The sequence below is a fragment of the Roseovarius gaetbuli genome (assembly GCF_900172365.1).
GTDB classification, from domain to species: Bacteria; Pseudomonadota; Alphaproteobacteria; order Rhodobacterales; family Rhodobacteraceae; genus Roseovarius; species Roseovarius gaetbuli.
On sequence record NZ_FWFJ01000003.1, the window covers coordinates 1 to 196,746 of the forward strand.

General features: G+C 61.3%; 186 protein-coding genes, 6 tRNA genes, 1 other RNA gene and 3 pseudogenes. 81 read left to right on the forward strand and 115 right to left on the reverse strand.

The genetic code is table 11. From position 1 onward, the window contains the following. Positions 1-228 precede the first annotated feature (228 nt). The 3 genes from ROG8370_RS02210 to ROG8370_RS02220 form a co-directional block, all read right to left on the reverse strand. Entirely contained in the window at positions 229-1,215 is a 987-nt protein-coding gene (locus ROG8370_RS02210; protein ID WP_085825465.1) for a hypothetical protein, read from the reverse strand. After that, a complete protein-coding gene (locus ROG8370_RS02215) occupies positions 1,212-2,408 on the reverse strand; it encodes a tyrosine-type recombinase/integrase (protein ID WP_085825466.1) in 1,197 nt (398 codons plus the stop codon). Before ROG8370_RS02215 ends, ROG8370_RS02210 begins: the two co-directional genes overlap by 4 nt. 149 nt (positions 2,409-2,557) lie before the next feature. Further along, positions 2,558-2,647, reverse strand: a tRNA-Ser gene (locus ROG8370_RS02220). 219 nt (positions 2,648-2,866) lie between these two features. Here ROG8370_RS02220 and ROG8370_RS02225 point away from each other — a divergent pair. Then, positions 2,867-3,937: an AI-2E family transporter gene (locus ROG8370_RS02225; RefSeq protein WP_085825613.1), complete on the forward strand. Its 1,071-nt coding sequence runs from the start codon at positions 2,867-2,869 to the stop codon at positions 3,935-3,937. On the opposite strand, the gene ROG8370_RS02230 is transcribed toward ROG8370_RS02225, so the two are convergent. The 9 genes from ROG8370_RS02230 to ROG8370_RS02270 all read right to left on the reverse strand — a co-directional run bounded on the left by ROG8370_RS02230 (position 3,934) and on the right by ROG8370_RS02270 (position 15,534). Beyond that, complete coding sequence (locus ROG8370_RS02230) at positions 3,934-4,653, reverse strand: alanyl-tRNA editing protein (protein WP_085825467.1); 720 nt, start codon at positions 4,651-4,653, stop codon at positions 3,934-3,936. The two genes, ROG8370_RS02225 and ROG8370_RS02230, sit on opposite strands and share 4 nt — an antisense overlap. Next, complete coding sequence (locus ROG8370_RS02235; RefSeq protein ID WP_245827151.1) at positions 4,650-7,094, reverse strand: DUF3772 domain-containing protein; 2,445 nt, start codon at positions 7,092-7,094, stop codon at positions 4,650-4,652. The genes ROG8370_RS02230 and ROG8370_RS02235 overlap by 4 nt, the downstream gene beginning before the upstream one ends. After that, a complete protein-coding gene (locus ROG8370_RS02240; RefSeq protein ID WP_085825469.1) occupies positions 7,091-8,122 on the reverse strand; it encodes a cysteine synthase A in 1,032 nt (343 codons plus the stop codon). Before ROG8370_RS02240 ends, ROG8370_RS02235 begins: the two co-directional genes overlap by 4 nt. 57 nt (positions 8,123-8,179) lie before the next feature. Beyond that, a complete protein-coding gene (locus ROG8370_RS02245; protein WP_085825470.1) occupies positions 8,180-9,313 on the reverse strand; it encodes an NUDIX domain-containing protein in 1,134 nt (377 codons plus the stop codon). Next, entirely contained in the window at positions 9,292-9,747 is a 456-nt protein-coding gene (locus ROG8370_RS02250) for a TrgA family protein (RefSeq protein ID WP_085825471.1), read from the reverse strand. The genes ROG8370_RS02245 and ROG8370_RS02250 overlap by 22 nt, the downstream gene beginning before the upstream one ends. Continuing rightward, positions 9,748-10,956: an SAM-dependent methyltransferase gene (locus ROG8370_RS02255; protein ID WP_085825472.1), complete on the reverse strand. Its 1,209-nt coding sequence runs from the start codon at positions 10,954-10,956 to the stop codon at positions 9,748-9,750. It abuts the gene before it with no gap. Between the two features lie 74 nt (positions 10,957-11,030). Then, a complete protein-coding gene (locus ROG8370_RS02260; protein ID WP_085825473.1) occupies positions 11,031-12,452 on the reverse strand; it encodes a cryptochrome/photolyase family protein in 1,422 nt (473 codons plus the stop codon). Positions 12,453-12,500: 48 nt separating this feature from the next. Then, positions 12,501-13,721 carry an aminotransferase class V-fold PLP-dependent enzyme gene (locus ROG8370_RS02265; RefSeq protein ID WP_085825614.1) on the reverse strand — a complete coding sequence of 407 codons (1,221 nt, stop codon included), beginning with the start codon at positions 13,719-13,721 and terminating at the stop codon, positions 12,501-12,503. 100 nt (positions 13,722-13,821) lie between these two features. After that, a complete protein-coding gene (locus ROG8370_RS02270; protein WP_085825474.1) occupies positions 13,822-15,534 on the reverse strand; it encodes a BCCT family transporter in 1,713 nt (570 codons plus the stop codon). Between the two features lie 582 nt (positions 15,535-16,116). On the opposite strand from ROG8370_RS02270, the gene ROG8370_RS02275 reads away from it, so the two are divergent. After that, positions 16,117-17,952, forward strand: a complete 1,836-nt coding sequence (locus ROG8370_RS02275) for a BCCT family transporter (protein WP_085825475.1) — start codon at positions 16,117-16,119, stop codon at positions 17,950-17,952. Positions 17,953-18,071: 119 nt separating this feature from the next. On the opposite strand, the gene ROG8370_RS02280 is transcribed toward ROG8370_RS02275, so the two are convergent. The 9 genes from ROG8370_RS02280 to ROG8370_RS02320 all read right to left on the reverse strand — a co-directional run bounded on the left by ROG8370_RS02280 (position 18,072) and on the right by ROG8370_RS02320 (position 25,646). Further along, positions 18,072-18,290, reverse strand: a complete 219-nt coding sequence (locus ROG8370_RS02280) for a ribbon-helix-helix domain-containing protein (protein WP_085825476.1) — start codon at positions 18,288-18,290, stop codon at positions 18,072-18,074. Beyond that, the gene (locus tag ROG8370_RS02285) at positions 18,287-18,466 is read right to left on the reverse strand and encodes a DUF4169 family protein (protein ID WP_085825477.1); all 180 of its coding nucleotides are present in this window, start codon (positions 18,464-18,466) and stop codon (positions 18,287-18,289) included. Before ROG8370_RS02285 ends, ROG8370_RS02280 begins: the two co-directional genes overlap by 4 nt. Further along, positions 18,463-19,854, reverse strand: a complete 1,392-nt coding sequence (fumC, locus tag ROG8370_RS02290; RefSeq protein ID WP_085825478.1) for a class II fumarate hydratase — start codon at positions 19,852-19,854, stop codon at positions 18,463-18,465. Before fumC ends, ROG8370_RS02285 begins: the two co-directional genes overlap by 4 nt. Positions 19,855-19,969: 115 nt before the next feature. Next, positions 19,970-20,428, reverse strand: a complete 459-nt coding sequence (locus tag ROG8370_RS02295; protein WP_085825479.1) for an SspB family protein — start codon at positions 20,426-20,428, stop codon at positions 19,970-19,972. 74 nt (positions 20,429-20,502) lie between these two features. Further along, positions 20,503-21,750 carry a chromate efflux transporter gene (gene chrA / locus ROG8370_RS02300; RefSeq protein ID WP_085825480.1) on the reverse strand — a complete coding sequence of 416 codons (1,248 nt, stop codon included), beginning with the start codon at positions 21,748-21,750 and terminating at the stop codon, positions 20,503-20,505. A gap of 143 nt (positions 21,751-21,893) precedes the next feature. After that, positions 21,894-22,247: a transfer-messenger RNA gene (ssrA, locus tag ROG8370_RS02305) on the reverse strand. Next, positions 22,225-23,625, reverse strand: a complete 1,401-nt coding sequence (locus ROG8370_RS02310) for a cytochrome P450 (RefSeq protein ID WP_170925161.1) — start codon at positions 23,623-23,625, stop codon at positions 22,225-22,227. The genes ssrA and ROG8370_RS02310 overlap by 23 nt, the downstream gene beginning before the upstream one ends. Then, a complete protein-coding gene (locus ROG8370_RS02315) occupies positions 23,622-24,839 on the reverse strand; it encodes a hypothetical protein (RefSeq protein ID WP_085825481.1) in 1,218 nt (405 codons plus the stop codon). Before ROG8370_RS02315 ends, ROG8370_RS02310 begins: the two co-directional genes overlap by 4 nt. Before the next feature lie 54 nt (positions 24,840-24,893). After that, on the reverse strand, positions 24,894-25,646 hold the full coding sequence (locus ROG8370_RS02320) for a cytochrome c biogenesis CcdA family protein (RefSeq protein WP_085825615.1): 753 nt from the start codon (positions 25,644-25,646) through the stop codon (positions 24,894-24,896). Between the two features lie 93 nt (positions 25,647-25,739). Here ROG8370_RS02320 and ROG8370_RS02325 point away from each other — a divergent pair, with 93 nt between their 5' ends. Beyond that, complete coding sequence (locus ROG8370_RS02325; RefSeq protein WP_085825482.1) at positions 25,740-25,967, forward strand: sulfurtransferase TusA family protein; 228 nt, start codon at positions 25,740-25,742, stop codon at positions 25,965-25,967. 69 nt (positions 25,968-26,036) lie between these two features. On the opposite strand, the gene ROG8370_RS02330 is transcribed toward ROG8370_RS02325, so the two are convergent. From ROG8370_RS02330 to purC, 7 genes are all read right to left on the reverse strand, one after another. Then, entirely contained in the window at positions 26,037-28,751 is a 2,715-nt protein-coding gene (locus tag ROG8370_RS02330) for an Rne/Rng family ribonuclease (protein ID WP_085825616.1), read from the reverse strand. A 406-nt stretch (positions 28,752-29,157) separates the two neighbouring features. Next, positions 29,158-30,492, reverse strand: a complete 1,335-nt coding sequence (locus ROG8370_RS02335; protein ID WP_085825483.1) for a sigma-54-dependent transcriptional regulator — start codon at positions 30,490-30,492, stop codon at positions 29,158-29,160. A gap of 6 nt (positions 30,493-30,498) precedes the next feature. Next, positions 30,499-32,268, reverse strand: coding sequence for a sensor histidine kinase (locus ROG8370_RS02340; protein ID WP_085825484.1), 1,770 nt, complete (start codon positions 32,266-32,268; stop codon positions 30,499-30,501). Between the two features lie 55 nt (positions 32,269-32,323). Further along, positions 32,324-32,992 (reverse strand): phosphoribosylformylglycinamidine synthase subunit PurQ, encoded by a 669-nt coding sequence (gene purQ / locus ROG8370_RS02345; RefSeq protein ID WP_085825485.1) that lies wholly within the window; start codon positions 32,990-32,992, stop codon positions 32,324-32,326. 10 nt (positions 32,993-33,002) lie between these two features. Continuing rightward, positions 33,003-34,046, reverse strand: coding sequence for a zinc-dependent alcohol dehydrogenase family protein (locus tag ROG8370_RS02350; RefSeq protein WP_085825486.1), 1,044 nt, complete (start codon positions 34,044-34,046; stop codon positions 33,003-33,005). After that, positions 34,046-34,285: a phosphoribosylformylglycinamidine synthase subunit PurS gene (gene purS / locus ROG8370_RS02355; protein ID WP_085825487.1), complete on the reverse strand. Its 240-nt coding sequence runs from the start codon at positions 34,283-34,285 to the stop codon at positions 34,046-34,048. The genes ROG8370_RS02350 and purS overlap by 1 nt, the downstream gene beginning before the upstream one ends. A gap of 66 nt (positions 34,286-34,351) precedes the next feature. Further along, positions 34,352-35,113 carry a phosphoribosylaminoimidazolesuccinocarboxamide synthase gene (gene purC, locus ROG8370_RS02360; RefSeq protein ID WP_073199550.1) on the reverse strand — a complete coding sequence of 254 codons (762 nt, stop codon included), beginning with the start codon at positions 35,111-35,113 and terminating at the stop codon, positions 34,352-34,354. Between the two features lie 162 nt (positions 35,114-35,275). On the opposite strand from purC, the gene ROG8370_RS02365 reads away from it, so the two are divergent. The 4 genes from ROG8370_RS02365 to bmt all read left to right on the forward strand — a co-directional run bounded on the left by ROG8370_RS02365 (position 35,276) and on the right by bmt (position 38,658). After that, complete coding sequence (locus ROG8370_RS02365) at positions 35,276-35,590, forward strand: DUF1476 domain-containing protein (RefSeq protein ID WP_085825488.1); 315 nt, start codon at positions 35,276-35,278, stop codon at positions 35,588-35,590. Positions 35,591-35,729: 139 nt separating this feature from the next. Continuing rightward, on the forward strand, positions 35,730-36,101 hold the full coding sequence (locus tag ROG8370_RS20020) for a hypothetical protein (RefSeq protein WP_139838020.1): 372 nt from the start codon (positions 35,730-35,732) through the stop codon (positions 36,099-36,101). Beyond that, positions 36,044-37,612 (forward strand): phosphatidylglycerol lysyltransferase domain-containing protein, encoded by a 1,569-nt coding sequence (locus ROG8370_RS02370; RefSeq protein ID WP_170925162.1) that lies wholly within the window; start codon positions 36,044-36,046, stop codon positions 37,610-37,612. The genes ROG8370_RS20020 and ROG8370_RS02370 overlap by 58 nt, the downstream gene beginning before the upstream one ends. A 35-nt stretch (positions 37,613-37,647) precedes the next feature. Further along, positions 37,648-38,658, forward strand: coding sequence for a betaine--homocysteine S-methyltransferase (gene bmt, locus ROG8370_RS02375; RefSeq protein WP_085825617.1), 1,011 nt, complete (start codon positions 37,648-37,650; stop codon positions 38,656-38,658). Positions 38,659-38,722: 64 nt separating this feature from the next. On the opposite strand, the gene ROG8370_RS02380 is transcribed toward bmt, so the two are convergent. Continuing rightward, the gene (locus tag ROG8370_RS02380) at positions 38,723-39,811 is read right to left on the reverse strand and encodes a PA0069 family radical SAM protein (protein ID WP_085825490.1); all 1,089 of its coding nucleotides are present in this window, start codon (positions 39,809-39,811) and stop codon (positions 38,723-38,725) included. Between the two features lie 213 nt (positions 39,812-40,024). Here ROG8370_RS02380 and ROG8370_RS02385 point away from each other — a divergent pair, with 213 nt between their 5' ends. Continuing rightward, entirely contained in the window at positions 40,025-40,729 is a 705-nt protein-coding gene (locus ROG8370_RS02385) for a cobalamin B12-binding domain-containing protein (RefSeq protein WP_085825491.1), read from the forward strand. Positions 40,730-40,797: 68 nt separating this feature from the next. Continuing rightward, positions 40,798-41,448, forward strand: coding sequence for a DUF1638 domain-containing protein (locus ROG8370_RS02390; RefSeq protein WP_085825492.1), 651 nt, complete (start codon positions 40,798-40,800; stop codon positions 41,446-41,448). A gap of 101 nt (positions 41,449-41,549) precedes the next feature. On the opposite strand, the gene ROG8370_RS02395 is transcribed toward ROG8370_RS02390, so the two are convergent. Continuing rightward, positions 41,550-41,960, reverse strand: a complete 411-nt coding sequence (locus ROG8370_RS02395; RefSeq protein ID WP_085825493.1) for a SufE family protein — start codon at positions 41,958-41,960, stop codon at positions 41,550-41,552. Between the two features lie 126 nt (positions 41,961-42,086). On the opposite strand from ROG8370_RS02395, the gene ROG8370_RS02400 reads away from it, so the two are divergent. Then, positions 42,087-42,602 (forward strand): hypothetical protein, encoded by a 516-nt coding sequence (locus ROG8370_RS02400; protein WP_085825618.1) that lies wholly within the window; start codon positions 42,087-42,089, stop codon positions 42,600-42,602. Positions 42,603-42,633: 31 nt separating this feature from the next. On the opposite strand, the gene rnd is transcribed toward ROG8370_RS02400, so the two are convergent. The 3 genes from rnd to purM form a co-directional block, all read right to left on the reverse strand. Continuing rightward, complete coding sequence (gene rnd, locus ROG8370_RS02405) at positions 42,634-43,791, reverse strand: ribonuclease D (RefSeq protein ID WP_085825494.1); 1,158 nt, start codon at positions 43,789-43,791, stop codon at positions 42,634-42,636. A gap of 99 nt (positions 43,792-43,890) precedes the next feature. Continuing rightward, the gene (gene purN, locus ROG8370_RS02410) at positions 43,891-44,484 is read right to left on the reverse strand and encodes a phosphoribosylglycinamide formyltransferase (protein WP_085825495.1); all 594 of its coding nucleotides are present in this window, start codon (positions 44,482-44,484) and stop codon (positions 43,891-43,893) included. Further along, a complete protein-coding gene (gene purM, locus ROG8370_RS02415; RefSeq protein WP_085825496.1) occupies positions 44,481-45,530 on the reverse strand; it encodes a phosphoribosylformylglycinamidine cyclo-ligase in 1,050 nt (349 codons plus the stop codon). Before purM ends, purN begins: the two co-directional genes overlap by 4 nt. 107 nt (positions 45,531-45,637) lie before the next feature. On the opposite strand from purM, the gene ROG8370_RS02420 reads away from it, so the two are divergent. Then, a tRNA-Ile gene (locus tag ROG8370_RS02420) sits at positions 45,638-45,714 on the forward strand. 209 nt (positions 45,715-45,923) lie between these two features. On the opposite strand, the gene ROG8370_RS02425 is transcribed toward ROG8370_RS02420, so the two are convergent. From ROG8370_RS02425 to pdxH, 5 genes are all read right to left on the reverse strand, one after another. Continuing rightward, on the reverse strand, positions 45,924-49,607 hold the full coding sequence (locus ROG8370_RS02425; RefSeq protein WP_085825619.1) for a vitamin B12-dependent ribonucleotide reductase: 3,684 nt from the start codon (positions 49,605-49,607) through the stop codon (positions 45,924-45,926). Positions 49,608-50,218: 611 nt separating this feature from the next. Next, positions 50,219-50,295, reverse strand: a tRNA-Pro gene (locus ROG8370_RS02430). A 63-nt stretch (positions 50,296-50,358) separates the two neighbouring features. Next, the gene (locus ROG8370_RS02435; protein WP_085825497.1) at positions 50,359-50,847 is read right to left on the reverse strand and encodes a DUF192 domain-containing protein; all 489 of its coding nucleotides are present in this window, start codon (positions 50,845-50,847) and stop codon (positions 50,359-50,361) included. Then, positions 50,814-51,350 (reverse strand): cold-shock protein, encoded by a 537-nt coding sequence (locus tag ROG8370_RS02440; protein WP_085825498.1) that lies wholly within the window; start codon positions 51,348-51,350, stop codon positions 50,814-50,816. Before ROG8370_RS02440 ends, ROG8370_RS02435 begins: the two co-directional genes overlap by 34 nt. 122 nt (positions 51,351-51,472) lie before the next feature. Further along, a complete protein-coding gene (pdxH, locus tag ROG8370_RS02445; RefSeq protein WP_085825620.1) occupies positions 51,473-52,075 on the reverse strand; it encodes a pyridoxamine 5'-phosphate oxidase in 603 nt (200 codons plus the stop codon). Positions 52,076-52,243: 168 nt separating this feature from the next. Between pdxH and fabI the strand changes: the two genes are divergently transcribed. The 8 genes from fabI to ROG8370_RS02485 all read left to right on the forward strand — a co-directional run bounded on the left by fabI (position 52,244) and on the right by ROG8370_RS02485 (position 60,140). Next, a complete protein-coding gene (gene fabI / locus ROG8370_RS02450) occupies positions 52,244-53,050 on the forward strand; it encodes an enoyl-ACP reductase FabI (RefSeq protein WP_085825499.1) in 807 nt (268 codons plus the stop codon). Positions 53,051-53,068: 18 nt separating this feature from the next. Next, on the forward strand, positions 53,069-53,671 hold the full coding sequence (locus tag ROG8370_RS02455) for a LysE family translocator (RefSeq protein WP_085825500.1): 603 nt from the start codon (positions 53,069-53,071) through the stop codon (positions 53,669-53,671). 5 nt (positions 53,672-53,676) lie between these two features. Continuing rightward, the gene (gene gpt / locus ROG8370_RS02460) at positions 53,677-54,174 is read left to right on the forward strand and encodes a xanthine phosphoribosyltransferase (protein ID WP_073198445.1); all 498 of its coding nucleotides are present in this window, start codon (positions 53,677-53,679) and stop codon (positions 54,172-54,174) included. 43 nt (positions 54,175-54,217) lie between these two features. Continuing rightward, entirely contained in the window at positions 54,218-55,420 is a 1,203-nt protein-coding gene (locus ROG8370_RS02465; RefSeq protein WP_085825501.1) for an aminotransferase, read from the forward strand. A 45-nt stretch (positions 55,421-55,465) separates the two neighbouring features. Further along, positions 55,466-57,304 carry a peptidyl-prolyl cis-trans isomerase gene (locus ROG8370_RS02470; RefSeq protein WP_085825502.1) on the forward strand — a complete coding sequence of 613 codons (1,839 nt, stop codon included), beginning with the start codon at positions 55,466-55,468 and terminating at the stop codon, positions 57,302-57,304. Between the two features lie 12 nt (positions 57,305-57,316). Continuing rightward, complete coding sequence (gene trpE / locus ROG8370_RS02475) at positions 57,317-58,828, forward strand: anthranilate synthase component I (RefSeq protein ID WP_085825503.1); 1,512 nt, start codon at positions 57,317-57,319, stop codon at positions 58,826-58,828. Between the two features lie 97 nt (positions 58,829-58,925). Further along, entirely contained in the window at positions 58,926-59,552 is a 627-nt protein-coding gene (locus tag ROG8370_RS02480) for a rhodanese-like domain-containing protein (RefSeq protein WP_245827153.1), read from the forward strand. Between the two features lie 42 nt (positions 59,553-59,594). After that, positions 59,595-60,140, forward strand: coding sequence for a pseudouridine synthase (locus ROG8370_RS02485; protein ID WP_085825504.1), 546 nt, complete (start codon positions 59,595-59,597; stop codon positions 60,138-60,140). 6 nt (positions 60,141-60,146) lie between these two features. Here the strand turns inward: ROG8370_RS02485 and ROG8370_RS02490 are convergent, their stop codons facing one another. Both ROG8370_RS02490 and ROG8370_RS02495 read right to left on the reverse strand, forming a co-directional pair. Then, positions 60,147-60,542 carry a hypothetical protein gene (locus ROG8370_RS02490; protein WP_245827155.1) on the reverse strand — a complete coding sequence of 132 codons (396 nt, stop codon included), beginning with the start codon at positions 60,540-60,542 and terminating at the stop codon, positions 60,147-60,149. Between the two features lie 199 nt (positions 60,543-60,741). After that, the gene (locus ROG8370_RS02495) at positions 60,742-62,265 is read right to left on the reverse strand and encodes a divergent polysaccharide deacetylase family protein (RefSeq protein ID WP_245827166.1); all 1,524 of its coding nucleotides are present in this window, start codon (positions 62,263-62,265) and stop codon (positions 60,742-60,744) included. A 164-nt stretch (positions 62,266-62,429) separates the two neighbouring features. Here ROG8370_RS02495 and ROG8370_RS02500 point away from each other — a divergent pair, with 164 nt between their 5' ends. From ROG8370_RS02500 to lexA, 6 genes are all read left to right on the forward strand, one after another. Then, entirely contained in the window at positions 62,430-63,011 is a 582-nt protein-coding gene (locus ROG8370_RS02500; protein WP_085825506.1) for an anthranilate synthase component II, read from the forward strand. After that, on the forward strand, positions 63,008-64,030 hold the full coding sequence (gene trpD / locus ROG8370_RS02505; RefSeq protein ID WP_085825507.1) for an anthranilate phosphoribosyltransferase: 1,023 nt from the start codon (positions 63,008-63,010) through the stop codon (positions 64,028-64,030). The genes ROG8370_RS02500 and trpD overlap by 4 nt, the downstream gene beginning before the upstream one ends. Further along, positions 64,027-64,842, forward strand: coding sequence for an indole-3-glycerol phosphate synthase TrpC (gene trpC / locus ROG8370_RS02510; protein WP_085825508.1), 816 nt, complete (start codon positions 64,027-64,029; stop codon positions 64,840-64,842). The genes trpD and trpC overlap by 4 nt, the downstream gene beginning before the upstream one ends. Next, the gene (gene moaC, locus ROG8370_RS02515; protein WP_245827156.1) at positions 64,842-65,333 is read left to right on the forward strand and encodes a cyclic pyranopterin monophosphate synthase MoaC; all 492 of its coding nucleotides are present in this window, start codon (positions 64,842-64,844) and stop codon (positions 65,331-65,333) included. The genes trpC and moaC overlap by 1 nt, the downstream gene beginning before the upstream one ends. Beyond that, positions 65,330-66,502 carry a molybdopterin molybdotransferase MoeA gene (locus ROG8370_RS02520; RefSeq protein WP_085825509.1) on the forward strand — a complete coding sequence of 391 codons (1,173 nt, stop codon included), beginning with the start codon at positions 65,330-65,332 and terminating at the stop codon, positions 66,500-66,502. Before moaC ends, ROG8370_RS02520 begins: the two co-directional genes overlap by 4 nt. 78 nt (positions 66,503-66,580) lie before the next feature. Then, positions 66,581-67,282, forward strand: a complete 702-nt coding sequence (gene lexA / locus ROG8370_RS02525; RefSeq protein WP_073194338.1) for a transcriptional repressor LexA — start codon at positions 66,581-66,583, stop codon at positions 67,280-67,282. Here lexA and ROG8370_RS02530 read toward each other — a convergent pair. Then, positions 67,276-69,309 carry a ComEC/Rec2 family competence protein gene (locus ROG8370_RS02530; RefSeq protein WP_085825510.1) on the reverse strand — a complete coding sequence of 678 codons (2,034 nt, stop codon included), beginning with the start codon at positions 69,307-69,309 and terminating at the stop codon, positions 67,276-67,278. The two genes, lexA and ROG8370_RS02530, sit on opposite strands and share 7 nt — an antisense overlap. A gap of 77 nt (positions 69,310-69,386) precedes the next feature. Between ROG8370_RS02530 and gltX the strand changes: the two genes are divergently transcribed. The 3 genes from gltX to ROG8370_RS02545 all read left to right on the forward strand — a co-directional run bounded on the left by gltX (position 69,387) and on the right by ROG8370_RS02545 (position 73,398). After that, positions 69,387-70,799 (forward strand): glutamate--tRNA ligase, encoded by a 1,413-nt coding sequence (gltX, locus tag ROG8370_RS02535; protein ID WP_085825511.1) that lies wholly within the window; start codon positions 69,387-69,389, stop codon positions 70,797-70,799. Positions 70,800-70,873: 74 nt separating this feature from the next. Then, a complete protein-coding gene (gene gltA / locus ROG8370_RS02540; protein WP_085825512.1) occupies positions 70,874-72,169 on the forward strand; it encodes a citrate synthase in 1,296 nt (431 codons plus the stop codon). Positions 72,170-72,432: 263 nt separating this feature from the next. After that, a complete protein-coding gene (locus ROG8370_RS02545) occupies positions 72,433-73,398 on the forward strand; it encodes a calcium-binding protein (RefSeq protein ID WP_085825513.1) in 966 nt (321 codons plus the stop codon). Between the two features lie 58 nt (positions 73,399-73,456). On the opposite strand, the gene ROG8370_RS02550 is transcribed toward ROG8370_RS02545, so the two are convergent. The 11 genes from ROG8370_RS02550 to ROG8370_RS02600 form a co-directional block, all read right to left on the reverse strand. Next, positions 73,457-74,518: a hypothetical protein gene (locus ROG8370_RS02550; protein WP_085825514.1), complete on the reverse strand. Its 1,062-nt coding sequence runs from the start codon at positions 74,516-74,518 to the stop codon at positions 73,457-73,459. Continuing rightward, positions 74,515-74,820: a hypothetical protein gene (locus tag ROG8370_RS02555; protein ID WP_085825515.1), complete on the reverse strand. Its 306-nt coding sequence runs from the start codon at positions 74,818-74,820 to the stop codon at positions 74,515-74,517. Before ROG8370_RS02555 ends, ROG8370_RS02550 begins: the two co-directional genes overlap by 4 nt. 20 nt (positions 74,821-74,840) lie before the next feature. Further along, positions 74,841-75,620 (reverse strand): enoyl-CoA hydratase-related protein, encoded by a 780-nt coding sequence (locus tag ROG8370_RS02560; protein ID WP_370738321.1) that lies wholly within the window; start codon positions 75,618-75,620, stop codon positions 74,841-74,843. A gap of 74 nt (positions 75,621-75,694) precedes the next feature. After that, entirely contained in the window at positions 75,695-76,147 is a 453-nt protein-coding gene (locus ROG8370_RS02565; RefSeq protein WP_085825517.1) for a cytochrome c-type biogenesis protein, read from the reverse strand. After that, positions 76,144-78,117: a heme lyase CcmF/NrfE family subunit gene (locus tag ROG8370_RS02570; RefSeq protein ID WP_085825623.1), complete on the reverse strand. Its 1,974-nt coding sequence runs from the start codon at positions 78,115-78,117 to the stop codon at positions 76,144-76,146. Before ROG8370_RS02570 ends, ROG8370_RS02565 begins: the two co-directional genes overlap by 4 nt. A 76-nt stretch (positions 78,118-78,193) precedes the next feature. Continuing rightward, entirely contained in the window at positions 78,194-78,763 is a 570-nt protein-coding gene (locus ROG8370_RS02575; protein ID WP_085825518.1) for a holin family protein, read from the reverse strand. Beyond that, positions 78,757-79,365, reverse strand: coding sequence for a holin-associated N-acetylmuramidase (locus tag ROG8370_RS02580; RefSeq protein WP_085825624.1), 609 nt, complete (start codon positions 79,363-79,365; stop codon positions 78,757-78,759). The genes ROG8370_RS02575 and ROG8370_RS02580 overlap by 7 nt, the downstream gene beginning before the upstream one ends. 60 nt (positions 79,366-79,425) lie before the next feature. Next, positions 79,426-79,872, reverse strand: a complete 447-nt coding sequence (ccmE, locus tag ROG8370_RS02585) for a cytochrome c maturation protein CcmE (protein WP_085825519.1) — start codon at positions 79,870-79,872, stop codon at positions 79,426-79,428. 15 nt (positions 79,873-79,887) lie between these two features. Then, the gene (argC, locus tag ROG8370_RS02590; protein WP_085825520.1) at positions 79,888-80,916 is read right to left on the reverse strand and encodes an N-acetyl-gamma-glutamyl-phosphate reductase; all 1,029 of its coding nucleotides are present in this window, start codon (positions 80,914-80,916) and stop codon (positions 79,888-79,890) included. A 98-nt stretch (positions 80,917-81,014) separates the two neighbouring features. After that, complete coding sequence (locus ROG8370_RS02595; RefSeq protein WP_085825625.1) at positions 81,015-81,827, reverse strand: glutamate racemase; 813 nt, start codon at positions 81,825-81,827, stop codon at positions 81,015-81,017. 151 nt (positions 81,828-81,978) lie between these two features. Then, positions 81,979-85,401, reverse strand: a complete 3,423-nt coding sequence (locus ROG8370_RS02600; RefSeq protein WP_085825521.1) for an indolepyruvate ferredoxin oxidoreductase family protein — start codon at positions 85,399-85,401, stop codon at positions 81,979-81,981. A gap of 170 nt (positions 85,402-85,571) precedes the next feature. Here ROG8370_RS02600 and ROG8370_RS02605 point away from each other — a divergent pair, with 170 nt between their 5' ends. Further along, entirely contained in the window at positions 85,572-86,480 is a 909-nt protein-coding gene (locus tag ROG8370_RS02605) for a LysR family transcriptional regulator (RefSeq protein WP_085825522.1), read from the forward strand. Between the two features lie 260 nt (positions 86,481-86,740). On the opposite strand, the gene ROG8370_RS02610 is transcribed toward ROG8370_RS02605, so the two are convergent. Then, positions 86,741-87,871 carry a M24 family metallopeptidase gene (locus ROG8370_RS02610; protein ID WP_085825523.1) on the reverse strand — a complete coding sequence of 377 codons (1,131 nt, stop codon included), beginning with the start codon at positions 87,869-87,871 and terminating at the stop codon, positions 86,741-86,743. Further along, the gene (locus ROG8370_RS02615) at positions 87,868-88,899 is read right to left on the reverse strand and encodes a pyridoxal-phosphate dependent enzyme (RefSeq protein WP_085825524.1); all 1,032 of its coding nucleotides are present in this window, start codon (positions 88,897-88,899) and stop codon (positions 87,868-87,870) included. The genes ROG8370_RS02610 and ROG8370_RS02615 overlap by 4 nt, the downstream gene beginning before the upstream one ends. Before the next feature lie 228 nt (positions 88,900-89,127). Here ROG8370_RS02615 and purL point away from each other — a divergent pair, with 228 nt between their 5' ends. From purL to grxD, 4 genes are all read left to right on the forward strand, one after another. Further along, a complete protein-coding gene (purL, locus tag ROG8370_RS02620) occupies positions 89,128-91,293 on the forward strand; it encodes a phosphoribosylformylglycinamidine synthase subunit PurL (RefSeq protein WP_085825525.1) in 2,166 nt (721 codons plus the stop codon). A gap of 77 nt (positions 91,294-91,370) precedes the next feature. After that, positions 91,371-91,922: a type III secretion system chaperone family protein gene (locus ROG8370_RS02625; protein ID WP_245827158.1), complete on the forward strand. Its 552-nt coding sequence runs from the start codon at positions 91,371-91,373 to the stop codon at positions 91,920-91,922. A gap of 188 nt (positions 91,923-92,110) precedes the next feature. After that, positions 92,111-92,347, forward strand: a complete 237-nt coding sequence (locus ROG8370_RS02630; RefSeq protein WP_085825527.1) for a BolA family protein — start codon at positions 92,111-92,113, stop codon at positions 92,345-92,347. 57 nt (positions 92,348-92,404) lie between these two features. Continuing rightward, the gene (gene grxD / locus ROG8370_RS02635; RefSeq protein ID WP_085825528.1) at positions 92,405-92,767 is read left to right on the forward strand and encodes a Grx4 family monothiol glutaredoxin; all 363 of its coding nucleotides are present in this window, start codon (positions 92,405-92,407) and stop codon (positions 92,765-92,767) included. Between the two features lie 77 nt (positions 92,768-92,844). Here the strand turns inward: grxD and ROG8370_RS02640 are convergent, their stop codons facing one another. From ROG8370_RS02640 to ROG8370_RS02650, 3 genes are all read right to left on the reverse strand, one after another. Continuing rightward, positions 92,845-93,798 (reverse strand): sugar-transfer associated ATP-grasp domain-containing protein, encoded by a 954-nt coding sequence (locus ROG8370_RS02640; protein WP_085825529.1) that lies wholly within the window; start codon positions 93,796-93,798, stop codon positions 92,845-92,847. A 257-nt stretch (positions 93,799-94,055) separates the two neighbouring features. Further along, positions 94,056-95,024 carry an agmatinase gene (speB, locus tag ROG8370_RS02645; protein ID WP_085825626.1) on the reverse strand — a complete coding sequence of 323 codons (969 nt, stop codon included), beginning with the start codon at positions 95,022-95,024 and terminating at the stop codon, positions 94,056-94,058. A gap of 12 nt (positions 95,025-95,036) precedes the next feature. After that, positions 95,037-96,209: a M20 aminoacylase family protein gene (locus ROG8370_RS02650; RefSeq protein WP_085825530.1), complete on the reverse strand. Its 1,173-nt coding sequence runs from the start codon at positions 96,207-96,209 to the stop codon at positions 95,037-95,039. Between the two features lie 62 nt (positions 96,210-96,271). On the opposite strand from ROG8370_RS02650, the gene mazG reads away from it, so the two are divergent. After that, positions 96,272-97,087, forward strand: a complete 816-nt coding sequence (gene mazG, locus ROG8370_RS02655; protein WP_085825531.1) for a nucleoside triphosphate pyrophosphohydrolase — start codon at positions 96,272-96,274, stop codon at positions 97,085-97,087. A 142-nt stretch (positions 97,088-97,229) separates the two neighbouring features. On the opposite strand, the gene ileS is transcribed toward mazG, so the two are convergent. Together ileS and ROG8370_RS02665 are read right to left on the reverse strand one after the other, a co-directional pair. Beyond that, positions 97,230-100,175, reverse strand: coding sequence for an isoleucine--tRNA ligase (ileS, locus tag ROG8370_RS02660; RefSeq protein WP_085825532.1), 2,946 nt, complete (start codon positions 100,173-100,175; stop codon positions 97,230-97,232). 181 nt (positions 100,176-100,356) lie between these two features. Further along, on the reverse strand, positions 100,357-102,168 hold the full coding sequence (locus tag ROG8370_RS02665; RefSeq protein WP_085825533.1) for a P-loop NTPase fold protein: 1,812 nt from the start codon (positions 102,166-102,168) through the stop codon (positions 100,357-100,359). A gap of 144 nt (positions 102,169-102,312) precedes the next feature. On the opposite strand from ROG8370_RS02665, the gene ROG8370_RS02670 reads away from it, so the two are divergent. Continuing rightward, the gene (locus ROG8370_RS02670; protein WP_085825534.1) at positions 102,313-102,723 is read left to right on the forward strand and encodes a group III truncated hemoglobin; all 411 of its coding nucleotides are present in this window, start codon (positions 102,313-102,315) and stop codon (positions 102,721-102,723) included. Here ROG8370_RS02670 and ROG8370_RS02675 read toward each other — a convergent pair. The 4 genes from ROG8370_RS02675 to ROG8370_RS02690 are packed head-to-tail and all read right to left on the reverse strand — an operon-like array spanning position 102,720 to position 108,330. Beyond that, positions 102,720-105,413, reverse strand: a complete 2,694-nt coding sequence (locus ROG8370_RS02675) for a DUF2339 domain-containing protein (RefSeq protein WP_085825535.1) — start codon at positions 105,411-105,413, stop codon at positions 102,720-102,722. The genes ROG8370_RS02670 and ROG8370_RS02675 overlap by 4 nt on opposite strands. Before the next feature lie 30 nt (positions 105,414-105,443). Further along, positions 105,444-106,451 (reverse strand): YcjF family protein, encoded by a 1,008-nt coding sequence (locus tag ROG8370_RS02680; protein WP_085825536.1) that lies wholly within the window; start codon positions 106,449-106,451, stop codon positions 105,444-105,446. After that, the gene (locus tag ROG8370_RS02685) at positions 106,448-106,918 is read right to left on the reverse strand and encodes a GNAT family N-acetyltransferase (RefSeq protein WP_085825537.1); all 471 of its coding nucleotides are present in this window, start codon (positions 106,916-106,918) and stop codon (positions 106,448-106,450) included. Before ROG8370_RS02685 ends, ROG8370_RS02680 begins: the two co-directional genes overlap by 4 nt. Further along, entirely contained in the window at positions 106,915-108,330 is a 1,416-nt protein-coding gene (locus tag ROG8370_RS02690; RefSeq protein ID WP_085825538.1) for a YcjX family GTP-binding protein, read from the reverse strand. The genes ROG8370_RS02685 and ROG8370_RS02690 overlap by 4 nt, the downstream gene beginning before the upstream one ends. Before the next feature lie 206 nt (positions 108,331-108,536). On the opposite strand from ROG8370_RS02690, the gene ROG8370_RS02695 reads away from it, so the two are divergent. Next, complete coding sequence (locus ROG8370_RS02695; protein ID WP_085825539.1) at positions 108,537-109,157, forward strand: thiamine phosphate synthase; 621 nt, start codon at positions 108,537-108,539, stop codon at positions 109,155-109,157. On the opposite strand, the gene olsA is transcribed toward ROG8370_RS02695, so the two are convergent. The 3 genes from olsA to ROG8370_RS02710 form a co-directional block, all read right to left on the reverse strand. Beyond that, entirely contained in the window at positions 109,158-109,991 is an 834-nt protein-coding gene (gene olsA / locus ROG8370_RS02700; RefSeq protein ID WP_085825540.1) for a lyso-ornithine lipid O-acyltransferase, read from the reverse strand. Next, the gene (olsB, locus tag ROG8370_RS02705; RefSeq protein ID WP_085825541.1) at positions 109,988-110,755 is read right to left on the reverse strand and encodes an L-ornithine N(alpha)-acyltransferase; all 768 of its coding nucleotides are present in this window, start codon (positions 110,753-110,755) and stop codon (positions 109,988-109,990) included. Before olsB ends, olsA begins: the two co-directional genes overlap by 4 nt. A 121-nt stretch (positions 110,756-110,876) precedes the next feature. Beyond that, positions 110,877-111,059, reverse strand: coding sequence for a DUF3553 domain-containing protein (locus tag ROG8370_RS02710; protein WP_085825542.1), 183 nt, complete (start codon positions 111,057-111,059; stop codon positions 110,877-110,879). Positions 111,060-111,085: 26 nt separating this feature from the next. On the opposite strand from ROG8370_RS02710, the gene ROG8370_RS02715 reads away from it, so the two are divergent. Further along, on the forward strand, positions 111,086-111,685 hold the full coding sequence (locus ROG8370_RS02715; protein WP_139838023.1) for a histidine phosphotransferase family protein: 600 nt from the start codon (positions 111,086-111,088) through the stop codon (positions 111,683-111,685). Between the two features lie 68 nt (positions 111,686-111,753). On the opposite strand, the gene ROG8370_RS02720 is transcribed toward ROG8370_RS02715, so the two are convergent. From ROG8370_RS02720 to ROG8370_RS02760, 9 genes are all read right to left on the reverse strand, one after another. After that, a complete protein-coding gene (locus ROG8370_RS02720; protein ID WP_085825544.1) occupies positions 111,754-113,019 on the reverse strand; it encodes a glutamate-5-semialdehyde dehydrogenase in 1,266 nt (421 codons plus the stop codon). Positions 113,020-113,067: 48 nt separating this feature from the next. Continuing rightward, positions 113,068-114,174, reverse strand: a complete 1,107-nt coding sequence (gene proB / locus ROG8370_RS02725; protein WP_085825545.1) for a glutamate 5-kinase — start codon at positions 114,172-114,174, stop codon at positions 113,068-113,070. Further along, entirely contained in the window at positions 114,162-115,202 is a 1,041-nt protein-coding gene (obgE, locus tag ROG8370_RS02730) for a GTPase ObgE (RefSeq protein WP_085825546.1), read from the reverse strand. Before obgE ends, proB begins: the two co-directional genes overlap by 13 nt. Before the next feature lie 31 nt (positions 115,203-115,233). Continuing rightward, positions 115,234-115,773: a GNAT family N-acetyltransferase gene (locus ROG8370_RS02735; RefSeq protein ID WP_085825547.1), complete on the reverse strand. Its 540-nt coding sequence runs from the start codon at positions 115,771-115,773 to the stop codon at positions 115,234-115,236. Continuing rightward, positions 115,770-116,375, reverse strand: coding sequence for a LysE family translocator (locus tag ROG8370_RS02740; RefSeq protein WP_085825548.1), 606 nt, complete (start codon positions 116,373-116,375; stop codon positions 115,770-115,772). The genes ROG8370_RS02735 and ROG8370_RS02740 overlap by 4 nt, the downstream gene beginning before the upstream one ends. An 84-nt stretch (positions 116,376-116,459) precedes the next feature. After that, positions 116,460-116,729, reverse strand: coding sequence for a 50S ribosomal protein L27 (rpmA, locus tag ROG8370_RS02745; protein ID WP_085825549.1), 270 nt, complete (start codon positions 116,727-116,729; stop codon positions 116,460-116,462). 11 nt (positions 116,730-116,740) lie between these two features. After that, a complete protein-coding gene (locus ROG8370_RS02750; protein WP_085825550.1) occupies positions 116,741-117,397 on the reverse strand; it encodes a 50S ribosomal protein L21 in 657 nt (218 codons plus the stop codon). Between the two features lie 199 nt (positions 117,398-117,596). Beyond that, entirely contained in the window at positions 117,597-118,436 is an 840-nt protein-coding gene (locus ROG8370_RS20465; RefSeq protein WP_085825551.1) for a hypothetical protein, read from the reverse strand. Next, positions 118,433-119,278 carry a DUF2059 domain-containing protein gene (locus ROG8370_RS02760; RefSeq protein WP_085825552.1) on the reverse strand — a complete coding sequence of 282 codons (846 nt, stop codon included), beginning with the start codon at positions 119,276-119,278 and terminating at the stop codon, positions 118,433-118,435. Before ROG8370_RS02760 ends, ROG8370_RS20465 begins: the two co-directional genes overlap by 4 nt. Before the next feature lie 131 nt (positions 119,279-119,409). Here ROG8370_RS02760 and ROG8370_RS02765 point away from each other — a divergent pair. The 5 genes from ROG8370_RS02765 (at position 119,410) to ROG8370_RS02780 (ending at position 123,922) form a co-directional block, all read left to right on the forward strand. Beyond that, a tRNA-Ser gene (locus tag ROG8370_RS02765) sits at positions 119,410-119,499 on the forward strand. A 149-nt stretch (positions 119,500-119,648) separates the two neighbouring features. Next, a complete protein-coding gene (locus ROG8370_RS02770) occupies positions 119,649-120,845 on the forward strand; it encodes a tyrosine-type recombinase/integrase (protein WP_085825553.1) in 1,197 nt (398 codons plus the stop codon). Next, on the forward strand, positions 120,842-120,997 hold the full coding sequence (locus ROG8370_RS20470) for a hypothetical protein (RefSeq protein WP_170925160.1): 156 nt from the start codon (positions 120,842-120,844) through the stop codon (positions 120,995-120,997). The genes ROG8370_RS02770 and ROG8370_RS20470 overlap by 4 nt, the downstream gene beginning before the upstream one ends. Continuing rightward, positions 120,981-121,271, forward strand: coding sequence for a hypothetical protein (locus tag ROG8370_RS02775; protein WP_212580046.1), 291 nt, complete (start codon positions 120,981-120,983; stop codon positions 121,269-121,271). The genes ROG8370_RS20470 and ROG8370_RS02775 overlap by 17 nt, the downstream gene beginning before the upstream one ends. A gap of 320 nt (positions 121,272-121,591) precedes the next feature. Beyond that, entirely contained in the window at positions 121,592-123,922 is a 2,331-nt protein-coding gene (locus ROG8370_RS02780) for a Tex family protein (RefSeq protein WP_085825627.1), read from the forward strand. A gap of 69 nt (positions 123,923-123,991) precedes the next feature. Here the strand turns inward: ROG8370_RS02780 and ROG8370_RS02785 are convergent, their stop codons facing one another. Then, complete coding sequence (locus ROG8370_RS02785; RefSeq protein WP_085825554.1) at positions 123,992-124,399, reverse strand: toxin-activating lysine-acyltransferase; 408 nt, start codon at positions 124,397-124,399, stop codon at positions 123,992-123,994. Between the two features lie 95 nt (positions 124,400-124,494). Next, positions 124,495-125,115 (reverse strand): hypothetical protein, encoded by a 621-nt coding sequence (locus ROG8370_RS02790; RefSeq protein ID WP_139838024.1) that lies wholly within the window; start codon positions 125,113-125,115, stop codon positions 124,495-124,497. A gap of 74 nt (positions 125,116-125,189) precedes the next feature. Here ROG8370_RS02790 and ROG8370_RS02795 point away from each other — a divergent pair, with 74 nt between their 5' ends. From ROG8370_RS02795 to ROG8370_RS02800, 3 genes and pseudogenes are all read left to right on the forward strand, one after another. Next, entirely contained in the window at positions 125,190-129,671 is a 4,482-nt protein-coding gene (locus ROG8370_RS02795; RefSeq protein ID WP_085825556.1) for a calcium-binding protein, read from the forward strand. Beyond that, positions 129,649-129,723 (forward strand): annotated as a pseudogene (locus ROG8370_RS21370) (hypothetical protein); the annotation flags it as partial. The gene ROG8370_RS02795 and the pseudogene ROG8370_RS21370, both read left to right, overlap by 23 nt. 150 nt (positions 129,724-129,873) lie before the next feature. Further along, positions 129,874-130,605 (forward strand): calcium-binding protein, encoded by a 732-nt coding sequence (locus ROG8370_RS02800; RefSeq protein ID WP_085825557.1) that lies wholly within the window; start codon positions 129,874-129,876, stop codon positions 130,603-130,605. A gap of 128 nt (positions 130,606-130,733) precedes the next feature. Here the strand turns inward: ROG8370_RS02800 and ROG8370_RS02805 are convergent, their stop codons facing one another. Both ROG8370_RS02805 and ROG8370_RS21230 read right to left on the reverse strand, forming a co-directional pair. Further along, complete coding sequence (locus ROG8370_RS02805) at positions 130,734-131,954, reverse strand: FAD-dependent monooxygenase (RefSeq protein WP_085825558.1); 1,221 nt, start codon at positions 131,952-131,954, stop codon at positions 130,734-130,736. Then, a complete protein-coding gene (locus ROG8370_RS21230; protein ID WP_281252685.1) occupies positions 131,951-132,082 on the reverse strand; it encodes a hypothetical protein in 132 nt (43 codons plus the stop codon). The genes ROG8370_RS02805 and ROG8370_RS21230 overlap by 4 nt, the downstream gene beginning before the upstream one ends. Positions 132,083-132,389: 307 nt before the next feature. Here ROG8370_RS21230 and ROG8370_RS02810 point away from each other — a divergent pair, with 307 nt between their 5' ends. Continuing rightward, positions 132,390-133,388: a LysR family transcriptional regulator gene (locus ROG8370_RS02810; protein WP_170925163.1), complete on the forward strand. Its 999-nt coding sequence runs from the start codon at positions 132,390-132,392 to the stop codon at positions 133,386-133,388. Here ROG8370_RS02810 and ROG8370_RS02815 read toward each other — a convergent pair. Then, positions 133,385-134,905 (reverse strand): trimethylamine methyltransferase family protein, encoded by a 1,521-nt coding sequence (locus ROG8370_RS02815; RefSeq protein ID WP_085825560.1) that lies wholly within the window; start codon positions 134,903-134,905, stop codon positions 133,385-133,387. The two genes, ROG8370_RS02810 and ROG8370_RS02815, sit on opposite strands and share 4 nt — an antisense overlap. A 184-nt stretch (positions 134,906-135,089) precedes the next feature. On the opposite strand from ROG8370_RS02815, the gene ROG8370_RS02820 reads away from it, so the two are divergent. The 5 genes from ROG8370_RS02820 (at position 135,090) to ROG8370_RS02840 (ending at position 142,233) form a co-directional block, all read left to right on the forward strand. Next, a complete protein-coding gene (locus ROG8370_RS02820) occupies positions 135,090-137,525 on the forward strand; it encodes a GcvT family protein (RefSeq protein ID WP_085825561.1) in 2,436 nt (811 codons plus the stop codon). A gap of 84 nt (positions 137,526-137,609) precedes the next feature. Continuing rightward, the gene (locus ROG8370_RS02825) at positions 137,610-138,071 is read left to right on the forward strand and encodes a (2Fe-2S)-binding protein (protein ID WP_085825628.1); all 462 of its coding nucleotides are present in this window, start codon (positions 137,610-137,612) and stop codon (positions 138,069-138,071) included. A gap of 3 nt (positions 138,072-138,074) precedes the next feature. Continuing rightward, positions 138,075-140,315 (forward strand): xanthine dehydrogenase family protein molybdopterin-binding subunit, encoded by a 2,241-nt coding sequence (locus ROG8370_RS02830; RefSeq protein WP_085825562.1) that lies wholly within the window; start codon positions 138,075-138,077, stop codon positions 140,313-140,315. A 52-nt stretch (positions 140,316-140,367) separates the two neighbouring features. Continuing rightward, a complete protein-coding gene (locus ROG8370_RS02835; protein ID WP_085825563.1) occupies positions 140,368-141,420 on the forward strand; it encodes an AbrB family transcriptional regulator in 1,053 nt (350 codons plus the stop codon). Positions 141,421-141,477: 57 nt separating this feature from the next. Continuing rightward, positions 141,478-142,233, forward strand: a complete 756-nt coding sequence (locus ROG8370_RS02840) for an SDR family NAD(P)-dependent oxidoreductase (protein ID WP_085825564.1) — start codon at positions 141,478-141,480, stop codon at positions 142,231-142,233. 3 nt (positions 142,234-142,236) lie between these two features. Here ROG8370_RS02840 and ROG8370_RS02845 read toward each other — a convergent pair whose 3' ends face one another. The 4 genes from ROG8370_RS02845 to ROG8370_RS02860 all read right to left on the reverse strand — a co-directional run bounded on the left by ROG8370_RS02845 (position 142,237) and on the right by ROG8370_RS02860 (position 146,233). Next, complete coding sequence (locus tag ROG8370_RS02845; protein WP_085825565.1) at positions 142,237-143,001, reverse strand: ion channel; 765 nt, start codon at positions 142,999-143,001, stop codon at positions 142,237-142,239. 55 nt (positions 143,002-143,056) lie between these two features. Beyond that, entirely contained in the window at positions 143,057-144,880 is a 1,824-nt protein-coding gene (locus ROG8370_RS02850; protein WP_085825566.1) for an ABC-F family ATP-binding cassette domain-containing protein, read from the reverse strand. 77 nt (positions 144,881-144,957) lie between these two features. Continuing rightward, on the reverse strand, positions 144,958-145,701 hold the full coding sequence (locus ROG8370_RS02855; protein WP_085825567.1) for a GNAT family N-acetyltransferase: 744 nt from the start codon (positions 145,699-145,701) through the stop codon (positions 144,958-144,960). A gap of 76 nt (positions 145,702-145,777) precedes the next feature. Continuing rightward, a complete protein-coding gene (locus ROG8370_RS02860) occupies positions 145,778-146,233 on the reverse strand; it encodes an outer membrane protein assembly factor BamE (RefSeq protein WP_085825629.1) in 456 nt (151 codons plus the stop codon). A gap of 88 nt (positions 146,234-146,321) precedes the next feature. Between ROG8370_RS02860 and ROG8370_RS02865 the strand changes: the two genes are divergently transcribed. From ROG8370_RS02865 to ROG8370_RS02900, 8 genes are all read left to right on the forward strand, one after another. Further along, positions 146,322-146,879: a YceD family protein gene (locus ROG8370_RS02865; RefSeq protein WP_085825568.1), complete on the forward strand. Its 558-nt coding sequence runs from the start codon at positions 146,322-146,324 to the stop codon at positions 146,877-146,879. Between the two features lie 149 nt (positions 146,880-147,028). Further along, entirely contained in the window at positions 147,029-147,235 is a 207-nt protein-coding gene (rpmF, locus tag ROG8370_RS02870) for a 50S ribosomal protein L32 (protein WP_073194000.1), read from the forward strand. Positions 147,236-147,257: 22 nt separating this feature from the next. Beyond that, entirely contained in the window at positions 147,258-148,364 is a 1,107-nt protein-coding gene (gene plsX, locus ROG8370_RS02875; RefSeq protein ID WP_085825569.1) for a phosphate acyltransferase PlsX, read from the forward strand. Then, positions 148,361-149,335: a beta-ketoacyl-ACP synthase III gene (locus ROG8370_RS02880; RefSeq protein WP_085825570.1), complete on the forward strand. Its 975-nt coding sequence runs from the start codon at positions 148,361-148,363 to the stop codon at positions 149,333-149,335. The genes plsX and ROG8370_RS02880 overlap by 4 nt, the downstream gene beginning before the upstream one ends. A gap of 111 nt (positions 149,336-149,446) precedes the next feature. Continuing rightward, a complete protein-coding gene (ihfA, locus tag ROG8370_RS02885) occupies positions 149,447-149,749 on the forward strand; it encodes an integration host factor subunit alpha (protein WP_085825571.1) in 303 nt (100 codons plus the stop codon). Positions 149,750-149,763: 14 nt separating this feature from the next. Further along, positions 149,764-150,792: a MerR family transcriptional regulator gene (locus ROG8370_RS02890; protein ID WP_085825572.1), complete on the forward strand. Its 1,029-nt coding sequence runs from the start codon at positions 149,764-149,766 to the stop codon at positions 150,790-150,792. Positions 150,793-150,848: 56 nt separating this feature from the next. After that, a tRNA-Pro gene (locus tag ROG8370_RS02895) sits at positions 150,849-150,925 on the forward strand. A gap of 76 nt (positions 150,926-151,001) precedes the next feature. Then, on the forward strand, positions 151,002-152,075 hold the full coding sequence (locus ROG8370_RS02900; RefSeq protein ID WP_085825573.1) for a 2'-deoxycytidine 5'-triphosphate deaminase: 1,074 nt from the start codon (positions 151,002-151,004) through the stop codon (positions 152,073-152,075). A 7-nt stretch (positions 152,076-152,082) separates the two neighbouring features. Here the strand turns inward: ROG8370_RS02900 and ROG8370_RS02905 are convergent, their stop codons facing one another. Next, positions 152,083-152,283 (reverse strand): hypothetical protein, encoded by a 201-nt coding sequence (locus tag ROG8370_RS02905; protein WP_085825574.1) that lies wholly within the window; start codon positions 152,281-152,283, stop codon positions 152,083-152,085. Positions 152,284-152,504: 221 nt separating this feature from the next. On the opposite strand from ROG8370_RS02905, the gene rsgA reads away from it, so the two are divergent. Further along, positions 152,505-153,539 (forward strand): ribosome small subunit-dependent GTPase A, encoded by a 1,035-nt coding sequence (gene rsgA / locus ROG8370_RS02910; RefSeq protein ID WP_085825575.1) that lies wholly within the window; start codon positions 152,505-152,507, stop codon positions 153,537-153,539. Between the two features lie 37 nt (positions 153,540-153,576). Here rsgA and scpB read toward each other — a convergent pair whose 3' ends face one another. From scpB to argS, 5 genes are all read right to left on the reverse strand, one after another. Further along, a complete protein-coding gene (gene scpB, locus ROG8370_RS02915; RefSeq protein ID WP_085825576.1) occupies positions 153,577-154,239 on the reverse strand; it encodes an SMC-Scp complex subunit ScpB in 663 nt (220 codons plus the stop codon). 4 nt (positions 154,240-154,243) lie between these two features. Further along, positions 154,244-155,032 (reverse strand): segregation and condensation protein A, encoded by a 789-nt coding sequence (locus tag ROG8370_RS02920; protein ID WP_085825577.1) that lies wholly within the window; start codon positions 155,030-155,032, stop codon positions 154,244-154,246. Continuing rightward, a complete protein-coding gene (gene nagZ / locus ROG8370_RS02925; RefSeq protein WP_085825578.1) occupies positions 155,025-156,053 on the reverse strand; it encodes a beta-N-acetylhexosaminidase in 1,029 nt (342 codons plus the stop codon). The genes ROG8370_RS02920 and nagZ overlap by 8 nt, the downstream gene beginning before the upstream one ends. After that, positions 156,029-156,967 carry an SPOR domain-containing protein gene (locus ROG8370_RS02930; protein ID WP_085825579.1) on the reverse strand — a complete coding sequence of 313 codons (939 nt, stop codon included), beginning with the start codon at positions 156,965-156,967 and terminating at the stop codon, positions 156,029-156,031. Before ROG8370_RS02930 ends, nagZ begins: the two co-directional genes overlap by 25 nt. Before the next feature lie 84 nt (positions 156,968-157,051). Continuing rightward, positions 157,052-158,797, reverse strand: a complete 1,746-nt coding sequence (argS, locus tag ROG8370_RS02935; RefSeq protein WP_085825580.1) for an arginine--tRNA ligase — start codon at positions 158,795-158,797, stop codon at positions 157,052-157,054. A 219-nt stretch (positions 158,798-159,016) separates the two neighbouring features. Between argS and ROG8370_RS20035 the strand changes: the two genes are divergently transcribed. Further along, positions 159,017-159,502, forward strand: coding sequence for a hypothetical protein (locus tag ROG8370_RS20035; protein WP_139838025.1), 486 nt, complete (start codon positions 159,017-159,019; stop codon positions 159,500-159,502). 10 nt (positions 159,503-159,512) lie between these two features. Here ROG8370_RS20035 and ROG8370_RS02945 read toward each other — a convergent pair. After that, a pseudogene (locus ROG8370_RS02945) lies at positions 159,513-159,632 on the reverse strand (helix-turn-helix domain-containing protein); the annotation flags it as partial. A gap of 402 nt (positions 159,633-160,034) precedes the next feature. Next, positions 160,035-160,110: transfer RNA gene (locus ROG8370_RS02950), tRNA-Thr, on the reverse strand. A gap of 162 nt (positions 160,111-160,272) precedes the next feature. On the opposite strand from ROG8370_RS02950, the gene ROG8370_RS02955 reads away from it, so the two are divergent. Then, positions 160,273-161,148 carry a hypothetical protein gene (locus ROG8370_RS02955; protein WP_085825582.1) on the forward strand — a complete coding sequence of 292 codons (876 nt, stop codon included), beginning with the start codon at positions 160,273-160,275 and terminating at the stop codon, positions 161,146-161,148. 23 nt (positions 161,149-161,171) lie between these two features. On the opposite strand, the gene ROG8370_RS02960 is transcribed toward ROG8370_RS02955, so the two are convergent. Next, the gene (locus ROG8370_RS02960) at positions 161,172-161,432 is read right to left on the reverse strand and encodes a DUF2312 domain-containing protein (RefSeq protein WP_085825583.1); all 261 of its coding nucleotides are present in this window, start codon (positions 161,430-161,432) and stop codon (positions 161,172-161,174) included. 144 nt (positions 161,433-161,576) lie between these two features. Between ROG8370_RS02960 and ROG8370_RS02965 the strand changes: the two genes are divergently transcribed. Then, complete coding sequence (locus ROG8370_RS02965) at positions 161,577-161,792, forward strand: hypothetical protein (protein WP_073194397.1); 216 nt, start codon at positions 161,577-161,579, stop codon at positions 161,790-161,792. On the opposite strand, the gene ROG8370_RS02970 is transcribed toward ROG8370_RS02965, so the two are convergent. From ROG8370_RS02970 to ROG8370_RS03005, 8 genes are all read right to left on the reverse strand, one after another. Further along, a complete protein-coding gene (locus ROG8370_RS02970) occupies positions 161,789-163,792 on the reverse strand; it encodes an enoyl-CoA hydratase/isomerase family protein (RefSeq protein ID WP_306372359.1) in 2,004 nt (667 codons plus the stop codon). The two genes, ROG8370_RS02965 and ROG8370_RS02970, sit on opposite strands and share 4 nt — an antisense overlap. 89 nt (positions 163,793-163,881) lie before the next feature. Beyond that, on the reverse strand, positions 163,882-164,091 hold the full coding sequence (locus ROG8370_RS02975; protein ID WP_085825630.1) for a hypothetical protein: 210 nt from the start codon (positions 164,089-164,091) through the stop codon (positions 163,882-163,884). Between the two features lie 92 nt (positions 164,092-164,183). After that, positions 164,184-164,510, reverse strand: coding sequence for a TraR/DksA family transcriptional regulator (locus tag ROG8370_RS02980; protein WP_085825585.1), 327 nt, complete (start codon positions 164,508-164,510; stop codon positions 164,184-164,186). Between the two features lie 119 nt (positions 164,511-164,629). Continuing rightward, positions 164,630-165,700 carry a FliM/FliN family flagellar motor switch protein gene (locus ROG8370_RS02985; protein ID WP_085825586.1) on the reverse strand — a complete coding sequence of 357 codons (1,071 nt, stop codon included), beginning with the start codon at positions 165,698-165,700 and terminating at the stop codon, positions 164,630-164,632. Positions 165,701-165,782: 82 nt separating this feature from the next. After that, a complete protein-coding gene (locus ROG8370_RS02990) occupies positions 165,783-168,467 on the reverse strand; it encodes an ATP-binding protein (protein ID WP_085825587.1) in 2,685 nt (894 codons plus the stop codon). 3 nt (positions 168,468-168,470) lie between these two features. Then, complete coding sequence (locus ROG8370_RS02995) at positions 168,471-168,746, reverse strand: hypothetical protein (RefSeq protein WP_085825588.1); 276 nt, start codon at positions 168,744-168,746, stop codon at positions 168,471-168,473. Further along, positions 168,743-169,111: a response regulator transcription factor gene (locus ROG8370_RS03000; protein WP_085825589.1), complete on the reverse strand. Its 369-nt coding sequence runs from the start codon at positions 169,109-169,111 to the stop codon at positions 168,743-168,745. Before ROG8370_RS03000 ends, ROG8370_RS02995 begins: the two co-directional genes overlap by 4 nt. Before the next feature lie 71 nt (positions 169,112-169,182). Then, on the reverse strand, positions 169,183-170,493 hold the full coding sequence (locus tag ROG8370_RS03005) for a helix-turn-helix domain-containing protein (protein ID WP_085825590.1): 1,311 nt from the start codon (positions 170,491-170,493) through the stop codon (positions 169,183-169,185). Between the two features lie 218 nt (positions 170,494-170,711). Between ROG8370_RS03005 and ROG8370_RS03010 the strand changes: the two genes are divergently transcribed. The 9 genes from ROG8370_RS03010 (at position 170,712) to ROG8370_RS03050 (ending at position 180,044) form a co-directional block, all read left to right on the forward strand. Further along, positions 170,712-172,058: a substrate-binding protein gene (locus ROG8370_RS03010; RefSeq protein WP_085825631.1), complete on the forward strand. Its 1,347-nt coding sequence runs from the start codon at positions 170,712-170,714 to the stop codon at positions 172,056-172,058. Between the two features lie 100 nt (positions 172,059-172,158). After that, a complete protein-coding gene (locus ROG8370_RS03015) occupies positions 172,159-173,190 on the forward strand; it encodes a branched-chain amino acid ABC transporter permease (RefSeq protein ID WP_085825591.1) in 1,032 nt (343 codons plus the stop codon). 3 nt (positions 173,191-173,193) lie between these two features. Further along, complete coding sequence (locus tag ROG8370_RS03020; RefSeq protein ID WP_085825592.1) at positions 173,194-174,399, forward strand: branched-chain amino acid ABC transporter permease; 1,206 nt, start codon at positions 173,194-173,196, stop codon at positions 174,397-174,399. Positions 174,400-174,411: 12 nt separating this feature from the next. Further along, complete coding sequence (locus ROG8370_RS03025) at positions 174,412-175,167, forward strand: ABC transporter ATP-binding protein (protein ID WP_085825593.1); 756 nt, start codon at positions 174,412-174,414, stop codon at positions 175,165-175,167. Positions 175,168-175,181: 14 nt separating this feature from the next. Further along, the gene (locus ROG8370_RS03030) at positions 175,182-175,937 is read left to right on the forward strand and encodes an ABC transporter ATP-binding protein (protein ID WP_085825594.1); all 756 of its coding nucleotides are present in this window, start codon (positions 175,182-175,184) and stop codon (positions 175,935-175,937) included. An 80-nt stretch (positions 175,938-176,017) separates the two neighbouring features. Further along, complete coding sequence (acs, locus tag ROG8370_RS03035) at positions 176,018-177,964, forward strand: acetate--CoA ligase (protein WP_085825595.1); 1,947 nt, start codon at positions 176,018-176,020, stop codon at positions 177,962-177,964. A gap of 158 nt (positions 177,965-178,122) precedes the next feature. Continuing rightward, positions 178,123-178,548 (forward strand): hypothetical protein, encoded by a 426-nt coding sequence (locus ROG8370_RS03040; protein ID WP_139838027.1) that lies wholly within the window; start codon positions 178,123-178,125, stop codon positions 178,546-178,548. Positions 178,549-178,737: 189 nt separating this feature from the next. Then, positions 178,738-179,655, forward strand: coding sequence for a DMT family transporter (locus ROG8370_RS03045; protein ID WP_085825597.1), 918 nt, complete (start codon positions 178,738-178,740; stop codon positions 179,653-179,655). A 119-nt stretch (positions 179,656-179,774) separates the two neighbouring features. Beyond that, positions 179,775-180,044 carry a YMGG-like glycine zipper-containing protein gene (locus ROG8370_RS03050; protein WP_085825598.1) on the forward strand — a complete coding sequence of 90 codons (270 nt, stop codon included), beginning with the start codon at positions 179,775-179,777 and terminating at the stop codon, positions 180,042-180,044. A 145-nt stretch (positions 180,045-180,189) separates the two neighbouring features. Here ROG8370_RS03050 and queF read toward each other — a convergent pair whose 3' ends face one another. The 5 genes and pseudogenes from queF to ROG8370_RS03075 all read right to left on the reverse strand — a co-directional run bounded on the left by queF (position 180,190) and on the right by ROG8370_RS03075 (position 184,077). Continuing rightward, the gene (gene queF / locus ROG8370_RS03055; protein WP_085825599.1) at positions 180,190-180,657 is read right to left on the reverse strand and encodes a preQ(1) synthase; all 468 of its coding nucleotides are present in this window, start codon (positions 180,655-180,657) and stop codon (positions 180,190-180,192) included. Positions 180,658-180,671: 14 nt separating this feature from the next. Next, positions 180,672-181,400, reverse strand: coding sequence for a 7-carboxy-7-deazaguanine synthase QueE (gene queE / locus ROG8370_RS03060; protein ID WP_139838028.1), 729 nt, complete (start codon positions 181,398-181,400; stop codon positions 180,672-180,674). Then, positions 181,397-181,753, reverse strand: a complete 357-nt coding sequence (locus ROG8370_RS03065; protein WP_085825601.1) for a 6-pyruvoyl trahydropterin synthase family protein — start codon at positions 181,751-181,753, stop codon at positions 181,397-181,399. Before ROG8370_RS03065 ends, queE begins: the two co-directional genes overlap by 4 nt. Continuing rightward, the gene (queC, locus tag ROG8370_RS03070; RefSeq protein ID WP_085825602.1) at positions 181,753-182,451 is read right to left on the reverse strand and encodes a 7-cyano-7-deazaguanine synthase QueC; all 699 of its coding nucleotides are present in this window, start codon (positions 182,449-182,451) and stop codon (positions 181,753-181,755) included. Before queC ends, ROG8370_RS03065 begins: the two co-directional genes overlap by 1 nt. 125 nt (positions 182,452-182,576) lie before the next feature. Beyond that, a pseudogene (locus tag ROG8370_RS03075) lies at positions 182,577-184,077 on the reverse strand (class I adenylate-forming enzyme family protein). A 114-nt stretch (positions 184,078-184,191) separates the two neighbouring features. Between ROG8370_RS03075 and ROG8370_RS03080 the strand changes: the two are divergent. From ROG8370_RS03080 to accC, 3 genes are all read left to right on the forward strand, one after another. Further along, positions 184,192-184,734: a LuxR C-terminal-related transcriptional regulator gene (locus ROG8370_RS03080; protein WP_170925166.1), complete on the forward strand. Its 543-nt coding sequence runs from the start codon at positions 184,192-184,194 to the stop codon at positions 184,732-184,734. Positions 184,735-184,904: 170 nt separating this feature from the next. After that, positions 184,905-185,396, forward strand: coding sequence for an acetyl-CoA carboxylase biotin carboxyl carrier protein (gene accB / locus ROG8370_RS03085; RefSeq protein WP_085825603.1), 492 nt, complete (start codon positions 184,905-184,907; stop codon positions 185,394-185,396). Between the two features lie 10 nt (positions 185,397-185,406). After that, positions 185,407-186,756, forward strand: coding sequence for an acetyl-CoA carboxylase biotin carboxylase subunit (gene accC / locus ROG8370_RS03090; protein ID WP_085825604.1), 1,350 nt, complete (start codon positions 185,407-185,409; stop codon positions 186,754-186,756). 62 nt (positions 186,757-186,818) lie between these two features. Here accC and ROG8370_RS20855 read toward each other — a convergent pair whose 3' ends face one another. Further along, on the reverse strand, positions 186,819-186,965 hold the full coding sequence (locus tag ROG8370_RS20855) for a hypothetical protein (RefSeq protein WP_245827161.1): 147 nt from the start codon (positions 186,963-186,965) through the stop codon (positions 186,819-186,821). 87 nt (positions 186,966-187,052) lie between these two features. Further along, positions 187,053-187,505 carry a class I SAM-dependent methyltransferase gene (locus ROG8370_RS03095; protein WP_245827162.1) on the reverse strand — a complete coding sequence of 151 codons (453 nt, stop codon included), beginning with the start codon at positions 187,503-187,505 and terminating at the stop codon, positions 187,053-187,055. A gap of 94 nt (positions 187,506-187,599) precedes the next feature. Between ROG8370_RS03095 and aat the strand changes: the two genes are divergently transcribed. Further along, a complete protein-coding gene (gene aat, locus ROG8370_RS03100; protein ID WP_085825605.1) occupies positions 187,600-188,244 on the forward strand; it encodes a leucyl/phenylalanyl-tRNA--protein transferase in 645 nt (214 codons plus the stop codon). Here aat and ROG8370_RS03105 read toward each other — a convergent pair. The 5 genes from ROG8370_RS03105 to ROG8370_RS03125 form a co-directional block, all read right to left on the reverse strand. Next, entirely contained in the window at positions 188,211-188,570 is a 360-nt protein-coding gene (locus ROG8370_RS03105) for a DUF2155 domain-containing protein (protein WP_085825606.1), read from the reverse strand. The two genes, aat and ROG8370_RS03105, sit on opposite strands and share 34 nt — an antisense overlap. Then, positions 188,567-189,025 (reverse strand): outer membrane lipid asymmetry maintenance protein MlaD, encoded by a 459-nt coding sequence (gene mlaD, locus ROG8370_RS03110; RefSeq protein WP_073199518.1) that lies wholly within the window; start codon positions 189,023-189,025, stop codon positions 188,567-188,569. Before mlaD ends, ROG8370_RS03105 begins: the two co-directional genes overlap by 4 nt. Before the next feature lie 10 nt (positions 189,026-189,035). Further along, a complete protein-coding gene (locus ROG8370_RS03115) occupies positions 189,036-189,419 on the reverse strand; it encodes an NADH:ubiquinone oxidoreductase subunit NDUFA12 (RefSeq protein WP_085825607.1) in 384 nt (127 codons plus the stop codon). A 198-nt stretch (positions 189,420-189,617) separates the two neighbouring features. Further along, a complete protein-coding gene (gene clpX / locus ROG8370_RS03120; protein ID WP_085825608.1) occupies positions 189,618-190,886 on the reverse strand; it encodes an ATP-dependent Clp protease ATP-binding subunit ClpX in 1,269 nt (422 codons plus the stop codon). 146 nt (positions 190,887-191,032) lie between these two features. Next, the gene (locus ROG8370_RS03125; protein ID WP_085825609.1) at positions 191,033-191,665 is read right to left on the reverse strand and encodes an ATP-dependent Clp protease proteolytic subunit; all 633 of its coding nucleotides are present in this window, start codon (positions 191,663-191,665) and stop codon (positions 191,033-191,035) included. 266 nt (positions 191,666-191,931) lie between these two features. On the opposite strand from ROG8370_RS03125, the gene ROG8370_RS03130 reads away from it, so the two are divergent. Further along, entirely contained in the window at positions 191,932-192,285 is a 354-nt protein-coding gene (locus tag ROG8370_RS03130) for an ArsR/SmtB family transcription factor (RefSeq protein ID WP_085825610.1), read from the forward strand. Between the two features lie 24 nt (positions 192,286-192,309). Here ROG8370_RS03130 and ROG8370_RS03135 read toward each other — a convergent pair whose 3' ends face one another. Together ROG8370_RS03135 and ROG8370_RS03140 are read right to left on the reverse strand one after the other, a co-directional pair. Next, positions 192,310-192,894, reverse strand: coding sequence for a carboxymuconolactone decarboxylase family protein (locus tag ROG8370_RS03135; RefSeq protein ID WP_170925167.1), 585 nt, complete (start codon positions 192,892-192,894; stop codon positions 192,310-192,312). Between the two features lie 206 nt (positions 192,895-193,100). Continuing rightward, complete coding sequence (locus ROG8370_RS03140) at positions 193,101-194,336, reverse strand: acyl-CoA dehydrogenase family protein (protein ID WP_085825611.1); 1,236 nt, start codon at positions 194,334-194,336, stop codon at positions 193,101-193,103. A gap of 256 nt (positions 194,337-194,592) precedes the next feature. Here ROG8370_RS03140 and ROG8370_RS03145 point away from each other — a divergent pair, with 256 nt between their 5' ends. The 4 genes from ROG8370_RS03145 to tnpB form a co-directional block, all read left to right on the forward strand. Next, positions 194,593-195,183: a Hint domain-containing protein gene (locus ROG8370_RS03145; protein WP_085825612.1), complete on the forward strand. Its 591-nt coding sequence runs from the start codon at positions 194,593-194,595 to the stop codon at positions 195,181-195,183. Between the two features lie 451 nt (positions 195,184-195,634). Further along, on the forward strand, positions 195,635-195,979 hold the full coding sequence (locus tag ROG8370_RS21235) for a type I restriction-modification system subunit M N-terminal domain-containing protein (RefSeq protein WP_281252686.1): 345 nt from the start codon (positions 195,635-195,637) through the stop codon (positions 195,977-195,979). Between the two features lie 81 nt (positions 195,980-196,060). Further along, positions 196,061-196,429 carry an IS66-like element accessory protein TnpA gene (gene tnpA, locus ROG8370_RS03155; RefSeq protein WP_139838029.1) on the forward strand — a complete coding sequence of 123 codons (369 nt, stop codon included), beginning with the start codon at positions 196,061-196,063 and terminating at the stop codon, positions 196,427-196,429. Then, positions 196,426-196,746 (forward strand): IS66 family insertion sequence element accessory protein TnpB (gene tnpB / locus ROG8370_RS03160; RefSeq protein ID WP_139838030.1); only part of this gene is annotated, 321 nt, incomplete at its 3' end. The genes tnpA and tnpB, both read left to right, overlap by 4 nt.

A 196,746-nucleotide genomic window follows, 5' to 3' on the forward strand; every position in this document is an offset into this window, starting at 1 on the left:
GCGCTGTGTCAGAGAATGGGTTGCTGCCCGAAATCAGTTCGCTATCATATACCCAGAACGGTTCAACAGATGATCCGTTTCAACCGCATGGGCTGAGCATCATACACAGAGTTTCGGATACTCTCGTTTAAACGGGGCCTTAAGCGTATTCAGAATTTGAGGGCAACGGCCAAAGCACTTTGCAAAAAGACGCAAACCGCTTGAGCGGTTTGCGCGCAGCGCACCAACTCACATCACCCTTTTTCGCAGAGCATTGAACCTTTCCTGATACTTAATATCGCTTCTCATCTCGTCGAGATACTCGTCCCGCTGGCCCTGTCCTTGGGACCAAAGCTGACTGTCCTCGCTGATGGCATCTTCTATTGCAAGATCAGCCAACACCTGAATTCCAGTTCGGCGTAGGGCTGAATTGGCAGCAACAAGCCTTTCCATATGCGTAAGCATGGCCTCGATGCGCTGGCTTCTTTTGCTCGTGGAACTCTTTCCACTTGCCGCATTTCGGCGATTTTGCGCGTCCTCAAAAGCCTGCCCCAGCTTCGCGTATGGCTCGATTTCATATCGTACAAAATGCTCGCTGATCAGCCGCCCTGTTAGGAAACCAATCGTATAGTGATTATCCAACAGATCGACGAAGTCGTTCGGAGTTTGGAAGATGTCATGCATCGCGGCACGGTTATCCAAGGTCAACGCGCTCTGAATCATCCTGCGATGCTCACCCAAAAGAAAAAAGATGGATTTGAGATTATGGGCCCGCCAAGAGTCCTTTTGACACTCATCGCTGAGCGTTGCCCTGAGCCCGCCCAGTGGCGGCCCATTTTCGTAGAATACGCTTGGGTCGATCCCAAGATGCTTGCGCACCTCACCTTCGAGATACTGTTGCTCTGCACTTGGGTTGAACAACATTTCGGGGTTGTGAAGATAGGTTCGAGCAAGCTCCGTCAAGCTTCTGAACTCTTCAAGTTGCTCTCGTCCGATCAAGGTCGATAGCGATGTAAAACCGCTGGATTGCGTGATTGAAATCGCATCCTCGTTGCACTCGCATCCCTCCTTTTGGCACGGAGTGATGTTGACCACGACGTTCAAGGACCATTCAGGATACTGAAGCATGAACGGGCCACTGGCAGAAATCACTGCTTTGAGATGTTCATAATTTATCGGCCCATTATGATCATAGGTGCTTGGGGCAACCCTGTCCGCTTTCGGGTCATATCTCATGCAATCACCTTGATTTGTGGCGCGCGCGGGTTGGTCACAAAAGCCGACCAGTCATTCATCAGCGATCTTCGTTTTTCCAGCAAGTCAGAGCGCGCATAAGCCCGCTCGACGTTCGTTCCAACTGTATGCGCTAAACTCATTTCTGCAACCTCACGAGGCGCATTGGCCACCTCAGACGCCCAATCACGGAATGTGGACCGGAAGCCATGCACCGTGACGCCCTCGACCTGCATGCGGCGCAACAGCATCAGCATCGACATGTTCGACAGCGGCTTGTGCCGTTTCTGGCCTTCAAACACATAGTCCGATTGCATGGCGCGCAGCGGCTCGATGATTGACAGCATTTCATCCGTCAGCGGCACCCGGTGATCCACTCCTGTCTTCATTCGGACGGCGGGACAAGTCCACAACCGCGCCTCGGCGTCGATCTCGTCCCATCGCACGCCCAGTACCTCGCCCGTGCGTGATCCCGTTAGACAGGTAAACATCAGAGCCTTTGCGGCCATTGCATTGCGGGATTTCAGACCGGCATAGAAGGCTGGCACATCCTGCCACCGCATCGCCTTGTGGTGCTTTGGTTTGGCCTTCACCTTTGGCAAGACCTGAGCTTCCTTGATTGCAGTCACCGGATTTTCGCCAGATCGAAACCCTTTCGACTTGGCCACGTCCAGCACGATCTTGATACGTTGCGCCAGCCGCCGGGCGGTTTCGTGCTTTTCGGTCCAGATCGGGGACAGGCACATCAGCACCTCAGGCTGACCAATGCTATCAACGGGCATCCGCCCCATTTTGAGAAACGCATAGTCGCGCAAGGTGTTGATCCATTGCGCCCCGTGCTTGGCATTTTTCCAAGTTGGCATCCGGTCAATGTGAACCTGTTGGGCGATTTCTTCAAATGTCGGGATTTCGCGAGCGGCATTAAATCGCGGGTTCAATCCTTGCTTGGCCATGCGCCGATATTCCAGCGCCCGTTCGCGTGCCTGATTCAGCGTGACAATATCAGCCCCACCCAAACCGAAATCAGTTCTCAGGGGAGCGCCTTTCTTGTTCTTCTGACCTTTGACCACGACGCGCACGATCCAGCGCCGGGCGCCCGACGGGTCCACAACCAGATAAAGCCCATTGCCGTCGCCATGCCGACCGGGGCCGAGATTCTCAACCAACCGCTTTGTCAGTTTTCCAGTCAGGGCCATCCTAAGTACCACACTCCATACCACTCAAGGTAAGAATACAGACGCAATCGAAAGAAAGCCAATACAAAGAGTAAATGCCACTATCGTCATTAAAATAGGGCAAAAGTGTCGCTGAGGGCGATCCGGTGACATCAGTATAAAAGGTATATTGGCGGAGCGACAGGGATTCGAACCCTGGAGACGGTCTCCCGCCTACACACTTTCCAGGCGTGCGCCTTCGACCACTCGGCCACCGCTCCGTTGCGCGGTTTCTAGACGCTAGGGCATAGGATTTGCAAGGGGGTCTGTGTGTTCTGTGCGCTAGTGATTGTAACTTTCGTGAAAATTCTGAATAATCAGCCTGATATCGCGAAAATTTCCGTAAATACCACATCAATACAGGTGGTCCCGTGCCCCAAAGTGAAAACCCGGCTCCCATTCCACGCCTTCCGACGTCAGACCTGCAACGCATCAGGACCATTTCGCAGCTCATCATTGCCTTTGCGGTGGTCCTGTTCCTGTTGGTGCAGGCGCGGTTTCTGCTGATTTCGCTGGCCACGGCGATCATGCTGTTCAGCCTGACATCGGACGCCATCAGCTCGATCGCGCGGGTGCGGGTCGGACCGTTCCGCATTCCCAACTGGCTGGCGAGTGTGGTGGCCCTGTTCATGATCTCGATGGCGCTTTTGTCGCTCTCGGCGATCATCCTGTCCCAGGTCAACACGGTGCTCTCGACGACGCTGGCCTATACCGACCGCGCGCCCCAGGCGATTGCGGCGATGGTGGCCTGGCTTGGCCCCGACGCCGAACAATCGGTGCTCAATTCGCTGTCGACGCTGGATGTGGCGGGCTATCTGCGTGCCCTAGCCGGTCAGGCAAGCAACCTGATGCAGGGCACGGTTCTCGTGATCCTTTTCGTGGGCTTTCTCTTTGCCGAGAGGATTCGCTTCAACACCAAGCTTGAAAACTTCTTTGGCGATGCCGAACAGGCCCAAAAGGTCCGCAAGATCGTCGGCTCGATCATTCACCGGGTCAATTACTATCTTCTGGTCAAGACCGCCGTCAGCGCGGTGACCGGCGGGATGGTTTACGGCGTGGCGCTGTTCTTCGGGCTCGATCTTGCCGGGCCGCTTGGGATTCTGGCCTTCGTGCTCAACTATATTCCCAATGTCGGCTCGATCGTGGCGACGGTGCTTGTGGCGCTGGTGGCCTATGTACAGCTTGCCGATGGCACGCTGGCGCTGGTGATTTTCGCACTTGTGGGCGGCATTCAGTTCATGAACGGCAATGTCATCGACCCGATGCTGATGGGGCGCGCCTTGCGGCTTTCGTCCTTCGGGATCATCATCAGCCTGGCGTTCTGGGCCGCGGTCTGGGGCATTCCGGGGATGTTCCTGTCGGTGCCGATCATGGTGGCGCTGATGATCGTGTGCAGCCATGTGCCCGGCCTGCGCCGGGTTGCCATCCTGTTGTCGCGCGAAGGTCTGCCGGAAACCGCGCAGGATCTTGAACCGCGCGGGCCGGACACGCGCGATCAGAGTGCCGCTTAACTGTCGAGGTGAAGATAGACCCGGCGGTTCTGACGGCCCTTGTTTTCGACCTTGCCAAGCCGCAGGCGGCCGATTTCGCCGGTGCGCGCCACATGGGTGCCACCGCAGGGTTGCAGATCGACCTGATCGCGCCCCTGCCCGATCCGCACAAGGCGCACATGACCCGAGCCAAGCGGCGGCATCGCCGACATGGTTTTCACAAGACCGGGATTGGCGCGCAGGGCATCATCGGTGATCCATTCATCCGTGACCGGCAAATCACGATCCACCAAAAGGTTGAGATGCTCTTGCAGGGTGTCGCGATCCTCGGGGGCCTCGGGCATGTCGAAATCGAGACGGCTTCGCTCCTCGGCAATCGCACCGCCCGTGACAGGCAGCGGAATGATCACCGACAACAGATGCAGCGCGGTGTGCATCCGCATCAGCCTATGGCGCCGGGACCAGTCGAGATTTTGCACCACGATGGCCCCGACCGGCGGCAGCGCGACCGGCTCAGAAGGCACCAGAGCGATCTTGTCACCCTCTGCTTTGACGGCCGTGGCAATCGGCAGGCTGCGCCGGTCCCACGTGAGGCGCCCGCTATCGCCGGGCTGGCCACCGGCGGTGGCGTAAAACAGCGTCCGATCCAGAACAACGCCGCCCTCCTGCGTGTGAGCGAGCACCTTGGCGGTTGCCTCGGTCAGGTAGGGATCGTCGCGAAACAACAGCTCGGTCATCGCCCGTCTCCATCGCCGCCCTCGGCGTCATAATCGGCCTCGGTCTTTTGTACAGGCGCGCTTGACGGCGGCGGTGTCGCGTCGCTTGGCGGGGCCTCTTGCGCAGGGGCCGGTTTGCCCGACAGGGACTCGCCATTTCGGAACCAGACATCCTGTTGCGGGAAGGGAATTTCGATTCCCTCTTCGACAAAGCGGCGCGCGATTTCGTGGTTCATATCGGAGTGAACCGACATCACCCAGTTCACATCGCGCAGGATGGCGCGGATTTCGAAATCAAGCGAACTGGCGCCAAAGCCGCGGAACACGACATTGGGCGGCGGCACCGCAAGAACCATCGGGTGCGCCTCGGCAATCTCGCGCAGGATGGTCTCGATCTGGCGGGTATCGCTGCCATAGGCGACGCCGACCGGCACGATCACCCGGCCCACCGTATTGCCACGGGTATAGTTGGTAACCGTGCCGCTGACGAAATCCGCGTTCGGCACGATCACATCGGTGCGGTCAAAGGTCTCGATCCGGGTCGAACGCACGCTGATGCTTCGCACATAGCCGTGCTTGCCGCCAACCTCGATCCAGTCGCCTTCGGAAATCGGCCGCTCGATCAGAAGGATGATGCCGGACACAAAATTCGACACGATATTCTGAAGGCCAAAACCAATCCCGACCGACAGCGCACCGGCGACGATGGCAAGCGAGCTAAGGTCGATGCCCGCGCTGGTGATCGACACAAGCGCCGCGAGGAAAATCCCGACATAGCCGACCCCCGAAACGATGGCATTGCGCCCGCCGGCATCAAGCTTGGTCTTTGGCAGAACGGTGTTCTTGAGCGTCCCCTGCACCAGCCGCGTCAGCACGTAGCCGAGCATGAACACAACCGCCAGCGTCAGGAAGATCGACGGTGAAATCGTTGTACCGCCGACGGTCACACCCTCGGTAAAGCGCACCCATATCTCGGTGAGTTGCGCCGGTCGCGCGCCCCAGATCAGAGCAAAGAGCGGCAGCGACAGGATCACAAGGACAAAGCCCGCCAGAACCGGCATCAGCGCATCATCGGCCCCCTCGCGGTTGCCGCTCAGCATGACGTAAACCTCGGTCACCACCCGTTGAAGCACCAAAAGCGCCGCCGAAAGCATAAGCGACAGCAAGGCCGGCAACATCATCGCCTGCGCCGCCATGAGATAGCCCACGGCGGCCAGCACCGGCGCCAGAATGGCCAACAGCATGAGCGCGCGCGCCAAAAGCTGCGCAAGCCGGTCGCGGAAGGTTTCCTCGGCATCACTATCGCCACCGGCCGCGCGGCTGTGCATCAGCAACAGCTTGGCCAGCCGGAACAGCAACAGCCCCGCCAGCACCAGAACCGGGAACAGCACCACGTTGGTGGCTTCCTCGCTCCAGCTGCTTTGCTCGGCGATAGTGCGCAGGAAATAGAAGGCCGCGATCACAAGCCCCATCGACGCGCCGTAAAGACGCCCCGAATAGCGGCATTTGTCATCGAGATTGAGCAGCGGCACGCGCTTTTCGTTGCGCGGGAAGATTTGCAGGGCAAGCCACCGCGCAAGTAGGAAAATGAACGCCGCCGGCAGGATCGTATCAAGGATAAGCGTGCCGCGCGTGCCAAACAGGGCCGTGGCCGAAAACGCCTTCACAAGTGCGTAAACCCCCGCATAGGGCAAAAGCCATTCGCCAAGCGAAATCAGAAAGGTCGCCATCCAGCGCCCGGCGCTCATCTCTTCCTTGGTCAGGTGGCGCATCAGCCGCCGGGACCAGCGCCGCCCCCGTGCAATCAGGACCAGCCCCGCAAGAAGCCAGGCCAGGACGACCGGCAGATTGTCGTTGAACACCGTGCGCCCGACCGGGGATTCCCAATCGCCCGTCACCTCGCGCTGAACGGTTTCGGCAAGCTCGTAGAGCACCTTCACCCCTTCGGACCAATGCAGCGGGTTCATCGGGGACGGGCCAAGCCGCAAAAGCTCTGCGGTCTGGCGGTTGCGAATGATCTCGTCGATGCCCTGGATTAGGCCGTCGGCGCGACTGCGGGCCAATTCGGCGGTGCGTATCGGCGCCTGAAGCCGCGCAAGACGGCGGTTGAGCTCGTCGCGCTGCGCGGAAATATCCTCGACCTCAGCACCGGTTTCGGGCGGTGGACCAATCGCGTCAAGCTGATCCTGGACGGTTTTGATCGTGGTCGAATTCGCGCCCAGTGCATTGACGAACTGCTCGCGCCATTGGGTCAACTCGCGGCGCAAATCCTCAAGGACTGCGGTGCTGACCCCACCGCTTTCAATCGCGTTTTCAACCCGCGTCGCGGTGTCTTCCCAGGCCGCGTAATCCGGCCCTTCGATGGTTTGCTGGGCATGGGCCATTTGCCCGACCCCAGTGAGGGGCAGGTTGGCAAGGCACAGCGCAAGGATCAGGCAAAACGATCGTAAAAGTTGTCTCACTCGGCGAATACTCCGGGGATCGAGCGCGGTGCATGATCAAGCCAGGCCGGGGCCGGCAGGTTGTTGGCATGCAGGAATTCGGGATTGAAAAGCTTGGACTGATAGCGCGTGCCGTAATCGCACAGGATGGTCACGATGGTATGGCCCGGCCCCATCTCGCGCGCCATGCGCATTGCGCCCGCCACGTTCACGCCGCTCGAGGCACCCAGGCAAAGGCCTTCATGTTCCAGCAGGTCAAACACGACCGGAAGCGCCTCTTGATCAGGCACCTGACAGGCGAAATCGGGGGTAAAGCCTTCGAGGTTCTTGGTGATGCGCACCTGACCGATGCCCTCGGCAATCGAGCCGCCCTCCGAGGCCAGCTCGCCGGTGGTGTAATAGGAATAAAGCTTGGCCCCCATCGGATCGGCGATGCCGATTTTCACGCCCTTGGGCTGAAGCGCCATGCCGACGCCCGCCAATGTGCCGCCCGAGCCGACCGCGCAGATAAAGCCATCGACCTTGCCGCCGGTCTGTTCCCAGATTTCGGGGCCGGTGGTTTCGATATGCGACTGGCGGTTGGCGGTGTTGTCGAACTGATTGGCCCAGATCGCGCCATTAGGTTCGGTTTTGGCAAGTTCGCTTGCCAATCTCTCTGAATATCGAACGAAATTGTTCGGATTTGAATAGGGCGCCGCAGGGACCTGAACCAGGTCAGCCCCGGCAAGGCGGAGCATGTCCTTCTTTTCCTGACTTTGGGTCTCGGGGATCACGATCACCGTCTTGAACCCAAGCGAGGCCCCGACAAGGGCCAGACCAATGCCTGTATTGCCGGCCGTGCCTTCGACAATCGTGCCGCCTGGCTTGAGGTAACCGCGCGCGATCGCGTCGCGGATAATGAACAGCGCCGCGCGATCCTTGACCGACTGGCCCGGATTGAGAAATTCGCATTTGCCGAGGATTTCACAGCCGGTCTCTTCGCTGGCACGCCGAAGCCGAATAAGCGGCGTATTCCCTACGGCCGAGGCCAGATCCTTTGCAATGCGCATCACCCGTGCTCCTGTTATCAAATTGCTGTTCACACTTAGGCCGTCAGGCCCCGAAACTCAAGCGGATGCACGCAGGCGCGCGCGTTCCCGCTGCAGCCACATCAGGCACAGGATCAGGGGGCCATTGTTGGCCTCGCCGCTGTTCAAAAGGGCGATTGCACGGTCATATCCGATGATATGGGTGCGAATATCCTCTTGCTCGCTGGCCAGACCGCCCTGCCCCACGGTTTCCTCGGGCAGATCGCACAGGCCGAGAAACAGGTGGAAATATTCTGTCGAATAGCCGGGGGTGCAATAGTGGCTTGAAATCGCCTCAAGCCTGCGCAGCTCAAGCCCGGCTTCTTCAAGGCATTCACGCCGTGCGGTCTGTTCGGCGGTTTCGCCCGCATCCATCCGCCCCGCGACAGGCTCAAGTATCCAGGGGCGCGCGTCACCGCGCCCATAAGGCCCCATCCGGAACTGTTCGACAAGCAACACCCTGTCGGTCACCGGATCATACGGCAGCACAAGCGCGGCATCGGTGGCAACAAACACCTCGCGGCACATCGGCGCGCTCATGGTGGCGTCAAACCGAGGGTGGCGCAGGGTATAATTGCGGCTCAGGAAATACCCGGCGTGCGAAATATCACAGGTGATTTCATCGACCTGCCCCGCCTCTGTCGGGCTGCGCAGATCGCTGGGAACGACAGATCGGGCGGCCAGGCGCGCCGCGGCGCGCGACAGGATCATTTGCAGGCGCTCGGCAAGATCAACGGCGGGCACCCGCGCCGCAAGCGCAGATATTTCCGCCACCGCCATCAAGCTAAGATCGCCCCAGCGGTTGGCCCACGCCCCCTGATGCCAGGGCTCTGATCCGGGGTGACCGGGAAAGGTCAGCGCCTCGACAGTCATGCCTGCAAGATCAAGAGACACCGGCGTCGGCGCGCCCATGCCAAACACCTCGGCCAGATAGGCAAGCCGCGCCACCGCCTCGCTATCGCTGACAAGCCAGCCCTCGACCCGCCCCGCGCCAGGGCAAAGCCCCGCCATCAACGGCGTGCCGACCTCGCTCGTCACCTCGTGCTCTGAAAGATAGGCGGTGCGGGTCAGGTCAAGCCCGTCCTGCCCAAGCACAGCGCGCAAAAGGCAATCCCAACCCAGTGGCCCATAAAGGAACAGCGGCCCGCTTATTACCAACGGTGCGATACCCATTCGCCAATCAGGCCGACAAGCACAGCTCCGGTCAGCAACAGCCCGATCAGCGGCCCGTTGAGCATGTAGGTGCCATATTCCACGCCAAGCTCCATGATCGCCGTCACCCCTTCAACGGGCCCGTCATAGCGATTATCAAGTGCGCGGCGCAGCATCTCGTTGAAGCTTTGCAGAAACAAGGCCCAGAACACCATGGCCCCAACTCCGGTCAACCCCGCGCTAAAACCTTCGGCGTAGCCTCTGCCAAGGCGCGTGCCGGTCACGAACCAGCCGCACAGCAGGCCAAGCACGACATTGACCTCGTTGAAGATCCCGAAATTCGTCTCGGGCGGCATCAGCGGGCGGAACACCTCAGAGGCGATCCACCCCAGGGCTCCAAGCCCGATGGCTGCAACCATCTTGGCCGCAGTCGGCATTTTATCTGTTACGGGCATTCACCTTGGCCTTGTGATCGTGATTTGTGTCACGTCACAGTTACCCACGTGAAAGGTCGAGGCACAAGAGGTGAGATAAAAATTCCACATCCGCCGGAACCGGTCATCAAAGCCCATGGCCGCGATCTGATCCCATTTCGCGTTGAAGGTTTCATGCCAGCGGCGCAGCGTCTGATCATAGCTTTGGCCAAATTCGATCGAGCGCGCCACAACAAGCCCCGCCTTTTCCGCCTCGGCGCGCAGCACGCTCGGGCTTGGCAGCATGCCACCGGGAAAGATGTATTTCTGGATGAAATCGACACCCTTGCGATAGGCCTCCCAACGGCGATCCTCTACGGTGATCACCTGAAGCGTGGCCATGGCGCCGGGGCGCAGGCGCTCGCGCACAGTCTCGAAATAGGACGGCCAGTATTTTTCGCCCACCGCCTCGAACATCTCGATGCTGGCGATGCCGTCATACGTGCCGCGCTCGTCGCGGTAATCCTGAAGCTTGAGGTCAACCATATCCGACAGGTTGGCCTTGGCAATCCGATCCCGGGCATAGGCAAGCTGTTCGCGGCTGATGGTCAGGCCGGTCACGCGCAAGCCACGCTCGCGCGCCGCATATTCGGCAAACCCGCCCCAGCCACAGCCGATTTCAAGCACGTGATCACCGGGCTTTACCCCCATCTGATCGACCATGCTGGCGTATTTCGCGATCTGGGCGCGCTCAAGGCTTTCCTGCCCGGTTTCAAACAGCGCACTGGAATAGGTCATGGTTTCATCAAGCCAGAGCCGATAGAAATCATTGCCAAGGTCATAGTGGTGGCTGATGTTCTTTTTTGCCTGACGCTTGGAATTGCCCTTGAGGAAATGGCGCAGCCGCTCATAGGCGCGCACAAGCGACATGCCGGGAAATCCGTCATAGATCACGTCGTTATCGGTATGCACGAAATCCATCAGCGCCTGAAGATCGGGCGTGTCCCACCAGCCATCAAGATAGGCATCCGAAAACCCAAGGTCGCCCTCGCGAATGAGGCGCTCAAAGCAGTCGGGGTTTTTCACCACCACCTCGGCCACCGGGCCGGGCTTGTGCCCCTCGGCGCGAAACACCCGGCCATCGGGCAACACATAATCAAGCCGCCCGGCGTTGATCTTTTTGGTCAGCTCGAAGACCTGTGCAAAATAGCGCGGCAGGTCTTTCTGGCCGTTGGTGTCGGTCAGGATCATGCGCTGTGTCCCCAGTGTGTCTTGTGCATAAGCTAGGGCGTCAGGCCCCGTTTGATCAATATTTTTCATTATTTTCAGAAGTCCCGGCCGCTATAGGCCTCTAGGGCGCGCTTGCGCCCCTCGGCCAGATCGACCAGCGGCGTGGGGTATTTATCCTGCGGATCAAGGCCCCAGCGTTTCGGCACCGCCGCGAAATAAGACAGCGCCGTGTCTGAGGGCTCAGCCTGTCCTTCGGCGATCCAGCGGTCGGTATAGACCCGTTTGGCGTCGAACTTATCAAGCTGGGTCTCGGGGTTGAACACCCGGAAATAGGGCGCCGCATCCGGGCCACAGCCCGCCGCCCACTGCCAGCCCATGGCGTTGGCGGCGATATCCCAATCGGTCAGGCACTCGGCGAACCAGTCAAGCCCGACGCGCCAATGGGTCATCAGGTGCTTGGTCAGGTAACTCGCCACGATCATCCGCGCACGGTTGTGCATGCGCCCGGTGACATACATCTCACGCATGGCGGCATCGACAAAGGGCACGCCGGTGCGCCCCTGTTTCCAGGCCAGAACATCCGGCGCCTCGCCATCCTCGTTCCACGGGAAGGCCGACCATTCGCGGCGCCAGTTGTCGTTCAGAATATGCGGCGTGTGATACATCAGGTGATAGGCAAACTCGCGCCAGACCAACTCCTTGAGCCAGGTTTCGGCGCCCTTGGCACCCTCGTGCAGCGCGCGTTGACCCGCGTGCCAGCATTGGCGCGGTGAAATCTCGCCAAGGGCGAGGTTTTCCGACAAGCACGATGTGCCATCCACACCCGGAAGGTTGCGATCATCCCTGTAGTCAGTGATCGCACCGCCGGTGAACTCGTGCAACCGCTCCATCGCCGCCGCTTCACCAACCCGTTGATAAGGCGCACAAACCGCCGCCCCGCGCCGCATTGCCGCCGACATCTTCCAATCCTCAAGCGCATCGCTTTCGGGCCAATTATTAGGGGTGGGGATCGTCGCGGGCGCCGCGAGCGGGGCTGCAACCTCGCGGTCCTTCACGGCGCGCCACATCGGGCTGTAGACCTTGTAATAGCCGCCGGTCTTGGTCTCGACTGTCCAGGGCTCGAACATCAGGTGGCCGGCATGGCTCTGGGCATCGACACCCTCGTCGCGCAGGGCGGATTTGACCCGCTTGTCGCGCTCGATCGACTGCGGATCATAGAGCCGCGACCAATGCACGGCCCCTGCCCCGGTTTCCGCCACAAGCGCGCGCAGCACGTCAAGCGGATCGCCCATGCGCATGATAAGTCGGCTGCCCTTGCCCTCAAGCGCGCGGCCCATTTCCGCCAGTGACAGGCCAAGCCGCCATTTCGGCGCGGCGCCAAGGGTGGCAACGCTCTCGTCATGGATGAAAACCGGAATAACCGGCCCACCATTCTTGCAGGCCGCAACAAGTGCGGGATGATCCGCGAGACGCAAATCGCGCCGCAGCCATAGGATTGTCGGTTTATCGTCACTCATGTCCTGCCCCGGTGTTTTAAAGTCATACGTCGCGACTCGGGGCGCGGATCAAAGAATATCGTCGAGGGCCGTCAATAGTTTATCAATCTCGTCGCGGCTTGTGTAATGCACGAAACTCAGGCGCAAAACACCCTGCGCGGGATCGATCCCCATCGCCGTCAGCGGGCGCACCGCGTAAAAGTCGCCGCCCCCTGCCATGATGCCGTGTTTGGCAAGCTCCGTGGCCGCCTCTTCGCCGGGTCTGTTGAGGGCAACCGCCACCGTGGGTGCGCGATCTTCGGCGCGGTCAGGGCCCAAAAGCCGGACCGAATTGCGATCCTTGAGGTAATCCAGAAGCGGCTGTAGCAGCGTTACCTCATGCGCGCGCATCAGGTCATGCACGCCAACCGCCCGCGCCGAGGCCTCGCCGGTGATGCCGTGATGCGCCGCCAGATCGTCGACATAATCCGCCATGCCCGCACTTGCCGCCACCTGCGCATGATCGGGGCCAGCCGGGGTAAAACGTTTGTAGAGCGTATCGGCGTTGAAATAATGCGCCTGATTGGGCAGCAGATTGCCCAGCTCGCGGCGGATCACCATGATGCCCTGATGCGGCCCATAGGTCTTATAGGCCGAAAACAGATAGATATCCGGGCCCATCCCGCCCACATCCGGCAGGCCATGCGGCGCATAGCTAACCCCGTCGACACAGACAAACGCCCCCGCCGCATGGGCAAGCGCAGTGATGGCCACCACCGGGTTGATGGCGCCGATGACATTGGAGCAATGGGGAAAACACACAAGGCGCACCCGCTCATCCAGCAGGGTCTCGAGATCTTCGGGGTCAAGCATGCCGGTGTCGGGGTCGACCTTCCATTCGCGCACCTCAAAGCCTTCGTCGGCCAGACGCCGCCAGGGGCCTGAATTGGCCTCGTGGTCCTGATTGGTGACGATGATGGCATCGCCCGGCTCCATCCATTTGCGCACCGCTTGCGCCAGCACATAGGTATTGGCCGTGGTCGAGGGGCCAAAGCTTACCTCGTCGCTGGCCACGCCAAGCATGGCGGCAAGGCGCGCGCGCGCCTCGTCCATTTCATCGCCTGCAAGGCGGCTTGCCTCGTAGGGGGCATAGGGCTGAACCTTGCGCTGACGGTAATAGCGCTCAAGCCGGGCAATCACCGGCGCGCAGGTATAGGACCCGCCGGCATTCTCGAAAAACGCCTGTCCCTGAAGGGATGGCTCGGCAAAGGCCGGAAACTGGGACCGTACAAATTCAACATCCAATGTCACCGCGATATCCCCCTGAAATCTGTGAGTGCAGGCACAAAACAGCAAAGCCCCCCGGCACGCAAGCACCGGGGGGCCATGATCTCCAATTTACCTTGCGCTGTCAGAGGCTTCGCTTTTCGCTTTGCAGCCCCCGGAAGATCGCCCAGCACATCACCAAAAGCACAAGCGTGAATGGCAGGCCGGTTGAAATCACCGCCGACTGGAGCGAGGCCAGCCCGCCGCCAACCAATAGAACGATGGCAACCGCTCCTTCAAAGATGCACCAAAACACCCGCTGCGCAACCGGCGCATCGACCTTGCCACCTGCCGTGATCGTGTCGATCACAAGGCTGCCGGAATCCGATGAGGTGACAAAGAACACCACCACAAGAACAATCCCGATGGTCGAGGTGATCGTCGCCAGCGGCAACTGATCAAGCATGTAAAACAGTTTGAGCTCCAGCGATGCGTCCTTGGCCAGGGTATAGCCGTCATTGACGACCTGGCTGATGGCGGTGCCGCCGAAAACGCTCATCCACAACACGCAGACGAGGCTTGGTATCAGCAGCACGCAAATCAGGAATTCGCGCACCGAACGGCCCCGGCTGACGCGGGCGATGAACATGCCGACGAAGGGTGACCAGCTGATCCACCACGCCCAGTAGAACGCCGTCCAGCCCTGCATGAAGTTGGTGTCCTCGCGTCCAAACGGATTGCTGAGCGGAATGACGTTTTGCAGATAGGCCCAGAGACTGTCCGCGAAGAACGTCAGAAGAAAGATCGGCCCGCCGACGATCAGCGTGAACACCAGCAAAAGCGCCGCCAGCCCCATGTTGATCTCGGACAAGACCTTGACCCCGCCATCAAGACCGCGCACGACTGAGATAAGCGCAATTGCCGTGATCCCGGAAATCAGCAGCACCAGAAGCAGGCTCGAATTGTCCACGCCGCTTTCCGGGGTGTTGCCGTAGGGGATGCCGATGAAGCTTCGCGTGCCCTCTGCCGCGTCACCCGACCCGTAAAGAAAGGTCAGCCCCGAGGCCGCCTGTTCGGCGCCAAAGCCAAGCGAGGTGGCCAGACCGAACAGCGTGGCAAAAACCGCCAGAATGTCGATCAGGTGGCCGGTCCAGCCCCAGACCCGCTCGCCAAAGATCGGGTAAAAGGCAGAGCGCAGGGTAAGCGGCAAGCCTTTGTTATAGCTGAACAAGGCCAAGGCAAGCGCCACGACCGCGTAAATCGCCCAAGGGTGAAGCCCCCAGTGAAAGATCGTCGCCGCCATGCCAAGGCGCGTGGCCTCGCCCGCGTCGCCACCCGCCGCGCCAAGCGGCGCCCAGTCAGAGCGCAGGCCGTTCTCGCCCATGGACGTGCCGCCCATCGAGCTTGCGAAATGGCTCATCGGCTCAGAGACGCCAAAGAACATCAGGCCGATGCCCATGCCCGCCGCGAACAGCATAGAGAACCAGCCGACATAGCTATAATCTGGCGTCGCTTCGGCCCCGCCAAGGCGAACGCTGCCATAGGGGCTGACGATCAGGAACAGGCAAAACACCACAAAGATATTCGCCGCCCCCAGAAAGAACCAGTCAAAGCTCTTGGTGACCGCCGAGAACAGCCAGCTGAACACAGCAGCCGCCTGTTCGGGCAAAGCGAGTGCGTAGAAGACGAACAAAATGATCGCCAACCCCGAGATAAAAAACACTGGGTTGTGGATATCAAGCCCAATCGGCCCCATTTGAGGTTGAACGTTGTCCTGACCGAGCTCGTAGTCGGTATCGATCAGGTCGGAATGACCCTCAGGCGCGGGAATACCCGGATTTACAGTTTCATCGGCCATTAAGGCCCCCTTTTTATCTTAGCCGTTCTGTTGAACCTGCGCGCAAAAAGACCCGCCTTGGGGCGGGCTTTGGCGAAACGCGGCCACGTAAGATGCGTCGGCTAGTGTTGCGTTCTGGGCTCTTAAAGCGGCAGGCGATCGGTGCCTGCGCAGTGGTGTATCGTGCCCGCTTTGACCCGCTTGATAAGCCAGCTTAACAAGGCGCAGGGGGCTGACGCAACCGCAGCGCGGGCATTTCACGACGAAACCGACACAATTTATGTCGCAAATTCGCAGTCACCGCCCTGCAGAATCGCACATGACGGGCCAAACCGCCCCCGGCCGGACCGCGCTTCAGAAACTTCACGTTTCTTGTTTCGCACTAAAGCATCGCTGAAATACCGGGCGCGCCGCGCGCTCTCGGAGGCGCAAAGCGTCGCAAACCGGCGGTCGAGCGCCGTATTTCTCTCCGGCGCGAAACTCTGCCCTGTGAGACACTCTTGCGATGGGGCGAAAGGCCGCATCTTGCGCGACCTTGACCAAGACACGACCCAGAATGATCCGCCCCCAACCAAATAGAAACGGAACCGGGAACAGTCACACATGAGTATCAAACCCCCCTTTACCGATCTGGAGATCAAGACCGCTCCATCGGGATTTTACGAAGGCTATAGCCTTCCGATCGCGCTTATCTCCAAAACGGCCATGGTGCTTTTGGTGATCTGGGCACTTGTCTTTCCGCTGAATGCTAATGCGACGCTTTCAAGCCTGAACTGGAAACTTCTGGAAGGCTTCAACAGCTTTTACATCATCGCCACCGGCATCTTTGCCTTTTTCCTGTTTATCGTGGCGCTTCTTCCGGCCACTGGCCGCCGTTTGATGGGCCGCGAGGGCGAAAAGCCCGAGTTTTCCAATTTTTCATGGTTCTCGATGATGTTCGGCGCAGGTCTGGGCGTTGGCCTTATGGTGTTTGCCACCGCCGAGCCGCTTGGTCTCTGGGGATCGAACCCGGTGGTTGTTGCAGGCGGCGTCGAGGGCAATACACCCGAGGCGGTAACTTCGGCCTATCGCTATACCTTCGCGCATTACGGCTTTCACGCCTGGGCGATCTATGTGGTGACCGGGCTTAGCCTTGCCTATTACGCCTATACCCGTGACATGCCGCTGACGATCCGCTCGGCGCTGACGCCTCTTCTTGGGCGCGCGGCCAATGGCATCATCGGCGATATCGTCGATGTCCTTGGCGTTGTGGCGACCATTCTTGGTGTGTCGGTGACCATCGGCTTTGGTGTCTCGCAATTCGTTGACGGCGTTTATGCGGTCACCGGTATGGAATGGCTGATGAATACAGAGCTTGAGACGCCGAAACCCTCGACCGTGGGTCTTATCGCGGCGCTTCTGGCGATCATGGGCATGTCGATCATGTCGGCAGTCTCGGGCGTCGGCCGCGGGATCAAGTATCTCTCGAACCTCAATCTCGTGCTGTCGTTCATCCTGCTTCTGGTGTTCGTGGTGTTTGGCTCTTTCGCCTTCGCGATGACCAAATATGCCACCGCTTTCGTCGATTACATCCTGCATTTCGTGTCGCTGTCGTTCAACGCCTATGGGCCGTTGTCGTCGGATGCCTTTGCCGCCGCCCTGCCCGCCGAGGCCGCACCGCTTGCCGGTGACCTCTTTGGTGGGGCCACAAATGCCTGGGGAAGCTATTCCGGCTTTGCCGCTGGGTTGACCGGCGCCGCCGCCGAATTGCCCGAGGCCACCAAGATCGCCGCCTATGAGGCCGGCACCCAAGGCCGTCTGTTCGGCTGGCAGGCCGGCTGGACCACCTTCTACTGGGCCTGGTGGATTGCGTTCTCGCCCTTCGTCGGTCTGTTCCTGGCACGCATTTCCAAGGGGCGCACCGTGCGCGAATTCATCCTTGGCTGTGTCATCGCTCCGGCGCTTGTGTGTTTCGCATGGATGACCATCCTTGGCGCCACCGCGATTGACCTTGAACTGAGCGGTGTGGCCCAAGGCGCAATCATCGGCGCCTCCAACACCAACAAGCTGTTTGCGACACTCGGCTTCATGATCGACGGCAGTCTTCTGACCGGCATCACCATCATGTGCGTGGTACTGATCATGACCTTCCTGGTCACCTCGGCAGATTCGGGCATCCTTGTGATGAACACGATCATGTCGGGCGGTCAGGCCGAAACCGGGGTCAAGCACCGCATCATCTGGGGTCTTATCCTGACGCTGGTGATTGGCGCGCTGATCATCGCGGGCAACTCTGGCGCGGCGGCCGATCCGTTCGAGGCGCTGAAAAATGCCATGATCATCGGCGCCCTGCCCTTTGCCATAGTGATGATGCTGATGGTGATTGCGCTGACCAAGGCGCTTTACCGCGACAGCCTGCGCGACAAGCGCGGCGTGGCAGAGCCACAGCCGGCCGAGTAATCAGCCGCTTGCAAACAGAGAAATGGCGCCGCATCCCTGCGGCGCCATTTTTCGTTGTGCCAAAGCATGTCGCATGTACGAGACCCTCAAAACCGGTTCCCACTTTTGAGCACCATGCTTTAACGATCTCGGTAATGGCGCAGAACGTAAAGCCGGATCGCCGAGGCAAGCCCGAGATCAACCCCGCGCTCTGCATCAATTTCGGCGGCCAGGGCGTTGATCGGTATCTGTTCTTGCGCGGCAATCTCGCGAAACGCCTGCCAGAACTCCGCCTCAAGCGACACGCTGGTGCGATGGCCCTTGAGGGTGAGCGAATGCTTGACCGGGCGCGCGCTCATTCTTCGCCCTTGAGCTGATCGAGATCGCGTGCGGCCTTGTCGGCGCGGGCCTTTTCAAGCTCTTTTTGGGCCTTGCTGCGCCCGAACTTGACGACGTTTTGATCGGCGCGGGCCTTGTCCTTGGCCCGCGCCTTTTCTTTTCTGAACCGGTTCAGGTTGACCGGCCCCGATGTCATTTCGGGCCGATCATGTCTTCCGGGCGCACGACGCGATCAAAGGTCTCGGCATCGACAAGGCCAAGGGCGATCGCCTCTTCCTTGAGGGTGGTGCCGTTCTTATGCGCGGTCTTGGCGACCTTGGTGGCATTGTCATAGCCGATGGTCGGCGCCAGTGCTGTCACCAGCATGAGGCTTTCCTTCATCAGCTTGTCGATACGCGGCTCGTTGGCCTTGATGCCGTTCAGCATCCGCTCGGTAAAGCTATCGGCGGCGTCGCCCAAAAGCTGGATCGACTGCAACAGGTTATAGGCCATCATCGGGTTATAGACGTTGAGCTCGAAATGCCCCTGGCTTCCGGCAAACTTGATCGCCGCGTCATTGCCCATCACATGCGCCGCCACCTGCGTCAGCGCCTCGGCCTGGGTCGGGTTGACCTTGCCGGGCATGATCGAGGAGCCGGGTTCATTCTCGGGCAGGATCAGCTCGCCCAGACCCGAGCGCGGGCCGGAGCCCAGAAAGCGGATGTCGTTGGCGATCTTGTAGCACGAGCCCGCCACCGTCGCCAAAGCGCCGGACATGAACACCATCGCGTCATGGGCGGCAAGCGCCTCGAACTTGTTGGGCGCGGTCACAAAGGGCAGACCGGTGATCTCGGCCATATTGGCCGCCACGGTCTCGCCCCAGCCATGCGCGGTGTTGAGCCCGGTGCCGACGGCGGTGCCGCCCTGCGCCAGCTCGTAGATACCGGGCAGCGTGGCGTTGACGCGCGCAATTCCCTGACGGATCTGATGGGCATAGCCCGAGAATTCCTGCCCGAGGGTCAGTGGCGTCGCATCCTGGGTGTGGGTGCGGCCGATCTTGATGATGTCCTTGAACTCTTCGGCCTTGGCATCAAGCCCGGCCAAGAGCTTTTCCAGCCCCGGCAAAAGCACGTCACGCGCGCTCATCGCGGTGGCGATATGCATGGCGGTCGGGAAGGTGTCGTTGCTCGACTGGCCCATGTTGCAATGGTCATTGGGGTGCACCGGATCCTTGGAGCCGATGACGCCGCCAAGGATTTCAATCGCGCGATTGGCGATGACCTCGTTGGCGTTCATGTTTGATTGCGTGCCCGATCCGGTCTGCCAGACGACAAGCGGGAAGTTGTCGTCAAACTTGCCCTCGATCACCTCGCCTGCGGCCTCTACAATCGCGTTGCCAAGGGTCTGGTCAAGCTTGCCAGAGGCCATATTCGCCTGCGCGCAGGCCTTTTTGATCACGCCAAGCCCGCGCACGATGGCGATGGGCTGTTTTTCCCAACCAATCGGGAAGTTCTGGATCGAGCGCTGCGTTTGCGCGCCCCAATATTTATCGGCGGGAACGTCTAGGGGGCCAAAACTATCGGTTTCGGTGCGGGTCGCGGTCATGGCAAAGCCTCTCTCTGGCGGTTTGCTCTGTTCATAACGCACACGCCGGAAAGATCAATACTGTATACTGTGGGATACAGTGTCACGCAATGCACAGATCACGAGGTAAAACGGCTTACTTTCGAAAGCTGTCGAGGCTGACAACATCGGCCTCGTTTTTCGACGGCTCGGCCTCAAGGCTTTCGGGATCCGTGTCATCATCCCCGTCATCGTCATCGCCGTCCTGCGTTTCAAACCGCAGACCGAATTCGACCGATGGGTCAACGAAGGTCTGAATCGAGTCGTAAGGCACATAAAGCGTCTCGGGTGCATCGCCGAAATTCAGCGTGACCGTAAACCCTTCATCCGTCACCTCAAGATTGTCATACCAATGCTGCATCACAACGGTCATTTCCGCCGGATACCGCTCTTTCAACCAATCGGCCAGCTTGGCGTCAGGGTGAGTCGTATCAAAGGTGATGAAAAAGTGATGCGATCCGGGCAAGCCGTGGTCGCGCACGCCGGTCAACACCTCTTGAATCAGGCCACGCATGGCCCGGTGCATCAGATTTCCATAGTCGATTGTGCGAGACATGCTTTACCCCGGGGAATTGCTGCGCTCCAGCATAGGGGATTCGAAGCAAAAAAAAAGACCCGCAATGCGCGGCTTTAGCTCAAACCATGCAGAGCACCGGCAAACACCACCATTAGCCCCAAAACGCGCAGCATCGACAGGCGCAGCCAGAGCAATAAAGCGCCGGCCAGCAGCACCATGGCAAAGCTGACGGGGGCAAAGCTTGCGATCTCGGGCCGCGGGCCAAAGCGGGTCGCGCCCACGGTGCCGAACAAGACATGAAGCGCAAACCAGGCCGAGAGATTGGCAATCACCCCGACCACCGCCGCCGATATCCCCGCCAAAGCGCCCTTGAGGCGAGGCCGCTCCAGCAGGGTCTCGATATAGGGCGCGCCCGTGAATATCCATAAAAAACAAGGCGTAAACGTTACCCAAAGGGTCATGATACCGGCCAGAATGGCCAGCCCCGGCCCACCTTTGGCAAAGCCCGCGAGAAGCCCGACAAACTCGGTCACAAGGATCAGCGGCCCCGGCGTGGTTTCCGCCAGCCCAAGCGCGTCGATCATCTGCGCGGTACTCAGCCAGCCTTTGGTCGCCACCACCGTTTCGGTCATATAGGCCAGCACCGCATAGGCGCCGCCAAAGGTCACCAGCGCCAGCTTGCTGAAGAACAGCGCCAGATCGGTCAGTAACTCCGCCCCAAGCGCCCAGGCGATCAGGATCGGCGCGCCCCATAATGCGCCCCAGAGCGTGGCGGTGCGCAGGGTCTCCCCAAGCCTTACCGGCGCGGCCACGGATGGTGCGGTGACCTGCCCCCGGCTTGCGGCATAGCCGCAAAGTGCTGCCGCGCCGATGATCAGGGGAAACGGCACCGACAGGAAAAACATCGCCGCAAAGCCAAGCGCCGCGAGTGACCAGCTTTGCGCGCCCACAAGCGCGCGGCGCGAGAGGTTCAAAAGCGCCTGAAATACGATGACCACAACCGCCGCCCTGACCCCAAGAAACAACGCCTGCACCAGCGGCAGTTGGCCGTAATAGGCATATCCCATCGCGAGGCCCAGAATGACACAGGCGCCCGGCATCACGAACAACAAGCCCGCCAAGAGGCCGCCCGCCACCCCGCGCAGGCGCCAGCCCGCATAGGTCGCCAATTGCATCGCCTCAGGCCCCGGCAACAACATGCAAAACGACAGCGCGCCAAGAAACTGCTGCTCTGTCAGCCACTTATGACGCACAACCAGGTCTTCATGCATCATCGAAATCTGCGCCGCAGGGCCACCAAAGGACAGCAGGCCAATGCGCCCAAATACCCGAAAAATATGTGCAAAATCCGGGTTATGCATCGCGTTCTTCACCTTAGCCAGCGGCGGCCTCTGGCCGTGGTGTTACTCCCGCTCGACATAGCACATCCAGAGATGAAACACACAGCGGATCGCGACGCCGCATCACAAATGCCGGGGGCCATCATTGGGTTATGGGTGGGTAAAGTGCAGGCTTCTGTTGCCAGGTGCCTGCGAACCCCGCCTTACGCTGCTAGGCGCAAGGGCTTAAGTTTCGGTTTTTCTAACAGCTTACGCTGCGAGAGCTACCGGAGCACGATTGTCATTTGCAATTGTACTTTTCGGACCGATAACGGTGGTACCTCACCGAGACAAAGCAATACCCCTTTAGACGTTCGTCGATCCTGTTTCGACCCCAGGATCCCCCAAATGAAGGGATTGTTGGTGGAGTCGCCGGGTACCGCCCCCGGGTCCGATCCGCGTATTACGAGCGCGTTTATGTCCATAGTCCCCGAAAGGACAAGACACATATAGGGGCTATGGCGGGGCTTGCCTAGGGGGGGGGCGCACTTTCTCGCGCGCGGTGATGGCAAGCCAGATCCCGTCGCGCCCGCGCACCGTGAGATGCGCCACCGGCATGGCCGGACGCTCGGGCAAAAGCTCAAACCGATAGGCCCGCAGCAGCATCGCCAGCAAGAGCGGTCCCTCGATCATCGCGAACCCGGCCCCGGGACAGACCCGTTGACCGGCCGAAAACGGCATATAGGCGTTGCGCAAACAGGTCTTGCCGTTCTCGGTCTGAAAGCGGCCCGGATCAAAGCCGTCCGGATTGTTCCAGAGCCGCTCGTGACGGTGCAGATGCCAGGGGCTCAGCACGATCTGCGCGCCCATTGGGATATCACGGTCACGAAAGCGCTCTGGACAGGCGGTTTCGCGCACCATCATCGGCACCGGCGGATAAAGCCGCAGCGCCTCGCGGAAGACATCACGCGTCACGCGCAGCCGCGCCATATCGCCAAAGTCCGGGCCTGCCTCACCGATCACGCCCTCGGCCTCACCCGCAACCTTGTCCTGCCAATCGGGATGCATCGCCAAAAGGTAAAGCGACCAGGCAAGCGCCGAGGCGCTTGTTTCATGCCCCGCCAGGAAAAAGATCGCCACCTGATCGACCATCTCTTCGGTCGCAAATCGTTTACTGGTCTGCGGATCGGCGGTGGTCATGATCTTGGTGGCAAGATCGTCGGGCGCGGTGCCGGCGCTGATCTCTTGCATCCGGGTCGTCGTCAGCTCGGTTATCAACGCGCGAATGGCGCGGGCCGTCTCGCGGGTGCGCTTGCGGTGGAAGCGCGGAAACCAGCGCGGCAACGGCACAAAAGCGGCAAGGTTCAACACCGGCTGGGTGCGCTGATGGGCGCGAAATTCGTCAAACACGCGGGTGGCGGTGGCATCCTCGATCGGGATGGAAAACAGCGTGCGAAAGATCACGTCCGCTGCGGCGTGGCTGGCCTCTGCCTCGATCTCGACTGGTTGGCCGGTGGCCAGCGGGGCAAGCCGCGCAACCGCGCCCTCGCCTGCCTTGCGCATGGCGGCGAAGGTGTCGCGCAGGCGCCCGCCCTCAAATGCCGGGTCGATGATGCGGCGCTGATGCTTCCATAGATCGCCATTGGTGACAAAAACCGACTGCCCCAACAGCGGGCGCAGCCCCTCGCCGACGCGGTCAGATTTGGGGAAATCATCCGGGCGGGTCTTGAGGATAAGGTCAATCAATTCGGGCTGATTGCAAAGGTAAGAGCGAAAGAACGGGGTGCGAAACTCGGCCATCCAGGCGCGATAAAGCCGCGCCGGTTGCGCCGAGAGGATATCCTCGCGAAACAGCCACAGATAGCGCCAGAGCGAGACCCGACCGGGGCGCGGCGTTGGTTTCGGCGGCTGGCTCAAGGCGCGATGCTCCGATAGCCCGAGGTCGGACGCTCGATCCGGCTTTTGGAGGGGGCGCGACCGGCGTAACGTGCACCAAGGGTCTTTGGCCCCGCGGTGATCTGGAAATAATCGTAATCGCCGGGGCGATCAAAGGCGCAGAGATATTGAAAATGCAGCCGGAAAAACCGCCACCGCAGCGCCTTCCAACGCGCGGGGCTCAGGGTTTGGCTGAAGGCCGCCGACACGACCAGCGGCCAGCGTTTGTTGTCGGGCGCGACGCCGGTGACCGCCACCGGATCGCAGAGCGCGAAGGCGCAGCCATCACCGGGTGCGGTGACATCAACCCAAGAGAGTTCATCGCGCGCCGAAAGATAGGCCAGATCGGCGCGCAGGCGATGCGCGCGCGGCAGGAACGACACCATCGGCACCACCTGCCCAAGCGACAGGAACGACAGCGCCGGGCCGTCCTTGGGGACCAGCCCCGCGCGGATCAGATCGGCCAGGATCGACACCCCGAGATGCGCGCCGGACGAGTGCCCGACCACCAGCACCTCGTCGCTGTCTTGCGTCAGCGCCTCGGCAATCTCGGAGGCAAACGCGGCCAGGCGCACCTCAAGCTCGGGCGGGTTGGCGCCAAGATAGCGCGCCGAATAGGCGTAATCATGCATCAGGTAATAGGCGAAAAACCGACCGTCCATGCGCCGAAACCATGCCAGCACAAGCGGCACCACCAAAAGCCCGCCCCAGGCCGCCCATGGCTGCCACAGGGCAAAGACGCGCCCAATAGCCCAGGCCAGCAAGAGCGCCAGCCCCAGTTGCGCGATCAGAAAGCCGACCGGGTAAAGCGCCGCGATTACCGGCCCCTTGCGAAGCCGCATCAGCCGGAACAAAGCACCGGTGCCGATATAACTCGCCGCCGTGCGGATCAGTTGCAGATAGGTGGCGATAATCCCGGTATCCATGCTGGATTTGACGATATCGGACCAGACCAGCACCGAAACCTCGCTTTGCACCTCTGTGCCGTCGATCTTTGCCGCCACGCCCCAGCCAAAGCGCGTGCCCGACGCCCCCGCTGCCCCAGTGCCAAGCGAGATGTCATAGCCAGACACCCCCGCCTGCGCGGCGCTTTCCTTGCGGTAAAGCTCGCGGTAGCGACGCGGCGGAATGGGATCATATCCCGGAATGTAAAACACCCGCCTGCGGCGGACTTCGGGGGGGTGGGGGCTGCTCATACCTTACCTCTTGCGCGGGCAAGCCTAGCGCAGGATTTTGGCAAGAGTAAGGGCTTATCCAAGCACCGCGAGCGCCGGAAAGGTTTCAAGCAGCCAGAAGGAAAACGCCGAAAAGCCGCCGGTCAGCATCAGCAAGCCAATCGTCCAGAGCAAGAGGCCCATCACCCGCTCGATCTGTTCCATGTGGCGCTTCATCCAGCCCATAAGCCCGGTCAGGCGCGGCAGGAAGGTCGCCACAAGCAGGAACGGCACGCCAAGGCCAAAGGCATAGACCGCCAAAAGCGTGGTGCCGCGCGCCACGTTGCCCTCAGACGCCGCCAGCGACAGGATCGCGCCAAGCTGTGGGCCGATGCAGGGCGTCCAGCCAAAGGCAAAGGCCAGCCCCAGCACATAGGCGCCAAAGGACGATCCGCCCTGATCCCCCGCATCAATCCGCGCCTCGCGATCCAGAAAGGAAATCCGGTAGATACCGATGAAATGCGCCCCGAAGGCCATCACAAGAACGCCCGCTACGGTGTTGAAATAGCTCTGATATTGCAAGAATACCGTGCCAATCGCCGAGGCGGTGAAGCCAAGGAACAAGAACACCGTCGAAAGGCCCAGAACAAAGAACAAGGCCGGCACCACCGCGCGGGCGCGCTTGCCAGAACCATCGGAAAGCTCACTCAGGCTAATGCCGCTCATATAGGCGAGATATGGCGGCACGATCGGCAGCACACAGGGGCTGAGAAATGAGATGACTCCGGCCATCAGGGCCACGATCATCGCGGGCAAAAGACCGGCGTCTATGATTTCGATTCCAAACATACCGTTTGACATAGCCCGTTCGTGGACGCGCGTCACCCGGCATTGCGTCACAACCTTGTGGACAGGCTGTAACAAGGCCGCTATCTGGCGGGTATGACACTGAAAGATACCCTGGATGCCACCGGGCTTTTATGCCCCCTGCCCGTTCTCAAGCTGCGCAAGCGGTTGAAATCGCTTGACGTTGGCGATCTGATCGCGATGCAGGCCGATGATCCGGCGGCGGTGATCGACGTGCCGCATTTTTGCGCCGAGGCCGGGCATGAGCTTGTCGAGGCCAAAGAAGCGGACGGCGTCCAGACCTATATCATCCGCAAATCCTGAGCCCCGCCAACGCGAAACGCCGCGCTTTTCAGGGCGCGGCGTTTGCATGTTTTTTATCAAGGCGATGCCTTAGCCGCCAAGCGACCACCAGCCTCGGCGTTTGGGTTTGGCATCTTCCTCTGCCACTTCTTGTGTCGCCGGTGCAGGCTCCGCTGTGGCGGCAACCGGAGTGGGCTCTGGCTCTGGCTCTGGCTCTGGAGCAGGTTCCGGCGCGGCCACGGGCTCGACCACCTCGGCAATCGGTCCCGGGGTCGGCTCGGGTGCCTCCTCGGTCTGCGCGTCTGCGACAGGCGCTTCGGCTGGAGTCTCCGGGGTCGCCTCTGCCGCTACTTCCGGCTCTTTCTTCTTGCGCGGCGCACGGGTGCGCTTTGGCTTCGGCTTGGGCTCTGCTTCGGCAGCAGGCGCCTCGGCCTCCGCAGCACCGGTGTCGGTCTCTGCCTCAGCTTCAACCGCCTTGGGCTCGGGCTTTTTGCGGGGGCGGCGCGTGCGCTTGGGCTTGGGCTTTTCTTCGGCCTCAGGCTCGGCTGCGGGTTCGGCGGCTTGCTCTCCGGGTTGCGCGTCGGTCTGAGGCGCCGCCTCTTCGCTTACAGCGCCATTCTCGCCGTTATCCCCATTCTCGCCGTTGTCGTCCTGACCATTGCCACCGGATTTCGACCGCCGACGCCGACGCCGACGCCGCTTTTTCGGCTTGTCGCCATCCTCAGCATCGGCTTCGCCATTGGTTTTCGGGGCCTCGACCTCAGTTTCGGCCTCCGCCTCGTCCTCGGCCACATCCTCTTCGACCTCGTCCTCAAGATCGTCCATCAGCGAGCTATGGGCCGACACGAACTGCGGAATGACCATTTCGGGCACGGCGCGGGTCGCGGTCTTGAACTTTTCAAGCGTGAAATCGGGGCTGATAAGCCTCGGGTCGCCCTCGATACGCACAGACAGACCATAGCGGGTTTCGATCCCCGCCACATGTTCGCGCTTTTGGTTCATCAGGTAGTTGGCGATCTCCACCGGACATTTCACCAGAACCTCGCGCGAGCGGCGGCGCACGCCCTCTTCCTCGATCTGGCGCAGGATCGACAGCGCAAGACTGTCATCCGAACGGATCAGACCAGTGCCGTGACAGGCCGGACAAGGCTGTGTCGTGGCCTCGATCATGCCGGGGCGCAGACGCTGGCGCGACATTTCCATCAGGCCAAAGCCGGAAATCCGGCCGACCTGAATGCGCGCTCGGTCGGTCTTGAGCTTGTCCTTCATGCGCTTTTCGACGGCCGAGTTGTTGCGACGCTCGTCCATGTCGATAAAGTCGATGACGATCAAACCGGCCAGATCGCGCAGGCGCAATTGGCGGGCGACCTCATCGGCGGCCTCAAGGTTGGTCTTGGTCGCGGTTTCCTCGATCGAGCCTTCCTTGGTGGCGCGACCAGAGTTGACGTCGATGGCGACAAGCGCCTCGGTCACACCGATCACGATATAACCGCCGGATTTAAGCTGAACCGTGGGGTTGAACATGCCCGAGAGATAGGATTCGACCTGATGGCGCGCGAAAAGTGGCTGTTGATCGACGTAATGCTTCACGTTCTTGGCATGGGACGGCATGATCATTTTCATGAAGTCCTTGGCGATGCGATAGCCGCGCTCGCCCTCGACCAGAACCTCGTCGATGTCACGATTGTACAGGTCGCGGATCGAGCGTTTGATCAGGTCGCCTTCTTCATAAATCTTCGCAGGCGCAATTGATTTCAGCGTCAGCTCGCGGATTTGCTCCCAGAGGCGCTGAAGGTATTCGTAATCGCGCTTGATCTCGGCCTTGGTGCGCTTGGCCCCGGCGGTGCGCACGATAAGACCCGCGCCGGACGGCACGTCGATCTCATTAGCGATTTCCTTGAGCTTCTTGCGATCAACCGCGTTGGTGATCTTGCGGCTGATGCCGCCGCCACGCGCGGTGTTGGGCATGAGAACACAATAGCGGCCTGCAAGGCTAAGATATGTGGTCAGCGCCGCGCCCTTATTGCCGCGCTCTTCCTTGACGACCTGTACAAGAAGGATCTGGCGAACCTTGACCACTTCCTGAATTTTATAGCGACGCGGGCGCGGTTTGCGCACCGGGCGGATATCTTCGCTGTCATCTTCATCGGCGACAGATTCGATGTCATCATCACGCGAGGCATGGTCGCGCTTGCTGCCCTCGTCAGACTCGTCGTCGCTGTGATCGTCAGATGCGTCCTGGCCGTGATCTTCCGGCGCGTGATCTTCGGCCTCAGGTGCGTCGGTTGCGGCGTTATCGGCCTCAGCTTCGGGCTCTTCCACCGGGGTTTCGGCGACGCGCTCCATGGGCGACGAGCCCTCTTCGGCATCGTCGTCAAGGTCTATGGTTTCCATGCCGGAAATCTCGCCGTTCACCACCGCGTCGTCAGACCTGGTGGTTTCCGCCTTGGCCTTTGGGCGCGACCGCGACCGGGTGCGCCGCTTGGGCTTTTCGTCTTCTTCCTTTTGCGCCTCGGCATAGGCGCGCTCTTCTTCCATCAGGGCTTCACGGTCAGCGACCGGAATCTGATAGTAGTCGGGATGAATTTCCGAGAAGGCAAGGAACCCGTGGCGATTGCCGCCATAGTCGATGAACGCCGCCTGAAGCGACGGTTCGACCCGAGTAACCTTTGCTAGATAGATATTGCCTGCAAGTTGGCGTTTGTTTTCGGACTCAAAATCAAATTCCTCGACCTTGTTTCCGTCGACCACCACAACGCGGGTTTCTTCCGCGTGGGTGGCATCAATGAGCATTTTCTTAGCCATGTTTTCCGTTTGCATCGCGGCGCACACACCTGCCCCGGTGGGGCGGCGTGTCGCGGGAGATGTCTGATAAGGGCAATAACGCGCGCGCAGCACTGGGCGCCTGTGGCGGCCCCGGCTATGACGTTTTGATGTGTCGCGCGCTTCATCGCGGTTCTTTTACTCCGGCACCCGTCAAGGCGCCAATTCAGGGCCTGACCACCCTGCTATCAGGGATCAGGCGTGTATTTGGCCCCTGTTACGGGGCCCAATCGGTCTATCGGGAACTGCGGGATGTAAACCCAAGCTTGTACCCAATAGCGAAACTCGTGCGGATTCTGCATCGCAATGCATGTCTCCATCGTGTCACACTAAAGCGTCACATAGAGGAATTACAATGGAGAAAATGCGATTTCGGCCGATTGAACGCTCAGAGATAATCCGAGCGCTGCAAGCCGTATTTCGCCATTTTTTCGTTCAGCGTGCGGCGTGGCAGGCATAATTCATCCATCACCGCCGCGATCGAGCCCTTGTGGCGCCGCATCGTGTTGTCGATCAGCATCCTCTCGAACGCCTCGACATATTCCTTGAGCGGCTTGCCTTCGGTGGTCATCACCGGCTGCATGTCCTGATGATCCGAGATCAAAAGCGAGGCGATGGTGCCGCTGCCACGGCGCGATTGAAGCACCGCGCGCTCGGCCACGTTGAAGAGCTGGCGCACATTGCCGGGCCAAGGGGCCTGCAACAGTTGGGTTGCTTCCTGCGCCGAGACCTGCGGCGCCTCACAGCCGTAATCATCGGCAAACTGATCGCTGAACCGGGTGAACAGCGTCAGGATATCCTCGCCCCGCTGTCGCAGCGGCGGCAGGGTGATGCGCAGCGACGCCAAACGGTAAAACAGATCCGAGCGCAGCGCGTCTTCGCAGGTGCGCCCCTCGTCCTGCATGTTGGAAATCGCGACAATGCGGATCTCGGGCGGCGTGCCGTCCTCGTTGATATGGGTCAAAAGACGCGCCTGCGCGGCCTCGGACAGAGATTCGATATCCTCAAGCACAAGCGTGCCGCCGCGCGCCTCTTCAATCGCGGGCAGTTGGGTGTCTTCGGGGTGCATCGGGCCGAACAGCCGCTTGATAAGCGCCTCATCCTCAAAGGCGGCGCAGGACACGGTGACAAATTTTTTGCCTGCCCGCGCGCCGACCGCGTGAAGGGCATGCGCCACAAGGGTCTTGCCGGTGCCGGTTTCGCCCTCGATCAGAACGTGACCATCGGCCTGCCCAAGATCAAGGATGTCTTCTTTCAGCCGCTCCATCGCCTGGCTTGTGCCGATCAGCTTTTTCATCAACTGGCCGCCATCCGACAGCTCTTTGCGCAGGGCGCGGCTATCAAGGGTCATGCGGCGCGAGTTGGTGGCCTTTTTGGCCAATTCCGTCATGCGATCCGGATTGAACGGCTTTTCCAGGAAATCAAACGCGCCGATGCGCATTGCCTCGACCGCCATCGGCACATCACCATGCCCGGTGATCATGATCACCGGCAGGCTTGAATCCGTGCCCATCAGCTTTTTGAGGAACTGCATGCCGTCCATGCCGGGCATCTTGATGTCGGTCACCACGATACCGGGGTAATCGGCCCCAAGCGATTTCAGCGCCTCTTCGGCGCTTGGAAAGGCCTCGGTGTCATAGCCCGACAGGGCCAGCCACTGGCTGATCGACTGACGCATGTCTTTTTCGTCGTCAACAATCGCAATCTTCATCGCACTTGGCATTTTGCATCACTCCGCTGCACGGGTCTCTTCCGGCTCTTGTTGCAAGATAGGCAGTTGCATTTCAAATACAGCCCCCCCACCCGGCGCATTGCGCGCCGTCAGGCGTCCGCCTAGGTCGTTCACGATACCCGATGAAATGGCAAGCCCCAAGCCAACCCCGTCGCCGGGCAGCTTGGTGGTGTAAAACGGCTCGAAAAGGTTCTCGAAGTTGACGATCCCGGTGCCGTTGTCGCGCACGGTCAGAATCGCGGTTTCGCCTGCGGCCAGCAGGATGTCGATGGTCGCATCCTCGACGTTCTCGGTGGCATCCATGGCGTTGCGCAACAGGTTGATCATGACCTGCTCCACCCGCACCCGATCGCCCATGATCATCACCGGTTCACTGGGCAGGGTGCGGTCGATCTTGACCTTGCGCAAGCGCAGCTGCGGTTCCATCATCGCAAGCGCCGAAGCAAGTGCATCGCCCATGTTTACAGGCTCGAACGTGTCACCACTCTGGCGCGCATAGGACTTGAGCTGCTTGGTGATCGCGCCCATCCGTTCGATCAGATCGTCGATCCGCTGGAACGCCGACAGCGCCTCGTCGGGGCGGTTGCGCGTCAGCAAAAGCCGCGCCCCGGCCAGGTAGGTTTTCATCGCCGCAAGCGGTTGATTCAACTCGTGACTGACCGCCGCCGACATCTCGCCCAGAACCGCCAGTTTCGAGCTTTGCTGAAGCGTCTGTTCGGCCACGGCAAGGTTCTCCTGCACCCGCTGACGCTCGGCGATTTCCCGCTGGAGGCGGGCATTCAATGCGCGAAGCTCTGCCGATTCCCGCTGAAACAGAACCATCCGAACGGCGGTGCGGCGGTTGAGAAAATAAAACGCGAGCGCCAGGAGAATCGCAAAGGCCATGATCTCGAGCGCGAGATAGCCGTTCACCTTGTCGCGCACGGTGGCGTAGGTGGTGAAACTGGCGATCCGCCAGCCCCGAAACGCCACCCTGCCCTCGACCCGCATCACCGCCTCGCCGCGCACATAGGCATCGGGCGGCAGGGCGGTCCAGTCGGCGGTGGCCTGAATGGCGCGCTGAATGGCGCTATTGGCGGGCTCGCGGCGCAGGGCGTCGGCCTCGCTCACACCGCGCCATCGCGGTTCGGTCGCAAGGATGATCTGGCCTTCGCTATCGGTGACCATCACCGCGTCGGAAATGCCCGCCCAGGCCCGCTCGTACTTGCGCAGATCGACCTCGACAAGGATCACGCCCAGCACTTCGTTCTGGGTGTCGATCCGGCGCGAATAGTAAAAGTTGTACTGCCCGGTTTCCTGGCGCAACACCTTGAAGACAGTATCTCTTGAGCGCAGCGCATCGACAAAATAAGGCTCCTGCTTGAGCGACTTGCCAAGCGAGCTTCGCTCGGTCGCGGCCACCGTGCGTCCGTCCTTGTCCAGCAGCGTCAAAGAGGCGGCACCGATCTCCCTCAGGAAGGAAATGAGGCGTTGCGTCGACTGGGCATAATCATCGGTGCTGAGCGCGCGGATAAGCGCGGGATCGCGCGCCAGAAGCTGCGGCACGATCGCGTTCTGGCGCAGCTCGCTCAGCAAGTTGCCGCTATAGAGCACAAGCCGCAATTCGGCGCGGTTGCGGGTGTTTTCGGTAAAGCGGTCGGTCAAAAGCCGGTTGGTCACCACCACCACCGAAACCGCCAGCACCACAAGCGCCAAGAGCACGAGGCGCGCGCGCCAGCTTATGGTGCGCATGCGCGGAACCGGGGATTTGATCAATGAGCCACTCATGGCCTAGACTCTAGGCCGCGAGGGCGCCCATCTCAAGGCGCGCGCGTCAATGGTATCACGCGTCGGCAAGCTGGCCCACAAGCGAGGTGAACATCGCCGCCCCGTCGGTGCCGCCATGAGTCGGCTCTGCCATCCGCTCGGGATGCGGCATCATGCCAAGAACCCGACGGTTTTCCGACAGGATGCCGGCAATGTCGCGGGCCGAGCCGTTGGGATTGTCGTCATAGGTAAAGGCCACGCGATCCTCGCCTTCCAGCCGGTCAAGCGTCGCCTCATCGGCAAAATAATTGCCATCGTGGTGGGCAATCGGAATGGTGATATGGCTGCCCGCAGCATACCCTCGGGTAAAGGCGCTGTCGGCGGTTTTGACCGTAAGCGAGACCGGCTTGCAGATATACTTGAGCCCGGAATTGCGCAGCAGAACGCCCGGCAGAAGGCCGGTTTCGGTCAGCACCTGAAAGCCGTTGCAGACACCAAGCACGTAACCGCCCTTTTCGGCGTGGCTGATCACCGACCGACAAATCGGCGAATTGGCCGCAATTGCCCCGCAACGCAGGTAATCGCCAAACGAAAACCCGCCGGGAACGCCAATCAGGTCCATACCGCCAGGCAGTTCTGTATCCTTGTGCCAGACCATGGTCACATCGGCCCCGGCTCTTTCCAGAGCAACGGCCAGATCGCGGTCGCAGTTGGATCCAGGGAAGACGATGACAGCCGCTTTCATAGCGCGCTCCTTAGCTTGAGAAATCTGTGATGACTGCTACGCCGGGCGGGGCCGCCTTGTCAAACGCTGCAAGCTCTGATGTCACCTCGCCAAGCGCGATACGGCGGGTCACGAGCGGGTTCAGGTCGACATGACCGCCCTCAATCAGGCTGAGCAGACTGGGATAGCGCCAGCTCGGCATGCCGCGCGTTCCATAAATCGCCAGCTGCCCGGAATAGACCACATCCATCGGAATCGGCATGGTCGCGTGCTCGCCCGCAGGCATGCCCACCTGAACCAGCCGCCCGAGTTTGCGCAGGGATTTGAGCGCCCCGATGGTTGTGGCCGCAATGCCCAGGGCCTCGATCGCAAGATCGGCCCCGCCGCCGGTGATCTCTTTCACAACAGTCGCGGCATCGACCTGCGCCGCATTGACCACCGCATCGGCGCCAAGAGCCCTGGCAAAGGCCAGTTTTTCGGGAACGATATCAACCACGACCACGCGCGCGCCAAGGGCACGCCCCAGCAACAGAGCCGAAATCCCGACACCGCCACCCCCAAAAACCGCCAGCCATTCTCCCGGACGCAAGGCCGCGCGCCCGGTCAGTGCGTGCCAGGCGGTTGTCACCCGACACCCCAGTCCCGCGGCCAGCTCGGGGCTGATGCCTGTCGGCAACGCAGTCAGGTTGGCATCGGCAAAGGGCACGGCAATCTGTTCGGCAAAGGCGCCCGGAATGGTGAACCCCGGCACCGCCTGATCAAGACAGATCGTCTGATTCCCGGCGCGGCAATCAGAGCAGGCCCCGCAGGCCAGAATGAAGGGCGCAATAACCCGGTCCCCGATTTGCCAGCGGGAGGTGCCCTGCCCGACGCCAATCACCTCGCCGCAAAACTCATGGCCAGGCGTGTGCGGCAAGGACACATCTGGATCGGCCCCGACCCAGGCATGCCAGTCCGAACGGCAAACGCCGCAGGCCAGAACCTTTAGAACGACACCACCCTTGGGCGCCTCAGGATCAGGTAATTCAACGATTTCAAGCGGTTCCCGCCAGGCCGTCAGCCGGGCAGCCCGCATCAGCCCAGCTCCACCGAGTAGCTTTCGATCACGGTATTGGCCAGAAGCTTTTCACACATATCGGTAACGGTCTTGCGGGCCTCGGCCTCGTCGGTTTCGGCAAGATCAAGCTCGATCACCTTGCCCTGACGAACGCCGTTCACCCCGTCAAAGCCCAAAGAGCCAAGCGCGTGGCGCACGGCCTCGCCCTGCGGATCGAGAACCCCGTTTTTCAACATGACATGCACGCGTGCTTTCATGGCGTCTTTCCTATGTAGTCTGGCGGCGCAATGCGCGCCGGGTGGTCATTGGGCGCAGGCGCGCACTCAGTTGATCAGCGTCGGACGGGCCATCGGCGTGGCGCCTTTGGGCATGATGCCCAGACGGTTAGCCACCTCGGTATAGGCATCCGTCAGGCTGCCGAGGTCACGGCGGAACACGTCCTTGTCAAGCTTGCGACCGGTTTCGATATCCCACAAGCGACAGCTGTCGGGGCTGATCTCGTCGGCGACGATCAGGCGCTGGAAATCGCCGTCATAGACGCGGCCGACCTCGATCTTGAAATCCACCAGCTTGATGCCGATGCCGAACATCACCCCGGCCATGAAATCATTCACCCGGAGCGCAAGGCTCAGGATGTCGTCCATGTCCTGCTGGCTGGCCCAGCCAAAGGCGGCGATATGTTCTTCGGTGACCAAAGGATCGCCAAGCGCGTCATCCTTGAGGCAATATTCAACAATCGGGCGCGGCAATTGCGTGCCCTCTTCAATGCCAAGGCGTTTGGCCATCGACCCTGCGGCATAGTTGCGCACGATGATTTCAAGCGGCACGATTTCGCAGGCGCGCACCAATTGCTCGCGCATGTTGATGCGTTTGATGAAATGCGTCGGCACGCCGATGGTGTTGAGCCCGGTCATGAAATATTCCGAGAGCATGTTGTTGAGCACGCCCTTGCCCTCGATAACCGCCTTTTTCTCAGCGTTGAACGCGGTGGCGTCATCCTTGAAATACTGAATGATCGTTCCGGGTTCAGGCCCTTCATAGAGGGTCTTTGCCTTGCCTTCGTAAATTTTCTTGCGCCGCGCCATGCCAACTCCGCCGGTTGGGTCAGGGGCCGAGTCCCCCGTACCGTTGCGTCCTCATAGTGCATGGGCAGCATTGTCGCAAGATCACGTTGGCCCCTTGCCCTTTGACGCACAGAATTGCATATCTTGGTAGACATTAATCCTTGGCTGATGGGGAATGGACCTATGACCACATTCGATGATCGCGAAAACGCGTTTGAAAACAAATTTGCCCATGACGAGGAAATGAAATTCCGCGCCGAGGCCCGCCGCAACAAGCTTTTGGGCCTTTGGGCGGCTGAGCTTCTGGGCAAAACCGGTGATGACGCCGATGTCTATGCCAAAGAGGTCGTCAAGGCCGACTTCGAAGAGGCCGGCCACGAAGACGTGGTGCGCAAGGTTGCCGGTGATCTGGGCGATATCGCCGATGCCGACACGATCCGCAGCAAGATGCACGAATTGCTCAAGATCGCCAAAGATCAGCTGATGAAAGAAATCTAAGAGGGTTCTCCTCTTCGGGATTTGCAAGGCGCGCCTTAAACGGGTGCGCCTTTTTTCGTTACATATTTAAACGTTAAGCCCCGGCTAAGTCCCTGCCCCTAATCTAACGATTGGTGGTGAGTAAACAGGGGTATTGGATTTGCGCAGGGGCATTGCAGTCGTCAGGCAATGGGTATTTCCCGCATCAAAGCAGATTGTGCCGCTTGTGATCGGGGGGCTGTGCCTCTGGGCTATCGCGCATCGGTTCGACGCCAATAGTCTATCGCAGATCGGCAGTGCGATCCTGGGGCTCGGACCCGCGCAATGGATCATGGCGATGCTGGCCACCGGGCTTAGTTTTTGGGCGCTCGGGCGCTATGACGTGGTGGTGCACCGGCATTTGCGCACCGGCTGCGCCCCGCCCATGCCGCCCGCGTCGGCGCCGCCGCAATTGCACTTGGCCAGGTTATGGGCATGGGCGTGGTCACCGGCGCGCTTGTGCGATGGCGGCTTTTGCCGGGCCTGTCCCTGATCGAGACCAGCAAGCTGTCCCTAACGGTGGCGCTCTCGTTCTTCGCCGGGCTTGCGGCGGTTTCTGGGCTTTCGGGGCTGCTTTTGACGCCCCGGTTCATGCCTGCCGCATTCTGCATCGGCCTGATATTATTAATTCTTTCCTTTGCCTTACTGGCCTTTCTTCATCCTCGGATTCGGATTTTTGGCCGCCAGGTGACGCTTCCGTCACTGCCCGCATTGTGCAAGATAACCGCCCTCACCCTGCTTGATACCACAGCCGCCGCGCTTGCGCTTTATGTGCTGCTGCCCACGGGCCTTGATATCGGGTTTGCCCTGCTGTTTCCGGTCTATCTGGCCGCGCTGACGGCGGCGCTTGTCACCGGAACGCCCGGCGGTGTCGGGCCGTACGAACTCACGGCACTCGGGCTTTTGCCTGAGGGGGCCGCGCCAGAGATCATGGCAGGCATTCTCGCCTTTCGCCTGATCTATTATGCCCTGCCGGCCCTGATCGCCGCATGGTTTCTTTATTGGGGCGAGGCCAATACCACGCCGCCAGTCCGATCAGGGCTAGAGCCCATTCGCGACCTGCCGCAGGACATCAGCCGCGCCGAGCTTGGGGTTTGCCTGCAAAACGGCGCGCGCCTGTTGAGCGCGGGGCAAACTCGGCTCGCCATCGTCTCGACGGCGCAAACCGAAACCGCGATGTTCGACCCCATTCGCGGGGCGGCGGCGGCGGGCCTTCCCGGCCTGCTTGCCCTTGCGAGGCGGCGCAACAAGGTGGCGCTGATCTACAAAACAACGCCGCGCGGGGCGGCGACCCTGCGCCGGGCGGGTATGGCCACACTTCACATCGCCGATGAGGCGGTGATTGATCCGCAAAAATTTCACCTTCAAGGGCGCAAATTTCGCCAGTTGCGGCGCAAACTGCGCCAGGCGGGCGAGGCAGGAATCAAGGTAACCCGGGCCGCCGCCCTGCCCCAGGCAGAAATGGCGCGCCTTGACGCCGAATGGCAGGCGCTCAATGGCGGCGCGCGGGGTCTGTCGATGGGGCAGTTCTGTCCTGATTACCTGCTTCGGCACCATGTTTACCTTGCGTGGCAAAACGATACGCTTGTGGGCTTTGCAAGTTTTCATTCCTCACATCACGAACGCTGTCTTGACCTGATGCGATCCGCGGCAAAGGCCCCCTCGGGGTGCATGCACATGCTGGTTACCAAGGCCCTGACCGAGGCCCGCGCCGATGGGCTTTCGCGGGTGTCGCTGGCGGCACAGCCCTGCCTGACGACGGCGCGCGCCACCCTGCCCCGCCTGATCGCGCGCCGGATTTCCCATCACTCGGGCGCCACCGGCCTCGCCCAATTCAAGGCCAGCTTCGCCCCGCGGTATCAGCCGCTTTATGCCCATGCCAAAAGTTGGCCCGCCCTGGCGCTTGGGCTTGCCGATCTCAGCCGCGTGATCAACCGCCCCAATCGGAGCCAACCTCACAATTGTCATGAAGAAAATGAGTTTGATTCAAGTCGGCATATATGAAAGGAAACGCGCTACACTCAGTTCAGGACAAACCGATGACAAATGCCTTTTCCAAGATGCTGGCTGCACGCGACTGGATTCTCGCCGATGGTGCCACCGGGACCAATCTTTTCAACATGGGGCTGGAATCCGGGGATGCACCCGAGATGTGGAACGATCAGCATCCGGACCGGATCGAGCTTTTGTACAAACAGGCGGTCGACGCCGGGAGTGATCTTTTCCTGACCAACTCTTTTGGCGGCAATGCCGCGCGACTCAAGTTGCACGGCGCGGCCAAACGTGCGCGCGAGTTGTCGCGCATTTCCGCCGAGATTGGCCGCGAGGTCGCCGATCGCTACGACCGCCCGGTGATTGTGGCCGGCTCTGTTGGCCCCACCGGTGAAATCATGGCCCCGATGGGCGCTCTGACCCATGAACTTGCGGTGGAAATCTTTCACGAGCAGGCCGAGGGCCTGAAAGAAGGCGGCGCCGATGTGCTCTGGCTCGAAACGATTTCCGCACCCGAAGAATACAAGGCCGCCGCCGAAGCGTTCAAACTGGCCAATATGCCTTGGTGTGGCACGATGAGCTTTGACACCGCCGGGCGCACGATGATGGGCCTGACCTCGGCCGATATGGCCACGATGGTCGACAAGCTTGGCAATCCGCCGCTGGCCTATGGCGCCAATTGCGGGGTTGGCGCGTCGGACCTGCTGCGCACCGTGCTTGGCTTTGTCGCCCAGGGCAGCGAGCGCCCGATTATTGCCAAGGGCAATGCCGGCATCCCGAAATACCACGACGGGCATATCCATTATGACGGCACGCCCGAACTGATGGCCGAATATGCGATTCTTGCGCGCGATGCGGGCGCGACGATCATTGGCGGCTGCTGTGGTACCATGCCCGAGCATCTGTCGAAAATGCGCGAGGCGCTGGAAACCCGCCCGCGTGGCGAACGCCCGACGCTGGATCAGATCACCGGTGCGCTTGGGGCGTTTTCCTCGGCTGCCGATGGCACCGGCGACGACACGCCCGAGCCGCGCCGCAACCGCCGCCGCCGGGCATAACCGTCAGGCTCTTAGCGCCCTTACATGCGCGCCTCGCGAGGCAGGCTGTCAGGCCTGAAGAGCGTCACCCGAAAAGCGACATTTGATCGCCCCGTTCGAATGGGCGATCAAACAAATCCGTGCGTAGCTCCGGCTGATCCCGATTCAACCCAAGCCGCGCCGCCGCCGCCTCGAACCGGCGCGCGATAAGGCGCGCATAGACCCCGCTACCACGCATGCGTCGGCCCCAATCGGCCTCATAGTCCTTGCCGCCATGCATTTCGCGCACGCGGTTCATCACCCTGTTCACGCGGTCAGGGTAATGTTCCTGTAACCAGTCCTTAAAGAGCGGCGCCACCTCAAGCGGCAAGCGCAGCATGATCCAGCTCGCCGCGTCAGCCCCCGCCTCGCGAGCGGCACCAAGCAAGGCCTCGATCTCGTGATCCGTCAGCCCCGGAATAACCGGCGAAGTCATGATACGCACCGGCACACCCGCGCCACGAAGCGCGCGAATCGTGGCCAATCGGCGTGCGGGCGACGGCGCGCGCGGCTCAAGCTTGCGCGCAAGATCCGCATCAAGCGAGGTCACCGAAATACCAACCCGCACCAGCCCCTGCGCGGCCATATCCGTCAGAATATCAAGATCACGCTCAATCAGCGTGCCCTTGGTCACAATCGCCACCGGATGCCGGAACCGCTGCAACACCGTTAGACAGGCGCGCATGATCTCGCGGTCTCGCTCGATTGGCTGATAGGGATCGGTGTTGGTGCCGATCGCCATCGGTTGCGGCACATAACGCGGGTGGCGCAACTCTGCATCCAGCAGATCCGCCGCATTGGGCCGCGCAACCAGCCGGGTTTCGAAATCCAACCCCGGCGACAGCCCAAGCCAGGCATGGGTCGGACGCGCAAAGCAATAAATACAGCCATGCTCGCACCCGCGATAAGGATTGATGGACCGGTCAAACGGAAGATCAGGCGAGCGGTTATAGGTTATGATCCGCCGCGCCATCTCCTCTGTGACATGGGTGGTCAAGGCTTGCCCGCCCACCGCCTGCGCCCATCCATCCGGCTCATAGCGGGTTTCGGTTGCCTCATACCGCCCGGCTGCATTGCTGCGCGCCCCGCGTGCCCTGATCCGCAAATCAGGAGGTATCGTTTCACTCTCACCCATGGAGCATCCATGGAACATACGGGGAACAAATGCAACGAACTTATATAGTTCATGACAAGTTTGCAGTGGGTTGCACCGCAATTCGTTGCTATAAGTCGGTTGCAGTGCGGTCAGTGTCGCATTCCGGAAAGTGGACCCGCGACAAATTGTCGAAAGCTGCATAAGACACCAACACTCAGTGCCAATCGCGCACAGCAATCAAGGATTCCCGAAATGTCTGATCAAGAAGACGACATCATCCTGTCGGAACTGGACAACGAAGAGCTTGTTCAGCAGATGTTTGACGACCTTTATGATGGTCTCAAAGAAGAGATCGAGGAAGGCGTGAACATCCTTCTTGAACGTGGCTGGCAGCCCTACCAGGTGCTGACCGAAGCGCTTGTCGGCGGCATGACCATCGTTGGCAAAGACTTCCGCGACGGCATCCTGTTCGTCCCCGAAGTACTTTTGGCCGCCAACGCGATGAAGGGCGGCATGGCCATCCTCAAGCCGCTTCTGGCCGAAACCGGCGCGCCGCGCGTCGGCAAGATGGTGATCGGCACGGTCAAGGGCGACATTCACGACATCGGCAAGAACCTGGTGTCGATGATGATGGAAGGCGCCGGATTCGAGGTCGTCGATCTCGGCATCAACAACCCGGTTGAAAAATACCTCGAGGCGCTGGAAACCGAAGCCCCCGATATCCTGGGCATGTCGGCGCTTTTGACCACCACGATGCCCTACATGAAAGTGGTGATCGACACGCTGATCGAGCAGGGCAAGCGCGACGATTACGTGGTTCTGGTCGGCGGCGCGCCGCTGAACGAAGAATTCGGCAAGGCCATTGGCGCCGATGCCTATTGCCGCGACGCCGCCGTGGCCGTCGAAACCGCCAAGGATTTCATGGCGCGCAAGCACAACAAACTGGCCGCAGGCTAAGCTGAACGTCTGATTTCAAGCTTCACGGCCCGCGTCCCTCGCGGGCCGTTTTTCGTAACGGAGAGCCAATGACCGATCTGCCAAACGATGATACCCTGACCCATAGCGGCCTTGAGGCGCGCGATGGCGGGCGTATCCTGCTGATTGCCTGCGGAGCCCTGGCTCATGAAATCCTGACGCTGAAACGGCTCAATGGCTGGAATCATATGGATCTGACCTGCCTGCCCGCCAAATTGCACCTCTACCCCGAGAAAATCACCGAGGCGGTTACAGAGTCGGTCGAAAAAAACCGCTTGGCTTACGATCATATCTTCGTGGTCTACGCCGATTGTGGCACCGGAGGCCAGCTTCAAGCCAAATGCGCCGCCCTCGGCGTCGAGATGGTTGAGGGGCCGCATTGCTATTCTTTCTTCGAGGGCAATGATTCCTTCGCGGCCCGCGGTGATGATGACATGCGGGCGTTTTTCCTGACCGATTTCCTGGTCCGCCAGTTCGACGCCTTCGTCTGGAAACCCATGGGCCTTGATCGCCACCCCGAATTGCGCGACATGATTTTTGGCAATTACACGACGCTGATCTATCAGGCGCAAACCGATGATCCGGCCCTTGTCGAAAAGGCACGCGCCTGCGCCGATCGCCTTGGCCTCACGTTTGAATACCGCTTTACCGGCTATGGCGACCTTGAGAAATCACTTGAGCATCAAGCCGCAAAACACTGATCTAATTCACCGTTCCACAAAAACTCTGGGGAGTTTGAGGGGTGAAACCCCTCATCAAACCAATCCTGTGCGCCAAAGGCGCTCCGCTGGATCACGCCGACTCAACCCGCCTCGCCCGCCACAAGGCGGATGCGTTCGATCATCGCGCGAAGCCCGTTCGAGCGCTGCGCCGACAAATGATCATTCAACCCAAGCCGCCCAAGCTCTGCGGGCGCGTCGACCTTGACCACCTCGGCCACCGGCAGCCCATTGTAAAGCGCGCGCAGTACCGCGATCAAACCGCGCACGATCATCGCATCACTATCGCCCTCAAAACTGAACTGCCCCGCCTCGATGCGCGGATGCAGCCAGACTTGGCTGGCGCAGCCATCGACCTTGGTGGCGGGCACCTTGAGCGCCTCATCAAGCCCCGGCATCGCCTTGCCATAGTCGATGACATAACGATAGCGGTCTTCCCAATCCTCGAGAAACTCGAAATCGGCGACAATCTCTTCAAAGGTTTCGGTGGCCATCGCATGCTCCTTCTTGCTTGCCCCATGACCTAAGTGCCGCATTGATCAACGTCCAGCCCCAGCTTGCACCTTTTCAAGCCAGCCCGGATAGGGTAACCGAGGTAAAAGATGTCAAAGGCGGTACTGATGCGCATCCTTCTAGCACTCACAATGGTTTCTTCGATGGTTCTTGCGGGCTGTGGCGGTCTGCGCGACTCGCGGGTCAATCCGGCGAACTGGTTTGGCAAAAGCGTATCCCGTCCGGTGGCTGCGGGCCCAAGTGAAACCGTGAACCCGCTTATCCCGGTCAAGGAAGAAAGCATCTTCCGCCGCAACAAGACCGAGGTCTATGACGGCACGCCGGTGGATCAGATCACTGACCTTCGGATCGAACGCACACGCGATGGCGCGATCATCCGCGTGACCGGCCTTAGCACCCGTCAGGGCGCTTTCGATGTACGCCTTGTCTCTGACAGCAAAGGCGAGCCGGTGAATGGCGTGCTGAGCTATAAATTGATGGCGTTGCAACCAGATAACACGCCCCAAGGCCCGGCAGTGGCGCGCACCTTGCATGCGGCCGAGTTCATCTCGACCCAGACCTTGGCAGAGGCGCGCACCATCGTCGTGACCGGCGCGCGCAACGAACGCCGCAGCACCCGCTAAGGCAGGCTGATCACGTCATCTTCAGAGTGGGTTAAAGGTCGACAACCTCGATCGACTGGCCCTTGACGGCCAGAGCGATCTCGCCATCGCAGAGGCGCATGGCATCGCGGCCAAACACATCAAGCCGCCAGCCCTGCAAGGCCGCCACATCGCGCTTGCCCGCCGCCATCAGGTCAAGGTCAGCCGCCGAAGCAATCAGCTTTGAAGCCACCCCGTAATCTTCGGTCTTGGCCTTGAGCAACACCCGCAACAGATCGGCCAGCGCCGGATTCACCTGCAACTTGTCATTGCTGGCATCCACTTTCGGGGCCTTTTCGGGCGGGCACTCCAACCCGGCCTTGACCGCGGCCAGAATACCATCGGCAATCTCACCCTTGCGGCCCTCGCGCATCAAAAGACGCGAGCGGCCAAGGTCCTGAAGCGTTGCGGGTTTGGTCGAGGCCAGCTCGACCAGGGCATCATCCTTATAAACCCGGCTGCGCGGCACATCGCGCGATTGGGCATACTCTTCGCGATAGCGCGCCAGTTCGCGCACCACCGACAAAAATTTGCCCGAAGAATTGCGCGTCTTGATCCGCTTCCACGCCTCTTCGGGATCAACCCGATAGGTGCTCGGATTGGTCAGCACCCGCAACTCTTCTGCAACCCATTTGTCACGCCCCGAGGTCTGAAGCTTTTTGGCCAGATATTCGTAAACATCGCGCAGATGGGTCACATCGGCCAAGGCATAAGTTTTTTGCGCGTCGCTCAGCGGACGGCGCGACCAATCGGTAAAGCGCGAGGTCTTATCGACCGGCAGCTTGCAGATTTTGCGCACCAGCGTCTCGTATCCGGCCTGCTCGCCAAAGCCACAGACCATCGCCGCGACCTGACTGTCAAACAGCGGATCGGGAATCACCCCGGCATCGACAAAGAAAATCTCAAGGTCCTGACGCGCGGCGTGAAACACCTTGACCACCGAGGTATCGCGAAACAGGTCATAAAGCGGCTCAAGCGACAGGCCCTCGACCAGCGGATCGACCAGAACGGCGCTATCGGCCTCATTGCTCTGCACCGCGAGCTGCACAAGGCAAAGCTTGGAATAATAGGTGCGCTCGCGCAAAAACTCTGTGTCGACGGTGACATAATCGTGCTTCGCGGCCATGGCGCAATAGCTGGCCAGATCTTCGGTCGTGGTGATGGTTTTCATACCGGGTGCTCTTGCTCTTTTATATATGCCCTGCGGTTGTCCGGGCGCGGTATAGGTCAGATCGCGGCGAAATGGAATGCCCCCGCCGCAACGTTACAATCAGGGCAAGAAAATCGGGGTGCGGTCACCCGCTGCAAAGCGTCTTAAGACGGCCGGATAGAGAATATGTTCCTGCGCCAGAACCCGTGCGGCCAGCGTATCGGGGGTGTCGTCAGCCAGAACCGGCACGCGCGCCTGTCCAAGAATGGGGCCCTCGTCAAGCTCTGCGGTGACCTCATGCACGGTACATCCGGCCTCGGTCTCGCCCGCCTCAAGCGCGCGGGCATGGGTATGCAAACCGCGATATTTCGGCAAAAGCGAGGGGTGGATGTTGAGCATCTTCCCCTGCCAGGGTCCGACAAACCCCGCCGTCAGAACCCGCATGAACCCCGCAAGGCAAATCAGGTCGATCGCATAGGGCTCAAGCCGCGCGGCGATCTCGGCCTCGAATGCGGCGCGATCCCCTTTGAACGGGCGGTGATCGACCACTTCGGTCGCAATCCCCTGCCCTTTGGCCCAGTCAATCCCGCCGGCATCGGCGCGATTCGAGAGCACAAGCGCCGGGCGCGCCGGGTGATCGCCGGTCATGTCGGCGACAAGGCTGCGCATGTTCGAGCCACCACCGGAGAGAAAGATCGCGACGCGTTTGCTCACAGCAGGACGCCTGTGTAGCTCACCGTTCCATCACCCCGCGTGACATGGCCGATCTCGGACACGGTTTCTCCTGCAGCTTCAAGCGCCGCCTTAACCTCGGACGCGCGCGCCGGGTCGGCGACCACAATCATGCCAAGGCCAGAGTTGAAGGTCTTGAGTAATTCGCCCTCGGCCATGCCGCCGGTTTCGGCGAGCCAGCGGAACACGGGCGGCAAATCCCACGATCCAAGATCAACCGTCGCCGCAAGCCCTTCGGGCAGAACGCGCGGCAGGTTCTCGGTCACGCCACCGCCGGTGATATGAGCCATGCCCTTGACCCCGCCCTGCTTCATCGCGCCCAGAACCGAGCGCACATAAAGCCGTGTCGGCGTCAGCAGGGCCGCGCCAAGGCTGCCCGTCGCCCAGGGGCAGTCATCGCCCCAGCCAAGGCCAGACATCTCGACGATGCGGCGCACAAGGCTATAACCGTTGGAATGCACGCCATCGCTGGCCAGCCCCAACAAAACATCACCCTCGGCAATATCGCGCGGCAGGTCCTGGCCACGCTCCATCGCGCCGACGGCAAAACCGGCAAGATCGAAATCGCCCTTGGGGTACATTCCCGGCATTTCCGCGGTCTCGCCGCCGATCAAGGCACAGCCCGAGCCTTCGCAGCCCCGCGCGATCCCTTCGATGATGCGCGCGGCCTGATCAAGCTCAAGCTTGCCGGTGGCAAAGTAGTCGAGAAAGAACAGCGGCTCTGCCCCCTGACAGATCAGGTCATTGACGCACATCGCCACAAGATCGACGCCGACGCCATCCACATGCCCGGTATCAATCGCAATCCGAAGCTTGGTGCCGACCCCATCGGTGGCAGCCACGAGGATCGGGTCATCGTACCCGGCCGCCTTGAGGTCAAACAGCCCGCCGAACCCGCCAAGGCCCGACATCACGCCCGGGCGCACCGTGCGTTTGGCGGCGGGTTTGATCCGCTCGACAAGCGCGTTGCCCGCATCAATATCAACACCGGCATCGGCGTAGGTTATACCCGTCTTCTTATCGGTCATGACTGTGCTCCGTCTTTCGCTTTGCCCCGGTTAGACCATCGGCCACGGCTTCGCAATGTGAAAGCCTTGACGCCCCGCGCGCCAGCTTTTACCACGGCACTCAGGTCGGGCCTGTAGCTCAATTGGTTAGAGCAGAGCGCTCATAACGCTTTGGTTGGGGGTTCGAGTCCCTCCGGGCCTACCATTTACCTTAACTTTGCGCCGCAAATCGCTGTTTTCAAATATTCTTTGAGACAAGCCGCCTTGTGCACCCAAGAAAAAGGGGGGCACGAGGCCCCCCAGTGTCACGGATCGGGTGGATTTATTTACCGCCCGATTGTTTTTCGCCTGTATCCCGATCCGCGTTCAGGGCGAGCGCACCCGCCCCAGAACTTGTTGCTTTTGCCCGAAGGCTTAGCTGCAGCCGCTTGTCGAGCCGCAGGTGTTGCACTTCATGCAGGTGCCGTTGCGCACCAGCGTGTAGTTGCCGCATTCGCCACAGGCCTCGCCCTCATAGCCCTGAAGACGGGCCTTGGTGCGCGCATCCATGCCCACGGTGCCCGAGGCCATCGCCGTGGTGGTGGTCGCCACCGTCGCGGTCATCGTTCCCGTCGACGTGGCGGGCACGAGGGTTTCCAGTGCGCTGACCGGATCCATCCCACCATTCGCGGCGCGGGCCATGTATTGACCACCGTTCAGAACGATAAGTTCCTGCGGCAGGCGCTTGCGCAGATAGCCGGTCGAGCTGATCTGCTTGAGCACTTCAAGCGAGCGGGTGGCGGCGTCGCTGCTCATTTCCGAAACGTTCGAGACGCCCTCTTCTTCGCCACGCCCAAGATCGTCAAAGCTTGCGCCTTCGGGTTTGACATGCGCCAGATCGGTGCGATCGAGATAGCTTACCGCCAGTTCGCGGAAGATATAGTCGAGGATCGAGGTGGCGTTCTTGATGCTGTCGTTGCCCTGCACCATGCCGGCCGGTTCGAACTTGGTAAAGGTGAAGGCATCGACGAATTCCTCAAGCGGCACGCCGTACTGAAGACCAACCGACACGGCGATGGCGAAGTTGTTCATCATCGCGCGAAAGCCCGCACCCTCTTTGTGCATGTCGATGAAGATTTCACCAAGGTTGCCGTCTTCATATTCGCCGGTGCGCAGATAGACCTTGTGACCGCCGACAATCGCCTTTTGCGTATAGCCCTTGCGACGCGCAGGCAGCTTTTCGCGGTGCGATTTCTGGATTTCCTTGACGATGATCTTTTCGACAATCTTTTCGGCGAGAACGCTGGCTTTTTCCTGCGCTGATCCGCTTTCAAGGATTTCAGCGGCCTCCTCGTCATCCTCGACAAGGCTTGCGGCCAGAGGCTGGCTCAGTTTTGAGCCATCGCGATAGAGCGCGTTGGCCTTGACACCAAGCGACCAGCTCAGCTCATAGGCTTTCTGACAATCCTCGATGGTGGCGTCATTGGCCATGTTGATGGTCTTGGAAATCGCGCCAGAGATAAACGACTGGGCGGCGGCCATCATGGTGATATGGCTGTTAACCGACAGATAACGCTTGCCTTTCTTACCGCAGGCATTGGCGCAATCGAACACGTGGTAATGCGCCGGGTCAAGATGCGGTGCGCCCTCAAGCGTCATCGAGCCACAGACGTGATCATTGGCGGCATCGATATCCTTTTTCGAATAGCCAAGGTGCGCCAGAAGATCAAAAGTCGGGCTGTTGAGCTGTTCGACCGGGATGCCCAGAACATTGGTGCAGAACTCAAGCCCAAGCGTCCATTGGTTGAACACAAAGCGGATATCAAAGGCCGAGCCAAGAGCCGCATCAACCTTGGCCAGCTCGTTCACGCCAAAGCCGTGCCCCACAAGCGAGGTGTGATTGATCCCCGGCGCGTTGCCGATGGTGCCGTGACCGACGGCATAGCTAACGATCTCTTCGATATGCGCCGAGCCATAGCCAAGCTTTTCAAGCGCGGCGGGCACCGATTGGTTGATGATCTTGAAATAACCGCCACCGGCGAGCTTTTTGAACTTCACCAGAGCAAAGTCGGGCTCGATCCCGGTGGTGTCGCAATCCATCACAAGGCCGATGGTGCCGGTCGGCGCGATGACCGAGGTCTGCGCATTGCGATAGCCGTGCTTTTCACCAAGCTTGAGCGCCTCATCCCAGCTTGCCATCGCCAGATCGACAAGGCGGTTGTCGGGGCAATTGCCCAGGTCGAGCGGCACGGGTTTCACGGCAAGGCCTTCATAGCCCTCGGTCGCGCCATAGGCGGCGTTGCGGTGGTTGCGGATCACGCGCAGCATGTGCGCCTCATTGCGCTTGTAGCCCGGAAACGCACCCAGTTCGCCGGCCATTTCGGCGCTTGTGGCATAGGCCACGCCGGTCATGACGGCGGTCAGGGCACCGCAGAGCGCGCGGCCCTCGTCGCTGTCGTAACCAAGGCCCATGTTCATCAGCAGGCCACCGATATTGGCATAGCCAAGACCAAGCGTGCGGAAGTCATAAGAGCGCTGCGCGATTTCCTTGGAGGGGAATTGCGCCATGGTCACCGAGATTTCCAGCGTCACGGTCCAGAGACGCGAGGCGTGGACATAGGCGTCGGCGTCAAACTTGGCATCCTTGAAGAACTTCAAGAGGTTCATCGAGGCCAGGTTACAGGCGGTATCGTCCAGGAACATATATTCCGAACAGGGGTTCGAGCCGCGAATCTCGCCGTCTTCCGGGCAGGTGTGCCAGGCGTTGACCGTGTCGTGATACTGAATGCCCGGATCGGCGCAGGCCCATGCGGCGTGGCCCACATCTTCCCAAAGATCGCGCGCCTTGATGGTCTTGGCGACGCTGCCGTCGGTGCGGTTAAGAAGCGCCCAGTCGGCATCGTCCTTGACCGCCTTGAGGAAGGCATCGGTCACCCGGATCGAGTTGTTCGAGTTCTGGCCCGACACGCTTGCATAGGCCTCGCTGTCCCAATCGGTGTCATAGGTCGGGAATTCGATGCTCTCATAGCCCTGCTTGGCATAATCCAGCACGCGCTTGACGTAAGTCTCGGGGATCGCAACCTTTTTGGCGCCACGGATCGCGGTCTTGAGCTGGTCGTTCTTCTTGGGATCGACCGAATCTTCACTGCTGCCATCCCAGGCGCGGATCGCGGCGAAGATTTCGTTGAGCTTTTCTTCGTGCATCTTGGAGCCGGCAACGATGCTGGCGACCTTTTGCTCTTCCTTGACCTTCCAGTTGATGAATTCCTGGATATCGGGGTGGTCGGCATCGCAGATCACCATTTTCGCCGCGCGACGCGTGGTGCCGCCCGATTTGATCGCGCCGGCCGCGCGGTCACCGATTTTCAAAAAGCCCATCAGGCCAGAGGATTTGCCACCACCCGACAGCTTCTCACCCGCAGCACGCAGGCTTGAAAAGTTGGTACCGGTGCCAGAGCCGTATTTGAACAGACGCGCTTCGCGCACCCAGAGATCCATGATGCCGCCATCGCCGACAAGATCGTCGGCCACGGATTGGATGAAACAGGCGTGCGGCTGCGGGTGCTCATAGGCACTTTTGGACTTGGTCAGCTTGCCGGTTTCGAAATCGACATAAAAGTGGCCCTGGCCGGGGCCGTCGATGCCATAGGCCCAATGCAGGCCGGTGTTGAACCACTGCGGGCTGTTCGGGGCGGCCATCTGATTGGCCAGCATGAACCGCATCTCGTCGTAATAGGCGCTCGCGTCGGCCTCGGTGGTGAAATAGCCACCCTTCCAGCCCCAATAGGCCCAGGCCCCGGCAAGACGGTCGAACACCTGCTTGGCGCTGGTCTCGCCGCCGGTTTCAACGCCGTCCTCTGCGGGCACCGAGCGCCACAGGAATTCGGGAACACCCTTTTCCTTAACCTTCTTGAGACGCGCGGGCACGCCCGCCTTGCGGAAATATTTCTGAGCGATGACGTCGCTGGCCACCTGGCTCCAGCCGTCGGGCACTTCGACATTGTCGAGGCGGAACACCGTGGTGCCATCGGGATTGCGGATCTCTGAGCTGGTGGTCACAAAGTTCAACGCCGCATATGCGTCGGTCCCGGAGGTGGTGAATTTTCTTTCGATCTTCATATCGACTGCCCCATGTTCAGCATTTTCAAGTTCGGCCAAAGCCAGTTTTTTCCGCCCGGTCGACGCCAAAGACACAAAGGTTTCCCTGTCGCCTGCGCCCTGCGCGCCGCGATGAAAGTGCCCGGTGTCTGTCGCCGGTTATGTGTTGGATGTTACTCCCCGCCCGGATCAACCACTATATCTTGTGGCCTTGTAACCCGTTGCCACAAACTGACGTATCGACCCATAGTTGGTCAACGGATAATTTTGCCATTTTTACACAAAAAACATTTGACTGTGCGCCAGACCACATCGCCCGATCACGCTCGTGTGATTCATACATGACTTGTCCACAGGCCACACCGACCGGTGACGCGCAAATAAGCCTTTTTCTTCGGCTGACTTAGCGGGCAAAGTTGAAAAACGACTGGACGGCTGCGCGAGAGTCGCCGAGGCCCCGCGACCGGGCCGTCGCTGCACTGCCGCAAAAATGGGCAGGCCCCGAGCGCGCCCGACATCGGCCCGCTGGAAAGTGACCTGCGCGCAACAGATCAGGCGTTTGCCAATCGCGAAAAAGCAAAAACCGCCCACCACGACGGTGGACGGTCCAAGCCGTCATAGGTGGGATTTTGTGGTCGGGGCGGAGAGATTCGAACTCACGACCCCCTGTTCCCAAAACAGGTGCGCTACCAGGCTGCGCTACGCCCCGACTTGAGGGGGTATCTAAAGGCGATTCCAGCGATTGAAAAGCCCTAACTCGCCGCCCCGGAATTTATCCGTCGCAGGGCCAGGCCGCCGTATCCTGATCAAAGCTCGGGTGGCGCATCTGCCAGCCTTCGCTAATGCCGATCTTGCGGGCAAGACCACCGTTGATTTCAAGAACCGCACGAATGCCGTTCCCACCCATGATCGGGGTTTCATCAAGCGGCTTGGCGTTGTCATGCACCTTTTTTACGGTGCCGGTTTCGTCCAGAAAGATCATGTCGAGGGGAATCAAAGTGTTCTTCATCCAGAACCCGACCCGCTGTGGCTGTGGGTAGACAAACAGCATCCCCGCACTTTTCGACAGCGTTTCGCGGTTCATAAGGCCCTGCGCCCGCTCGGCCTTGTCGTCGGCAACCTCGACACGAAACCGCGCCATGCCGGCATCGCTGCGGAAAAGAACCGCATCTTCACGACACTCCTCAGCAGAGGCCATCGCCCCCGCAAAGGCCAAAACACACGCCGTTACGAGTCCGACGACCTTATTGCCATTTCCCATCCACACACCTCAGTTGCCATTCGGCCCCTTTTACCCTCAATCACGCGGATCGCCAATGCCTCACCGGGCTGTAAATCGGCCAAACCGGAACGATGGAGCACTTCTATGTGAACAAACACGTCCTCATCACGCCCGAAGGTGTTGGCAAAGCCAAATCCCTTGCCCTTGTCGAACCATTTGACACGCGCCGCCTCTAGCGGTGCGGCGCGGATGATTTCCGGATCGATGTCATCGAGATCCGCAAGCGCGCCCATTTCCGAGGCTTCTGGCGGCTCGATTGAATGAACCGTAACCGCCTGACGGCCACGATCTGTGCTTTGCACGTCAAGTTCAACGATGGCACGATCGGCCACCGAGCTTTGGCCAAAGTTCCTCAGAACATTGGCATGTAGCAAAATATCAGGGCCACCCTCATCGGAAACCACAAACCCAAACCCTTTTACCGGGTCAAACCACTTAACACGCCCTTTTAGTCTGCGAATATCTTCATTTTCTGTGGTCACGTTGTCCTACCTAACAGTCTTCATCCCCAAGACTGCGTTAACACTTGCGTTATAACAGGCGCCTCTTGCAAGCCTAAAATAACCTTACTTTTCAGCGTATTGCATTTCACGTGACGTGAAATTTACGGATTCAATCGTTCAACTTTCCAGGTTCCACCCGGGGTTGCAGTACGCCAAACAAAACGATCATGAAGGCGAAATGCCCCGTCTGCCCAGAATTCAATCTCAACCGGCGCGATTCTGAAACCTCCCCAAAAGGGTGGGCGCGACGGGTTCGGGCCCTTTTGGGCGGTGATCTTGGCGACCTTGGCCATCAGGGTTGCACGCGAGTCGAGCGGCTTTGATTGATCCGAGGCCCAGGCCCCGAGGCGACTCTTGAGGGATCGCGATGCGTAATAGGCGTCGGCCTTGTCGCCCTCTTCGCGCACCACCGGCCCGCGAATGCGAATCTGGCGGCGCAGCGATTTCCAATGCAGGACCATCGCGGCCTGGCCGTTCTCGGCCAGTTCCCTGCCCTTGGCGCTTGTGTAGTTGGTGTAAAAGATGAACCCGTCATCGGAGATTTCCTTGAGCAAGACCATGCGCACATTCGGCAGACCGCTTGCGTCGACCGTCGCCAGGGCAACGGCATTGGGATCATTCAGTTCAGAGGATTCGGCCTCAGCCAGCCAGGTCCGGGCGATCTCGAAGGGGTTGTCGCCTGCGAAAATTCCGTCTCGTTGCATGGTGTTCATCTTCTCTATCTATAGAATACATTCGCCGTCGGCCCGGCACATCGTGCTGAAAATACCCATAGTTGCGGGTCTCTGCCCAAGTGGGGGGTCGCGGGCCTTGATGCAATCCCGGCTATCGCCTAAAGGACAGAGAACGCAGAATTGGGCCGGGGGCTGGGAATGTCAAATAATCTGATGGCGGGGAAACGCGGGCTTATCATGGGTCTTGCCAATGACAAGTCGATTGCCTGGGGCATCGCCAAAGCCTGCGCCGACGCGGGCGCTGAACTTGCCTTTTCATATCAAGGGGATGCGCTCAAGAAGCGGGTTGCCCCGCTGGCGGCGCAACTTGGCTCGGATGTTGTCCTGCCCTGTGATGTAAGCGACATGGCATCGGTCGACGCGCTGTTTTCCGAGTTGGAAAAACGCTGGGGCACGCTTGATTTCGTGGTGCATGCCATCGGATTTTCCGACAAGAACGAATTGCGCGGGCGCTATGTCGACACCAGCCGCGACAATTTCATGATGACGATGGATATTTCCGTCTATTCCTTTACCGCCGTGATGCAGCGCGCCGAAAAGATGATGAACGCCGGCGGCAGCGCCCTGACGCTGACCTATTATGGCGCCGAGCAGGTGATGCCGCATTACAACGTCATGGGTGTGGCCAAGGCCGCGCTTGAGGCGAGCGTGAAATACCTGGCCGAGGATCTTGGCAAGGACGGCATCCGCGTCAACGCCATCAGTGCCGGTCCGATCAAGACGCTGGCCGCCAGCGGCATCGGCGATTTCCGCTATATCCTGAAATGGAACGAGCTCAACTCGCCGCTGCGCCGCAATGTGACGATTGATGATGTGGGCCGCTCGGCGCTTTATCTGCTGTCCGATCTCGGCAGCGGCGTGACCGGCGAGAACCTGCATGTGGATGCGGGCTATCATATCGTCGGCATGAAGGCGGTCGACGCGCCCGATATCGACGCAACCTGATCGCAGCGGGGCCTTGCGATGTCCGCTCTCGACCTTCTGACCTTCAACGCGGTTTTAGTGGCGGCCCTGCTGAGCCCCGGCCCGGCGCTTTTGTTTGCCCTGCGCACCGCGCTTGCGGATGGGCGCGCCTCGGGGATCGCGGCAGGTCTTGGGCTTGGGGCGATCGCCGCCGTCTGGACATTGGCGGCTCTCTTGGGGCTTGAGGGGCTGTTCGCGGCCTTTCCCTGGGCCTATGGCCTGCTCAAGATCGGTGGCGCACTTTATCTGATCTATATCGCCTATGGCACATGGCGTGACGCGAAAGCCCCGCTTGATGCGGCGGCGCGCCCGCGCGGGCGCGCGTTTCTCGACGGGGCGCTGATCAACCTTGGCAACCCCAAGTCGGTTATTTTCGCGGCCTCGGTGCTGGTCGTGATCTTCCCCAAGGGGCTGAGCGCGACCGAGATCGCCCTGATCGTTGCCAACCACGCTTTGGTCGAATGGCTGTTTTACGGGCTATTCGCCACCTTGCTAAGCGGGCAAGCGGCGCGCCGGGCGTACCTTGGCGCCAAGCCCGGCCTTGACCGGGCGGCGGCGCTTGTGATGGGCGCATTGGGATTGAAACTTTTACTGGACAGGTGACTGAGATGAGCGATTGGCTTCCGCACGAAAAAGGCTTTCACGTCAGCTGGGATCAGCTGCACCGCGATGCGCGCGCGCTTGCGTGGCGCTTGCAGAATGACGCCCCCGAAGGCGGCTGGCGTGCGGTTGTGGCGATCACCCGCGGCGGCATGGCACCGGCGATGATCGTCGCGCGCGAGCTTGATATTCGCATTGTCGATACGATCAGCGTGAAATCCTATGACCACCAGACCCAAAGCGAACCGCGCGTGATCAAATCGCCGGACATGGAAATTGTCGGCGACGGGTCGGGGGTGCTGGTCATTGACGATTTGGTCGATACCGGACGTACCCTCGAAGTGGTGCGCGCACAGATGCCAAAGGCGCATGTGGCCACTGTTTACGCCAAGCCGATGGGCCGCGCGCAGGTGCAGACCTTTGTCACCGAAGTCAGCCAGGACACCTGGATTTTCTTTCCCTGGGATATGGCCTTACAGTACGTCGAACCTTACCGTGGCAAGTAACCGCGCGGATCTTCGCGCCCCCGCAACCACCCGGAGATAGCCGATGCCCCTGCCCCGGACCGCCCGCACCTTCAGCCCTCCGGTCATGGAGGCGCGCCGCTGGCTTGACGGGGTCACCTTCCCTGCGGATCGCCCGCTGATCAACGTCAGCCAGGCCGCCCCGGTCGAGGCCCCGCCAGAGGCCCTGCGCCGGGTGGTGGCAGAGGCCGCGCTCAATCGTCCCGAGGCGCATCTTTATGGCCCCGTTCTTGGCCTGCCCGAGTTGCGCGAAGAGGTCGCGACGCAGTGGAGCGCGGCCTATGGCGGCACGCTTGCGGCCGAGAATGTCGCCATCACTTCGGGCTGCAATCAGGCGTTTTGCGCCGCGATTACAACGCTTTGCGCCGAAGGCGACGAGGTGATCGTACCGACGCCCTGGTATTTCAATCACAAGATGTGGCTCGATATGGCCGGTGTGCGTTCGGTCGCCCTGCCCGCCGGGGCGGAATTGCTGCCTGACCCGGATCAGGCCGCCCGCCTGATCACGCCGCGCACCCGCGCCATCGTGCTGGTGACGCCCAACAACCCCGGCGGGGTCGAGTATCCCGCAGACCTCGTGCGCGCGTTTTTCGACCTTGCGCGCTCCTGCGGCATCGCGTTGATCGTGGACGAAACCTATCGCGATTTTGACGAACGTCCCGGTGCGCCGCATGACCTGTTTCACGATCCCGACTGGCATGACACGCTTATTCAGCTTTATTCCTTTTCCAAGGCCTACCGGCTGACCGGGCACCGGGTTGGCGCCATGGTCGCAAGCCCCGCGCGCCTTGCCGAGGCGGAAAAGTTTCTCGATACCGTCACCATCTGCCCCAATCAGCTTGGCCAGATCGCGGCCCTTTGGGGCATGCAGAACCTTGGCCAATGGCTTGCGGGCGAGCGCACCGAGATATTGGACCGGCGCGCCGCGATCCACGACAACATGCCCAAGCTGCTGGCGCAGGGCTGGCGGCTTTTGGGCTGTGGCGCCTATTTCGCCTATATGGCGCATCCTTTTGAGGAAACCTCGGATCAGCTTGCGCCGAAACTTGTCCGCGAGGCGGGGGTTCTGCTCTTGCCGGGCACGATGTTTCAGCCCGAGGATCACGCGTCGGGGCAACGCGAGATGCGCGTCGCCTTTGCCAATCTTGACCGCGCCGGGATCACCACGCTGTTTGAACGGCTGGAGGCGCTGCGCTGGCCTCTTGCCCCGGCGACGGGCAACGCGTAGACAGTCGCGCAAGCGCGGTTTCAGACAGGACGTACAGGGGGTCAAATGGCGGGCAACGGCATCACGAAAACACTGGTCTGGATCTTGATGGGCCTTTTGGTCATCGGGCTTGGCGGCTTTGGCGCAACCAACCTTTCGGGCAATGTGCGCAGCATCGGCGCTGTGGGTGAGGCCGATATCGACGTCACCACCTATGCCCGCGCCCTGCAAAACGAAATTCGCGCGCTTGAGGCCGAACGTGGCGAGCCCATAAGCTTTGCCCGCGCACAGGCGCTTGGGGTGGATCAGGCGGTCCTGTCACGGCTGGTCTCGGCGGCGGCACTGGAAGATGAAACCAACCGGGTTGGCATTTCCATCGGCGACGTGAACCTGCGCAACCAGATCATTGAAATCCCCGCCTTTCAGGGCATCGACGGCTCGTTTGACCGCGAGGCCTATGCCTTTGCGCTGCAACAGGCCGGCATGAACGAAGGCCGCTTTGAAAGCAATATCCGCTCTGAAACCGCACGCACCCTGCTCCAGGCGGCGGTGGTGTCGGGCGTTCAGGTGCCCACCTCTTACATGGATGCCATGCTGACCTATTTGTCAGAGCGTCGCAGCATTGCCTTTGCAACGCTTGATCGCACCGATCTGGCGACCGGCCTTCCGGTGCCCTCTGAACAGGATCTCAAGACCTATCATCAGGGCCACCTGCCCGATTTCACCACGCCGGAAACCAAGAAGATCACCTATGCCTGGATGACCCCGACGATGATCCTCGACACCGTCGAGGTGGATGAAGTGGCGCTGCGCGAGGCTTACGCCGACCGCGAGGCCGAGTATAACCGGCCAGAGCGTCGCCTTGTCGAGCGTCTGGTTTTCCAGGATGCCGAGGCCGCGCAAAGAGCCATGGAACGGATCAACGACGGTATCCTGCTCGAAATGCTGATCTCGGAACGCGGGCTTGAACTGGCGGACGTCGATATGGGCGATGTCTCGGCGGCCGATCTTGGGCCGGCGGCCGATGTTGTATTTGGCGCCGATGCGGGCACCGTTGTTGGCCCGGCGGAAACCGATCTTGGCCCGGCGATTTTCCGGGTGAATGCGGTGCTTGCCGCCGAAACCACCAGCTTTGAAGAGGCTATGCCCGAGTTGCGCACAGCACTTGCCGCCGACCGCGCGCGCCGGGTGGTTGATGCCCAGATCGACACGGTTGACGACCTTCTGGCCGGCGGCGCCACGCTTGAAGAAATCGCCGCCGAGACCGATCTTGAGCTTGGCCAGATCGACTGGCATCCCGGCATGAACGAAGACATCGCCGCCTATGACGCCTTTCGCACTGCTGCCGCAGAGGTGAGCGAAGGCGATTATCCCGCCGTTGCCAAGCTTGAGGATGACGGCATTTTCGCGCTCCGCCTCGATGGCATCGACGAGCCGCGCATTCAGCCGCTGGAAGACGTGCGCGACGCCGTAGTCCAAGGCTGGCGGGCAGAGGCCACGATCGAGGCCCTGCGCACGCAAATCGAGGGCCAGGTCGAGCAATTGCAGGCCGGAAAATCCTTTGACGACCTCGGGCTTACGGCGACAGTGGTCGATGATCTGACCCGCCGCAGCTATCAGGCCGACGCCCCTGCAGAGTTTATCGAAACCGTGTTTGGCATGGAAAAAGGCGAGGTCCGCGTGATCGAAGGCAACGGGCGTCTGTTCGTTCTCAAACTCGACGACGTCCTGCCGCCCGCCGAGGAGGATGAAGACCTTCAGCGGCTGCGTGATGCGCTGCGCGATCAGGTCGCCGCCGACCTGAGCCAGGACCTGTTTCAGGTGCTGGCCGATGACATCCGCAATCGCGCCGGGGTGACCCTTGATCAGGCCGCCATGAACGCCGTGCATTCCAATTTCAACTAAGGATTGCCTGCCTTGGATCTGACCCCTTCGTTCACAGAGTTTGCCCGCGCCTACGAGGCCGGCGAAAATCAGGTCGTGCATGCCCGCCTTGCGGCTGATCTCGACACGCCGGTGTCGCTGATGCTCAAGCTGACGGGGGCGGCGCGCGATGCCTTCATGCTTGAATCGGTCACCGGCGGTGAGGTGCGCGGGCGCTATTCGATCATCGGGATGAAGCCCGACCTGATCTGGCAATGTCACGGCACCAGCAGCCGGATCAACCGGCAGGCGCGCTTTGATACCGATAGCTTCGAGGATCAGGAGGGCGATCCGCTCGACAATCTGCGCGCGCTGATCGCCGAGAGCCAGATTGATCTGCCCGACGATCTTCCGGCCTCAAGCGCCGGGCTGTTTGGCTATCTTGGCTATGACATGATCCGCCTTGTCGAACACCTGCCGAATGTGAACCCCGATCCGCTTGGCCTTCCTGATGCGGTGATGCTGCGGCCCTCGGTCGTTGCCGTGCTTGACGGCGTCAAGGGCGAGGTGACGGTCGTCGCCCCTGCCTGGGTCAGTTCCGGGCAATCGGCCAAGGCCGCCTATGCGCAGGCCGCCGAACGGGTGATGGACGCGATGCGCGATCTTGACCGCGCTCTGCCCCAGGCCAGCCGCAACCTTGGAGAGGCCCGTGAAGACGCGGCCCCAGTGTCGAATTTCACCCGCGAGGGTTATAAAGCCGCCGTCGAAAAGGCCAAGGATTACATTCGCGCCGGTGATATCTTTCAGGTGGTCCCAAGCCAACGCTGGACCCAGGATTTCCGCCAGCCGCCGTTTTCGCTCTATCGCAGTTTGCGCCGCACAAACCCCTCGCCCTTCATGTTCTATTTCAATTTCGGCGGCTTTCAGGTGGTCGGTGCCAGCCCCGAAATCCTTGTGCGGGTGTTTGGCAACGAGGTCACCGTGCGCCCGATCGCGGGCACCCGTCCGCGCGGCGCCACCCCGGCCGAGGATCGCGCGCTTGAGGCCGATCTTCTGGCCGACAAGAAAGAGCTGGCCGAGCATCTGATGCTACTTGATCTGGGCCGCAACGACGCGGGCCGCGTCAGCAAGATCGGCACCGTGCGCCCGACCGAACAATTCATCATCGAGCGTTATAGCCACGTGATGCACATCGTCTCGAACGTGGTGGGCGAGCTGGCCGAGGATCAGGATGCGCTTTCCGCGCTTTTGGCCGGTCTGCCTGCGGGCACCGTATCGGGCGCGCCCAAGGTCCGCGCCATGGAGATCATCGACGAGCTTGAGCCGGAAAAGCGCGGCGTCTATGGCGGCGGTGTCGGCTACTTTAGTTCGGGCGGCGATATGGATGTCTGTATCGCGCTGCGCACGGCCGTGGTGAAGGATGAAAAGCTCTATATTCAGGCCGGCGGCGGTGTGGTTTACGACAGCGATCCCGAGGCCGAATATATGGAAACCGTGCATAAATCCAACGCGATCCGGCGCGCGGCGGCGGATGCGGCGCGCTTCATCGGCGATGGCAACGCCTGACGGCGATTTGATCAAGGTCAATGCGGGGAGCGCTTGACAGGCGTAGGTCTGGCTGATCACATTCACTTATCAGAATGTAATCGGAGAGGACCTAGACATGTTTCCTATCACCCGACTGTCACGCTTTGCCGCGCCTGCGCTTGTTGCGCTGACGCTGGCGTTTGGCCCGCAAACCGGCGCCGCCGAAACCGGGTTTGAACTTCAGGCGCCTGTTGTTGCGGCCGAGCTGAGCAAAAGCAAACAGACCGCCCCCGGCCTTTATATCACCGCCGCCGATGCGGGGCGTGTGCTCGCCGATCACCCGAATGTGGCGCTGATCGACGTGCGCACCCCGTCCGAGACCATGTTGATCGGCCATCCCACCCTTGCGGCGGCCAATATCCCGTCGAAATTCGTTGATCCCGCCTTGGGGTTTGACGCGAAAAAGGGCGTCTACAAGATGATCGACAACCCTGATTTCGTGGCCGAGGCGCAGGCCTGGCTTGCCAGTGACGCCGCCAAGGGCATCGACACGCTTCTGGTCATGTGCCGCTCTGGTTCGCGCAGCGCGGCGGCGATCGACAAGCTGGTCAAGGCCGGGGTCGATGTGACGCTTTATAACGTCGTCGATGGCTTTGAGGGCGACAAGAACGACGCAGGCGTGCGCGCGGTCAATGGCTGGCGCAATGCGGGCCTGCCTTGGGCCTACAAGGTGCGCGACGGCTTCTGGCCCGGTCACAAGTAACCAAGGCTTGCAGGCGCGCGCGCGCTCGGGCATCAGGGGTCTATGGCCCGGCTGATCCTGTTCAACAAACCCTTCGGCGTCCTGTCGCAGTTCACCGACCGCGGCAGTGCCGAGAGCGCGCGCGCGACGCTGTCGGATTTCATTGACGTGCCCAAGGTCTATCCCGCCGGTCGGCTGGATCGTGACAGCGAGGGATTGCTCTTTCTGACTGATGATGGCGCACTTCAAGCGCGCATCGCAAGCCCCCGTTTCAAAATGGAAAAAACCTATCTGGTTCAGGTCGAGGGCCTACCCGATGAAGCGGCGCTTGCCGCGCTGCGCAATGGCGTCACCCTCAAGGACGGCCCGACCCGACCCGCCAGGGTGGCGCGCATCGAGGTGCCGGACATTTGGGCGCGCACCCCGCCGGTGCGCTATCGCAAATCGGTGCCCGATTGCTGGCTGTCGATCACCATATCAGAGGGGCGCAATCGTCAGGTCCGCCGGATGACCGCCCATATCGGTCACCCCACCCTGCGGCTGGTGCGGTGGCGCATTGGCGACTGGTCGCTTGACGGCATTGCGCCCGCCACGTGGCGCGATGCCTGAGCGGGCTCAGTATTTGCCGATATCGAAATTTGTGATTTCGTCCAGCACCTTACCGGCCTTGTCGATCGCCTTGAGATCGACGGTATAGCGGTTGCCACGTCCGCCCGAACAGGGCGGCAGATACCCCGCGCTTGCATAATCGCCGCTGGAACGCGCCGCCTTGATCACCCGCGCGCCACCGGGCAGTTTCGCTTTCATACCGGGCACAGCGGGCAAGTCGGTCGTCGCGGCCCGTACCGGAAAACCAAACGTGCCGTGTCCGCCATTGCGCGACAGCGGGCCATAGGATTTGTCGTTGAAATAGGCGATGATCCAGACCGCCCCGCTTGGAATGCCAGAGACCCGCATCGGCGGGGTGCTGCCCTTGCCGCCATGCAGGCGGCATTGCTGCCCGGCGAGCACCTTGCGCCCATCCCATCAACCGGAAAGTTGTTCTGTCATATCGGCCATGGCCGTTCCGGCTATCATCAAAAGCCCGCAAGTCAGTGTAATGGTTTTCATATGTCGCTCCTTATACCCTCCAAAAGAATAGGTTAAGTGTGGCCAACACAGGCACCGGGATCAAGCCCCGCGAGGCCGCCTGTCAGGGCGGATGAGCCCCCTATTCGGCCATCAGTATCGCCGAGACAGGCGCAAGCGCAACGCTTGCGGCGCGGTCCTGCAAGCCCCAGAGCAACAGCGCGCTGATCGTGTCGGCGCGCAGACGGCCAAGCATGATCACGCCCTCGTCCTGCTGCCCGGCCTTGAACGCCGCCTGATCCAGAAAGCGTCGGATCACGCTGGCATTCTGACCGTTGGCATCGAAATCGCGAAACACGCTGGCCGAGGGCACACCTTCGCGCGCCATAAGCTTTTGCGCCGTGTTCAACCCCTTGGGATGCATCACAAGCCCATGCCCGCTCTCAAGCAGAATCGGCGCAAGCTGTTCGATGGCGGCGCGATCCGATTGCAGGCCGGTGCCCGTGCCCTCCATCACCGCAACCGCTTGCGGCACGGACTCAAGATAGGTCTGCATGGCGACCTCGGTATCGACGGCACTTGCCCCCTCGGGCAGGTCAGCCAGCGCCAGAACCTCGAAACCGGCCGCGCGGTAGCGCGCCGTCGCCTCCGCCGCGCCGGACCAATTGGCATCGACCGCGAAACTCAGCGGATAGGGAAAGCTTTGCAGCGCCTCAAGGCCAATCGGGCTGGTGCCGTCATCCACAAGCACAATCGCCATAAGCGGCTTGGCCTCGGGATTGTCAAAGGCAACCGCGTTGGCCTTAAGCGCGCCGGGGGCGTCTTGCGGCACCTCGTCCTCTGCGGTGGCGGGTTCTTCGGCCTCTGCGCCCTCTGCGGGCGCGTCAGCCTCTGGCGCATCCACAATCGCGGGCAAACGGTTGGTGGTCACGCCTTCGGCCCGATTGGTGATCGTTCCGGCCGCTGGCAGGGTCTTGGCGGGCTCCTCAGGGGCCTCTTCTGCCGCCTCCGGGGCTGCATCTTCAATCGGCTCGGGTGTGGCCTCGGCCATGGGCGTCAGGTCTTGCGCGGGCTCTTCTGGCGCCGCAGCATCGGCGGTTTCGACCTCTGCCTCTGCCTCTGCCTCTGACCCGGTCTCTGGTGTTTTCTCGGCCTGATCGGGCACAGCGGCTTCTGGCGCGGCATCCTCTGAAACGTCTTCGATCGGGGCGCTCAAACCGGCGCTGTCCTCGCCGGGATCGGGCAGCGCGGGTTGGGCCGGGTCGGTGGAAATCGAGAGGCCTTGTTCGTCAAACGGCGCGGCGGGTACGGTGGCTTGCGGGGTGGGCAAGACCGGGCTGTCGGTGTCAACGCTGACGCCTGCGCCGCTGTCGCCGGTGGCCGGGGCCTGTCCCAGACCCTCGGCGCCACCGGTGACCGGCGGGCTTGCGGGCGTGGTATCAACGCCGATGAGCGAAGAGAGATCATCGGGCACGGGTGCCGCGACCTGCGGTGCACTGCCCGCCTCGGGGCTTGCCTCGGGTTCGGGAAGGTCGGCCTTGGTGTCGTCCCGGTTCAGATCGAATTCCGATCCGGCCGGCACGTCGACGCTTGCCGCTTCGGGCGCCCCTGCCCCCGGCACATCGGTCAAGACCGACGCCGTTCCAAGGACCAAGGTTGACACCATGGTTCCCGCGATCATACCTGCCAAAATTCCGCGTGCCACTGCGATTGCCCCCGTATTTGCCTTTTTCCCGGCCTACCGCCTCTTGACGGTGCCGCGCAAGCCTGAACAAGTATACCGCGACCGAGGCCCCGGCCTCCAGCCCCCTTTGCACGAGGAACGGCACAATGCTGCTATTGATCGATAACTACGACAGTTTCACCTATAATCTGGTCCATTACGTGGGCGAATTGGGGGCCGAGACCGTTGTAAAACGCAACGATGCCCTCAATGTGCAAGAGGCGATGGCGATGCACCCCTCGGGGATTCTGCTCTCGCCCGGCCCCTGTGATCCGGATCAGGCGGGAATATGCCTGCCGCTGACACTGGCCGCCGCCGAGGCGGGGATTCCGTTGTTTGGTGTCTGCCTTGGTCATCAGACCATCGGCCAGGCCTTTGGCGGCAAGGTGGTGCGCCATTCCGAGATCGTGCATGGCAAGATGGGCCATATCCATCATAGTGGCAAAGGCGTCTTTGCGGGCCTGCCCTCGCCGTTCGAGGCGACGCGCTATCACTCGCTGGTGGTGGAGCGGAGCAGCCTGCCCGATTGCCTTGAAGTCACCGCAGAGCTTGAAGATGGCACGATCATGGGGCTGCAACACCGTGACCTGCCGATTCAGGGGGTTCAGTTTCACCCCGAATCGATTGCCTCGCAGCATGGTCATGCGTTGATCAAGAATTTCATCGACATGATGACGGTGCCCGCATGAGCGACCGCCTGAAACCTCTGATCGGAACCGCCGCCGACCGCGCCCTGACCCGCGAAGAGGCGCAGACCGCATTTCAGATCCTGTTCGAGGGCGAAGCCACGCCAAGCCAGATCGGCGGCTTGCTCATGGCGCTGCGCACGCGCGGCGAGGCGGTGGATGAATATGCCGCCGCAGCCGCCGTGATGCGCGCCAAGTGCAATGCCGTCATCGCGCCCGAGGGCGCGATGGATATCGTCGGCACCGGCGGCGATGGCAAGGGCACGCTCAATATCTCGACCGCGACCGCCTTTGTGGTGGCCGGCGCCGGTGTGACCGTGGCCAAGCACGGCAATCGCAACCTCTCGTCAAAATCCGGCGCCGCGGATGCGCTTGGCCAGATGGGCATCGACGTGATGGTCGGCGTGCCGGTGGTCGAGCGCGCGTTGCGCGAGGTTGGCATCGCCTTCATGATGGCACCGATGCACCACCCGGCGATGGCCCATGTCGGCCCGGTGCGCGCCGAGCTTGGCACGCGCACGATCTTCAACATTCTCGGGCCGCTGACCAACCCGGCAGGCGTCAAACGTCAGCTGACCGGCGCGTTTTCACGCGACCTGATCCGTCCGATGGCCGAAACGCTTGGGCAATTGGGAAGCGAGCGTGCCTGGCTGGTGCATGGCAGCGACGGCACCGATGAGTTGACGATCACCGGCATAAGCTGGGTCGCCGCGCTTGAGGCCGATGGCAGCATCCGCGAGGCCGAGCTTCACCCCGAGGATTTTGGCCTTCCGGTGCATCCCTTCGAGGACATCATCGGCGGCACCCCCGCCGAAAACGCCGCCGCCCTGCGCGCGCTTCTGGATGGCGCACCGGGCGCCTATCGCGACGCCGTCCTGCTGAACGCCGCCGCCGCGCTTGTGGTGGCGGACCATGCCCCGGACCTAAAGACCGGCGTGGCGCAGGCCGCGACAAGCATCGACAGCGGTGCCGCAAAGGCCAAGATCACCGCGCTGGCACACCTGACATCGGAGGCCAAATGAGCACCCCAACCATTCTTGAAAAGATCAAAGCCTACAAGCTTGATGAAATCGCCGCCGCCAAGGCCGAGCGTTCGTTTGACGAGGTCAGCGCAATGGCCAATGAGGCCCCCAAAGTGCGTCCCTTTGCCAAGGCGCTTTTGCAGGCCAGCAAACGGGGTTACGGGTTGATTGCGGAAATCAAGAAGGCCAGCCCGTCCAAGGGATTGATTCGCGCCGATTTCGATCCGCCCGCCTTGGCCGAGGCCTATGCCGAGGGCGGTGCCACCTGTCTTTCGGTGCTGACCGACACGCCAAGCTTTCAGGGCGCGCCGGAGTTCTTGAAAGCGGCGCGCGCGGCCTGTGATTTGCCGGTGCTGCGCAAGGATTTCATGTATGACACCTATCAGGTCGCCGAAGCGCGCGCCTGGGGCGCCGATTGCATTTTGATCATCATGGCCAGCGTCAGCGACGCGCAGGCCGCCGAGCTTGAAGAGGCGGCGATGAGCTGGGGCATGGATGCCTTGATCGAGGTGCATGACGCCGCCGAGCTTGAGCGGGCAAGCGCGCTCAAATCTCAGATGATTGGCATAAACAACCGGGATCTCAACACCTTCGAGACCACTCTTGATACGACCCGTAAACTCTCCAAGCTGGTGCCAGCCGACCGTATGATCGTCTGTGAAAGCGGCCTTGCGACGCCCGAGGACCTGGCCGATATGGCGCGCTATGGTGCGCGCGCCTTCCTGATCGGCGAGACCCTGATGCGCGCCGATGACGTGGCCGCGGCAACCCGTACAATCCTTGCCAATCCGCTAACCGCCGGTGGCATGTGATGTCGGATGCCATGACATCGGGGCTGACGCATTTTGACGGCAAGGGCGATGCCCATATGGTGGATGTCTCGGACAAAGCCGTGACATCGCGCGTGGCCGTGGCCGAAGGCTACATCAAGATGGCCAGAGAAACCTTTAATATCATTGCCGAAGGTCGCGCCAAGAAGGGCGATGTTCTGGCCGTGGCCCGGCTTGCCGGTATCATGGGCGCCAAGAAGACGCCCGATCTTATCCCGCTTTGTCATCCCTTGCCGATCACCAAGGTCGCGGTTGACCTGACACTTGATCCTGACCTTCCCGGCGTGCGGATTGAGGGCACGGTGAAAACCACCGGCCAGACCGGTGTCGAGATGGAGGCGCTTAGCGCCGTCAGCATCGCCGCCCTGACCGTCTATGACATGGCCAAGGCGGTGGACAAGGCCATGGAAATCGGCGGCATCCGCGTCATGCTGAAAGATGGTGGAAAATCAGGGCGGTACGAGGCGAAATGATCACGGTTAACGAGGCCCTTGAGGCGCTTTTCGCGCTTGTGACCCCTTTGCCAACCGAAGAGGTGCCGCTTGCCGAGGCCGTGGATCGGGTTCTGGCAAGTGATGTGGCCGCGCGCCGTGATCAGCCGCCCTTTGCGGCCTCGGCGATGGATGGCTATGCCCTGCGCGATGACGAGGTTGCGCTAGGCGCGCGCTTTGAGGTGATTGGCGAGGCGGCGGCGGGGCATGGCTTTGACGGCGTTGTCGGCCCCGGTCAGGCGGTGCGCATCTTTACCGGTGCGCCGGTGCCGGAGGAGGCCAGCCGCGTGATCATCCAGGAGGATGTGACCCGAAGCGGCACTGAGATCACCCTTAACGCCGACCTTGACCCCAAGCCGCATATCCGCCCCAAAGGCTGTGATTTCAAGATTGGCGAGGTGATGGGCGCGCCGCGTGTTCTGCGCCCGGCCGATATCGCGCTTCTGGCTTCGATGAACTGTGCCACAGTGCCGGTGACACGGCGCCCGGTGGTGGCGCTGATTTCCACCGGGGACGAGCTTGTGATGCCCGGCGAAACGCCGGGAGCGGATCAGATCATCGCGTCGAATACCTTTGGCCTCAAGGCGCTGCTTGAGGGCCATGGCGCAAAGGCGCGGATCTTGCCGATTGCGCGTGACACGATCTCTTCGCTTGAAACGGCCTTTGGCCTAGCCGCGGGGGCCGATCTTGTCGTGACCATTGGCGGGGCCTCGGTGGGCGATCACGATCTGGTCGGTCAGGTGGCAGGCCAAATGGGCATGGATCGCGCGTTCTACAAGGTGGCGATGCGCCCCGGTAAACCGCTTATGGCAGGGCGCATGGGCGGCGCGGCGATGGTCGGGTTGCCGGGTAATCCGGTCTCGGCGATGGTCTGTGGACAGGTGTTTCTTGCGCCGATGATCCGCGCGATGCTCGGGCTTGGGGCGCACCGCTCTTCGCGCCTGACAGCGCGCCTCGCGGCCCCTCTGCCGCCAAACGGGCCGCGCGAGCACTACATGCGCGCACGCCGCACCCCAGAGGGCCTTGTCGCCGAAGGTCGACAGGACAGTTCGTTACTTAGCGTTCTGGCCGAAGCCGACGCGCTTTTGGTGCGCCCAGTGAACGATCCCGCGCGCGCGGCGGGTGAGACAGTCGAATACCTCGATTTCTGAACCACAGCCCAAGGCGCTTGACACAAAACGGGAACATGCATAGAACAAAAAGAAACGCGGCAACCTGAGGGGCGTCCTATGCTGACCAAGAAACAGCTCGATCTTTTGCAGTTCATCCACAAACGGGTACAGCGCGACGGCGTGCCCCCGAGCTTTGATGAAATGAAGGAAGCGCTTGATCTCAGGTCGAAATCCGGCATTCACCGCCTGATCACAGCATTGGAAGAGCGTGGATTTATCCGCCGTCTTGCGCACCGGGCCCGGGCGCTTGAAATCGTCAAGCTGCCGGAAAGTCTGGGCGGTGAGGCAACCCATGGGTTCACCCCCCGCGTGATCGACGGTGACCGCCCAAGCGCGCCGCAACCTGCCAATTCCCAACCGGTCGAAGCGGTCCATGCGATCGAGATACCCGTGATGGGCCAGATCGCCGCCGGCGTTCCGATCGAGGCCATTGCCCACGCCAGCCACAGCGTTGCCGTGCCCGGCGCGATGATTTCCGGCGCAGGAGAGCATTACGCGCTTGAGGTCAAAGGCGATTCGATGATCGACGCAGGCATCAATGACGGCGACGTGGTGATCATCCGCGAGACATCCGTGGCCGACAACGGCGATATTGTTGTGGCCTTGATCGAAGATCAGGAAGCGACGCTCAAGCGGTTTTTCCGCAAGGGCAACGCGATCGCGCTTGAGGCGGCAAACCCGGCCTATGAAACCCGTGTTCTGCCCGATGACCGGGTCAAGGTTCAGGGCCGCCTTGTCGGGCTGATCCGAAGCTATTGACGCCGTGGCGCGCCATTCCAGAGCCTTACGCCGGTGATGTCGCGCGCCCCGACGATGCGCAGGCCCTTTTCGCTTTCGTAAAGCGCCAGAGAGCCGGTTGAACGCAGGGTTGCGGGGCTGATGATATCACAGCCAAGGCCCGCTGGTACGGTGCTCTCGGGATCGGCGGTCATCACCAGAAGTTTTGCCCCGCCACAGTCGAGCGGACGCCGCGCCGCCGCTTTGCCCTGGATAAGTTTGACCGCCAGTTGATCCTGAATGTCCCCCGGCCAGCGGGCAAATGCAGCCTCCTGTTCGGCGGCGTCTCCATCGTTCTCAAGCCAGTTCTGCGCCACAAACCCGCCCCCGCGCCCCTTGTTCAAGGCGCGGCCCTGATCGGTCATCACCCCCACCAGAGACCCACTATCTGAGATCAGCATCACCGGGCGTTCGGCCCCGATCCAAGCCCAAGCCGCCAGGCACATCGGGATGACGCCGACAAACCGCAATCGCCCCTGCCACAGCACGATCAAAAGCGCGCCGACCGCCAGCACCGGCAAGACCTCTGGCCCCGGCGCGGGCACAAGCGCACGCGCACCGTCCAGCGACGCCACCCACGCCGAAACCGCCAGGATCCAGCGCAGGCCAAGCCCCATCACCCAAAGCGCAATCCAGTCAAGCCCAAGCGGCAGCAAGCAGGCCGCCAGCACCGCCGCGGGCATCACCAAAAGGCCCATCAACGGAACGCTGGCAAGGTTTGCGATCAATCCGTATTGCGCGAACTGGTTGAAATGTGCGGCCCCGACCGGCGCGGTCGCCGCCCCCGCCACGGCCGAAGAAATCACCACCGTCAGAATGGGCCGCAGCCATCCGGGTCCAAGGGTGATCTGCGCATCGCGCAGCCAGCCGAACACGGCAACAAGCGCGACCGTGGCGGCGAACGACATCTGAAACCCTGGCCCCATCAAGGCCTCGGGGCGCAGGCAGAGCACGATGATCGCCGCCACCGCCACCGCCCGCAAACTCAGCGCGCGCCGATCCAGCATCACCGCGATCAGCATCACCGCGACCATGACAAAGGCCCGTTCGGTGGCGACATTGCCACCGGACAGCCCGAGGTAGGCCGCCGCCGCCGCAAGCGCCATGACTGCGGATATCTTCTTGCCCGGCACGCGCAGGCCCAAGGTTGGCAAGGCGGCGAACCCAAGGCGAAACGCCGCAAAGACAAAGCCCGCCAGCAACCCCATGTGAAGCCCCGATATCGCCAGAAGATGCGCCAGGTTCGACACCCGCATCGCCACCAGCGTGTCTTGATCAAGGCCAGAGCGGTCGCCCGTCATGATAGCGGCGGCAAAGGCCCCCACCTGCCCTGCAAGGCGCGCCTGAACATGGACCGAAAGGGCCATACGCGCGCGAAACAACCATTGCGCGCCCGTCGCTGGAGCGATGGCAAGAACCGGCGCGCGGGTATAGCCAACCGCGCCGATCTGTTTGAACCAGGCGTGGCGCTGAAAGTCGAAACCGCCGGGTTCGACCGGCCCACTTGGCGGTGAAAGATGGGCTGTCATCATCACCCTCTGCCCGGGTTTGACGCTGAAATGCTCCTGATCCCCATGGAGCGAGACGCGCACGCGGCTTGGCACACGATTCGGCGCGGTTCTTGACAGAACGACCTGATCCAGCGTGAGGCGCAGAGCATCCGAGGCCGAGCGGTCAATCGCCACGACCCGCCCCTCGACCGGTCCGTAATAGCGCCAGCCAAGCACCGGCCCGGCCACAAGATGCGCGCGCAGCCCCGCAAGGCAGAAGCCCGCCAGCACGAGCGCGGCGGCAATGGCAAGCGGGCCAGTCCAGGCCGTGCCGCGCCAGCCAAGCACCGCAAGGCAAACCGCAACCCCGGCAAGTCCGAAGAGCAAGGCCATCGACGGCTCTGTGCGCAGGGCGAAATACCCGCCGATGCCACAGGCAAGCGCCACCGGCACCCAGCCAAACAGGGCGCCGCGCTGGATCAACCAGTTTCGCTCGATCACTTGCCAGACGCCGGACACTTGTCACCCCCTTGGCGGGCCGATAGACAGACCCCAACGCTAGCCCCCTCATCGTTACCGAAAGGTTAATCTTGCCCATGTCCCAACAGGTCGTGACCCGTTTTGCCCCTTCGCCCACCGGCTATCTTCATATCGGTGGTGCGCGCACGGCGCTTTTCAACTGGCTGTTTGCGCGCGGTCATGGCGGCAAGTTCTTGCTTCGGATCGAGGATACCGATCGCGCGCGCTCGACCCCCGAGGCGACGCAGGCCATTCTTGACGGGCTTGCCTGGCTTGGGCTTGACCACGATGGCGATGTCATAAGCCAGTTCGAGCGCGCCGATCGCCACCGCGCCGTGGCGCTTGAGATGCTGGCGGCCGACAAGGCCTATAAATGTTACGCGACTCAGGATGAAATCCAGACCTTTCGCGACACCGCCCGCGCCGAGGGCAAATCCACCCTGTTTCAAAGCCCCTGGCGCGACGCGAGCCCCGACATGCACCCCAAAGACGCGCCCTATGTGATCCGCATCAAGGCCCCGCGCGAGGGCAGCACCGTGATCCACGACAAGGTTCAGGGCGATGTGACCATTCGCAATGATCAGCTGGACGACATGGTGCTTTTGCGCGGCGATGGTAACCCGGTCTACATGCTTGCCGTGGCCGTCGACGACCATGACATGGGCGTCACACACGTGATCCGTGGCGATGACCACCTCAACAATGCCGCGCGCCAGATGATGATATATACGGCGATGGGCTGGCCGCTCCCGGTCTATGCGCATATCCCGCTGATCCACGGGCCGGATGGCAAGAAACTGAGCAAACGCCATGGCGCGCTTGGGGTCGAGGAATACCAGAAGATGGGCTATCCGGCGGCGGGGATTCGCAACTACCTGGCGCGGCTTGGCTGGGGCCATGGCGATGACGAATTCTTTAGCGATGAGCAGGCCAAGGCCTGGTTTGAACTTGAGGGAATTGGCAAGGCCCCGGCGCGGCTCGATTTCAAGAAGCTGGAGAATCTCTGTGGCCAGCATATTGCGGCCATGCCCGATGCTGCAGTGCTGCATGAATTGAGTGAATTCCTGGCTGTAACCGGTCAACCGGCCCTGAGTGCGGAAAAACTGGCGCTGTTTTCCGAAGCTATGTATTGCCTCAAAGAACGCGCGAAGACCTTCCCGGAACTGCTTGATAAGGCGCAATTTATAATGGTTGACCGCCCCATTCAACCAGACGAGAAAGCCGCAGCGCATCTCGATTCTGTATCCCGTGGTATACTGAGCGAATTGACGCCGCAGTTGCAAAATGCTAGGTGGAAGCGAGACGATCTGGAAGCTTTGGCAAACCAATTCGCCGAAGACCATGGAACGAAGTTCGGCAAGCTGGCCGGCCCGCTTCGGGCGGCGCTTGCGGGGCGCAGTGCGACACCCAGCGTGTTCGACATGATGCTGGTTCTCGGGCGCGACGAAAGTATCGCCCGGCTGACCGACGCAGCCTCTGGTGGGTCTTAACCCTCTGGCAAGGCTTTTACGTTTATCCAGTCCCCGGGCCGCAGGCTACGCGGACGTTGAGAGGGAGAACCCTGATGGCAGAAGGCACACGATCCGCGAAGCTAGAGGTTGACGGCAAGACCTATGAGCTTCCTATTTTCTCGCCGACGGCGGGCCCCGATGTGATCGACATCCGCAAGCTCTACGCACGGGCGGGCGTGTTCACCTATGATCCCGGCTTTACCTCGACCGCGTCCTGCGACAGCACGATCACCTTTATCGACGGCGACAAGGGCGAGCTTTTGCACCGCGGCTATCCGATTGATCAGCTGGCCGAGAAATCGCACTACCTCGAAGTCTGCTATCTCTTGCTTTACGGCGAGTTGCCGAGCCCTGCACAGCTTGAGGATTTTGAAGGCCGGGTCACCGGCCACACCATGATTCACGAGCAAATGATGTATCTTTTCCGTGGCTTCCGCCGCGATGCTCATCCTATGGCGATCATGGTGGGCGTGGTTGGCGCGATGTCGGCCTTTTACCATGACAGCACCGATATCAATGATCCCTGGCAGCGCGAAGTCGCCTCGATCCGGATGATTGCAAAGATGCCGACGATTGCGGCGATGGCCTATAAGTATACCATTGGCCAGCCGTTCGAGTATCCGCGCAACGATCTGGATTATGCGTCGAACTTCCTGCGCATGTGCTTTGCCGTGCCGGCTGAGAATTACGAAGTGAACCCGATTCTGGCGCGCGCCATGGACCGGATCTTTACGCTGCATGCCGATCACGAGCAGAACGCCTCGACCTCGACCGTGCGGCTTGCGTCAAGCTCGGGGGCGAACCCGTTTGCCTGTATCGCAGCGGGTATTGCCTGTCTCTGGGGCCCGGCCCATGGTGGCGCCAACCAGGCCTGCCTTGAGATGCTTCAGGAGATCGGCACGCCCGACCGCATCCCGGAGTTCATCGCCCGCGCGAAGGACAAGAATGATCCCTTCCGCCTGATGGGCTTTGGTCACCGGGTTTACAAGAACTTTGATCCGCGCGCCAAAGTCATGAAGCAATCGGCGGACGAGGTTCTTGATCTGCTCGGGGTGGAAGACAACCCGATCCTTCAGGTCGCCAAGGAGCTTGAGAAAGCCGCCCTTGCCGATCCGTATTTCTCGGAGAAGAAGCTGTTCCCGAATGTCGATTTCTACTCCGGCATCATTCTTGAAGCGATGGGCTTTCCGACCTCGATGTTCACCCCGATCTTTGCGCTGTCGCGCACGGTTGGCTGGATTTCGCAGTGGAAGGAAATGATCGGCGACCCGCAACTCAAGATCGGTCGCCCGCGTCAGCTTTATAAGGGCGAGACCCTGCGCGACTATGTGGATATCGAGAATCGCTAACGCCTGATCTACTAGGTGACAGATAGGTCCGAGCCTCAGGCTCGGGCCTTTTTTTGTGCCAGCTCCCGCCTTGGCTCTGTTTACCACATAGAAACAATACCCTTAGCGATCAGGTATTGTTGCGCCACATTGTTGTGCCTGCCATCGCAGGTTGCAGTGAAGGACGTTTGTTTTCATTACCAGGATTCTGCGCAAAGGTTAACAATAAGTTAACGGATGTTATTGAAATCCGCGTGTGTTTAACGAGTCTGGGGGGACTTGAAATGTATGGAATGATTTTGCTTGGCCTATTGGCCAGCATCACACTTGGTGCGTTTATTATTGATGAAATTGACGACAACGACGACAACTCGACACCTGCGCCAGACGATAGCGCCTCGGGTGATGATACGATACCGGTAGACGATGACAGCACTGCGGGTGGCGACGATACCGCGCCCGGCGGGGATGACAGCGTTGCAGGCGGCGACGATACGGCGCCCGCCGGTGATGACCGCAACGTCATCGGCGGCACCTCCGGAAACGATAGTATCACCGGCCTTTTGCAGGGTGACCGGATTTCCGCCTTCGAGGGCGATGACGTGATTGCCGCAAGCGGTGGCAGCGATCAGGTTTTTGCCGGTGCTGGCGATGACATCGTCGCAGGCGGCAATGTGAACGACACCATCTTTGGCGGTCCGGGCGATGACATCGTGATTGGCGGCGCGGCGAATGACCTTGTTCAGGGCAACGCAGGTGATGACATTGTCATCGGGGTCAATATCGGGATCGGCAATGAAACCGTTGACGAGCTGATCGCGCGGGGCCTGACTTCTCAAGAAACGGTTACAGAAACCGATGCTTTCGGCCTGCCCGACGCGGGTCAGGATCAGGATGGCGATGACACCCTGCTTGGCGGCAGTGGCGATGAGCTTTTTCTGCTTGGCGGCAATGATGTCGCCACCGGCGGGCCTGGCTTGGATGAGTTCGTGCTTGGTGATTGGTCCCCTGAGGGCAGCAGCGCGACGATCACCGACTATGACCCGGCGGTTGAGATGATCTCCTATGTCTACACGCCGACCGGTGATACCGCCCCCGTAGTTAGTGTCGCCCCCGATGCGGCCGGCAACACGGTGGTCAGCGTCGATGGGCAAGAGGTGGCCGTGGTCAACGGCGCCGGCGCGACGCTGAGCGCCAGCGACATCACCCTGATCGAGCGGCCACCGACGATTGTCGACACCGCCGCCTGATCAACGGTCTGCAACAGAACGCCCTGCGTCAGCGCGCGGGGCGTTTTTGCCTTCTGCCCTAGCCCGGCGCCAACCCTGCGCCGATCACCGCGCCAAGCACAAACGCGCCCAGGACCACCGCAGCGGAATAGGCCAGAAGTTTGCCAAAGGAATAGGGTCGCTCGCCAAAACAGCGCCCGTCGATGCCCGACACGACAATGCGCTTGGGTTTGCCGCCATAGTGGTAATGCAAAATCCAGAGCGGCAAGAGCACCCGGCGAAACCGTATGTCCGACGTTTGCGCCCGATAGGTAACCTGATTGACGTTACCGCCAATCTTATCGCGGATGCGCTTTTCGATCTTTACCTTTAAGTCCCGCCTTAGCGCGGTAAGCCCCTCCGAGACCCGCGTGCCATGCAGCTCTGCGGCGAAACCGGCAAGGTATTCCGGCCGATAGGGGCGAAGCCAGTTGGGGTCGAACCCATGCATGATCCCGTCGCGCAGGGCGGGCGTCACATGATCCGAGGCGGCGATGATCACATCATCAAAGTTCATGAAAAGATGGCCCGACACCATTGTCGAACGCGCATTCTTGCCACGGCCCGATCGCTTGGCCCCGGTATAGTCAATCGCCTTGCTGGCATCGAATGTCCAGAACGGCGCATAAACCGCCGCCAGATGCCCGTCCTGGGCCCGCGTGGCAAGGTCTGACGGGGCGGCCCATCGGCCATGCAGCCAAGCGGCCATCTTGTCCATGACCTGATTCCGCGAATTTCCAAACGGGATAAGCCCCGAGGGCACGAAATGCGCATGCCCGCCGAACAGGACCACAGCCCCGTCGCAATAGGGGCACCGCTCCGAGACGGCGCGCCCGACAAAGACAACCTCGCCGCCGCAGGTCTCGCAGCGATGCGCGTGGTCAACCTCGGGCGGCTCGGCTTCCCAATCGCTTGGGTCATAGGCCTGTTCAAGGCGCGGATCGGGGTGGGCCTCATCGGAGATCGCGCTTTCGGTGCCGCAGCTGTCACAGCGCAGGCCGCCGATCTCGGGCACATAGTGCCGCTGACCGCCACAGACCGAACAGAGCAGCGCCGCCTGAACCGCGTCGAAACGGTCCGCTATGCGGGTCGGGACGGTCATTTATCCGACGCCGCGATCATCGCAACCGCCTCGATCACGATCCGTCCGCGCGCCATCATCCGTTCGCTCGCCCCGTCAAGATCGCCGGTCTTGGCCCAATCGCCAAAGAAACTGCCGCAATAGGCGGTCAGAACCACCCAGATTGCGACAATGGACCAGCCGCGAAGGGTGCGCAGAAGGCTTGGCGACTGCGCGCGCATTTCGCTTTTGGCCTCGAGCACCTCAAAGAATTTACGCGCGGGCCAGACCCCGATCACGGTCAGGCTCAGGATCGCCAGAGCTGCGTAAGTCAGCGTCTCCATTCAGGCTCCTGTCGCGGGGGTTAACGCCCTTCGAATTGCGCCGGGCGCTTTTCCAGAAAGGCCATCACACCCTCTTTGAAGTCGCGCGATTGCCCGCAGGCGCCCTGCAGTTTCGCCTCAAGGTCAAGCTGAGCGTCCATGGAATTGTCCCAGCTGCCGCGAATGGCGGCTTTGACATGGCCATAGGTCTGGGTCGGGCCCTGCGCCAGATGCGCGGCGCGGGCCTGCCAGTGGGCGTCAAAGGCGTCATCTGCCACCGCCTCCCAGATCATGCCCCAATCGCTGGCCTGTTGCGCGCTGATCGGTTCGGCAAAGAGGGCGGCGCCCATGGCCTTGGCGGTGCCCATCTGACGCGGCAGGAAATAGGTGCCGCCCGCATCCGGGATAAGGCCGATGCGGGTAAAGGCCTGAAGGAAATAGGCGCGCTCAGAGGCGATCACCACATCGGCCGTAAGCGCAAGGTTGGCCCCTGCTCCCGCCGCCGGCCCGTTGACCGCGCTGATGGTCGGCACCGGGCAGTCGGTGATCGCGCGCAGCATCGGCACGTATTCGTCGCGCAGCACCCGCTCAAGATCAAGCGCCGTGGCATTGCCACCATCGCTCAGATCCTGGCCCGAGCAGAACGCCTTACCATTGCCGGTCAGCACCAGGACGCGCGCATTGCGCCCGCCGTAGGTGACGGCATCGGTGATCTCGGCGCGCATGAGCGTGTTGAGCGCGTTCATCTTGTCGGGCCGGTTCAGGCGCAGGGTTGCGACGTCTGCGTCGATCTCAAGGGTGATGGTCTGATAGTCTTTCACGGGTCCCGCCTCCGGCATAAATGGTCAGGCGCATCAAAGCGCAGCACAGGCCCCGCGCCAAGCAAAACCGAGCGTCACTCTTTGAGGATTTCACGCAGCCGGTCTTCCTCGGCCTCGCTCAGCTGTGCCACATCGGTCTCCGGCGTGGTTGAGCGGCGGCGCAAATAAATGCCGCCAAGGATCAACCCGGCCCCGAGCATCAACGGCCCGGCCAGCCAGAGCAGGATATTCGCCCCGCCGGCGCGCGGCTTGAGCAGGACATATTCGCCGTAACGCTCGACGATGAAATCAACGGTTTCCTCGTTGCTGTCCCCGGCCACAAGGCGTTCGCGCACCAGAAGGCGGAGGTCGCGGGCAAGCTCGGCGTGGGAATCGTCGATGCTTTCGTTGCGACAGACCAGACAGCGCAGGCCGGACGAAATATCGCGCGCCCGCGCCTCAAGCGCCGGATCATCCAGCATCTCATCGGGTTGCACCGCCCAAAGCGGCGCGGCCATCAGGCAAAGCACAAGGATCAGCCGTTTCATTCCGCAGGCACCCCGGTTGCAGGTGCGCGTCGTGCGCCCGCCGCCACGCGGTAACGCCGGTCCGTGAGCGACAAAAGTCCGCCAAAGGCCATCAGCAAAGCGCCACCCCAGATCCAGTTCGCCAGCGGCTTGTAATAGCTGCGCACGGCCCAGCCCCCGCCCTGTTGCGGATCACCGATCACCACGTAGATATCGCGCAAAAAGCCGTTGTTCAGAGCCGCCTCGGTGGTCGGCATCTGGGCCACGGGATAGTTGCGTTTTTCCGGGTACATGGTGGCGATTTCACGGCCCTCTTCGCTTAAGGTGAAGGTGGCCTTTGTGGCGATGTAGTTAGGGCCGTTCAGCCGCTCCACCTTATCAAGCCGAAGACCGAAACCCGCGATTTCAAGGTCTTCGCCGACCTTGAGCACGCGAATATCCTCGACCTGCCAAGCCATCATCGCGGCAATCCCGGCCATGGTCACGCCAAGGCCCGCATGGGCCACCGACTTGCCCCAATCGGCGCGCGGCAGCCGCGTCATGCGGCGCAACCGCTCGCCCACGGCACCACGCCCGGTGCGTGACCAGATATCAACCGCCGAGCCGCCGATAAGCCATGCGGCAAAGAACAGACCCACCGGCCCAAGCGCCGATTTGCCGCTCTGCATGGTCCAGGCCAAGGCGGCGATGGCGACGGCAAGGGCAAACACCCCGCGCAACTGTCGCAAGACGCGGCCAAGGGTGGCGCGCTTCCATGACATCATCGCGCCGACCGGAAGGACCAGCCCCAAGAGCACCATGAAGGGCGTGAAGGCCATGTTGAAAAACGGCTCGCCGACCGAGAGTTTGCGATCAAACGCCATCTCGGCCACCAGCGGCCAGATCGTGCCAACAAAGACCACAAAGGCCGCGACCGCCAGCAGGATATTGTTGAGCAGCAGCATCGATTCGCGGCTTACAAGGCTAAAGACGCCCTTGGCCTGCATCACGTTGGCCCGCGCCGCAAACAGCGTCAGTGCGCCCGCCATGAAGACCGCGAGGATCGCCAAAAGGAACACGCCACGCTCGGGGTCGGTGGCAAAGGCATGCACCGATGTCAAAACGCCAGAGCGGGTGATGAAGGCGCCAACCATCGAGAACCCGAAGGCGATGATCGCCAGCAGGATGGTCCAGCTTTTCAGGCTTTCGCGCTTTTCCACCACGATGGCGGAATGCAACAAGGCGGCGGCAATAAGCCAGGGCATGAAGCTTGCGTTCTCAACCGGGTCCCAGAACCAGAACCCGCCCCAGCCCAGCTCGTAATAGGCCCACCAGCTTCCAAGTCCGATGCCGATGGTCAGGAACACCCAGGCCGCCAGCGTATAGGGCCGCACCCATCGACCCCAGGCCGCATCGACGCGCCCCTCAATCAGGGCGGCGACGGCAAAGGAAAACGTCATCGAAAGGCCGACATAGCCGAGATAAAGGAACGGCGGATGAAACGCCAAACCCGGATCCTGCAACAGCGGATTAAGGTCATTGCCGTCAAACGGCGGAACGGCCATGCGCAAAAACGGGTTTGATGTCAGCAGAATAAAGGCGAAAAACGCCACGCCGATCATCGCCTGCACCGACAGGACGCGCGCCTTGAGACTTGGGGGAAGGTTGCTTCCGAACCATGCGACGGACGCCCCGAACAGCGCCACGATCAGCACCCAAAGCAGCATCGAACCCTCGTGATTGCCCCAGACCCCGGTGATCTTGTAAAGCATCGGCTTGGCGGTATGGCTATTCAGAACCACCAGTCGCAGCGAGAAATCAGAGGTCACAAAGGCCCACATCAGCGCGCCAAAGGCCACGCCGGTCAGCAAGAGTTGGATCGTTGCGGCAGGTTCGGCAACGGCCATCCAGCCGGGCCATCGTTTATAGGCGCCAATAAGCGGAATGGTCGCCTGAAAGCAGGCCACCAGAAAGGCGAGGATAAGGGCGAAATGTCCGAGTTCTGTAATCATGCCTTGAGTATAGGGCAGGCCTGCGCGCGGGCCAATCGTAATCGCGCGCGCGCAGTGTTCACATTGTCGCGGGGGCCTAGGCGCGGCGGCGGCGCCAATCTTCAAGCGCGGGATTGTCGGCCGGGGCCAAGGCCGCAAGGCTTAGCGGCGCATCGGGCCGGGTTTCGGCCATGCCGGGGCTATCGGCGCGCAACTGCCGCAGGGCGGTGATGGTTTCGGCCACCTGCGGCGCGCGTGCGATGGTCGTGGCGATCGAGCTCTGAAATTCCTGCCCCTTGGTCTGATAGCGGGCGCCGAAATAAAAGCTGACGATTGCCCCCAAAAGCCACCAGAGCGGTTCGGGCACAAGCGACAGCCCCGTCATGCGCTCGCCAAACCAGAGCGGATCGACCATCGCCGCCACAAAAAGGCCAAGCGTGCCAAGCGCCATCGCCGGGCGCGGAATCCGGTTGAGCCCGTCGATAAAGCGATCAAATCCGCCCCGATCCTGAATCTTGAATTCGCCCGCCATCTGTTCAAGCGCGGCCCGCTGTGTTTCTGTGCTGCGCTGATCGGCGGCCTCGGCGTTGACGCGAAACACCTCTGCGGTTTCGCGCACGACGTTGGTGCCGCCGCCAAACAGCGCCCTCAAAATATCAATTACCATGCTGCCACCCGTGCGTTGAACTCTGCCGTGCTAAGATGAAACCGGGGCGCGATGAACTCTTCCGCCCGCCTGATCCAGCCGCCTTTGCCGCCTGCGCGCGTGCGCGCGAACTTGCGGCTTGCGGGGCGGCCATCGACAAGGCGGAAATAGTAATTGCGCCGCGCGATACCATAAGCATCGGCGATATGATCGGGCGCGGTGCGGGTTGCGGCCTCGGCCGCGCTCACGGTCTGCGGACCGATCAATCCGTCGATATCCACCTCCTGCCCCATTTCACGCAAAAGCCGCTGCAGGATTTTCACCGCGTTGGCACCCGCGTTGACATACATGTCAAAAACGCTGGCCTGAAGCGTGTCCGGAAGGCGCGCGATACCGGGCTGGTGATAGTAGTGATCAATGAATATCCTGATCGCGTCTTCGCGGCTCAGCGCGCGCACGTCGCCCGCATCCACCACCCCGTCATGGGTCAGGTCCAACCCGAGGCGACGCATCGTGTGGATGGTCACGCCAAACTTGGTGGCACCCCCCGGATCATCGGGATCGTTGACATAGCCGCCCTCGCGGGCGACGATTTCTGCTGCGATTTCTGTGACTGTCTGCATGAGCCCCACCTTTTGCACATCTCGTGCAGAAGGCTGGGCCATGTTTGGTTAACAGCGCTCTTAGCTACCGTTCGGGTCCTTGTAGACGCCTTGCGCCTTGAGGGCATCAACCACCTCTTTGGGCATATAGCTTTCGTCGTGTTTGGCGAGGATTTCAGAGGCCTCGAACACCCCGTCGCGATAGCTTCCGGTGCCAACCATGCCTTGGTTTTCCTCGAAAAGATCAGGCAGCACGCCGCGATAGGTCACCGGAACGATGCCATTGCCATCGGTCACGTTGAAGCTGATCACCTCGCCCTCGCCGCGCTTGAGGCTGCCGTCTTCGACAAGTCCGCCAATGCGAAACACTTCATTGGGGCCGGGCGGTTCTGCCAAGACCTGCGTCGGCGCGCGGAAAAAGTTGATACCGTCGCGCATGCCATAGCCAATCAATGCCGTCGCCGCCAAAAGGGCAACCGCAGCAATGGCAACAACCTGAATGCGGCGCTTTTTCTTGAGAGATTTCATGGCTCTATCCCTGATTTACGGAAAGACCGGGGCCAGCATGAGCCCCGCAGTCTCTTGCTCACCTAACATCAGATTCGCATTTTGCAAGGCCTGACCGCTTGATCCCTTGGTCAGATTGTCGAGCGCCGCAATCACGATCACCCGGCCCGCAATGCGATCCGCGACCACGCCGATATGGCAAAAGTTGCTGCCCCGGATGTGGCGGGTGCTGGGCGCCTCGCCCATCGGCAGTACGGTGAGGAACGGCTCGCCCTGATAGGCGGCTGCGAGCATGTCATGGATCACCTGCGCCTCGCCCCGCACATAGCCGGTGGCGAGAATCCCGCGGTTTGCCGGGATAAGATGCGGGGTGAACTGAATATGAACCGGGCGCCCGGCGATCGCCGAAAACTCCTGATCAAACTCGCCCAGATGGCGATGCGTGCCGCCGACCGCATAGGCGTGATAGCCCTCGGAGAGCTCTGCATGCAGCAGGTTTTCCTTAAGCGCGCGCCCCGCGCCGGACACCGCGCATTTGAGATCGAGAACGATTTCATCAAGATCAATCACCCCGGCCGAAATCAATGGCCGCAGGATATATTGCCCCGTCGCCGCGTTACATCCCGTGCCCGCCACAAGCCGCGCGCCCGCGATCTCGTCCCGGTAAAATTCGGTCAGCCCATAGACCGCCTCTTTCTGAAGCTCGACGGCGGCATGCGGGTTGCCGTACCATTTTTCATACTCCGCCGGATCGCGCAGCCGGAAATCGGCGCTCAGATCGACGATCTTGAGGTCGCGCGGCAGGGCGCTGATGACCTCTTGGCTGGTCTTGTGCGGCAGCGCGCAAAAGCACAGATCGATGGTCGAAAAATCAATCTGTTCGATGGTCACCATATCCGGCAGATCAAGGTGACGCAGATGCGGAAACACCTCGGCCATGGATTGGCCCGCCTTGGAATTCGCGCCGAGGGCGGCGATTTCCATGCTGGGATGGGTCGCGATCAGCCGGACAAGCTCTGCCCCGGTATAGCCGCTGGCGCCAAGAATGGCGATCTTATGGGTCATGGGTGACCTCGCTTTCAAATCTCAATGGAAGAAGTAGATCGTTTCACGCGACCTCGCAATGCGGCCAAATGCTCGTCCGCCCTAACAGTCGGCCTTGCTCAGGCGGCCTCAAAGGTGATCTGTCGTCGCAGGAATTGCGTGGCCCGCGACGAGACCCGTTTCGGATCGCCCGTGGTCAGAAACTTTGACACCTCGCCCGGCCCCACCATTTTGGGGTGACGGATAAGATAGTCGGCAAGGCTTTCGGCCACGAGATTGGCCTGGCTGTAGACCGCCACATTTGGCCCGAGCGCATCCTGAAACGTATCCTGCATAAGCGGATAATGGGTACAGCCCAAAATCGCCGCCTCCGGCTCTGGCATCTTGCGGCTCAGCGCATCCACATGGCTGCGCACAAGGGCCTCGGCGAGGATCATGTCGCCCTCCTCGATTGCATCGACAACGCCGCCACAGGCCTGCGCCTCGACATCGACACCAATCGCGCGGAACGCCAACTCGCGCTGAAACGCGCGGCTGCTGACGGTTGCGGGGGTGGCAAAAAGCGCCACATGTTTCACGGCCACTTCGCGGGGCGGAGAATTGTCGCCCCATTGCCGTTCGGTCAGCGCCTCGATCAGCGGTACAAAGACGCCAAGCACGCGCTTGTCGGCGGGCACCCAGGATTCCTGCATCCGCCGCAGCGCCGCCGCCGAGGCGGTGTTGCACGCAAGGATCACAAGGTCACAGCCCGCCTGAAACAACCGATCCACCGCCTTGGTGGTCAGGTCATAAACGTCATCGGCGTCGCGCACCCCGTAAGGCGCATGGGCATTATCGCCGAGATACACCAAGGGCAGATCCGGAAGCCGCTCGTGCACCGCATCCAGAACCGTCAACCCACCAAGCCCGCTATCGAAAATCCCTACCGCCATTTGCCGCCGCCCGCGTTTGTTGATCAAAGCCCAACCCGAGGAGCAAAGGACTCAGCGGGTTTGGCGATAACTCATACGTCTTGCTCGGTAAAAACGCCATGAGGGATTTCGCAGCGCCCGCATTCCCGCGCGCGCGATGGCTTGCCGATAGTCACTCCGCCGCCTGCGCCAGTGGCGTGCCCCCGGTGCGGATCACCGCAAGAAGCTCTTCGCGGCGCTTGGCGGCCTTGGCCTCATTGGCCTCTTTCACCGGACCAAAACCGCGGATCGACAGCGGCAGTTCGGCCAGCGCGATGATCGCCTCGCGGGTTGCCTCGCTCAGCTTGGGCAGAACCTCATTCATATCCGCCTCGTATTGCTTGATCAAAGCGCGCTCCATCCGGCGTTCCTTGGTGCGCCCGAAGGGATCAAGCGGCGTGCCGCGCAGGCGTTTGAGGCGGGCCAGGATGCGGAACACCCGCAGAATTCCGGGGCCGAATTCGCGCTTAACCGGGCGACCGTCAGCCCCGATCTTGGACAAAATCGGCGGAGCAAGGTGGAACTTCATCTTGAAATCATTGCCAAATTCGGCGCGCGCCTTATCGGCCGTTTCAAGGTGCAGGCGCGCAACCTCGTATTCGTCCTTATAGGCCAAAAGCTTGTGATAGCCCTTGGCGACGGCCTCTTTCACCGCCTTGTCGCCAATCCCCGCCAGCCGCTTTTCATAGCGCTTGGCAAGCCCCTTGCCCTGATAGGCGCGCAGGTGATCGGCGCGAAAGGCGATCTTTTCGGCCAGTTTTTTGGTTTTTTGCACCACATTCGGCGTCAGCACCGTGGCGACATCGCCGGGGTAAAGCGCCGCCCAACGGCCAATTTCAAAGGCGCGCAGGTTCTTTTCCACTGCCGCGCCGTTGAGGGTGATTGCCTGTGTGATCGCCTCGTGGCTGATCGGCAAAAGCCCGCGCTGCCAGGCGGCGCCAAAGATCATCATATTGGAATAGATCGAATCGCCCATCACCGTCTTGGCCAGATCAGAGGCATCGAAAAGCTGCACATCGTCGCGAAGCCGGGCCTCAAGCGACAGTTCAAGCCGGTCCGTAGGCAGCTGAAACTCGGTGTTGCGGGTGAAATCGCCGGTGATGATCTCGTGACGATTGACCACCGCGCCGGTGCGCCCGGCGCGCGTCAGGCCAAGGGTTTTCGCCCCCGCGCTGACCACGAGATCACCACCGATCAAGGCGTCACATTCACCAGTTGCGACCCGTATCGCATTGATATCGATTGGACTTTCTGCAAGACGGCAATGGATATGCACCGCGCCGCCCTTTTGCGCGAGGCCGGCCATTTCCATCATGCCCGCGCCCTTGCCATCAATCTGTGCCGCCTGCGCAAGCACCGCGCCGATGGTCACGACCCCGGTGCCGCCAACCCCGGTGATCACCACGTTATGGGTGCCCTTGATCGCGGGCAAGGCGGGCATCGGCATATCCGGAAGGACCAGATCGGCGGTCTGATCCTTGCGGATCACCGCGCCTTCAAGCGTGACAAAAGAGGGGCAGAAGCCCTTGATACAACTGAAATCCTTGTTACAGCTCGACTGATCAATCGCGCGCTTGCGGCCAAGTTCGGTCTCGACCGGAACGATTGAAACACAGTTGGATTGCACCCCGCAATCGCCACAGCCCTCGCAGACATCGGTGTTGATGAACACGCGCTTGTCCGGGTCCGGAAACAGACCACGCTTGCGACGGCGGCGCTTTTCGGCGGCGCAGGTCTGGACATAAATGATGGCCGAGACGCCTTCGATGTCCTCGAACCGCTTCTGCACTGCCATCAGCTTTGATCTCTCAAAGCAATCAACACCTTGCGGGAAAGACTTAAGGTCGATCTCTTCCTTTTCGTCATAGACAATCGCAAGGTCTTTGACACCCATGGCGCGCAATTCGGCAGCAATGCGCGGCGCGTCAAGGCCGCCGTCATTGGCCTGACCACCGGTCATCGCCACGGCGTCATTGTAGAGGATCTTGTAGGTCATCGTCGTGCCCGCCGCGAGGGCGGCGCGGATCGCCTGCACGCCGGAATGGTTATAGGTGCCGTCGCCAAGGTTCTGAAACACGTGACGGCGCGTGGAAAACGGCGCTTCGCCGATCCAATTAGCGCCCTCGCCCCCCATATGGGTAAAGCCGGTGGTCTCGCGGTCCATCCATTGTACCATGTAGTGACAGCCGATGCCGGCATAGGCGCGCGCGCCTTCGGGCAGTTTGGTGCTGCTGTTATGCGGACAGCCCGAACAGAAATACGGCAGGCGGGTCGCAATTTCCTCGGCGTTGTCATTGCGCCGCGCCTCGGCCAAGGAGGCCAGCCCCGCCTTGATACGATCGGTGCCGCGCCCCTCTTCCACAAGGATTTCACCAAGCTTTTCGGCGATCAGGATCGGGTCAAGCGCGCCGCGCGTCGGGAAAAGCTCTGGCCCGTGCATTGAGCCGGCACCGCCGCCCTTGTGCCAGCCATAAACCCGCCGCCCGTGACGGTCGTTAAAGATCGCCTCCTTGATCTGCACCTCGATCAGCTTGCGCTTTTCCTCGACCACCACGATCAGATCAAGCCCCTCGGCCCAATCGTGAAAGCCGCGCATATCAAGCGGAAAGGTCTGGCCGATCTTATAGGTCGTAAGGCCAAGCCGCTCGGCCTCAGCCGCGTCAATGCCCAAAAGATCAAGCGCATGCACCAGATCAAGCCAGTTCTTGCCCGCCGCCACGAACCCGATCTTGGCGCCGGGCTTGCCCCAGATGCGCTTATCCATCTTGTTGGCATGGCTGAACGCCTCGGCGGCAAAGCGTTTGTGGTCGATCATCCGCGTTTCCTGATCGTGCGGCGTGTCGCCAAGGCGGATGTTCAACCCGCCCTCGGGCATCTCGAAGTCGGGAGTGACAAGCTTCATCCGGTCGGGGCGGCCATCGACCACCGACGTGGCCTCGACCGTGTCCTTCATGGTCTTGAGCCCGACCCAAAGCCCGGAAAACCGCGACAAGGCATAGCCATAGATGCCGTAATCCATGATTTCCTGCACGCCGGCGGGGCTGACCACGGGCATATAGGCATCGACCATCGCCCATTCGCTCTGATGCAGCACGGTCGAGGATTCGCCGGTGTGATCATCGCCCATGGCCATCAGCACGCCGCCATGTTTCGAGGTGCCCGCCATATTGGCATGGCGCATCACATCGCCAGAGCGGTCAACACCGGGGCCCTTGCCGTACCAGAGGCCAAAGACGCCGTCATATTTGCCCTCGCCGCGAAGCTCGGCCTGTTGGCTGCCCCACAGGGCGGTCGCGGCGAGATCTTCATTCAGGCCTTCCTCAAAGCGCACCTGCGCCGCCGCGAGATACTTGGCGGCACGATTCATCTGCATGTCCACCGCCCCAAGCGGCGAGCCGCGATAGCCGGTGACGTAGCCCGCCGTATTCAACCCCGCCGCACGATCCCGCGCCGATTGCATCAGCATAAGCCGCACAAGCGCTTGTGTGCCGTTCAGCAGAATGGGTGATTTTTCAAGATCGAACCGGTCGCTCAGCGATACCTGTTGCTTGGTCATGTCGTGCCTCCCTGAGGGTTGAGGACTCTGCCACAATATACAGCGATATTAGGTCATAAATTATGACCTACCAAGAGGAATTTCATAAAAAAATCATTGACGCTCTATAATCCTTTACCGGTTTTCTGCTATTGCGTGACGGGCGCGCATATCCTCAGAAAGTTAGTGTAATGGATTGGGACAAGCTTAGAATCTTTCATGCCGTGGCCGATGTTGGAAGCCTGACACACGCGGGCGATCAGCTTCACCTGTCGCAATCTGCGGTCAGCCGCCAAATTCGCTCGTTGGAAGAGTCGTTGAATGCCACCCTATTTCACCGTCATGCCCGCGGGCTGATTCTCACGGAACAGGGCGAATTGCTGTTTGATGCCACCCGCGCCATGCTCAAGCGGCTTGACGCCGCCACCGCCCGTATTCGCGACAGCGAGGAAGAGGTGTTTGGCGAATTGCGCGTCACCACCACGACCGGTTTCGGCACGCTTTGGCTGGCGCCGCGTCTGGCAAAACTCTACGAGAAATATCCCGACCTCAAGATCGACCTGATGCTTGAAGAGCGCGTGCTTGACTTGCCGATGCGCGAGGCCGACGTTGCCATCCGCATGAAAGAGCCAAGCCAGGCCGACCTGATCCGCAAGCGGTTGATGAGCGTGCACATGTGCCTTTATGCGACCCCCGGTTACCTTGAATCCCACGGCACCCCCGAGGCGATCGAGGACCTGCATGGCCATCGCCTGATCTGTCAGAACCCAAGCTCGGCGCAGGTCGGCGCCGGAGCCATGCTTGTGAACGAGCTGATGACCAATGACATTCAGTCGATCCTGACCGTGAACAACTATTTCGGCGTGCTTCAGGGGGTTCTGCACAATCTGGGAATTGGCGTTTTGCCCGATTACCTGACTCGGGATTTTCCCAATCTGGTGCGGGTCCTGCCCGACGTGCAATCGGTCGAAGTGCCGGTTTTCCTCGCCTATCCAGAAGAGTTGCGCCAATCCAAACGCATCTCCGCCTTTCGCGACTTTGTTCAGGAAGAGATTTTCACCTACCGTAAGCTGTTGAAAGAACAGGCTCTTAGCGTGTAAAATAGGCAGGTTCCGCACCAGCTATGCATTTATCGCATGGCGGGCATGCTGCACCTGCGGCATTATTTCCCTTGATTGGGCGTAAGCGCGCCCTTAATTCCGGTTCATGACAGTGATAGCCGAAAGGTTGGTCACTATCATACCTCCCTGTTGGACTTCGGCCGAGCTTAGTGCTCGGCCTTTTTTTTGCCTGCACGGAATTTGGGCGGTTAGGCGGATGCTGCTGCTTGCGCGGGCATCCGGGCCTCTGCGGGCCGTGTTCAGATCACCGCAAGATCACGCCCGGCAAAGGGCGAGAGCCTGCGCGGCGCGCCATCGGTGATCACGATATTCTCTTCATGCACCATGATCCGTCCCGGAGCGAGATCAACCCCCGGCTCAAGCGTGATCACCATGCCAGGTTCAAGCAGCGTCTGATCCCCCGCCGTAAGCGACAGCCCCTCGGTCAACTGCATGCCAAGCCCATGCCCCAGGCGCCCGGCCGCCTCGCCGCCGCCGACGATATCGGCCATGGCGCGCCAGACATCGCTGGCCCGCGCCCCGGCGCGCGCCGCGCCAAACCCAGCCTCTGTCGCCTCAATAAGCCGGTGATGCGCGCGGTTCTGCGCCTCGGTGGCATGGCCAATCGCGAAATTGCGGTCGTAATCGCAAAAATACCCGTCCCAAACCGCCCCGGTATCCAGCATAAGCACATCGCCCGCCGCCAGCGGCAGATCCGAGGCCGACGAAATCACATCGCCGTAGCCCTCTGGCCCGGCCCCGCCTGCTAGGTAGGGCACCCAATCGGCGCCCTCTTCCAGCAACAGGCGCTGAAAGTCGCGAAACACCTGCGAGAGCGGCACGCCGGGCGCGGCAATCTCATGCGCGCGGTCAAAGGCGCGCCCCGCACACCCGCAAATATGCCCGATCTTGTCGATCTCGGCCTCTGATTTCACCGCCCGGAGCGCCGCCACAATCCCTGCATCGTCGCGCCACTCAAGCGCGCTTGCCTGCTTGACGCGCTCAAAATCCGCCAGCGGCATGCGCAGATGGCTCTCCGGCCCCGAGGGTACCCCCACCGGGCCACCAATCTCGCGCAGGGTTTCAGCCAAAAGCGACACCCCGTCATCCTCGGGGCGCGGCGCGGGCCAGGTGCGGATGTCGCTGATCCAGGTCTGTGCCATCAAGGCCGCGCCAATCGACGGGATCACCGCCACCGGCGCGCCCATGCGTGGCACGACAAAAAACCAGGGGCGGCTCGGGCTTTCCCAGAACCGCGTGAGATAACCGGTAAAATAGCGAATTTCAGGCTCGGTGGTCAAAAGGATCGCGCCAAGGCCCGCCCTCTCCATCGCCGCCTGCGCGCGCGCCAGACGCGCCTCGTATTCGCCCCGCGCAAAGCCGCGTTTCACGCCTCGGCCTCTTCGCTGAGAATGCACAGCACCCGCGCCTCGGCGGGCAGGTCCATCGCCTTCATCGCCGCGATTCCGGCCGCGCCCGATTGCGTGCTCGCCGCCCCCTGCGCGGCCAGCTCCGGCAGGATAGCGTCGGCCTCGGCGTCGGTGATGGTCACGAAAAGATCAGCGTCGCGCGCCAACCCGGCCAGTGCAATCAACGAGGGCACCTTGCAATCCAGCCGCCCCATGTTGGACACCGGCCCGCTTGCCTCCACGGGTTTGCCGTCACGGATGCTCGCCAAAAGGCCCGGCGCGCGATCGGGCTCGACAACCACGATCTGCGGCGCGTCGCCCCAGACATGACGGAACCACGCCGCACAGGCCCCCGCCAGCCCGCCAACCCCGGCCTGCAGGAAAATATGCGTCGGTGGCGTCGGCATCTGGCGTGCTGCCTCTTCGGCAAGCGCAAGATAGCCCTCCATAAGGCGGTGCGGTATCTCGAAATACGCGGGCCACGAGCTGTCAGACAAGAGCGTCCAGCCGTTGGCATCCGCCGCGCGCGCCGCGGCGGCCATGCTGGCCTCGTATTCGGGACCCTCGCGCACCACCTCGGCGCCCTTGGCGCGCAACCGTTCGGCAAAGCCCTCCGGCACGGTCTCAGACAGGTAAATCACTGCTCGCGCCCCGAACAATTTCGCGCCCGCTGCGACGGAAAGCCCGTGATTACCGGCACTTGCGGTCACGTAGACCTGCCCGCTCAGCGCCTTTGACATATCCTCGGCCCCGGTCTCGGCGGCGGCATGGGCAATCACATAGGCCGCTCCAAGCGCCTTGAAACTGCCAAGCGCCATCCGGCCACGCTCGTCCTTGACCCAGACCTCGGGCGTAAACCCGGTCAGTTTGACAAGCGCGGTCTCGCCCGCCGCCGGACAGCGCCGCAAAAGCCCTGTTACAGCCGCTGCATCGACACTTGGCATCGGCGCTCCGGCCAACACAGCCTCCGGCAGGCCCTTGCCCCGCCACGGATTTTCCAGAGTTTCCATGTGACCGCTCCCCTGTTGCATTGACGCGCAGGCAACGGCATATTTTTCCCAAGGTCAAGGCACCATGCCCGCCCCCGGCTTCTTCTTGCTCCAAATATCCCCGCCGGAGGCTCCCACACCGGCCACAGGCGCACAGGCCTGCGGATCAGCGCACTTCGCCCCCTTCCCCCTGCCCCGTGCTTGCTTTAAAGAAGCGCGCAACCGCACCATTCAGGGGATTCCAGTCACATGCAGGAACCGGCAATCACGCCCGATCTGATCGAGGCCCATGGCCTTAAACCAGACGAATACGCTCGTATTCTAGAGATTATCGGCCGCGAGCCGTCCTTCACCGAGCTGGGCATCTTTTCGGCGATGTGGAACGAACACTGTTCCTACAAATCCTCCAAGAAATGGCTGCGCACCCTGCCGACCACCGGCCCGCAAGTGATCTGCGGCCCCGGTGAAAACGCCGGCGTCGTTGATATCGGCGACGGTCAGGCGGTGATCTTCAAGATGGAGAGCCACAACCACCCAAGCTATATCGAGCCCTACCAAGGCGCCGCGACCGGCGTGGGCGGCATTCTGCGCGATGTCTTCACCATGGGCGCGCGCCCGATTGCCTCGATGAACTCGCTCAGCTTTGGCGATGTCGCCCATCACAAGACCCGCCAGCTTGTGCATGGCGTGGTCGCCGGTGTCGGCGGCTATGGCAACTGTTTCGGCGTGCCCTGCGTGGGAGGCGAGGTGCGCTTTGATCCTGCCTATAACGGCAATTGCCTTGTGAATGCCTTTGCCGCCGGTCTGGCCGATGCCGACAAGATCTTCTATTCCGCCGCCTCTGGCGTCGGCATGCCGGTCGTCTATCTCGGCGCCAAGACCGGGCGCGACGGGGTCGGCGGCGCCACCATGGCAAGCGCCGAATTTGACGAAAGCATCGAGGAAAAGCGCCCCACCGTTCAGGTCGGTGATCCCTTCACCGAAAAGCGCCTGATGGAGGCCACGCTCGAATTGATGGCGACCGGCGCGGTGATCTCTATTCAGGATATGGGCGCGGCGGGTCTGACCTGTTCGGCCGTTGAAATGGGCGACAAGGGTGGACTTGGCGTCAAGCTGCAACTTGATCACGTGCCGCAGCGCGAAGACAACATGACCGCCTATGAAATGATGCTCTCGGAAAGCCAGGAACGCATGCTGATGGTGCTGCGCCCCGAGCTTGAGGCCGAGGCCCGCGCCGTCTTTGACAAATGGGACCTCGATTTCGCCATCGTCGGCGAGACCATCCCCGAAGACCGTTTCCTGATCATGCAGGGCAATGAGGTCAAGGCCGATCTGCCGCTGGCCACGCTGGCCGGCAGCGCGCCGGAATATGACCGCCCTTGGGTCGCCACCGCCCCCGCCACGCCGCTTGACGATGACGCGGTGCCCCAGATTGACGCCATCGACGGGCTGCGCGCGTTGATCGGCTCGGTCAACTACTGTTCGCGCGAATGGGTGTACGAGCAATATGACACGATGGTCATGGCCGATACCGCCCGCGCGCCGGGCCTTGGCGGCGGGTTGATCCGCGTGCATGGCACCGACAAGCTCTTGGCCTTCACCAGCGACGTGACCCCGCGCTATGTGGCAGCAAACCCCTACGAGGGTGGCAAACAGGCGGTGGCCGAGGCCTATCGCAACCTTTCGGCGCTTGGCGCAACGCCGCTTGCCTCGACCGACAACCTCAATTTCGGCAACCCCGAAAAGCCCGAGATCATGGGCCAGTTCGTCGGCGCCCTCAAAGGCATCGGCGAAGCCTGTAGCGCGCTTGATATGCCGATCGTGTCGGGCAATGTCTCGCTTTACAACGAGACTGACGGCGCCGCGATCCTGCCGACGCCGACGATTGGCGCGGTGGGGCTTATTGCCAATGCCGATCTGGCGATCACCGGCGAGGTCCGCGACGGCCATGTGGCGCTTGTGCTGGGCGAAACGGTCGGCCACCTTGGCCAATCGGCGCTGCTGGCCGAGGTCTTCAACCGCATCGAGGGCGATGCACCGCCCGTCGATCTTGCCGCCGAGAAACGCCACGGCGATTTCATCCGCGCCAATCACGCGCTGATCAGGGCCTGCACCGATCTCTCGGATGGCGGGCTTGCCCTGGCCGCCTTCGAGGTGGCCGAGACCGCAGGTGTCGGCGTTCACCTCGACAGCGGCGACACGGCGACGCTCTTTGGCGAGGATCAGGGCCGCTATCTGATCGCCTGTAACTTCGATCAGGCCGAGGCGCTGATGATTGCCGCCGGACAGGCCGGAGTATCGGTTCATTCGGTGGGCAAATTCGGCGGTAACATGGTGAAGTTCGGCACGACCGAGGCGCCGCTGGCCGAGCTTTCGGCGATCTATCGCAGTGCATTCGGCGAGACCTTCGCCTGATCACGTTTTGCTGAGTGCCATAGCGGCCCCGCGCCCGCTATGGCACGATCAACGACAGAGCCATGAAAGGACTGTCGATGATCCGATTTCTTCTTGCCGCAACCCTCGCCTTTGGCGCGCAAAACGCAGCGGCGCAAGACACAGCCCCGCAAACCGAGACTGAAACACCCGCCGAGGCGCCGATGAGCCTTGCGCGGCTTGATGAAATCATCCGCGCGCTTGACCCCGAGGCCCAGACAAACGGGCGCTTTTGGCAGCTGAGCATCGCCGACGTGAAGGTCATGGTGATCACCGACGAGACCGCCGACCGGATGCGCGCCATCACCCCCGTGCGCAAGCTTGACGAGATGAGCCAGGAAGATATCACCCGCGTCCTTCAGGCCAATTTCGACTCGGCGCTTGATGCGCGCTATGCCCTCGCCAAGGATGTGCTGTGGTCAGCCTTTATCCACCCTCTCAGGGCGCTTGAGAAAGAGGAATTCATTTCCGGCCTTGGCCAGGTCGTGAACCTCGCCGAGAGCTATGGCACGCTTTATTCCGGCGGAGCGCTTCAGTTTGGCGGCGGCGACAGCGGCGCCCTGCAGCGTCAGTTGATAGACGATCTTTTGAAGAAAGGTCAGGAGATTTAATCTGACGACAAAGGGGGCTCTGCCCTCGTTATGATTTGAGGGGGGCGCTGCCCCCCGGCCTTCGGCCTTCCCCCCGGGATATTTTTGGCAAGAAGAAACCCGGTCTTGCGGATGAGTTCGCCCGCGCATCTTGCACTTGGGTATGGCGCGCTCTACATCTATGGCAACTGCCAAAAGGAGACCCCCGCATGGCCCTAACTGCCTCTGATCTCGAAGCCCTGATCCGCGAGACCCTGCCCGATGCCACGATCACCGTGCAAGGCGATGACGGGGTGCATTTTTCGGCCGAGGTGATTGATGAAAGCTTTCGCGGCATGAACCGCGTGCAGCAACAGCGCGCCGTTTATGCCGCCCTGAAGGGCAAGATGGATGGCGCCAACGGGGCGATCCACGCGCTTGCCCTGACCACCAAGGCGCCCGACTAGGCGCTTGCCACTTTTCTCCCGCTTCACTGAGGCGGCCCGATGACAAGGACTTTCCAAATGACCGATGCAAAAACCCAGATTGAAGAGACCGTAAAAGCCAATGACGTGGTGCTTTACATGAAAGGCACCAAGGACATGCCGCAATGCGGGTTCTCATCGCGCGTGGCCGGTGTTTTGAACTTCATGGGCGTTGATTTCGCCGATGTGAACGTTCTCGCCGATGAGGCGATCCGTCAGGGCGTCAAGGATTACTCCGACTGGCCCACCGTGCCGCAGCTTTACGTCAAAGGCGAATTTGTCGGCGGCTGTGACATCATCACCGAAATGACCCTTTCGGGTGAGCTTGATGATCTGTTCGAGAAATCCGGCGTCACCTATGACAAGGCAGCGGCGGACAAGATCCGCGAAGCCAACGCCTGACATTTGGCGCACCAAGCATACTGCAAAAAAGCGGCTCTGATTTGCACAGGCCGCTTTTTTCGTTTCTGGTTCAGACTTTAGATATTAACGCCGCAATCGTTCAGGAAGCGCGTCATGTCCGGCGTCAAGAGCCCCCGGCCCGTGGCAATTTGAATGAGCTCAAAAGCACAGCCGGTGTTAACCTCGACCACGACCGGGCCATCCTCGGTGATCGCGATATCCGTAGACCCGAAGCGATTGACCCCATGCAGCAGCGCCACACGCTCGTTCAGCGCGCGCACCTCTTTCCAGCATGGCAAACGCTCGCCCAGAAGGGCGCGTTCGCCATCAGGCAGCGCATCCAACTCGATCCGCTTGCCGCCATCATTGGCCACCATGTTGAGAATTTCGCCGGTTTCCGGATCAAGCGTGCAGACAAGGTTGCCGGGACGCCAGAAATTATCCGCCACATTCGCGCCGCGCGGCAGTTTGAGCAGCGTATAAGGCACCGACAGGCCGTCTTTGCCGATCAGGTTGAGGCTTCGCACCGTGGCCGTGGTGATGCCGTCGAAAAAGGCATGCGGCTTGAGACAGGTCTGGAAGAAATAGGACTGATCGCCGAGGACCTGATCGGCGAACACTTCGAAGGTCACGGTATCGCGCCCATCCAAAATGACATGCGTGTCCGTGCAGCCGACAATCCGCATCGCGCCGGCACTCCACATACCGCCGACCGGCTTGGCGAAAAGCGGAAACGAGTCACAGGCGGTCAGAAAGGCGCGAACTTCTGCTGCCCCTGAAAGCTTGGGCAGATCGGGATAAAGGCGGGATCCCACGTCGTAAATCGCCATGCTCTTGGGCGTCGGCACACCGTGATGTTCCAAGAAAACCGAAGACAGCCACTTATCCTCTGTCACCGCCCACCACGTCGTGTCATTGCACTTGTTCACGATCGGCCAATGGATATGTGCCGAAACAAACTCGTCACGCTCGGTCATGCTCCAGCGTTTGATGTCGTAAAGCTCATAAAGGAGGTATTCGTAAAACCGCAATTTCCCGCGACGACGGCGCAGTTTCAGATAGTCAAACGTTATCGCAAACGGACTGCGACCAGAGGCACGGGATGCCTTAATAAGTTGCTCAGCGACGTTCGCCTGCTACTTGCCTTCGATCGTACCGATGTCTTCTGCCAGGGCTGTCATGATGCTCTTGAACCTCAGTCGTTTTGTTATTTTCAACAATCTTAGCGGATAAATGTGAAAAAACTTTGGCAAAAACAGGGGAATGGTATGAGAGGACAGAGGCCGTGCTATGGGCTTTGTCTGGTCCAACCCCATAGGCAAAGCATCTCCATCGCCACATGGGCACCGGCAATCGCCGTCGCGCCGGTGGTATCATAGGCCGGTGACACTTCAACCACATCGCCCCCGACAAGGGTAATGCCCGCAAGGTCGCGCAGGATGATCGCCGCCTGCGCCGTGCTAAGGCCACCCCAAACCGGCGTGCCGGTGCCGGGCGCGAATGCCGGATCGAGACAGTCGATATCGAAGGTCATATAAACATTAGCTTCGCCGACTATTTCCTTGATTTTTATTGCAGTTTTCTCCGGACCTTCCAAATGAACCTCGCGCGCGCCAATCGTGGTTATGCCCATGGTATCCGGGTTCTCGGTGCGAATACCCACCTGAACCGAGCGTTTGGGGTCGATCAGGCCCAACTTGACCGCCTTGTAGAACATCGTACCGTGATCGACCCGGTCCATATCATCATCGACCCAGGTGTCGGAATGGGCATCGAATTGCACCAGCGCCAGCGGCCCAAACTTCTCGGCGTAAGCCTTTAGAATCGGGAAGGAAATGTAGTGATCGCCGCCAATGGCGATGCTCGCGGCGCCGGCGTCGAGAATGCCCTTGATATGAGCGCTCAGCGCGCCGGGAAAGGCCGGAACATTGGCATAATCAAACGCCAGATCGCCGTAATCCACGATATTGAGCGCACTCAGCGGATCATACCCACCCCAGCCATAGGGCGGATCGAACACCTGTAGTGCACTCGCCTCGCGGATCGCGCGCGGCCCAAGCCGCGTGCCGGGCCGGTTGGTGACGCCCTGATCAAAGGGCACGCCGGTGATCGCCACATCGACGCCGCTCAACTCCTTGCTATAGCGGCGCCGGGCAAACGACGTTGCGCCCCCAAAGGTGTTCTCAAAACTTAGACCACGCAAGCTTTGCCTTGTAAAAGCTTGATCTACCTGTGTTTTTGCATCTTCAAGCGCCATCATACTCTCCCTTTATTCGGTCTTTGCCAGCGGCTGTGCACGCTCGACAAGGCGCGCGAAAAACGAGGCCCCCACCGGGGCAACCGCATCGTTGAAATCAAATCCGGGGTGATGCAGACCGGGGCCCGCACCCTGCCCGAGAAACAGATAAGCGCCGGGGCGTGCCTCAAGCATATAAGAAAAATCCTCGGCCCCCATTTCGCGCGGGCGATCCTCGATCACGGCGCCGTCGCCGACAACCTCGCGCGCCACCTCTGCCGCAAAGCGGGTCTTGGCGGCGTCATTGTAGGTCGCGGGATAGCCAAGCTCGATCCGCACCTCGGCGCGCACCCCGTAAGAGGCCGCCTGTCCCTCGGCCACCTCGCGCAGACGGCGATGCACCATCAGCTGTACGTCCGCCGTAAAGGTGCGGATCGTGGCGTTGATATAGGCGGTCTCGGGGATCACGTTATCGACGCTTCCGGTGTGGATCTGGGTGACCGAGATCACCAGATCGTCCAGCGGATTGCGGTTGCGGCTTACGATGGTCTGAATCGCCTGCACGATGCCCACGGCGGCGACCACCGGATCACGGGTTTCATGCGGCATGGCGGCATGGCCGCCCTCGCCGATGACCTCGATATGAAGCGTGTCAACCGCCGCCATGATCGGCCCGGGCGTGGTTTCAAACGTGCCCGCAGGTACGCCGGGAAGGGTATGCAACGCATAGACCTGATCAATGGCAAAGCGGTCCATGATGCCCTCGTCGACCATCACCTGCCCGCCGCCCGGCCCCTCTTCTGCGGGCTGAAAGATAAGCGCGACGCGGCCCGCAAAATTGCGGGTCTCGGCAAGGTATTTTGCTGCCCCAAGCAACATCGTGGTGTGCCCGTCATGGCCACAGGCATGCATCTTGCCCGCCCGTTTCGAGGCCCACGCGGCGCCGGTTGTCTCAAGGATCGGCAGCGCATCCATGTCTGCGCGCAAGCCGATGCAGGGCCCCTCGCCCATGCCCTCGATCACCGCCACCACTCCGCTCGTGGCGATGCCCTCTTCGATCTGGGTGATGCCAAACTCGCGCAGCCGCTCGACCACAAAGCGCGCGGTTTCATGGCAATCAAAGCCCAATTCCGGGGTTTCATGCAAATGCCTGCGCCATGCAGTCAACTCATCGGCGAAACCGGCAATGCGGTTGATCACGGCCATCTCTGGACATCCTTTTGCTCACGCGTCAGGGTCCACTCAACCCCAAAGACGAGAGTACCGCAATGGCAGATGACACCCTCATTCACGATGCCCAAGGCGGGCTGCCCCGGCTGATCGCCATCATGCGCGCGCTGCGCGATCCCGCATCGGGCTGTCCCTGGGATATCGAACAGGATTTCGCCAGCATCGCGCCCTACACGATCGAAGAGGCCTATGAGGTCGCCGATGCGATCGAGCGCGAGGAATGGGGAGAATTGCGCGGCGAGCTGGGCGATTTGCTGCTTCAGGTGATTTTTCACGCGCAAATCGCCGAGGATAAGGGGCTGTTTGATGTCCATGACGTGGCCAACGCGATTTCCGACAAGATGGTCGCGCGCCACCCCCATGTGTTTGGCGAAGAATCGCGCGACAAATCCGCCGAGCAACAGACCCGCGACTGGGAGACGATCAAGGCGGCTGAGCGCGCAGCGCAGGCCCAGGCCGGCACGCTTGACGGCGTGGCCCAAGGCCTGCCAGCGCTTTTGCGCGCCGTAAAGCTGCAAAAACGCGCCGCGCGGGTGGGCTTTGACTGGCCAGAGGTCGCCCAGGTGCTCGACAAGATCACCGAAGAGGTCGGCGAATTGCAAGAGGCCGCCGCCGAGCTGCCGCAAGACAAGATCGAGGAAGAATTCGGCGACTTGCTCTTTGTAATGGCCAATCTGGCGCGCCACATGAACCTCTGCCCCGAGGCTGCCCTGCGCGGCGCAAGTGCCAAATTCACCCGCCGCTTTGGCCGGATCGAGGCGCTTCTGGCCGAGCAAGGCAAAACCCCGGCGCAATCCGACCTTGCGGAAATGGACGCGCTCTGGGACCGCGCCAAGATGGAAGAGCGCCGCTAAACGCCCACCGCCGCGCCTGCCGCGCCGGTGGGAGCCTCCGGCGGGGATATTTCAAGCAAGAAGAAGATCAAGCGCATCGCCCTGACGTCTTCTGGCTCAAAATATCCAAATGCCGCAGCCTCCGGTGGCGCGCGGCCTGTGGTTAGCCGAGCGCGTCGTTACAACGCTTGCAGGTTCCGGCATGGGCGTGGGTGCCCACATCAGGCAGGATTTTCCAGCAGCGCTGGCACTTTTCGCCCTCTGCACGTTCGAACACCACGGTGACGCCTTCCACCTCGGGAAGGCGAAACGCCTCGGACGGGGCCGGATCGCCGGTGAGCTGGATGTCGGAGGTGATGCAGATATCCTCAAAACTGACCGACTTCAGCGCCGCGAGCATATCCGCCTCGCGGACGTGGACCACCGGGGCGGCCTCAAGGCTGGCGCCGATTACCTTGTCGGTGCGCTGCACCTCAAGCGCGGCGGTAACCACGCGGCGCGCGGCGCGCACCTGGGCCCATTTCGCGGCCAGGTCGTCGTCGAGCCATGCGGCGGGCGTGTCGGGGATATCGGTCAGATGCACCGAGCTGTCCTCGCCGGGGAAGCGTTCGAGCCAGACTTCTTCCATGGTGAAGACAAGCACCGGCGCGAGCCATGTGGTCAGCCGATGGAACAGCAGATCAAGCACGGTATGCGCGGCGCGGCGGCGCGCAGTATCGCCATCGCAATACAAGGCATCCTTACGGATATCGAAGTAGAAGGCGCTCAGCTCGAGTGTGGCGAAGTTAAAGATTTTCTGGAAAACACCTTGGAAATCATAGGCTTGATAGCCACTCTTCACCTCCCGATCAAGCTCTGCCAGACGGTGCAGCACCCAACGCTCCAACTCGGGCATATCGGCAGGCTCAACCCGGTCATCTTCGGAGAAATGCGCCAGGGCGCCCAGCATGAAGCGCATCGTGTTGCGCAAACGGCGATAGCTGTCGGCGACGCCTTTGAGGATCTCGGGCCCGATCCGCAAATCGGCGGTGTAATCGGCCTGTGCCACCCAGAGGCGCAGGATATCGGCGCCATATTGCTTGGTCACATCCTCGGGCGCGACGGTATTGCCGACGGATTTGGACATCTTGTTGCCCTTCTCGTCTAGCGTAAACCCGTGCGTCAGCACCCCGCGATAGGGCGCGTGACCAATGGTGCCGCAGGCCTGAAGCATCGAGGAATGAAACCAGCCGCGATGCTGATCGGTGCCCTCAAGGTAAAGATCGGCCATGCCGTCCTCGGAACCATCCTCGCGGTCGCGCAGAACAAAGGCGTGGGTCGAGCCGGAATCAAACCAGACGTCAAGGATGTCATCGACCTTGTCCCACTGATCCGCGTCATGGTCATTGTCAAGGAAGCGTTCCTTGGCACCGGGCTTATACCAGGCATCCGCGCCTTCGGCCTCGAAGGCCGCAAGGATGCGCGCATTCACGGCCTCGTCGCGCAACAGGAAGTCCGGATCGGTGGGCAACGCGCCCTTTTTGACAAAACAGGTAAGCGGCACGCCCCAGGCGCGTTGACGGCTCAGAACCCAGTCGGGCCGCGCCTCGATCATCGAATAAAGCCGGTTGCGCCCGGTTTTCGGCGTCCAGGTCACCAGCTTGTCGATGGAATTGAGCGCGCGTTCGCGGATTGTGGTGCCGTATTCATCCTGCCCGTCGCCAACGGGGCGATCCACGGCGGCAAACCATTGCGGCGTGTTGCGATAGATCACCGGCGCTTTCGAGCGCCAGGAGTGCGGATAGCTGTGCTTGATCTTGCCACGCGCCAGCAAGCCGCCGACCTCGGCCAGCTTGTCGATCACGGCCTTGTTGGCATCGCCCTCTTTGCCGTTCGGCTTGAGGATCGCCTTGCCGCCGAACAGAGGCAGATCGTCGCGGAACCGACCATCTTCCATGACGTTATAGGTGATCACCTGTTCGAGCATGCCAAGATCGCGGTAAAGCTCGAATTCCTCCATCCCGTGGGACGGCGCGCAATGGACGAACCCGGTGCCTTCCTCGTCGGTGACGAAATCGGCGGCGCGGAAATCGCGCAGGTCGTCCCATTCGCCATTTCCGCCCTCAACGCCCGCCAGCGGGTGTTGCAGCGAGAGGCCCGATAGTTCTTCGGCGCTGACATCGCGGAGACGGGTGTACATGCCATCCTCAAGACGGGCACGCACCATCACATCCCCGGCCAGCTTGTCGGCCAGAATGAAGCGGTCGCCGACATTGGCCCAGCTTTCATCAGGCGTCGAGGTGACTTCGTAAAGGCCATAGGCAAAGTTTTCGCCGTACACCACGGCCTTGTTGCTCGGCATGGTCCATGGGGTGGTGGTCCAGATCACGACGTAGGCGCCAAACAAATCACGATTCTTAAGTTTCGCACCGTCACCAGCGATCGGATCGACAACCTTGAACTTCACCCAGATCGTAAAGCTTTCCTTGTCGTGATATTCGACCTCGGCCTCGGCCAGGGCGGTCTGTTCGATCGGCGACCACATCACGGGTTTCGACCCCTGATAAAGCACGCCAGTCATCAGGAATTTCTGGAATTCCTCGGCGATGATACGCTCGGCACGGAAATCCATGGTGAGATAGGGCTTATCCCAGGTGCCGGTGATGCCAAGGCGCTTAAATTCGTCGCGCTGGATGTCAATCCAGCCTTCGGCAAACTTGCGGCATTCCTGACGGAAATCGACGATATCGACCTCGTCCTTGTCTTTGCCCTTGGCGCGGTATTGCTCTTCGATCTTCCACTCAATCGGAAGGCCGTGACAATCCCAGCCGGGGATATAGCGCGCGTCGCGCCCCATCATCTGTTGGGAGCGCACCACCATATCCTTGAGAATCTTGTTGAGCGCGTGACCGATATGCAAATGGCCGTTGGCGTAGGGCGGGCCATCGTGCAGGGTAAAGGGCTTGCGCCCCTCCGCCTTGTCGCGCAGGCGGTCATAGACGCCCATCCTGGCCCAACGATCAAGCCATTCCGGCTCGCGTTTGGGCAGGCCCGCGCGCATCGGGAAATCGGTTTCGGGCAGGTTCAGCGTGGTTTTATAGTCGGGCGTTTGGGTGGTGTCGGCGCACATTGCGGGCGTCCTTTATCACTGGTCTTGCATCAATCTGGATGAGGGGCGGCGCGCTTGGTCATACGCCTTGTCCCGGCGGCTCGATCTAATCAGAGCGCCGGGCATGTAATTCGAATAATGATCGCGGTGCGTGTCATCATGGCCGCCTTATAGGCGCCTGCCCATACGGCGTCCAGTAGGTTCAGGGCGCTGTCAAATCCCTGCGGATGAAAAGCCTTATCTGTGCCGCGAACAACTCTGACGTCTCTTTGGCGAGATCAATCAAAGCAGTCTCCAATTGGTCAAACCAAACATGCTCATCCGAAAGTTCGCTGTGATGCGACACCCGACGTTTAGCAAAGACACTTGCGATCATCCGCGCAACATCGCGGTTTTCATCATGGTGACCAATCAAAATCTTGGCGCATTTATCAACAGGCAAGTGATGCAAGACCGAAGCCTGGGAAAAGTTCTCACCCCTTGCAGTATACTCGAAACGTTCAAGAAACGTGTCAGGCGCATCGCGCATTTCCTGCAAAAGCCGGTCGCAGAGGCTTGGCAGGCTTCGGTCAAAAGCTTTGTCCATTTCTGCCATCAGGCGGCGCGCCAAAACCTTGTCTCGTCGACTTGGTTCAAATGCATAGCCACCGTAATAAATTCTGCCCAATTCCCAACCAAAGCCATATTTGACCATGTCATCACTCGACGGAACAGACGTCCGGATTTTTCCGTCTTTGGCAAGGGCGCAGATGTAGTCATATGTTTTCCGCGCGTGTGCTTTGGGGTCCGCGACCTCTTGAAACTGCTGTATGAAACTTTCAGTCGCGTGAATTTGCAGAATTTCGCCGGGTTCAGTGATGTCGAAACTGGCTTGCCTTTGTTTGATGCGGACAATGATCATTTCCAGATCGGCAAGCGGTTCGCTATACCAGTTCCGTAGCCGAACCCAATCGGGTTGTTGACTGGGCTTCGAAAACTGATGCGTCGAACTCAAGCCATCCCCAATATCTGAGGTTGACGCATATCCTTCCACAATCAAACCATATCCCAGTTGAACCGGCAAAATGTCACTATACCCGGCTTCTATATTGCAGCTTGGATGATCCTTCTGCACCAATTCCAGCGCATCAGGTGGAGGGGCGTCTTGATTACTGACCTTGGCAATAACGCTTTTGCTAAAACGCGCTCGATCAAGCATATCCTGTTTGCTCAACCGTCCACCGTGATAGGCCATGTGCAAGGCAAGGAACGTCGCGATCAAATGATCAACGGCTTGATCGAATTCCAGCATCTCGGGTTCAAGCGCGTCCAGCATAACCGCCGCATCGCGCATCGCGCGCAGCAAAAGGCGCAGATTGTTGTGACCGGCATCGTGAAACGTTTTGGCAACTACCTTTTGCCGCGCTTGCAGTGCCGCGCGCCCCTGCCCCGCCGGAATACGCCCCCAAACTGCCGTCATCGCCGCGTCAAGTTCGGGGTGCAGAGCAATCGTCTGCCCGATCAGTTTCTCTCGCGCCGCATCAAACGCATCCTTGTCGCGATGCTTTTCCGTATTCGCGATCAGGATCACACGTTTGTTCTGGTGCTCTACAAAGCGATTGATCAGGCCGGAAAGCTGCGCATGGCTTAGGCTACAGCGCTCTATATCATCAAATATCAGGGTATCGGGAAGCGCACGCAATGCGACTTCGGTCAAGTTGACTTTGGTCATATCTACCTGAACACCAAAGACCTTCATGCCACTTGCCAACTCTTTGGCGCGCTTTCCCCACGAAGCGGCCGCTCCCTCCGACCACGGGTTCATGGCACGCACCAACGCCCAATCAAACGCCTCCGGGCTGTGCACGTCATAAAGCGTGACATAAAGGCGCGTCGGGTCTGCTTCGCAATTGGTGAGCTGTTTTATGACATGCGTTTTGCCACTGCCCCAAGGCGCATCGACCAGAAGGGCGGAACCCAGTGCCTCACGGGACAAATAAGCTTCGATAACGCGCTTGGCGGCGGTGTTCGGCATGTTTGGCTCACCTTAGAAAACATTTACCTCGTGCAACCCAATGGAGAACATGAGCAACGAACAAGGACCGCTTTGCCTAACATAGTTTGCAGCGCGCGACGTGTGGGGCTTGAAAGCCCTGCTACGTTGAAGCATGTCAGAGATATGACAAACGCCCTGCCCCCAAAGTTTCCCATCACCCGCCCCGAGATCGAGCGGGTCGTCGCCGCCTTTTATGCCGCCGCGCGCGAGCATCCCGGCCTTGGGCCGGTGTTTGCCGCCCATGTCACCGACTGGCCCGCTCATGAGGCGAAAGTCGCGGATTTCTGGGCCAATGCGATCCTGCACGAGCGGGTCTATGACGGAAGCCCGATGGAGGCGCATTTCAAGGCGCGCAACGTTCAGCCGGGGATGTTCTCCACCTGGCTGGCGCTGTTTGACCGCACGCTTGAACGCGAGTTGAGCCCGCAGCAGGCGGCGGCCTGGTCCGCGCTTGCGCATCGCATCGGGCGGTCATTGCGCGCGGGCGTGGTCGATCGCTCCTCCCTGCCCGGCGGCATCCCCAAGCTGCGCTAGCCTTGCGGCTTGGCCATGTGGCGCGCGATGCGTTGGTTGAGCCAGGCCAGACCGGCAAGGCTCAGGCCCAGCCCCAGGAAGGACGCCACCCGCACGAGGCCCGCGAGGCCCGACATATCGACCAAGAACACCTTGGCCACGGTCAGCGCCACACCGGCCATCGCCAAACGGCGCAGGGTCTCGGAACGGCGCAAAAGCGCCAGCAGCAAAAGCACACCCGAGACCGCGATCAAGGCAAGAGTATAGCTATATAATTCGCCGTCGCTGACGCCCGGCACCGAGAGGTCGCGCCCCCGCCAGAGCCGCCGGATTTCCAGCGCGCCGTACCAGGCGCCATAGCCCGAGGCGAGCACCACAAAGGCCCGGCTCAGGGCGCGCGGCAGATTCCCAAGCTTCCACGCCGCCACGGCAAAGACCATGGCAACCGGCAGATAGGCCGCCGCAAGACTGTCGAAAATTATCGGGCCGGTGACCAGTTCCTTGCGCCACATGAACGGCACCAGCGGGTTGGTGATCACCGCCTGTGCCCCAAGCAGGACTGCGGCAATCGCGTCCATGACGACCGCCAAGGTGATGCGCAGCGCGCGCATGACGCGCCCCCCCACCTGAAGGCGGTAAAGCTGGACCATGGCCGCCACAAGCCAGACCACCGCCATCAGCCCGAGCCCGGCATGCCCCATCGCGCCAACCTCGCCAAGCCAGCGTTGCAAGAGGACACTGGCGAAAATAGCAGCAATGCCCCAGATCGCGCTTTCGATGACAACCCGCGTGGCGCCCTGCGCGCGCGGCGCCATCACCACCCAAGCGGCGGTCAAAAGCATCAGAGGCCCGGCATGCGACAGGATCACATCGCCCAATCCGGCGCTTTTGACCGCCCAAATGACGCCCGGATCAAGCACAAGGCGATAGCCGATCACGGCCACGCCAAGCTGGGCAATAGCGCCCAGAAGCGGCAGGTCAAAGCGCCGGTCAATCAGCGCTGTCAGCAGCACCATCACGCCAAGAGCCAGCGTCAGGGCCGCCGCGCTCAGCATCACGAAAAGCGCCAGCGAGATCAGCACGATGGCGCTGCCTGCGAACAATGCCGCCTGCAACCGCGCCTCTTGTCCGGCGGACCGCATGGCAAACCAGACCATCAGCCCCGCCATCGCAATGACATGCAGCGCCCAAGGGTAGAGACCGATCACATCGCCCGGCTGCCACCACAGCTCCAGGATCAAGGCCATCGACGGCCCGGCCACCGCCGCGCCGAGCGCCCAGAGGATAGACTGCACGGCGCCCTGCGCCCACCGCATCCGAAGCGCGAACAGCCAGGAGGTCACCGCCCCGCCCGCCATCAGAATACTGGCCGCAAGCGGCGCGGGCGTTTCCGGCAAACGCGCGGCACCGGCGCGGAACATCGCCCAAAGCGGGCCGCGATCCAGCCCCTCCAGCACGACGAACACCAGTCCGGCAAGTGCCGGAAGCAGCGGCAAATCCTCAAGCGCGCGCGCGCGCGTCGTGCCAAGCACAAGCGCCGCGATCATCAATCCCAAAAGCCCGAGCGACAGCCAGATCGTCACCACGTCGCCCGCATCCAGCGCGACAATGACGGCGGCCAGGCTGCTGAGGGCGACCATCACAAGCGCCAGCCGCGCCGGGAAATCCGGAAAGTCGCCGCCTGCCAATATCCGTCGGCTGATCGAGTTGCCCGCCTGCAGCGGCGTCAGGCGGCGCTCCGGTACAAGCACGGCAAACAGCGTGCTCAGCGCCCAGAACACCAGGAAATGCAGCGCGCCGGCATCCCCGAGGTAGAGAAGGTTGGCCCCGCTCACCGCCACCGCAAGCGCCAGCACCGAAATCCACGCCCATCGGCGCAGCGCATCGACGGCCAAGCCGACAAAGGCCAAGACGGCGTAGTAGTAATAAAACAGCCATGGCGTATCAGATGAGCCGCCTACAAGAAACGGCGCGGCGCCTGCCCCGATCAGCCCAAGCGCCGAGAGAACCGGGCCGTAGAACCAGCCGAGAACGATCGCCACCACCGCGACGCCCACCAATGCGGCAAGCGTCATGTCAGGGTCAATCAGGCCATAAAGCGCACGCGCCGCCAAGACGGCGGCAAACAGCGTGATTACCCCTGCGCCCGATAGAACCGAGGGGAGGCCTGCGGTCGCGCCGCCCTCATCGTCGTGGCGACGGCGGATCACCTCGCCCCCCGCGATCAGGGCGGCGCCAAGCGCCAAGGCCCCCACGACCCGCCAGAACGGTGTCAAAAGGCCCTTTTCGACGCCGTATTGCACCATGAACACCCCGGCCAGGGCCAGCGAGACACCGGCCACGGCCAGCGCCCAGTTGTCGCGCATCCAGCCAAAAAGCGCGGCCAGTTTGTCGCGCCGGAGCACAAAGGCACGGGGAGGGCCGACCTTGTCCGGCACGGGGCGCGGGGCCGGTGTTGAGGCCGGTGTTGAGGCCGGTGTCGAGGCCGGTGTCGGCACCGGTTCTTCGTCGCGGTCCCATGGGCCGGTGTCCTTGGAGACTCTCTCGGTATCGGCGACAGCGGCTGGCAGGGGCTCTGCACCCGCGCCAAGCTGGGCCTCAAGCGCGCTGATCTGCGCCTTGAGCCGGGCATGCGAGACCAAAAGATAGGGCACCGCGCCAAACAACAGGCCAAGCCCGGCAAGAGCCAAAAGTATCAAAGCGGCATCCATAAGCCTCTCCTTTCAGTGGCGCGCGGCACCCTAGCCTTGCCCAAAAAGCCCGGTCAACGCCCGTTTGACAAGCCCCGTCACCGAAGGCCGACGCCTGCGCACAAACGGCAGGGGGCGACAGACCTCGATGGTGGCAACCCCGACCCGCGCGGTCAGCGCGCCATTGACCACGCCCTCGCCGAAACGGCGCGAGAGCTTTGAGACAAGGCCGCCGCCTGCGACGCTGCTGATCAGGTCATCGCCCACCGCCACCGCGCCGGTGGCCACCAGATGGGACATGACCGCACGCGCCAGCCGCCAGCTTCCCAGAACCCCGGCACGCCCGCCATAGATTTCGGCCACCCGCCGGATCATCCGCAGATTGGCCACAAGCGCGCCGACCACATCGGCAAGGGCGAGCGGCACGAGCGCCGTCACCGTCGCCACTAGCCGCGCCGCACTTTCGACCTCGCGCAGGGCGAGCGCATCCAGTGGCGTCAAAAGCTCTGCCTCGGCCAGTCCGATCAAAGCCTCGGCGTCAAACTGTTCGGGGGCGCGCTCCTTGAGCCGTTCAAGGCCCCAGCGGGCCTCGTCTCGTGTGCTGTAAAGCGCCTGCATCCGGGCCACGACATCCCGCGCCTGCCCCAGATCGCCGCCCGCAAGTGCGGCCACCGCCGCGCGATTAAGGGCATCGAGCCGACCCAACCGCGCAAAACCGGCCATCTCGCGCAGACCAAGCATAAGCGCAACGATCAAAAGCCCCACGCCCATTGCCACCACGGCGTAGCCAAGCAGCGGCGCGCGCGCGATCAGGCCAAAGGCAAAATCCCAGGCCGCGACCGACACGACCGCCCCGATAAGGCCAAGCGCAAGCGCCCAGAAGGCGCGACCCAAGCGCGACGGTGCGCGCGCGGTGCCGGTGATCGCCGCCTGCATCGCGCGCCCCTGCGGCAGGGGCGCCTCGATCTCGGGCACCGGGGGCGCGCGGTCCGGGCCGGGCGCTTCTGCACTCTCGTCCAGCTCGATCAGCACCGGGCCGGTTGATTTTCCATTGCTCATTCGGCTGCCCCCTCTTCGGACGTCCAGACCATCAGGATATCAGGCAGGTTTTCGTCATTGCCATAGCCCGGACTGCGCCCGCATTCGATAAACCCGTTGGCGCCGTAAAACGCCTGAGCCTTGGTGTTGGCCTCAAGGACCCACAAATCGAGCGCCTCAACTTCGGCCTTGGCCTCGGCCAAAAGTGCGCGGCCTATGCCCTTGCCGCGCTGATCCGGATGGACATAAAGCGCATGGATGCGGCGGCCGTCGCGCACGATAAAGCCGACCACGCCATCGCCATCCTTGAGCACCCGTACCCAGCCCCAGCGGATCACCCTGAAAAATGTTCTAAGGTCTTCGCGGCGCGTGCGCACCTGCGGCAACCAGGGTGTCTCGCGGGTAAAGCGCCACAGGATCACCGCAAGATGCGGCAGATGCCAGAGCCGCGCCGGGCTTGGCGCCGATGCCAGAGCAGCAAACGTCATAACCTGTCGCCGATCAGAAACTCTGCGGCGCGGTCAAGCCGGATGTGCGGCGGCCCCTCGCCCGGTCGCAAGTTGAGGCGCGCGGGCGCAAACCGCATCACGTTGTATTCGCCGTCAAGCCAGCCTGTGGCGCCAGAGCGCGAGGCCGACAAAAGCACGCCGGGATCATCCGGCAAGGCACCGGGATATAGCACCGCCTGTTTGCCGCTGTCCAAAAGCCTGCCGCGCACACAATCAAGATCGCGCCCCTCGTGCTTTAGCTGTTCCTCGATTGTGGCGCGCAGGGCCGCAATCGCCATGGCCTCGGTCTCGGCCCCGGCAAAATCGGCCCGGTCGCGGGCCTCGCGCATCAGCGCGGCCATGATCGCGGTCAGTTGCGGGTGCTGATTGTGATGCAGATGATCGGCCTTGGTTGCCGCAAACAGGATCTTCTCGACCCGTTTGCCGATCAAAAGCCGGGTCAGAAAGGCGTTTTTGCCGGGGCGAAAAGTACCCAGGATATCGGCCATGGCGCGGCGCATGTCCTCGACGGCCTGCGGGCCCTTGTGGATCGCATCGAGCGCATCAACAAGCACCACCTGCCGGTCGATCCGCGAAAAGTGATCGCGGAAAAACGGGCGCACGACGTCGCGCTTATAGGCCTCGTAGCGGCGCGCCATCTCGGCGCGCAGGCTTTTGCGCGGGCCCGCAGGCCCCTCGGGCAAAGGCGCGAAGGTCACCACTGGCGAGCCGGCCAAATCGCCGGGCAGCAAGAAACGCCCCGGCGTGCAGTCGTAAAACCCGGCATCGCGCGCGGCGTGCAGATAGGCGGTAAAGCCCTGCGCCAGCCCCTGCGCCACGGGTTCCTGCAGGGGCGCGGCAGGATCCACCCCGCCAAGCGCCGCAAGATAAGCGCCCGCCTCGGGGCGCTTTTCGATCCGCGCCAGAACCTCGGCCGACCAGACCTCGTAGGATTTATCCATCAGCGCCAGATCAAGCAGCCACTCACCGGGATAATCGACGATATCGAGATGCACCGTGCGCGGCCCTGTCACCCCCGCCAAAAGGCCGGTCGGGCGTACGCGCAACGAAAGGCGCAACTCGGATACTGCGCGCGTGCTTTCGGGCCAATGCGGCTCGGGCGCGGTGAGGGCCGCGAGGTGATGCTCGAAATCAAAGCGCGGCAGGGTGTCATCGGGCTGTGGCTGAAGGAAAGCGGCCGCGATGCGCCCCTCGGAGGCCGCGAAAAGCCCCGGCATCCGCCCGCGATCCATCAGGTTGGCGACAAGCGAGGTGATGAACACCGTCTTGCCCGCGCGCGCAAGCCCGGTGACGCCAAGGCGCACCACCGGCTCGAACAGCGCGCCCGACACCCGGTCGCCAAGTCCTTCGACACCGCGCGTCAGCCCCTCGGCCAGCTGTGAAATAACCAAACACCCGCCCCTTTACACCCGTTTGGCATAAGATAGACCCACCGACCGACACATGCTAGGGGGGCAAGCCGCTGGTTTCTTCGGCAAAACACGGCGCGCGCGGCATCGCGGGTCATTGAGTATTTATGGAATGGTGAAAGCCGATGCCAGTGATAGCCAAAGCGATTTTTCCGGGTTATACGGGCGGAAATTTGAGGAGCCCAGACATGCCCGAAACCGAGCAGCCGCAGATCTATCTGATCACCCCACCCGAGTTTGAGCTTAGCCGCTTTCCCGAGGCCCTCGCGCGGGTCCTGGATTCGCAAGACGTGGCTTGCGTCCGCCTTGCCCTGGCGAGCCGCGACGAAGACCGCATCGCGCGCGCCGCCGATGCCTGTCGCGAGGTGACCCATGAGCGCGACATCGCACTGGTGATCGACACGCATGTTCTGATGGTGGAGCGGCTTGGGCTTGACGGGGTTCACCTGCTTGATGGCGCACGCACGGTGCGGTTTGCGCGCAAGGAACTTGGCGATGATGCGATCATCGGAAGCTTTTGCGGCACCTCGCGGCATGACGGGATCAGTGCCGGCGAAGCGGGCGCGGATTACATCAGCTTCGGCCCGGTCGGCGCCTCGGCGCTTGGCGATGGCAGCCAGGTCGAGGAAGAGCTTTTTGACTGGTGGTCGAAGATGATCGAACTGCCGGTCGTGGCCGAAGGCGCGCTTGACGCAGCCCTCGTGGCACAGCTTGCCCCGATGACCGATTTTTTCGCCTTCGGGGATGAAATCTGGCAGCAGGATGATCCGGTCGCGGCGCTTGCCACTCTTGTCGCGGCAATGGCCTAGTTACCGACCCTGGCGATCCTTTGGCATGGCCGCGCGCACCGTGTTTTCAACATGCGCGGCCAATGTCTTTCTGTCGCTGAAATCATCAACCTTTAGAGGCGGATGATAGATGACCTTAACGTGCCCCTGCCGCCCTGCGGCCAACACCCGCAGCGCATGCGCGCCAAAGGTCATATCCCCCCACCAGGCGTAAAATCGCGGGTCCTGATTCTGCGGGGCGTGATAGATCACGGTCACCGGCTGAACAAAGATTTCATGGCGGATATTTTCACTGAAGAACGCCTGAAAAAGTGTTGATTTAAAAGGTAAAACGCGCAGTCCGTCGGTCGAGCTTCCTTCCGGGAAGAACAGAAGCTTATGGCCAGCCAGAAGCCGCCCTTCAAACACCTCTGTTTGGGCGCGTGCCTGCCTGGGGTCGCGATTGATGAAGACGGTCCCGGTGATCCGCGCCAAAAACCCGACCCCCGGCCATGTCGCGACCTCGGATTTTGAAACGAAATACACCCGCTTGCGCGCATTGAGAGCGAAAATATCCAGCCATGACGCGTGGTTGGCGACTACAGCACCGGCATGGGGCATCGGCGCGCCCTCAACCTCATGGCGCATTCCGAGCACGATAAAGGCCATCCAGCAGACCCATTGGGTAATGTAGGGCGTCCAGGGGCGATGCAGCTTGTAGAGAGGTTGCTCAATCAGCCGTAACAGGGCGCTGAGCACGACCCCGATGAGCAGGATGCAGACCAGGACCGAGCCCCGCAAAACCGCGCGCAAAACGCCCGCCGGGCCAAGCCGGACGACGGCGGGTGGCTCAGTTGAACGCCAGGTGACGCTCACCTTGTAAGCCCCTTTGAATAAATGGATTTCTTTTGATCGTTCAAGCGCTCTGTATCCATGACAAGACAGACATCCGTGGTGTTGAACTGATGATCAATATACGCACCCTCACCGACATGGCCACCCATCCTGAGATAGGCCTTGATCAGGGCGGGGATCTCCAGCATCGCCGCGCGCCGATCGAGGGCATCGGCAGGAATGAGGTTCATGGTCTGAAAATGCTCACGACGGGCGCGCACGCGACTCTCGGGTGGGGCAAGGTAGCGGTGATGCAAAAGCGACAGGGGCTGCGCCAACCTGCCGGGGTCCGTGCCGTGAAAGCTTGCCACACCAAACAGAATTTCTACCTTATGATCAAATACATACGCGGCCAAGCTATTCCAAAGATGAAACATGCCCGGTCCGCCACGATAGGGTTTGGCAAGGCAGGACCGCCCCAACTCCATCAGCCGCCGCCCGCTGGTGCGCAGAACCGAGAGGTCATATTCGTCCTCGGAGTAATACTGACCGGCGCGCCGGGCCTGATCATCGCGCAACAGTCGATAAACCCCGACCACAGCCCCGCCTTGCGCATCATCCAGCAAAAGAAGGTGGTCGAAATAGGCGTCAAAACGATCAACCTCAAGCCGCGCGTCGTGATCGACCATCGGACCGGTGGCGCCCAATTCCTCGACAAACACCTCGTAGCGCAGGCGTTGTGCGGCCTGCAATTCCTGCGGGGTCGATGCAAGTTTGACGCGAAAGATCGGGGATTTGGCGGGCATTTCGCTCTCGGGTTTGCGGGCTTTGGCGAGGGTTTAGGCAAGCTGCCGGGCAATGACAACGCGCGTTAAAGGCGCATCTGGCCGAAAAGGCTGGCCAGTGTTAACCTTTTGCTAACCATGTTCATGGATCAAAGACAGGAACAAGTTCCACCCGCGTGCCGTCGATCACCACTTTGCCGACCTCTCGAAAGTTAACGGTGATGCGGCCCGCGATATTTGATTGCACCTGGCCGGTGCCCCAATCAGGCTGCTGAGGATGGCGGACGAGCATCCCCGGTTCCAGTATCGAATTCATATCGCTCATGTCGCGCCCTGCTTCGGAGAATACCTTTGAACAATCATAGTCAGACCCTCGCCGCATTGATAGGCTCTCGTATCTGTCATGACCTGATCAGCCCTATGGGCGCGGTCACCAACGGGCTGGAATTGCTGGAACTTTCCGGCATGGGCGCCTCGCCGGAAATGGCGCTTATCTCAGAGAGTGCGGCCGATGCAAATGCGCGAATTCGCCTGTTCCGGCTGGCCTTTGGCACCGCGTCCAACGGCCAGAGCGTGCGCAGTGAAGACCTTGGCGATATCCTTGGTACGATCTATCGCACCGGGCGAATCGCGCTTGATTATGGCCTCACGGGCACAGTGACACAGCCCCTTGCTCAGGCGGTTGCGTTAAGCCTTTTATGCGCGGAACAGACCATCCCCTTTGGCGGCACCCTCACGGTCACCCAACAAGAGGGGCAGTTCGAGGTAACGGCAAAAGGCGGGCGGCTTCAGATCAATGACCTGCTGTGGAACAGCCTTGGCGTAATGGCCCCCGCGCCCGAAGTGACCCCGGCGCAGGTGCAGTTTCTCCTCTTGCCAGAGCGACTCGCCGCGCTTGGGCGCACGCCAGAGGTGGAGCACGGCGAAACCGGGCTGCGCCTGCGCTTTTAGAGGGCGTCGCCTTCATTCGAATTCACGCGACCCCCTCCAACCTGTTGATGTCGCATGTTCGAGAAGCTCTAGGCACGCGTCGTTCCATCGCCATCGACCAGATATTTGAAACTGGTGAGCTGTGCCGCGCCCACCGGCCCGCGCGCATGCATCTTGCCGGTGGCGATACCAATTTCCGCGCCCATGCCGAATTCGCCGCCATCGGCGAATTGGGTCGAGGCATTGCGCATCAGGATCGCGCTGTCGAGGCGGGCAAAGAACTGGTTCGCGGCAGTGTCATCCTCGGTGATGATGCAATCGGTGTGGTTCGAGCCATAGCGCCGGATATGGGTGATCGCGGCGTCAAGATCATCGACCACCTTGGCGGCGATGATGCTATCGAGATACTCACAGCCCCAGTCGTCATCCGTGGCGGCGGTGGTGCCCTCGATGGCGCGCAGGGTTTCATCGGCGCGCACCTCGACGCCCGCATCCAAAAGCGCGCGCACCACGCCCTGACCGATGGTTCCGACGATATCGCGGTGGATCAAAAGACACTCGGCCGCACCACAGATACCCGTGCGCCGGGTCTTGGCATTCACCACCACGCGCAGGGCCTTTTCGGGGTCGGCCTCTTTGTCGATATAGATGTGCACGATGCCTTCCAGATGAGCAAAAACCGGCACCCGCGCCTCGCGTTGCACAAGGCCGACAAGGCCCTTGCCACCGCGCGGCACGATCACATCCACCGTATCGGTCATTGTCAGCAAGGCCTGCACTGCGGCCCGGTCGCGGGTCGGCACAAGCTGAATGGCATCCTCCGGAAGACCGGCGGCGCGCAACCCCGCCACGAGGCAGGCGTGTATCGCGCCTGACGAGTGAAAGCTTTCGGAGCCGCCGCGCAGGATCACGGCATTGCCGGATTTCAGACAAAGCGCCCCGGCGTCCGCCGTCACGTTCGGGCGGCTTTCATAGATCACGCCAATCACCCCCAAGGGCGTGCGCACACGCCGGATGTGAATGCCGGTGGGCTGATCCCATTCGGCCAGAACCTCGCCCACCGGATCATCCTGTGCGGCCACCGCGCGCAGGCCCTCAACGATGCCCTTGATGCGGCTCTCGTCCAGCGCAAGGCGATCCATCATCGCCTCGCTCAGCCCCTTGTCGCGGCCATAGGCTAGGTCTTTTTCGTTGGCGGCAAGAATATCGGCGCGCCCCTCCCAGACCGCATCGGCGGCGGCCTCAAGCGCGGAGCGCTTGGCCTCGGGGCTGGCGACGGCCAGATCGGCGGCGGCGGCCTTGGCGCGCGCGCCTATATCGGCCATCAGGGCCGCAATATCGAGGGTCTCTGTCATGTCACACTCTCCTCTTCGGGGCTTGCGTGTTGATATCCCTAAGGACCTCTAAAATGCCATGTCGTCGCGATGCATCAAGGGCCCGCGCGCCGCATGGCCAAGCACGGCCTCGATCTGATCCGAGCGCAGCCCGCTGATTTTCTGCGCATCCGCGCCGTCATAGCGGGTAAGCCCCTGTCCCAGCGTGCGCCCGGCCTCGTCGACGACCTCGACCGGATCACCGCGCCCGAAGGTGCCGCTGACCTGAAGAACACCGGCGGGCAACAGGCTGCTGCCCGAGCGCAGCGCCTTGGCCGCGCCGTTGTCCACCACGACCCGGCCCTTGGGCTTCATGGCGGCGATCCAGGCCTTGCGCTTTTGCTGCGGGTCGCCCTGGGCCAGGAACCATGTGGCGGCGGCACCCTCTTCAAGCGCCTTGATCGGGTGCAGAACCGCGCCCTGGGTGATCGCCATGTCGCAGCCGCCCGCCGTGGCGGTCTTGGCCGCCATAAGCTTGGTTTTCATGCCGCCCTTGGACAGGCCCGACCCGGCATCGCCGGCCATCGCCTCGATCTCGGGGGTGATCACCTCGATCACGTCAAACCGCGTGGCGCTTGGGTCTTGGCCCGGATTGGCGGTATAGAATCCATCGACGTCCGACAGCAGGATCAATTGATCCGCACCCGCCGTCACGGCCACCTGCGCCGCCATGCGGTCATTGTCGCCATAGCGGATTTCATCGGTCGCGACGGTGTCGTTCTCATTGACGATCGGCACCGCGCCGAGGCGCAACAGCTGTTCCAGCGTGGCGCGCGAATTGAGGTAACGGCGTCGGTCGGCGCTATCCTCCAGGGTGACAAGAACCTGCGCAGAGGTGATGCCAAGCGCACCAAGCGCCTGATCATAGGCCCCCGCAAGGCGGATTTGCCCCACGGCCGCCGCGGCCTGGCTTTGCTCAAGCGACAGCTCTGTTGCCGGCAGGCCAAGCACCCCGCGCCCAAGCGCGATCGAACCCGATGAGACAAGGATAACGTCGGTGCCGCGCGCGCGCAGGCGCACCACGTCCTCGGCAAGCGCGCGCAGCCAATCGGCGCGCAATTCGCCGCTGACGCGGTCGACCAACAGGGCCGAGCCGATCTTGATGACAAGTCGTTTGGCGTTGCTTACGGTTGCCACGGCGCGGGTTCTTCTTCGGTGGTGATCTTGTGGCGCAGGCGGTCATCGTCGATCTGCGTGCGCAGGGTACGCAGCACATCGACCACCCCCTCGCGCGACACGCCCGACATCATCAAAACCGGCCCGCCAGAGGCCTCTTCAAGCTCGGCGCAGGCCGCCGCGCGCTCTTCATCGTCAAGCGCGTCGATCTTGTTGAGGGCAGTCACACGCGGCTTATCGGCAAGGTCACCGCCATAAAGCTCAAGCTCGTTGATGATGGTGTGATAATCCTCTGCAATGGTGTCGGATGTGCCGTCAATCAGGTGCAACAGAACCGCGCAGCGCTCGACATGGCCCAGAAACAGGTCGCCAAGCCCCTTGCCCTCGGAGGCGCCACCAATCAGGCCGGGGATATCTGCCACGACGAATTCAACCTCGTCGACGCCAACGACGCCAAGGTTGGGGTGCAGCGTGGTAAAGGGATAATCGGCGATTTTCGGCCGCGCATTCGATGTGGCCGCCAGAAAGGTCGACTTGCCGGCATTCGGCAAGCCCAACAGCCCGACATCGGCAATCAGCTTGAGGCGCAGCCAAAGCGTGCGCTCGACGCCCTCTTGGCCCGGATTGGCGCGGCGCGGGGCCTGGTTGACGCTGGTCTTGAAGTGCAGGTTGCCAAAGCCGCCATTGCCGCCCTTGGCCAATAGCACGCGTTGGCCAAGCTCGGTCATATCCGCGACAACGGTTTCCATATCCTCGTCAAGAATTTCGGTGCCCACGGGCACGCGCAACACGATGTCATCGCCGGTATACCCGGTGCGCTGACGACCCATGCCGGGCTGACCGCTTTTGGCAAAGAAATGCTGTTGATAGCGAAAATCAATCAGCGTGTTGAGACCGTCGACCGTCTCCGCCCAGACCGAGCCGCCATTGCCGCCGTCGCCGCCATCCGGCCCACCATATTCGATGAACTTTTCACGCCGAAAGCTGACACAGCCGCCGCCGCCGCCGCCGGACCGGATATAGACCTTTGCGAGATCAAGAAATTTCATGTGTCATCCTTTCGCAAAGGCCAATATAGCCTCAGTCCGCTTTTCTGCTATAGGTCCAGGTCGTCACCTTGGCGCCACGTGCGACGCAAAAGGTCTCGGCATCCCCAAGATACTGAAATCCGCAATTGGTCAAGACCCGCGCCGAGGCGGCATTGTCCTGAAACACGCTTGCAAAGGTGGTGCGCGCAGTATGCGGATTGGCCGCCAGCAAGGCCTCTACCGCCATCGAGGCGACGCCGGTATTCCAATAGGCGGGCGCGACCCAATAGCCGACTTCAGACTGATCGCGATCAAGCCGCACCAAGCTTATCAGCCCCATGAGCTCTGATCCACCAACCTTGCTTGCGTCCATCGCCCAGAAATCCTCGGTCCGGTCGTCGCCATGGGCGCGGGCAATGATCGCTTCGGTGGTGCCGGGGGGCAAGGGATGCGGAATGCTGCTGGTGCTCATCGCCACGCGGGCATCGCTTGCATACATTTCGATAAGCCCTGCATCCGACGCCCGAAGCGGGCGCAGATCAAAGCGGTCGGTTTCAATCACCGGCTGATTCACGATCATCTCAAGTTTCATGCGCGTCCTCCTCCAAAAAGCACGAAGAGAACCGAGGCCACGGTCAGCGCCGCCAAGGTCCACATCAGGTATTTTTCGACCGGCGTTCCGGCCACCGTCTGGGCAATCCGATCCCCGCCATAGGTCCAGATCGGATGAAGAATGGCCTGTAAGCCAAACAAACAAATGGCAATCCAGACGGTCGCCTGCAAGGCCGGCGTGCCCGGTGTCACGAAATTGGTAAATCCCGTGACAATCATCGCCCAGGCCTTGGGATTGAGCGGATGCACAATCAGCCCGGCCATGAAACCCGGCGGCGTTTCAACCGATTTGCCGCCGTCAAGGCGCAGATGCGCCACCTTCCAGGCCAGCCAGCAGATGTAAGCCGCCGATATCCACTTGAGCGCCGAAAAGATCACCGGGGCCTGCGCCGCCAGTTCCATCAGGCCAAAGCCGATCGGCCAGATGATCAACTGCTTGCCAAACGCCACGCCCGCCACGAACGGCAAAGCCGCGCGAAACCCAAAGCGCGCACCGGTGGCCAAAAGCGCCATATTGGCCGGCCCCGGCGTGCTCACCTGGCTTGCGCCAAAGGCCAGAAAGCTGATCACGGCAACGCTCATCACGGGTTGCCTCCTGCGCAAAAATGAAAAGGGACCGGCGGTATCGCCGATCCCCTTGATGTGTTCAACAACCTTAAGGTCAGCTTATTCAGCGGCCTCCGCCACTGGCAGAACCGAAATAAAGGTACGGCCCTTGAGGCCCTTGTGAAACTTCACAGCGCCTTCGACCTTGGCGAAGATCGTGTGATCCTTGCCTTCGCCAACGCCCTGACCCGGCCAGAACTTGTTGCCGCGCTGACGCACGACAATGTTGCCCGGGATCACAGCTTCGCCGCCATATTTCTTGACGCCAAGGCGACGGCCGGCAGAATCGCGACCGTTACGGGATGAACCGCCTGCTTTTTTATGTGCCATCTGGTCTCTCCTTAGCCTTTTGCCAGCTCGATGGCCTGTGCGATCCAGTCTTCACGACCGACACGACCTTTGAACGACAGTTTCTCTTCGATTGCTTCCACGTCCGCATCGGTCCATGCCGCAATCTGTGCAAAGGTTGTGATACCTTCACCATGCAGTTTCTTCACGATCACCGGACCAACGCCGGAGATCTTCGAAAGGTCGTCACCACCGGCGGCGGCTTTCGCGGCCTTCTTGGGTGCGGCGGCAGCTTTGGGCGCTGCGGCTTTCTTGGCGGGCTTGTCAGCCGCGGAGATTGCCGTTGCCGAAACCGAACCGGAGCCGATTGCGGCTTTAACGCCGGACTTGTCGCCGCCATTTGCCATAATCTCGGTGATGCGCAGCAGGGTAAGCTGCTGGCGGTGGCCTTTAGTGCGCTGCGAGCCGTGCTTACGACGACGCTTTACGAAATGGATGACCTTGTCACCCTTGACCTGATCAACGACCTCGGCCTGAACCGCGGCACCCTCGATGAAAGGCGCACCGACAACAGGTGCGTCGCCGCCCAGCATCAGAATCTCGTTAAATTGAACTTTTTCACCGGCATCTGCTGCAAGCTTTTCAACACGAAGCATGTCCCCTGAGGACACCTTGTACTGCTTGCCACCGGTCTTGAGGACCGCAAACATTGCATTTCCTTTTCCGTCTCCGCGCTCTGTGGTCCCCGAAATTCCGGGTGTTTCCGGCCTTATGGCCACCTCGAACTGCGCGCCCCTGGGGCGTCATTCAAAAACAAACCCGGCAAGATCATCCCGCCGGGTTGCGCGCTTATTCGGGAAAGCCGGGTAAAAGTCAAGGGTCATCGCCCCTGTCTTTGCACGATATCGCCTATAAATCCTCGCCCTGCATCTGAAGCGCGACGGCAAGGCCAAGCTTATAGGACAGATCTTCGTACATGCCATCGTAGGCGGCGAAAAACGCCCGGTTCAGATCGCGCCCGACCGGGCTTTTATAAAGGGCGATATAAGCCTCAAGCTTGCTGCGCGCCAGCGGTTGATAGGCCATCACCAGAAAAGAGCGCAGCCAGGTTTCGGTTTGCTTGCGCATGTCCTCTTCCTGCGCCCAGATATCGGCGAGCATCTCGTCCTGCGGCAAATCAAGCGCGCCACCATCTGCAAGGCCAGTGTAAAACACCAGATTGGCATTCAGCGCCCCGGTCACATTGCGCTCGATCAGGTCACTGTCGTCGATAAAGACATCCACACGCTCGACCAGAACATCGCCGTCCCGGACCATCTGGTCGTAAAGCTTTTCTGTAGCCGCCTCGATTTCGGGGTCAAGCAGGGATTTGCGCGCCGCCAGTTCAAGCGCCACGATCTCGTGCCCCGGCCCCTCGAAGAACGCCAGAAGCGGCGCCAGATCAACCCCGTCAAGCGCCGCAGCAAAGCCCTCGGTGACCTTGGCCTGCATGGTCACGGGGTCGTACACTTGGGCCACGATCGCGTCCCAGCGGGCAAGCTCGGCCTCGGCCAGCATCTCTTGCCCGACCTCGCCGCCATAGCGCTGCCCCTCGTCGCGCATGATCTCGATGGTTTCCTCAAACCGCAGCGCAGCAATCAGCCGGTCGATCTCTTCGGCGCGATCCGCCAAGGCCGGGCCCGCCAGCAGGACCAGACCGGCCAAACATCCCAAAAGCGCCCGCCACGTGATGCGCGCCGCCTGCCTCATAGCTCCTGACCGGGGTGCATATCGGCCATCCGAGCCGCCAGAACCTCGAACCGCCCGGCCATGATCTCGTATTGCACGGCATTCATGAGCTCGTACACCCGCGCCATCAGCGGATGTTCAAGTGCGTCGACATAGGCCCGAAGATCATCAGTGCTCAGATCCTGATAGGTATAGGCCGCATTGGCGAGCGCCGAGACGCGCAGGGCCTCGCGCAGGTCATCCTCGCCCTCGGCCAGCATCGCACGCAGCGTGCCCTCGTCCAGTTCCGCCTCAAGCACCCCCGCATAAGAGGCCGCCAGCAAGAAGCGCAGCTGAATTTCCTGCACCGCACGCACGCCTGACCCGGCCCCGTCAACGGCGGCGTTCATGTCCTGCAAGACCTTGATCCGCGTGTCATCGGCCTCGGCCAGCAAGGTCTTGCCCTCGGCCCGCTTGGCCACGTCATCCTCGATCATATGCGAGGCATTCTCGACCGCGACAAGGCGCTGCCCAAGCTCAGAGGCGTAAAAATCCGCCGCATGGGCCAGCATCTCGTCGCTGAGCGTTCCCGACAGGATCTCAAGCCCGGTCTCGCGCATCCGGGCCGTATCGAACACCTCGCCCGCCACCCGCGCCCAGTCATGGCCGAAGTCGCTCGCCGAAAGGCCGAGCATCATTGGCGCATCGGCGGCGGCAAGCGCGATGCTGTCAAGCGCCACGCCAAATCCGGTCACCTCAAGAAACGCCTCAAGCCGGTCCCGGTCGGCCGCGCGCAGCGGCATGAGGCCGATCATCACCATCAGCGCGCCGAGAAACACGATCCTCGCCAAGCGCGGCACCTGGCGCATCTGGGTCAAAAGCATTGCGGTTCGTCCTTCTTCGGGGGGCTGAAAATGCAGATGCAACCAACCTAGGCAATTTATCCCGACAAACAACGCAAAACCCCTTGCCCCCCCCGCCAAAGGCAATTAAACGCCCCCCACCAGACCCCCGCGGAGAGGTGCCGGAGTGGTCGAACGGGGCGGTCTCGAAAACCGTTGATCCTGCAAGGGATCCCAGGGTTCGAATCCCTGTCTCTCCGCCAACGTACCTTTTGCATTGGTTTCACTGGATCGCTTTCAGCGATAATTTTTCCTTATTTTAATGACTATAGCGGCATTTATTCTTTGTGTTGGCTTTCTTTCGATTGTGCCTGTATTCTTACCTTGAGTGGTATGGAATGTGGTATTTTTGATGGCCCTGACTGGAAAGCTGACAAAGCGGTTGGTCGAGAATCTCGGCCCCGGTCGGCATGGCGACGGCAACGGGCTTTATCTCGTTGTGGACCCGTCGGGCGCCCGGCGCTGGATCGTGCGCGTCGTGGTCAAAGGTCAGAAGAACAAGAAAGGCGCTCCCCTGAGAACTGACTTTGGTTTGGGCGGGGCTGATATTGTCACGCTGAATCAGGCACGCGAACGGGCGCTGGAATATCGGCGTATGGCCAAACAGGGTTTGAACCCGCGATTTAATGCGGCTCGTGAAATCCCAACATTTGAAGAAATCGCCCAACAGGTTCACATTGACCGGATGCCAACCTGGAAGAATGCCAAGCACGGCGCGCAATGGATCAACACCTTGCGCGACTATGCATTTCCCAAAATGGGGCGGATGCCCGTCGATAGCATTGACCAGCCCGAGGTGCTGATGTGCCTGTCGCCAATCTGGACCGAAAAGCACGAAACCGCGCGGCGGTTGGCGCAACGGATCAAGATCGTTCTGGACGTGGCCAAGTCGAAAGGATTTCGGTCTGGCGAAAATCCGGTGACTGCAATCAAAGAAGCTCAGGTCTTACCAAAGGTGAAGGCCAAGCCAAAGCACCACAAGGCGATGGCGTGGCAGGATGTGCCAGCCTTCTATGCCGATTTGAAATCCCGCAATGCAATGGCCGCCAAGACGCTGATGTTTACCTGCCTGACCGGATCACGCACGGGTGAGGTTTTGGGAATGCGATGGGACGAGATTGATGCCGAGGCGCGGTTGTGGACTTGTCCCGCCGTCCGAATGAAGACAGGAGTGGATCACCGGGTGCCGCTGACGGATGAAATGCTGTCAATCATCGAGCCGCTGCGCGCCATGCAATCAGAGTATGTGTTTGAAGGCCAGAAGCGTCACAAGCCGCTGTCGAACATGTCGATGCTGATGCTGTTGCGCCGGATGAAGGTAGACGGTGTCACCGTGCATGGGTTCCGCTCGACGTTCCGCGATTGGGCCTCTGAGGTTGCCAATGCACCACGCGAGGTTGCGGAAATGAGTTTGGCGCATACCATTGGGTCGAATGTAGAGCGGGCTTATGCGCGGTCTGATTTGCTCGAAAAGCGACGGGCGCTGATGGAACGCTGGTCGGAGTTTGTGGCGCCCCAAACGGCAGGTAATCTGAGTGAGGTTAAATGAGTGATTCAAAGAAACGACTGGTGGACTTTGAAAAACCAAAAGAACGGCCATCGGTAAAATTTATCAGAGAAACCATTGAAGAAATCATCAACGGAAACACGCCGTCTACCACCCCTCGCCGAGCAGCACCGGATCGTGGCAAAGGTCGATGAACTCATGGCGCTGTGTGATCAGTTGGAACAGGCCCGCGCGGGGCGTGAGGCGGTGCGGGATCGGCTGACCACCGCCAGCCTCGCCCGCCTGACCACCCCCGATACCGATGTGAAAACCTTCCAATCCCACGCCCGCTTTGCCCTGCAATCCCTCCCCACCCTCACCACCCGACCCGACCAAATCAAAACCCTCCGCCAAACCATCCTGAACCTCGCCGTGCGCGGCAAGCTAGTAGGGTGTTATCGTCTCAAGATTGTCCACGGCGCTGTCTAGGGTCAATGCGCCATGGCCGCTCGCCTCCGCGCTGTCGGGCGCCGGTGCGTCATCCGGTACCGCGCCGTTATCTTCTGCCATAGCGACGATGCCCGCATCCAAATTTTTCATTGCCTTCGGGATGCCCCGGTAGAGAGCCCCCCAAACCCACATATGACCACGCCACAGATCAAAACAGCCTTGAACCGAAAGGCAAACGGTCGCTCGGGCGTGAGTGGTGCCGTTACTGAGACCGATTTTCTTCTTTCCCGCACGCATGGGCTTGGCGGCCCTTGCCTGTGGCGCTATCACGGCCTTCCGAGCACATGAAGGAGCCCGCCATGACCGCCGTCGCAGATCGCATTGCCCGCACGATTGCCACCGATATCGGCGCCCGCCCAGAACAGGTCACGGCGACGGTCGCCCTGCTTGATGGCGGCGATACGGTGCCCTTTGTGGCGCGCTATCGCAAAGAGGTCACCGGCGGGCTTGATGACACGCAGCTGCGCAAGCTGGCCGAGCGGCTCGATTATCTGCGCGATCTGGAAAAGCGGCGCGCAAGCATCCTTGGCGAGATCAAATCGCAGGGCAAGCTGACCGATGATCTGGCCCGCGCGATTGCCGGGGCAGACACAAAATCGGTGCTCGAAGACCTCTATCTTCCGTTCAAGCCCAAGCGGCGCACCAAGGCGATGATCGCGCGCGAAAACGGGCTTGAGCCGCTGTTGCACGCCATTCTTGCCGAGCGCGCCGCCGATCCTGCCGTGCTGGCGCAGGCCTATCTTTCCGAGGCGGTGCCGACCCAGAAGGACGCGCTGAACGGCGCGCGCGATATCCTTGTCGAAACCTTGGGCGAAAACGCCAACCTGCTGGGCCGTCTGCGCGAGGTCATGCAGAAAGAGGCCCTGATCACCGCGAAGGTGAACACCGGAAAGGAAGAGACCGGCGCAAAGTTTTCCGACTATTTCGATCATAGCGAAACATGGGCGACGATCCCGTCGCACCGCGCCCTCGCCATCCTGCGCGCCTCGAAAGAAGAGATCGTGACCCTCAACATCGCGCCCGAGCCGGACACCGGCCTGCCCCGCGTGATTGGCATCGTTGCCGCCGAGATCGGCATTCAGGGCGACGGCCCGGGTGACATCTGGCTGCGCGAGGCCGCGCGGTGGGCCTGGAGTGTCAAGCTGAGCCTGACGATGTTCATGGACCTGATGACCGACCTGCGCCGCCGCGCCCATGACGCCGCGATCGACGTCTTTGCCCGCAACCTGCGCGATCTGTTGCTGGCCGCGCCTGCGGGCGCGCGCGCGACCCTGGGCCTTGATCCCGGCATCAGGACAGGCTGCAAGATTGCCGTCGTCGATGAGACCGGCAAATTGTTGGACACGGCGACGATCTATCCGTTCCAGCCCCGCATGGATGTGCGCGGCGCGGAAGAGACCCTGACCCGGATGATCACCAAGCACGGCGTGGCCCTGATCGCCATCGGTAATGGCACCGCCAGCCGCGAATCCGAGCGCCTCGTGGCCGATGTGATCAAGCGCCTGCCCGTCGGCAGCCCGCGCCCGACGCCGGTCATCGTCTCCGAGGCCGGCGCCTCGGTCTATTCGGCGTCCGAGCTGGCCTCGCAGGAGTTTCCCGATGTCGACGTGTCCATTCGCGGTGCGGTCTCTATCGCCCGCCGCTTGCAAGACCCGCTGGCCGAATTGGTGAAGATCGAGCCGCAAGCCATTGGTGTCGGGCAGTATCAGCATGACGTCGATCAGCGCCGCCTTGCCCAATCCCTTGCGGCGGTGGTCGAGGATGCGGTGAACGCGGTCGGGGTCAACCTCAACATGGCCTCGGCGCCGCTCTTGTCGCATATCGCGGGCCTCGGGCCGTCGCTGGCGCAGGCCGTTGTGGCGCATCGCGATGCCAATGGCCCGTTTGCCAGCCGCAAGGCCCTGCTCAAAGTGCCCGGTCTTGGCCCCAAGGCGTTTGAGCAATGCGCGGGCTTCCTGCGGATCACCGAAGGGTCAGAGCCGCTCGATGCCTCCTCGGTTCACCCCGAGGCTTACGGCGTGGCGCGCAAGATCGTGGCGGCCTGCGGGCGCGATATCCGCGCGATCATGGGCGACAGCGGCGCCCTCAAGGGCCTGCGCGCCGAGCAATTCGTCGACGACAGCTTTGGCTTGCCCACGGTGCGCGATATCCTGACCGAGCTGGAAAAGCCGGGCCGCGATCCGCGCCCCACCTTCAAGACCGCCAGTTTTGCCGAGGGCATCGACAGCATCACCGATCTCAAGCCAGGCATGTCGCTTGAGGGCACGGTGACCAATGTCGCGGCCTTTGGCGCGTTTGTCGACATCGGGGTGCACCAGGATGGGCTTGTGCATGTGAGCCAGCTTGCCGATCGCTTTGTCAAAGATCCCCACGAGGTGGTCAAAGCCGGCGATGTGGTGCGCGTGCGCGTTACCGAAATCGACGTCCCGCGCAAGCGCATCGGTCTGAGCATGCGCAAGGATGGCGGTACGACCCCGCCGCCGCGCGGACGCGAGACGGACAAACCCAAAGCCGCCCGCGGGCCTAAATCCGGATCGGCGCGCCCCGCTCAAGCCAGCCCCGCCCAGGCCAAGAGCCAGGGCGCCTTCGGCTCTGCCCTCGCGGACGCCATGAAACGGCGTGACAGCTAAACGATCACCGGGCTTGCCACGGGGCTTGCGGAACCGCATGCTGCGGTCCGTCTCAGGGGCACGAAACCCTCAGTTGGCCCCGAATTGCCGCGTGCTCAGGCTGCCATCCTTCTTTATCATGAAGGCATGAAACGGCTGTTCGCCAAATTGCTGACGGTAGAGCGCATCAAGCAAGCCACCCACGACCCGTTGATCGCCGGGCGAATCGATGATCCAGAAATGATCGCCTGAATCCCAGTCGGGCATCGCCAGCACCGGCATTTGCGTCGCAGTCAGAAACTTCTGGTGCAATGCGTCACTGACCTTGGCCCAGAGAACCGCACCAAAAGGTGCGGGCATAACGGTTTTCGTATCGGCAAGCTGCATCGTCTTGCGGGCTATGGCATATTGACCGAATCCGATGGCCGGCATGGTTTTCAGATAGAGCGCATAGCCCGGCAAATCCTGGTATCGCGGGTCATTGCAAAAGACCGCCATAAGTTGAGCGGCATCTGCCCACCGCTCTGTCGGCGAGCGCTCGTTTGCTACCTCAAATTCAACGTCATCAATATTAAAGCCAATGATCAGCCTCCTTACTCGGTACGCTTACGGGATTGCTGATGGTATTCGCAGGCCATCGCGATGATGTCCAGACAATCCTGTTTGCCAAAATATGTCAGCGGGATCGTGGTGATCCCGTCATGGGTTACCGGCTCGATCCGGCCCTTGCGAATCGCATTCACCACACTGGCGCGTTGCGTCCATGACGGCCTGTCGTGGGGCGTGCGCGCGAGGACGAGCCCGCCAAAATCGCGGCCAGTCCCAAGAAAGTCAGCATCACGGCAAATCGTTGAAAAGTCTCGCAAATCATAGGCCGAAATGTCATTTTTCGTCGTCACGGTGATCGCCGCTGGATCGACGGTAATCTGATAGAGCCCGGCCTCGCTGTCGCGCAGAACGCCACGGCGATAGCGAATCTGGCGCAGCGGAGCGTAGGCAATAGCGGCGACCAGAACCATCGTGATGGCAAGGGGACTCAGGGCCGTCAGCACCGAGCCATAGTCGTACATCGGGAAAAAGAATGTCCCGACGCCAAGCGCCGCGAGCAAACCGGCAATTGCCAAAATCATGACCGGCCCGACCATGGCCACCTTTATCGAAGCCGCCTCGGGGGTGAAGAGCCTGCCGGTTTTCATTCTATCGTTGGTTGACACCCGCTTTCCCTCTCGCACTATACACGTAATTGTGAACTAGCCGAATTTAGTGGGCTCGGGAAGAGTGCCAGGTAATGAGTGCGGGCGGTGCAGGTGGCACCCAGGCAAACCAAAGCGGCTGCAGCCAGCTTGACGAGTTCAACAAGGCCTTCAACGAACTTCTGGGCGATTACGAACCGGAAAACTTCTTTCAGGCATTGCTCGTCAACAGCATCGGCAGCGGCATCGGCGTCGACCTGAAAAAGCTGTTCGCCGGTCTCTATAACGCGACGGGCCAAGGCATCAGCAACCTTGCGGATGGCGTCGGAAGTGGCGCGGCCGGTGTGACCGGCGGCACTGTCAACTCGGTCACCGGCACAGATTCGAGCGACCCCAACTTCGGCCTGTCGGCCGCAGATGTCGCGGCCATTGCCGCCTCGGTCGGTGCGGACCTTGCAGGCTCTGCCGCCACCACCGCCGCGCTTGCGGGCTCGGCCCTGGGCCCACTTGGCGCCGCCATTGCGGCCTTTGCCGCCGGTGTTGCGGCCGCCTCGGTCGTGGGGGCTATTTCCGGGATCGCCGCCAATGCCTTCGATCTGGCCAACGCCCGGCATCAGGAGTGTCTTGAAAACGAAGAACCACAGGAAGAAGAACCTGTTCCGGGTCATGAATCCCCGCTTGATTGCCCGCCTGTCTCGCCGCTGATCATTGATATGGATGGCGACGGCCTTGCGCAGAAAAACGGTTGGGTCAGCCCCGATGACGCGCTTTTGGTGTTTGACCGCGATGCCAGCGGCGGGATCGAGGATATTTCCGAGCTGTTCGGCAGCGCAACCGAAGACGGCCTTTCTGAATTGGCACGCGAAGTCAGCACCGAGGCGGCTTTCGCGGCTTTGGCAGATCCTGAAACCCTGCTGCTCGGCCTTATGAATTACGACGCCGAGTTGAACCGGGTCTCGATTGAAAGCGTGGCCAATGCGATTGGCACCGTCATCGACAATATGCCCGCCGACGCGGATGCGGAATATTTCGATCCGCTCTTCAGAAAGCTTGTCGGCCTTCAGCATCAGAATTCCGGTGGCGATGCCGCCGCGTTCCGGGGCTGGCTTGAAGAGCAGCTCACCGGCGTTACCGATACCGCACTGCGCGAGCTTGTCATCGAAATCGCGCTTGGCAATGCGGTGGCATCCGGCGCGGGCGGCGACAACCTTGTCGTCGGCGATGACCCGACACCGGACTTCCTCGTGCGCCAGCCCGATCCGGTCACCTCGATCCTCTCGGGCAGCGACGGCAACGACGGCAACGACGGCAACGACGGCAACGATACGCTTGATGGTCAGGCCGGGGGCGATGTCTATGTCTTCTCGGCCGGAGACGGTCAGGACGTGATCACCGAAACGATCCCCGACAGCAACGATTATCAGCTTGGCAATTTTGTCGCCGACCGGCTTATTCTGACCGATTCACGGCTGTCCGACATCACCTTCGAGCGCAATGTCGATGGCATCGTCATTGGCTTCAACGATGGTCTGGGCGGCTCTGTCACCTTTGCGGGACAAGGCGTATCGGATGTGCGTGGCGCCTATGGCGCGGCCGCTGTCGAGGGTGTCGAATTTTCCGATGGCACGCTTCTGCGCACCGATCTTATTGACCTGGTCGTGAACGGCGATCCTGATGGCTCGGTCTTTGGCAATGTCTATTTTGCCGCCGACGCCGATGTGAACGGCGATGTGTTCGGCAATCGGACCACCTCGATTGACAACGACGTCTTCGTTGGCGGCGCTGTCGCGGCCACGTTCCATGACGATATCGGTCATGATACCTATATCCTGCATGCGGGCGATGGCCTTGTGCGCATCGTTGACGCGGTGACCGATTTTGTTTCCATCAACAGCTTCGCCAACGATCAGGACATCCTGATCCTGCGCGATTATACCTTTGACCAGTTGACCTTTCAGCGGCAGGGCAACACCATGCGCGCCTTCGTCGAGGGCGCCCAAATCCTTGAGGTCGATCAACAGTATCGCGACATCAGCACCTTCGGGATCGAACGGGGCGACGGCGTCGAAACCATCGTCGACGCAAATGGCGACATCTTCACCCAGACCGACTGGGAAGACCGCACTGTCACCATCGGCACCGCTGGCAATGATTTCACGCGCGGGATCGACTATACCCGCAATGACGACAGCGTGTTTTACAACAACGATACCTACGACCTTGGCGCCGGTGACGACACCGGCACCGACAGCAGCGGCCCAGACACTTATTTCTATGGCTCAGGCGACGGAAACGATCTGATCCGGGATGAAACAAGCACCTTCCGCAATGACCCCGGCAACGACACCGACCGCCTGGTTCTTGAGGATCTGAACCGTGGCGATGTGCGTCTTGAACGCATTTTCGTCAACGCCAGCATCGACAGCGAGGTGTTTGTCCCCGACTTTGGCTATGGCGACCTTCTGATCACCGACCTTGCCACCGGCGAGGCGATCCAGGTGAAACGCCAGTTCAGTTCCGAACAGGGCGGCCTCGAAGAGCTTCAGTTTGCCGATGGCAGCCTGCTTGACCGCGAACAGATCGCGGCAGACTCCTTTGTGTTCGGAACCGTCAATTCCGACCAGATAAACATCAACAACAGCGCCGATTTCAGCAGTACCGCCGGACAGGTGACCGTTGTCATGAATGAAGGCGACGACCTTCTTGACGGGTTTGGCGACAATATCCGCGCGCTTTACAGCCTCGGCGATGGCTTTGACACCATGGCGGGCGTCAGCATTCTGGAATTCAGCGATGTCAACTCTGACGGTGTCCGTCTTCTGCGCACCGTTGATGCCCTGACCAACGATGACCTGCTGGAAATCCAGCTTCTCGCCACCGGTGAAACCATCACCTTCCGGCCGTCGTTCGGCGGGCCGGTCGGGCCGTTCCCGCCCCCCCTCGAACTGACAGCCTTCTCGACCTTCGCTGCGCCAGTTCTCAGCGTGAGCCCGGCCTTCCGTGACCTCCTGCCCGACCAGATCCGCTTTGCCAGTGGCCAGGTCTGGGACAAGGACGCCATTATTGCGGCGATCGAACTGCCGACAAGCGATGCGGCGGATCTCGTCCTCGGCACCGCCGACGACGACATGATCAACGGTATGGGCGAGGATGACCTGTTGGATGGCGGTCAGGGCAACGACCAGATCAGCGGTGGCCTCGGGGCCGACCAGGTGTTTGGCGGCGATGGCGACGATGTGCTGTTCATGTCCGAAGACGGCGATACAACGCTTGACGGCGGTGCAGGCAGTGATGCCGTCGACGCGGGTGGCCTTTCTGTTGGTGTGGCGATTGATCTGTCTGCCGGTGATGCCGCTGGCACACCGATCAGCAATGTCGAGAACGCTTTCGGCAGCGCCTTTGGCGATACCATCACCGGCGATGACAGCGATAATGTCCTTGATGGCCGCGCAGGCGATGATGCGCTCAACGGCCTTGGCGGCAATGACCTGCTGATCGGCGGGCGCGGCGCGGATACTCTTACCGGCGGCGACGGCATTGACACCGCGCCTTATACAACGTCGCGCGGCGGCGTGAGTGTCTCGCTGGCTGACGGCACCGGAACCAGCGGCGATGCGGCGGGGGATGTGCTTGACGGTATCGAAGACCTTACCGGCTCCAACTACTCGGATGTTCTGACCGGAGACGGCGGTGACAACCGGATCGACGGGCTGTCGGGAAGTGATGACATCAAGGGCGCGGTCGGCGATGACCTCCTGCTTGGCGGCTACGGAAGTGACACCGTCGAAGGCGGCGGCGGAAGTGACACCGTCGAAGGCGGCACCGGCATCGACCTTCTTGAGGGTGGTGATGGCAGCGATACCTATGACTGGGCCCGCGGCGACGGTGACGATGTCATCATCGACACCGGCCCGGCGTCGGACACAGACAGGCTCAACCTTCTGGGCGTTCTGCCTGCCGAGGTGCGATTTGTGCGCCAGGGCAACGACCTGAACGTGTTCATCGGCAGCACCGAAACCATCCGCATCCGCGATCAGTTCACCGGCGACGGGATCGAGGTGATCACCTTCGGCGATGGCACTTCGCTTGACCGGGCCGCGTTTGAACCTAGCGCCACCGTGCTGGCCAATCTCGCCCCGATCGCTCTTGAAGATGACGCGATCGAGGTCAGCGCCGCAGGCACGATCATTGCCGCCGCGACGCTTCTGGCCAATGACTATGATTACGAAGGCGAACAGATCAGCGTGACCGGCGTGTCTGGCGCGGTTGGCGGCACAGTGGCCCTCAACGGCGAAGGCGATATCGTCTTCACCGCCGATGGCAGCAGCCAGACACCGTCATTCACATATAGGGTATCGGATGGCGCCCAAAGCACGACCGCGACCGTCACCCTGACACTTGTGGGGAATTCGGCGCCCATCGCGCTCACGCCGCTGCTGGATCAGGCCTCGGACGAGGATCAGGCGGTGAGCTTTGCCCTCCCGGCGGATGCCTTTGGCGATATCGACGGCGATGCGCTGACACTTACGGCGACCCTCGCCGGGGGCGGCGGCTCTGCCCGCCGGGCTTGTCTTTGACGGCAGCAGCTTCACCGGCCAGCCGCCCGCAAACTTCAACGGCGCGCTCGACATCACCGTCACCGCAAGCGACGGCGATCTGAGCGCGACGCAGGGCTTCTCGCTCAGCATCGACCCCGTCAACGACGCGGACGGGATTGTCACCGGCACCGCCGGGGATGACAGGATCGACGGTGACTATGTCGACACCGACAATGACCGGGTGACGGCTGGCGATGACACGCTCAGGGGCGGCGGCGGCGATGACATCCTGTCTGGCGGCACCGGGGCGGATGCGCTTAACGGTGGCGCAGGGTTTGACCTGGCCAGCTATGGTGATGCTGACGCAGGCGTGCGCGCCGATCTATTGATCGCCTTGCGCAATGGCGGTGATGCCAAGGGAGACCGCTTCCACAGCATCGAAGGCCTTGAAGGCAGTGCCTTCAACGACCGACTTTATGGCGATATGAGCGACAATCTCCTGATTGGCAATGACGGCCATGACAGTCTCTTTGGTCGACGTGGCGATGACACGCTCGACGGGGGCGCAGGCCATGACCATCTGTTTGGCGGTACAGGCAGAGATGTTCTGTTCGGTGGCAAGGGCAAGGATTATCTCGACGGTGGATGGGACGATGATGTCTCGTCCGGCGGTGCAGGTGGCGACATCCTGAACGGTGGCGCGGGACGCGACACTGCGGACGACTCGGGCTCTGGCGAAGGCGTAAGCATCAACCTTGGCGGATTCGGCTGGGGTTGGGCCGCATGGGGCCGCAACACCGGAACATCGGGCGGCGATGCCACTGGCGACAGGCTGATCTCGATCGAGAATATCACCGGCTCGGGGCATGACGACACCTTGACCGGCGACCGGGGTGCAAATGTGCTGGCCGGTGGCGAGGGCGACGACATCCTGACCGGCGGGCACGGCGCGGATAGCTTCGTGTTCGTCTAAGTCCGGCAAGCCGGTAAAGTTTCACACTGTAAAAGGCCAGATCCAGGCCCTTTTGCAGTGTGCTGACTTGGCGGGCGACCGCCAAGCCGAGCTGGCCGGGCCTTGCCCGTCTTGGCCAATGCCCATCCTTACCGGGCCCGGAGCCGCGCGACCCCGGCTTGATCCAATGGCGCCTTGCGGGTGTCGAAATCATGAATCCAGCCAAACTCTTCCGGGAAATGCCGCAACCGCCGGGCCCGTGCCTGCAAATCGGCATCATCGTGCAAATGCAGCACCTCATTGGTCGCCGTGGCGCTTTTCTGGATCGCGGTGGTGCGCAACCGACGCCGAGCGGCGAACCGGGTCAACAGCCCTTCGGTGTCCGACAGCCCGTCGTGCGCGATCATCCGGGCCAGGGTGACCGCATCCTCGATCGAGGTATTGGCCCCCTGCCCGTGGTGCGGCACCATCGCATGGGCCCCGTCACCGATCAGGACCGCCCGGCCCTTGTGCCAATGGCGCAGCGGCTTGGTGACGAACAGGCCCCAGCGTGCGAACATATGCGACTGGGCAATCATTTCGGTCACGGCCTTGTCCCAGCCCTTGAATGGCTTGAGATGGTCGTCGCGCGTGGCCTCGATCACCCAGCGGTTCATATCGGGCCAGTCGGCCGGGCCTTCGGTGACGGCAAAGTAATTCACGTCGCCGCCCTCGGGACCGATGGCATAATGCAGCAGATGCGCATCCCGGCCCATCCAGAACTGAATCGCCTGCGGGTCCGGCAGGTGGGGCAGGCATGTGGCCGGAACGATACCGCGAAACGCTGATGTGCCGGAATACCGGATCGCCCCCGACCCCGCCACGTGGTCGCGCACACGGCTCTTGATGCCGTCCGCCCCGATCACCAGATCGACGAGGGCGCTGTCCTGGCGCGAAAAATCCAGCCGGATGCCCTGATCCGTTTCGCTCAATTCGCTCAGGCGGTGATCAAGCCGGATCACATCGCCTTGCAACTGCGCGCGCATGACGCGTTGCAGGGCGGCGCGGTGAATTCCGAAATAGGGCGCCCCGTAAGCTGCGCGATAGGCGCCGTTCTTGCGTACCGGGTGGGCCGCGATGCGGGTCTGGTCGCGCCAACCGCGCCAGATAAGTTCGCTCGGCTCGCAGGAGGCCGCCTGCAGCCCCGGCAGACAGCCAAAGCGCGCCAACTCACGCGATCCGTTGGCAGACAGGGCGATGGCCGCGCCGATCTCGGTCAGGGCGTCGGCTTGCTCGTAGATCGTGAAGGGGATGCCAGCCTCTTGCAGGGCCAGCCCGCAGGCAAGCCCGCCGATCCCGGCCCCGATAATGGCGATGCGAGGAGGTGTCATGTCATGTCCCTTTCGGAAAGATTGCGGGCAAGGCGGGCGGCGCGACCTGCAATGATCGCGACACCGATGCCCCACAACGCCGAGCCGATATCCCACAAGGCAGGCCCGGATGCGGTATTGCAGATCATGGCGTGGTCCGCGTCCTGCCTGTGGCGGGATACTGGCAAACCGGGCGTGGCCACTCAATGCTGGCGAAAGTATCACCCAATACCGACACTGGGGTTTGCGCGCCGATATGGCGAAGTGACAAAGTTGGCCGGATGCGAGGTGGCCCGCCGAAAGAGCGGGGCGCCGGTCCCGTCGCCACCAAAGAAGGTGCCACCAAAGCCTGAGCCCGTCGCCCGTTCGATGCTGACCCGGGTAACGCCTGCTTACGTGTTGCCGCGGCGTCGGCTTTGCCATAGCTTCGAAAAAGTCGAATCTTTAGGGGGTAGCGTGGACCGGTCCAATCTAAGCCTGAAGTGGCTTGAAGTATTTCAGGCCATGGCGCGCAGCGGCTCTGTTCGGGAGGCGGCGAAGCGCCTTGATATCTCGATCAGCACGGTATCGCACCACCTTACCTGTCTGGAGCGCGCGGTTGGCCGCCCTCTTGTCGACCACCACAAAAGACCGATGGCGCTGACCCCGGAAGGCGCCAGCCTGCTGCAGCGGGTCGATGAATCGCTCTGGCTGTTGCGTAAGGGCGTATCAGAGGTCTGGTCGGATGATCCGGGCACGCTGGTGCGGCGCCTCAAGATTGCCTCGGTCGAGGAGTTTGACACCTGCGTCATGCCCGCCCTCGCGACGCAGGTGTCGCAAACCCTGCGCGCCTGTGACCTCTCGTTCCTGTCGCGCCCGAGCCATGACATCCTCACCCTGCTGCAAAGCGAAGAGATCGACTGTGGCATCGCCTCGGCTTCGGAATTCACGGCGACGCGGTTGATTGAAACCCCGTTGTTGCGCGACCCCTACGTTCTTGTGGTGCCGCGCGCACGCCCCGAGGATGCAAGGGCTTATCTTGAGGGGGCGTCCGGCCTGGCGTTCCTGCGCTACAGCAAGCAGCAACTCATCGGCCGCCGGGTCGAGGCCCAGTTGCGCAGGCTGCGGCTTGATATCCCGTCGCGGCTTGAATTTGAAAGCACCTCGACGATCATGTCGCTGATCGCCAAGGGCCGGGCCTGGACCATCACGACGGCGCTGAACTATGCCTGCGCCGACCGGTTTCACGCCGACACCCAGGCGATGGCCTTTCCCGACGCGGGCTTTGTGCGCCAGATTTCCCTGTTTCGGCGCGAGGATTTGCCCGACGCCCTGTTTAAGGTCATCGAAACCTCGCTGCGCCCGCTTGTCCAAAGCCTGATGATTGATCCCATCGTCCGGCAGGAGCCATGGCTTGGCGGCGAATTCCGCCTGACCGGCCCCGAGGCCATCACCGGGCTTGCGACCGGCCCCTAGGGCGCGAGGATATCGAACATCCCACGGATCGCGCGATCCTGATCCCGTGAAAGATAGGCCGGGTGATGCTCGGCCAGAATGCTGCGGGCGCGGTTGCGCGCGACGCCCCAGATATCGGGCGCGCCATTCTCGTGCCATGTGATCGGCGGATCGCGGTCGGCGAGACTTGGATAGAGATAGTCGCGTTCCATCGCGGCATAGGTTTGCGCCGCGCCCAGAAAATGCCCCTCGCCGCGCACCGTGGCACAGATCGCCTCAAACCCGAGCGTGTCGTCATTGACCTCGATCCCGCGCAGGATGCGATAGATATTGCCGTTCATCTCGTCATCAAGCACGAAGCCCTCAAAGCTCACCCCCAACAGCGAGGCGGTCATGCCCGCGCTTTCATAGATCAGGTTCCCGCCGGCAAGCGCGGCGGCAAGCGCCGTCAGGCCCTTTTCCGCGCCATATTGCGCATCAATCGCCTTGGCGTCGGTCATCGAGGCCGCCACGCCGGACGGCAGGCCAAGCCAGTTCGATATCTGCGCCGAGGCCGCATTCAACACCGAGATTTCACCACCGCCCCCGGCGAAGGATCCGGTGCGCAGGTCGATCACCAGCGGCCAGTTGGAAAACACCATCGGATGGCCGGGGCGGATGGCATGGACCATCACGAGGCTGGCCAGGGTTTCGGCCAGCGATTGCGCCAGAAACCCCGCCAGGGTGGCCGGCGCCGTCGCCCCCGATTGCGCGGCGGTGATGCACGACAGCGGGATGTTATGCGCGATGCAGGCATAGACCACATCCACCGCATCCTCGCCAAAGCGCATCGGCGAGATCACCGGGCTTATATGCGCCTTGAGAAACGGGCGGCGGGCAAACATCCCCTGCCCGCCCGCCGCGATATCAAGCATGTCCACAATCGGATCGACATGCCCGGCCAGCGTAAAGGCGGTCGCGACCGGCTTGGTGGTGTGGCGGATCAGGGCATAGGCGGTGTTCACATCAAGGGCAAAAACATCAGGCACATCCGTGGCCACGCAACAGCGGGTGAACCAGCTTACATTGGCAAGCGTGTCCTGAAGCCGGGTAAAGTCATGCAGGTCCCGAAGGGTCGAGGGGCGATAGCGCCCGGTCTCGATATCAAGCGTCTGAACCGCCGCGCCACCGGTGCCAAAATGCACCCGCTCGCCGCCAACCTCGATGGACCGCTCCGGATTGCGCCCATGCAGGACAAAGGTCTTGGCCGCGCGCGCGATCGCGTCTTCCACCAGCGACGCGGGAAAGGACAAACGGCCGTCGCCCCTCACCACCGCCCCCGCCGCGATCAGGTCGCGGGCAAGCCGCTCGGGCACCTCGCCCATGCCAAGCTCGCTCAGCAATCGCAGGGCGGTTTGGTAGATCGCCTCGATCTCTGGCGCAGAAAGTGGCGCATAGCGGCCACCGATCTGACCGGGCGGACAGGGATTGGCCGGGGGCGCGCTGCGCTGCGCGAGCTTTTCGCGCCGCCCGCCCGTTCGTCGCCCACCTGCTGCCATGCGCTGTCTCCCGGTTATCTGGCCCACCTGTCATCTCAGACGCGCGGCACGCCGAAAGGCAAGTCAAACCTGCCAGTGCCGCAAAAATCCAATCTTTGTTTCGAATTTTTCGAACAAGAGGATCCGGACTTGCAGATCAACGCGCGCTGCCCCGACTATGGCCGCGACAAGGTCAGGAGAGATCATGAAAACGCGCACCAAGGTTGTGGTCATCGGCGGCGGCATCGCCGGCTGTTCAACGCTCTATCACCTCACCCGGGAAGGCTGGAGCGATGTCATGCTGCTTGAGCGTGACGAGCTGACCTCGGGCACCACATGGCATTCCGCCGCGCAGGTCACCAATTTCGGCATGACCCAGACCATGGTCGGCCTCAAGAGCCACTCGATCCGGCTCTATAAGGAATTGGCGGACGATCCCGAGTATCCGATCAACTATCACCACGGCGATGGCGGTATCCGGTTGGCCAATACCCCTGAGCAGATGGATGGCTATCGTCATTTCACCTCGATGGCGCGGGGCATGGGGGTAGACTTCGAGGTGATCGACGCAGAGGAATGCGCGCGCCGACACCCGCTTATTTCAACCGACAACCTGATTGGCGGGCTCTGGGACCCGCTGGACGGTGATATTGATCCCGCACAGCTCTGTCAGGCGCTGGCGCGGCGGGCGCGCAAGGCCGGCGCTGAAATCCATCGCCATACCCCGGTGACCGGGCTGCGCCAGCTTGCCGATGACACCTGGAGTGTCGAGACCCCAAAGGGCGAGATCCATGCCGATATCGTGGTCAATGCCTGTGGTTACCGGGTGAACGAGGTCGGCGCGATGATGGGCGTGCATCACCCTGTCATGTCGATGGAGCATCAGTATTTCATCACCGATGACATCCCCGCCATTCTTGAGGCCGGACATCGCATGCCGCTTATTCGCTGCCCGATCAGCGATTTTTACTCGCGGCAGGAAAAATCCGGGCTTCTGGTGGGGTTTTACGAACAGGATTGCCGCACATGGGGCATGGACGGGATTGATCCGCATTTCTGCAATGATCTTTGCCCCGATGACCTTGACCGGATCACCGATGTGCTTGAGGGCGCCTTTGCGCGCATGCCGGCCCTCACCGAAGTGGGCATCAAATCGGTGGTGAACGGGCCAATCACCTATACGATGGATGGCGCGCCGCTGGTCGGGCCGATCCCCGGCAAACGCAACGCTTTTTGCATCATCGGCCTGCGCGCGGGTCTTGGCGAGGGGGGTGGCCATGGCTGGCTTCTGGCGCAGCAGATTGTCCACGGCGAGGCCTGTTATGACACCTGGATGCTTGATCCGCGCCGCTTTACCGGCCACGCCAATGTCGAGCTCTGCGCGCTCAAGGCGATTGAGGATTACCAAAACGAGTTTCGCTTTCACTTCCCGCACGAGCATCGCCCGGCGGGCCGCCCCGCCAAGACCACGCCGCTGACCGCAGTTCTGGCCGCAGAGGGCGCTGCGTTTGGCGTGGTGACCGGCTGGGAGCGGGTCGATTACATCAAACCCGACCCTGGCTTCACCGAAACCCACGGGTTTCGCTTCAACGAGGTGCACGATGTTGTCGGTCAAGAGGTGCGCGCGGTGCAGAGCGGCGTCGGCCTGACCGAGGTCAGCGGGTTCAACAGGTTCGAGATCACCGGCAAGGATGCACATGGGTTTCTCGACCGGATGATCTGTGGCCGGGTGACGCGCAAATCCGGGCGTGTGGGCCTTGGCTATCTGCTCAATCACCACGGCATGCTCAAGGGCGAGGCGACCATCGCCAACCTGCCCGATAGCCATACCGGCCCTGCGCGCATCTGGTACGGCTCGGCGGCGGCGGCGGAATATCACGACATGGATTGGCTCACGATGCATGTGACCGAGGGCATGGATGTGCAGATCCGCTCGCTTACCAACGACTGGACCATCCTTGTGGTGGCAGGCCCAAAGGCGCGCGACGTGCTGTCGGCGGCGGCGCGCGGCGATTGGTCAAGCACGGCCTTTCCCTGGCTGTCGGTGCGCGAGGCCTTTATCGGCATCGCCCCTGCGGTGGTCATGTCGGTGAGCTTTTCAGGCGAATCGGCCTATGAAATCCACGTGCCGAACGCCCATCTTCACGCCGCCTATCTGGCGCTGCGCACCGCCGGGGCGGCGCATGATCTGCGCCTCTTCGGGTCGCGCGCGGTCGAGTCCATGCGCCTTGAAAAGGGCTATCTGCACTGGAAATCCGATCTTCTGACCGAGTTTGACCCGTTTGAAACCGGGCTTAGCCGGTTCGTGAAGATGGACAAGCCCGATTTCATCGGCAAGGCCGCTCTTGAGGCCCGCCAGAGCGATGGCCCGCGCAAAACGCTGGTCACTCTCAGCCTTGAGTGCAGCGACCGCGCCGCCACCCCCGGCGCATCGGTGATGCACGGCGGCGCTGTGATCGGCACGATCACCTCCGGCGACTGGGGGCATCGCACCGGGCTTAACCTTGGGCTGGGCTTTGTCAATCCGACGTTTGGCGCGCCGGGCACAGTGGTCAGCGTGGACCTGCTCGGCGATCTGATCCAGGCCCGCGTGATTGCGCCCTGCCCCTATGACCCCGACACGACCCGCCCCCGGCAATAGCCGGGCGCGGCGCCGTGAGCGCTGGACACCTAAACCAAACAGTTTATGTTTCGCCCCGAAGAGACCGCGAAAAGGGGCAGGCGCGTGAAGCTGACGGTGAATGGCACGGGACATGACATCAAGGATGTGGAACCCGAGATGCCGCTTTTGTGGGTCTTGCGGGATGAATTGGGACTAACCGGGCCAAAATACGGCTGTGGCATCGCGCAATGCGGCGCCTGCACCGTGCATATCGACGGCGTCGCGGTACGCTCCTGTCAGGTGGCTGCGGGCGATGTCTGGGGGGCGGTCACCACCATCGAGGGGCTTGGCACGCCCGAGGCCCCGCACCCGGTTCAGGCCGCCTGGATCGAGCATCAGGTGGCGCAATGCGGCTATTGCCAGTCGGGCCAGATCATGCAGGCCGCCAGCCTCTTGGCCGAGACCCCAGCCCCGAGCGACGCCGATATTGACGATGGCATGTCGGGCAACCTGTGCCGCTGTGGCACCTATCCGCGCATCCGCGAAGCGGTGAAAACCGCCGCCGCCAAGCTGAGCGGGGGATAGGTCATGGCAGGTCTCAAAACCATCGCCCGGCGCACATTCCTGATCGGCTCTGCCGCCATTGTCGGGGGCGTCGCCTTTGGCGTCTATAAATACAAGACCCCGCCTGCCAATCCCTTGCTCGATGACCTGCCCGAAGGGGCGGCGGCGCTCACGCCTTATGTTTTGATCACGCAGCAGAGCATTACCCTGATCACACCACGCGCCGACAAGGGGCAAGGCGCGATTTCCGTGCAGGCGGCCTTGATCGCCGAGGAACTGGATGTCGAGCTTGACCAGATCAAGACCGACCCCGGCCCGCCAAGCCCGGCCTATTACAACACCGCCCTGTCGGGGGATGCGGTGCCGTTCCGCTCGACCGACGATAGCGTCCTTGCCGAAACCACGCGCGCGGTGATGGATGCGCCGATCAAGTTTCTCGGCCTGCAAATCACCGGCGGCTCGACGACGGTGCCGGATGGCTATGACAAGCTGCGCATGGCCGGGGCGGTGGCGCGCGAAACGCTCAAGGAGGCGGCGGCGCAAATCCACGGGCTTGACGTGGCCGCCCTGATCACCGAGCGCGGCGCGGTGATCCTGCCCGATGGCACGCGCGTGCCCTATCAGGCGCTTGCCAGCACCGCCGCCACGCTTGAACCGGCAACCGAGGTCACCCTGCGTGCGCCCGAGCAATGGCGCTTGCTCGGAAAACCGATGCAACGCGTTGATATCGTGTCGAAATCCACCGGCACGCAGGATTATGGCATCGACCAGGACCACCCCGGCATACTCCACGCCGCGATCCGGCTTAACCCGGCGCAGGGCGGTGAAATGCGCGGGTTTGACGCCAGCGAGGCCGAAAAGATGCGCGGTGTGGTCAAGGTCGTGCCCCTGCCCGGCGGCATCGGCGTGATTGCCGACAACACATGGCGCGCCTTTCAGGCGGCCTTGGCGGTCGAGGTCGATTGGGGCCCGGCGCCCTATCCGGCCGAAATGGACGGCCATTGGACCGCCCTTGGCGAGAGTTTTACGCCCGCGCACCAAGACAGCCAGTTTCGCGACGCGGGCGATGTTGACGCGGCCCTGAGCCAAGGCGGCGACCTTGCCGTTGAGTACCGCGCGCCCTACCTCGCGCATGCGCCGCTAGAGCCGGTCAATGCCACCGTGCTTGTCGGCGAGGGCCGGGTTGACGTCTGGACCGGCACGCAAATCCCGCGTTTCGTTCAGAAAAACGTCGCGCTCCTGACCGGGATCGACGCCGAGAACGTGCATATCCACGCCCTGATGATCGGCGGAAGCTTTGGCCACCGGCTTGAGGATGACGTGGTGCGCCATGCCACCACGCTGGCGATGGCGATGCCCGGCACGCCGATCAAGCTGACTTATTCGCGCGGAGAGGACATGACCCACGACTACCCCCGTCAGATCGCCATGGCGCGCGGTCAGGGCCGGGTCAGCAACGGTCAGGTCGAAACCTTTGACCTTGGCATCGCCATGCCCTCGGTCATGGCCTCGCAGATGGGCCGTCAGGGCCTTCCGGCAGCGGGGCCGGATCTTCAGATCGTGGCCGGCGCCTGGGATCAGCCGTTTGATATCGCCAATTACCGCGTCACCGGCTATCGCGCGCCGGAATTGGCGCCGATCAGCTCCTGGCGCTCGGTCGGGGCCTCGTCGAACGGGTTTTTCCATGACTGCCTGCTGGATGAGCTGATCCATGCGGCGGGGGCCGATCCTTTGGCCGAGCGGCTTCGCCTGTGCAATCACGCCCCCTCTCGCGCGGTGCTCGAGGCGGTGGGCGAGATGTCGAACTGGGGCGGTGCCCTTGCGGCGCGCCAAGGGCGTGGCGTGGGTTTCTGCCTGTCGTTCGGGGTGCCCTGCGCGCAGGTGGTCGAGGTCAGCGAGACCGACGCAGGCATCAAGATCGACCGGGTGTTCGTGGCCGCCGACGTGGGCCGCATCCTCGATCCGGTGAATTTCGAGGGGCTTGTCAAAGGCGGCGTGATCTTTGGCCTTGGCCATGCGATGAATTGCGAGATCACTTATGCCAGTGGCGCCGCCGAGCAGGAGAATTTCGACAGCTTTCCCGGCATGCGGCTTTATCAATGCCCCGAGATCAAGGTGCACGGGCTTGAGAGCGCCAACAAAATCCGCGGTATTGGCGAGCCGCCCGTCCCCCCCGCCGCCGCCGCGCTTGGCAATGCGATCTTTGCCGCCACCGGCACGCGGCTTCGGGAAATGCCGTTCAGCAAGTTTGTCGATTTTGCCTGACCCGCGCCGCGCCCTCTTGCGGCGGGGCGCGCGCGGTGCTTGAACTGGGGCCATGCGCCACCTGATCACAACCCTTGCCCTGCTTGCGCTTTCGGCCATCTCTGGCGGGCTGGCGCAGGTGATTGGCGTGCCCCTGCCCTTCATGCTCGGGCCGTTGGCGGTGTCGGCGGTTGTGGCCACCCTTCTGCCGCACCGCCTGCCCGAGGGCTATGGCTTTCCGCCGCGCCTTAGGCTTTTGTTCATTGCCATCATCGGGCTGATGATCGGGGCGCAGGTCACGCCGGAGCTCTTCACCGAAGCGCATGATTTCATGTATAGTTTTGGCGCGCTGACGGTGTTTGTCGTGCTGGCCCATGGCGCGGGTTATGGCATCTTTCGCCACCTTGGCGGCTATGATCCGGTCACCGCCTTTTACGCAAGCACCCCCGGCGGGCTTTATGAATCCATCGCCCTTGGCGAGGCGGCCGGCGCGGATATGACCCGGCTCATGCTGCAACAATTCCTGCGGGTGATCGTGGTGGTGACGGCGGTGCCGATCGGCCTGTCGCTCTGGCTTGGCACGCCGGTCGGAAGCTCGGCCGGCATGACCTTGGCGCGCCCGGATGTGCCCCTGTCCGACCTTGTGTTGATTGCGCTTGCCGGGGTGGCGGGCCTCGGGCTTGGGCATGTTTTGCGCCTGCCGGCCGGGCAATTGACCGGGCCGATGGCGCTTGCGGCTCTGTTGTCGCTGACCGGGGTGCTTGGACTTGAGATTCCGCAATGGCTGGTGAACCTGGCGCAGATGGTTCTGGGCACCGCGCTTGGCATGCGCTTTACCGGCCTGAGCCGGGGGATGATCGCGCGCGGCGCGGCGCTGTCGGTGGTGTCGGTGGCGGTGATGCTGGCGCTTGGCGGGGTCTTCGCCGCGATCCTGCACCGGATCACCGCAGAGCCGGTGGATGTTCTCCTGATAAGCTTTGCGCCCGGCGGGGTGACCGAAATGGCGCTTGTCGCGCTGAGCCTGAATGCCAACCCGGCCTTTGTCACGCTGCATCACATCTATCGCATCCTGCTCACGGTGCTTGGGCTTGGGGTGATCACCCGCCTGCGCGAACGTCGGCTTTGACAGGGGCGCGCGCAGGCGTTATCTGAACATATGTTCATTTACTGAAGGGAAGCCGCCATGCGCATTCAGGACACAGCCGCGATCATCACTGGCGGGGCCTCGGGCCTTGGCGAGGCCACCGCACGCCACTTTGCCGATATGGGCGCGAAGGTCACCCTGCTTGATCGCGACGCCGAGCGCGGGCAAAGCGTTGCCGCCGACATCGGCGCCACCTTCGTTGAAACCGATGTCACCGACGAGGCCTCGGTCGCCGCCGCTATCAGCGCCGCCAAATCCGCCATGGGCCGGATCACTGCCGCCGTAAACTGTGCCGGGATCGCCACCGGTGAAAAGACCCTCGGGCGCGACGGGCCGCACAGCCTTGCGGGGTTCAAGCGCACCATCGACATCAACCTTGTCGGCACCTTCAACGTGGCCCGCCTTGCCGCCGCCGAAATCGCCCAGAACATAGCCGCTCCCGATGGCGCACGCGGCGTTATCATCAACACCGCCTCAATCGCGGCCTTTGACGGGCAAAAGGGCCAGGCGGCCTATGCGGCGTCAAAAGGCGGGATTGTCGGGCTCTCGCTGCCGATGGCGCGTGATCTTGCGCGCGACGGTATCCGGGTGATGGCAATTGCGCCCGGGATTTTCATGACGCCAATGCTCAAGGGCCTCCCGCAAGAGGTACAGGACAGCCTTGCGCAGGATGTGACCTGTCCCAAGCGGCTTGGCGATCCGGCGGAATATGCCGCGCTTGCGCGCTTTATCATCGAATGCGGCTATCTCAACGGCGAGGTGATCCGGCTTGATGGCGCGTTGCGCATGCAATAGCCGCTAGTCGGCGCCCTCGGTCTCGATCTTGAGTTCGTGGCCGCAATGCTTGCAATGGATAGCATCCGGGTCATGGCGCGTCAGCCCGCAATCGGGACATTTGTAGCGCACCTTGGCGGGTGTAAAAATTGCCTTGGCCAGCCGCAGAAAAAGACCCACGCCAACCACCATGATCCCCACAGACAAAAGCCGACCAAGGCCGCTTGTCATGGTGATATCGCCAAACCCGGTCGTCGTCAGGGTCGCGACCGTGTAATAGAGCGCGTCGACATAGGTCTCTAGCCCCGGCTCTTTGCCGCCGCGCAGGATAAAGACGATGGCCGTCATCGCGAAGATGAACACCGTCAGGTTCACCGCCGCGACAATCGCGTCTTCATGATACCGGAACACCGCCGAATCACGGCGCAGGTCGCGCAAGAGGTGATAGGAATGCACCAGCCGCAGCGCCCGCATCAGCCGCAACATCGCAAGCCCCTGCCCCATGAACGGCGCCGCGATAAGCGAGAACAACACGATGATATCCACGATCACGTAAATCTGGCGCAGGTGGCGCAGTTTGTCGGGCGCGATCCAAAGCCGACAGAGCAAATCGGCCAGCACCAGAACCGCCACACACAAATCCACGGCGATCAGGGTGGGCGTGAACGGCATTGCCGCCGTGGCCAGAAAGAACAGGATCGTTACCGCATCAAAGATCAGCAAAGCATAGCGAAACCGCGTGGCGCGCTTGCTGCGGCCCTCGTAAAGCAGGCGAATCCTGTCTTGCATCTGCACCGGCTCCTGTTTGGCACTTCCCCTAAAAGCTAAGGGATGGGCGCAAAAATCAACTCTCGGATTCGGCCTTTTCCGCCAGGCCAAGCCATTCTTCTTCGGCCTCGGCCAGCATTGTCTGGCGCGAGGTCAATGCCTCGGTCGCCTTCTTGAACTTGATCGGCTCGCGGGTGAAAAGCTCGGGATCGGCCAGTAGCTCTTCAAGCTTTGCCATCTCGGCCTGAAGCCGCTCCATCACCGCCGGCAGTTCTTCAAGCCGGTGCTTTTCGGTGAAGGACAGCCGTGACTTGGCCGCCTTCTCCTGCTTTAACTCTGCCTTGCCCTGCTTTGATTTATCTTGCTTTTTATCGCCATACGGCGACATTCCAGCGCTGCGCTGAGCGCGATAATCGCTCCACCCACCGGCATAGGCCGTGGCGCGGCCGTCACCCTCCATCGCGATGGTCGTGGTGGCGACGCGGTCAAGGAAATCACGGTCGTGGCTGACCAGAAGAACGGTGCCATCGTAATCGTCAAGCAATTCCTGCAACAGGTCGAGCGTTTCGATATCAAGGTCGTTGGTCGGTTCGTCAAGCACCAGAAGATTGCTTTCCCGCGCCATCAGCTTGGCCAGCAAAAGCCGGGCTTTTTCGCCGCCTGACAAGGACTTGACCGGCGCGCGGGCCTGACGTTCGTCAAACAGAAAATCCTTGAGATAGCTGACCACGTGGCGCGGAGCGCCGCGTACCATGATCTGATCGGCCTGCCCCGAAACGCGCATCTCGGCATCCCCGGTCAGACTTTCCCAAAGCGTCATTTCCGGGTGAAGCTGCGCGCGGGCCTGATCAAACACGGCAGGCACAAGATTGGTTCCCAGAACAACCTTACCTTCATCGGGCTCGATCTCTTTCAGCAGCATTTTCAGCAAGGTCGTCTTGCCCACGCCATTGGGGCCGACAAAGGCAACGCGGTCACGGCGCTGAATCTTGATGCTGAAATCTTTCACGATGAGCTTATCACCGTAACCCTTTGAAATATCTATCGCCTCGATCACCTTGCGGCCCGAAGACGGCCCTGCCTCAAGCGCCATTGCGGCGGTACCCTGACGTCGGATCTGGCCCGCGCGTTCGGCGCGCAGGTCTTGCAAGGCGCGCACGCGGCCCTGGTTGCGGGTGCGCCGGGCGCTGATTCCCTCGACCGCCCACCGGGCTTCGGACTTGATCTTGCGATCAAGCTTGTGGCGCTGCATGTCCTCGTCTTCCCAGACCTTGTCGCGCCAGGCCTCGAAATGCTCGAAACCGGTTTCTTGACGTCGGGTCATTCCCCTGTCAATCCAAAGGGTTGCGCGGGTAAGTTCACGCAGAAATGCGCGGTCGTGGCTGATCAGGACAAAGCCCTTGCGGGTCTGTTTCAGCTCGGCTTCAAGCCAGCCGATCGCCTCAATATCAAGGTGGTTGGTCGGCTCGTCGAGCAGCATCAGGTCAGGCGCCTCGGCCATCAGCTTGGCCAAGGCAGCGCGCCGCCGCTCACCTCCCGAGGCCGTGGCAACAGGGCGGTCAGGATCGAATTTGAGCCCTTCGCCGGCCATCTCGACCTTGTACATCTCGGAGGCATCCAATTCGCTGACCGCATAGTCACCAAGCGTGGTAAAGCCCTTCATATCAGGCTCTTGCTCCATGTACCCCACGCTAATGCCGGGGGTCACGACGCGCACGCCCTTATCGGGTTCGACCAGCCCTGCCATCACCTTGAGAAGGGTGGATTTCCCCGAGCCATTGCGCCCGACAAGAGCAACCCGGTCACCGGGTTGAACCACAAGCGAAAGGTCATGAAATATCGGCTCACCCCCAAAGGTAAGCGAGATATCGGTGAGCTGAAGAAGAGGTGCGCGTGCCATGAGAGCGGGCTATCTCGGGGCCTCGGGGGCGTCAAGCGAAAGGGTGGCCTCGCCGCGCTTTCCGCATGGAACGCGCCTCAGGCCCCGGCCATCGCGCGCAACAATCGCTTGCGTACCGGTGGAATCGCCCCGATTTCAACGCCGGTAAAGACATGAAGCGTATTCATCCGCTCGTCGATGACCGCATGATCGCTGACCCATCCGCCCATCACCAGATAGCTGCGCAGCAGGGGCGGCATCGCCCGAAGCGCCTGTTTGGGGTCAGGGGTGTGCCCCTCAAGCCCCTCGGCAAATCGAAAGACGCCGGGCGCGCCGACCCGCGGACGCCACTGTTCGGGGGCGCAATGACGGTCGCGCAGCAAGGCAAAGCTATCGCGATAGGGCGCAGGATCGGTGCCCTGAAAGGACGAACAGCCAAACAGCATCTCAACCCCGGTCCGATCCACATGACGCGTCATCGCCGCCCAGGCATGGCGCAGGATATCGGGGTCCTGTGCGCCGGGCAGGATGCAAAAGCGCCCCAGCTCTGCCATCGGGCCCGGAAAACCGGAAAGTGGTGATAAATCATAAAATTGCGCGGCATAGCTCTTGTGGATTTCGCCACCGCTGGCCAGCGGCAAAAGGCGGAAACACCCGACCAGCCGTGCGCCGCTCTGTTCTTCGATCAGGAAATGGGTGCAGGGCGGATCAAACGCGTCGCAATCCAGATCGCCCTCTGCCACCGGAGCAAACGCCAGATGTCGCAGGCGCTGTGCTGCGCGGATGTCTCTCGCATCCTGCGCCACGCGCACCCGATATCTTGTGCTTTCAGAACCCGCCATGATGCCACCCCATAAGGCCTGAGTGACCCTAATAGCGAGCGATCTGGCGCACAAGCGATCACGCCATGGTCAAAGATCAGTTAAACGCGTCAACCGGGTTCAAATTGCCAAAGTTGCCGAGCATCTGGCGCAGGAAGCCGTTGTTGACCACAGACGAATCAGTCACACGGCGCGACAGCGGCACAAGATTGCCATCGGCCAGGTCAAAGCGCTCGATATTGGCAATCGTGTTGTCCCCGTTAAAAGAAATCGCCAGAATCTGACGCTCGACCACCTCGGGGCGATACATGCCGAATTCGCGAATCCGGCTGCGGACGTAATAGTAATTTCCATCCCCCAGCATGCCCGACAAAGACGGCGGGCCAACGGTATCGTCCACTGTGGCACGGGTATCGACGCCCACGACAAGGTTTTGCAGATCCTCGTCATGCGGAACGTAACCATGATTTCTATAGGTCGCCGAACAGGCGGTCACGACGATAAGACAGCAAAGCGCCATGGCGCTGACCACCCGGTTTCTGATAGCTGTCATCTCTGCCCTCTTGTCTTGGCCCAACGCGGCTTTTATCCCGCTTACAGCAAGGTGGTGCAATGGTTCAAGAAAGGAAGCAAGGGTGACAATGTCGCAAACGCCTCAAAATCAAAGCGTGCTCCGCGTCTCTGAGCTGTCGATCAAGCGGCCCGTGGCGTTCGATCTAGCCCCGAGCAAGACGGAAATGGCGGCGATCGCGGATGAACTCTCGCTGTCGGGGCTGCGCAAGTTGCGCTTTCGCGGCACGTTGATGGCCGAGGGGCGCACCGATTGGGTGCTGCATGGCGATCTGGGCGCGACGGTGGTGCAACCCTGCGTGATCACCCTCGATCCGGTCACAAGCCGGATTGACGTCAAAATCACCCGCCGTTTTTCATCAGAGCCGCAAGAGCCCGAGGTCGACCCCGGCGACGAGGTGGAAATGCCCGAGGATGACACGATCGAGCCGCTTGGCAGCGAAATCGACCTCAATCGCGTAATGATCGAGGCGCTTGCTCTGTCGCTGCCGGATTATCCGCGCGCCGATGGCGCCGAATTGGGCCAGATCACCGTGGCCGAGGATGGCATCAAACCGCTTGAGGATGAAGACACAAAACCCTTTGCCGGCCTGGCCGCGCTGCGTGACAAAATGGAAAAGGGCGAATAGCGCCAAGAATCGCTTGCCCCGGCAACAAATCGCTGTATTTTCACGCTCTCATCGGAATTTAGGGTTGAACCGGCGGCTCGTAACAGACTATGAGCCGCGAACACTCGTGAAACAGGGCCAGATCGGCCCACAGGAATTGAGGTTGAGACATGGCTGTCCAACAGAACAAAGTATCGAAATCACGTCGCAACAACCGTCGCGCACATGACGCACTGGTTGCCGGCAACCCGAACGAATGCCCCAACTGTGGCGAGCTTAAGCGCCCGCACCACGTTTGCGCATCCTGCGGCCACTATGCCGACCGCGAAGTCGTGGCCATGGCCGACGAAATCGATCTGGACGACGACGCAGCGTAAGCGATAAAAGGCGATTTGCTGCATGACCGCTCTCACGGATCAATCCAAGGCGGGTGCAGGGCGCACCATTATCTCGGTTGACGCCATGGGCGGAGACCAGGGACCGGCGGCTATTGTCGCCGGTATCGCCGATTCTGCGAAGCGCAATCCTGATATCGGGTTCATTCTGCACGGTCCCAAGGACGAGCTTGAACGCCTTGTCGCCAAGCGCAAGGGGTTGGCCGAGCGTATCGAGATTCGCGACGCGCCAGAAGTTGTCACCATGGAGGACAAACCCTCGCATGTCGTGCGTCACGGGCGCGATACCTCGATGTGGTCGGCGCTTGATAGCGTGCGCGCCGGCGAGGCGACGGTCTGTGTCTCTTGTGGCAATACCGGGGCCTTGATGCTGATGTCGGTGCTGCGCCTGCGCAAGCTTCCCGGCATTTATCGCCCGGCAATCGCGGTCATGTGGCCCTCGCAAAACCCGCAAGGCCATAACATCATGCTTGATGGCGGCGCCGATATTCGCGCCGATGCCAAGGATCTGATGCAATACGCGCTGATGGGCGCGTCTTATGCCCGCAACGGCTTTGGCCTGGCCAAGCCGAGAATCGGCCTTTTGAACGTCGGCACCGAAGAACACAAAGGCCGCGCCGAGCTGAAAGAGGCCTATGATCTGATTGCGGCCAATGCCCGAATATCGGATTTCGAATTCGTCGGCTTTGTCGAAGGGCGTGATCTTCCGGGCACGGCCTGTGACGTGATCGTCACCGATGGATTTACCGGCAATGTGGCGCTCAAGACCGGCGAAGGCATTGCCAAGCTGATCTCAGAGCTTCTGCGCGAGGCCTTTGCCTATTCCGTTTTGTCGCGGGTGGCCTCGGTGCTTGCCTACCCTGCCCTGCGACGGCTGAAAAAGCGGATCGACCCGCGGCGCGCCAATGGCGGCGTGTTTCTCGGGCTGAACGGCACGGTTGTAAAATCGCATGGTGCGGCGGATGCGACAGGCGTGTCCTCGGCGATCAAGCTGGCGTTTGAACTTGCGCAATCGGGCTTTTCCGAAAGGCTTGCGGCGCGGGTTGCATCTGCGGCCTCGCTGGATCAGGATGCGCCTTCAGATAATATAATCGACGGTGAGACTGAATGACTTTACGTGCCGTTGTGGAAGGGATCGGGCATTACCTGCCAGATCGTGTTGTTCCCAACTCGGAATTTGAAAAAACCCTCGACACAACGGATGAATGGATTCGCACCCGATCAGGTATCGAGCGGCGACGCTTTGCCGCCGAGGGCCAGACCACATCCGACCTTGCGGTGCGGGCCGCGCGGGCCGCGCTTGAAAATGCCGGGCTGACGCCGGACGACATCGACGGAATCATCGTGGCCACCTCGACGCCCGATCTGACCTTTCCCTCGGTCGCCACCATGGTGCAAAAAGAGCTGGGCATGACGCATGGCTTTGGCTTTGATGTGCAGGCGGTCTGTGCCGGATTCATCTTTGCGCTGACCAATGCCAACGCCCTGTTGATCGCCGGTCAGGCCAAGCGCCTTTTGGTGATCGGCGCCGAGACCTTCAGCCGGATCATGGATTGGAACGACCGCTCGACCTGTGTGCTGTTTGGCGATGGCGCGGGCGCGCTCGTGCTTGGCCTTCAGGACGGCACCGGGGCCAACACCGATCGTGGCATTCTGTCGGCCGACCTTAATTCCGACGGGCGCTATCGCGATATGCTTTATGTCGATGGCGGCGTCTCGACGACCGGCGCGGCGGGCAAATTGCGGATGCAGGGCAATCCGCTGTTCCGTCAGGCGGTGGAAAAGCTGACCTCGACGGCCGAAACCGCGCTTGCCAAGGTCGGCCTGACCGGCACTGACGTCGACTGGATCGTTCCGCATCAGGCCAATATTCGCATCATCCAGGGCACCGCCAAAAAGATGGGCCTGCCGATGGATCGCGTCATCGTCACGGTGCAGGATCACGGCAATACATCCGCCGCCTCAATCCCTCTGGCCCTCTCGGTCGGGGTGGAAACCGGCAAGATCAAGCAAGGCGATCTTGTGCTCTCGGAGGCGATTGGCGGCGGTCTGGCCTGGGGCTCGGTGCTTCTGCGCTGGTAAATCACAGAAAATGCGCGAAAAAGCGCGCTTTAAGCCTGCTGTGTAAGTCGTTGACATTGACTCGGAAAATCCTTCGGCCCTAAGGTTGTCGGAAAAACACGGGGGGACCTGATGACCGATAAGACATTGACGCGAATGGATTTGAGTGAGGCAATTTTTCGAGAGGTCGGCCTGTCGCGCAACGATGCCGCCCAGCTTGTCGAAAGTGTGCTGGAGCACATGTCGGACGCCTTGGTAAACGGCGAGCAGGTCAAGATTTCGTCCTTCGGTACGTTTTCGGTGCGCGACAAGACCGCCCGCGTCGGCCGCAATCCCAAGACCGGTGAAGAAGTGCCGATCAACCCGCGCAGGGTTCTGACCTTCCGCCCGTCGCACCTGATGAAAGATCGCGTCGCGGCCGGCAACAAAAGCTAAGGGGCACAGAGCCGATGGCAAAATCCGCCGACGCCTTTCGCACAATCAGCGAGGTTGCCGAATGGCTAGAGGTTCCGGCGCATGTGCTTCGGTTCTGGGAAAGCAAGTTTTCTCAGATCAAGCCGGTCAAGCGCGCCGGCGGGCGGCGCTATTACCGACCCGCGGACATGTTGCTCTTGGGCGGCATCAAGGCAATGCTGCATGACGAGGGCATGACCATCAAGGGCGTGCAAAAGCTGTTGCGCGAACAGGGTGTGCGCCATGTCTCCGACCTGTCACAGCCGCTTGACGAGGTGACCGAAGGCGAGGTCAGCGATATAGCGCTCGACGTGGTGCCAGAGCCGCCCGAACCCGCCAAGGTTCTGAATTTCGCGCGCGGTGGCCCCGACTCCCTTGCGCCATCCCCCGCGACCCCACCGAAAGATGTTGCCGACAGTGAGGTCGCCGAAACCGTCGCTGACGTTGATGACGCCCGCCCTGCGCCAAGCTTGCCTGAGGCGACGGATATGGCGATCCCGCAGGACGCGCTTTTGCCCTATGATGCGCCCGCTCCGGCCCAATCGAACCCCGAGCCGGATCAGGCCGCGCCCGAGCCTGCCTATCTAGAGGAGGCGGCCGCGCCGCAAGAAGACCACCTCGACGACCTGCCCCCCCAAGCGGTCACTGCCGCGCCCGAAACCGACCCTGCGGTCGAGGTCGAGGACGCGCCAGAGGTCACGCCTGTGTCAGAGCCAAAGCCTTCTGAACCGGTTCATGCTGAAACACCCGAACCGGGGCCAAAGCTTGAGGTTGAGGCCGATACACCTGCGCAGCCAGAGCCAGAGCCGGACCCCGAAGCCACAGCAGAGCCCGCTCCCCTGCCCCAACCGGATCTGCCCGAGGATGCCTTGGACGAGGTCAGCGCCGATCCCGGCGTGCTCGCCGCGCTTGCCGATCTGCCACGCCCGATTTCGACGCAAACCGCCGCGCGCCTCGGGCCTTTGCTGACCCGGCTCTCGGCGCTTGGGGCCGCGAAATCGCAAGATGGTCAACTCCGGGACTAAAAAGTGGGAATTAGCCCTTGTCCCCGCTCTGAAAACCAGTATGACGTCCACATCGTCGGGCTATGGCGCAGCCTGGTAGCGCGTCCGTCTGGGGGACGGAAGGTCGCAGGTTCGAGTCCTGCTAGCCCGACCAATTTAACCGACGATCCCGCCCATCTGCCCCCCCAGGGCACCGCGCCAAAGAAGCGGGGATGCCATAGGGGGCAAAGATGACCGGGGTTCTTTCCAGCCAGCAAATCAAGTCGATGATCGCCGATGGCGCGCTTCATGCCACGCCCGCGATCCTGCCGGAACAGGTCCAACCCGCGAGCCTAGATTTGCGCCTTGGCGCCGTGGCCTACCGGGTTCGCGCCTCGTTCCTCACCGGCTCTGGCCGTACAGTCGCCGAACGGCTTGCCGAATTTGAAATGCACCGGATTGATCTGAGCCAGGGCGCTGTTCTGGAAAAGGGCTGCGTCTACGTGGTGCCCCTGATGGAAGGTCTTTCCCTTCCCGAGGGTGTTCAGGCGGTGGCCAATGCCAAATCCTCGACCGGGCGGCTTGATCTTCTGACGCGGATGATCACCGATGGCGGCGTCGAATTCGACCGCGTACCGCCGGGCTACGCTGGCCCGCTCTACGCCGAGATTTGCCCGCGCTCGTTTTCTGTTCTGGTACGCCCCGGCATGCGCCTCAACCAGATCCGCTTTCGCGAGGGGCACGCCACGCTGGATGACGCCGCCCTGCGCGCGCTGCATGCCGCAAGCCCGCTGGTCGATGGCACCGCCGTGATCGACGAAGGGCTCGGATTTTCCGTTGACCTGCGCCCCAGCGACAGCACGCTGGTCGGCTATCGTGCCAAACCGCATACCGGCGTGATCGACCTTGAGCGGATCGGCTACTACGACCCTTCAGAGTACTGGGAAGAGGTCCATGCCGAGGCGGGCCATATCATCCTTGATCCCGGCGCCTTCTACATCCTGGTTAGCCGCGAAGCCGTGCATATCCCGCCCGACTACGCCGCCGAAATGGCGCCCTATGTGGCCATGGTCGGCGAATTCCGGGTGCATTATGCGGGCTTTTTTGACCCCGGTTTTGGCCATGATGCGGCCGGTGGCACAGGCTCACGCGGCGTGCTCGAAGTGCGCTGTCACGAGGCGCCCTTCGTTCTTGAACACGGCCAGATCGTCGGCCGCCTCGTCTATGAGAAAATGGATCAGGTCCCCGATCAGCTTTACGGCGCGGGCATTGCCTCAAACTACCAAGGTCAGGGCCTCAAGCTCAGCAAGCACTTCAAAAGCTAGACGCGCCTCAGAACCGCCCGGCCCTTCGGCCAAGCTTGATCGCCTGTGCGGTGCGCTGTGCGGTCTTCTGACCATCGGGACCGGGGGTTGCATCGCCCTTGCCCCCCATCCGCTTGCCGATTGCATCCATGCCGGCATTCACGCCGCTGCGCATCAGGCGGCGCATGACCATGCGCATCACCACATTGATCATCTGATTGACGTTCATTGCGTCATGTCCTTTGTCTGCCTCTGGGCATGACATAACATGGAAAGATGCAGTTTTCAGGGCATCCCGGAAAGTTTTAACAAAAACGGCACCCCACCGCCTTCTTCTTGGTCAAAATACTCCCGCCGGAGGCTTCCCCCTCTGCCATAATGCGCCGCGCCTTGCGTCCACATGCGCAACAAAAGCTTGCATCCCAAAGACGCCGCATTCATGCATTCCCCATGACACAGATCAGCGCCCCCTCCGCCACGCCCCTCGCCGCCCTCGGCTGGTCCGAGACCTTCGAGGCGCAACTCACCCCAGAGGAAACCGCGCTGGCCCCGATGCGCATCGCGACCGTGCACCGCTCGCGCGTCACCGCCTTGTCGCCCTCGGGCGCGATCAAGCTCAACCTGTTTGCCCATGCCAGCACAACCGATTTCGCCGTCGGCGACTGGGTTCTGGTCGATCCCGAGACCAATACCATCACGCGCCGTCTTGAGCGCAGCTCGCTGTTGCGTCGGCGCACTGAAGGCACCCGCGCGCCCCAGCTGATTGCCGCCAATATCGACACGCTCTTCATCGTCACCTCCTGCAATGCCGATTTCAATCCGGCCCGGCTTGAACGCTACCTCGCCCTTGCCAATGAGGCCGGCACGACGCCGGTGATCGTCCTGACCAAGGCCGATATGGCCGAGGACACGGCCGGTTATCAGACCCGCGCAGCGGCCCTGCAACGCGGGCTTGCGGTGCTCACCCTGAACGCCAAGGATATCGACTCCGCCGCCGCCCTTGCGCCCTGGTGCGCGCCGGGTCAGACCGTGGCACTTGTCGGCTCCTCCGGGGTAGGCAAATCAACCCTGCTCAACACCCTCGCGGCCAAGGATGACGCGACGGCGCAGCCCACAAGCGGCATTCGCGAGGATGACGCCAAGGGGCGCCATACCACCACCTCGCGCTCGCTGCATGCCATCAAGGGCGGAGGCTTGGCGATTGACACGCCGGGCATGCGCTCGCTGCACGTCAGCGATGTGGGCGCCGGGCTGGACAAGTTGTTTTCCGAGATCGCAGAGCTGGCGCCAGAGTGCCGCTTTCGCGATTGCACCCATGCCCACGAGCCGGGCTGTGCTATTCAGGCCGCCGTGGCGGCGGGTGTGCTTGATCCTGACCGGCTGGAACGCTGGCGCAAGCTTGACACGGAAAACCGCGACAACACGCCGGTGGCGGTCGGGGCGCGCGGCAACAAGACCATCAAGAAGCCCCGGCAAAAACGCTAGGCGCGCTGCTCAGCGCAAGCCGCATGTTCGGGAATCTCTAATCCTCGAACAGCTCGTTCTGACCCTCGGAGGTTTCCTCGGCGCTGTCTTCATCGCCCTCACCCATCTGCGGCATAAGCCCCGGCGGCGGACGGTTTTCCAAAAGCCCCGCCGCGCGCAGCTCTTTCAGCCCCGGCAGATCACGCGCCGATTCAAGGCCGAAGTGATCAAGAAACTCCTGCGTCACCACAAAGGTCACCGGGCGGCCCGGCGTCATCTTGCGCCGACCAAACCGGATCCATTCCATTTCAAGCAATTGATCGACCGTGCCGCGGCTCACCGAGACGCCGCGAATTTCCTCGATCTCGGCGCGGGTGACGGGTTGGTGATAGGCGATGATCGCCAGCGTCTCGATCGCCGCGCGCGACAGTTTGCGGGTCTCGACGGTTTCCCGGCTCATCAGAAAGCCAAGATCGGGCGCCGTGCGCATCGCCCAGGCATCGCCCACCTTGACCACATGCACGCCGCGCCCGGCATAGCGTTTGCGCAGGTAGACAAGCGCCTCGGCAGGGTCAGAGCCATGCGGCATCCGCGCGGATAATTCCTTGGTGGTCACCGGTTCGGCACTGGCGAACAGGATCGCTTCGACCATGCGTTCCTGCTCGGCAATCGGGGGTGCCTCGAACAGGCTTTCTTCTTTCTTGACATCATCTTGCGGCATGCTCTTAATCCTTCCGGCGCAGTTCGATCGGCGCGAAAGCATCGGATTGTCGAAGTTCGGCGCGCCCCTCTTTCACCAATTCAAGCGAGGCCGCAAAGGTCGAGGCCGTGGCCGAGCGGCGGCGCGCGGGATCGGTGGTAAACCCGTCGGGCAGATAGGTCGAAATATCGGTCCATGTGCCCGCATAGCCGATCAGCCCGCGCAGCCGCTCAAGCGCCTGTTCCATGGTGAAGATCGCGTCGCGGTCCATCACGAAGGGGCGAAATTCATCACGGGTGCGGATGCGGGCATAGCCCTGCATCAGGTCCAGAAGCGTCGCGGAATAGGTCACGCGGCGCAGGCGGGTCACGTCTTCGGGCACCCCGCGCGCGAAGAAATCGCGCCCCATACGGTCGCGCCCCATCAGGCGCGCGGCGCAATCGCGCATCGCCTGCAAACGCTCAAGCTGAAACGCCAGATGCGCGGCAAGTTCTTCGCCCGATGGCCCCTCTTCGGTCGGGTCCGGCGGCAGCAAGAGCCGCGATTTCAGAAAGGCGAGCCAGGCCGCCATCACAAGATAATCCGCCGCCAGTTCAAGCCGCAGCGCCTTGGCCTTTTCCACGAATGTCAGATATTGCCGCGCCAGTTCAAGCACCGAAATCTTGCGCAGATCAACCTTTTGCGTGCGGCTCAGCGTCAGCAACAGATCAAGCGGGCCTTCAAACCCATCGACATCGACGATCAAGGCCTCGGCGGCCAGCCGTTCGGCCACCTCGCTCGGCTTGTCCACGTCGCTAAACTCGTTCTCAGTCATCCACTCGCCCGTTTATCAGCGCGTCAAGCTTTGCTGATAGGGCCGGAATGTCAACCGACTCCGGGGTTTTGCGCGCCTCAAGGGCGCGCTCTGCACGGGTTTGCGCGGGCCCGCTCATGCGCCCGGCGGCCTCGGCCACCTCGCGGCGCTCGTCCAGCGTGCCGTTGCAATGCAGGATCACGTCACAGCCCGCCTCAATCGCGGCGCGCGACAAATCGCCAAGCGCGCCACTAAGCGCCTTCATCGAAATGTCATCGGTCATGATCAGCCCGTCAAAGCCGATCTCGTCGCGGATCAGCCGCATCATACGCGCCGAGGTGGTGGCCGGCGCGGGATCAATCGCCGAATAGACAAGATGCGCCGTCATCCCCAGAGGCAAGTCGTTGAGCGCCCTGAAGGGCGCGAAATCACTTGTCGAAAGCTGCGTATGCGGGGCATCGACCGTCGGCAGGTCAAGATGGCTGTCGGCCTCTGCGCGCCCGTGTCCGGGGATATGTTTAACCACCGGCAAGACACCGCCATCCAGCAGGCCATTGGCCACCGCCCGCCCGAGGCGCGCGACCGTGTCGGCGTCAAATCCGTAACAGCGGTTTTGCAAAAACGGGTGGGTCGCGGGGCCGGCCACATCGACCAGAGGGGCGCAATTGCTGTCGATGCCAAGCGCGTGCAACTCGTCCGCAATCAGGCGATAGCGCAGGTACATCACCTCTTCGGCATGATCGCCCGCCGCCTTGACCTGATCCAGCGGCGCGGGCCATTCGCGCCAGAGCGGCGCGCGCAGGCGCTGCACGCGGCCACCTTCCTGGTCTATGGTGATCGGGGCATCGCGCCCTACCGCATCGCGCATCTCGGCGCAAAGCGCGCGCACCTGTTCGGGGCTGTCGATATTGCGCGCGAACAGGATAAAGCCGAACGGATTGGCCTTGGCGAAAAACGTCTTTTCCTCGGCGCTCAGCCGCAAGCCTTCGGCGTCAAGAATGGTGGCGCCAAACCCTGTCAACGGGTGACCACCGGGATACATTCGGCGCGTTCCGCCACCAGTGCGGAACAGAACCGGCGCGCATCGCCAAGATCGGCAAAGCCCATGGCGCGCAGCCGGTAAAAGGTGCGTCCGCCACTTTCAGCACGCTGGATAACGCGTTGTTTCCCCTCAAGGAAGTCGCCAAACTTGGCCGACAAACGATCCCATTCGCCGCGCGCCACCTCGGGGCTGTCAAACGCGCCCAATTGGGCCAGACGGGTGCCGACGGCAATGGTGTCGGGGTTCACTTCGGCGTTTGGAGCCGATCGCGCGGCGGCGACCGCAAGCGCCACGGCCTCGGGGATGCTGGTCAACTTGGCCGGACGCACACGTGGGCGCAACGACGTGCCAATGCCGCCTTTGACGGGGGCCGGTGCGGCAATCTCCTCGGGCTCTGGCGTAGCGGCGGGGGCCGTTTCAAGGTCGGAAATCGCGGGGACGCCTGCGGAAAGCTGTTCAGCCAGCGTGTCGAGCGAGGCATTTTGCAAAGTTTCCTGCGCGGCCAAAGGATCACTTTCGCCCGCCTCGGCGGTTGGGGTTACCTCGGCCTGCTGCACGATCTCGGGGGCCTCTGTCGGCACGTCCTCAAGCGTCAGCTCAAGCGGCGGCGGCGCCAGCACAAGCCGATCCGCAGGTGCGGCGGCGGCGCCTTCGGCCGCGACGTTATTCACCGCGAGGCCCTGATGCTCGGCCGCACTTCCGCCGGGATCGGCGGGTTGCACCCGCATCGGGCCTTCGGCGGCACGCACCACCGGAACGCCCGAGACGTCGCGCACCAGGAGTTTGTAGCCCCAAACCCCCACGCCAAAAATCAGCGCAAGCGACAAGGCCGCGCCTGTTAAATTCGTCAATTTGACAAGGACATTCGCCCGATCCGGCGCAGTGGTATACTGCGCATCCTGCATCTGTGCCATGGTCCGCCTCTTTTTCACCGGCGATACATAGCCGCCGGGGAGTTGATGATCTGCCTCATCCCCGGCGTCTGCCTGTGCGATTTGTTACCGCATCTCTTCAGCCGGAGTTACGCCAAGAATACCAAGACCTGCGGAAATAACAACGGTAACAGCACGCACAAGGGCGATTTTCGCCTGTGACGTTGCCGGATCGTCCTCTTGCAGGAAGCGCAGGCTGGCATCGTTGTGCCCCTGATTCCACAAAGCATGCAGATCGCTGGCCAGATCATAGAGGTAGAACGCCACGCGATGCGGCTCGTTGGTGCGCCCGGCAATCTGCACAAGGCGCGGCCATTCGGCCAGCTTTTTGGCCAGGTTCAACTCGGCCTCGTGGGTCAGACCCGACAGATCCGCCGCCGCCAGTGTCGCGTCGCTGACGTCAATGCCCGCCTCGGCGGCCTTGCGCAGCACCGAATTGACCCGCGCATTGGCGTATTGCACGTAAAACACCGGGTTGTCCTTGGACTGTTCCAGCACCTTGTCGAAATCGAAATCAAGCGGCGCGTCGTTCTTGCGCGTCAGCATCACAAAGCGGGTCACGTCCGGGCCGACAAGCTCGACCACGTCGCGCAGGGTCACGAATGTCCCGGCCCGCTTGGACATCTTGAAGGGCTCGCCGTTTTTGTAAAGCTTCACCAGCTGACAGAGCTTGATATCAAGCGGCACGCGTTCATCCGACAGCGCGCTGACGGCGGCCTTCATCCGTTTGACGTACCCGCCATGATCGGCACCGAGCACGTCGATCAGCATGTCAAAGCCACGGTTGATCTTGTCAAAGTGATAGGCAATGTCGGGCGCGAAATAGGTCCAGCCACCATCGGATTTCTTGACCGGACGATCCACGTCATCGCCATGCGCGGTCGAGCGGAACAGCGTTTGTTCGCGCGGCTCCCAATCCTCGGGAAGCTTGCCTTTGGGCGGCTCAAGCACGCCCTCATAGATCAGCCCCTTGGCGTCGAGCGCAGCAAGTGCCGCCTCGATAAGGCCGGTGCCGTAAAGCGATTTCTCGGAATAGAACACGTCCATTTCCACGCCAAGCGATTTGAGGTCGGCGCGGATCAGATCCATCATCGCCTCGGTGCCGTAGTTGCGGATGTCCTCAAGCCAGACCGCTTCAGGCTGATCGACATAGGCCGCCCCAACCTTGTCCTTGAGGGCCTGACCGACCTCGATCAGGTAATCGCCGGGATAGGTGCCATCGGGAAAGGCGACCTCTTTGCCATGCGCCTCAAGGTAGCGAAGATAGACAGACCTCGCGAGCACATCGACCTGCGCGCCGCCATCGTTGATGTAATATTCGCGGGTGACATCATAACCGACGAAATCAAGCAGGCTTGCCAGAGCATCGCCGAATACCGCACCCCGCGTGTGGCCCACATGTAGCGGGCCGGTGGGATTGGCGCTGACGTATTCGACGTTGACGCGCTTGCCCTGCCCCATGTTCGAGCGGCCAAACTCCTTGCCGGTCGTGAGCGCCGCGCGCGCGACATCATGCCAGAGCGAGGCCGCGAGCCGCAGGTTCAAGAACCCCGGCCCGGCCACTTCGGCGCTGGTGATCCGCTCGTCCTGGGCCAAAAGCGCCGCCAGAGCATCGGCGATATCACGCGGCTTGAGGCCCGCAGGCTTGGACAGAACCATCGCCGCATTGGTTGCCATGTCACCATGCGCCGGATCGCGCGGCGGCTCAACCGTGACATTGGCCAGATCAAGCCCTTCGGGCAGGCTGCCCTGGGCCTGCATCTGGGCCAGAGTGTCAAGCACGAGGCTGCGGATATCGTTAAACAGATTCATCGGGTGTTCCTTGCTGCGTTGGGCGCTGGTTTACCACTGACAGCCGGGGCGTCAATCGCCGCGTCGATCACTGGCTCAATCGCGCATCACTCGCCGGGCGCGCAAACCGTCAGAACCGAGCCACAGGCCCCGCCTGCCCCGGTGCGATCAAGATACATCGCCGCCAGCAAAAGCTGCACTGGCGCAGCGCCGGGACTTTGGCAACATCGGATCGCCACTTTGAAGCCGCAGCGCGTTTATCGCAAGTGGCGCGCCCATCTCGGTCTGCATCAAGGGCGCCAGATCGGCAAGCGCGGCGCGATAGGCAAGGTCTTCGGCGGGGGCATCGGCAGGCGCGCCCGCACAGACGAAGATGACCTTGCCCTGGCCACGCCGCAATCCCGGCGCAAGCGCCCGGGTGAGCGCCGGAATGCTGGTGATCGCCGCGCCCAGCCTGACGGTGTGCGCAAAGCGTATGAGAAGGCACGGCGACGCTACTCGATGAAAAACGAGATTTCTTTTGAGAAGGTGCTGACAGACAGAAACACGCAAAAGTTGCAAGTGCGCTATTCCTCATTGGTACTATGTGCGGTATCTAATAGTGACGGTCTAACAGCGAGCAAATATGCAAAGCTGGTCACAATTTTTTGGCAGATGGATTTTTTGTCTCCCAGCACCGCTAAAAGCAGCAAATCCCAGCGCGAAAAAGGCGCTGACCAACATTAACAATGAAGCTGGTACCGGCCCGCAGATACTTCTTGATCGTGTTGCGAGATACGCCTGTTCGCCGCGCAATCTCGCGAATGGGCATCTTGTCTCGCAGCGCCCATTTCCGAATAACCCTCAAAAATCCCATGTCTACCACTCCAATAGCCCCCAGCTGAATCAAGCAGGGGTAAGGTTGCACATGGGTCAATTCTCAATGACAATTTCTGCAGTTGCCGGGTCAGTTCTCAGTGACAATCAACAGTGGTGGTGAACGGCAGGTTTGGGCCGTGAACGGTTTAGACTCGCAACATTTACCCTAAGTCCCAACACACACCAAAATTTCCAGCCTGACGGCGACGCACACGCGGCACTTCTGGCTGACGGCGGTGGCATTTCACGGCATAATGGCGAGTCGGAAGCAGATTTTATTCAACGGGCAACGCAAGGCGCACAAGGCTTCCATCAACTCACCCAGGGTGGACAATTAGGGGGATTCAATAAAATTGAATCCGAATTTATTAAATAAAATCAAATATTTATTAAATTTAAATGGTGCCCCCACACGGACTCGAACCGCGGACCTACTGATTACAAATCAGTTGCTCTACCAGCTGAGCTATAGGGGCTCGGGCGTCTGATTACGCATTAACGCGGGCCACTTCAAGCCAAATTCCGCACTGACCGGACGGTTTATGCAAATGCCTTGCCGACGTGACAGGCGATTGCGGTTTAACTCTGGCAAAAAGCCCGTATATATTGACGCGACATTTAAAAAAACCGGGATACCAATGCAGGTCGTAATTCACGCGGGCGCCCATAGTACGGATGACGACAGGCTGGTAAACTGCCTGTTGGGCAATCGTGATATCCTGGCCAACTTCGGCGCCAATGTCCCTGACCCGCCCAATTATCGCCGTCTGGTGCGTGACATCCTGCATCAGGCGCAGGACAGCGGGCTAAGCGCAGATGCACGCGACATTCTGGTGGATGCCATTAGCCACGATGGCGCGGTTGACCGGCTTATCCTGTCCAACCCCGGTTTTTTCGGCACGCCAAAGATGGCCGTGACTGGCGGGCTTTTCTATGGGGCGGCGGAACTGCGGCTTGATCTCTTTCGCCAGATGTTTCCCGACGATGAAATCGAGCTTTTCTTTGCCATTCGCAATCCGGCCACTTTCCTGCCGTCCCTGCTTGACCACACGCCGCACAAGCAGATGGATAAACTAATGCGCGGGTCTGATCCTTCCCACATGAGATGGTCCGAGATGGTCGCGCGGATCCGCAACAGCCACCCGCACATCCCCGTCACGATATGGTGCAATGAGGACACCCCCCTGATCTGGTCGCAGGTGGTGCGCGAGGTGGCCGGCATCGACCCGACGGTCGAGTTTAGCGGCGAATTCAGCCTCTTGATGGAGATCATGACCCGCCCCGGCCAACAGCGGTTCAAGGCCTATATGGCAAGCCATCCCGGCATGACCGAAGTGCAAAAACGCCGGGTGATCACGGCATTTCTTGACAAGTTCGCCGATGAGGACGCTATCGAAGAAGAACTCGATGTGCCCGGCTGGACGACCGAGCTTATTGATGCGCTGACAGAGATCTATGACGAAGACGTCTATGAAATTCAGCGGCTTCAGGGCGTGCAGATGATCACGCCCTAAGCCACGAACACGCCTTCGTCACGTCACGTCATGCCGAGCGCTTCTTTATACATTTCAAGCACCGCTTCTTCTTCGGCAATATCGTCCTTGTCGCGCTTGCGCAACGAGATCACCTTGCGCAGAACCTTGGTGTCATAGCCGCGCGATTTCGCCTCGGCCATCACTTCCTTCTGCTGTTCGGCGATGTCCTTTTTCTCGGCATCCAGCCGCTCGAATCGCTCGATGAACTGGCGCAACTCGTCTGCGGTTACGCGATAAGTCGAGTCGGAATTCATGTCGTTCATGGGCTGTCTCCGGTCAATTGGGCCTTCTGAGTATAGGCGCGCGCGCGGCTCTGCAAGATGCTTCTGCCTGACTGAGCGACTTGCGCAACGGCGCAACTTCGACTAGGCGCAGCGCATCAAGGTCGCACCATAAAGGAGCACGCGATGGAAATTCTGATCTGGCTTGGAGCTGCGGTTTCACTGGCGGGCCTGGTGGGGCTGATCTGGTGCATTGTGACCGTCTGGAAGGCGCGCAAGGCAGGGCTGAGCGACGAAGCCATGCGCGCGACCATGCAAAAGGTGGTGCCTATCAACACGGCGGCGCTGTTCCTGTCGGTGATCGGGTTGATGATGGTGGTGATCGGAATCCTGCTAAGCTAGGCCGCGCCCGCACGACCAAAGAAGCCCTGCCCGTTCTTGACAAGATCAAGGATCATCGGCTCTGGCGCCCAGATCGGCGCAGAGCGCGCGGCAAGCACCTTCATGTCTTTCAGAACCGCCATAAGGCCACGCTGATCCGCCTGCATAAGCGGGCCACCGCGCGTGCGATCATAATTGTAACCGCGCACCATGAGCACATCGAGATCCGACGCCCGCTGCACGGCCTGTGCCGCCAGAATCCGCGCCGCGGCATTGATCAGCGCCGCATGAAGCGCGTGGCGCGGCGCGATATCGCCAAGCACCTCGGTCACGGCGCGCCCGGTCTCGGCCAGCCCCTTGGCGGGGCGCGGCCCTTCGGGGGGATAGTCGTAAAACCCACGCCCGACAGAGCGCCCCTTGGCCCCCTTGGCAAGCCGCTCTTCCAATGGCCCGGCCCAACCATCGCCAAGTCCGATCTCACCGGCCACGCCTTTTAGCCGCTGCGCGACCTGCACCAGCCCCTCGTTGTCCATCATCAGAAACGGCCCCGCGCGCAGCCCGAGGCGCTGTGCCGCCTGATCCACCCGCAGGGGCGTCAGCCCGCCGCGCATAAGATCAAGCGCCGCGAGATACAGCGCCGCCGTCATGCCATGCCCCAGCCCGGCACCGGCGGCCGGTTGGGCGGCGCGCACGGCGACCCGGCCCATATCGGCGCACATGCGCGCAAGGCTGGCCACGGCGGCGGGCGCAGCGCCTGCCCCGACCCCGATCTCAACAAGCCGCAGGCCATGGGCCGGGCGGTAGACCCGCAAGCCAAGGCCCACACCGGCCAATCCCACACCGGTATCAAGCCGCGCCGCCACGCCACCCTCGCGCGGCGACGGCAAATGCAACGCGCCCTCTCGCCCGTCGCGCGCATCAAGCACAAGATCGGCCCAGCCGTCTTTTGCACCTTCTGCGAGGCGACCAAGCCGGGCGTCGCGCCCCGGAGCGTCAAGTCGACCCTTGTCGACCGCATCGTCAAAAATACCCTTCAGGCGCTGCGCAAGGGCCGGGGTCGTAACCTCAAGGTCTTTGCCGACATCAAGAAACAGCATTCCGAGATCGGCCAGGGTTGCAGCGTCGCCCCCCACAAGCGCGATCCGGTTGAGCGGCTGCGCCTTGGCCTGCGCCAATTCCGGCATGATCGCCGCGCGCCGCTCTGCGGCAAAGATATGACGCTGTGCGCGCGCCTCAGCACTTTGCAGGCGGTCCTCGAACAACACCTGCTCGAACTCCAGCCCCTGCTCGAACGGCAACAGCTGTGCCGCCTCGACCGCGCGCACGATTTCGGCACCTGCCCCACCCTGCCCGGCCAACTGTTCAGCCACAAGGCTCAGTGCGCGCTGATAGGCAACCGGATCGGACAGCCCGCGTTCGCGATCACGGGTGCGCGCCCAACTGCCTTTGTCGGCCAGTTTGCGCGCCAGCGTGACCGCCGTCGCCAGCGGATCATCCGGGGTGATCTGGTCAAAGAACAACCGAAGCCGTGGGTCAGAGGCCACAACCGGCTTGCCCGATAGCATCAGTTCAAGCGCGACCTGTGCGCCCATAAGGCGCGGCGCGCGCTGTGTGACGCCGGCTCCGGGGATCATGCCAAGGCTGATTTCCGGCAGCCCCATCCGCGTCGTGGCCTGCGCGACGCGGGCATGTGCCGCAAGCGCCAGCCCGACCGCCGCCCCAAGGACAGAGCCGTGCAAGGCAGCGACCACGGGTTTGGGAAAATCTTCGATCTCGCGGCACAGCGCATTGACCCAAGGGCTGGCGAGCGGGCCGTCATATTCGGTAAGATCAATGCCCGAGGAAAACCCCGTCCCGGCGCCGCAGATCACAACCGCACGCAGGCTGTCATCCTGCGCGGTCTCGCGTAGGGCCGTCATAAGGTCTGCGCGCAACTGCGGCGCTAGCGCATTGGCAACAGGCCGGTCCAGCGAAAGGACAGCCACGCCATCACGGCACTCAGATTGAATTTGCCCAGTCACATCATACCCGCCCAAAACGCCATTTTACTGCGTCAATTACTACGGGGAATTGACGCACACGCAAGCGCAGGGCGGCGCAAACCGAAAGATCAGACCGGCATGTTGTCGAATTGCGCCTCGATCGCCTCGCACAGCAATTCCTTATGCAGCCGTTTTATCGGCCCGGGAACGGCCTCGCCCGAGGCCACCATACGCTCCATCATGCGGCGCACCTGCGGCTCGTAGCGGTGGCGGATTTCGCTGTCAGCCTGTGCAATCTGATGGCGCAGGCGCTCAAATTCAGGTGTGGTCTTGATCATGGTCATCCTCCCAGATGGTACGTTCTACCTTAGCGTGCATCGCCCTGTCGAAACAGAATAAATTACGCGGGCAACAGCGAGATGACGGCGCATTAGCGCTTGCGCGCCCCACATGCCCGGCAAAGTGGCGTTTCGGGCAAAATATCAAGCCGTTCAGGCGCAATTTGCTCGCCACAGCCCGAACAGGTGCCATAACTGCCGTTGCGTATCCGCCCGAGGGCGGCACGAATCCGCGCAATTTCGTCCTGTCCGCTCTGGCCGAGATGCTCCAGCACCTCGTCATCTTGGCGCTCGGCCGCCATTTCATCCCAATCCTTGGACTTGGGCGAATCAAGCGCGCCCTCAATGGCGTGCAACCGCTTGTCGAGTTCACCAAGACGGCTCATCAGCGCGTCGCGATATGTTTGTGTGTTGATCATGACGATCCTCCATGCTGGCAAGCAGACTAGGCCAGTGCCGCGCGTGGAACTTTGATACAGGTCAATCCGGACACTCAGGCGCGGCGCACAGGGCGGCCATGGCCATGCCTGCGCATGCCTTAGCTTTCGTAGGGAACCAGACCGCCCTCTGCGCCCATCTCGGCGTAGGGATCAAAGTCGCTTGCGATGGGTTGCTCGACCGCCTCGGGGATATCGGTCACCTTACGCACCTTCATTGCCGGTGCGGGTTTGGCCGGCGGAGTGATCTCTGGCACCTCGGCGTGCTCGCCCGGCGCAATATCCGGCAGCGGCGCCGCCGCCGAAGACACAAGCCGCACCGCCCGCCAGCCGTTCATCTGGCCAAGCCGCGCCTCGGCCACCAGATGCCCGGTGGTGCCAAGAACCTGCGCCGTGCCAAGGCAGTCGGGCGAGACCGGCACAAGCATGCCCGGCTTGAACGCCCAGATATCCTTGAGTTGCAGGCTGACGCGCGCGAGCGCCACATCAAGCACCACCGGTGCGTTGATCGCCACATCCCTGAGGCCCGGTTGCGCCCCCGTCGCGGTGGTCTTCTTGCCGCTCGGCTTTGCCGCTTTCGGCGGCGCCACCGGCAACAGCAGACTCAAGCAGCCGGTCTTCGCCCCCGGCCCCAGATCGGCCGTGATGCGAAACAGGTCGTAATCCGGCGCCGTCATCGCCAGTGACAGGCTGCGGGTATCCTCGACCATGTCGCCATACTCGAACTTGCGGGGTTGATAGCCCTCAACCCCGCCGGCCATCTGTTCATCATACCCCGACAGCAGCGCATTGATCAGCGGCGCCACCATCGCCGCGTCGGTGCGCGTTGCAGGTCGTGGCTTGGCCACGCCCGAGCGCACGGCGCCGGTGGTCTGCACCTCGATCAGGCCCGAAAGAAACTGTGGATCAAGCGAAAGCGCGCCGCGTGGGGTATTTTCGCCCTCAAGCAGCAACAAAAGCCCCTCTTCGCCAAGCGCCTTGGCAAGATCGCTTAACGGCACGCGCAACTGCTCGACCGTGACAACCGTAAGCGCGAGATCAAACATCGTGTCGGCCGTGCGCGCCAGCGACAGCCGCAGCGCCCTGGCGGGCGACATGAGCCGCGAATCAAACCCACCGCGGGCGGCCTGTGCCTTGCGATGAATAACTGAGTTTTGATCCTGCGATCCCATAACGCCCGCCGCTGCCCGCCTCTTATGCTGTCTCGGTCACACTACTGCGGGCTTGGTTACCAATTCCTTTAGATTTGGCGGTTTATTGCGCGGCCATGCGGCGCTGCAGCGGCAAACTGACCCGAAAGGCCGCGCCTTTCTGTCCCGGCAGGTAACTGACGGAACCGTCAAGCCGGGTCATGATCTCGCGACAGATCGCCAGCCCAAGCCCGGCGCCCCCGGCCTTGGTCTCGCCAATGCGCGAGAATTTCTCGAAAATCACCGCCTGCTTCTCCGACGGAATCCCAGATCCATTATCGGTGAAATCAATCACCAGACGCCCCTCAACCTCATGGGTGCGGATGCTGAGAATCGGCGGATCGCCATCGCAATATTTGCGCGCATTGGCGATCAGGTTGATGAACACCTGCGCCAGCCGGTCAAGATCGGTGGTCAGCTCAAAAGCCTCGGCCGCGCGCTCCCGCTCGACCTTGAGAGTGCCGACCTGCACGCCGGCGGCGCGTTCGGCGCGGTCCAGAAGGTCGCTCAGCAACCCGGTTTGAGTATTCAGGACCACCTGGCCGTTTTCCAGCACGCTCAGATCAAGCAGATCGTCCAAAAGCCGGGTCAGGCGCACCGCCTCGTCATGGATGATCGAGGAATATTTGCTTTTCTCTTCCGCCGTCAGATCAGAGGTGTCGCGCAAAATCTCCGAGAACGCCCGGATCGAGGTCATCGGCGTGCGCAACTCGTGGCTGATCTGACTCAGGAAGCCGTCTTTTTGTACCGAAATCTGGGTCAGTTTCTCGTTCGCCTGACGCAATTGGCGCGCGGTGCGGGCCAGTTCCTGGGATTGCGCCTCGAGCTGGCTGGAATATTCCATGATCTGCGCGGTTTCATCGGCCACCGCCATCAGATCCTCGACCGAAACCGCCGCGCCGCCGACGATCTGGGAAATCATCGCATGCGCCGTGGCCGCCCCGACCGAGCCAGAGAGCTCGCGTTCAAGCTCTTGCAGGAAATCGGGCGAAGGTTCGGGAAGATAGCCGGCCAGGCCCTGACGGCGCGCGGCCGTGGCAAACAGCGCCTGCGCCTCGGTGGCGCCCATGATCCGTTGCGACATGATCAACAGGTCTTCGCTCTGCGCCATGCCGCCCGACCAGCCGCCAGTGGTCGAGGAATGATCAAACACGTTGACGAATTGCGCGCCCTGCAACCGCTCGATCGGCTGTGGGAAACTCAGCAATGAGCCAAGGACAAAGGCCCCGGTGTTCAACAGCATCGACCACATGATCGCATGCACCAGCGGGTCCATGTCCTGCGCCCCGAAAAGCGCCTGCGGGCGCAGCCAGCTCAGCCCGAAAAGCCCGTGATCAAGAACCGTCTGCGGCATGATCATCGAGGGGCCAAAACTTGGCAGGAACAGGCAGTATTGCCAGAGCACAAAGCCAACCCCAAGCCCGGCCAAGGCCCCGGTGCGCGTCGCCCCGCGCCAGAACAAGCCGCCCATGAGGGCCGGCAGAAACTGGGCCACGCCCGCGAATGAAATCAACCCGATGGCCGCAAGCGCCGCGCCGCCGCCAGTCACCCGGAAATAGAGGTATCCCAAAAACACCACGCCCGCGATGCTCAGCCGACGCGCCAACAGCGCGACCTGGCGCACATCGCCCGAAATCACCGCCGAGCCGCCGGTGAAATGAAGCCAGATCGGCATCACCATGTGGTTTGACACCATCGTCGACAAGGCAATCGCCGCCACGATGACCATCGAGGTCGCCGAAGAAAACCCGCCCAGAAACGACAGGATCGCGAGCCCGTCATGCCCCGCCATAAGCGGCAGCGTCAGCACGAACAAGTCCGGGTTGGCGCCGATTGGCATGACATCTAGACCAACCGCCGCAATTGGCACCACGAACAGGCTCATCAGCATGAGATAGGCCGGAAACGCCCAGGCGGCGGTGCGCAGGTGGTCCTCGTCCTCGTTCTCGACCACCATCACCTGAAACATCCGTGGCAGGCACAAGAACGCTGCCGCCGACAGCATGGTCAACCCGATCCAGCGGCTTCCGGGCACCTCGAAGCGGGCAATCTCTGAGGCGTCGATGCGCGCAAGTGTCTCTGACACCCCGCCCGACAGCCCCCAGACCACGAAAACACCCACCGCCAGAAGCGCGCAGAGCTTGACCACCGCCTCGACCGCGATGGCCATGACCACGCCGTGATGGCGTTCGTTGGCATCAAGGTTTCGGGTGCCAAAGAGGATCGTGAACAGCGTAAGACCCATGGCCACCCAAAGCGCGGTCGATTGCATGTCCGGCAGGGCGGCGCCGGCCTGTTCGGTTTCGGAAAAGGCCGCGAACGACAGGGTCACCGACTGCAATTGGAGCGCTATATAAGGCGTGACACCGATCACCGCGAGAATGGTGACAAAGACCGCCAAAAGGTTCGACTTGCCATAGCGCGACGAAATCAGGTCGGCGATCGAGGTGATCCGCTGGCTGCGCCCGACCCGCACCATCTTGCGCAGGGTCCACCACCAGCCGATCATCACCAGCGTCGGCCCGAGATAGATCGTCACATATTCAAGGCCAGAGCGCGCGGCAAAGCCAACCGCGCCGTAAAATGTCCAGGCGGTGCAATAGATCGACAGCGACAGCGTGTAGACATAAGGCGAGCGCAACCACTTGCCCCGCCCATGGCGCGCCGCGCGATCCGCGGCAAAGGCAACGGTGAACAGGAATACCACGTAAAGCAGACAGACCAGGGCAAGCACGTTCAGGATCGCCATGGCCTAGCTCCCTGCCCCGCGCGGCGGTTCCTTGTTTTCAGCGGCGCGCAGATGGCGCGAGATGATCCCGGCAATCGCCGCCAGGATCACCCAGAGGCCAAAGATATAGAACATCGCCATGGTGGTTCGGGTGGCGCCCGATGCGCCCTCGCCCTGCCACAACAGCGGGATACAGATCAAAACCGTGCCGACAATCGGCAAAAGCCGCGCCGCGTCGGCCAGACGGCGGCGCCGATAGGTGCGCCGCGCCAGAAAGACCGGGCCGCGCTCGGGGCTCATGGGGTGACTAGCGCGCGCACCGCCGCCAGAACATCGGCATTGGAAAACGGCTTGGTCATATATTGGCTGACGCCGGCGCGTTCGGCCATCTCGCGATCCTTGCTCTGGCCCCGCGCGGTCAGCATCAGGACCGGCGTTTCACCAACCGCCGCGTCGCTGCGGATTTCCGTCAGGATGTCAAAGCCGCTCTTGCCCGGCAGCATCGCATCCAGAATGATCAGGTCGGGCGCGCGCAGGCGCACAACCTCCATCGCGTCATGGCCATTGGAATGGGTTTTAACCTCCCAGCCGTCGCGCGACAGGATAAAGCTGACCGCCTCGATAATATTCGGCTCATCCTCGATCAGCAGAACCTTTTTTCCCATGCAATCGGCCTCCCCTCCGATGTCATAACGGCAGAACCATCACGCAACTATCCCCAAACTTACCCGGACTGTCAAAAACCGTCTGAAATGATTGACGGTTCGCGCCGCGCCGGGCAATCGGCCAGCGAACATATCCGACAATTCACCCCGACTTCGCGCATCGGCGCGTCGGCCGCCTCGGGCCGGTCAGGCAGCAAAAGCATATGCGCCTGCATCAGGGCCGGGCGCGCAAAACTCGGGGCGGTCACCGGGGCCGATACGGCAAGCGCCTCGACGGTATCGGTGCCGCGCCCGACCTGTTTGAGACGCATCCGAAGCGGGCTCTGGGGCTGTGCCAGAACCTGAAACAGCGGCCAGAGCGTGCAGGCCCCCGCGATGCGCGGCATGGCAAAGCCCTCGAACGGTTTGCGAAACACCAGCGAGCCAGAGGCGTCACAGATCACCAGCCCGACCGGGCCGACCGCGTCTTCGGGCAAAGCCGCCAGCCGCCGGAACAAGGTCGCCAGATCAACGCCGCTTGCCTGTGCCAGACGATCGGGATGCAGGCCGACGCTTTTGATCCAGCCAAGCAGCGGCTCAAGCGGCAGGCTGCGGGCATCCGCCAGATAGCGCAACAGCGCATCGCGCGCGAGGCTTTGCGCCGGGCTCGACAACTCCGCCCCCTCGCCCTCGATCAGGCGCGCGATGTCGCGTGGCCCGGCCATGTCGCGCTCAAGCTCCGGCACGTGAAACCCGCGCTCCGCCAGAAAGGCGTGCATTTCATCCTGTGGCGACTTGATTTCGGCATCCGTGTTCGGCGCCCCCTCAAGATAGCGCACCAGCGATTGCGCGCCCTCGGTCAGTCGGCTGCTGTCTTCGTTGATATTGCGGTGAAAGCGGTTTTGCCATTCAGGCTCCAGTGCTTCGGTCTCGACCAGGATCGACGAAGTCGCGCGGATCGCCGTCACCGCCGAAATCACCTCGTGCAGCGAATCCGCAAGATAAGGGTCATGCGCCAGCCGGTCGGTCAGGGTCTCGATCGTGCTCTCAAGCGACTCGGTGCGCCGATAGAGATCGGCCAGCAGTTTCGCCCAGCCGGGAAACCGCCCGGCGAATTCCTCGATCCGGCTGACTTCGGCGCCGATATCGTCCTGCTCGCCGGCGGCCTCGCGCAGCCCCGCAATCAAGGTCGCCTCGGCGCCCTCGGACAAAAGCGCAGGCTCGACATTGAGAACTTCGGCCAGCTTGAGCAGGGTTTTGCCGCCGATTCTGCGTTTGTTGTGCTCAATCAGATTGAGGTAGGAGGGCGATATGCCCGCCTGACGCGCCAGATCGGATTGACGTATACCGCCGAGTACCCGCCGTTCCCTGATCCGGGTCCCGATCATAAGCCGCTCCGGCATCGAAATTTCCCTGCGTTTCTAGCGACTTCATGCCGCACTTGAAATTTTATTTACAACATTCCAATCGGTAATGTCTATTAATTTACAAATTAATTATTCTACCAAAAGCAGTTGTTGCGTAATTTTCTTACAACGCCTCATACTAAAGCAGCACAGCTGTGCAATTTGGGGAGGCGCAAGAGGAGGCCCTTCCCGAGAATTATCAATGGGAGGAATCTATGTCCAACTCGAACCTGACTCGTCGGGGCCTGATGAAAACCAGCGCCATTGCTGGTGCCGGCCTTGCCCTGCCGACGATCTTTACGGCGTCCAGCGCCTCGGCTTTCACCAACGAACCGACCGGCGGCACCGTGACCCTCGGCTTCAACGTTCCCCAGTCCGGCCCCTACGCCGATGAGGGCGCCGACGAACTGCGCGCCTATCAGCTTGCTGTCGAGCACCTGAACGGTGGCGGCGACGGCGGCATGATGAACACCTTCAGCTCCAAAGCCCTGCAAGGCGGCGGCATCCTGGGCAAGAAGGTCGAATTCGTCACCGGCGACACCCAGACCAAATCGGACGCAGCCCGCGCATCGGCCAAGTCGATGATCGAAAAAGACGGCGCAATCATGATCACCGGCGGCTCGTCCTCGGGTGTGGCTGTTGCTGTTCAGGGTCTGTGCCAAGAGGCCGGCGTGATCTTCATGGCGGGTCTGACCCACTCGAACGACACCACCGGCAAGGACAAGAAGGCCAACGGTTTCCGTCACTTCTTCAACGCCTACATGTCCGCCGCTGCTCTGGCGCCGGTTCTTCAGAAGCTTTACGGTTCGGACCGCAAGGCCTATCACCTGACCGCAGACTACACTTGGGGCTGGACACAGGAAGAATCGATCGCGGCCGCAACCGAGGCCATGGGCTGGGAAACCGTCGAAAAGGTGCGCACACCGCTCGCCGCGACAGACTTCTCGTCCTATATCGCACCGGTTCTGAACTCGGGCGCCGACGTTCTGGTTCTGAACCACTACGGCGGAAACATGGTGAACTCGCTGACCAACGCGGTTCAGTTCGGCCTGCGCGAAAAGACCGTGAACGGCAAGAACTTCGAAATCGTTGTTCCGCTCTACTCGCGCCTGATGGCCCGTGGTGCCGGTGAAAACGTGAAAGGTATTCACGGTTCGACCAACTGGCACTGGTCGCTGCAGGATGACGCCTCGAAAGCGTTCGTCAAATCCTTCGGTGAAAAATACGGCTTCCCGCCGAGCCAGGCCGCGCATACCACGTATTGCCAGACCCTACTTTATGCAGATGCCGTCATGCGCGCCGGTAGCTTCAACCCCTGCGCCGTTGTCGAAGCCCTTGAAGGCTTTGAGTTCGACGGTCTGGGCAACGGCAAGACACTTTATCGCGCAGACGATCACCAGTGCTTCAAAGACGTTCTGGTTGTGCGCGGGAAAGAAAACCCGACCAGCGAATTCGATCTTCTCGAAGTTGTCGAAGTGACACCGGCGGCACAGGTGACCTACCCTGCCGATCACCCGATGTTCGCGGGTGGTGAACTGGGCAAGTGTAACCCCGGCGCCTGATCCGTCAGATCATTTCGGTCGCGCGCACACCGCGCGCGACCGATTCTGACCGCAAAGACTCGGACAGACCACCATCGCCTTTAACCCATGGGTGGGAACAATGGACGCAATCATTCTCCAAATTCTAAACGGGCTCGACAAGGGCTCGGCTTATGCGCTTATCGCGCTTGGCCTGACACTGATTTTCGGCACGCTCGGCGTTGTGAACTTTGCGCATGGCGCGCTTTTCATGATCGGCGCCTTCTGCGCGGTCACGCTGCAGCGCATCCTGAACATCAGCTTCGAGACAATCGACCCGACCAGGACCGACTTCCTTGGCAATCCGATGAAGGTCAAGACCACTTATGTCGAGACGTGGTTCGGACCAGAGTTAGGGGCGTCGATTATCGACTGGGCCGTGCCGCTTGCGATCCTGTTCTCGATCCCGATCATGATCGCGATCGGTTTCATCATGGAGCGTGGCCTGATCAAGCATTTCTACAAGCGCCCGCATGCCGACCAGATTCTTGTGACCTTTGGTCTGGCCATCGTGCTTCAGGAAATCATCAAGTATTTCTACGGCGCCAACCCGATCCCCACCGGCGCGCCGGACGTGTTCAAGGGCAGCTTTGATTTCGGGGTGATGCTTGGCTTTGAGGCCAACGCAATCATCTATCCCTACTGGCGCCTTGTGTATTTCGCCTTTGCCGCCGTCATCATCGGCGCCGTCTTTGCCTTTTTGCAGTTCACCACCTTCGGGATGGTCGTGCGCGCAGGCATGGCGGATCGCGAGACCGTGGGCCTTCTGGGCATCAATATCGACAAGCGCTTTACCATCATGTTCGGCATCGCCGCGGCGGTGGCCGGCCTCGCCGGGGTCATGTATGCGCCGATCAATTCGCCCAATTATCACATGGGGATGGATTTCCTGGTGCTGAGCTTTGTGGTGGTGGTTGTCGGCGGCATGGGCTCGCTTCCGGGCGCGGTGCTTGCCGGCTTCTTGCTTGGCATTCTCGAAAGCTTTGCCTCGATGAATGAGATCAAGTCGATCCTTCCCGGTATCGACCAGATTATCATCTACCTGGTGGCTATTATCATTCTGCTCACACGTCCGCGTGGCCTGATGGGTCGCAAGGGCGTGATGGAGGACTAATCCATGCTTGGACTGAACAAAAAAGACCTGTCTCTCCTGTTGGTCGTCACGTTTCTTGCGCTCTGCGCACCTTTCATCCTGAACCCGTTCCCGTCCGATAGTTCGCTGGCACAGTTCAATGCGGGCTATCCCGACCTGATGCAGCGTTTCGTGATCTTCGGCATCTTCGCCATCGGCTTCAACATCCTGTTTGGCCTGACCGGCTATCTCTCGTTCGGTCATGCCGCCTTTCTGGGTGTCGGCAGCTATTCGGCGGTTTGGATGTTCAAGCTGCTGAGCATGAACGTGCTTCCGGCCATCGTGCTGAGCGTGATCGTGGCGGGCCTGTTTTCCGTCGTGATCGGCTATGTCAGCCTGCGTCGCTCGGGGATCTACTTCTCGATCCTGACGCTGGCCTTTGCCCAGATGAGCTTTAACCTCGCCTATTCGGTTCTGACACCGATCACCAATGGCGAAACCGGCTTGCAGCTGACGCTCGACGATCCGCGCATCCTTGGCGTAAGCCGCACCGAAAGCGGTGGCATTCCGGTGACCAACCTCTTCGGTCTGGACATGCGCGACACCTATGAAATGGTCGTTGGCCCTTGGGCGTTCCAGTTCAACAACGGCTATTACCTCTGTGCGATCCTGATGCTGATCAGCTTTTATCTGGCGATCCGCATCTTCCGCTCGCCGTTCGGGATGATGCTTCGGGCGATCAAATCCAACAACACCCGGATGACCTATACCGGCCTGAACGCACGCCCCTATACTTTGGCGGCCTTCGTGATCTCGGGCATGTATGCCGGTCTTGCCGGTGGCCTTCTGGCCTCGATGGACCCGCTTGCAGGCGCCGAGCGCATGCAGTGGACGGCCTCTGGCGAGGTGGTTCTGATGACCATCCTTGGCGGTGCCGGCACGTTGATCGGCCCGGTTCTGGGCGCGGGCTTCATCAAGTACTTCGAGAACATCTTCTCAAAGATCAACGATGGCGTGTTGCACACCTGGTTCGGCTTCATGCCCGACGGGCTTGAGGATCTTATGGTCACGCTGGTGCATCCTTTCGTGGGCAAAGGCTGGGGCCTGACGCTTGGCCTGATGTTCATGCTTGTGGTGATCTTCCTGCCCGGTGGTCTTGTCGAAGGGGGACAGCGCATCGCGGCCCTGTTCCGCCGCAAGAAATCCGGGGACGACGCCGACAAATCGACCCAATCCACCCCCGCCGAATAAGGAGACGGAGTTATGGGTATTCTTGAAGTCAAAAACGTCAACAAGCGCTTCGGCGGGCTCCAGGCGCTTGGGGATGTGAACCTGAGCGTCGCGGAAAACTCCGTGCATGCGATCATCGGACCGAACGGCGCGGGCAAATCCACCCTGCTGAACGTTCTCATCGGCAAGCTTATCCCCGACACCGGCAGCGTCATGTTCAATGGCCAGTCGGTTCTGGGGCGCAAACCCTTCGAGATCAATCAGATGGGCATTTCCCGCGTGTTCCAGACACCGGAAATCTTTGGTGATCTGACCGTGCTGGAAAACATGATGATCCCGATTTTCGCCAAACGTGACGGCGTGTTCCGGATGCATGCGTTTGAAAACGCCGACAACGAAAAAGAGATCGTCGAGCAGGCCGAGCATATGCTGGAAAGCCTGAACATGGCCGATGCGCGCCATGATCACTCGGCCTCGATGTCGCGCGGCAACAAGCGGCGTCTGGAAATCGGCATGTGTCTGGCGCAGAGCCCCAAGCTGTTGTTGCTCGACGAGCCAACGGCCGGCATGGCGCGGGCCGACACCAACAACACCATCGACCTGCTTAAACAGATCAAGGACGAACGCGACATCACCATCGCGATCATCGAACACGATATGCATGTGGTATTCAGCCTGGCCGAGCGGATCACCGTTCTGGCGCAGGGCACACCGCTGGTCGAAGACACGCCCGAAAACATCAAGGGCCATCCCAAGGTGCGCGAAGCGTATCTTGGCGAACACGCCTGAAGGAGACAGGGACCATGAACGTCAAACCCGACTTTTCCAAGGGCCATAACCACGCCGAAACCGCTCCCGCCTTCCTGTCCGTATGGAACATGGAAAGCTATTACGGCGAGAGCTATATCGTCCAGAACATCACCTTCAACGTCCACGAGGGTGAAATTCTGGCGCTGTTGGGCCGCAACGGGGCCGGCAAAACCACCACCCTGCGCTCGATCGCGCGGATGGATAGCCCGCAGGTGACAAAGGGCGAAATCTGGCTCGATCACCAGCCACTTCACACCATGTCGAGCCATCAGGCCGCTTCGGTCGGTATCGGCCTTGTGCCGGAAGATCGCTGCATCATCCCCGGCCTCACGGTCGAGGAAAACCTACAACTGGCGCAGATCGCCCCGCCGATCGGCTGGTCTCTTGAGCGGCTTTACGACCTCTTCCCGCGTCTGGCGGAACGTCGCAAGCAAGAGGGCGTGACCCTCTCGGGCGGCGAACAACAGATGCTCGCCGTGGCCCGCGCGCTTGCGCGTGATCTCAAGGTTCTGTTGCTGGATGAGCCCTATGAAGGGCTTGCGCCGGTGATCGTCGACGAGATCGAGAAAACCCTGCGCATCATCAAGGAACAGGGCATCACCACAGTGATCGTCGAACAAAACGCGGTGCGCGCCCTTGAACTTGCCGACAGGGCTGTCATTCTCGACACGGGCAGCATTGTGTTTGACGGCACGGCCGCCGAGGTTCTTGAAAACGAAGAACTGCGCTCTGAATATCTCGCGATCTGACCCGGATCGCCCGCGCCCCATATCGCTTTTCGTTGGGGGCGGGCATCCGTTCGTCATCGCCCCCAACGAAAAGGTCCGACATGTCCGATACCACCTATCCCCCTTCTGCCGACTTCGCGGCCAACGCCCATATCGACGCTGCGAAATACACCGAAATGTATGACGCTTCGATCAACGACCCGGCGGCGTTCTGGGGCGAGCACGGCAAGCGCATCGACTGGATCAAGCCCTTCACGAAGGTCAAGGATGTCAGCTTTGAACTCGGCAAGGTTTCGATCAACTGGTATTCCGACGGCACCCTGAACGTCGCGGCCAATTGCATCGACCGCCACCTCGCCACCCGCGCCAATCAGACCGCCATCATCTGGGAGCCCGACAGCCCCGATGAAGAGGCGCTGCACATTACCTATCAAGAGCTGCACGACAACACCTGCCGGATGGCCAATGTCCTCAAGGATCTGGGCGTGACACGCGGCGACCGGGTTGTGATTTACCTGCCGATGATCCCCGAGGCCGCCTATGCCATGCTGGCCTGTGCGCGGATCGGCGCGATCCATTCCATCGTCTTTGCCGGCTTTAGCCCCGACGCCCTTGGCGCGCGCATCAACGGCTCGGACGCCAAGGTCGTGATCACCGCCGACGAGGCCCCGCGCGGCGGGCGCAAGACGGCACTGAAATCCAACACCGACGCCGCGCTTTTGCATTGCGATGACCGGGTCAAGAACCTTGTGGTCAAACGCACTGGCGGTCAGACCACCTGGACCGAGCGCGATTACGATTGCACCGCCCTGATGGCGGCTGCCTCGACCGAATGCGCGCCCGAGGAAATGGGGGCCGAAGACCCGCTCTTTATCCTCTACACCTCTGGCTCGACCGGTCAGCCCAAGGGCGTCGTGCATACCTCTGGCGGGTATCTTGTCTATGCCTCGATGACCCAGGAACTGGTGTTTGATTACCACGAGGGCGATATCTACTGGTGCACCGCCGATGTCGGCTGGGTCACTGGCCACAGCTATATCGTCTATGGCCCGCTGGCCAATGGCGCCACCACCGTGATGTTTGAGGGCGTGCCGACCTACCCGGACGCAAGCCGGTTCTGGCAGGTTTGCGAAAAGCACAAGGTCAACCAGTTCTACACCGCCCCCACCGCCCTGCGGGCGCTGATGGGTCAGGGCAATTCCTTTGTGGAAAAATGCGACCTTTCCGATCTCAAGGTGCTTGGCACCGTCGGCGAGCCGATCAATCCCGAGGCCTGGAATTGGTACAACGAGGTCGTCGGCAAGGGCAATTGCCCGATCGTCGATACCTGGTGGCAGACCGAAACCGGCGGTCACCTGATGACCCCCCTGCCCGGCGCCACCGCGACCAAGCCCGGCTCTTGCACCACGCCCTTCTTCGGGGTGCAGCCGGTCATTCTTGACCCGACATCGGGCGTTGAAATCCACGACACCGAGGCCGAAGGCGTGCTTTGCATCAAGGACAGCTGGCCGGGCCAGATGCGCACGGTCTACGGCGATCACGAGCGCTTCGAGAAGACCTATTTCTCGGATTACAAAGGCTATTACTTCACCGGTGACGGCTGTCGGCGCGACGCCGATGGCTATTACTGGATCACTGGCCGGGTTGATGACGTGATCAACGTTTCCGGCCACCGGATGGGAACCGCCGAAGTCGAAAGCGCGCTTGTGGCCCATGCACAGGTCGCCGAGGCCGCCGTGGTTGGGTACCCGCATGACATCAAGGGTCAGGGCATCTATGCCTATGTCACCCTGATGAACGGCGTCGAGCCGACCGAGGAGCTTCGCAAAGAGCTTGAAAAATGGGTCCGCACCGAGATTGGCCCGATTGCCAAGCCCGACCTGATCCAATGGGCGCCGGGCCTGCCGAAAACCCGCTCGGGCAAGATCATGCGCCGTATCCTGCGCAAGATCGCCGAGGATGATTTTGGCGCCTTGGGCGATACCTCGACACTGGCCGAACCCGCCGTTGTTGACGATCTGATCGAAAACCGGATGAACCGGGGCTGATCGAAACCCGGCGATGCCGTTTATCTGGTCCCTGTCCGGTTTACCACCGGGCAGGGATTTTCTTATGGTTTTATTAACCAACTGGATCGAAATCAGATAGGATTTCATGAACTTAGCGTTAAGATCGAAGGCGGGGGCGAACTTAGACGAGGCAACTCATGTTCACCGCAATTTCATCGCCAATCCTGCCATTGGCCCCAACACCGCCAGGCAGGACGGAACCGACACAGTCCACAACGGCAGGGCCGCGCACGACCGAGCCAGTCTCGGCCTCGAACGCCATAACGCCGGGGGCGGTTTTCTCCGTTCACCCGCCCGACACCACAACCCGCGCAACCGCGCTGGATAACGGCCCCCTGCGCGGCTCGACGCCCGAGGACCGCGCCCGCCGCCAGGCCGCGACCGCAGAGCCACGCCACCTCTTCGCGGCCCTGATCAAGGATGAGACCCCGCCGATAGAGACGCCCGAAGAGGTCGCCAGGGAAACAGCCCCGCCGTTACCTGAAGCGACCAAACCGGTCGATGCCACGCCTCTGGCCGCATCGGTCGTGGATGCAGATCCGGGCCTGCGCGACGCCGAATAGACCACCGCCGCCCTGTTTGGCGCATTCCCCCGCAAGGCCCTGGCCCTGCGGGGGTTTTCCTTTGCCCGGTCGCAAACAGACAAGACTATCGGTCATGAACCCGCCAGCCTGTCCCGCAAAGGACCGATCCCCACGCCCGGAAACCAAAGCTGGCCCGCATCGCGTCCTGACACAGAACAAGGACGTCCGATGACACTGGTAACAGCCCCCCAAGCCCCGGCATCCGAGCGCGATTTGCGCGGCTATCTTCTGGTGTTTTTCGCGGGCGTGTTGTGGTCCACCGTGGGGCTTGGCATCCGCCTTATAGACGACGCCCTTGTCTGGCAGATCCTGCTTTATCGCTCGCTCAGCATGAGCGCGCTGCTTTACGTGGTGATCCGCCTGCGCACCGGGCGCGACCCGCTTGCGCTTGCGCGCGCCTCGGGCTGGGGCGGTGTGATTGGCGGGCTGTCGCTTGTGGCGGCCTATACCGGCGGGATTTACGCGGTACAAAGCACCTCTGTCGCCAATGCCATGATGCTTTTTGCCAGTGCCCCGCTCTTGGCGGCGGTGCTTGGCCGGGTGATCCTGCGCGAGATGGTGCGCCCGCAAACATGGGTCGCCATCGCCGTGGCAAGTGGCGGCATCGCCATCATGGTCTGGGACAAATCCTCGGGCGCGGCGCTGCGCGGCAATCTGGCGGCGCTTGGCTCGGCGCTTGGCTTCGCGGTGTTCACCATCACACTTCGCTGGGGCAAGAATACCGAGATGATGCCCTCGGTGTTCATCTCGGGGCTGTTCGCGATTGCGATCATGGGGGGCATCTGTCTCTGGCTCGGGCTGCCGCTGGTGATCTCCCTGCCCGATACCGGCATTGCGCTTGGCATGGGGGTGTTTCAGGTCGGGGCAGGTCTTATCCTCTATACCATCGGATCAAAGACGGTGTCGGCCGCAGAACTTACCCTGTTGTCGCTGGCCGAGGTGGTTCTGGGGCCGGTCTGGGTCTGGCTGGTTCTGGGGGAAACCGCGAGCGTCAACACGCTGATCGGTGGCACGGTCTTGCTGGCGGCGATTGCCGGAAACGCCCTGTCGGGCGCGCGGCGCAAGCCGCCCGTGGTGATCGTCTGAACACGGGGCGTGACTGGCGGTTCGGCTTGATCCGTATCAATCGAGATGCTCCGCGCCTGTGCCATGATTAAGGCAGGCGGCACGGAGGCCCTTGCCGCGCTTTCATTCGGAGAACGATCATGCAGCATTACATCCTGACCCTGGCCTGCACCGCCACCCTGGCGCTGAGCGCCTGTGACACGCCGCCAAGCAACCGCGAGGTGACCGGCGGTTTGATTGGCGCGGCAGGTGGGCTTTTGCTGGCCACGGCCTTTGACGCGAACCCGAGCTGGACAATCGTATCCGCCTTGGCCGGGGCTGCGGCCGGTACGCTGGTGGCGCGCAACACCGCGACCAATCAATGCGCCTATGCGGTTGGCGATGGCACCTACCGCACGCGGCCTTGCTAAGTCATGCTGCGGCTTGCCGCCTTGCCTACGAGACTGGCACGCAAGGGCCGGACGAGTTCGCCCAAGGCAAAGCCTTGCGTCGTGGCAAGTGTCGGATGCCTCCGGCGGGGATATTTAAGGCAAGAAGAAACGGAGCGACAACGCCCTAGCCGCGCCCGCGATAAGGCGGCACGCCCTGATCGGGAATCCAGACGCCTTCGGGCATCGGGCCGGTCTGATAGAACACATCAATCGGGATGCCGCCGCGCGGATACCAATAGCCGCCGATCCGCAACCATTGCGGATCGAGGAAATCCACCAGACGTCGCGCGATGCTGATGGTGCAATCCTCGTGAAAGGCGCCATGATTGCGAAAGCTGCCCAGGAAGAGCTTGAGCGATTTGCTTTCCACCAGCCACTCGCCCGGCACGTAATCAATCATCAGATGGGCAAAATCCGGCTGCCCGGTCATCGGGCACAACGAGGTAAACTCGGGCGCGGTGAAGCGCACGTTATAGGCCACATCGCCTTGCGGGTTCTTCACCCGTTCAAGCACCGCCTCTTCCGGGCTTTGCGGCACAATGGTTGCGCCGCCCAACTGTTTGAGACTGCTATAGATTGTTTCGTCGCTCATCCTGATCTCTCCTGTCAAACGCCGCGTTTATTGCCCCAAAGCATCACGTGCAGCTGCGGCAGCACCTTTGCCGTGAACCACCGGTCCTCAATCACCCGATCCACAAGCCAACGCATCCGCGCATCAATGCCTATCTGATCAACCATGGCCGCATCGTCATCTGGCGGCGGTGGCGTGTGGTTGCCCGGTTGAAGATAGACTGCCAGATCGGGATAACGACCCGCGACGTCGCGCGCCCATTGGTAATCAACCTCGTCAAACACCACGATCTTGAGAACGCTCTGCGCGCCTTTTGCGGCCGCGACGCAATCTGCGAAGATATCCCAATCCACAACCATCCCGCTTGAGGGCGGTTTGGGGCTGAGCACCAGCATATCCAGATCGCTGAACCAGCGCCGCACAACCGAGCCTTGGGTTTCAAGAGCAAAACGATACCCCTTGCCCTGCCCCATTTCGATCAGCGCGCCAAGCGGCTGAATCGCCGGATTCCCGCCCGAAAGCGAGACCATCAACGGCGCGCTACCGGACAGCGCCTTGATCTCGGCCATCACCGCCTCGGACGTCATCGGTTTCCAGGTGTCGCGATACTCGGGTTCGACCGCGTGCAGGCTGTCACACCAGCTGCACCGATAATCACAGCCGCCAGTGCGGACGAAAACGGTAGGTACACCGATCAGCGCGCCCTCGCCTTGAATAGTGGGGCCGAAAATCTCGGAAACGCGAATGATGTTATCGCTGCTCACGGACGATATTCCGCCCAGGTCTTTGGCGTCTCGCTTACCTTTGCGGCCGAAACCTCGGGCCAGCGGGCATGCGCCCAGTTATAGAAATGCTTGGCCATCCGCTCTGCCGTGACACAATCATCGCCAAGGATATCGTTCAGATGCCGATGATCGAGCGTGTCATCGATATAGCACTTGAGCGGCGCCAGATCGAGGTAGTCGCGCACAAAGCCATGCGCGTTAAGCTCGGTTGACGCCAGCTCGATCACGACGATGTAATTGTGCCCGTGCAGGCGTGCACATTGGTGATCTTCGGGCAGCCCCTTGAGTTGATGCGAGGCCGAAAAGTGGAATTCCTTGCTGATCCGATACATCACGCGCCCCTCTCGGCCAGAGCCGTCAACCAGAAATCCGGATCGTCATAAAGCGTCGGGTCGATCACCCCGGCCAGATGAAACGCCTCGCGCCGCTCGACGCAGGTGCCGCAGCGCCCGCAATGGTTTGCACCGCCCTTGTAGCATGACCACGTCTCGCCGAACGGCGTGCCATGCGCCGCGCCATCGGTAACGATATCGGCCTTTGATCCGGTCACATAGGGCGTATAAAGGCGGATATCGGCATAGCCCTCAAGCGCGCGATCCTGCATCGCCTGAAACGCATCGATAAAGCCGGGGCGGCAATCGGGATAGATGAAATGATCGCCGCCATGCACCGCCGTCGCCACCGCATCGACCTTTTGCGCCGCCGCCATGCCAAAGCCGATGCTCAGCATGATCGCATTGCGGTTGGGCACAATCGTGGCCTTCATCGTCTCTTCGGCGTAATGCCCGTCGGGCACGGCGATATCATCGGTGAGGGCCGAACCACCAAGGGCCGCGCCAATCGCGCGGATGTCGACGACGCTATGAGGCACGCCCAAGCGCGTCGCGCAGGCGGCGGCAAAGCCAAGTTCTTTGGAATGGCGCTGACCATAGTCAAAGGACAAAAGCCCCTTAAGCGTATGTTCAGCAGCAACTTTATGCGCGAGCGACACGGAATCGAGCCCGCCCGAGCAGATGACGATGGTATCCATAACTAACCCTTGTTTTGAGCGGGTAGGCTGCGACCGCGTGGGGCGCATTTAAGGCGTTTGACCCTGAGACGCAAGACACCCCATTTTCTTGCAAAGAAAATGGCCAAGATTTTTCTTCAAAAATCTTAGCCGTTCAGACGCGCGCGCAACTCTGTTTTCAAAACCTTGCCGTAATTGTTCTTGGGCAGGTCATTTACCCTAATATAAAGCTTGGGTCGCTTGAACCGAGCGATCTGCTCAAGGCAATGCGCATCGAGCGCTGCCTCATCAATTAGCGCCCCCGCACGAGGCACCACGAAGGCCACAACAACCTCACCCCACTCCGCATCGGCGCGCCCGACGACCGAGACTTCGGAAACCGACGGATGGGTCAAAAGCACCTCTTCCACCTCGCGCGGATAGATGTTGCTGCCACCCGAGATGATCATATCCTTTGATCGATCCTGAAGCGTGACATACCCCTCGTTATCCATCACCCCAACATCGCCGGTCAAAAGCCACCCTTCCCTAAAGGCCTTGTCGCTCGCCTCGGGGTTTTGCCAATAGCCGGGCATGACAGGGTCGCCGCGCACCATGATCTCACCCGCCTGCCCGCGCGCAACCTCTTGCCCCTCGCCATCACCGATCCGCAGCTCGACCACCGATTGCGCGCGCCCGACCGAGCCAAGGCGCGCGCGCCAGCGGGTGTGGCTCCGATCGCTGACATCACTGCGTGGCAAGGCGGTGATCGCCATCGGGCATTCGCCCTGGCCGTAAATCTGGATGAATATATCGCCAAAGTGATCGACCGCCTCGATGATATCGGCAAGATACATCGGCCCGCCTGCGTAAATCACGCTGCGCAGCCCCTCGCAACGCGCGCCGCCTGCGCGCGCATGCGCCGTCAGGCGTTTCACCATTGTCGGCGCGGCGAACATATGCGCCCGGCCATGAAGGCGGGCGAGTTCAAAAATCTCGGCCTCGTCAAAACCGCCCGAGACCGGACAGACGTGGCGCGCCCCGCGCAGCACATGCACCATCGCATAAAGCCCTGCGCCATGGCTCATCGGGGCTGCGTAAAGCGTGGCATCGTCGGGACTGACCGCATCCACATCGGCCAGATAGGCCAGCGACATCGTCACAAGCATCCGGTGCGTGATCATCACCCCCCTTTGGCCGCCCGGTGGTGCCAGAGGTGTAAAACAGCCAGGCCAGATCACCCGGCGCGCGGGCGGTGATGGCGGCAACCGGCGCGCCGGTCAATGCATCGCCCTCAGCCATATCAATGATGGTGGCACCGATGTCGCCCAGACCTTGCGCCAATTTGCCCGTCGCCAGAACGATCCCTGCGCCTGCATCCCGGATGATCCATCCCGCCTCGGCGCTGTGAAGCTTGGCGTTTATCGGCACAACGGCGGCCCCCGCGTACCACGCCCCATAAAGCGCCAAAAGATAGGCCGGGCTGTTGGTCATGAAAATCGCCACGCGATCACCGGGCCGTACGCCCCGCGCCACAAGCCCGCCGGCCACGGCGCGCGCTGCGGCGTCAAAGCCGGCATAGTCGAAAACCTGCTCAGCCCCGAGGAAAATCGCCGAGCGCCCCGGCCCTCTTGCCGCCGCGCGTTCCAGCCAGACACCGATATTCATCTGCACCGCCCCTTCTTGTCCCTTGCTACCAAAGCATCCCCTGCGCCGGGCTTCAATTGCGTAAAACCACGTAATTCCCTTGGAGCGCCTGCGCACACCGGGCATAAAGGCGGCATGCAGATCAAAGAGCTTGCCTTCGACCATGCCCCCGTGGGGCTCGCGGTGCTTGAACATCGCATCATCCGGCAGTGCAATCAGCAGTTTGCCGCGATCTTCGGCGATACCCCCGAGACCTATCCCGGCGTTCCGCTGGCGCGGTTTTACCCCTCGATCGAAGATTATCGCCGGATCGGCGAACGCAGCCTTGCGATCATGCGCAAAACCGGGCGCTACGCCGATGAACGGGTAATGAAACGCGCCGACGGCACGCTGTTCTGGTGCCGGGTGCGCGGTCAATCCGTGACCCCCGACACCCCGTTTCAGCGCGGCGTCTGGTCATTCTCGGATCTCTCAGAGGAACGCCCGCTCGTGCCCCTCACGCAGCGCGAGCGCGAGGTGGCGATCCTGACCTGCCGGGGGCTCACCTCCAAGGAAATCGGGCTTGAGCTTGGCCTGTCCTATCGCACGATCGAGGTTTACCGGGCCCGCCTTTTGGAAAAGTTTCAAGCCCGTAAACTTGCCGAACTTGTTGCAAAACTTTCGGGCATGCCGCTCTGACGCGGGCGCGTTTGCGCTGATTTGTAAGAAAGCCCTCGTAATTTGATCCCGAAACGCCCAAATATAGGGTCAAATGGCCGCTTTTCTCGGGCTCACGCATAGCCTATAAGCGGCGAAAACGAATGCCATGGGTCCACTTTGGGCACCATCGCTTTTGGTCGAGGAACCTGATGTCAAACAAAACACATGAATCGGACGTGGCCTTCATCAAGGCCTTGGCGGAACTGCTGAATGAAAACGACCTGACCGAGCTTTCGGTCAAGCGTGAATACGGCGAGGACGACACTCTCAACGTGCGCGTAAGTCGGCGCGGCGAGATTGTCACCACGCAAGTGGCCGCCGCCCCCATGGCCGCCGCCACCGTCGCTGCCGCCGCCCCGGCCGCAGCAGCCGCCGCCAACGCCCCGGCCGAAGATCCCGCCAGCCACCCCGGCGCCGTGACCTCGCCCATGGTCGGCACCGTCTATACCCAGGCAGAGCCCGGCGTTCCGGCCTTTGTCAGCGTCGGCACCCAGGTGTCGGAGGGCGATACATTGCTGATCATCGAGGCGATGAAGACCATGAACCACATTCCCGCGCCGCGCGCAGGCACCGTGAAACGTATCCTGATCGAAGATGGTGCCGCGGTCGAATATGGCGCGCCTCTGATGATCATCGAATAAGGCACAGGCAATGTTCGACAAGATCCTTGTGGCCAACCGGGGCGAGATCGCCCTGCGCGTCATCCGCGCCGCCCGCGAAATGGGCATTAAAACCGTCGCCGTGCATTCCACCGCCGATGCCGACGCGATGCATGTGCGCATGGCCGACGAATCGGTTTGCATCGGCCCGCCGTCCAGCAGCGACAGCTATCTGTCGATCCCGGCGATCATTGCCGCCTGTGAAGTCACCGGCGCACAGGCGATCCATCCCGGTTATGGCTTTTTGTCCGAGAACGCGAATTTCGTGCAGATCGTCGAGGATCATGACCTGACCTTCATCGGCCCCTCGGCCGAACATATCCGCATCATGGGTGACAAGATCACCGCCAAGGACACGATGAAGGCGCTTGGCGTGCCTTGCGTGCCCGGCTCTGACGGTGGGGTTGCGACACTGAAAGAGGCGCAGGTGCTCGGCGAAGAGATCGGCTATCCGGTGATCATCAAAGCCACCGCCGGCGGCGGCGGGCGTGGCATGAAGGTGGCGCGCGATGCCTCGGAAATGGAAAGCGCCTTTCTGACCGCGCGCTCTGAAAGCAAGGCGGCCTTTGGCAATGACGAGGTCTATATCGAGAAATACCTGACCACGCCGCGCCACATCGAAATTCAGGTGTTTGGCGATGGCAAAGGTCAGGCCGTGCATCTTGGCGAGCGGGATTGTTCGCTGCAACGCCGCCACCAGAAGGTTCTGGAAGAGGCCCCCGGCCCCTGTATTACCGAAGAAGAACGCGCGCGCATCGGCAAGACCTGTGCAGATGCGGTATCGCGTATCAATTATCGCGGCGCCGGTACGATCGAGTTTCTCTATGAACAGGGCGATTTCTTTTTCATCGAGATGAACACCCGGCTTCAGGTCGAGCATCCGGTCACCGAAGCGATCTTTGGTGTCGATCTTGTCCAGGAACAGATTCGCGTTGCCGAAGGTCTGCCGATGTCGTTCACTCAGGACGATCTGCAAATCAATGGCCATGCGATCGAGGTGCGGATCAATGCTGAAAAGCTTCCTGATTTTGCGCCCCGTCCCGGCACGATCACGCAATTCCATGCCCCCGGCGGGCTTGGCGTTCGGATGGATTCAGCACTTTACGACGGCTACAAGATCCCGCCCTATTACGACAGCCTGATTGCCAAGCTGATCGTACATGGCAAAGATCGCCCAAGTGCTCTGACCCGTCTGGCGCGCGCACTTGGCGAGCTGATCGTGGATGGCGTGGATACCACCGTGCCGCTGTTCCATGCGCTGTTGCAGGAAGAAGATATCCAGACCGGAAACTATAACATTCACTGGCTTGAACAGTGGCTTGAAACCAACCTTCAGGGCTAAGCCACCCGCCGCGCGCGAATGACAAAGGGCAGGTTATTACCTGCCCTTTTGCGTATCAGGTGTTAATCCACTTGCTCGGGCATCAAGGTAAAGCTTGCCCGCAACGTTGGGCCCTCAGAATAGTAATCTGACAGGCCAAGGCGCACGTCATCGTCAAGCAGATTCCAGTCGATCCAGTCGAGATCAAAGCCCATGTCATAGGCCACCATCGCAACCGCGCCACGGCTTGGCAGAAGATAGGGGCGGCCTTGGCCAAGAAGCGCCTCGCGTGGCCGCTCGATGGTGAAAATCGGCTCTTACGACTGGCCGAACAGACCGTCCACGATCACAAGGTGCGGCCCAAGCTCGCCAAGTAAACCGAACAGCTCGTAAAGGTCGGTCACCGAATCCAGCATGTCGAAAAGGATGACCACATCGTATTGCCGACCTGCATCAACCTCGGATCGCAATTCTTCAAGCGGATCGGCACAGCGCATGTCAATCCGTTCACGCAGCCCCACATCAGGAAGCCGCATGAACCGCTCTACCTGGTCCGCGTTCTTTTCAATACCAACCACCTGCAAGCCGCCGGCAGCCGCAAGCGCATAACACCACGCGCCGTCTTCGGCCCCGATCAGCATCACAGTGGAATCGGCGATCGCATGGCGAAACGCATCAACCAAAAGGGCATGCCGTGCCTGTGTGCGATTGGCCATCATCGTAAGCCCATCGCCCATGAACCCCGCCACCCCATTTTCCATGACTGTCATTGAAGCGCCTCATCCTTGTATCGCCTTTCCCGGTTTTACATGCCAAAAGATACCGAATGATTAACCTCTGCCCCATCTCGCCCGAGACCTCCTCATGAGCACCCTTGCCCTCTCTCCCGCGATTTTGCTCAGGGCCTATGCAATGGGCGTGTTTCCGATGTCCGAGCACCGCAATGACCCCGAGGTCTTTTGGGTCGATCCGCAGCATCGTGGGGTGTTGCCGCTGGATGGGTTTCACATTTCCCGCTCTTTGGCGCGGCGGATGCGGCGCGGCGGGTATCGCGCCACTCTTAACCATGATTTCGAGGGCGTCTTGCGCGCCTGCGCCGATCGGCCCGACACGTGGATCAACGCGCCCATCCACCGCGCTTACGTCGCGCTGCATCACATGCAACACGCCCACTCCCTTGAAATCTGGCAGGACGGCGCGCTGACCGGCGGGGTTTACGGGGTCACTCTCGGCGGGGCCTTCTTTGGCGAAAGCATGTTTTCCCGTCGCACCGATACGTCAAAGCTGGCGCTCGCGCATCTGACCGATCACCTGGCGCGCTGTGGGTTTACCCTGTTTGACACGCAATTCATCACACCGCACCTCGCGCGGTTGGGAGCACGGGAAATTCCCCGCGCGACCTATCATGCCCTGCTCAAAGATGCGCTTGAGCGTGATGTAAGGATCACCGACAAGCCGCTTGAAACCGACCCGCGTCAGATTTTACAGCGCAACACCCAGACGTCATAGCGCGGATGCTCAAGCGCGTTGAGCGCGGGAGAAGAGGCAAGCATCCAGCCGGAAAACAACTCGCGCCCGCTGGCGGTCTCGCGAATCGTCATAAAGGCATAAGCATCCCCCGCAGGGTTGCCCTCGGGATAACGGCATTGCGCAAGTTCTACGGTAAGGCGGCCAAATTCGTTGGCCTCGCCGTTGCTCAGATCAATATCCCGGGCCTGTCCGTTGATCTTGTCAAGCCCGCGCAATACCGCGCCCACACCGACAGAGGCGACCTCCTGAGCGGCACCTGCCCCGGCGCAGAGCGACAGAACGAGCCCGAGCCAGGCGATTTTCATTTCGCGGCCCCATCCTCGGAGCCGGAAACGAATTTCATCAACAATGACACAAGGCTGACCGAGCCTTGGGTGAATTCGATTTCATCGCCTGCCGCAAAGTAAAACGGCGAACCGCCGGGCATGATCTCGACGTAGTTCCCACCAAGCAGACCTTCCGAGGAAATCGCAACCGCGCTGTCGTCGGGCACGTTGATGCCGTCGAGAACGGTGAACTTAGCACTCGCACGATAGGTAGCCGGGTCAAGATCAACGCTGGTGACGCGGCCCACCTTGACGCCGGCCAGGCGCACATCGGTCCCGACGCTCACGCCATCGGCGCTGCGGAAACTGGCGCTCAGCTGATATTCGCTGCCGCCGCGTGTCATGCCGGTGGTCTTTCCCGCATAGGCAAGAAATCCAAGAGCCACGGCAAGAACGACACCGCCGACGAGTACTTCGGTTTTATTCTCAGACATTTAACCAACCTTATTCCGGGGACCAGGCCTCGTAATCGCGACGCTCGACCGGGACCGCGTGACGGATCGACCCGGCAGGCGCATAGGCCAGCGGCGTGCCGGTGAGGTTTTCCTCATGCGGCTTCTCCCAGGCTTTGTGCGGCAGCGGCCTTTCGGTCGGCGGTTCTTTATAGGTGTGGTGCAGCCAGCCGTGCCAATCGGGGTCAACCCGCGTGGCCTCGGACTCGCCATTGAAAATCACCCAACGGCGCTTGTCATCCCGGGTGCGGTAAAAGATGTTACCCTGCGCATCCTCGCCAACCTTGACGCCCTTACGCCAAGTGTAAAGCTGAGTGTTGAGCGTCTGCCCGTTCCACCATGTGACCGTACGCAACAGCGTCGTCAAAATGCCCATCCAAACCTCCGACAAATGCTGGTCATGATATGGCGGATTTGGCGGCAAAGGTCCAGTGCTGCATTCCCTTCTTTGGCCATAGACGACGTTGCATACAGAGCGCCGAGAATTTTCGACGAAAATTCTTACCCGCGCCCAAACAAAAGGCCTGCGGTTTCCCACAGGCCTTGGCTTGTCCCAAAAGAGGCCGCGAAGGGATTACCCTGCGCTTGCGCCTTCTTTTTTGCCTTTGGTCTCCGCATAGATGATCAAAGGCGCCGCATCCGAATTGACGGCCTCTTCGTTCACCACAACCTCTTCGACATTCTCCATGCTCGGCAATTCGAACATCGTATCCAGCAGGATATCTTCAAGGATCGACCGCAACCCGCGCGCGCCGGTCTTGCGCAGAATCGCGCGCTTCGCGATCGCACTTAGCGCGTCATCAGTAAAGGTGAGCTTGGCATCTTCCAGCTCAAACAGCCGCTGGTACTGTTTGACCAATGCGTTCTTGGGCTGCGTCAAAATGGTGATAAGCGCATCTTCATCAAGATCTTCAAGCGTCGCAATGACCGGCAAACGACCGACAAATTCCGGGATCAGACCGAATTTCAAAAGATCCTCGGGCTCCAGATCGGTGAACACCTCGCCGACGCCGCGCAGATCATTGTCGCGCACATCCGCTCCAAAGCCCATGGCAGACCCTTTGCCGCGCTGCGCGATGATCTTTTCGAGACCGGCAAAAGCCCCACCGCAGATGAAAAGGATGTTGGTGGTATCCACTTGCAGGAATTCCTGCTGCGGATGCTTGCGCCCGCCTTGCGGCGGAACAGCGGCCACGGTCCCTTCCATCAGCTTCAAAAGCGCCTGCTGGACCCCTTCACCCGAGACGTCACGGGTGATCGAAGGGTTCTCGGATTTACGGGTTATCTTGTCGACTTCGTCGATATAGACAATCCCACGCTGCGCGCGTTCGACGTTATATTCGCTCGACTGCAACAACTTGAGAATGATGTTTTCCACATCCTCGCCCACATAGCCCGCTTCGGTCAGAGTGGTCGCATCGGCCATGGTAAAGGGCACATCCAGAATGCGCGCAAGTGTCTGGGCCAAAAGCGTTTTACCGCAACCCGTCGGGCCGATCAGAAGGATGTTGGACTTTGACAGCTCAATATCGCTCTTGCCAGAATTGTTCAGGCGTTTGTAGTGGTTGTGCACCGCGACCGACAACACGCGCTTGGCCGTGGCCTGCCCGATGACATAATCATCCAGAACCTTGCAGATGTCGCGCGGCGCCGGAACGCCCTCGCTTGATTTCAGGCCCGCGCTCTTGGTTTCTTCGCGGATGATATCCATGCACAGTTCGACGCATTCATCACAGATGAACACTGTCGGCCCCGCAATGAGCTTGCGAACCTCGTGCTGGCTCTTGCCGCAAAAGCTGCAATAGAGCGTGTTCTTGCTGTCGCCGCCTGAATTATTCGCCATAACGTACCTTTCGGGCGCTGCGCCGCCGTCTGCCTTTTGGCCATATCTGACCGGGTGTTCGTGTGTTTCGCCTGCCAGCTTAAGTCAGGCGCAAAAGCTCCACAATCGCAAAAACGCCCGCCCCACCAAGGGGGCGGGTTTATGCGTTACTTCGCCTCCTCGTCGCTCTTGGCGCGATTTTCGACGATCTCGTCAATAAGACCCCAGGCCTTGGCATCTTCCGGCGACATGAAATTGTCACGCTCAAGCGCCTCTTCGACCTTTTTCAGGGTCTTGCCGGTGTGCCGGACATAGATCTCGTTGAGCCGCTTCTTGAGCTTCAGGGTCTCTTCGGCGTGGATCATGATGTCCGTCGCCTGGCCCTGATATCCACCGGAGGGCTGGTGCACCATGATCCGGCTATTGGGCAGCGAAAAGCGCATGCCCGGCTCGCCCGCCGTCAAAAGAAGGCTGCCCATGCTGGCCGCCTGGCCAACGACAAGCGTGCTCACCTTGGGACGGATATATTGCATCGTGTCATAGATCGACAGACCGCTGGTGACCACGCCACCGGGGCTGTTGATATACATGCTGATCTCTTTGCTGGGGTTTTCCGCCTCAAGATGAAGCAGTTGCGCCACGATCAGGCTTGACATGCCGTCATGAACGGGGCCGGACAAAAAGATGATCCGCTCCTTCAGAAGACGTGAGAAAATGTCATAGGCCCGCTCGCCCCGGCTGGTCTGTTCAACGACCATCGGTACGAGGGTGTTCATGTAGGTATCCATTGGGTCTTTCATCGTCGCCCGCCTGCTCTATTGTCCGATCAACCGCGATCAGACCTTGTCAATTTACCCGATCTATATCGGCCAGTTCCTAAGGGAGTCTTAGTGTTGCGCCCAAGGGGCTGCAAGGGTTGCGCAAGATTTTGTAGCAGGCCAATGCCACCCCCGGAGGTTTTCGCGCGACACATCATCACAATTTCGCGCAATCGCGTTGCCATGTTTTGCACAAGTACGCAAAACACTCTAACAATCTTTGCAGGAATGAACACGAAAGTCCCGAAATGCCCCTGCCCGTCCTTGATGATGCGCTTGATCCGGTCGAAATGGACCGCATGCTCGAAAATGCGACCGCAGCGGCGAATTTCCTGAAGGCGATAAGTCACGAGGGCCGGTTGCTGATTCTTTGCCATCTGGTGTCAGGCGAAAAATCGGTGACCGAGCTGGAAACCCTGCTGTCGGCGCGTCAGGCGGCCGTGTCACAACAACTGTCGCGGCTGCGCATCGAGGGGCTCGTCACCACCCGGCGCGACGGCAAGGCAATCTTCTATAGCCTCGCCGACGACCGCCCCCGTAAAATCCTGGAAGTGGTCTATGACCTGTTTTGCGCCCCCGCCGAGGAGGGCGCAAAACCTTAGATCAACGTGATTGGCCTGCCAACGTCAGGCAGGCTCGACCTCTTTGCCCACCGCGAAGGGCGCAAACACATCATCAACATCCGTGTGATTGACGTGATTGGCATAATTCGAGATCGTCTTGACCGCGAGAGCCAGAATGATTTCAAGCACATGCACATCGCCATAGCCTGCAGCTTTGAACGCCTCGGCCTTGGCCTTGCTCGCAAGACCGCGTGCCTCCCACATGTGGTGGGTAAACTGGCGCAGCGCTTCAAGCTTTTCATCGGCAAGCGGCTTGCCGTCGCGCAGGGCCTGGGTGTGCTCGGGCGCAAGCTTTGAGACGTTGATCGCAAGCATTGAATGCGCCGCCGTGCAATAGTCACAACCATTAGCCTCTGACACGGTCAGGAACACGACCTCTTGCTCGGGCGCCGTGAAATGCCCCGATTGGCGAAACTGGTCATAGCCATGCAAATAGGTCGACAAAAGCCCCGGATCATTGGCCATGCCACGATACATATTGGGCACAAAGCCAAGCTTGGCGCGCGCGCCCTCCAACAAATCCTTGGCCTGACCCTCGGCCACATCATCACTCACCGGTTTGATCTCAACTCGGAATTCAGCAGTCATGGAACTCTCCCTTCGGTTTGCGTTCGCTAAGGAGCTAAGCGCTAAACTGAAGCAATGTAACCGCTGGGGCGATCACACAGCCGTGAGACCCGTTCGCCTGTGCAGACCTGCCTGTGCGGCGGCGCTCATCCGCCCTTACAGGCGGCCTCGCGGGATGTCGCGCGGTAAGAGGGAACGCCTGACAAGCGTTCCCTCTTACCCAAGCGTTACAGCTTTTCCTGCGTGTATTTGCGCAGCTCGGTCCGCGCCACCTGACGGCGGTGCACCGCATCCGGCCCATCCGCCAGCCGCAGCGTGCGCACATGGGTCCACATCGCGCCAAGCGGCACGTCCTGCGAAATGCCTTGCGCGCCGAAAAGCTGTACCGCCTCGTCAATCACCTTGAGGGCCACGCGCGGCGCCACCACCTTGATCTGGCTGATCCAGGGCGCAGCCGCGCGCGGATCGCCCTGATCCATCATCCAGGCCGCCTTGAGGCAGAGCAACCGCGCCTGTTCTATCTCCATCCGGCATTCGGCGATAATGTCGTAATTCGCCCCAAGCTGCGCGATCTTCTTGCCAAAGGCCTCGCGCGCCAGGGACCGGCGACACATCATCTCAAGCGCCGCCTCGGCCTGACCGATCGCGCGCATGCAATGGTGAATCCGTCCCGGCCCAAGCCGTCCCTGCGCAATCTCGAACCCGCGCCCTTCACCAAGCAACATATTCTGCGCCGACACCCGCACATCCGAAAACCGGAAATGCATATGCCCATGCGGCGCGTCGTCATGGCCGTAGACCTCCATCGGGCGCAGCTTTTCGATCCCCGGCGTATCGGCCGACACCACGATCATCGAATGGCGCTGATGCTTGGGCATGTCATCGCCGCCGGTCTTGACCATCACGATATAGACCTTGCAACGCGGATCGCCCGCCCCCGTCGCCCACCATTTCTCGCCGTTCAGCACATAGTCATCGCCATCGCGCACGCAGGACATCGCGATATTGGTGGCATCCGAACTGGCCACCCCCGGTTCTGTCATAAGATAGGCGCTTCTGATCTCACCTTCGAGAAGCGGCGCCAACCAGCGGGTTTTCATCTCTTCGGTGCCATACCGCTCGAACACCTCCATATTGCCGGTATCGGGCGCATTACAATTGAACACCTCGGCCCCCATTGGGGTCTTGCCCATTTCCTCGGCGAAAAACGCGTATTCCACAGTGCTAAGTCCAAAGCCGCGCGCACTGTCGGTCAGCCAGAAATTCCACAGCCCTTCGGCCTTGGCCCGCGCCTTGAGCCCCTCAAGGATTTCGGCCTGGCGCGGGGTGTATTCCCAACGATCCCCTTTGCCGATCTCGGCGTGATACTCGGCCTCCAGAGGCATGATCTCGTCGCGCACCATCGCCGCAACCCGATCCAGCAGCGCCCGCATCTCCGGGCGCATTCCCAATGTCATTTCCATGGCTTATCCTCTTCCTGTCCTGCCCGCCAAAGCGGTGCTTCCCCTCAAAATCAACTGTCGCGCGACTGGTCAATCAGTACCTACAACCCAAACCCCTCACCATCGGCCTTATGCCAGAACCTGACCTTTGAACGCCCACATTCACGCCACAAACGGCGCGCTAAGTCACCTAACGGCAACGCCTTGACCACCTATTTGACAGCATGAGGCGCGCCGCAACAAGCGAGTAGTAGTTTAAAAAGTATCAGGATTATCAATGTCCGTTTTCATTCGACCCAAAACCCAAGCCTCGGCGGTCACCTGTTTCACCCCCGGCACGGCGATCACGACCCTGACCGGCAAACATCCCGTCGAGACACTGCGCCCCGGTATGCGCGTCCTCACCCGTGATCGCGGCTTTCAACCGGTGATCTGGTCCGGACGGCGCTGCCTTGAGGCACACGACCTTGCCGCAAGCCCCGATCTCTGCCCGGTTTTGATCCGCAAGGGCGCGCTTGGCTCAAGCCTGCCAGAGCGCGACCTTGTCGTGTCTCCGCGTCACCGCATGCTGACCACAGCCCCCGAACACCGCGCCCTGACCGGCGAAACCGAAGCCCTGATCGAGGCGCGCGCGCTTCTTGGGCAACCGGGCATCACCCGCGTCGCCCCGTCGCGCCTGTGCTATGTTCACCTGGCTTTTGATCACCACGAGATCATCCTGTCGGAAAACACCTGGTCGGAAAGCTTTCACATCGGCCCGGCCACGGCCCTGACGCTCTTGTCCGATCAGCAATCCCAGGTTCTCAAGGCCTTTCCCTGCCCTGAAGGGCAAACGCTCGCGCGCACCTGCGTGGACACAGCCGCGTAAAGGCTCTCGCCTCGACAAGGGGAAGATCAGGTCGCCAAAGATGTCAGGATGACGATTGAACGCTCAGGTACCTAAAGGCGGCAGGTCAGCTCAACCGGCCTCAAGTCGCCAAAGGCGGTAGACCCACTGAAAATGGTGCGGGAGAAGGGACTCGAACCCTTACCGAACCCAATAATTTCAAATGGTTACGGTGTGTTTTGCAACCGTGTAACCGCCCTAAAAATGGGTTAAAAAACGCAACTTGGAAAGCTATGAACTTTAATCGGCCGACGCGATTTTGACAAACTTTTCCACAAGTGTCGTCTTGATCTAGGGCGAGCAACGTCCTGCTAGATCGGTAACCTTTGAATCCACTCAGCTTTTGCATGTCCGATACAGATACGATCGGTTGTTAACCCTTGGCCAAGTCGATAACGTCAGCACTATCATAAAAATAACCGAATAGGCCCCCATGCTTACAGGCACCATTCGCACGCAAATCGACCAGATCTGGAACGCTTTCTGGTCCGGCGGTGTTTCCAACCAGCTTTCCGTCATCGAACAGCTGACCTTCCTGCTTTTCATCAAGCGGCTAGATGAAATTCACACGCGGGAAGAGAGCAAGGCCGAGATGGATCGCCGAATCTTCCCTGACGGGGCCAACTATGGCATGCTGTCGCCCGTTGACTATGAAGCAGAACAGAAGAAAATGAACGAGGCGGGCATATGGGAAACTAGGTGCACCACAGGCTTGTGCCCAGCCAAGGAGTTCAAACTCCCATTTAGAGTAACCGCGCCATTGGCACCGCCTGCCTGACGCTGGGGCGATGATCTAAGATACGTGTTTAACGACGTCGTTAACGACGTCGTTAAACACGTATCTTATGCGGGGTCATCGATGCGTGGTGAATTTCTTGGGGTCGAGCGACGGCGTTTCTGGCGTGACGAGGGCAAGCTCGAGATTGTCATGTCGGTTGGGATAGACGGGGCGACGGTGACGCAGGTGGCGCACCGCCATGAGGTTACGCGGCAACAGATTTATGCCTGGCGGCATGACCTCAAGAAGAAGGGCCTGTGGACGCCCAATGCCGGGGCGCTTTTCTACCCTTTGGATATGCCAGTGCCGGCAGCGCAGCCTACGGCAGCTGATACGTCGCCACCAGCTGCAGTCGAATTGCGCTTACGGTGCGGCCATCGCCTTCATTTTGATAGCACGATAGACCCGGCCGCGCTGACGTCCTTGATCCGTGCCGTGGAAGCCGCATGATCGGCCCTGGCACCGGCGTTCGCGTGTATCTGGCCTGCGGTGTGACGGATATGCGAAAGGGGATCGCCGGGCTGGCGGCACTTGCCCAAGATGTGCTGCGTCAGAAACCCGCCAGTGGGGCGGTGTTTGCGTTCCGGGGACGGCGTGGTGACCGGCTGAAGCTGCTCTACTGGGACGGCCAGGGGCTTTGCCTCTATTACAAGGTGCTTGAGCGGGGACGTTTCCCTTGGCCGAGCGCCAAGGATGGGGCGGTGCGGCTGACCTCTGCACAGCTCGCGATGCTCTGGGAAGGCATCGACTGGCGGCGTCCGGATTGG

Excerpts from the sequence above, each read along its gene's own strand:
- ROG8370_RS02210 (WP_085825465.1), bottom strand. The coding sequence starts at position 1,215 with ATGAGATATGACCCGAAAGCGGACAGGGTTGCCCCAAGCACCTATGAT.
- ROG8370_RS02215 (WP_085825466.1), bottom strand. The coding sequence starts at position 2,408 with ATGGCCCTGACTGGAAAACTGACAAAGCGGTTGGTTGAGAATCTCGGC.
- ROG8370_RS02230 (WP_085825467.1), bottom strand. The coding sequence starts at position 4,653 with ATGACCGAGCTGTTGTTTCGCGACGATCCCTACCTGACCGAGGCAACC.
- ROG8370_RS02240 (WP_085825469.1), bottom strand. The coding sequence starts at position 8,122 with ATGCGCATTGCAAAGGATCTGGCCTCGGCCGTAGGGAATACGCCGCTT.
- ROG8370_RS02245 (WP_085825470.1), bottom strand. The coding sequence starts at position 9,313 with ATGGGTATCGCACCGTTGGTAATAAGCGGGCCGCTGTTCCTTTATGGG.
- ROG8370_RS02250 (WP_085825471.1), bottom strand. The coding sequence starts at position 9,747 with ATGCCCGTAACAGATAAAATGCCGACTGCGGCCAAGATGGTTGCAGCC.
- ROG8370_RS02255 (WP_085825472.1), bottom strand. The coding sequence starts at position 10,956 with ATGATCCTGACCGACACCAACGGCCAGAAAGACCTGCCGCGCTATTTT.
- ROG8370_RS02260 (WP_085825473.1), bottom strand. The coding sequence starts at position 12,452 with ATGAGTGACGATAAACCGACAATCCTATGGCTGCGGCGCGATTTGCGT.
- ROG8370_RS02270 (WP_085825474.1), bottom strand. The coding sequence starts at position 15,534 with ATGGCCGATGAAACTGTAAATCCGGGTATTCCCGCGCCTGAGGGTCAT.
- ROG8370_RS02275 (WP_085825475.1), top strand. The coding sequence starts at position 16,117 with ATGAGTATCAAACCCCCCTTTACCGATCTGGAGATCAAGACCGCTCCA.
- ROG8370_RS02280 (WP_085825476.1), bottom strand. The coding sequence starts at position 18,290 with ATGAGCGCGCGCCCGGTCAAGCATTCGCTCACCCTCAAGGGCCATCGC.
- ROG8370_RS02285 (WP_085825477.1), bottom strand. The coding sequence starts at position 18,466 with ATGACATCGGGGCCGGTCAACCTGAACCGGTTCAGAAAAGAAAAGGCG.
- fumC (WP_085825478.1), bottom strand. The coding sequence starts at position 19,854 with ATGACCGCGACCCGCACCGAAACCGATAGTTTTGGCCCCCTAGACGTT.
- ROG8370_RS02295 (WP_085825479.1), bottom strand. The coding sequence starts at position 20,428 with ATGTCTCGCACAATCGACTATGGAAATCTGATGCACCGGGCCATGCGT.
- chrA (WP_085825480.1), bottom strand. The coding sequence starts at position 21,750 with ATGCATAACCCGGATTTTGCACATATTTTTCGGGTATTTGGGCGCATT.
- ROG8370_RS02315 (WP_085825481.1), bottom strand. The coding sequence starts at position 24,839 with ATGAGCAGCCCCCACCCCCCCGAAGTCCGCCGCAGGCGGGTGTTTTAC.
- ROG8370_RS02320 (WP_085825615.1), bottom strand. The coding sequence starts at position 25,646 with ATGTTTGGAATCGAAATCATAGACGCCGGTCTTTTGCCCGCGATGATC.
- ROG8370_RS02325 (WP_085825482.1), top strand. The coding sequence starts at position 25,740 with ATGACACTGAAAGATACCCTGGATGCCACCGGGCTTTTATGCCCCCTG.
- ROG8370_RS02330 (WP_085825616.1), bottom strand. The coding sequence starts at position 28,751 with ATGGCTAAGAAAATGCTCATTGATGCCACCCACGCGGAAGAAACCCGC.
- ROG8370_RS02335 (WP_085825483.1), bottom strand. The coding sequence starts at position 30,492 with ATGCCAAGTGCGATGAAGATTGCGATTGTTGACGACGAAAAAGACATG.
- ROG8370_RS02340 (WP_085825484.1), bottom strand. The coding sequence starts at position 32,268 with ATGAGTGGCTCATTGATCAAATCCCCGGTTCCGCGCATGCGCACCATA.
- purQ (WP_085825485.1), bottom strand. The coding sequence starts at position 32,992 with ATGAAAGCGGCTGTCATCGTCTTCCCTGGATCCAACTGCGACCGCGAT.
- ROG8370_RS02350 (WP_085825486.1), bottom strand. The coding sequence starts at position 34,046 with ATGCGGGCTGCCCGGCTGACGGCCTGGCGGGAACCGCTTGAAATCGTT.
- purS (WP_085825487.1), bottom strand. The coding sequence starts at position 34,285 with ATGAAAGCACGCGTGCATGTCATGTTGAAAAACGGGGTTCTCGATCCG.
- purC (WP_073199550.1), bottom strand. The coding sequence starts at position 35,113 with ATGGCGCGGCGCAAGAAAATTTACGAAGGCAAGGCAAAGACCCTCTAT.
- ROG8370_RS02365 (WP_085825488.1), top strand. The coding sequence starts at position 35,276 with ATGACCACATTCGATGATCGCGAAAACGCGTTTGAAAACAAATTTGCC.
- ROG8370_RS02370 (WP_170925162.1), top strand. The coding sequence starts at position 36,044 with ATGGGCGTGGTCACCGGCGCGCTTGTGCGATGGCGGCTTTTGCCGGGC.
- bmt (WP_085825617.1), top strand. The coding sequence starts at position 37,648 with ATGACAAATGCCTTTTCCAAGATGCTGGCTGCACGCGACTGGATTCTC.
- ROG8370_RS02380 (WP_085825490.1), bottom strand. The coding sequence starts at position 39,811 with ATGGGTGAGAGTGAAACGATACCTCCTGATTTGCGGATCAGGGCACGC.
- ROG8370_RS02385 (WP_085825491.1), top strand. The coding sequence starts at position 40,025 with ATGTCTGATCAAGAAGACGACATCATCCTGTCGGAACTGGACAACGAA.
- ROG8370_RS02390 (WP_085825492.1), top strand. The coding sequence starts at position 40,798 with ATGACCGATCTGCCAAACGATGATACCCTGACCCATAGCGGCCTTGAG.
- ROG8370_RS02395 (WP_085825493.1), bottom strand. The coding sequence starts at position 41,960 with ATGGCCACCGAAACCTTTGAAGAGATTGTCGCCGATTTCGAGTTTCTC.
- ROG8370_RS02400 (WP_085825618.1), top strand. The coding sequence starts at position 42,087 with ATGCGCATCCTTCTAGCACTCACAATGGTTTCTTCGATGGTTCTTGCG.
- rnd (WP_085825494.1), bottom strand. The coding sequence starts at position 43,791 with ATGAAAACCATCACCACGACCGAAGATCTGGCCAGCTATTGCGCCATG.
- purM (WP_085825496.1), bottom strand. The coding sequence starts at position 45,530 with ATGACCGATAAGAAGACGGGTATAACCTACGCCGATGCCGGTGTTGAT.
- ROG8370_RS02425 (WP_085825619.1), bottom strand. The coding sequence starts at position 49,607 with ATGAAGATCGAAAGAAAATTCACCACCTCCGGGACCGACGCATATGCG.
- ROG8370_RS02435 (WP_085825497.1), bottom strand. The coding sequence starts at position 50,847 with ATGGGAAATGGCAATAAGGTCGTCGGACTCGTAACGGCGTGTGTTTTG.
- pdxH (WP_085825620.1), bottom strand. The coding sequence starts at position 52,075 with ATGCAACGAGACGGAATTTTCGCAGGCGACAACCCCTTCGAGATCGCC.
- fabI (WP_085825499.1), top strand. The coding sequence starts at position 52,244 with ATGTCAAATAATCTGATGGCGGGGAAACGCGGGCTTATCATGGGTCTT.
- ROG8370_RS02455 (WP_085825500.1), top strand. The coding sequence starts at position 53,069 with ATGTCCGCTCTCGACCTTCTGACCTTCAACGCGGTTTTAGTGGCGGCC.
- gpt (WP_073198445.1), top strand. The coding sequence starts at position 53,677 with ATGAGCGATTGGCTTCCGCACGAAAAAGGCTTTCACGTCAGCTGGGAT.
- ROG8370_RS02465 (WP_085825501.1), top strand. The coding sequence starts at position 54,218 with ATGCCCCTGCCCCGGACCGCCCGCACCTTCAGCCCTCCGGTCATGGAG.
- ROG8370_RS02470 (WP_085825502.1), top strand. The coding sequence starts at position 55,466 with ATGGCGGGCAACGGCATCACGAAAACACTGGTCTGGATCTTGATGGGC.
- ROG8370_RS02480 (WP_245827153.1), top strand. The coding sequence starts at position 58,926 with ATGTTTCCTATCACCCGACTGTCACGCTTTGCCGCGCCTGCGCTTGTT.
- ROG8370_RS02485 (WP_085825504.1), top strand. The coding sequence starts at position 59,595 with ATGGCCCGGCTGATCCTGTTCAACAAACCCTTCGGCGTCCTGTCGCAG.
- ROG8370_RS02495 (WP_245827166.1), bottom strand. The coding sequence starts at position 62,265 with ATGGTGTCAACCTTGGTCCTTGGAACGGCGTCGGTCTTGACCGATGTG.
- ROG8370_RS02500 (WP_085825506.1), top strand. The coding sequence starts at position 62,430 with ATGCTGCTATTGATCGATAACTACGACAGTTTCACCTATAATCTGGTC.
- trpD (WP_085825507.1), top strand. The coding sequence starts at position 63,008 with ATGAGCGACCGCCTGAAACCTCTGATCGGAACCGCCGCCGACCGCGCC.
- trpC (WP_085825508.1), top strand. The coding sequence starts at position 64,027 with ATGAGCACCCCAACCATTCTTGAAAAGATCAAAGCCTACAAGCTTGAT.
- moaC (WP_245827156.1), top strand. The coding sequence starts at position 64,842 with ATGTCGGATGCCATGACATCGGGGCTGACGCATTTTGACGGCAAGGGC.
- ROG8370_RS02520 (WP_085825509.1), top strand. The coding sequence starts at position 65,330 with ATGATCACGGTTAACGAGGCCCTTGAGGCGCTTTTCGCGCTTGTGACC.
- lexA (WP_073194338.1), top strand. The coding sequence starts at position 66,581 with ATGCTGACCAAGAAACAGCTCGATCTTTTGCAGTTCATCCACAAACGG.
- gltX (WP_085825511.1), top strand. The coding sequence starts at position 69,387 with ATGTCCCAACAGGTCGTGACCCGTTTTGCCCCTTCGCCCACCGGCTAT.
- gltA (WP_085825512.1), top strand. The coding sequence starts at position 70,874 with ATGGCAGAAGGCACACGATCCGCGAAGCTAGAGGTTGACGGCAAGACC.
- ROG8370_RS02545 (WP_085825513.1), top strand. The coding sequence starts at position 72,433 with ATGTATGGAATGATTTTGCTTGGCCTATTGGCCAGCATCACACTTGGT.
- ROG8370_RS02550 (WP_085825514.1), bottom strand. The coding sequence starts at position 74,518 with ATGACCGTCCCGACCCGCATAGCGGACCGTTTCGACGCGGTTCAGGCG.
- ROG8370_RS02555 (WP_085825515.1), bottom strand. The coding sequence starts at position 74,820 with ATGGAGACGCTGACTTACGCAGCTCTGGCGATCCTGAGCCTGACCGTG.
- ROG8370_RS02565 (WP_085825517.1), bottom strand. The coding sequence starts at position 76,147 with ATGAAACGGCTGATCCTTGTGCTTTGCCTGATGGCCGCGCCGCTTTGG.
- ROG8370_RS02570 (WP_085825623.1), bottom strand. The coding sequence starts at position 78,117 with ATGATTACAGAACTCGGACATTTCGCCCTTATCCTCGCCTTTCTGGTG.
- ROG8370_RS02575 (WP_085825518.1), bottom strand. The coding sequence starts at position 78,763 with ATGGTAATTGATATTTTGAGGGCGCTGTTTGGCGGCGGCACCAACGTC.
- ROG8370_RS02580 (WP_085825624.1), bottom strand. The coding sequence starts at position 79,365 with ATGCAGACAGTCACAGAAATCGCAGCAGAAATCGTCGCCCGCGAGGGC.
- ccmE (WP_085825519.1), bottom strand. The coding sequence starts at position 79,872 with ATGAAATCTCTCAAGAAAAAGCGCCGCATTCAGGTTGTTGCCATTGCT.
- argC (WP_085825520.1), bottom strand. The coding sequence starts at position 80,916 with ATGACCCATAAGATCGCCATTCTTGGCGCCAGCGGCTATACCGGGGCA.
- ROG8370_RS02595 (WP_085825625.1), bottom strand. The coding sequence starts at position 81,827 with ATGGCGGTAGGGATTTTCGATAGCGGGCTTGGTGGGTTGACGGTTCTG.
- ROG8370_RS02600 (WP_085825521.1), bottom strand. The coding sequence starts at position 85,401 with ATGACCAAGCAACAGGTATCGCTGAGCGACCGGTTCGATCTTGAAAAA.
- ROG8370_RS02605 (WP_085825522.1), top strand. The coding sequence starts at position 85,572 with ATGGATTGGGACAAGCTTAGAATCTTTCATGCCGTGGCCGATGTTGGA.
- ROG8370_RS02615 (WP_085825524.1), bottom strand. The coding sequence starts at position 88,899 with ATGGAAACTCTGGAAAATCCGTGGCGGGGCAAGGGCCTGCCGGAGGCT.
- purL (WP_085825525.1), top strand. The coding sequence starts at position 89,128 with ATGCAGGAACCGGCAATCACGCCCGATCTGATCGAGGCCCATGGCCTT.
- ROG8370_RS02625 (WP_245827158.1), top strand. The coding sequence starts at position 91,371 with ATGATCCGATTTCTTCTTGCCGCAACCCTCGCCTTTGGCGCGCAAAAC.
- ROG8370_RS02630 (WP_085825527.1), top strand. The coding sequence starts at position 92,111 with ATGGCCCTAACTGCCTCTGATCTCGAAGCCCTGATCCGCGAGACCCTG.
- grxD (WP_085825528.1), top strand. The coding sequence starts at position 92,405 with ATGACCGATGCAAAAACCCAGATTGAAGAGACCGTAAAAGCCAATGAC.
- speB (WP_085825626.1), bottom strand. The coding sequence starts at position 95,024 with ATGGCGCTTGAAGATGCAAAAACACAGGTAGATCAAGCTTTTACAAGG.
- ROG8370_RS02650 (WP_085825530.1), bottom strand. The coding sequence starts at position 96,209 with ATGGCCGTGATCAACCGCATTGCCGGTTTCGCCGATGAGTTGACTGCA.
- mazG (WP_085825531.1), top strand. The coding sequence starts at position 96,272 with ATGGCAGATGACACCCTCATTCACGATGCCCAAGGCGGGCTGCCCCGG.
- ileS (WP_085825532.1), bottom strand. The coding sequence starts at position 100,175 with ATGTGCGCCGACACCACCCAAACGCCCGACTATAAAACCACGCTGAAC.
- ROG8370_RS02665 (WP_085825533.1), bottom strand. The coding sequence starts at position 102,168 with ATGCCGAACACCGCCGCCAAGCGCGTTATCGAAGCTTATTTGTCCCGT.
- ROG8370_RS02670 (WP_085825534.1), top strand. The coding sequence starts at position 102,313 with ATGACAAACGCCCTGCCCCCAAAGTTTCCCATCACCCGCCCCGAGATC.
- ROG8370_RS02675 (WP_085825535.1), bottom strand. The coding sequence starts at position 105,413 with ATGGATGCCGCTTTGATACTTTTGGCTCTTGCCGGGCTTGGCCTGTTG.
- ROG8370_RS02680 (WP_085825536.1), bottom strand. The coding sequence starts at position 106,451 with ATGAGCAATGGAAAATCAACCGGCCCGGTGCTGATCGAGCTGGACGAG.
- ROG8370_RS02685 (WP_085825537.1), bottom strand. The coding sequence starts at position 106,918 with ATGACGTTTGCTGCTCTGGCATCGGCGCCAAGCCCGGCGCGGCTCTGG.
- ROG8370_RS02695 (WP_085825539.1), top strand. The coding sequence starts at position 108,537 with ATGCCCGAAACCGAGCAGCCGCAGATCTATCTGATCACCCCACCCGAG.
- olsB (WP_085825541.1), bottom strand. The coding sequence starts at position 110,755 with ATGCCCGCCAAATCCCCGATCTTTCGCGTCAAACTTGCATCGACCCCG.
- ROG8370_RS02710 (WP_085825542.1), bottom strand. The coding sequence starts at position 111,059 with ATGAGCGATATGAATTCGATACTGGAACCGGGGATGCTCGTCCGCCAT.
- ROG8370_RS02720 (WP_085825544.1), bottom strand. The coding sequence starts at position 113,019 with ATGACAGAGACCCTCGATATTGCGGCCCTGATGGCCGATATAGGCGCG.
- obgE (WP_085825546.1), bottom strand. The coding sequence starts at position 115,202 with ATGAAATTTCTTGATCTCGCAAAGGTCTATATCCGGTCCGGCGGCGGC.
- ROG8370_RS02735 (WP_085825547.1), bottom strand. The coding sequence starts at position 115,773 with ATGAAACTTGAGATGATCGTGAATCAGCCGGTGATTGAAACCGACCGC.
- ROG8370_RS02740 (WP_085825548.1), bottom strand. The coding sequence starts at position 116,375 with ATGAGCGTTGCCGTGATCAGCTTTCTGGCCTTTGGCGCAAGCCAGGTG.
- rpmA (WP_085825549.1), bottom strand. The coding sequence starts at position 116,729 with ATGGCACATAAAAAAGCAGGCGGTTCATCCCGTAACGGTCGCGATTCT.
- ROG8370_RS02750 (WP_085825550.1), bottom strand. The coding sequence starts at position 117,397 with ATGTTTGCGGTCCTCAAGACCGGTGGCAAGCAGTACAAGGTGTCCTCA.
- ROG8370_RS20465 (WP_085825551.1), bottom strand. The coding sequence starts at position 118,436 with ATGAGGCAGGCGGCGCGCATCACGTGGCGGGCGCTTTTGGGATGTTTG.
- ROG8370_RS02760 (WP_085825552.1), bottom strand. The coding sequence starts at position 119,278 with ATGCTTTTGACCCAGATGCGCCAGGTGCCGCGCTTGGCGAGGATCGTG.
- ROG8370_RS02770 (WP_085825553.1), top strand. The coding sequence starts at position 119,649 with ATGGCCCTGACTGGAAAGCTGACAAAGCGGTTGGTCGAGAATCTCGGC.
- ROG8370_RS20470 (WP_170925160.1), top strand. The coding sequence starts at position 120,842 with ATGAGTGATTCAAAGAAACGACTGGTGGACTTTGAAAAACCAAAAGAA.
- ROG8370_RS02780 (WP_085825627.1), top strand. The coding sequence starts at position 121,592 with ATGACCGCCGTCGCAGATCGCATTGCCCGCACGATTGCCACCGATATC.
- ROG8370_RS02785 (WP_085825554.1), bottom strand. The coding sequence starts at position 124,399 with ATGGCGGTCTTTTGCAATGACCCGCGATACCAGGATTTGCCGGGCTAT.
- ROG8370_RS02795 (WP_085825556.1), top strand. The coding sequence starts at position 125,190 with ATGAGTGCGGGCGGTGCAGGTGGCACCCAGGCAAACCAAAGCGGCTGC.
- ROG8370_RS02805 (WP_085825558.1), bottom strand. The coding sequence starts at position 131,954 with ATGACACCTCCTCGCATCGCCATTATCGGGGCCGGGATCGGCGGGCTT.
- ROG8370_RS21230 (WP_281252685.1), bottom strand. The coding sequence starts at position 132,082 with ATGATCTGCAATACCGCATCCGGGCCTGCCTTGTGGGATATCGGCTCG.
- ROG8370_RS02815 (WP_085825560.1), bottom strand. The coding sequence starts at position 134,905 with ATGGCAGCAGGTGGGCGACGAACGGGCGGGCGGCGCGAAAAGCTCGCG.
- ROG8370_RS02820 (WP_085825561.1), top strand. The coding sequence starts at position 135,090 with ATGAAAACGCGCACCAAGGTTGTGGTCATCGGCGGCGGCATCGCCGGC.
- ROG8370_RS02830 (WP_085825562.1), top strand. The coding sequence starts at position 138,075 with ATGGCAGGTCTCAAAACCATCGCCCGGCGCACATTCCTGATCGGCTCT.
- ROG8370_RS02835 (WP_085825563.1), top strand. The coding sequence starts at position 140,368 with ATGCGCCACCTGATCACAACCCTTGCCCTGCTTGCGCTTTCGGCCATC.
- ROG8370_RS02840 (WP_085825564.1), top strand. The coding sequence starts at position 141,478 with ATGCGCATTCAGGACACAGCCGCGATCATCACTGGCGGGGCCTCGGGC.
- ROG8370_RS02845 (WP_085825565.1), bottom strand. The coding sequence starts at position 143,001 with ATGCAAGACAGGATTCGCCTGCTTTACGAGGGCCGCAGCAAGCGCGCC.
- ROG8370_RS02850 (WP_085825566.1), bottom strand. The coding sequence starts at position 144,880 with ATGGCACGCGCACCTCTTCTTCAGCTCACCGATATCTCGCTTACCTTT.
- ROG8370_RS02855 (WP_085825567.1), bottom strand. The coding sequence starts at position 145,701 with ATGGCGGGTTCTGAAAGCACAAGATATCGGGTGCGCGTGGCGCAGGAT.
- ROG8370_RS02860 (WP_085825629.1), bottom strand. The coding sequence starts at position 146,233 with ATGACAGCTATCAGAAACCGGGTGGTCAGCGCCATGGCGCTTTGCTGT.
- ROG8370_RS02865 (WP_085825568.1), top strand. The coding sequence starts at position 146,322 with ATGTCGCAAACGCCTCAAAATCAAAGCGTGCTCCGCGTCTCTGAGCTG.
- rpmF (WP_073194000.1), top strand. The coding sequence starts at position 147,029 with ATGGCTGTCCAACAGAACAAAGTATCGAAATCACGTCGCAACAACCGT.
- plsX (WP_085825569.1), top strand. The coding sequence starts at position 147,258 with ATGACCGCTCTCACGGATCAATCCAAGGCGGGTGCAGGGCGCACCATT.
- ROG8370_RS02880 (WP_085825570.1), top strand. The coding sequence starts at position 148,361 with ATGACTTTACGTGCCGTTGTGGAAGGGATCGGGCATTACCTGCCAGAT.
- ihfA (WP_085825571.1), top strand. The coding sequence starts at position 149,447 with ATGACCGATAAGACATTGACGCGAATGGATTTGAGTGAGGCAATTTTT.
- ROG8370_RS02890 (WP_085825572.1), top strand. The coding sequence starts at position 149,764 with ATGGCAAAATCCGCCGACGCCTTTCGCACAATCAGCGAGGTTGCCGAA.
- ROG8370_RS02900 (WP_085825573.1), top strand. The coding sequence starts at position 151,002 with ATGACCGGGGTTCTTTCCAGCCAGCAAATCAAGTCGATGATCGCCGAT.
- ROG8370_RS02905 (WP_085825574.1), bottom strand. The coding sequence starts at position 152,283 with ATGAACGTCAATCAGATGATCAATGTGGTGATGCGCATGGTCATGCGC.
- rsgA (WP_085825575.1), top strand. The coding sequence starts at position 152,505 with ATGACACAGATCAGCGCCCCCTCCGCCACGCCCCTCGCCGCCCTCGGC.
- scpB (WP_085825576.1), bottom strand. The coding sequence starts at position 154,239 with ATGCCGCAAGATGATGTCAAGAAAGAAGAAAGCCTGTTCGAGGCACCC.
- ROG8370_RS02920 (WP_085825577.1), bottom strand. The coding sequence starts at position 155,032 with ATGACTGAGAACGAGTTTAGCGACGTGGACAAGCCGAGCGAGGTGGCC.
- nagZ (WP_085825578.1), bottom strand. The coding sequence starts at position 156,053 with ATGTATCCCGGTGGTCACCCGTTGACAGGGTTTGGCGCCACCATTCTT.
- ROG8370_RS02930 (WP_085825579.1), bottom strand. The coding sequence starts at position 156,967 with ATGGCACAGATGCAGGATGCGCAGTATACCACTGCGCCGGATCGGGCG.
- argS (WP_085825580.1), bottom strand. The coding sequence starts at position 158,797 with ATGAATCTGTTTAACGATATCCGCAGCCTCGTGCTTGACACTCTGGCC.
- ROG8370_RS02955 (WP_085825582.1), top strand. The coding sequence starts at position 160,273 with ATGCAGGTCGTAATTCACGCGGGCGCCCATAGTACGGATGACGACAGG.
- ROG8370_RS02960 (WP_085825583.1), bottom strand. The coding sequence starts at position 161,432 with ATGAACGACATGAATTCCGACTCGACTTATCGCGTAACCGCAGACGAG.
- ROG8370_RS02965 (WP_073194397.1), top strand. The coding sequence starts at position 161,577 with ATGGAAATTCTGATCTGGCTTGGAGCTGCGGTTTCACTGGCGGGCCTG.
- ROG8370_RS02975 (WP_085825630.1), bottom strand. The coding sequence starts at position 164,091 with ATGATCAAGACCACACCTGAATTTGAGCGCCTGCGCCATCAGATTGCA.
- ROG8370_RS02980 (WP_085825585.1), bottom strand. The coding sequence starts at position 164,510 with ATGATCAACACACAAACATATCGCGACGCGCTGATGAGCCGTCTTGGT.
- ROG8370_RS02985 (WP_085825586.1), bottom strand. The coding sequence starts at position 165,700 with ATGGGATCGCAGGATCAAAACTCAGTTATTCATCGCAAGGCACAGGCC.
- ROG8370_RS02990 (WP_085825587.1), bottom strand. The coding sequence starts at position 168,467 with ATGGCGATCCTGAACGTGCTTGCCCTGGTCTGTCTGCTTTACGTGGTA.
- ROG8370_RS02995 (WP_085825588.1), bottom strand. The coding sequence starts at position 168,746 with ATGAGCCCCGAGCGCGGCCCGGTCTTTCTGGCGCGGCGCACCTATCGG.
- ROG8370_RS03000 (WP_085825589.1), bottom strand. The coding sequence starts at position 169,111 with ATGGGAAAAAAGGTTCTGCTGATCGAGGATGAGCCGAATATTATCGAG.
- ROG8370_RS03005 (WP_085825590.1), bottom strand. The coding sequence starts at position 170,493 with ATGCCGGAGCGGCTTATGATCGGGACCCGGATCAGGGAACGGCGGGTA.
- ROG8370_RS03010 (WP_085825631.1), top strand. The coding sequence starts at position 170,712 with ATGTCCAACTCGAACCTGACTCGTCGGGGCCTGATGAAAACCAGCGCC.
- ROG8370_RS03015 (WP_085825591.1), top strand. The coding sequence starts at position 172,159 with ATGGACGCAATCATTCTCCAAATTCTAAACGGGCTCGACAAGGGCTCG.
- ROG8370_RS03020 (WP_085825592.1), top strand. The coding sequence starts at position 173,194 with ATGCTTGGACTGAACAAAAAAGACCTGTCTCTCCTGTTGGTCGTCACG.
- ROG8370_RS03025 (WP_085825593.1), top strand. The coding sequence starts at position 174,412 with ATGGGTATTCTTGAAGTCAAAAACGTCAACAAGCGCTTCGGCGGGCTC.
- ROG8370_RS03030 (WP_085825594.1), top strand. The coding sequence starts at position 175,182 with ATGAACGTCAAACCCGACTTTTCCAAGGGCCATAACCACGCCGAAACC.
- acs (WP_085825595.1), top strand. The coding sequence starts at position 176,018 with ATGTCCGATACCACCTATCCCCCTTCTGCCGACTTCGCGGCCAACGCC.
- ROG8370_RS03040 (WP_139838027.1), top strand. The coding sequence starts at position 178,123 with ATGTTCACCGCAATTTCATCGCCAATCCTGCCATTGGCCCCAACACCG.
- ROG8370_RS03045 (WP_085825597.1), top strand. The coding sequence starts at position 178,738 with ATGACACTGGTAACAGCCCCCCAAGCCCCGGCATCCGAGCGCGATTTG.
- ROG8370_RS03050 (WP_085825598.1), top strand. The coding sequence starts at position 179,775 with ATGCAGCATTACATCCTGACCCTGGCCTGCACCGCCACCCTGGCGCTG.
- queF (WP_085825599.1), bottom strand. The coding sequence starts at position 180,657 with ATGAGCGACGAAACAATCTATAGCAGTCTCAAACAGTTGGGCGGCGCA.
- ROG8370_RS03065 (WP_085825601.1), bottom strand. The coding sequence starts at position 181,753 with ATGTATCGGATCAGCAAGGAATTCCACTTTTCGGCCTCGCATCAACTC.
- queC (WP_085825602.1), bottom strand. The coding sequence starts at position 182,451 with ATGGATACCATCGTCATCTGCTCGGGCGGGCTCGATTCCGTGTCGCTC.
- ROG8370_RS03080 (WP_170925166.1), top strand. The coding sequence starts at position 184,192 with ATGCAGATCAAAGAGCTTGCCTTCGACCATGCCCCCGTGGGGCTCGCG.
- accB (WP_085825603.1), top strand. The coding sequence starts at position 184,905 with ATGTCAAACAAAACACATGAATCGGACGTGGCCTTCATCAAGGCCTTG.
- accC (WP_085825604.1), top strand. The coding sequence starts at position 185,407 with ATGTTCGACAAGATCCTTGTGGCCAACCGGGGCGAGATCGCCCTGCGC.
- ROG8370_RS20855 (WP_245827161.1), bottom strand. The coding sequence starts at position 186,965 with ATGGTGGCCTATGACATGGGCTTTGATCTCGACTGGATCGACTGGAAT.
- ROG8370_RS03095 (WP_245827162.1), bottom strand. The coding sequence starts at position 187,505 with ATGACAGTCATGGAAAATGGGGTGGCGGGGTTCATGGGCGATGGGCTT.
- aat (WP_085825605.1), top strand. The coding sequence starts at position 187,600 with ATGAGCACCCTTGCCCTCTCTCCCGCGATTTTGCTCAGGGCCTATGCA.
- ROG8370_RS03105 (WP_085825606.1), bottom strand. The coding sequence starts at position 188,570 with ATGAAAATCGCCTGGCTCGGGCTCGTTCTGTCGCTCTGCGCCGGGGCA.
- mlaD (WP_073199518.1), bottom strand. The coding sequence starts at position 189,025 with ATGTCTGAGAATAAAACCGAAGTACTCGTCGGCGGTGTCGTTCTTGCC.
- ROG8370_RS03115 (WP_085825607.1), bottom strand. The coding sequence starts at position 189,419 with ATGGGCATTTTGACGACGCTGTTGCGTACGGTCACATGGTGGAACGGG.
- clpX (WP_085825608.1), bottom strand. The coding sequence starts at position 190,886 with ATGGCGAATAATTCAGGCGGCGACAGCAAGAACACGCTCTATTGCAGC.
- ROG8370_RS03125 (WP_085825609.1), bottom strand. The coding sequence starts at position 191,665 with ATGAAAGACCCAATGGATACCTACATGAACACCCTCGTACCGATGGTC.
- ROG8370_RS03130 (WP_085825610.1), top strand. The coding sequence starts at position 191,932 with ATGCCCCTGCCCGTCCTTGATGATGCGCTTGATCCGGTCGAAATGGAC.
- ROG8370_RS03135 (WP_170925167.1), bottom strand. The coding sequence starts at position 192,894 with ATGACTGCTGAATTCCGAGTTGAGATCAAACCGGTGAGTGATGATGTG.
- ROG8370_RS03140 (WP_085825611.1), bottom strand. The coding sequence starts at position 194,336 with ATGGAAATGACATTGGGAATGCGCCCGGAGATGCGGGCGCTGCTGGAT.
- ROG8370_RS03145 (WP_085825612.1), top strand. The coding sequence starts at position 194,593 with ATGTCCGTTTTCATTCGACCCAAAACCCAAGCCTCGGCGGTCACCTGT.
- ROG8370_RS21235 (WP_281252686.1), top strand. The coding sequence starts at position 195,635 with ATGCTTACAGGCACCATTCGCACGCAAATCGACCAGATCTGGAACGCT.
- tnpA (WP_139838029.1), top strand. The coding sequence starts at position 196,061 with ATGCGTGGTGAATTTCTTGGGGTCGAGCGACGGCGTTTCTGGCGTGAC.